General features: G+C 66.3%; 156 protein-coding genes and 2 tRNA genes. 85 read left to right on the forward strand and 73 right to left on the reverse strand.

Features of this window, described 5'->3' with window-relative positions; translation table 11 throughout:
• The 8 genes from DFR29_RS14000 to DFR29_RS14035 all read left to right on the forward strand — a co-directional run.
• Nucleotides 1–894 (forward strand): bacteriophage T4 gp5 trimerisation domain-containing protein (locus DFR29_RS14000; protein ID WP_425598836.1); only part of this gene is annotated, 894 nt, incomplete at its 5' end.
• 1 nt (nucleotide 895) lies between these two features.
• Nucleotides 896–2,056, forward strand: coding sequence for a DUF2169 family type VI secretion system accessory protein (locus DFR29_RS14005; protein WP_133819243.1), 1,161 nt, complete (start codon nucleotides 896–898; stop codon nucleotides 2,054–2,056).
• The gene (locus DFR29_RS14010) at nucleotides 2,049–3,347 is read left to right on the forward strand and encodes a DUF4150 domain-containing protein (RefSeq protein WP_133819244.1); all 1,299 of its coding nucleotides are present in this window, start codon (nucleotides 2,049–2,051) and stop codon (nucleotides 3,345–3,347) included. Before DFR29_RS14005 ends, DFR29_RS14010 begins: the two co-directional genes overlap by 8 nt.
• A gap of 83 nt (nucleotides 3,348–3,430) precedes the next feature.
• Nucleotides 3,431–4,171, forward strand: coding sequence for an ankyrin repeat domain-containing protein (locus DFR29_RS14015; RefSeq protein WP_133819245.1), 741 nt, complete (start codon nucleotides 3,431–3,433; stop codon nucleotides 4,169–4,171).
• An 87-nt stretch (nucleotides 4,172–4,258) separates the two neighbouring features.
• The gene (locus DFR29_RS14020) at nucleotides 4,259–8,392 is read left to right on the forward strand and encodes an RHS repeat-associated core domain-containing protein (RefSeq protein WP_133819246.1); all 4,134 of its coding nucleotides are present in this window, start codon (nucleotides 4,259–4,261) and stop codon (nucleotides 8,390–8,392) included.
• 8 nt (nucleotides 8,393–8,400) lie between these two features.
• Nucleotides 8,401–8,874: a hypothetical protein gene (locus tag DFR29_RS14025; protein WP_133819247.1), complete on the forward strand. Its 474-nt coding sequence runs from the start codon at nucleotides 8,401–8,403 to the stop codon at nucleotides 8,872–8,874.
• 148 nt (nucleotides 8,875–9,022) lie between these two features.
• Complete coding sequence (locus DFR29_RS14030; RefSeq protein WP_133819248.1) at nucleotides 9,023–13,120, forward strand: RHS repeat-associated core domain-containing protein; 4,098 nt, start codon at nucleotides 9,023–9,025, stop codon at nucleotides 13,118–13,120.
• Nucleotides 13,117–13,677, forward strand: a complete 561-nt coding sequence (locus tag DFR29_RS14035) for a hypothetical protein (RefSeq protein ID WP_133819249.1) — start codon at nucleotides 13,117–13,119, stop codon at nucleotides 13,675–13,677. The genes DFR29_RS14030 and DFR29_RS14035 overlap by 4 nt, the downstream gene beginning before the upstream one ends.
• A gap of 246 nt (nucleotides 13,678–13,923) precedes the next feature.
• Here DFR29_RS14035 and DFR29_RS29190 read toward each other — a convergent pair whose 3' ends face one another.
• The 4 genes from DFR29_RS29190 to DFR29_RS14055 all read right to left on the reverse strand — a co-directional run bounded on the left by DFR29_RS29190 (nucleotide 13,924) and on the right by DFR29_RS14055 (nucleotide 20,868).
• Nucleotides 13,924–14,346: a hypothetical protein gene (locus DFR29_RS29190; protein ID WP_166654084.1), complete on the reverse strand. Its 423-nt coding sequence runs from the start codon at nucleotides 14,344–14,346 to the stop codon at nucleotides 13,924–13,926.
• An 849-nt stretch (nucleotides 14,347–15,195) separates the two neighbouring features.
• Nucleotides 15,196–17,688 carry a TonB-dependent receptor plug domain-containing protein gene (locus DFR29_RS14045; protein WP_133819251.1) on the reverse strand — a complete coding sequence of 831 codons (2,493 nt, stop codon included), beginning with the start codon at nucleotides 17,686–17,688 and terminating at the stop codon, nucleotides 15,196–15,198.
• A 438-nt stretch (nucleotides 17,689–18,126) separates the two neighbouring features.
• Nucleotides 18,127–18,672 (reverse strand): DUF4124 domain-containing protein, encoded by a 546-nt coding sequence (locus DFR29_RS14050; RefSeq protein ID WP_166654085.1) that lies wholly within the window; start codon nucleotides 18,670–18,672, stop codon nucleotides 18,127–18,129.
• A gap of 444 nt (nucleotides 18,673–19,116) precedes the next feature.
• Complete coding sequence (locus DFR29_RS14055; protein WP_133819253.1) at nucleotides 19,117–20,868, reverse strand: bifunctional sulfate adenylyltransferase/adenylylsulfate kinase; 1,752 nt, start codon at nucleotides 20,866–20,868, stop codon at nucleotides 19,117–19,119.
• Here DFR29_RS14055 and DFR29_RS14060 point away from each other — a divergent pair.
• Complete coding sequence (locus DFR29_RS14060; protein WP_133819254.1) at nucleotides 20,867–21,169, forward strand: hypothetical protein; 303 nt, start codon at nucleotides 20,867–20,869, stop codon at nucleotides 21,167–21,169. The two genes, DFR29_RS14055 and DFR29_RS14060, sit on opposite strands and share 2 nt — an antisense overlap.
• Here the strand turns inward: DFR29_RS14060 and DFR29_RS14065 are convergent.
• Genes DFR29_RS14065 through DFR29_RS14075 form a run of 3 tightly spaced genes read right to left on the reverse strand, consistent with a single transcriptional unit; the run spans nucleotide 21,135 to nucleotide 25,349 of the window.
• The gene (locus tag DFR29_RS14065; protein WP_133819255.1) at nucleotides 21,135–21,857 is read right to left on the reverse strand and encodes a phosphoadenylyl-sulfate reductase; all 723 of its coding nucleotides are present in this window, start codon (nucleotides 21,855–21,857) and stop codon (nucleotides 21,135–21,137) included. The genes DFR29_RS14060 and DFR29_RS14065 overlap by 35 nt on opposite strands.
• Nucleotides 21,854–23,542: an assimilatory sulfite reductase (NADPH) hemoprotein subunit gene (gene cysI / locus DFR29_RS14070; RefSeq protein WP_133819256.1), complete on the reverse strand. Its 1,689-nt coding sequence runs from the start codon at nucleotides 23,540–23,542 to the stop codon at nucleotides 21,854–21,856. Before cysI ends, DFR29_RS14065 begins: the two co-directional genes overlap by 4 nt.
• A 1-nt stretch (nucleotide 23,543) precedes the next feature.
• Nucleotides 23,544–25,349 (reverse strand): assimilatory sulfite reductase (NADPH) flavoprotein subunit, encoded by a 1,806-nt coding sequence (locus DFR29_RS14075; RefSeq protein WP_133819257.1) that lies wholly within the window; start codon nucleotides 25,347–25,349, stop codon nucleotides 23,544–23,546.
• 484 nt (nucleotides 25,350–25,833) lie between these two features.
• On the opposite strand from DFR29_RS14075, the gene DFR29_RS14080 reads away from it, so the two are divergent.
• The 3 genes from DFR29_RS14080 to DFR29_RS14090 all read left to right on the forward strand — a co-directional run bounded on the left by DFR29_RS14080 (nucleotide 25,834) and on the right by DFR29_RS14090 (nucleotide 32,458).
• Nucleotides 25,834–28,521: a trypsin-like peptidase domain-containing protein gene (locus tag DFR29_RS14080; RefSeq protein WP_133819258.1), complete on the forward strand. Its 2,688-nt coding sequence runs from the start codon at nucleotides 25,834–25,836 to the stop codon at nucleotides 28,519–28,521.
• 166 nt (nucleotides 28,522–28,687) lie between these two features.
• Entirely contained in the window at nucleotides 28,688–31,549 is a 2,862-nt protein-coding gene (gene glnE / locus DFR29_RS14085; protein WP_133819259.1) for a bifunctional [glutamate--ammonia ligase]-adenylyl-L-tyrosine phosphorylase/[glutamate--ammonia-ligase] adenylyltransferase, read from the forward strand.
• A 651-nt stretch (nucleotides 31,550–32,200) separates the two neighbouring features.
• The gene (locus DFR29_RS14090) at nucleotides 32,201–32,458 is read left to right on the forward strand and encodes a hypothetical protein (protein ID WP_133819260.1); all 258 of its coding nucleotides are present in this window, start codon (nucleotides 32,201–32,203) and stop codon (nucleotides 32,456–32,458) included.
• 132 nt (nucleotides 32,459–32,590) lie between these two features.
• Here the strand turns inward: DFR29_RS14090 and DFR29_RS14095 are convergent, their stop codons facing one another.
• Both DFR29_RS14095 and DFR29_RS14100 read right to left on the reverse strand, forming a co-directional pair.
• Complete coding sequence (locus DFR29_RS14095; RefSeq protein ID WP_133819261.1) at nucleotides 32,591–32,815, reverse strand: hypothetical protein; 225 nt, start codon at nucleotides 32,813–32,815, stop codon at nucleotides 32,591–32,593.
• Complete coding sequence (locus DFR29_RS14100) at nucleotides 32,816–33,787, reverse strand: mitochondrial fission ELM1 family protein (protein WP_133819262.1); 972 nt, start codon at nucleotides 33,785–33,787, stop codon at nucleotides 32,816–32,818.
• 143 nt (nucleotides 33,788–33,930) lie between these two features.
• Between DFR29_RS14100 and DFR29_RS14105 the strand changes: the two genes are divergently transcribed.
• Nucleotides 33,931–34,536, forward strand: coding sequence for a malonic semialdehyde reductase (locus tag DFR29_RS14105; protein ID WP_133819263.1), 606 nt, complete (start codon nucleotides 33,931–33,933; stop codon nucleotides 34,534–34,536).
• Nucleotides 34,536–35,144, forward strand: coding sequence for a YceI family protein (locus tag DFR29_RS14110; RefSeq protein WP_133819264.1), 609 nt, complete (start codon nucleotides 34,536–34,538; stop codon nucleotides 35,142–35,144). The genes DFR29_RS14105 and DFR29_RS14110 overlap by 1 nt, the downstream gene beginning before the upstream one ends.
• A 479-nt stretch (nucleotides 35,145–35,623) precedes the next feature.
• Here the strand turns inward: DFR29_RS14110 and DFR29_RS14115 are convergent, their stop codons facing one another.
• The 8 genes from DFR29_RS14115 to DFR29_RS14150 all read right to left on the reverse strand — a co-directional run bounded on the left by DFR29_RS14115 (nucleotide 35,624) and on the right by DFR29_RS14150 (nucleotide 49,123).
• On the reverse strand, nucleotides 35,624–36,835 hold the full coding sequence (locus DFR29_RS14115; RefSeq protein ID WP_133819265.1) for a CaiB/BaiF CoA transferase family protein: 1,212 nt from the start codon (nucleotides 36,833–36,835) through the stop codon (nucleotides 35,624–35,626).
• A 136-nt stretch (nucleotides 36,836–36,971) separates the two neighbouring features.
• A complete protein-coding gene (locus DFR29_RS14120; RefSeq protein ID WP_133819266.1) occupies nucleotides 36,972–38,798 on the reverse strand; it encodes a glycoside hydrolase family 127 protein in 1,827 nt (608 codons plus the stop codon).
• Nucleotides 38,795–40,966 carry an SUMF1/EgtB/PvdO family nonheme iron enzyme gene (locus tag DFR29_RS14125; RefSeq protein WP_133819267.1) on the reverse strand — a complete coding sequence of 724 codons (2,172 nt, stop codon included), beginning with the start codon at nucleotides 40,964–40,966 and terminating at the stop codon, nucleotides 38,795–38,797. Before DFR29_RS14125 ends, DFR29_RS14120 begins: the two co-directional genes overlap by 4 nt.
• A gap of 112 nt (nucleotides 40,967–41,078) precedes the next feature.
• Entirely contained in the window at nucleotides 41,079–42,230 is a 1,152-nt protein-coding gene (locus DFR29_RS14130) for a serine hydrolase domain-containing protein (protein WP_166654086.1), read from the reverse strand.
• Between the two features lie 155 nt (nucleotides 42,231–42,385).
• Nucleotides 42,386–44,728 carry a TonB-dependent receptor gene (locus DFR29_RS14135; protein ID WP_133819269.1) on the reverse strand — a complete coding sequence of 781 codons (2,343 nt, stop codon included), beginning with the start codon at nucleotides 44,726–44,728 and terminating at the stop codon, nucleotides 42,386–42,388.
• Nucleotides 44,729–44,906: 178 nt separating this feature from the next.
• A complete protein-coding gene (locus DFR29_RS14140; RefSeq protein ID WP_133819270.1) occupies nucleotides 44,907–45,794 on the reverse strand; it encodes a LysR family transcriptional regulator in 888 nt (295 codons plus the stop codon).
• Between the two features lie 72 nt (nucleotides 45,795–45,866).
• Nucleotides 45,867–48,260: a sodium:solute symporter gene (locus tag DFR29_RS14145; RefSeq protein ID WP_133819271.1), complete on the reverse strand. Its 2,394-nt coding sequence runs from the start codon at nucleotides 48,258–48,260 to the stop codon at nucleotides 45,867–45,869.
• Complete coding sequence (locus DFR29_RS14150; RefSeq protein WP_133819272.1) at nucleotides 48,257–49,123, reverse strand: HpcH/HpaI aldolase/citrate lyase family protein; 867 nt, start codon at nucleotides 49,121–49,123, stop codon at nucleotides 48,257–48,259. The genes DFR29_RS14145 and DFR29_RS14150 overlap by 4 nt, the downstream gene beginning before the upstream one ends.
• Before the next feature lie 346 nt (nucleotides 49,124–49,469).
• Here DFR29_RS14150 and DFR29_RS14155 point away from each other — a divergent pair, with 346 nt between their 5' ends.
• From DFR29_RS14155 to DFR29_RS14185, 8 genes are all read left to right on the forward strand, one after another.
• On the forward strand, nucleotides 49,470–50,303 hold the full coding sequence (locus tag DFR29_RS14155) for a hypothetical protein (RefSeq protein ID WP_133819273.1): 834 nt from the start codon (nucleotides 49,470–49,472) through the stop codon (nucleotides 50,301–50,303).
• 272 nt (nucleotides 50,304–50,575) lie between these two features.
• Nucleotides 50,576–52,888, forward strand: a complete 2,313-nt coding sequence (locus DFR29_RS14160) for an NADP-dependent malic enzyme (protein WP_133819274.1) — start codon at nucleotides 50,576–50,578, stop codon at nucleotides 52,886–52,888.
• Nucleotides 52,889–53,251: 363 nt separating this feature from the next.
• Nucleotides 53,252–53,383 carry a hypothetical protein gene (locus DFR29_RS30330; RefSeq protein WP_279571519.1) on the forward strand — a complete coding sequence of 44 codons (132 nt, stop codon included), beginning with the start codon at nucleotides 53,252–53,254 and terminating at the stop codon, nucleotides 53,381–53,383.
• 65 nt (nucleotides 53,384–53,448) lie between these two features.
• On the forward strand, nucleotides 53,449–54,654 hold the full coding sequence (locus tag DFR29_RS14165; protein WP_133819275.1) for a zinc metalloprotease: 1,206 nt from the start codon (nucleotides 53,449–53,451) through the stop codon (nucleotides 54,652–54,654).
• Between the two features lie 4 nt (nucleotides 54,655–54,658).
• A complete protein-coding gene (locus DFR29_RS14170; protein ID WP_133819276.1) occupies nucleotides 54,659–56,572 on the forward strand; it encodes a tetratricopeptide repeat protein in 1,914 nt (637 codons plus the stop codon).
• A 137-nt stretch (nucleotides 56,573–56,709) separates the two neighbouring features.
• Nucleotides 56,710–57,351: a hypothetical protein gene (locus DFR29_RS14175; RefSeq protein ID WP_133819277.1), complete on the forward strand. Its 642-nt coding sequence runs from the start codon at nucleotides 56,710–56,712 to the stop codon at nucleotides 57,349–57,351.
• A 166-nt stretch (nucleotides 57,352–57,517) separates the two neighbouring features.
• On the forward strand, nucleotides 57,518–58,561 hold the full coding sequence (locus DFR29_RS14180; RefSeq protein WP_208113597.1) for a GlxA family transcriptional regulator: 1,044 nt from the start codon (nucleotides 57,518–57,520) through the stop codon (nucleotides 58,559–58,561).
• A gap of 9 nt (nucleotides 58,562–58,570) precedes the next feature.
• On the forward strand, nucleotides 58,571–60,058 hold the full coding sequence (locus DFR29_RS14185; RefSeq protein ID WP_133819278.1) for a serine hydrolase domain-containing protein: 1,488 nt from the start codon (nucleotides 58,571–58,573) through the stop codon (nucleotides 60,056–60,058).
• 241 nt (nucleotides 60,059–60,299) lie between these two features.
• On the opposite strand, the gene DFR29_RS14190 is transcribed toward DFR29_RS14185, so the two are convergent.
• Entirely contained in the window at nucleotides 60,300–62,378 is a 2,079-nt protein-coding gene (locus tag DFR29_RS14190; protein WP_133819279.1) for a hypothetical protein, read from the reverse strand.
• 336 nt (nucleotides 62,379–62,714) lie between these two features.
• On the opposite strand from DFR29_RS14190, the gene aceE reads away from it, so the two are divergent.
• Together aceE and DFR29_RS14200 are read left to right on the forward strand one after the other, a co-directional pair.
• Complete coding sequence (aceE, locus tag DFR29_RS14195; protein WP_133819280.1) at nucleotides 62,715–65,402, forward strand: pyruvate dehydrogenase (acetyl-transferring), homodimeric type; 2,688 nt, start codon at nucleotides 62,715–62,717, stop codon at nucleotides 65,400–65,402.
• Between the two features lie 3 nt (nucleotides 65,403–65,405).
• Nucleotides 65,406–66,062, forward strand: a complete 657-nt coding sequence (locus DFR29_RS14200) for a TonB family protein (protein WP_133819281.1) — start codon at nucleotides 65,406–65,408, stop codon at nucleotides 66,060–66,062.
• A gap of 63 nt (nucleotides 66,063–66,125) precedes the next feature.
• Here the strand turns inward: DFR29_RS14200 and DFR29_RS14205 are convergent, their stop codons facing one another.
• Entirely contained in the window at nucleotides 66,126–66,533 is a 408-nt protein-coding gene (locus DFR29_RS14205; protein ID WP_133819282.1) for a hypothetical protein, read from the reverse strand.
• Nucleotides 66,534–66,810: 277 nt separating this feature from the next.
• Here DFR29_RS14205 and DFR29_RS14210 point away from each other — a divergent pair, with 277 nt between their 5' ends.
• From DFR29_RS14210 to rarD, 5 genes are all read left to right on the forward strand, one after another.
• Nucleotides 66,811–69,402: a hypothetical protein gene (locus tag DFR29_RS14210; protein ID WP_133819283.1), complete on the forward strand. Its 2,592-nt coding sequence runs from the start codon at nucleotides 66,811–66,813 to the stop codon at nucleotides 69,400–69,402.
• A 56-nt stretch (nucleotides 69,403–69,458) separates the two neighbouring features.
• Complete coding sequence (locus tag DFR29_RS14215) at nucleotides 69,459–72,074, forward strand: hypothetical protein (protein ID WP_166654087.1); 2,616 nt, start codon at nucleotides 69,459–69,461, stop codon at nucleotides 72,072–72,074.
• A gap of 210 nt (nucleotides 72,075–72,284) precedes the next feature.
• Nucleotides 72,285–73,466 (forward strand): PQQ-dependent sugar dehydrogenase, encoded by a 1,182-nt coding sequence (locus tag DFR29_RS14220; RefSeq protein ID WP_166654088.1) that lies wholly within the window; start codon nucleotides 72,285–72,287, stop codon nucleotides 73,464–73,466.
• 94 nt (nucleotides 73,467–73,560) lie between these two features.
• Nucleotides 73,561–74,991, forward strand: a complete 1,431-nt coding sequence (locus DFR29_RS14225) for an MFS transporter (protein ID WP_133819286.1) — start codon at nucleotides 73,561–73,563, stop codon at nucleotides 74,989–74,991.
• Between the two features lie 110 nt (nucleotides 74,992–75,101).
• On the forward strand, nucleotides 75,102–75,992 hold the full coding sequence (gene rarD, locus DFR29_RS14230; RefSeq protein ID WP_133819287.1) for an EamA family transporter RarD: 891 nt from the start codon (nucleotides 75,102–75,104) through the stop codon (nucleotides 75,990–75,992).
• Between the two features lie 95 nt (nucleotides 75,993–76,087).
• On the opposite strand, the gene DFR29_RS14235 is transcribed toward rarD, so the two are convergent.
• Complete coding sequence (locus tag DFR29_RS14235) at nucleotides 76,088–76,462, reverse strand: YciI family protein (RefSeq protein ID WP_133819288.1); 375 nt, start codon at nucleotides 76,460–76,462, stop codon at nucleotides 76,088–76,090.
• Nucleotides 76,463–76,641: 179 nt separating this feature from the next.
• Here DFR29_RS14235 and DFR29_RS14240 point away from each other — a divergent pair, with 179 nt between their 5' ends.
• A complete protein-coding gene (locus DFR29_RS14240; RefSeq protein ID WP_166654089.1) occupies nucleotides 76,642–77,523 on the forward strand; it encodes a phosphate/phosphite/phosphonate ABC transporter substrate-binding protein in 882 nt (293 codons plus the stop codon).
• Between the two features lie 108 nt (nucleotides 77,524–77,631).
• Complete coding sequence (locus tag DFR29_RS14245) at nucleotides 77,632–78,216, forward strand: hypothetical protein (RefSeq protein ID WP_133819290.1); 585 nt, start codon at nucleotides 77,632–77,634, stop codon at nucleotides 78,214–78,216.
• A gap of 9 nt (nucleotides 78,217–78,225) precedes the next feature.
• On the opposite strand, the gene DFR29_RS14250 is transcribed toward DFR29_RS14245, so the two are convergent.
• Nucleotides 78,226–79,131, reverse strand: a complete 906-nt coding sequence (locus tag DFR29_RS14250) for a LysR family transcriptional regulator (RefSeq protein ID WP_133819291.1) — start codon at nucleotides 79,129–79,131, stop codon at nucleotides 78,226–78,228.
• 109 nt (nucleotides 79,132–79,240) lie between these two features.
• On the opposite strand from DFR29_RS14250, the gene DFR29_RS14255 reads away from it, so the two are divergent.
• Complete coding sequence (locus DFR29_RS14255; RefSeq protein ID WP_133819292.1) at nucleotides 79,241–79,894, forward strand: NAD(P)-dependent oxidoreductase; 654 nt, start codon at nucleotides 79,241–79,243, stop codon at nucleotides 79,892–79,894.
• Nucleotides 79,895–80,018: 124 nt separating this feature from the next.
• Here the strand turns inward: DFR29_RS14255 and DFR29_RS14260 are convergent, their stop codons facing one another.
• The 7 genes from DFR29_RS14260 to DFR29_RS14290 all read right to left on the reverse strand — a co-directional run bounded on the left by DFR29_RS14260 (nucleotide 80,019) and on the right by DFR29_RS14290 (nucleotide 89,495).
• Nucleotides 80,019–80,597 carry an LOG family protein gene (locus tag DFR29_RS14260; protein ID WP_133819293.1) on the reverse strand — a complete coding sequence of 193 codons (579 nt, stop codon included), beginning with the start codon at nucleotides 80,595–80,597 and terminating at the stop codon, nucleotides 80,019–80,021.
• Nucleotides 80,598–80,748: 151 nt separating this feature from the next.
• Nucleotides 80,749–81,306 (reverse strand): hypothetical protein, encoded by a 558-nt coding sequence (locus tag DFR29_RS14265; protein ID WP_133819294.1) that lies wholly within the window; start codon nucleotides 81,304–81,306, stop codon nucleotides 80,749–80,751.
• Nucleotides 81,307–81,547: 241 nt separating this feature from the next.
• Nucleotides 81,548–84,451: a serine/threonine-protein kinase gene (locus DFR29_RS14270; RefSeq protein ID WP_166654090.1), complete on the reverse strand. Its 2,904-nt coding sequence runs from the start codon at nucleotides 84,449–84,451 to the stop codon at nucleotides 81,548–81,550.
• Complete coding sequence (locus DFR29_RS14275; protein ID WP_243746059.1) at nucleotides 84,448–85,053, reverse strand: ECF-type sigma factor; 606 nt, start codon at nucleotides 85,051–85,053, stop codon at nucleotides 84,448–84,450. The genes DFR29_RS14270 and DFR29_RS14275 overlap by 4 nt, the downstream gene beginning before the upstream one ends.
• Before the next feature lie 69 nt (nucleotides 85,054–85,122).
• Nucleotides 85,123–85,497: a thioredoxin family protein gene (locus tag DFR29_RS14280; protein WP_133819296.1), complete on the reverse strand. Its 375-nt coding sequence runs from the start codon at nucleotides 85,495–85,497 to the stop codon at nucleotides 85,123–85,125.
• Nucleotides 85,498–85,519: 22 nt separating this feature from the next.
• The gene (gene glmU / locus DFR29_RS14285; RefSeq protein ID WP_133819297.1) at nucleotides 85,520–86,887 is read right to left on the reverse strand and encodes a bifunctional UDP-N-acetylglucosamine diphosphorylase/glucosamine-1-phosphate N-acetyltransferase GlmU; all 1,368 of its coding nucleotides are present in this window, start codon (nucleotides 86,885–86,887) and stop codon (nucleotides 85,520–85,522) included.
• A 16-nt stretch (nucleotides 86,888–86,903) separates the two neighbouring features.
• Nucleotides 86,904–89,495 (reverse strand): glycosyltransferase, encoded by a 2,592-nt coding sequence (locus DFR29_RS14290; RefSeq protein ID WP_133819298.1) that lies wholly within the window; start codon nucleotides 89,493–89,495, stop codon nucleotides 86,904–86,906.
• Nucleotides 89,496–89,576: 81 nt separating this feature from the next.
• On the opposite strand from DFR29_RS14290, the gene DFR29_RS29195 reads away from it, so the two are divergent.
• Both DFR29_RS29195 and DFR29_RS14300 read left to right on the forward strand, forming a co-directional pair.
• Complete coding sequence (locus DFR29_RS29195; RefSeq protein WP_166654091.1) at nucleotides 89,577–90,338, forward strand: ABC transporter permease; 762 nt, start codon at nucleotides 89,577–89,579, stop codon at nucleotides 90,336–90,338.
• Entirely contained in the window at nucleotides 90,338–91,036 is a 699-nt protein-coding gene (locus DFR29_RS14300) for an ABC transporter ATP-binding protein (RefSeq protein WP_133819300.1), read from the forward strand. Before DFR29_RS29195 ends, DFR29_RS14300 begins: the two co-directional genes overlap by 1 nt.
• Nucleotides 91,037–91,259: 223 nt before the next feature.
• Here DFR29_RS14300 and DFR29_RS14305 read toward each other — a convergent pair whose 3' ends face one another.
• The 10 genes from DFR29_RS14305 to DFR29_RS14350 all read right to left on the reverse strand — a co-directional run bounded on the left by DFR29_RS14305 (nucleotide 91,260) and on the right by DFR29_RS14350 (nucleotide 99,480).
• Entirely contained in the window at nucleotides 91,260–91,685 is a 426-nt protein-coding gene (locus DFR29_RS14305; RefSeq protein WP_133819301.1) for a F0F1 ATP synthase subunit epsilon, read from the reverse strand.
• Between the two features lie 69 nt (nucleotides 91,686–91,754).
• The gene (gene atpD / locus DFR29_RS14310) at nucleotides 91,755–93,161 is read right to left on the reverse strand and encodes a F0F1 ATP synthase subunit beta (protein ID WP_133819302.1); all 1,407 of its coding nucleotides are present in this window, start codon (nucleotides 93,159–93,161) and stop codon (nucleotides 91,755–91,757) included.
• Nucleotides 93,162–93,227: 66 nt separating this feature from the next.
• Nucleotides 93,228–94,091: a F0F1 ATP synthase subunit gamma gene (atpG, locus tag DFR29_RS14315; RefSeq protein ID WP_133819303.1), complete on the reverse strand. Its 864-nt coding sequence runs from the start codon at nucleotides 94,089–94,091 to the stop codon at nucleotides 93,228–93,230.
• 84 nt (nucleotides 94,092–94,175) lie between these two features.
• Entirely contained in the window at nucleotides 94,176–95,723 is a 1,548-nt protein-coding gene (gene atpA, locus DFR29_RS14320; protein WP_133819304.1) for a F0F1 ATP synthase subunit alpha, read from the reverse strand.
• A 53-nt stretch (nucleotides 95,724–95,776) separates the two neighbouring features.
• The gene (locus DFR29_RS14325; protein WP_133819305.1) at nucleotides 95,777–96,310 is read right to left on the reverse strand and encodes a F0F1 ATP synthase subunit delta; all 534 of its coding nucleotides are present in this window, start codon (nucleotides 96,308–96,310) and stop codon (nucleotides 95,777–95,779) included.
• Nucleotides 96,311–96,312: 2 nt separating this feature from the next.
• A complete protein-coding gene (locus tag DFR29_RS14330) occupies nucleotides 96,313–96,783 on the reverse strand; it encodes a F0F1 ATP synthase subunit B (protein WP_133819306.1) in 471 nt (156 codons plus the stop codon).
• 102 nt (nucleotides 96,784–96,885) lie between these two features.
• Nucleotides 96,886–97,152, reverse strand: coding sequence for a F0F1 ATP synthase subunit C (gene atpE, locus DFR29_RS14335; protein WP_133819307.1), 267 nt, complete (start codon nucleotides 97,150–97,152; stop codon nucleotides 96,886–96,888).
• Between the two features lie 66 nt (nucleotides 97,153–97,218).
• Nucleotides 97,219–98,040 carry a F0F1 ATP synthase subunit A gene (gene atpB / locus DFR29_RS14340; RefSeq protein WP_133819308.1) on the reverse strand — a complete coding sequence of 274 codons (822 nt, stop codon included), beginning with the start codon at nucleotides 98,038–98,040 and terminating at the stop codon, nucleotides 97,219–97,221.
• A 10-nt stretch (nucleotides 98,041–98,050) separates the two neighbouring features.
• Nucleotides 98,051–98,419 carry an ATP synthase subunit I gene (locus DFR29_RS14345; RefSeq protein ID WP_133819309.1) on the reverse strand — a complete coding sequence of 123 codons (369 nt, stop codon included), beginning with the start codon at nucleotides 98,417–98,419 and terminating at the stop codon, nucleotides 98,051–98,053.
• A gap of 137 nt (nucleotides 98,420–98,556) precedes the next feature.
• Complete coding sequence (locus tag DFR29_RS14350) at nucleotides 98,557–99,480, reverse strand: PHB depolymerase family esterase (protein ID WP_166654092.1); 924 nt, start codon at nucleotides 99,478–99,480, stop codon at nucleotides 98,557–98,559.
• A 189-nt stretch (nucleotides 99,481–99,669) separates the two neighbouring features.
• On the opposite strand from DFR29_RS14350, the gene DFR29_RS29200 reads away from it, so the two are divergent.
• From DFR29_RS29200 to DFR29_RS14375, 4 genes are all read left to right on the forward strand, one after another.
• Nucleotides 99,670–100,650: a cyclic nucleotide-binding domain-containing protein gene (locus tag DFR29_RS29200; protein ID WP_166654093.1), complete on the forward strand. Its 981-nt coding sequence runs from the start codon at nucleotides 99,670–99,672 to the stop codon at nucleotides 100,648–100,650.
• Between the two features lie 19 nt (nucleotides 100,651–100,669).
• The gene (locus tag DFR29_RS14365) at nucleotides 100,670–101,773 is read left to right on the forward strand and encodes an FHA domain-containing protein (RefSeq protein ID WP_133819311.1); all 1,104 of its coding nucleotides are present in this window, start codon (nucleotides 100,670–100,672) and stop codon (nucleotides 101,771–101,773) included.
• 4 nt (nucleotides 101,774–101,777) lie between these two features.
• On the forward strand, nucleotides 101,778–102,377 hold the full coding sequence (locus tag DFR29_RS14370) for an STAS domain-containing protein (RefSeq protein ID WP_166654094.1): 600 nt from the start codon (nucleotides 101,778–101,780) through the stop codon (nucleotides 102,375–102,377).
• A 74-nt stretch (nucleotides 102,378–102,451) separates the two neighbouring features.
• Nucleotides 102,452–102,844, forward strand: a complete 393-nt coding sequence (locus DFR29_RS14375; protein ID WP_133819313.1) for an MAPEG family protein — start codon at nucleotides 102,452–102,454, stop codon at nucleotides 102,842–102,844.
• A 118-nt stretch (nucleotides 102,845–102,962) separates the two neighbouring features.
• On the opposite strand, the gene DFR29_RS14380 is transcribed toward DFR29_RS14375, so the two are convergent.
• The 4 genes from DFR29_RS14380 to DFR29_RS14395 form a co-directional block, all read right to left on the reverse strand.
• A complete protein-coding gene (locus DFR29_RS14380) occupies nucleotides 102,963–103,361 on the reverse strand; it encodes a phasin family protein (protein WP_133819314.1) in 399 nt (132 codons plus the stop codon).
• A gap of 166 nt (nucleotides 103,362–103,527) precedes the next feature.
• Nucleotides 103,528–104,097: a chalcone isomerase family protein gene (locus DFR29_RS14385; protein ID WP_166654095.1), complete on the reverse strand. Its 570-nt coding sequence runs from the start codon at nucleotides 104,095–104,097 to the stop codon at nucleotides 103,528–103,530.
• A 31-nt stretch (nucleotides 104,098–104,128) separates the two neighbouring features.
• Entirely contained in the window at nucleotides 104,129–104,503 is a 375-nt protein-coding gene (gene queD, locus DFR29_RS14390; protein ID WP_133819316.1) for a 6-carboxytetrahydropterin synthase QueD, read from the reverse strand.
• A 49-nt stretch (nucleotides 104,504–104,552) separates the two neighbouring features.
• Nucleotides 104,553–104,629 (reverse strand) — tRNA-Met (locus DFR29_RS14395).
• A 143-nt stretch (nucleotides 104,630–104,772) separates the two neighbouring features.
• Between DFR29_RS14395 and DFR29_RS14400 the strand changes: the two genes are divergently transcribed.
• The 3 genes from DFR29_RS14400 (at nucleotide 104,773) to bfr (ending at nucleotide 106,488) form a co-directional block, all read left to right on the forward strand.
• The gene (locus tag DFR29_RS14400) at nucleotides 104,773–105,321 is read left to right on the forward strand and encodes an RNA pyrophosphohydrolase (protein ID WP_133819317.1); all 549 of its coding nucleotides are present in this window, start codon (nucleotides 104,773–104,775) and stop codon (nucleotides 105,319–105,321) included.
• A gap of 102 nt (nucleotides 105,322–105,423) precedes the next feature.
• Nucleotides 105,424–105,630 (forward strand): (2Fe-2S)-binding protein, encoded by a 207-nt coding sequence (locus DFR29_RS14405; RefSeq protein WP_133819318.1) that lies wholly within the window; start codon nucleotides 105,424–105,426, stop codon nucleotides 105,628–105,630.
• A gap of 387 nt (nucleotides 105,631–106,017) precedes the next feature.
• Nucleotides 106,018–106,488, forward strand: a complete 471-nt coding sequence (gene bfr / locus DFR29_RS14410) for a bacterioferritin (protein ID WP_133819319.1) — start codon at nucleotides 106,018–106,020, stop codon at nucleotides 106,486–106,488.
• Nucleotides 106,489–106,583: 95 nt separating this feature from the next.
• Here the strand turns inward: bfr and DFR29_RS14415 are convergent, their stop codons facing one another.
• From DFR29_RS14415 to DFR29_RS14425, 3 genes are all read right to left on the reverse strand, one after another.
• A complete protein-coding gene (locus DFR29_RS14415; protein WP_166654096.1) occupies nucleotides 106,584–108,995 on the reverse strand; it encodes an ATP-binding protein in 2,412 nt (803 codons plus the stop codon).
• Nucleotides 108,996–109,074: 79 nt separating this feature from the next.
• On the reverse strand, nucleotides 109,075–111,768 hold the full coding sequence (locus tag DFR29_RS14420) for a GGDEF/EAL domain-containing response regulator (RefSeq protein ID WP_133819321.1): 2,694 nt from the start codon (nucleotides 111,766–111,768) through the stop codon (nucleotides 109,075–109,077).
• Between the two features lie 162 nt (nucleotides 111,769–111,930).
• Nucleotides 111,931–112,362, reverse strand: a complete 432-nt coding sequence (locus tag DFR29_RS14425) for a CopD family protein (RefSeq protein ID WP_133819322.1) — start codon at nucleotides 112,360–112,362, stop codon at nucleotides 111,931–111,933.
• A gap of 326 nt (nucleotides 112,363–112,688) precedes the next feature.
• Here DFR29_RS14425 and DFR29_RS14430 point away from each other — a divergent pair, with 326 nt between their 5' ends.
• From DFR29_RS14430 to DFR29_RS14450, 5 genes are all read left to right on the forward strand, one after another.
• Nucleotides 112,689–113,417, forward strand: a complete 729-nt coding sequence (locus DFR29_RS14430; protein WP_166654097.1) for a DUF6776 family protein — start codon at nucleotides 112,689–112,691, stop codon at nucleotides 113,415–113,417.
• Nucleotides 113,407–113,838 (forward strand): bactofilin family protein, encoded by a 432-nt coding sequence (locus DFR29_RS14435; RefSeq protein WP_133819324.1) that lies wholly within the window; start codon nucleotides 113,407–113,409, stop codon nucleotides 113,836–113,838. Before DFR29_RS14430 ends, DFR29_RS14435 begins: the two co-directional genes overlap by 11 nt.
• Before the next feature lie 53 nt (nucleotides 113,839–113,891).
• Entirely contained in the window at nucleotides 113,892–114,254 is a 363-nt protein-coding gene (gene erpA / locus DFR29_RS14440) for an iron-sulfur cluster insertion protein ErpA (protein ID WP_133819325.1), read from the forward strand.
• A 7-nt stretch (nucleotides 114,255–114,261) separates the two neighbouring features.
• Nucleotides 114,262–115,233 (forward strand): NAD(+) diphosphatase, encoded by a 972-nt coding sequence (gene nudC / locus DFR29_RS14445; RefSeq protein WP_133819326.1) that lies wholly within the window; start codon nucleotides 114,262–114,264, stop codon nucleotides 115,231–115,233.
• Nucleotides 115,234–115,378: 145 nt separating this feature from the next.
• Nucleotides 115,379–116,251 carry a cobalamin biosynthesis protein gene (locus DFR29_RS14450; protein WP_166654098.1) on the forward strand — a complete coding sequence of 291 codons (873 nt, stop codon included), beginning with the start codon at nucleotides 115,379–115,381 and terminating at the stop codon, nucleotides 116,249–116,251.
• 33 nt (nucleotides 116,252–116,284) lie between these two features.
• Here DFR29_RS14450 and DFR29_RS14455 read toward each other — a convergent pair whose 3' ends face one another.
• From DFR29_RS14455 to DFR29_RS14465, 3 genes are all read right to left on the reverse strand, one after another.
• Nucleotides 116,285–118,474, reverse strand: a complete 2,190-nt coding sequence (locus tag DFR29_RS14455; RefSeq protein WP_133819328.1) for an HzsA-related protein — start codon at nucleotides 118,472–118,474, stop codon at nucleotides 116,285–116,287.
• A 164-nt stretch (nucleotides 118,475–118,638) separates the two neighbouring features.
• On the reverse strand, nucleotides 118,639–119,781 hold the full coding sequence (locus tag DFR29_RS14460; RefSeq protein WP_133819329.1) for an MGDG synthase family glycosyltransferase: 1,143 nt from the start codon (nucleotides 119,779–119,781) through the stop codon (nucleotides 118,639–118,641).
• Nucleotides 119,774–121,663: an MFS transporter gene (locus DFR29_RS14465; protein ID WP_133819330.1), complete on the reverse strand. Its 1,890-nt coding sequence runs from the start codon at nucleotides 121,661–121,663 to the stop codon at nucleotides 119,774–119,776. The genes DFR29_RS14460 and DFR29_RS14465 overlap by 8 nt, the downstream gene beginning before the upstream one ends.
• Nucleotides 121,664–121,911: 248 nt before the next feature.
• On the opposite strand from DFR29_RS14465, the gene DFR29_RS14470 reads away from it, so the two are divergent.
• Nucleotides 121,912–123,594: a tetratricopeptide repeat protein gene (locus tag DFR29_RS14470; protein ID WP_133819331.1), complete on the forward strand. Its 1,683-nt coding sequence runs from the start codon at nucleotides 121,912–121,914 to the stop codon at nucleotides 123,592–123,594.
• Nucleotides 123,595–123,636: 42 nt separating this feature from the next.
• Here the strand turns inward: DFR29_RS14470 and DFR29_RS14475 are convergent, their stop codons facing one another.
• Together DFR29_RS14475 and purD are read right to left on the reverse strand one after the other, a co-directional pair.
• Entirely contained in the window at nucleotides 123,637–124,149 is a 513-nt protein-coding gene (locus DFR29_RS14475; protein WP_133819332.1) for a DUF4124 domain-containing protein, read from the reverse strand.
• Between the two features lie 89 nt (nucleotides 124,150–124,238).
• The gene (gene purD / locus DFR29_RS14480) at nucleotides 124,239–125,519 is read right to left on the reverse strand and encodes a phosphoribosylamine--glycine ligase (RefSeq protein WP_133819333.1); all 1,281 of its coding nucleotides are present in this window, start codon (nucleotides 125,517–125,519) and stop codon (nucleotides 124,239–124,241) included.
• A 214-nt stretch (nucleotides 125,520–125,733) separates the two neighbouring features.
• Here purD and DFR29_RS14485 point away from each other — a divergent pair, with 214 nt between their 5' ends.
• Complete coding sequence (locus DFR29_RS14485) at nucleotides 125,734–127,509, forward strand: glucan ABC transporter ATP-binding protein/ permease (RefSeq protein WP_133819334.1); 1,776 nt, start codon at nucleotides 125,734–125,736, stop codon at nucleotides 127,507–127,509.
• A gap of 45 nt (nucleotides 127,510–127,554) precedes the next feature.
• Here DFR29_RS14485 and DFR29_RS14490 read toward each other — a convergent pair whose 3' ends face one another.
• The 5 genes from DFR29_RS14490 to DFR29_RS14510 all read right to left on the reverse strand — a co-directional run bounded on the left by DFR29_RS14490 (nucleotide 127,555) and on the right by DFR29_RS14510 (nucleotide 134,624).
• A complete protein-coding gene (locus DFR29_RS14490; RefSeq protein WP_133819335.1) occupies nucleotides 127,555–128,907 on the reverse strand; it encodes an AMP-binding protein in 1,353 nt (450 codons plus the stop codon).
• A gap of 12 nt (nucleotides 128,908–128,919) precedes the next feature.
• On the reverse strand, nucleotides 128,920–129,480 hold the full coding sequence (gene tsaC / locus DFR29_RS14495; protein ID WP_133819336.1) for an L-threonylcarbamoyladenylate synthase type 1 TsaC: 561 nt from the start codon (nucleotides 129,478–129,480) through the stop codon (nucleotides 128,920–128,922).
• A 10-nt stretch (nucleotides 129,481–129,490) separates the two neighbouring features.
• Nucleotides 129,491–132,055 (reverse strand): DNA topoisomerase I, encoded by a 2,565-nt coding sequence (locus DFR29_RS14500; protein ID WP_133819337.1) that lies wholly within the window; start codon nucleotides 132,053–132,055, stop codon nucleotides 129,491–129,493.
• A 185-nt stretch (nucleotides 132,056–132,240) separates the two neighbouring features.
• Nucleotides 132,241–133,371, reverse strand: a complete 1,131-nt coding sequence (gene dprA / locus DFR29_RS14505; protein WP_425598841.1) for a DNA-processing protein DprA — start codon at nucleotides 133,369–133,371, stop codon at nucleotides 132,241–132,243.
• 92 nt (nucleotides 133,372–133,463) lie between these two features.
• A complete protein-coding gene (locus tag DFR29_RS14510) occupies nucleotides 133,464–134,624 on the reverse strand; it encodes a LysM peptidoglycan-binding domain-containing protein (protein ID WP_133819339.1) in 1,161 nt (386 codons plus the stop codon).
• A 214-nt stretch (nucleotides 134,625–134,838) separates the two neighbouring features.
• Between DFR29_RS14510 and def the strand changes: the two genes are divergently transcribed.
• The 7 genes from def (at nucleotide 134,839) to DFR29_RS14545 (ending at nucleotide 142,846) form a co-directional block, all read left to right on the forward strand.
• A complete protein-coding gene (gene def / locus DFR29_RS14515) occupies nucleotides 134,839–135,339 on the forward strand; it encodes a peptide deformylase (RefSeq protein WP_133819340.1) in 501 nt (166 codons plus the stop codon).
• A gap of 5 nt (nucleotides 135,340–135,344) precedes the next feature.
• Nucleotides 135,345–136,292, forward strand: coding sequence for a methionyl-tRNA formyltransferase (gene fmt, locus DFR29_RS14520; RefSeq protein ID WP_208113598.1), 948 nt, complete (start codon nucleotides 135,345–135,347; stop codon nucleotides 136,290–136,292).
• Nucleotides 136,289–137,590 (forward strand): 16S rRNA (cytosine(967)-C(5))-methyltransferase RsmB, encoded by a 1,302-nt coding sequence (gene rsmB / locus DFR29_RS14525; RefSeq protein ID WP_133819341.1) that lies wholly within the window; start codon nucleotides 136,289–136,291, stop codon nucleotides 137,588–137,590. Before fmt ends, rsmB begins: the two co-directional genes overlap by 4 nt.
• Nucleotides 137,565–138,143 (forward strand): DUF4390 domain-containing protein, encoded by a 579-nt coding sequence (locus DFR29_RS14530; RefSeq protein ID WP_166654099.1) that lies wholly within the window; start codon nucleotides 137,565–137,567, stop codon nucleotides 138,141–138,143. The genes rsmB and DFR29_RS14530 overlap by 26 nt, the downstream gene beginning before the upstream one ends.
• Nucleotides 138,119–140,287 carry a sensor histidine kinase gene (locus tag DFR29_RS14535; RefSeq protein ID WP_133819343.1) on the forward strand — a complete coding sequence of 723 codons (2,169 nt, stop codon included), beginning with the start codon at nucleotides 138,119–138,121 and terminating at the stop codon, nucleotides 140,285–140,287. The genes DFR29_RS14530 and DFR29_RS14535 overlap by 25 nt, the downstream gene beginning before the upstream one ends.
• 90 nt (nucleotides 140,288–140,377) lie before the next feature.
• Nucleotides 140,378–142,117, forward strand: a complete 1,740-nt coding sequence (locus DFR29_RS14540; RefSeq protein ID WP_133819344.1) for an ArnT family glycosyltransferase — start codon at nucleotides 140,378–140,380, stop codon at nucleotides 142,115–142,117.
• Nucleotides 142,118–142,357: 240 nt separating this feature from the next.
• Nucleotides 142,358–142,846, forward strand: a complete 489-nt coding sequence (locus DFR29_RS14545; protein ID WP_133819345.1) for a hypothetical protein — start codon at nucleotides 142,358–142,360, stop codon at nucleotides 142,844–142,846.
• Between the two features lie 57 nt (nucleotides 142,847–142,903).
• Here the strand turns inward: DFR29_RS14545 and DFR29_RS14550 are convergent, their stop codons facing one another.
• Nucleotides 142,904–143,680 carry a glycosyltransferase family 2 protein gene (locus DFR29_RS14550; RefSeq protein WP_133819346.1) on the reverse strand — a complete coding sequence of 259 codons (777 nt, stop codon included), beginning with the start codon at nucleotides 143,678–143,680 and terminating at the stop codon, nucleotides 142,904–142,906.
• A gap of 107 nt (nucleotides 143,681–143,787) precedes the next feature.
• Here DFR29_RS14550 and DFR29_RS14555 point away from each other — a divergent pair, with 107 nt between their 5' ends.
• Complete coding sequence (locus DFR29_RS14555) at nucleotides 143,788–145,482, forward strand: ArnT family glycosyltransferase (RefSeq protein ID WP_133819347.1); 1,695 nt, start codon at nucleotides 143,788–143,790, stop codon at nucleotides 145,480–145,482.
• A 294-nt stretch (nucleotides 145,483–145,776) separates the two neighbouring features.
• Here DFR29_RS14555 and DFR29_RS14560 read toward each other — a convergent pair whose 3' ends face one another.
• Entirely contained in the window at nucleotides 145,777–147,186 is a 1,410-nt protein-coding gene (locus DFR29_RS14560) for a hypothetical protein (RefSeq protein WP_208113599.1), read from the reverse strand.
• Between the two features lie 444 nt (nucleotides 147,187–147,630).
• Between DFR29_RS14560 and DFR29_RS14565 the strand changes: the two genes are divergently transcribed.
• Genes DFR29_RS14565 through DFR29_RS14585 form a run of 5 tightly spaced genes read left to right on the forward strand, consistent with a single transcriptional unit; the run spans nucleotide 147,631 to nucleotide 164,672 of the window.
• Nucleotides 147,631–151,101 (forward strand): SdrD B-like domain-containing protein, encoded by a 3,471-nt coding sequence (locus tag DFR29_RS14565; RefSeq protein ID WP_133819348.1) that lies wholly within the window; start codon nucleotides 147,631–147,633, stop codon nucleotides 151,099–151,101.
• A 1-nt stretch (nucleotide 151,102) separates the two neighbouring features.
• Nucleotides 151,103–151,963: a hypothetical protein gene (locus DFR29_RS14570; RefSeq protein ID WP_133819349.1), complete on the forward strand. Its 861-nt coding sequence runs from the start codon at nucleotides 151,103–151,105 to the stop codon at nucleotides 151,961–151,963.
• A 25-nt stretch (nucleotides 151,964–151,988) separates the two neighbouring features.
• On the forward strand, nucleotides 151,989–156,323 hold the full coding sequence (locus DFR29_RS14575; RefSeq protein ID WP_133819350.1) for a hypothetical protein: 4,335 nt from the start codon (nucleotides 151,989–151,991) through the stop codon (nucleotides 156,321–156,323).
• Between the two features lie 2 nt (nucleotides 156,324–156,325).
• Nucleotides 156,326–160,501, forward strand: a complete 4,176-nt coding sequence (locus DFR29_RS14580; RefSeq protein WP_133819351.1) for an Ig-like domain-containing protein — start codon at nucleotides 156,326–156,328, stop codon at nucleotides 160,499–160,501.
• Nucleotides 160,502–160,547: 46 nt separating this feature from the next.
• On the forward strand, nucleotides 160,548–164,672 hold the full coding sequence (locus DFR29_RS14585; protein WP_133819352.1) for an RHS repeat-associated core domain-containing protein: 4,125 nt from the start codon (nucleotides 160,548–160,550) through the stop codon (nucleotides 164,670–164,672).
• Nucleotides 164,673–164,725: 53 nt separating this feature from the next.
• Here DFR29_RS14585 and DFR29_RS14590 read toward each other — a convergent pair whose 3' ends face one another.
• From DFR29_RS14590 to DFR29_RS14605, 4 genes are all read right to left on the reverse strand, one after another.
• The gene (locus DFR29_RS14590) at nucleotides 164,726–167,080 is read right to left on the reverse strand and encodes a TonB-dependent hemoglobin/transferrin/lactoferrin family receptor (protein ID WP_133819353.1); all 2,355 of its coding nucleotides are present in this window, start codon (nucleotides 167,078–167,080) and stop codon (nucleotides 164,726–164,728) included.
• Nucleotides 167,081–167,196: 116 nt separating this feature from the next.
• Nucleotides 167,197–168,669, reverse strand: a complete 1,473-nt coding sequence (locus tag DFR29_RS14595) for a DUF2271 domain-containing protein (RefSeq protein WP_133819354.1) — start codon at nucleotides 168,667–168,669, stop codon at nucleotides 167,197–167,199.
• Nucleotides 168,670–168,768: 99 nt separating this feature from the next.
• The gene (locus DFR29_RS14600) at nucleotides 168,769–169,725 is read right to left on the reverse strand and encodes an EF-hand domain-containing protein (protein WP_133819355.1); all 957 of its coding nucleotides are present in this window, start codon (nucleotides 169,723–169,725) and stop codon (nucleotides 168,769–168,771) included.
• 28 nt (nucleotides 169,726–169,753) lie between these two features.
• The gene (locus DFR29_RS14605) at nucleotides 169,754–170,548 is read right to left on the reverse strand and encodes a DUF4198 domain-containing protein (RefSeq protein WP_133819356.1); all 795 of its coding nucleotides are present in this window, start codon (nucleotides 170,546–170,548) and stop codon (nucleotides 169,754–169,756) included.
• A gap of 240 nt (nucleotides 170,549–170,788) precedes the next feature.
• Here DFR29_RS14605 and DFR29_RS14610 point away from each other — a divergent pair, with 240 nt between their 5' ends.
• From DFR29_RS14610 to DFR29_RS14625, 4 genes are read left to right on the forward strand one after another with little or no spacing between them, the layout of a single operon-like run.
• Entirely contained in the window at nucleotides 170,789–172,177 is a 1,389-nt protein-coding gene (locus DFR29_RS14610; RefSeq protein WP_133819357.1) for a sigma-54-dependent transcriptional regulator, read from the forward strand.
• 19 nt (nucleotides 172,178–172,196) lie between these two features.
• The gene (locus tag DFR29_RS14615; RefSeq protein ID WP_133819358.1) at nucleotides 172,197–174,629 is read left to right on the forward strand and encodes a serine/threonine-protein kinase; all 2,433 of its coding nucleotides are present in this window, start codon (nucleotides 172,197–172,199) and stop codon (nucleotides 174,627–174,629) included.
• On the forward strand, nucleotides 174,626–175,333 hold the full coding sequence (locus DFR29_RS14620; RefSeq protein WP_166654100.1) for a sensor histidine kinase: 708 nt from the start codon (nucleotides 174,626–174,628) through the stop codon (nucleotides 175,331–175,333). Before DFR29_RS14615 ends, DFR29_RS14620 begins: the two co-directional genes overlap by 4 nt.
• A gap of 4 nt (nucleotides 175,334–175,337) precedes the next feature.
• On the forward strand, nucleotides 175,338–175,988 hold the full coding sequence (locus tag DFR29_RS14625; protein ID WP_133819359.1) for a response regulator: 651 nt from the start codon (nucleotides 175,338–175,340) through the stop codon (nucleotides 175,986–175,988).
• A gap of 35 nt (nucleotides 175,989–176,023) precedes the next feature.
• On the opposite strand, the gene DFR29_RS14630 is transcribed toward DFR29_RS14625, so the two are convergent.
• The 7 genes from DFR29_RS14630 to DFR29_RS14660 form a co-directional block, all read right to left on the reverse strand.
• The gene (locus DFR29_RS14630) at nucleotides 176,024–176,833 is read right to left on the reverse strand and encodes a hypothetical protein (RefSeq protein WP_133819360.1); all 810 of its coding nucleotides are present in this window, start codon (nucleotides 176,831–176,833) and stop codon (nucleotides 176,024–176,026) included.
• A gap of 52 nt (nucleotides 176,834–176,885) precedes the next feature.
• On the reverse strand, nucleotides 176,886–177,347 hold the full coding sequence (locus DFR29_RS14635) for a hypothetical protein (RefSeq protein WP_133819361.1): 462 nt from the start codon (nucleotides 177,345–177,347) through the stop codon (nucleotides 176,886–176,888).
• A 215-nt stretch (nucleotides 177,348–177,562) separates the two neighbouring features.
• A complete protein-coding gene (locus DFR29_RS14640; protein ID WP_133819362.1) occupies nucleotides 177,563–180,208 on the reverse strand; it encodes a bpX6 domain-containing protein in 2,646 nt (881 codons plus the stop codon).
• The gene (locus DFR29_RS14645; protein WP_133819363.1) at nucleotides 180,205–182,004 is read right to left on the reverse strand and encodes a hypothetical protein; all 1,800 of its coding nucleotides are present in this window, start codon (nucleotides 182,002–182,004) and stop codon (nucleotides 180,205–180,207) included. Before DFR29_RS14645 ends, DFR29_RS14640 begins: the two co-directional genes overlap by 4 nt.
• A 2-nt stretch (nucleotides 182,005–182,006) precedes the next feature.
• Nucleotides 182,007–182,420: a bpX5 domain-containing protein gene (locus DFR29_RS14650; protein WP_133819364.1), complete on the reverse strand. Its 414-nt coding sequence runs from the start codon at nucleotides 182,418–182,420 to the stop codon at nucleotides 182,007–182,009.
• Nucleotides 182,417–183,535 (reverse strand): AAA family ATPase, encoded by a 1,119-nt coding sequence (locus DFR29_RS14655; RefSeq protein WP_133819365.1) that lies wholly within the window; start codon nucleotides 183,533–183,535, stop codon nucleotides 182,417–182,419. The genes DFR29_RS14650 and DFR29_RS14655 overlap by 4 nt, the downstream gene beginning before the upstream one ends.
• A gap of 145 nt (nucleotides 183,536–183,680) precedes the next feature.
• On the reverse strand, nucleotides 183,681–184,577 hold the full coding sequence (locus DFR29_RS14660; RefSeq protein ID WP_133819366.1) for an LpxL/LpxP family acyltransferase: 897 nt from the start codon (nucleotides 184,575–184,577) through the stop codon (nucleotides 183,681–183,683).
• Between the two features lie 83 nt (nucleotides 184,578–184,660).
• Between DFR29_RS14660 and dtd the strand changes: the two genes are divergently transcribed.
• Nucleotides 184,661–185,104: a D-aminoacyl-tRNA deacylase gene (gene dtd / locus DFR29_RS14665; RefSeq protein ID WP_133819367.1), complete on the forward strand. Its 444-nt coding sequence runs from the start codon at nucleotides 184,661–184,663 to the stop codon at nucleotides 185,102–185,104.
• Between the two features lie 101 nt (nucleotides 185,105–185,205).
• Nucleotides 185,206–187,071 (forward strand): RNA polymerase sigma factor RpoD, encoded by a 1,866-nt coding sequence (gene rpoD / locus DFR29_RS14670; protein WP_133819368.1) that lies wholly within the window; start codon nucleotides 185,206–185,208, stop codon nucleotides 187,069–187,071.
• Nucleotides 187,072–187,418: 347 nt separating this feature from the next.
• Here the strand turns inward: rpoD and DFR29_RS14675 are convergent, their stop codons facing one another.
• Complete coding sequence (locus DFR29_RS14675) at nucleotides 187,419–188,150, reverse strand: lysophospholipid acyltransferase family protein (RefSeq protein WP_133819369.1); 732 nt, start codon at nucleotides 188,148–188,150, stop codon at nucleotides 187,419–187,421.
• Nucleotides 188,151–188,276: 126 nt separating this feature from the next.
• On the opposite strand from DFR29_RS14675, the gene DFR29_RS14680 reads away from it, so the two are divergent.
• The 4 genes from DFR29_RS14680 to DFR29_RS14695 all read left to right on the forward strand — a co-directional run bounded on the left by DFR29_RS14680 (nucleotide 188,277) and on the right by DFR29_RS14695 (nucleotide 191,130).
• Nucleotides 188,277–188,352 (forward strand) — tRNA-Ile (locus tag DFR29_RS14680).
• 217 nt (nucleotides 188,353–188,569) lie between these two features.
• Complete coding sequence (locus DFR29_RS29670; protein ID WP_208113600.1) at nucleotides 188,570–188,890, forward strand: alpha/beta hydrolase; 321 nt, start codon at nucleotides 188,570–188,572, stop codon at nucleotides 188,888–188,890.
• A 40-nt stretch (nucleotides 188,891–188,930) separates the two neighbouring features.
• The gene (locus DFR29_RS14690; RefSeq protein ID WP_133819370.1) at nucleotides 188,931–190,043 is read left to right on the forward strand and encodes an NAD(P)-dependent alcohol dehydrogenase; all 1,113 of its coding nucleotides are present in this window, start codon (nucleotides 188,931–188,933) and stop codon (nucleotides 190,041–190,043) included.
• Nucleotides 190,044–190,494: 451 nt separating this feature from the next.
• Nucleotides 190,495–191,130 carry a GNAT family N-acetyltransferase gene (locus tag DFR29_RS14695; RefSeq protein ID WP_133819371.1) on the forward strand — a complete coding sequence of 212 codons (636 nt, stop codon included), beginning with the start codon at nucleotides 190,495–190,497 and terminating at the stop codon, nucleotides 191,128–191,130.
• 182 nt (nucleotides 191,131–191,312) lie between these two features.
• Here DFR29_RS14695 and DFR29_RS14700 read toward each other — a convergent pair whose 3' ends face one another.
• Complete coding sequence (locus DFR29_RS14700) at nucleotides 191,313–191,810, reverse strand: M48 metallopeptidase family protein (protein ID WP_133819372.1); 498 nt, start codon at nucleotides 191,808–191,810, stop codon at nucleotides 191,313–191,315.
• Between the two features lie 79 nt (nucleotides 191,811–191,889).
• Here DFR29_RS14700 and DFR29_RS14705 point away from each other — a divergent pair, with 79 nt between their 5' ends.
• A complete protein-coding gene (locus DFR29_RS14705) occupies nucleotides 191,890–192,444 on the forward strand; it encodes a DUF2058 domain-containing protein (RefSeq protein WP_133819373.1) in 555 nt (184 codons plus the stop codon).
• Between the two features lie 40 nt (nucleotides 192,445–192,484).
• Here DFR29_RS14705 and DFR29_RS14710 read toward each other — a convergent pair whose 3' ends face one another.
• Nucleotides 192,485–193,153, reverse strand: coding sequence for a TetR/AcrR family transcriptional regulator (locus DFR29_RS14710; RefSeq protein ID WP_133819374.1), 669 nt, complete (start codon nucleotides 193,151–193,153; stop codon nucleotides 192,485–192,487).
• Between the two features lie 135 nt (nucleotides 193,154–193,288).
• On the opposite strand from DFR29_RS14710, the gene DFR29_RS14715 reads away from it, so the two are divergent.
• The 6 genes from DFR29_RS14715 to DFR29_RS14740 are packed head-to-tail and all read left to right on the forward strand — an operon-like array spanning nucleotide 193,289 to nucleotide 200,814.
• Nucleotides 193,289–194,173, forward strand: a complete 885-nt coding sequence (locus DFR29_RS14715) for an SDR family oxidoreductase (RefSeq protein WP_133819375.1) — start codon at nucleotides 193,289–193,291, stop codon at nucleotides 194,171–194,173.
• A gap of 40 nt (nucleotides 194,174–194,213) precedes the next feature.
• Nucleotides 194,214–195,071 carry a beta-keto acid cleavage family enzyme gene (locus DFR29_RS14720; RefSeq protein ID WP_133819376.1) on the forward strand — a complete coding sequence of 286 codons (858 nt, stop codon included), beginning with the start codon at nucleotides 194,214–194,216 and terminating at the stop codon, nucleotides 195,069–195,071.
• Nucleotides 195,072–195,080: 9 nt separating this feature from the next.
• Nucleotides 195,081–195,941, forward strand: a complete 861-nt coding sequence (locus tag DFR29_RS14725) for an SDR family oxidoreductase (RefSeq protein ID WP_133819377.1) — start codon at nucleotides 195,081–195,083, stop codon at nucleotides 195,939–195,941.
• A gap of 33 nt (nucleotides 195,942–195,974) precedes the next feature.
• Nucleotides 195,975–197,147, forward strand: coding sequence for an acyl-CoA dehydrogenase family protein (locus DFR29_RS14730; protein ID WP_133819378.1), 1,173 nt, complete (start codon nucleotides 195,975–195,977; stop codon nucleotides 197,145–197,147).
• An 8-nt stretch (nucleotides 197,148–197,155) separates the two neighbouring features.
• Entirely contained in the window at nucleotides 197,156–198,781 is a 1,626-nt protein-coding gene (locus tag DFR29_RS14735) for an acyl-CoA carboxylase subunit beta (protein ID WP_133819379.1), read from the forward strand.
• A gap of 20 nt (nucleotides 198,782–198,801) precedes the next feature.
• The gene (locus DFR29_RS14740) at nucleotides 198,802–200,814 is read left to right on the forward strand and encodes an acetyl/propionyl/methylcrotonyl-CoA carboxylase subunit alpha (RefSeq protein ID WP_133819380.1); all 2,013 of its coding nucleotides are present in this window, start codon (nucleotides 198,802–198,804) and stop codon (nucleotides 200,812–200,814) included.
• A 19-nt stretch (nucleotides 200,815–200,833) separates the two neighbouring features.
• Here the strand turns inward: DFR29_RS14740 and DFR29_RS14745 are convergent, their stop codons facing one another.
• Nucleotides 200,834–201,322 carry an Lrp/AsnC family transcriptional regulator gene (locus tag DFR29_RS14745; protein WP_133819381.1) on the reverse strand — a complete coding sequence of 163 codons (489 nt, stop codon included), beginning with the start codon at nucleotides 201,320–201,322 and terminating at the stop codon, nucleotides 200,834–200,836.
• A gap of 104 nt (nucleotides 201,323–201,426) precedes the next feature.
• Here DFR29_RS14745 and DFR29_RS14750 point away from each other — a divergent pair, with 104 nt between their 5' ends.
• The 4 genes from DFR29_RS14750 to DFR29_RS14765 all read left to right on the forward strand — a co-directional run bounded on the left by DFR29_RS14750 (nucleotide 201,427) and on the right by DFR29_RS14765 (nucleotide 204,780).
• Entirely contained in the window at nucleotides 201,427–202,929 is a 1,503-nt protein-coding gene (locus tag DFR29_RS14750) for a pyridoxal-phosphate dependent enzyme (protein ID WP_166654101.1), read from the forward strand.
• A 10-nt stretch (nucleotides 202,930–202,939) separates the two neighbouring features.
• The gene (locus DFR29_RS14755; protein ID WP_133819383.1) at nucleotides 202,940–203,305 is read left to right on the forward strand and encodes a VOC family protein; all 366 of its coding nucleotides are present in this window, start codon (nucleotides 202,940–202,942) and stop codon (nucleotides 203,303–203,305) included.
• 242 nt (nucleotides 203,306–203,547) lie between these two features.
• A complete protein-coding gene (locus tag DFR29_RS14760; protein WP_133819384.1) occupies nucleotides 203,548–203,967 on the forward strand; it encodes a hypothetical protein in 420 nt (139 codons plus the stop codon).
• Between the two features lie 147 nt (nucleotides 203,968–204,114).
• Nucleotides 204,115–204,780 carry a hypothetical protein gene (locus tag DFR29_RS14765; protein WP_133819385.1) on the forward strand — a complete coding sequence of 222 codons (666 nt, stop codon included), beginning with the start codon at nucleotides 204,115–204,117 and terminating at the stop codon, nucleotides 204,778–204,780.
• Nucleotides 204,781–204,832: 52 nt separating this feature from the next.
• On the opposite strand, the gene DFR29_RS14770 is transcribed toward DFR29_RS14765, so the two are convergent.
• The gene (locus DFR29_RS14770; RefSeq protein ID WP_133819386.1) at nucleotides 204,833–205,096 is read right to left on the reverse strand and encodes a hypothetical protein; all 264 of its coding nucleotides are present in this window, start codon (nucleotides 205,094–205,096) and stop codon (nucleotides 204,833–204,835) included.
• 722 nt (nucleotides 205,097–205,818) lie between these two features.
• Between DFR29_RS14770 and DFR29_RS14775 the strand changes: the two genes are divergently transcribed.
• The 3 genes from DFR29_RS14775 to DFR29_RS29205 all read left to right on the forward strand — a co-directional run.
• On the forward strand, nucleotides 205,819–209,133 hold the full coding sequence (locus tag DFR29_RS14775) for a PKD domain-containing protein (protein WP_133819387.1): 3,315 nt from the start codon (nucleotides 205,819–205,821) through the stop codon (nucleotides 209,131–209,133).
• A gap of 95 nt (nucleotides 209,134–209,228) precedes the next feature.
• A complete protein-coding gene (locus DFR29_RS14780) occupies nucleotides 209,229–209,429 on the forward strand; it encodes a hypothetical protein (RefSeq protein WP_133819388.1) in 201 nt (66 codons plus the stop codon).
• A gap of 226 nt (nucleotides 209,430–209,655) precedes the next feature.
• Nucleotides 209,656–210,293, forward strand: a 638-nt coding sequence (locus DFR29_RS29205; protein ID WP_166654102.1) for a hypothetical protein, incomplete at its 3' end; no start/stop codon positions are given.

Genomic DNA, 210,293 nt, shown 5'->3' on the forward strand with positions numbered 1-210,293 from the left:
CTGCCGATCATCGTCGGCCGGGTCTACAACACCAACAACCCGCATCCCTGGGGCCTGCCGGCGAATGCCACGCAGTCGGGCTTCCTGACGCGATCAAGCATGGGCGCGACCTGGCAGAACGCCAACGCGTTCCGCTTCGAGGACAAGAAGGGCGAGGAACAGGTCTGGCTGCACGCGGAGAAGAACCAGGACATCGAAGTCGAGAACGACGAGACGCACTGGGTCGGGCACGACCGCACCAAGACCATCGACCACGACGAAACCGTGCACGTCAAGCACGATCGCACCGAGACGGTGGATCACAACGAAACGATCACGGTGCACAACGACCGCACCGAGACCGTCGATGGCTTCGAAACCATCACTATCCACAAGGATCGCACCGAGACGGTCGATGGCCACGAAACCATCACCATCCACAAGAACCGTACCGAGACCGTCGACAAGAACGAAACGATCAGCATCGGCCAGAACCGCAGCGAAGACGTCGGCAAGAACGAGAAGGTCAGCATCGGCAAGAACCGCACGGTGACCATCGGCCAGAACAAGAGCGAGACCATCGGCATGGCCTCGATGATCAATGTCGGCCTGGCCCAGGTGACCAATATCGGCGGCGCCTATGCGCTCAACGTCGGCGCGGGCTGGATGAGCAATGTCGGCCTGATGCACCTGCACAACGTCGGCGTGAAGCTTGCGGTGACGGTGGGCAAGACCATCAGTGTCAGCGCCGGCAATTCGGCGACGTACGAGGCGGGCGACAAGCTTTCGCTGATCTGCGGCGATTCGATGATCGTGCTGGAGAAGAACGGCACGATCACGATCAGCGGCAACAAGATCAAGGTCATCGGCGAGAAGCATGTCGACGTCAACGGCAAGCTGATCGACATCAACTGACATGGCGGAGCTGATCAATCACACCGCGTTCCCGGCCTTGCTGTTCGACGCACTGGACCAGAACGACGCGGGGTTCAGTGTCCTCGCCGTGCGGCTGAGCTACGACCTGAACATCCGCGCCGAAGACGGCGCCGCCTGGCTGACCTTCTGCAAGGAACAGACGCCGCTGTGCATGGCCGACGAGCACTATGCCGAGCCGGCCCGCAGCAGCGTGCGCACGGAAAGCGATCTGTCGCCGTACAAGCCGCGCCTGGACGTCATCGTCAACGGCACGGCCTTTGCGCCGGGCGACAAGCCCGAGCCGGCGTTCGGTGCGGCCGTGCGTGTCTACGACCGCACCACTGCCGTACTGGTCAGCGGGCCCCGCTGGTGGAAGCGCGGCGTGATGGGCTGGAGCCTGACCGAGCCCGCACCGATCGCGTTGCTCGACCTGCGCTACGAACTGGCCAGCGGCGGCCTGATCGAGTTTGGCGACAAGGAATTCGCCGCCGGCTTCAACAATGTCGGTATGGGCTGGTATCCGGCCGAGTTCCTGCGTGAGTACAAGGGCGACACCTTGCCGGCGCCGCAGATCGAGTCGGCCGAGCACCGCCTGCGCGGCATCAGCGACGCACTGCCCGCCACCGGCTTCGGCTTCATCGGCCGCGGCTGGCGCGGCCGGCTGGAATTCGGCGGCACCGCCGATGCCGCCTGGCAGGAAGAACGCCATCCGCTGCTGCCGCGCGATTTCCGCATGGACTTCTGGAACGGTGCACCGACCGTGCTGCAGTTCCCGCATCCCAAGCCGCTGAGCAGCGTGCCCATCGCGCTGCAGAACTTCGTGCCGGCGCGCGACGTACCCGGCCAGGGCATCTATCTGCAGGTGCCGGTGGAAAGCGTGTTCGCCCTGGCCGGCCTGGCCAGCGGCGTAGGCCTCACGCGCGACCTGACCCTCGACACCATCGTCGTCGACGTCAATGCACGCCGCGTGTACTGCACCTACCGCTTGGCCCTGGCCGAAGAGCTGGACCTGATGGAAGTGCAGCTGCGCTACATCGCCGCCGACGACCGCGAACACCAGCGCCAGCTGGCCGCGCGCATGAACCCCGATCCGGCAACGCGCGAATTCGTGCCGCTGCCGCCCAGCCTGATGACGCAAGCCGCCGGACCCGCCCATGGCTGACAATCTTGCCGCGCGAAAAGATGGAAAATGGCGCATTGTATTCCTGGCGCCCGATTTCTGCCTGACCCCGGGCTCGCCGACGCCGGTGCCGTATCCGGTCACGTCCGACCTGGGCATGTCCAAGAACGTGATCACCTCGGTGCGGCTGAACAAGAAGCCGGCCTTCGTCTATGACGCGAGCAAGGCACCGCGCACCATCGGCGACCAGGCCGGCATCAACAAGGGCGTGGTCAGCCGCACGGTCGGCGCCGACTGCTGGCCGATGATGCATTCGCCGGATACGCGCATCGGCCAGAAATGGGTCGTGCGCAACGGCGAAATGTTCTACATGAACGGCAACTTCAACAAGCCGCCGGGCAAGAACCTCAGCAAGAAGGAACGCTGGGAAGAACGCCGCCGCCTGATCGAACAGGGCAAGCAGAGCAGCGATCCCAAGGTACGCGCCGCGGCGGAACGCCTGGAACGCAACAACGTCGGTGTGGAAAAGGCCAAGCTGGCCCAGCACATCTACGACCCGAGCAAGCCGGCGCCGGAAGGCTGGACCGACATCAGCAACAACAAGGAAGCGCTGGCCAAATACGGCCTGACTCCCGATGACATGTCGATCAAGGGTACGCCGAGCTTCCGCGCCGGCATGTACGAGCCCGATCCGGCCGTATTCGGCAACAGCATGAAACCCTCGGTGGTGTTCCAGGGCACCAACCCGTCCAGCATGACGGACTGGAAGAACAACTTCGCCCAGGGCTTGAACATGAATTCGCCGTACTACGACCGCGCCGTGAACATCGGTTCGGCCGTGGGCAACTCGGGCCAGTCGGTCGACATCGTCGGTCACTCGCTCGGTGGCGGCATGGCCTCGGCCGCGTCGCGCGCCAGCGGTGCGCCGGCCTGGACCTTCAATTCCGCCGGCCTCAACTCGAATACGGTGGGCCGCTACGGCGGCACCAACCATGTGCCCACGACCGAGAACGTCACCGCCTACCAGGTTGCCAACGAAGTGCTGACCGGCATCCAGCAGCAAGGCTGGAAGGGCACCCTGGCCGGTGCCGGCGCAGGTGCGGCCATCGGTGCGGCCTTCGGCGGACCGTTCGGCGCGGCCATCGGCGCACTCGCCGGCGGCCTGGCCAAGCTCGGCCTCAGCGCAGCCATGCCCGATGCGGTCGGCAACAAGTTTCCGCTGGAAGGCCATGGCAACCCGGTCTCGCGCCACGGCATGGACCAGGTCATCGACGGCATCGAAAAACAGAAAGACGAAGACGTGGCCATCATCAGCGCGGCTGGCGGAGGCTAGTCGTGCCGTCGTGGTCGGCGGTGCGACGTTGGTGCGTGGCGATGGCGGCAATACTGTCGCTCTGGACATTGGAAAGTGCAGGCATGAAGACCCAACCGGCAGAAAAATTCTTCAGCGGTCCCACCCTGACCCTGGCCCAGGCGATCGAACACGGCGACGTGGCCGAAGTCGACGAGCTGGCGCGCACGGTCGACTTGAACAAGCCCGGTGCAGAAGACATGACCGTGCTGTTCTTTGCCCTGAGCCAGGCCTTCGGCGAAAAGCCCAAGCAGCTGGAAATCATCACCCACCTGGTCAAGGCCGGTGCCGACCCGCTGCGTCCGGTGAAAGACCTGGGCAGCGTGCTTGGCGTATCGCTGCAGGCCAAGAGCCCGCTCTACGTCAAGGCACTGCTCGATGGCGGCGTCAGCCCGGATACGGTCGAAGGCAGTACGCCCATCCTGTTCGACGTCACCCACGAACACACTTTCGACACGCTCAAGCTGCTGCTCGACCGCGGCGCGAGCATCGACAAGACCGACACGCTGGGCAATACCGCGCTGATGCGCAGCCTCATGCGCATGCAGCTGGACCAGACCGTCTACCTGCTCGACCGCGGCGCCAATCCGAACTTCGTCAACGTCAACGGCGTGTCCTTCGCCGGCCAGCTGAAATTCCAGATCGAGCGCCAGCAGGCCGGTTCGCCGGCCCAGCTGAAGATGCTGGAAATCCGCGAACGCATCGTCGCCAAGGGCGTGGCCTGGCCGCCGCCGACGCGCGACCAGGAACGCGAACGCATGCTTGCGCGCGGGCAACAGCCCGACAAACCACTGCAAATAAACTAATAAACACGTGAATTCGTATTCGTCGCCGGCGTGAACAGCCCTGGGAAACGAACACGCAATGGTGCAGTTGTCTGAGCGGAAGCGATCATGGCCGTAGGGAATACGATAGGCAAACTCAACGCCGAACCGAAAATGCGGGAAAGCACGCCCGCCGGCAGTGCCAATCCTCCCGAGAAGAAAAGCTGGTGGAGCAAGTGGGGCGACGTCGTCCACACCGGCCTGGACATCCTCGGTGCCGTACCCGTCATCGGCATCGTTGCCGACGGCGCCAACGCGGCGATCTATGCGGCGGAAGGTGACTACGTCAACGCCGCCATTTCCGGCGCCTCGGCCGCAGCCAACCTGATCCCGGGCGGTGGCGCGGCGATGAAGGCCGGCAAGGCTGCCGTGGCGGTGGGCAAGCAGGCCATCAAGGCCACGGCCAAGGAAGGCGCGGAAGCGCTGGCCAAGAAGGCGGCCAAGGAACTGGCGGAAAAAGCCGCGAAAGAAGCCGCCGAAAAGGCTGCCAAGAAGGAAGCGGCCGAAGCCGCCGGAAAAAAGGCCGCCAAGAAAGCCGGCAGCAACAAGGGCGGCGGCGTCAAAGGCAAGGGCAAGAAGACCAAGCCCTGCAAAACCAAATTCGGCGTGGGCAAGCCGGTCAATCCGGTGCTCGGCATCAAATTCCTCAGCGGCGAGGAAGAACTCGATTTCAGCCTACCCGCGCCACTGCCGCTGCCCTGGCAGCGCAGCTATTTCTCCGACCAGCTCGGCAACGGCTGGCTGGGCCAGGGCTGGGCACTGCCGCTGTCCGTGCGCCTGCTGCGCCGGCAGGACGCCCTGGTCCTGATCGACGAACAAGGCCGCGAGATCGAACTGCCGGAGCTGGAGCCCGGCGAAGTCGAACACAATCGCTACGAAGACGTGCTGCTGTCGCGCGAGGCGAACGGACGCTACCGCCTGAGTGCGCCCGACGGCGGCCTGCACCAGATCTTCGCGCCGCTGGGCCTGGACGGCGGCGATACCGACGGTTCGCGCTCGAACTACCTGCCGCTGGTCGCGCTGGAAGACCGCAACGGCAATCGCGTACGCATCTGCTACGACGAGCAGGGCTATCCGCGGCTGATCGAGGATTCCGCCGGCCGCCTGCTCGGCCTGCAGTTCGATGCAGTGCCCGGCGGCACTACCGCCGTACCGTTCGTGCGCCTGACCCGTGTCGTGCAATTGCACGGCGATGCGCGCAGCGACGGCAACTGGGGCGCAGAGCAGATCGAAACCCTGGTGTCGTATGCCTACGACAGCGACGGTGACCTGAGCAGCGTGCGCAACGGCCAGGGCGAGCTGACGCGCGAGTTCCGCTATCGCGCGCACCTGCTGATCGAGCATAGCCAGCCCGGCGGCCTGTCCGCGAGCTACGAATACGACCGCTACGACCGCAGCGGCCGCGTGATACGCCACACCACCAGCCTCGGCCAGAGCTGGCAGTTTGCCTACCTGGGCGGCGAAACCGTCGTCACCGACCCGCTGCAGCGCGTCACGCGCTATCGCTTCAATGCCGACGAAGAACTGGTATCGCTGGTCGACCCCGACGGCGGCGAAACCCGCTTCGAGCTGGATGCCTATGGCAGGATCTCCCAGGTCGTCGACGCGGCCGGTGGAGTCTCGCGCTACCACTACGACGATGCGGGCAACGTAGTCAGCGTGGTCGAAGGCGGCGTGCGCATCGAACTGCATTACGACGAACGCTGGCGCCTGCCCAGCATCATCACCGATGCGAACGGCGCCAGCGTGCGCTACGACTACGACGCCGCCGGCAACCTGATCCGCCAGACCGACGCGCTCGGCCGCGCCACCCAGTACAACCATGACGCTCGCGGCCTGGTTGTGCGCATCGCCGATCCGGCCGGTGGCATTCGCCGCTACGCCTACGACAGCCGCGGCCTGCTGCTCAGCGCCACCGACTGCAGCGGCAATACCACGCGCTATGGCTGGGATGCGCACGGCCACCTGAGTTCGATCACCGATGCACTGGGCGCGGTGACCGAATACCGCCACGACCTGCGCGGCAACCTGCATCAGGCCACTTATCCCGACGGCGCGACCGAACGCTTCGACTACGACCACCTGGGCCGGGTGATTGCCGAGACCGATGCCAACGGTGCGCGGCAACAATGGGAATTATGCGCAGACGGCCTGCCGCAGGCACGCATCGATGCGCTGGGCCAGCGCATGAGCTACCAGTACGACCTGGCGCGGCGCCTGGTCGTGCTGACCGACCCGAACGGCGCGCACTACCGCTTCGCCTACGATGCGCTGGACAACCTGGTCGCCGAGCAGGGCTTCGACGGCCGCGTCACGGCCTATGCCTACGACGCCGTCGGCCGCGTGGCGCAGCGGCGCGAACTGGGCTTGCGTCCTGGCCCGGCGGTGGCGATACCGGCCGACGACACGCCCGAAACCCTGCTGACGCGCTACCTGCGCGACGGCAACGGCCGCCTGATCGAGAAAGTGACCGGCCGCGACAACCGTGCCCAGCGCGTGCGCTACGCCTACGATGCGGTCGGCCGCCTGACCGAAGCGGTCAGCGGCGGCGGCCGCGTCGGCCTGGCCTATGACGAAGCCGGCCAGCTGGTGCAGGAGTCCAGCCTGGTGCAGGGACGCCAGTACACCTTGCAACATGTCTACGATGTGCTGGGTAACTGCGTCGAAACCACGCTGCCCGACGGGCGCACGCTGCAGCAGCGCTATCACGCCAGCGAACTGCACCAGATCCTGCTCGACGGCGAGGTGGTCAGCACCATCGAACGCGATGCGCTGCAGCGCGAAACCGTACGCAGCCAGGGCCAGCTGACCAGCTTCTACGACTACGACGCCGCGGGCCGTCTCAGCGCTAGCCGCGCGCGGAAGGCCAGTCACAGCGCCGAGGAACCGGTTGCGCGCCAGTATCACTACGACCGCATCGGCAATATCACCGGCCTGCAGGACAAGCGCTTCGGCAGCACGCATTTCGAGTACGACCCGCTGTCGCGACTGATCCGGGCCAACCAGGAACGCTTCCGCTTCGACCCGGCGCACAACATCAGCGTCGACGGCAGCCGCGTGCCGGGCAACCGCATCGCCGCGTTCGAAGACCGCCAGTACCGCTACGACACCCACGGCGACCTGGTCGAGAAGAAGATCGGCGGCCATACCGCGCTGCTGCTGGACTACGACGCCGAGCACCAGCTCGCCTGCGCCCGCGTCAGCCGCGCTGGCGTGACGCAGGAAACCCGCTACGGCTACGACGCGCTGGGCCGCCGCGCCTGGAAGCAGGATGCGTTCGGCCTGACCACGTTCTGCTGGGCTGGCAACCGCCTGCTGTGCGAAAGCCGCGGCGCACGCACGCTGACCTACCTCTACGAACAGGACAGCTTCGCACCGCTGGCCCAGGTCGAAAGCGTGACGGCCCCGGCGCCGCAGCATGACAGTACCCACATTCGCTACTACCACAACGACCAGGCCGGCACGCCGCACGAACTCAGCGACGGCGACGGTGCCATCCGCTGGCGCGCCAGCTACAAGGCCTGGGGCAATACCGCGCTGGTGGAAGTGTTCATGGCCGAGGCTGCGCCGGGTGGCGAAGCCGTGCACCAGCCGCTGCGCTACCAGGGCCAGTACTACGACAGCGAAACCGGCCTGCACTACAACCGCTTCCGCTACTACGATCCGGACATCGGCCGCTTCGTCACGCAGGATCCGGTCAATCTGCTCGGCGGCGAGAACAACTACGAATACGCCCCCAATCCCGGCGCTTGGATCGATCCGTACGGCCTCAAGCGCAGCAAGTGCGGCAAAGATCCCTGCGACGGCGTCAATCCCGCCGCCTGGGCGCGGCAATGGCAAGGTCATGGCGACTACCCGGGCCGCGACGTCTGGACCAATACCGTGCTGAAGAAGGGCACGGTGATCTACGGCGGCTGGCCGGGTCCGTCGGGCTTCCATTTCGATGCCAAGACCCTGGCTGCTTCGGGCGGCAGCAAATCCAAGCTGTTCCAGAGCCTGCAGGTACTGCCCAACCCGAAGCGCGGCTACCGGCCGCAGTACCAGAAATACATTGTCAAGAAAGATACTTGTGTCGCCACCGGCCAGGCACTGGCGCAAGACCCAAGCAAGGGCTTCGGCAGCGGCGGCGGTACCCAGTTCTTCCTGTCCAACTTCAAGAAGGCATTGAAGAAGGACGGCCCGCCCATCGGCCTGGGACCGTAGCCGCCGCCATGAGCCTGCGCGACGACGGAACATTCCAAGTACAGGCCGACCTGGTATTGCGGCCCGGCATGCGCCATGCCGAGCTGCTGGCCCAGCCGGGCGAATGGGAGCAATGGCTGTTCTTCGACGGCGCGCCCGTGGCCTGGCGCCGCGTATTCGATGCCGACGGCGGCAAGAAGCCCGAAAAGACCGTGCTCATCGTCACCTTCGACGGTGCCGACGGGCCGATGGCGAAGTGGCAGATCGCACCGTGGAACCTGATGGACGGCGCGCAGAGCCGCCCCGAAGGGCCGCATACCAAGGCGTTGCGCGAGTGGTTCGAGCGCCGCCATGGCTGTGCGCTGCCGCTGAGCCGCGACTGGGGTCACGTCGATGCCGCACACGATCCGCACAATCAGGTCACGCTGGTGGTCTGCAACCTGCGCGAAGGCTTCGCCAGCGAGCGCGAGTGGCAGGCCTATCGCAATCGCAACGCACGCTGACAGGCATGTCGCCGCCGTGCGCGGCGCTCGCGGACAGAGTTTCAAGATAAACAGATTGAATGATGCAAAGGTGGAAAGCGTTCGTGGCCTGCACAGGCAGGCACAAGGGGCACGGACAGGGTAGTTCTATCCTCGGAGCGGAAACGCCATGGCCGTAGGCAATACGATAGGCAAACTCACCACCGAGCCGATGTTGCCCCAGAGCACGCCGGCCGGCAGCGGCAACCCGCCGGAGAAGAAAAGCTGGTGGAGCAAGTGGGGCGACGTCGTCCACACAGGCCTGGACATTCTCGGTGCCGTACCCGTGATCGGCATCGTCGCCGACGGCGCCAATGCGGCGATCTACGCCGCCGAAGGCGACTACGTCAACGCCGCCATTTCCGGCGCCTCGGCCGCAGCCAACCTGATTCCCGGCGGCGGTGCGGCGATGAAGGCCGGCAAGGCCGCCGTGGCGGTGGGCAAGCAGGCTATCAAGGCCACCGCCAAGGAAGGCGCGGAAGCGCTGGCCAAGAAGGCGGCCGCGGAGCTGGCTGAAAAGGCCGCAAAAGAAGCCGCCGAAAAAGCCGCCAAGGAAGGCGCCGAGGCGGCGGGCAAGAAGGCCGCCAAGAAGGCGGGCAGCGATGCGGGGGGCGGGGTCAAGGGCAAGGGCAAGAAGGCCAAGACCTGCACCTCGAAGACCTGCGTGCTGCGGCCGGTAAACCCCATCCTCGGCGTCAAATTTCTCGACGGCGCCGACGATCTCGACTTCAATCTGCCGGCGCCGATGGCGCTGCCCTGGCAGCGCAGCTATTTTTCCGACCAGATCGGCAACGGCTGGCTGGGGCAGGGCTGGTCGCTGCCGTTGTCGGTGCGTCTGCTGCGTCGGCGCGATGGCCTTGTTCTGGTCGACGAACAGGGGCGCGAGATCGAATTGCCGGAACCGGAAATCGGCGAACAGGAATTCGATCGCTACGAAGAAATCCTGCTGGCGCGCGAGGCAAACGGCCGCTTTCGCGTCAGCTCCAGCGACGGTGCTACGCACCAGATATTTGCGCCGCTGGAACTGGATGCCGGGGATCCGCTGGGCGAGCGCGCCAGCTATCTGCCCCTGGTTGCAATCGAGGATCGCAACGGCAACCGTGTCCGGTTGATCTACGACGGCAGCGGGCTGCCGGCGCAGGTATTCGACGCGGCCGGCCGCGTACTCGGCCTGCATTTCGAGAACCTGGCCGTTGCCGCCGATGCGTTTGCGCCACGCCTGCGCGCCGTCGCGCTGCTGCGCGGCGAGCCCCTGGCTAACGGCAGCTGGCCGCGAGAGCGGATCGAGATGCTGGCAGGCTACGAGTACAGCGCCGAGGGCGATCTGGTGCGCGTGCGTGGCGGTGGCGGTGCCGTGCGCAGAGAGTACATTTATAACAATCACATTCTGGTGGAACATTCCGTCCCCGGCGCCGTCGTCGCGCGCTATGAGTACGACCAGTACAGCCCGGCCGGAAAGGTCATACGCCATACCAGCAATCTCGGCGATGCCTGGCAGTTCACTTACCTGGCCGGCGAAACCATCGTCAGCGACAGCCTGGGCCGCCAGACCCGCTATCGCTTCAACGCCGACGCCGACCTGATCGGCGTGATCAATCCGGCGGGCGGCCACACAAGGGTCGAAGTCAACGCCTGGAGCAAGCCGACGCGGGTCACCGATCCTGCGGGCAAAGCGACGCGATATCACTACGACGCCGAAGGCAATGTCGCTGCCATCGTCGATGCGAGCGGCGCGCGCACGCAGTTCCAGTTCGACGAACGCTGGGCTTTGCCGACCGCCATCACCGACCCGAACGGCGCAGTGACGCGCTACGCCTACGACGCTGCCGGCAATCTCATTCGCGAGACCAATGCGCTGGGCCATGTAACCGCCTACAACCACGACGAGCGCGGCCTGCTGGTGCGCCTGGTCGATGCGCATGGCGGCCGGCAGAAGCTCGAATACGACAACCGCGGCCTGTTGCTTGCGCATACCGATTGCGTCGGTCATGCGACGCGTTATGGCTGGGACGACTACGGCAATCCAGTTTCCATCGAGCATGCCGACGGCGGGCGTACCGAATACGTCTACGACCAGAACCGCAGGCTGCAGCAGATCGTTTATCCGGACGGTTCGCGCGAATCGTATGCCTACGATGCGGCCGGCCGGATGGTTGCGACCACCGATACCGGCGGACAGGTTACCCGCTGGGAGCTGGCGCCCGACGGCCTTCCCGTAACGCGCACCGACAGCTTGGGGCACCGTTTCAGCTACCAATACGACGTGGCGCGGCGCCTGGTCGTGCTCACCGACGAGAACGGGGCGTTTTTCCGCTTCGCCTACGACGTCAACGACAACCTGATCGGCGAGCAAGGATTCGACGGTCGCGTCACCCTGTATCGCTACGACGCAGCCGGTGCACTGCTGGAACGGCGGGATCTCGGACTGCAGCCCGGCCCGGGCGTGAACCTGGCCGATGACAGCATTCCCGAATTGCTGCGCACGCAGTATCTGCGCGACCCGGCCGGCAACGTGATCGAGAAGATCACCGGACGCGCACGCGACAAGCGCGTCGCGACGAGCAAGTACACCTACGACGCGGTCGGACGCGTGCTTTCGGCCATCAACGGCAGCGGCCATGTCCATCTTGCTTACGACGAGCTGGGGCGGCTGGTCGGCGAAACCACGCAAAGTCTCGGCCGCAGCCAGACCATAGAGCATCGCTACGATGCCCTCGACAACCGCATTGAGAGCACGCTGCCGGACGGCCGCCGCGTTACGCAGCACTACTACGGCCCAGGCTACCTGCATCGCATCGAGCTGGACGGCACGCTGATCAGCGAGATCGAGCGCGACGTCATGCAGCGCGAAACCGTGCGCAGCCAGGGCGCACTGACTAGCTATTTCGACTACGACGCGATGGGCCGGCGCATTGGTCAGCGCGCGCGCAAGAACGGCGTGAGCGCGCCGGAAAACATCGCCAGGCGCTACGTCTACGATCGTGCGGGTAACCTGCAGGCGATGAGCGACCAACGCTTTGGCCAGGTCAGCTACAGCTACGACGCCATCGGCCGGGTAACCCGCGCCAATGCCGAACGCTTTGCTTTCGATCCGGCGCACAACCTGGTCGAAGCTGCCGGCCAGGTCGTGCGCGGCAATCGCCTCGCCGCCTACGAAGACAAGCGGTTCGTATACGACACGCACGGCAATCTGGTCGAGAAGCGCGTCGGCGGGCATACCCGGCTGCGTCTGGACTACGATCCGGAACACCAGCTCGAAGCCGTGCAGATCGAGCGCAACGGCGTGGCGCAGCAGGTCAGTTACGGCTACGACGCCTTCGGCCGGCGTTGCTGGAAGCGCGACAGTTTCGGCCTGACGCATTTCTGCTGGGACGGCAATCACCTGTTGCAGGAAACGCGCGGCGACCGCTGCCTGACCTATCTGTACGAGCCTGACAGTTCCGTGCCGGTTGCGCAGTTGGAATCGCTTGCCGTCGACGCAGCAGCACGGCCCGACCGGCCTGCACGTGTGCGCTATTTCCACACCGACCAGATTGGCGCACCGCGCGAACTGACCGAGTCCGACGGCAGCATCAGCTGGCGGGCGAACTATCGCGCCTGGGGCAATACGCTCGTCGTCGAATATCTCGAGCCCGCCGCTGCCGTTGCATTGCAAGGCGAGCCCGTGCACCAGCCCATCCGATTCGAAGGGCAATATTTCGACGCAGAAACCGGCCTGCACTACAACCGTTTCCGCTACTACGATCCCGATATCGGCCGATTCGTCAGCCAGGATCCGATCAGTGTCTGGGGTGGTTCCAATACCTATCAGTACGCACCGAACGCCCAGGGCTGGATCGATCCCTGGGGCTTGGCGCGCTGTCCCAAGGCTTCCTATCCCTCCTGGATGAAGGCCAAGAAGGGGATGGAGCGTCACCACATCATTCCGTACCATCTGAAGGACCACCCGGTATTCCAGTCGTCGGGACTGAATATCAACGCGGCACACAACATGATGTATCTGCCACGCAAGGCGGGCGGTGCAGGCACCAAGACACGGCATTCGTACTTTCGCCTGGGCGATTGCCATCACAACAAATACGACGACTACATGCAGAACGTTCTCGACGACGTACAGCGCCAGGCCAAGACCAACAAATGGGATGCGCAGCGGCTGCAGAAGGAACTTATGGATATTGCGAAGACTTCGCGGCGCGAACTCAATGCAGGGCGGAAGGTATGGCCGTGACGGTCCATTACCTGCGCGCCAAGGTCAAAAGCTCGGCACACAACGTCGTTTTCAAGGCGGGCAAGGTATTCGACCGCATCGAGGAATTCTTCGTCGTCGGCAACGACCCGCCGGGCACGCCATTCGTGCCTCCGCTGGTCGGGCAATTGCAGGACGGCGTGAAAGCGGCCAGCCTGGCTGCGCTCGACTATCTGCCTTCCTTTGGCGGCGTGCCGCTGTTCTCGCCGAAATTCGTGCATGTCATGGGCGAACTGCTCAAGAATGAAGTGGAGTTCCATCCCTGCAGCGTGATCTGCGAGGAAACACCGCACGAATTTTTCGTGGCGCGATTGCTGCAGCGCCGGCATCTGCTCGACTATCCCAGCTCCGGCCTGGGCGAAGGTGCTGGACGCTTCCAGTCGAATTTCATCCGCAGCGATCTGGACGAAGACTTTCTGCTCGCGCGCGAGCAGCATGAACTGAAATGCTATGTCTTCGTGGCTAGCGAGCGGTTCAAGCAGGCCGTCGAGAAATTGAAGCTGGGTATTGCGTTCAATCCGGCAGCGGTGCAGGGCTAGACGCCCAGGCTGTCGCACTCGGCATCATCGGCGCTACCAGTGCAGCGCAGGGCGCATCAGCATTGCGAATTGCGCCGTGGGAATTCTGCGACAGGCGGCCCTCGGACCTTGCGGCGTAATTCGTCGGCGGCTCATCGCACCCTACGGGTACTGCCATTGCGCGGGGCGCTGTCGCCGATGCGGCGCGCCATAAAAAACCCCGGCTTGCGCCGGGGTTTTCGAGACTTCTGACCGGTATGGCGGCGATCAGAAGTCGGTGCAACCAAATGCCTGCATCGAGGTCTTGGCGGCATCGCTGGCGGCGGCGCAGGCCTGGGCCAGGCTGGCCTTGCCATCGGTCGTAGCGGCAGCCTGCTTCCACGCGGCGCGCATCTGGTCGAGGCTGGCCTGCAACTGGGCGCGCGAGGCTTCGGGCACCTTGCCGCTGACGCACGCGACGTACTTGGTGATGTAGTTGTCGCATTCCGGTACGCCGACCGAATCGGCAGTTGCCGGTGCGGCAGCAGCCGGAGGCGGGGTGGCAGCGGGAGCAGCGGCCGGCGGCGGCGTAGCCGGCGCAGTCGCCGGAGCCGGCGTGGTGGCGGGCTTGGCCGGCTCGGATTCCTTCTGGCAGGCAGCCAGGGACAGCACGGCGGTAGCGATCAGCAGCGGGCGAGCAAAACGGATCATCGGTTTCTCCTCAATAAACGATGGCACCGCCCCCTACGGGCGATGAAGAAACAACGTTGCGGCGGTTCGCGATCGAACATCCCCATCCACCGCAGGGCCGTAAAGACACGGCACGCGGCGCACTCTAACCCAGCCGAACGGGGTTTTCGTGTCCGCAACATGAACGGCTGAGACAGCGGTGGTTGGATGTAAAAAATCGGTGAAATGGCGAACGCCGGTTGGCCGCAGCGGCGAATGCCACCAGCACACCCGGCCAAAGCGAGGCGCACCCCGTAGGGCGCCGATGAGCGCAGCGAATTGCGCCGAATGGTCGTTGCGATATGCGCCGGCAGATACCTTGCGGTGCAATTCGCTGCACTCATCGCACCCTACGAAAATGTGCCGTGGTCGCGCGAGCATTGAAATAAATTACGAAATTTCAACTTAGAGAATAGTGCCAACACGGGCCATGTTGTTGCCGTTGCTTCTGCGCGCAGGAGGCGCGTCGCTTCCCCGGGGCCCCATATGTCGCGGCGAGGCACGCAGGGAAAAGCCCGAAGTGTCCCGGCCAGGGATGGCCGCGAGTCCGCACGCAGGACAGGATGTCCTGTGTGCGGACCGCCGTAGTGCCTCGCGCAGTTTTTGGCCATGGAAGGCCCAAAACCGCGGCATCTGGGCTGGTTTTCTGTTGGTTACTTATCTTCTCCACACAAAGATAAGTAACGAGCGCGCCGCAGGCGTGCGATACGCTGTTGTTTCTGCTTTTGCTTCACGATGTTTTCCACCGGTCAACGCAACAAAAACCACCTCAGTTCAAAAGAGCAATACCGTTGCTCTTGCCTTCAAAAAGAAGGCAACCGCCGACCCCACTCAGAAGCGATACGCCACCCGCGCATAGTAATACCCGCCGTTCAGGCCGAACGGCAGTGTTTCCCAGCCGTACTTGAAGCCGAGGTAGGGAAACGGATTCTGGTCAGGCCCGGTCGATTCCCACTTGTCCGGATAGACGTCGAAAATATTGTTGCCGCCCAGGGTCAGGCGCAGATCGTCGGTGACGTTGTAGCTCACCGACAGGTCGGTCAGCCATTTGCCGCCCCACTTCTGCTTCAGGCCCGGGGTGAAGCCTTCGCCGGAAACCGAGCCGTAGTAGTTGAATGCCAGGTCGGTATGCCAGGGACCGGTGTGGAAGTTGGTGCCCAGGGTGACGCGCTGGCGCGGCTGGCCTTCCTCGATCAGGGTGACCTGCTCGCGCGCGAACAGCACCGAGGACGGCAGTACCGACGACGGCGAGTTGACGCGCAGCACCTCGGTCTTGTTGAAATCGAGTGCGGCGGAGAAGCCCAGGCGTGCGCCGCTCTGCAGCTCGGTCACGTATTCGCCGACGATGTCCAGGCCGCGGGTCTTGGTGTCGACGGCGTTGGTGAAGAACGTAGCCTGGCCGACATTGAGCGGGCGCAGCAGCAAGGCGATCGGGCAGACAGTCGGATCGGTGCAGTTTTCGCTGCCGGCTTCCGGGCCGATGGCGCTGGAGAACACGATGCGATCGTCGATGCTGATCTGGTACAGGTCGGCGGTCAGCGAGAATTGCTGGCTCGGCTTCCAGACGAAGCCCAGCGAGTAGTTGTTCGACGACTCTTCCTTCAGCGGCTTGATGCCGAAGGCCAGTGCTGCCGGGCTGCCCTGGCGCGCGGTGATGGTGTCGGTCAGCACGCCGTTGGCATTGAGGTTGGTCGACACCTGGCTGAAGAACTGCTGCTGCACGCTGGGCGCGCGAAAGCCCTTGGATACCGTGCCGCGCAGGCTGAAGGTATCGGTGAAGTTGTAGCGCAGGCTCAGCTTGCCGGTGCTGTTGGTGCCGAAGTCGCTGTAGTCCTCGAAGCGGCCGGCGGCGCCGATCAGCAGATTCCTGGTCACGTACGATTCTGCGTCGACATAGATGCCGAAGCTGCGGCGGCTGGCGTCGATCTCGGTGCCTGGCGTGAAGCCCGGAAAGCCCTGGATGCCTGCCGCGGCGATGCCGCCGGCGGCATTGCGGATTTCGATGCCGGGATCGTTGGTGCGGCCGTACTGGTAGGACACCGGGTCGCCGGCGATGATCTGGTAGCCGTCGCGGCGCCATTCGCTGCCAAAGGCCAGGTACAGCGGTTCGGCGCCGATGCCCCAGTCCACGCTGCCCTTGAGGTCGAAATTGGCGGTGGTCTGCTTGAAGCGCAGGGTGCCGTCCTGGGCCGAGGTCGGCGTTTCGCCGTAGATGCCGCCGCCGGGCTTGGGTTCGTAGTAATAGCTGACGTTGGCCGTGCCTTCCGAGGCGAACTCGAACTGGTTCCAGCCGCGGTTGACGCTGAAATCCCAGCTCCAGGCATCATTGATGGCGTGACGGTAGCCGACCGCCAGGGAACGGTCGTCGGTGGTGGTCAGCAGGATGGGCAGGAAGCCGTTCGGATACAGCTGCGGAATGGTGCGGCCGTCGCCGGCCGAGCGGAAGAAGCCCGACGAATTGCCCTCGCGCTTGGAAATGCCGCCGAACGCATACAGCTTGCCGCCGGCCAGCGGGATTTCCGAATTGATCCACAGCTGCTTGCCTTCCATGTCCGCCTCGCCCAGGCGCTGGGTGACGCGTGGCGGATCGACACGCAGGCTGTCCGGGCCGGCGCGGTTGGTTTCCAGGCGCTTGGTGTAGTCCAGCGTCAGGTTGAGAAAACCTTCCTCGCCGAGCTTGAAGCCGGTATTCAGGCTGCCGTGATACTGGTCGCCGTCGCCGGCATAGGTCTGGCCGATTTCGATACCGACATCGGTGTGGTCGGTCTGGTCCTTGAGGATGATGTTGATCACGCCGGCGATGGCGTCGGAACCGTATTGCGCCGAAGCACCGTCGCGCAGCACTTCGATGCGTTCGATCGAGGCGATCGGAATGGAATTGATGTCGGTGCCGGCCGAGCCGCGGCCGATGGTCTGCTGCACGTTGACCAGCGACTGCTGGTGGCGGCGCTTGCCGTTGACGAGAACCAGTACCTGGTCCGGGCCCAGGCCGCGCAGCGTGGCCGGCCACACCAGGTCGGTGCCGTCGGAAACGAAGTTGGTGGGGAAATTGAACGACGGCGCGAGCTTCTGCAGCAGCTTGCCGGTTTCCAGCGCACCGGTGGCTTCGATGGCGTCCTTGCCGATCACGTCGACCGGTGCAGCCGTGTCGGTGTCGGAGCGGTTGCCGGCGCGCGTACCGGTGGAAATGACGTTGATGGTTTCCAGTCGCTCGTCACCGGTCTTGCCGCTCTGGGCATGGACCGGGACTGCGCTCAGGGCGGCAATCAAGGCAATGTAAAGCGCGGCGCGCGGCTGGCCGCGGCCCGGGATGGAAACGTTCATTGGTCGACTCCCAAGTACAAATTGGCACAAGGTAACAAGACGTTTCCGTATGGAATGTGTGTTTGTTGCCTTGCAGTTCCCCGCCCCCGCGGGTGCGCCGTAGCGCGGCGCAAGTGTCGCGGATTCGCCCGGCCGATGTACAGACGTCGATAGATACGCTGGGCTATATGCAAACTGCGAACTGGTACACATTGCTGTTGGAAAACTACCCCGTCGCGGTACCGGAGAAAACGCTTTCAGCGGTTTCCCTGGCCGCGGCAACATCCGCTGTTGCGGCAGAAAAACATGCTGCGTTGCCGCATGCGACCTGAACGAAATTTGCAGATCTTTGAATTCACTTATTTTTGTAGTGGGCGCTGCGCCCGGGTTGATTTCGCGGCTGCAGGCGCAGGCGAAGACGGCCGTCCGGCTGTGGTGCCGATCAGCGGCAGCGGCTGTTCAGCGGCAGGGATCGCGGCCGAGATTGCGCTCGTAGGTGCCGACGTCCTCATCGCGTTCGTGGCCGGCGCGGTCGCTGGCGCTGGGCGCGTGAATAAGGCGGCAGGCTTCCTCGCGCGTCAGCGGGCGCGCCGACACGGCGAGCGCCGCGGGTGCGCCGCGGCGGCGTCCGCGCGTGGCCGCATCGCGCAGTTCGGCGCTGGCGGTTACCCGGTCGGGGCAGGGCGAATGCTGGTAGAACACCTCGCCGTTGCTGATGCGGCATTGCCAGGACGGTGCGGACGTGGCCGTGGCTTCGCGCGGCCGGCGGGGTTTCGGCCGTGCAGGGCGGGAAGGTCGCGCGCTTGCCCCCGAGTCGGAAACTGGCGGTGCGGCTGCCGCGGCGGGTGGTGCCCGCAGCGTCATCACGCGCGAAGACAAGTGGGCGGCGCAGGGCACGGCCTGGTAGGCAATGTGGCCTTCTGCATCCGTGCATTTATACACGGATGCGGCAAATGACGGGGCGGCCGGCAGCAGCACGGCGCAAAGCATAGCGAATCGGTACATGGCGGACTGGCCTGGGAAAGTCGGGTCAGTCTGGCTGGCGGTGGCCAGGCGCGCGTCGGCGGGCTTCTGGCTGGCGGGTCGGAAAATTCCGTGGCGTCGATTGTGTTTGCAATGGCGGGCACGGAGGCCAACTCCATCGCCATCCCAGTCTTCCCCGTGAAGGGGAAGGTGTGTGCCGGGCTGTGTTGACAGGCTAGCCCCGCCGGGGCGAAGGACGATGGCTGGACCGACTGTTCTCATCGGCCCGACCGCCCAGCCGGCCGAGGTGGGTACGGCGTTGCACTGCCCGTGACTGCCGTGCGTTAGCCGCTACGGGAACTCCCGCATGACCGCAATGCAAATGGCCAACAGGGCAGCTCCTTCCCCTTCGCGGGGAAGGCCGGGTTGGGAATGGTGTTGCCGTATTGCCGAGACCCGCAATGATGGCAATGCGACACAGGCGTATCAGTCTTCCAGCAACCCCCGATTACGCAGGAACGCCAGCACCTGATTGGCGATCGCGCCTGCGTCGGCCGTCGTCGTATCGAAGCTGAGTTCCGGGTTCTTCGGCACTTCATAAGGATCGCTCACGCCGGTGAATTGCGGAATCTTGCCCGCGCGTGCCTGGGCGTAGAGGCCTTTGCGGTCGCGGCCTTCGCACACCTCGATCGGCGTGGAAACATGGATTTCCACAAACGCGCCATGCTGCTCGACCAGGCGGCGGATCTCGGCGCGGGTTTCCGCATACGGCGCGATGGGTGCGCAGATGGCAATGCCGCCGTGGCGCGCGACTTCGCTGGCGACCCAGCCGATGCGCGTGACATTGGCGATGCGGTCTTCGCGCGAGAAGCCCAGGCCCTTGGACAGGTTCTTGCGCACCTCGTCGCCGTCGAGCAGGGTGATGGAGCGGCTGGAGCGTTCCAGCAGTTTGGCGATCACGGCTTCGGCCAGGGTCGACTTGCCCGAACCGGAAAGCCCGGTGAACAGCAGTGCGACGCCCTTCTTGGCACCGGCTGGATAGCGTTCGCGCAGAATGTCGACCACTTCGGGGAAGGTGAACCAGGCCGGGATTTCCTCGCCGCTGACCAGGCGCCGGCGCAGCTCGGTGCCGGAAATATCCTGCACCACATCGTCTTGGCGCACTTCGGTCGACGGCACGTAGGTGTCGCGGTTGGCGACGTAGACCATGGCCGGGAACGGCACGACGCGGATGCCGATTTCCTGCTGGTGGCGGGCCAGCAGTTCCTGCGCGGCGAACGGATCGTAGAACGGCTTGCCGTCGGCGCCATTGCCCGGGCCGGCGTGGTCGCGGCCGACGATGAAATGCGAGGCGCCGTAATTCTTGCGGATGATGGCGTGCCAGACCGCTTCGCGCGGGCCGCCCATGCGCATGGCCAGCGGCAGCAGGGACAGCGTCGCCTCGTTCTTCGGGTAGTGCTTGAGCAGGGCGCGGTAGCAGCGCACGCGGGTGTAATGATCCACATCGCCGGGCTTGGTACGGCCGACCACGGGCTGGATCAGCAGCTTGGCTCCGACCTGCTCGGCCGCGCGCACGGTCAGCTCGCGGTGGGCGCGGTGCATGGGGTTGCGCGTCTGGAACGCGACGATGGTGCTCCAGCCGTGGCGGGCGAACCAGTCGCGCAGCTGGCGCGGCGATTCGCGCAGTTCGGCGAAATCGTAGTGCTGCGGCGGTTGTATGCCGCGCACCTTGCCGCCGATATAGACCGGATGGCTGCGCTGCAGCAGGTCGGCCACGCCCGGGTGCGTGGTGTCGGTGGTGCCGAACACTTCGCGCGCTTCGAGCAGCTTGTCGGGGAAATAAATGTCGTCGACGGTCAGCACGGCCAGCGGCACGCCCTGGGTATCGCGCAGCGCGATTTCGGCGCCGACCTGGATCGAGGCGGCAAAGGTTTCGCTGACGTCCAGCGTGATCGGCATCGGCCACAGCGTGCCGTCGGCGAGGCGCATCTCGTTCACGACGCGGTCGTAGTCACGCCGGGTCAGAAAGCCTTGCAGCGGCGAGAACGCGCCGTTGAGCAGCAGTTCCAGGTCGCACAGCTGGCGCTGGCTCAAGTCCCAGCCCTGCAGGGTGGCGCTGTGCTGCTTGAGGGCTTCGGCCTGCTCTGCAGGCAGGTAGAGCTCCTGCAGGCGGCCGCCGTGGGGCGGGTTGAGGCTGGACTGGAATTCGGTTTCGCGGACGGTAGCGGTATTCGACATGTTCGTGGTCCTTGTGGGCGCGTTGCGCCGGGCCGCATTCTTTTGGGGTGTGCGGCGAATCGAGGGAGGAGTGTTGCGGGGTCTTGGTATCGGGGGCGTCGATGCGGCTTTGTTTGACGCCTTGAAAGGCTTCGATCGGCAGGGCGGCGGTGGGAAGCACCTCGATGTCGGGGTAAGCCTGGCGGCTTACCCCAACCTACGTTTCGCTTTTTTTCCGGTCGAATCGTTGTCGGTGTCGACATCGGTCGTGCGCAATGTGGCGGTGTTCAAATATCCACATGGATGCCGCACTCCCGCTTGAGGCCGAAGAAGCGGGTTTCCTCTTCGAGCATGCCCGGTTCCCAGCGGGCTGTCGTATGCGTGTCGCCGATGGAGACGTAGCCTTCCTCCCAGAGCGGGTGGTAGGGCAGGTCGAAGCGCTGCAGGTAGACGTAGATGTCGCGGTCGGTCCAGTCGACCAGCGGCTGGAATTTCCAGCGGCCGTTCTTCAGTTCCAGCACCTGGGCGTCATTGCGCGTGCGCGCCTGGGCGCGGCGCAGGCCGGCGAACCAGGTGCGCACGGCCAGGTCGTCCAGTGCGCGGCGCATAGGCTCGACCTTGCGGATGGCGTTGTACTGGTCCAGGCCTTCCACGCCGTTTTCCCACAGGCGGCCGTGGCGCGCTTCCATCCAGGCGCGGCTGACGGTGGAGCGGTAGACCTTGAGATTGAGGTTGAGCCGTTCGCCCAGCTCGTCGGCGAAGCGGTAGGTTTCCGGAAACAGATAGCCGGTATCGATCAGGATGACCGGAATATCCGGCGACTGCCGCGTCACCAGATGCAGTGCCGCGGCCGATTGCGCGCCGAACGAGGTCGATAGCGCGCGGCTCTGCGGCAAGGTGGAGAGCGCCCAGGCGACGCGTTCTTCCGTCGGCAGCGCTTCCAGCTTGCGGTTGAGTTCGGCCAGGGCGCGGCCGTCTTCGGCGGCGCTGATCAGATCGGGAAAGCTCATGTCCTCACCTCCAGCGCGATGCTGGGTTTTGCGGCGACGATGCCGCTCCTGAGCAGGTAGTCGCCGAAACGCTCGTCGGCGTTGCGTTCGGCGGCATAGCGGCCGAACAGTGCGTCGACGGTGTCCAGTATTTCTGCTTCGGCAATATTCTCTTTGTGCAGGCGGTTCAGGCGCTGGCCGCGGTGGTCGGCGCCGAGCATCAGGTTGTAGCGGCCCGGCGCCTTGCCCACCAGGGCGATCTCGCCCAGGTAAGGCCGCGAGCAGCCGTTCGGGCAGCCGGAAATGCGCAGGTGCAGCGGTGCATCGGCCAGGCCGTGGCTGGCCAGGCGCTGTTCCAGCTTGCCGACCAGCTCGGGCAGGTAGCGTTCGGCCTCGGCCATGGCCAGCGAGCAGGTCGGCAGGGCGACGCAGGCCAGTGCGGTCAGGTGCAGCGGCGAGGCGGTCTTGAACAGGTCCAGGCCGTATTCCTCGACCAGTGCATCGATGCGCGGCTTCAGCGCCGGCGGCACGCGCGCAATGATCAGGTTCTGGTTGCCGGTCAGGCGGAAATCGCCGCTGTGGATCTGTGCAATTTCGCGCAGGCCGCTGAGCAGGCGGCGCTGGCCGCGGTCGACGATGCGGCCGGCCTCGATGCGCAGGGTCAGGTGCCAGTCGCCGTCTTCGCCCTCGACCCAGCCGAAGCGGTCGCCGTTGTGGGCAAAATGGAATTCCCGCGCCGGCGCCAGGGCAAAGCCGGCACGGCGTTCCACCTCGGCGGTGAAATTGTCCAGGCCCTTGTCGTCGATGGTGTACTTCAGACGCGAGCGCTTGCGTTCGGCGCGGTTGCCCCAGTCGCGCTGGGTGGTGATCACGCCTTCGGCCACGGCGATGACCTGGTCGGGCGTGACAAAGCCGATCACGTCGGCCAGGCGCGGATACGTGGCCGGGTCGCCATGGCTGGCGCCGAAGCCGCCGCCGATGCTGACGTTGTAGCCGACGACGGCACCCTCTTCGACGATGGCGATGAAGCCGAGGTCGTTGGCGAAAATATCCACATCGTTGAGAGGCGGAACGGCGAACGCGGTCTTGAACTTGCGCGGCAGATACGTGGCGCCGTAGATCGGCTCATGCTCGGGCGAACCGGCCACCTGCTCTTCGTCCAGCCAGATTTCGTAGTAGGCGCGCGTCTTCGGCAGGAAATATTCCGACAGCGCCTTGGCCTGTTCGTAGACCACGGCATGTACCGACGACAGCAGTGGATTGGCTGCCGACAGCACGTTGCGATTCACATCGCCGCAGGCGGCGATGGTGTCGATCAGGCTGGCATTGATCGCGGCCAGCGTGGCTTTCAGTTCGGTCTTGATCACGCCGTGGAACTGGAAGGCCTGGCGCGTGGTCACGCGCAGGCTGTCGTTGGCATAACGCGTGGCGATGGCGTCGAGCTGCAGCCACTGCTGCGGCGTGGCGATGCCGCCGGGCGTGCGCGTGCGGATCATGAAGCTGTAGTCGGGCTCGAGTTTCTGCTGGCGGCGCTCTTCGCGCAGGTCGCGGTCGTCCTGCTGGTAGCTGCCGTGGTACTTGATCAGGGTCTGGTCGTCTTCGCGCAGGCTGCCGGTGACGGCATCGGCGAGGCTTTGCTTGAGCGTTCCGCGCAGGAAATTGCTGTCGGCCTTGATTTTCTCTACCGGTGAAGCGGTCGCGCTCATTTCAGTACACGTCCCGGGCGTAGCGCCCTTGTTGCTGCAGCTGGTTCACATAGGCCTGGGCGTCTTCGCGGCTCTTGCCGCCATGGCTGACGGCCACTTCGATCAGCGCTTCGTGCACGTCCTTGGCCATGCGCGTCGCGTCGCCGCAGACGTACAGGTGGGCGCCGCCGTCGAGCCAGCGATACAGCTCGGCGCCGTGTTCGCGGATGCGGTGCTGCACATAGACCTTGTCGGCCTGGTCGCGCGAGAAGGCCAGGTCGAGCCGGTGCAGGCTGCCTTTCTTCAGTGCCTGCTGCCATTCAACCTGGTAGAGGAAATCGCTACGGAAATGCGGATTGCCGAACAGCAGCCAGTTGCGGCCGCTGGCGCCGACCGCGGCGCGTTCTTGCACGAAGCCGCGGAACGGTGCGACGCCGGTACCCGGGCCGATCATGATCACGTCGCGCGCCGCATCGCGCGGCAGGTGGAAGCGTTCGTTGTGCTCGATGAATACGGGCGCGCGCGCAGCTTCCTCGCGGCTGGCCAGGTAATGCGAAGCCGCACCCCAGTGGGCCGTGCCGAAGGCGTCGTAGCTGACATGGGCGACGGTGAGATGGGCCTCCTCGCCGACGGCTTTCTGGCTCGATGCGATGGAATACAGCCGCGGCGTCAGCGGGCGCAGCGCGGCAACCAGTTCCTCTGCCGACCAGGCGGCCGGATAGGCGCGCAGCAGATCGATGACCTGGTACTCGCTGAGCAGGCGCGCCAGCTGGGCGGCATGGTCCGGCGACAGCAGGCGATTCAGTTCGGCGCTGCCGGCCAGGGCGGCATGCTGGGCCACCAGCGGGCGCGACAGTCGCGTCAGTTCGCGCTGTTCGCTCAGCAGCAGGCGCAGCGGCTGGGTCGAGTCGTCCAGGCTGACCGGCGTATTGCCGTCGAGCTTGAGCACCTCCAGCACCGCATCGACCAGCGCCGGCGGATTGCGCGGCCACAGGCCCAGCGCATCGCCGGGCTCGTAGGCGAAGCCCGAGCCTTCCAGCGACAGTTCGATATGGCGGATGTCCTTGTCGCTGCCGCGCGCGGTGATGCGCTGGTTGGCGATGATTTCGGCGCTGAAGGGTTTTTCCCGCGACCAGGCCGGTGCGGCACTGGGGCGCAGTGGCGTGACCGTGGCCAGCGGCGCATGGCTCTTGAGCTGCTCGCGCACACCTTGCAGCGCCTTTTCGGCCCAGGGCTTGGCCACGCGCTCGACGTCGATGTCGGCGTCGGCGCGGTCGAGCAGGCGCGTCGCGCCCAGTTCGGCCAGGCGCGCATCGAGGCGCTTGCCGATTTCGCAGAACAGCGGATAGCTGCTGTCGCCCAGGCCGAGCACGCCGAACTTCAGTTCCGCCAGTTCCGGCGCGCGCTTGCCCAGCAGGAAATCGACGAAGCCGCGCGCATCGTCCGGCGGATCGCCGTCGCCCTGGGTGCTGATGACGACGATGAGCAGGCGTTCGCTTTTCAGCTCGCGCGTGGGATAGGCATCGGCGCGCAGCAGGCGCACCTGCAAACCGGCGCTTTCTGCATTTTTGGCCAATTGTTCAGCCAGGCGCTTGGCGTTGCCGGTCTGGCTGCCGTAGACCACGCTCAGGCGCGGCGCGCTGGCCGGTTCCTTGGCCAGCGCCGCGGAAACGGCGCGCGCCACGCTGGTGGGCTGGCTGGCCAGGCCGGCGGCATAGCCGGAAAGCCACCACAGCGAGGCATTGTCGAGTCCGTCTACCAGGCGCGCCAGGTCGCTGGCCTTGGCTTCGGGCAAGGGCGTCAGGGGCAGGGCGGGATTCGCGGACATGGGCATCACCAGGGTCGTTTGGACGTCTAAACGCCCGTGTGGACAACGATCCTAGGTCTGCCTGTGCACGCCAGGAAAGGATGGGGGGTTATGCGGTTATGCCCGGCTGGTATGTAGCGGCAATTGCCAGTGCTGGCGCGGTCTTGCACGCCTGGGCCCGGTCAGTGTTGCAGCGCGGCGTGACCGTGGCGGCATTCAGTCCAAAATGCCCGCCGCGCAGGCCTAAGAGCCTGCCGGGAGGGAACCCGTCGCAGTTCGCTGCGACGGGTTTTTTTATGCCCGCAGATCAAGCGCATAGGTCCAGAGGCGGATACAAATTAGGCCGCCAGACCGAAATACTCCTTTGGAATAGGTACGGATAATCGACCAGCGATTGAGACGAATTCAGGGCTTCGTCCAGTCGTGTAACCGGCCCACAGGGCCGGCGCCGGTGTGCTTCAGGGGGACGGTGAGGCAGGTCAACCGCGAATGGGAGTACAGAATAGTGCGCAAGTTTTTATACGCCAGCCTGGTGCTGGCCGTTGCCTGGGGTAGTGCCAACGCTGCCGGACTTTCGGCAGACAAGACCAAGCTGACCTTCGACGCCCTGGATATGGACCGAGTGGCGCAGGAAGACGGAATCGGCGATGTGAAGGGCTATGGCAAATACCGTTTTGCCATACCGCACGATGTAAACATCAATACGACTGCCGACGGCCGTTGGGATAGCCGGCCCGGTGGCATGAACGTGTGGACCTTCGAGGTGGAAACGCCCGACGCCGCCCACCTGAACTTCGGTTTCAATCCGTTCTTCCTGCCCGACGGCGCCAGCCTGGTGATCCAGTCCAAGCGCGGCCTGGACAAGCTCGGCCCGTTCACCGCGAACAACAACGAAGAAAGCGGCCAGTTCTGGACTGGCGTGCTGCAGGGCGAGTCGGCCGTCATCGAACTGCAGGTGCCGGCCAACCGCATGGCCGAGCTGAAGTTCGGCATTGTCCGCGTCGGCCACGGCTACCGCGGCTTCGGCGCCACCGCCAAGCATTGCAAGTCGGGCGCCTGTGAAACCGACGTGGCCTGCCTGAGCACCGGCGATCCCTGGAACAACCCGCGCCGTTCCGTGGCGGCGTATACCGTCGGCGGCACCGATACCTGTACCGGTTCGCTGGTCAACAACACCGCCAACGACAAGCGCATGCTGTTCGCCACGGCGACCCATTGCGGCGTCAACAACAACACCATCGGCGCCACCCTGGTGGCGTACTGGAACTACGAGTCGGCCACCTGCCGCCGTCCGGGTTCGTCTGCCAGCGGCCAGATCGTGCCGCGGCCGAATACCACCCAGACCGGCGTGCGCTTCCTCGCCCAGACCGCCAACCCGTTTGCCGGCTCGGCCCCGGCCGGCGACCGTTCCGACTTCACCCTGCTGGAATTCCTGCAGCCGGCCAACGCCGCCTACAACCTGTACTGGGCCGGCTGGGACCGCCGCAATACCGATCCGGTCTGCTCTGCTCCGGCTGATCCGACCCTGACCACGGGCCTGTGCGCCTCCATCCACCATCCGAACGTGGATGAAAAGCGCATCACCTTCGTCGAAGCCACCATGCAGACCGGCAATATCTCCGGCGCCAGCGGCGTGCACTGGCATCCGTTCTGGGACCCGACCCCGCCCAACCTGCCGAACTTCCCGGCCGGCGCGGCGCTGACCCCCAGCGTGACCGAGCCCGGCAGCTCCGGCTCGCCGCTGTATAACGCCAGCCAGCGCCTGATCGGCGTGCTGTCGGGCGGTCCTTCCGCCTGCGGTTCCACCGGCGCCAACCTGTCCGACTTCTACGGCAAGCTCGCCCATGCCTGGGACGGCCTGGGCACCACGACCACGGCGGTGAAGAGCTACCTCGACCCGGGCGGCACCAATCCCGACTTCATCGACGGCCGCGGCGAATGCACCGCACCGGCCCAGCCGACCGCGGTCACCGCCACGGCGACTGCGCCGAACGCGATCACCGTCGCCTGGACGCCGGCTGCCGGCATCACCACCTATCGCATCTTCCGCGCCAGCGGCGGCTGCCCCGGCACCAACTACACGCAGATCGCCGAGGTCACCTCGGGCTCCAGCTATGTCGACACCACCGTATCGGGCGGCAGCACGTACAGCTACAAGGTCAGCTCGCGCGACACCGTGCAGCCTTGCGATTCGGCCCAGAGCGACTGCGTCAGCGCCGTCGCCACCGGCGTCTGCAGCCTGGCACCGAGCTTTGCCGGCGCTACCAGCGCGACCACGGCCGGCACGGCCAGCTGCGCGGTCAACGTGAACTGGGCGGCGGCCACGCCGAACTGCGGCGGGGGCGGGCAGATCCGCTACAACGTCTACCGCTCGCTCAGCGCCGGTTTCACGCCGTCGGCGGCGAACCTGCTGCAGGGTTGTGTCACCGGCACCAGCTATACCGACAGCGCGGTCAGCGGCGCCAACACCTACCACTACGTAGTGCATGCGGAAGACTCTTCCGGTACCGGCAGCGGTACCTGTGCCGCCGGCCTGGAAGACACCAACACCGTGCAGAAGTCGGCCCAGCCGGCCGGCCCGGACACCAACGCGTTCAGCGACGACGCCGAAGCCGGCCTGGCCCAGTGGACGGTTGCCGGTACCGGCGGCGGCGCCAACTTCGCCCAGGTGACGACGCAGGCACATTCGCCGGCCAATTCCTTCTTCGTGCCCGATCCGGACGTGGTCAGCGACCGCACCATGACCATGACCAACGCCGTTGCCGTACCCGCGGCCGCTGGCACCACGCTGGAATTCTGGCTGCGCTACTTCAACGAGCTGAACTACGACGGCACCCTGCTGGAGTACTCGCTCGACGACGGTACTACCTGGACCGACATCCTTGCCGCCCAGGGCAGCGTGCCGGCCGATCCGAACCGCTTCATCACCGGCGGCTACAACGCCACCATGAATGCCGCCAGCGCCTGGGGTGCACGCACCTCCTGGCACGGCGACTTCAGCACGGCCTGGCTGCGCTCCAGCGTCAACCTGAGTGCGTTCGCCGGTACCTCGGCCAAGTTCCGCTTCCACTTCAAGAGCGACTCGTCGGTGACGCGCCTGGGCTTCTGGGTCGACGATATTCGCCTCTACTACGGCAGTGCCTGCACCTCGGGCCTGCCTGATGTGATCTTCGCCAACGGCTTCCAGCCGTAACCGCGACGCCGCAGCCGGCCTTGTGCCGGCTGCGGCAAGCGGTGCAACGCAGTGTGCGAACGGCGGCGGGCTTTGGCCCGCCGTTTTTTTTGCACTTATGAAACCCGGCCATGCAGGGGCGCACAGTCGCGCAATCGCCGCGGGAATCTGCTTGAATCGGCAGTCCATGACCGCGCCCGCCCATTCCTTCGCCGATTTCCTCGAATCGCGCTACGCCCACCTGCTGGCCCGCTGCCGCGAGGCCGGCGTGCCGTTCTATGACGACGCCGGCGTGGCCGAACAACTGCAGCGCGTGCTGCTGGCCAGCGATTTCGCCTATGACTGCTTCTCCCGCGCACCGGCCCTGCTCGCGCCCGATGCACTGATGCTGATGAGCGACCCGCGCCCGGCCGATGCCCGCGCCTGGCAGGTCGATGCCGCCGAACGCGACGAGGCGCGCCAGATGGCGCTGCTGCGGCGCTTCCGCAAGCGCGAGGCGCTGCGCCTTATCTGGCGCGACGTGAACGGCCTGGACGAAGTGGCCGACACGCTGGCCGGTTCCACCGCGCTGGCCGAATCCTGCATCGAATCGGCCCTGCGCTATGCGGAAACCCATCTCGGCGTGCGCCACGGCCTGCCGCGCGATGCCAAGGGCAAGCCGCAGCGCCTGGTGGTACTGGGCCTGGGCAAGCTCGGCGGCGGCGAACTGAATTTCTCCTCCGACGTCGACCTCATCCTCGCCTACGCCGAAAACGGCCAGACCGACGGGGCGCGCGCTGTCGACAACGAAGCCTTCTTCGCCAAGGTCGGCCAGCAGATGGTGAAGCTGCTGGCCGAGGTCAGCGTCGACGGCTACGTCTACCGCGTCGACCTGCGCCTGCGCCCGTTCGGCAATGCCGGCCGTGTCGCCCTGTCCTTCGCCGCGATGGAACAGTACTACCAGCGCGAAGGCCGCAACTGGGAACGCTATGCCTGGATCAAGGCGCGCCCGGTCGCCGGTGACCTCGCCGCCGGCAAGCGCCTGTGCGAAACGCTGCGGCCCTTCGTCTACCGGCGCTACCTCGATTACACCGCCTTCGGCGGCCTGCGCGAAATGAAGGCGCTGATCGACGCGGAAGTCGCGCGCAAAGACCTTACCGACAATCTGAAGCTCGGCCCCGGCGGTATTCGCGAAATCGAATTCATTGTGCAATTGTTGCAAATGATCCGAGGCGGCCGCGAACCCAGCCTGCGCGTGCGCGGCCTGTTGCCCGGCCTGGATGCCTGCGAACAACTCGGCGTTCTGGAAAAAGCGCGTGCGCAGGCCCTGCGCCGCAGCTATCTGTTCCTGCGCCGGGCGGAAAACCGCCTGCAGATGCTGCGCGACGAACAGACCCATGCGCTGCCGGCCGATGCGGTGCTGGTCGAACGCATCGCCCAGGGGCTCGACTACGCCGACACCGCCGCCTTCGCCGCTGCGCTGGCGCAGGAACGCGACAGTGTCGCCGAAGAATTCCGCAACTTGCTCGCGCCGCTGGACAAGGGCGGCACCTCGCTCACGCCCGACAGCTGGATACAGCTGTGGCGCGCGCTGGAACGCGACGGCGGCGACGCCAGCGACCTGGCCACGGCCGGCTTCGTCCCCGCCGAACCCGTGCGCGAAGCGCTGCTCGGCCTGACCCGCTCGCCGGCCGTGCGCAGCATGGCCAGCGGCTCGCGTGAGCGCTTCGACCGCCTGATGCCGCAACTGCTGCAGGCCGCCGCCGCCAGCCGTGCGCCGGCCGCCTGCCTGGAACGCCTGGTACGCCTGCTACACGCCATCGTGCGCCGTGCCGCCTATCTGGTTCTGCTGGACGAACAGGCCGGCGCGCGCCGCCGCCTGATTGCCCTGTTCGCCGACAGCGCCTGGCTGGCCGAACGCGTGATCGCGCATCCGCTGCTGATCGACGACCTGTTCGATCCGCGCCTCGACGCCGTACCCATCGACCGCAGCGCCATCGAAACCGAGATCGTGCGCCGCGTTGCCACGCTCGAACAGAACGACCCCGACCCCGAAGCCGAAATCGAGCTGCTGCAGGAACTCAAGCACAGCCTGGGCTTTCGTCTCGGCCTGGCCTTCCTCGGCCGTCGCGCCGATGCAGTCGCCACCTCGCGCCGCCTGGCCGTGCTGGCCGAAACCATCGTCGCCACCGTACTCGCCCATGCCGAACGCGATGCCATCCGCCAGCACGGCCGCCTGCCCGGCCATATCGGCAGCGGCTCGGGCCTGGCCATCGTCGGCTACGGCTCGCTGGGGGCAGCGGAACTCGGCTTCGCGTCCGACCTGGACCTGGTCTTTCTCTACGACGAAGCCCTGGGTTCAGTGGAAAGCGACGGCGCCAAGCCGCTGGACGGCCAGCGCTACTACGCCCGCATCGCCCAGCGCGTTGTGCATTTGTTGACAACCATGACCCGCGCCGGCCGCCTCTACGAAGTCGACGTGCGCCTGCGCCCCGATGGCGGCAAGGGCCTGCTCGTCACCAGCGTGCAAGGGTTCGCCGACTACCAGCGCGAACGCGCCTGGAACTGGGAACACCAGGCACTGGTGCGCTCGCGCCTGCTGGCCGGCGACACGCCGCTGGCGCGGCGCTTCGCCCAGGCGCGTGCCGCGGTGCTGGGACAAGAACGCGAAACCGCGGCGGTCTGCACCCACGTCGCCAGCATGCGCGCACGCTGGCGCGCCGAGCGCGATCGCTCGAATGCGGCCGAGCTGGACCTGAAGCAAGGCGCCGGTGCGCTGCTGGATATCGAATTTTTGCTGCAGGCACTGGTATTGGCGCATGCATCGCGCTTTCCGGCGTTATTGCAGGTCAGCGACAGCGCGAGCCTGATTCGCGTGGCGGCAACGCACGCCTTGCTCGCGCCCGAGCAGGCCGATGCACTGGCGCGGGCGCATGCGACGCTGCTCGATGCGGCGCTGACCTGCACGCTGGATGCGCGCTCGCGCATTGCGCCGCGCAATGCCTTGCTCGATGCGGCCGTTGCCGATGTATTGGGCGTGGCGCGGGCGGTGGGGCTGGCATTTGGCTGAGGGGCGGGTGTCGCTGCCTAGCGGCGAGCGACACTACGCCGGTCGTGCCCAGGCCTGTTTTGCCCATCGCTGATCAAAATCTGCCCGACGACGAGTCGGGATAGTCAGCGACGGGATCCAGGCAGTCGATGCGGGGTTCCAGCCAATCGACGGTGCCTGAAATTAGCTGTTGCAACGCCGGCCTTTCCCTGGCGCCAAGTAAAAATTGCTCGCGTGAGCTTTGTAGCGGCGCTTGCCGTACGCGCGCTCAAGCAGACCGATGTGTTGGCGCGCCCCTGCGGCCCTGCCCGTGCTGCCGCTATCTTCTGCCAGCCGCGCCAACCTCGCCTTGCAGGACATGACGCTTCGACGTGAGCGAGCGCCGGCAGCGGTGCAGCACGACGTCGCTATGCGCAGAAGCCCTGCAAATACCGAAGATTTTTTGCGCTTCGTTTTTTTTCCCCAATGCCATTCGCAGGCCCGTTTCGGTGTTTCGTTCCGCCTTCCCGGTCGTTCATCCCTTCGTCGTTGACGGGCCAGCGGGTGGGCCGGCTTACTCGACTCGCGTCGACGACGCAGGAGTTGCCGGCGCGAGTTCCAGGAAAATGCCGAGTGCGTTTCATGCAGTCCAGCGGCTCTTCACTGCAAACGCTCATTTCAGGAGTAGGGTGTATGAACCGGAAAATATCCATTGCGCTGCATGTTTCTGCGGTCTTTCTGCTGGGCATTTCCTCTGGCGCGGCGTTCGCAGAACCCTGCCACGCCGAGCGTCTCGCCATGGAAGGCGCAGACCTCAATGCCACCGCCATTTGCTCGGGACCACCCACAGAAGAGCAATTGCGCGCCTGCTACTACGCCTATGGCGTGTACTCGGTGATGGCCAATCAGTACCAGCAATGCATGGCCTACGAACATCAGGGCCCTCTCTAAGGCCGCTTCGAACGACCCCGCACTCCCTCATGCTCATGGCCGAAGACGGTTTCGTCGTCGGGATCGAGCATCGGGGATGGTTGTTTGAAACGAAAAGCAGAGCAAAGGCCGCTATTGCGGCCTTTGCTACCTTCAGAAAACGTCCTGTGGACGCGGCGCATCTTCGACACCTTCCACTGTGCGGACAGCGCTATCTGTTTTCGGGTCTGCGCGCCCATGCGCGTTCCAGCCGCGGGAGAATTTCGTGGGCCACAGCACGCCATGCAAGTCCACGTTCTCATCGGCCAGGTTCGGCTTCAGAGACGATAGATAGATTTTCCCGCAGTTTTCCAGCAGCCCATGCTTCATCCACATCACTTATATGGCTCCCCGCCGGCGCCGTCTCACCTCGTCCGCAATGGTCCGCGTTTCGCGCAACGGCTCCGGTCTGGACTGCTTTGCCGGCTGTCCCAGCATCTGCACATGTCCACTTTCAAATAACGCTGCATGCAGCCGCCCCAGCTTGCCCCGCGCCGGCTGCGGCAACCATGTCGTCACCGGCACGCCGACCGCACAGGCTTCCGACAGCATGTTCACCGAATCCGGCGTGACGAAGATCGAATCGGCACTGGCGAGAAAGCCTGCATACGGATTCGGCCCGTCGTCCGGCCCGCTCCAGAACACGCCGGGCAGCCTGGCGAACGCGCTGCGCAGGAAATCGACCAGCACCGTCGGTGTGCGGCGCGAGGTGCTGACCATGAAGCTGCCGCCGTGCTTCGCATGCTTCTTTGCCAATGCCTCGACCACGCTGACGCAATACTGCGTGTCGATATCGACCGCGCTGGTGCGGGCACCGAACAATACCGCGCGGCGTGGCGAGGGCAGGCGGGCCAGGTCGGGAAACGCGGCCGCGCCATCGGCCAGCCAGGCGGCATCGACCGGGTTGAGCGAGCCCAGCGGGTTGAGCACATTGCTGCCGCGCAGACGGTCGTGCTGCGGGGCGATGACCAGATCGTAATGATGCGGCGCTATACGCGGGTCGAGGATCTGCACGGTGAAGGTGCGGCCCTGGCTCCACTGGCGCAGGCCACGGGTATACAGCGCGGCGGCGCGGCCGCAGCCGATGGCCAGGGCCGGCCAGGGCGGCACGAACTGGTGGCGCTGCAAGGCGGGCAGGGCGGATACGGCACCAGCGAGCAGGCGCGGCGCCAGCCAGGACCAGGGCGGCGCGGGCTCAACCTGCCAGACGCGGGTCGCCACAGCCAGGCTCTCGGCCAGGGCCAGGGCCTGCCGCTCGTTGCCGGCGGCACCGTCGGTTATCACCCAGCACGTCGTCGCTGTTTCCGGCATGATCCGTTTCTGTGCCAAAGGCCGCGCATTGTAAAGCGCGGTTCACCAATCTGTTTTGGCCTGGCACGATGACCGGCCCCCCACCCACTCTTACACTGCGCGTCCCCAGGATAGTCGCGGTCGCCCTGCAGGAAACTCATTCAATGCCGCATACGCCTATCGACGCCGCTGCCCTGGACCAGCTGTTCCTGGACGCCCGCACCTTCCGCGGTTCCGAACGCGCCTGGCTGGACAAGCCGGTCAGCGACGAACAGCTCACGCAGATCTACGACCTGGCCAAGATGGCGCCGACCAGCGCCAACTGTTCGCCGGCACGCATCGTCTTCATCCGTTCGGCCGAGGCCAAGGCGCTGCTCAAGCGCACCCTGGACGGCGGCAATATCGAACAGACCATGGCCGCGCCCGTCACGGCGCTGATCGGCAGCGACCATGCGTTCTATGAACATATGGATCTGCTATTTCCCAACACCGGTGCGCGCTCGTGGTTCGAAGGCAAGCCGGATGTCATTTTCAATACGGCTTTCCGCAATGCGTCGCTGCAAGGTGGTTATTTGATTCTTGCGGCGCGCGCGCTGGGCCTGGATTGCGGCCCCATGTCGGGCTTCAACAATGCCCTGGCCGACGAGTTGTTCTTCCCGGGCAGCCAGGTAAAGTCGAATTTCCTGGTGAATATCGGTTACGGCAATCCGGACGTCTTGAAACCGCGCAACCCACGCTTCACGTTCGAGCAGGCCTGCCGCATCGCCTGATGCCCTGCAACGTCGTATACAACGGAGGAATTCCCATGTTTCGCAAGCTCGCTCTCGCCGCCGCCCTCGCCGCCGCTTCGTTCACCGCCGCCGCTGCGGACAAGTACGAATTCGACGGCGGTCATACCAATGTCGTGTTCAGCTGGAACCACTTCGGCCTGTCCAACCCGTCGGCCCGCTTCGCCAAGATCGAAGGCGAACTGCTGCTGGATACCGCCGACCTGACCAAGTCATCGGTCTCGGTCACCCTGCCCATCGACAGCATCCAGACCGACGTGCCCAAGTTCGACGAACATCTGCGCAGCGCCGATTTCTTCGACCTGGCCAAGTTCCCCACCGCCACCTTCAAGAGCAGCAAGGTCGAGAAGGCCGGCGACAACAAGCTGAAAGTCAGCGGCGACCTGACCATCCACGGCGTGACCAAGCCGGCCGTGCTCGACGTCACCGTGAACAAGATCGGCGAACACCCGATGTCGAAGAAGCCGGCCGCCGGCTTCGATGCCAGCACCACGATCAAGCGCTCCGACTTCGGCATCGGCAAGTACGTGCCGAACGTGAGCGACGAAGTGAAGATCCAGATCACCACGGAAACGAAGAAGGCCGGCTGAGCCGACTGATCCAGCGTGTGCAAACGGCCGCCTCAGGGCGGCCGTTTGCGTCGTGGGGGAAGTGTGCACGTCAGCGCTTTGTGCCTGATATCCCGATTCGTTTTGTGCCATGGTGTTTTCGGTTCGCCGCGCTGGCTGGCCCCGTTGCCCGTTCCGATCCGCATTGGAAGGTGTATTTCGAGTGCCTCCATCCAGATCGGCGACGCCGCCGCGCATGCGGGCGGCGAGTACGGCGGCTGGGAGTCTCCGGCCCTCGCCGTAGCGTAGGTTGGGGTAAGCCCCACGCACACCCCCGACATCGCGGCCTGCCACCCGCAAACAACCCATGCCCGGGCAATGTTCGCCTCTTGCCGCATTGAAACTAATTTTATTGTTTTATACGTATACTTTGAACGAAGTGCCGAAAGGTGGCTTCGCCAGGGGTTTTTCGCCGGGTGGAATACCGCGATGTCGGGGGTGTGCGTGGGGCTTACCCCGGCCTAGGTTTCAGCATCTGTTGCAATACCTGCGGCCGGCGCGAATTGCTGCGAGGACTCGTCGATCGCCGCGTTGTGCTGGCCCAGCGTCGGCGCGGCGAACGGCTCCGGGCCTGGCGTGCGGCTGAAGGTGAGCGGGCGGGTCAGGCCGCGGTAGCTGCCGACGACCGGATGCGCGACGGTCGCGATCATGTCCTCGGCCTGCACCTGCGGGTGGTCGAACATGTCCTCGACCCGGCGCGCGGCGGCGCAGGGCACGTCGTCGCCGAATTCGGCTTCCCATTCCAGTGCTGTCCTGGCCAGCAGCGCCGAGCGCAGCTGCGGCACGATTTCCGCCGCACGCTGGGCGCGCTTGCGCACGCTGTCGTAGCGCGTGTCGGCGGCCAGGCCGGCCAGGCCGGTCTTGGCGCACAGCGCTTTCCAGAAATGCGGTGTATTGGCAGAAAGGTACAAATGCCCTTCACGTGCGGGGTGGATGCCGGTCACGCCGCCCGAATGCATGTCGCGGCCCACGTCCAGCGGTTCGCCCTCGGCCCAGATCAGCCGTGCCGACTGCATGGTCAGCGCACTGCGCAGCAGCGATACGCCGACCACCTGGCCGCAGCCGCTGCGCTCGCGTTCGTACAGCGCCGAGGCCACGCCGCTGGCGACCAGGGCCGCGGCGTAGTAGTCGACCACCGAGCCGTAGACCACTTCCGGCGTGCCGCCGCGGCGGCCCTGCAACACGCAGATGCCGGTCAGGCTTTGCAGCACCTGGTCGTAGCCGGCCTTGTCCTTGAGTGGGCCGCGCTCGCCGTAGCCGGTGACGGCGCAGTAGATCAGGCGCGGGTTGAGCAGGGCCAGTCGTTCGGCGTCGATGCCGAGGCGGCGCGGCACGCTGGGGCGAAAATTGTGTACAAGTACGTCGGCCTCTCGCACCAGGCGCAGCAGGGCGGCCAGTCCCTGCGGGGTTTTCAGGTCCAGCACCACGCCGCGCTTGCTGCGGTTGACGCCGAGAAAGGCGCGGCTTTCCGCTTCCAGCGTGGAAGGGTATTTGCGCAGGTTGTCGCCATCGGGCGGCTCGACCTTGATCACGTCGGCGCCTTGGTCGGCCAGCAGGGTGCAGCCATAGGGACCGGCGATATAGGCGCTCAGATCGAGTACGCGCACGCCGCTGAGCGGTCCGGGCGGGCCGCTGCGCGCGGCGTGGTCGAAGGGGCTGGCATCCTTTGGCATGGCTACTGTCCGTGGGTTCCTGCATGCGGCAGTGCGCAGGCGAGTGAGGCGGTAGCGAGTCTGCGCCGGGTCGCGCGGGCGACACAGCGCAGTGGCCTAGTTTCATGCCGTAGAAAAACTTGGGAGAGGCGTATATTCACGCGCCGGCGAGGGACAGCCAAGTGATGCGCCAGCTGCCGTCGCTGCGGCCGCCACTGAGGAAATACGGCTGGAACAGCAGCGGTGCGCGCCCGGCCGGGGCGAGTTCGAGCACGGGTACATCGGTCCAGTCGAGTTCCTGCAGCGCCGCCCCGGCGTCGGCGGGCAGGTGCACGGTTTCCTGGGTCTTGTAGCCGTCGATCAGGCCGGTGGCAAAGGCCAGCGGGCCGCGCGTGACGGCGACGTAGGCGTCGTCCAGTACCTCCTGCTGCACCAGGCTGCCGTCGGGTGCACGCGATTCCTGCACATTGCGGTTGCGCCGTATCTGCAGCCGCGGCTGCAGCGGCAATTGCAGCACGACGACGTCGCCGGTCTGCCATTCCCGCGCGATGCTCAGGTAAGCACCGGCTTGCACGTGGTCGACCGGACGGTTGTTGACGCTGGCCTGCGCTGCCTCGGCCCAGGCTGGAATGCGCAGGCGCAAGGTGAAGGCGCGCGGCATGTCGATGGTGATCTGCACACCTATCGTGCCGGTGTACGGATAGCGCGTGGTCTGGCGCAGTTCCAGGCGGCCGCCGTCGGCGAAGCAGACCTGGCTGGTGCTGGCGCCGTAGAGATCCAGCGTGACCTGGCCGTGCGCGTCGACGCGGCAGAACAGCGCCGGCAGTTCCTCCAGCGCCATGGCGCCGCTGGATTTGCAGCAGCGCCAGTACGTGGTGTGAATACGTTTACCATTGGGGAAAATGTAATAACACCAATTTTCCCCGTCGGGTGCCTGCGCCGCGAGCAGGTCGTTATAGGCCGTGCGTTCGATCTCGTCGGCATGGCGTGGCTGGTCGGACGCCAGCAGCAGTTCGCGGTTGAGCTGCAGCCAGGCCAGGGTAGAGCAGGTTTCCACATAGCCCTGCGGACTGAAGGCACCCGGTGCGTTGAACACCTCGCGCGAGCGGTGCGCGACGCCGCCCCAGGGGCCGCCGCCCAGGCTCAGGTGATGCGTCTGCACGCTGTGCCAGAGCCGCTCCACCGCTTCGCGCCAGTCGTCCCGGCCGCTGGCCTGGCTCAGCTTGGTCAGGCCGACCAAGTTCCACAGCAGCTGGTAGGCCTTGCCGGTGGCGATTTCCGCCGCGTCGGCACCGGCCAGGGCTTTGCGGAGCAGGGCCAGCGCCGGATTCGCATCGGCCTGCTCCAGCACGCGTTCGGCCAGCGCGCGATAGCGCGCGTCGCCGCTGTGCGCATGCAGGGTCATCGCCGCGTCCATCAGCACCGTGGCCGACAGGCCATGGTGATTGCCCAGCTCGCAGATATCCAGCCCGCCCGGGCCGAAGGTGGCGATGCACAGGTCGCCGATGCGCTGCGCCGCGGCCAGATAGGTTTCGCCGCCGAGTACGCGATGCGTTTCGACCAGGCCGAGTATCAGGTACGCATGTACCCAGACATCCCAGGTGCGCAGGCTGGGCGCGCCATCCCAGCTCGGCGGCTTGGGCGGCTGCGGCTGCATGAAGCGGCGCGCGGCGGCATAGGTGCCGAGGTAGCCGTCAGGCTGCTGCTGTGCCAGCAGATAGTCGGCCACGCGGCGCAATGCTGTCTGCAGCACCGCGTCGTTCGAGCGCGCGCAGGCCTTGGCCGCGGCATACAGCCATTTGCCGGCGTGCTCGCCGTACCAGTCGCCTTCGTGGTTGTTTTCGCGATGCGCCGCGCCGAACAGGACGATGGCCGGACTGTCGGGGCCGGCGATGAAATGGCTCAGGCGGCCGCGCAGATTGGCCTCCAGCGCAGCGCCCAGCAGTCCGCCGACGCGGGTTTGCACCGTTGCGTGCTGGCTCATGCGGCGTCGGCCACGCAGCGGAAACCGATCATGCCGCTGCGGTCCCGGCCCGGTGCCATGAGCAGGTACTTGCCGTGCTGGTCCAGCCGCAGTGCCTGTGGGAAGTACCAGTGCGAAGTCTGCGGCTGGTAGGCACTGCCGCCGCGCAGCACCGCGGCGCGGGTGTGCTCGTCGTGGTATTCGTCGGTCCACTGCCAGACGTTGCCGACCAGGTCGAGCAGGCCGAACGGACTGGCCGCCTGCGGATACGCATCGACGTCGGCCGGTGCCGTCAGGTAACGGCCGCGGTTGCGTGGCGGCACGCACGTCTCGTCCCAGGCATTGCCCCAGGGATAACTGCGGCCGTCGCTGCCCTGGGCGGCGTACTGCCATTCCCATTCCCGCGGCAGGCGCTTGCCGGCCCAGCGCGCGTAGGCGCGGGCGTCTTCCAGCGACACCCAGGTGACGGGCTTGTTGTCCCAGCCGGGCGGTGGCGCACCGTCGATCCAGTGCTGCAGAAAGCGCTGTGCATCGGCCGGACGATAGGCGCTGGCCTGCAGGAACGCATGGAACGCGGCGTTGGTCACCGGCGTGCGGTCGATGAAAAAGCGCGGCAGCGCGAGGCGGCGCCGGTGATACCGCCGCGGCGTGGATTCCCAGGCATATTGCACATCGAGGCCGGCCCAGTTCTGCCCCTCCACCTCGATACCGCCGACCGCGAAATCGAACTCGCCGGCGGGAATCTCGATCATGTCCGGCGGCGCCTGCGTGGCCGCCGCTGTGGCTTCCACGGCAACGCAGTGCTGCGGCAAGGGCTGCCAGCGGTCGCTCAGCGACTGCAGCGGCGTCAGGGCGAATTCGCGCATGCGTGCCAGCAGCGGCGCGAGCGCGGCTGCGTCGACATTGGGCTCCAGCGTGAGCACAGCGCCGAAGCCGCGCGCCTCCAGCGCAAACGCCAGCACGGCGCGGCTGCCGTCCAGGCGCGGCTGCAGTTCGAGGCCGTGCCAGAGATCGAAATAGCGCCGGCCGTCCACGTGGCCTACGGCGATCTGCTCGCCGTCGACGGTATATTCGTTGCGATTGATCAGTGTCCACAATGCGCGATCATCGCCCGGGAAACGGCTGGCGAACACGCCGTTGTGCACGGTACGCACATACGGACGCCAGTGCGCGCTGACCAGCAGCGCGGCGCAGGCGCGGCTGACGGTCATGATGCGCTGCAGGCTGGCGGCATCGCGCGGGGTCAGGCCGTTCCAGATGCCCCAGATGTTTTCCCAGGCGTTGTAGCCGATGCCGTTGAAGAAGATGTGCTGCAGATCGTGGTTGCGTTCGCGGCCCCAGCGGTTTTCGTAGTTGATCATGTGGCGCGGTTCCAGCCACTTGAACTTCGCCACCGAGGGAATGAATTCCAGCGGCGCCTTCTTGCCCCAGCTCTGCAGGTTCCAGTTGAGCTGTTCCTCGGCGCTGATGGTGGATTCGGGCTGTACCACCACGCCAATGCCGCGCCGGGCGCAGGCATCGACGAACGCGCGCGGCACGCCGTTGTAGGTATCGCCGTTGATGCCGTCGGCGCCGATGGCGACGAGGATATCGGCGATGGCTTCCCAGTCGGGCTGGCCTTCGGGCCGCGTGCCGTTGTCCCAGGGCATGGTCGGCAGGAAGACCTTGACGCCGCGGCGATGGAAATCGGCGACCGCGCCGCGCAGGCCTTCCAGGCCGCCGGGCAGGCTGCGGGCCAGGTCGAACTGGTTGCGCTCGTCGATACCGATGTTCGGATAGACCGGCCAGACCAGCACGCTGTCGAGGCCACCGTAGCGCGCCTCGACGTCGTCGAGATAGCGGTCGACGGTATAGCAGCCGGCGACGGGGTCGTAGAAATAGCGGTCTTCCACCATCATCTGCGCCTGCACGAGATTGCGCTGCGACCAGGCCAGGTCGTCGCGCCGGTACATCGCGTCGTCGTAGCCGATGCGGATCAGGTGTTCGCGGCGCCAGGCCACCAGCTCGCGGACCCAGTCGTCCGCGCTGCCGTCCACGTCCATCTTCCACTGGCCTATGTCGGCGAAGGGCCAGCCCGGCGCCTTGCCCGGCGTGGGCAGATAGCGCTGTGTCAGTACATGTGAAAACTTGTACTCGGTGCGGACCGGCTGGTCGGGCAGGTCGTAGGGCGACAGGTCGGAACAGTTCATGAGGGACGATTCTCAGGCGCTGCCGCACAGGGCGGCAAGCGTGGCGATGACGGGGTGTTTGCGCTGCGCGCTGCTGGCGCGATGCGCGCGACCGGAGCGCAGGCGTCGCGACTCACGGCACCAGTGCCTGATAGACAAGATTGTAGTAGCGGTGCTGCAGCTTCGGCAGATCGTGCGCGCCGCCGCGCGGCAGGTATTGCAGCAGCAGGATCGCGACCAGGTCTTCCGCCGGGTCGACGGTGTAGTACGTCGATGACGCGCCGGACCAGCCGAACTGGCCGTTCGTGCCGAGCCGGCCGCGCTTTGCCGCGTCGAGCAGTACCGAGCCGCCGAGGCCGAAGCCTTCGCCGTCGGGCAGGCCGGTCACGGACAGGCCGGGTTGTGTGAGGTGGTCGTGCAGCATCAGCTCGACCGTCTTGCGGCCGAGCAGCGGTGTGCCGCGTTCGAGCAGCATCTGGGAAAAGCGCCAGTAGTCCTGCGCAGTCGAATACAAACCGCCGGCGCCGCTGTCGTACGGCGTCAGGCGTGCGCCGGGTTCGCGCGCGCTGATCTGGTCGGCGGGCACGAGGTGGCCGCTGTCGTCGGACGACACGAAGTCGGGCACGCGTCCGCGCGCAGCGGCATCGACAGCGAAGCCAGTGTCGCGCATCTGCAGCGGCACGAACACGCGCTCGCGCAGGAACTGCGCGTACGGCTGCCCGGATACGACTTCGACGAGACGGCCCGCGATGTCCGTGTTGACGCCGTCGTAGCGGAAACGCGTGCCGGGATCGGCGCCGAGCGGCGCGCGAGCGGCGCGCTCGGCGTAGTCGCTCAGGCTCGCCGCCTCGCGCAGGTTCGCCTGTTCGAGCAGGCTCGTCGCGGTTTCGCCGGAGACGGTCGCGAAGCCCGCGGTATGGGTCAGCAAGTGCCGGATTGTGATCGGCCGCGCAGGCTGGCGCAGTTGCGGCGCTGCGGGCGTGCCGCCGGTATACACCTGTACATCGGCGAACGCGGGCAGGTAATTGCCGATCGGGTCGTCGAGGCTGAGCCGGCCCTCTTCGAGCAGCAGCAGCACGGCGACGCTCGCGATGGTTTTGCTCATGGAATAGATGCGGAAGATGGCATCGGTGCGCATCGGCTGCGTGCGGGCGAGATCGCGGTGGCCGTAGGCCCGGTAGTGCACGACCTTGCCGTGTCGCGCGACCAGCGCGACGGCGCCGAGATAGGCGCCGGGGCGCGTCGCTTCGCTCAGGAACGCATCGATGCGTTGCAGGCGCTGCACGGAAAAGCCCTCGACCGTGGGTTCCGGTCGCCTGCCGGTGGCGGGTTTCGCGCGATTCCCGCCTTCGATGTCGGCTGCCGGCAACGATGGGGTCTGCCCTGCGTGCGCGCTCGCCGCCGCAAGGACGGCGAGCCACGCAAACGTGCGCAGGCGACCTACCACGTCAACTCGTGGGTCAGCGAGAACAGGCGGCCGCGGCCGGCCCAGTAATTGCGGAAGCCGGGCACCTGCGACCAGGACAGGGTGTACTGCTTGTTGGTCAGGTTTTCCACGCCGATCGAGAAGCGGCCGTAACGTTCGGTGCGGTAGTTCGCGCTGAGGTCGAACAGCGTATAGCCGTCGGTGTGTTCCACATAGCGGTAGGTCGCAGCATCGAACGCACGCGTGTCGCTGCCGGAAAGATCGCGCGACAGCAGGGTCGTGGAGCCGAGCGTGATGTCGCCGTCGGGTGCAAACTTCCAGCGCAGCGACAGGCCGATCTTGTCCGGATTGACGTCGAGTGCACCCATCGGTTTGTTGAGGCCACCGGCACCGAAGCGGCCGGCCGGATCGGCGCTCCAGAATGAGGTGTTGCCGCGGATGTGCGAGTACAGGCCGGACAGTTTCCAGGCGTCGCTGAGGTTCCAGTCTGCTGTCAGTTCCCAGCCCTTGATGCGCGTCGGTGCGCGGAACAGCACGTAGTCGTTCGTCGCCGGGTCGATCGCGAACGACGTGCCGAAGGCCGAACGCGAGTCGTAGCGCGACATGCTGAAATACGTGCTCTCGCCCTGCCAGTTCAGGCCGAACTCGCGGTTGTCGACGACGACGGGCTGCAGGTCGAACAGGTCGCCGACGGTGACGGGCGGTGCGTCGGGGCAGCCGTTGCCGGGCGAGACGGGGCAGGAGATGTTGCGCAGCGGAATGCCGACGTTGGGCAGGCCGAAGCCTTCGCCGTAGGCCGCAAACGCCGACCAGCCATCGGCAAAGCGCCAGATGCCGCCGATGTTCTTCAGTGTCTCGCCGTATTCGAGTTCGCCGCCGGTGACATTGCGCCGGCCGCGGAACCAGGTCGTGGTGTAGTCCTCCACGTTTAGCTTGCCGTCTTCGCGGCGCACGCCGCCGCTGAAGGTGAACTGGCCGATGTCATAGGACATCTGCACATACGGCGCGACACTGGTGTACTCCATCGGCGGCACCCACAGGCGCTGGGTCAGCGCGAGGCGCTGGTCGGCCTTGTCGCGCACCCAGTCGATGCCGGTACGCAGTTCCAGCCCTGCGACGTTGAACAGATCCGCGCGTGTCCAGCCGGTACGCAGGCCGACCTTGTCGGAATTGATTTCCGACTGGTCCCAGATCAGGCCATCGGGGCCGTTCGGCGGAATCAGCGGGTCCTGGCGGTCCGAGCCGTTTTCCGGCGGATAGCGCATCGCCTGGTCGGCCCAGTAGGCGTTGGCCGAGAAGGTGCCGCCGAACAGATTCGCGTCGCTGTACTGCAGGTTGAACTGCTGAAAATCGTTGAACTCGGCCTTGGTGCCGAAGATATGCCCGCGCTCTGACGTATTCGGCCGCGGGTTCGGACAGGATTCCGCGTCATAGCGGCAGCCGTCGACCTGGATGTAGTTGCCGTTGCCTCTGAGTTCGAAATGGCTGTAGGTTGCCTGCAGGCGTTTCTCGCCGCCTTCGCCGAAATTGTAGCCGCCCTTGAAGAACAGGTTTTTCGCGACCGAGTCGTTGGTCGAGCCGCTCGTGTTCATGCCCAGGCGCACGCCGTCGGCGTCGTAGCCCATGCCGCGGTCGATGATCGATGCGCCGGCGACGAAGTCGTAGTCGTCCTGCTTGTGCTTGAAATTGAGGCCGACTTTCCAGCCGCCACTGTCGTCTTCGAACTGCGTGGAGTAGCGCGTGAGCAGGCGGAATTCGTTGCCTTCCTGCGTCGGCGTCGCCGACAGGTAGTTGATGATGCCGCCCGAGGCGCCGACGCCTTCGGAGGCCGACGGACCGTTGATCACTTCGATGCGGCCGACGATGCCCATGTCGGTGAACGTCGCGTTGCGGCTGCCGTCACGCAGCGGCGAGCCCTGTGGCACACCGTCGAACAGGCGCAGCGCGACGCGGCCGCGCAGCGTTTCGCCGGAATTGCTCAGCGCCTGCGACGACTCGGCATAGCCCGGCACGGTGCGCGCGAGCACGGCGGTCGCGTCGTCGGTCTGGGTCAGCGTGCGCTGGATTTCGATCGGCGTGACGACGGTGATCGCGCCGGGAATCTTGTCGACAGCCTTGGCGCTGCGCGTGCCGGTGGTGACGGTGACCGTATCGAGTTTCTGCGCATCGGCGCGGTTCGGGTTTTTCTTTTTTGCCGCGCTGCTGTCATCCGCCGCGGTGTCCTGCGCAGCGCTGGCGTTAGCGGCGCTGGTGTCGGCAGCGGTGTCGGCCGTGGCAGCGTCCTCGGCCCAGGCATTGCAGGCGACGGCGATGGCCAGCGCCAGACAGGCACGGCTTACACGTACTGGTGTTTTCATGCATATCCCCCCGAAATTCTGACGGCGCGGCGCGGCAGCTTGTCTGCGCCGGACGCCGGCCTGCAGCAAACGAAGCTGTTTGCTGCGCGGCCGACGCGACCGGACCGGCGGCTGCCGGGCGGATGGCAGTCTGTGCGGGGGCGGGACGGAATCCCATGGCCGGGGTCTATGTTCAGGCTCAAGAATTTATTGCTTGTCGCTGCATTGCAACGCGAGCCTGCTGCAGGAATACGCGCACCAGGCGCAGGCGGATCGTCGAACGCGACCAGACCGCACCGATGCGGCGCGAATCGAACGCGATAGGCACCGGCAGGCGCAGCAGGCGCAGGCCTGCGGGCCAGGGGCGTGCCCAGTCGGGCACCAGCGATACGCCGAGTCCGCGGTCGACCATCACCGCAATGGCGTGCAGCGCATTCAGTTCGAAGCGCTCGTGCGGCACGATCTGCGCCATGCGCAGGTATTCGTCGGCCAGGCGCCCGCCCCATTGATTGCGGTCGTAGCGGATCAGCGGCTGGGTGGCGAGCAGTTCGTGCGGATCGTGACTGGCGGCGTTTTCCGGCGCGATGACGATCAGCGGTTCTTCGCGCAGCAGTTGCCAGTCGCAGGTCTTGGGCAGGACGTAAGGCGCCTGCAGCACGATGGCCGCGTCGAGTTCGGCGTTTTCCACGGCGCGGTAGAGGTCGGCCGAATAGCCCGGCTGGATGAACACTTTCAGGTGTGGAAAAGTTTCCACGAGCAGCGCGAGGATGTCCGGCAGCATGCCCGACATCGCGGTTGGACAGGCGCCCAGGCGCAGTTCGCCGGCGATCGACTCGTCGTTGGCCACCGCGCGCAATTCGCCGATATCGCGCAACAGGTCGCGCGAGCGCTGCAGCATGCGCGCGCCGGCCTCGGTCACGCTGACGGTGCGGCCGACGCGCGCAATCAGGCTGGTACCGATCTCGCGCTCCAGTGTGCGTATCTGCTGCGCAACCGCTGCCGGCGTGATGTTGAGCAGGCGTGCCGCCGCTGCCATGGAGCCATGGTCGGCGACTGCTACATAGGTTTTCAGGAACTCGCTATCCACGGTGCCTCCACTGCGAGGCCGAGGCTACACCACGGCGGCGCCGCGCCGGAGCGTGCAGTGCCGCCGGCAACGTCAGGAATTGTTGCGGGGGACGTCGCGATAGATAGTCAGGCCATCGAGCGAGCGCGCCGGCGCTGGAAAAAACAGGCTGGCGATGTAGCCGATCACGATGCACAGCATGATCGAGATCGCCAGGTAGAAATACGGATGCACCAGGCGCATCCACCAGGCGACCAGGGTCAGCGCGATGCTGGCGGCGACGCCGATGGCGACGCCGGGCGAATTGGCGCGGCGCGTGAACATGCCCAGGGTATACGCACCGGCGAAGCCGCCGCCGAGCAGCCCGGCCAGTTCGATCGACACATCGAACAGCGAGCGGATGTCGAAACGCGACAGCACCAGCGCAACGGCGATACCGACCAGGCCCGTCGCCACGGTGGCGATTTCGGCGAACAGCACGCTTTTCTTCGGCGTCGGGTTTTTCGCCAGCTTCTCGTAGAAATCGACCGAGGCCAGCGTCGCCACGCTGTTCATGATCGATGACAGCGTAGCCATGGCGGCGGCGAAGATGCCGGCGATGATCATGCCGGTCACGCCCATGGGCAGTTCGGCGGCGATGAACAACGGAAACGTCGCGTCGATGGGCAGCAGCGGGTCCAGCCGTTCCGGATGCGTCTTGTAGTAGGCGAACAACGCCGTGCCGATGGAATAGAAGATGATGCCGCCGGGAATCATGATCGCGGCAAACGCCCAGATCGAGCGGCCGGCTTCCTTGTCCGACTTGGTCGACAGCGTGCGCTGCATCAGCACCTGGTCTTTGGGAAACGTCAGCACCACGTCGAATACGACCAGGAAGATGAAGCCCCAGACCGTGGCCTTGGTCAGGTCGAAACTGAAATCGAGCAGATGCGTCTTGTCGTCCGCCGCGGCGATGGCGGCGAATTCGCCGAAGCCGCCCTTGAGATGCCAGATGATGAAACCGATGGCGAAGACCGCACCGCCCATCTTGACGATGACCTGTACCACGTCGGTCCAGATCACCGCCTTCATGCCGCCCATCGCGGTGTAGACGATGGTGAAGCCGCCCATGATCAGCACGCTCCAGACCACGTCGATGCCGGTGATCGTGGCGATGGCCAGCGCGGGCAGGAACAGGATCACGCTCATGCGGCTGCCGATCTGCATGACGATGCACAGCGCGCTGGCGAACATGCGTATCGCCGGGTGGAAGCGCGTTTCCAGATACGAGAACACCGACATCAGGTCGAGCCGGCGCAGCAGCGGCACGATGTACACGCCGACGAATACCAGGCCCAGCACGGCGATGAGGTTGTTGGTCAGGTACTGCCAGTTGGTCTCGAAGGACTTGGCGGGAATGGCGATGAAACTGATCGAACTGGTGTTCGCGGCGTACAGGCTCAGCCCGGCGGCCCAGAAGGGAATCTTGCGCCCGCCGACGAAGAAGTCCGAGGTCGAGTTGCGTTTCTCGCGCAGGTAGAAATACAGGCCCATGCCGACCATCGCGGCGAGATAGACGACGATGACGATCCAGTCCAGCCAGCGCAGCAGCAGCTTGCCCGACTGCGGCTGCGCATAGGCGAATGTGCTGCGGCCTGCGCCGGTGTCGAGCTGCCAGGCAATGCCGTTGTTCCAGCGCGTGGCGGCAATTGCGCCGGCGGTCGCGGTTTGCGGCAAGGCCGCCCAGGCTGAAGTGATGGTGTGATAGCTCATCAGTTGCGGGCCTGCGGGCTGCCCGGACTCGACCAGGAACAGCAGATGCGCCTGGCCCAGCGCGCGCGCCGATCCCGCCACGATGCGGCCGGGCAATGGCGGTTTTTCGATCCAGCCGCTTTCGGCATTCCAGCGCAACAGCTGGTCGGCGCCCGACGCAGTGCGCAGCACGGCGTACAGCGCGCCGGCCTGGGCGATCAGCGCGACGGGTGTGCCCGCCTGCGACCAGACCGCCGCGGTCTGCCACTGCGCATCGGCCGGCAGCGGCACGGCGATGCGCCAGAGCTGCGGCACGGCATCGCTGATGCCGGCTACATACAGATAGCCACCAATCGCCGCGCCCTGCGCATCGCTGAGCGCCAGCGGCAGCCGCGGCAGTTCGTTGCTGCCGACCTGCGCGCCGGCCAGGGTCAGTTCAATTACCTGTTGGGTTGCCTCGCGGCCGGCGAACAGATAGGTCTGGCGGCCGTCGCTTGCCATGCCTCGCACTGGCGCTGGCGGTGACCACGCGGCCTTGCTCCAGTGCGCGGCATCCGGCGCGAGCAGCCAGGTGCCGTCGTCGGCAAACGCGAGCAGGCTGCCGTCGATCGACACCAGTTGTCGCGATTGCGCCGGCAGTGCCGGCAGCGAGCCCGCATCGACGCTGACCAGACTTTCCGCGGTGGCGGCGAACGCCGCGAAGGCGAGCAAGACGGCGAATGCAGCCCGCGTCAGCGTTGCAGGGATACCCCTCACGCTGTGCTCCGTTCGCGCTGCGCCGCGGCAACGATGCCCTGGGCGCGGCGCAGGAACGGTGCATCGACCATGCGTCCGTCGACGACGAAGGCGCCGGCACCGCGCCGGGCGGCGTCGTCTGCTGCGGCGACGATGCGTTGCGCGGCGGCCAGTTCCGCCGGGCTGGCGCGGAATACGTCGTTGGCCAGGGCGACCTGGCTGGGGTGGATGCAGGTCTTGCCGCAATAGCCCAGGCGCCGTGCCATCTCGGCTTCGGCGCGGTAGCCGTCGCTGTCGCGCAGATCGGCGAAGGCCGCATCGCAGGCGAACACGCCGGCTTCCGCCGCGGCCATGCGCATGCCGAACATGGCCGCGTGCACGTTGGCATTGTCGCGCCGGGCAATGCCGGGCGGCTCGAACAGATCGCCCAGGCCGAGCTGCAGGCCCGCCACGCGGTGATGCGCCGCGGCAATCGCCGCAGCCTCGCGCAGTCCGCGCGGCGTTTCGATATTCAGCAGCAGGGCTGCCGTTGCGGTCACGCCGTGCCTGGCCTCGGCCGCCTCCAGGGCCGCGACGGCATCGCGTACCGCCTGCGCCGATTCGGCCTTGGGCAAATTGATCATGTCGGCGCCTGCATTGGCGATGGCGGCCAGATCATCGGCGAAATGCACCGAGTCCGCCGCATTGATGCGCACGATCAGCAGTTTTCCGCTGTCCCGCGCCGCGGCACTGCGCAGAAACGCGGCCACGGCCTCGCGTGCGGCCGCCTTGCCGTCGGCGGGCACGGCATCTTCCAGGTCGAACGAGATCGCATCTGCCTCGCCGGCCAGTGCCTTGGCGAAGAGTTCCGGACGGCTGCCCGGGACAAACAGTTTGCTACGCATGCAGGGTTTCCTCGATGCGCGCAGTGTCGGGCAATCGCCGCGCGGGAAAACGCGCGGGCAGCGGGTTTCAGACGATAGATTTTTTTGCGATTGAGGTGTTGCGGTGCAGCGAAGCGGATGCGCTGCAGCGACGGCTCAGTGCTTCTGTTTCGTTGCCGGCACTAGAATCGGCGGCTGTTTGATTCCGCCGCCCCTGGTTGCTGGCAGGATTGCTGCCGCCGGTCGAACGGTAACGGAAAATATTCCGCAAAGTAGCAATTGACAAAAATCTCTGTTGTCGGTGGAGTTTCCGGCTTGCGCCGGAAAGCCGCGCGGCAAGAAGGTGGTCCCAGTCGAGGTATAAGTCATGGATAGCGCTACCCCCGCGCGCCTGCATGTACTGCTCGCCCGCGACGCGCCGCACGCGGTGGTCATTCGCCGCGGACCGAGCAAGCACACCGCCGTGATCGGCTGGAATCGCGAAACCGACACCTTCAGCCTGGGCCAGTGGCTGCGTGGCCGCATCTACGAGCGGCGCTGCGATCTTTCGCCCGACGGCGAGCACTTCCTCTATTTCGCGATGAACGGCAAGTGGGCGTCGAGCGTGAAAGGTTCCTGGACGGCGATTTCGCGCGCGCCGTATCTGAAGGCGATCACGCTGTTCGCCAAGGGCGATTGCTGGAACGGCGGCGGACTGTTCCGCTACAACCACAGCTATCGGCTCAACGAAGGCCTGTATGCGCATGCGCTGCAGTGGCAGGACGCCAGTCTGCGCCGTGTCGACGACGCAGACTGGCAGCGCCAGCCCGGCGAATGTCCCGGCATCTACTACGAGCGGCTGGCCCGCGACGGCTGGATCGCCGGCGTTGCTTATGGCGACGGCAGCGGTGGCGGTGTACTGCCGTTCGACAAGCCGATTTCGGACCGCTGGCTGCTGCGCAAGTACGCGCATGCGGGTCCGGCGCGTCACGCCGGTCGCGGCTGCTATTTCGACACGCATGCGCTGGTCGATAGGCGCGAGGGCACGACGATCGCGAAGGACGCGTGGGAGTGGGCCGATGTGGACCGTGGCCGACTGGTGTGGGCGGCGAACGGAATACTCGGAACGACGCGCATCGACACCGAGGGAGAGCCCGGCGCGGACACGCTGCTGCACGATTTCAATGCAATGAAGTTCGAGCGGTTGGTGGCGCCGTATTGACGTGCATGCGATGTGGCGCGCCGGCTCCGTGCTGCGCGGCGTCGTGCCGTTGCCGGCGTCCCTCGATGCCCCGCATCGCGTCCACCTTCGCTGCGCGCGGCTCTCGTACAGCCCGGCCATCGTTGTTGCGCCGCGGCACTTGCGCTTGACCGTTGCCGCCGTCGCTGCGCCGCTTTGCAGCAAAGCCCGCCGTGAGCCCTGTGGTATATTCGCCGCCCGCATTTTTTCCTTGCGCAGCAAGCGTTTCCGGCGCACATCACCCTATGGTCACCATGTCCAACGCTGACGAACTGAAGAAAGCCGCTCTCGAATATCACCGTGCGTCGCCGCCGGGCAAGATCAAGGTAGTCGCGACCAAACCGATGCTGACCCAGCGCGATCTGGCGCTGGCCTATTCGCCCGGCGTAGCGGCGGCCTGCGAGGCCATCGTCGAAGACCCGCGCGAGGTTTCCACCGTCACTGCCCGCGGCAACCTGGTCGCGGTGATCACCAACGGCACTGCGGTACTGGGCCTGGGGCCAATCGGTCCGCTGGCGGCCAAGCCGGTGATGGAAGGCAAGGGCGTGCTGTTCCAGAAGTTCGCCGGCATCGACGTGTTCGACATCGAGATCAACGAACTCGACCCGGACAAGCTGGTCGACATCATCGCCAGCCTTGAGCCCACCTTCGGCGGCATCAACCTCGAAGATATCAAGGCGCCGGAGTGCTTCACGGTCGAGCGCAAATTGCGCGAAAGGGTAAAAATACCGGTTTTCCACGATGACCAGCACGGCACCGCGATCATCGTCGGCTCGGCCGTGATCAATGCGCTGAAAGTGGTCGGCAAGGATATCGGCAAGGTCAAGCTGGCCGCTTCCGGCGCCGGCGCCGCCGGCATCGCCTGCCTGGACATGCTGGTGCAGCTGGGCGTGAAGCCCGAGAACATCACCGTGGCCGACCGTTTCGGCGTGGTGTTCACCGGCCGCACCGAGGACATGGACGACGACAAGTCGCGCTATGCCCGAGATACCGCGGCGCGCACGCTGGCGGAGATCGTCGTCGGTGCGGACATTTTCCTCGGCCTGTCCGCTGGCGGCGTGCTCAAGCCCGAGATGGTCGCCACCATGGGCAGCCGGCCCATCATCCTGGCGCTGGCCAATCCGAATCCGGAAATCCTGCCGGAACACGCCAAGGCGGTGCGGCCAGACGCCATCATCGCGACCGGGCGTTCGGACTATCCGAACCAGGTGAACAACGCGCTGTGCTTCCCGTATATCTTCCGCGGTGCGCTGGACGTGGGTGCTACCACGATCAACGAAGCGATGAAGGTCGCCTGCGTGCATTCCATCGCCGCGCTGGCGCGGCGCGAGGTCAGCGACGTGGCGGCGCGCGCCTACGGCGGCAAGCCGCTGTCGTTCGGGCCGGATTACCTGATTCCGCAGCCGTTCGATCCGCGCCTGCTGGTGGAACTCGCCCCGGCCGTGGCGAATGCGGCGACGATTTCCGGCGTGGCCACGCGGCCCATCGCCGACCTGAATGCGTACCGCGAGAAACTGACCAGCTTCGTGTTCCGCACTGGCCTGATCATGAAGCCGGTGTTCGACCGGGCCAAGTCCGATCCCAAGCGCGTGGTCTACGCCGAAGGCGAGGAAGAAACCGTGCTGCGGGCGATACAGGTCGTCGTCGACGAGGGCTTCTGCCGCCCCATCCTGATCGGCCGCCCGGACGTGATCGAGAAGCGCATCCAGCGCATCGGCCTGCGCCTGCAGCCGGGCGTGGATTTCGAGATGTGCAATATCAACGACGATCCGCGTTTCAACGACTACTGGCAGCACTACCACCGCATCATGGAACGCCGTGGCGTTTCGCCGGCGCTGGCGAAAGCCGTGGTGCGCTCGCGCTCCACCGTGATCGCGTCGCTGATGGTCGAGCGCGGCGAAGCCGATGCGCTGATCTGCGGCGTGGTCGGCCGCTACGCCAAGAAGCTGACCTACCTGCGCGACATCATCGGCCTGGACCAGGGAGTGCAGCAGCCCTCGGCCATGTCGGCGGTGTTCAACGACAAAGGCGTGTTCTTCTTTCTCGACACGCACGTACAGCACGATCCCTGCGCCGAGGAAATCGCCGAGGCCACCTTGCAGGCGGCGATCCGCCTCAAGCTGTTCGGCATCCACCCGAAGATTGCGCTGCTGTCGCACAGCAATTTCGGCAGTTCCGAATCGCCCAGCTCGTGCAAGATGCGCAAGGTGCTGCAGATCCTGCGCGAGCGCGCGCCCAAGCTGGAAGTGGAAGGCGAGATGCAGGCCGATGCGGCGCTGATTCCCGAGATCCGCGAGCGTCTTTTCCCCAATTCCAAGTTGGCCGGTAGTGCCAATGTGTTCGTATTTCCCAACCTTGACTCGGCCAACATCAGCTTCAACATGCTGCGCGCGATGACCGACGGCGTGGTGCTGGGTCCTATCCTGATGGGCGTGGCCAAACCGGCGCATGTGCTGACCCCGTCGGCGACTGTGCGGCGCGTGGTCAACATGACCGCGATCGCGACCGTGGAAGCGCAGATCCGCGGCCAGGGCCGTTTCCCGGGCGCTGCCGCGGCGCAGGGCTGAGCCCCGGCAAAACGTGGCGGCGGCGGCCGCCCCGGACAGCACACCGAGCCGGCCCCGCGCCGGCTTTTTGTTGCCTGCCGCGTCGCGGTGCGCACCGGCTCGCCGTCCGGCTGGCCACAGCCCGCCCATGCCCAGGGTCGTGCCCGGCCGTATACGGCACCGTGCGGCAACTGTCGCTAAATCTACTTGTCATTAAATAACATCGACTTGGCGAAGGTTCTTCAGGCCGGGGCGCTGTCCGCGGCGACGGATCGTAGAAATTTCATGTCCGCCAATGATCTCCAGTCTTGATGATATGGAAAAATTATGTAGAGTGTTTAGTTGCTGTTTATACAAACAGCATTAACCCAATGGGGACAACGCATGAAAAAGTTTGTCGTTCGCGAAGTCGAAACCGTCAAGACTACGTCCGCGATGTACGAATGCCGTATGTGCTTCCCGGATTGGTACTGCGACATCATCGAAGGCCCGCAGGTACCCGGCGACGGTTTCTGAGGTCGTGCGATGCGGAGGACGGGCTTGCCCGTCCTCTTTTCGTGGTTCCGCCAACGGATATGTCCATGCAGGATTCGGCGCCGCAAGTGCTTGCGTATTCCGTCCAGCCGGACGGCGACGATTTCATCATCGGCTCGGTCGCGCGCGGTTCGTTCCTGTCGGTACCGGCCGAGGTGGTGGAAATCCTGCGCGCGTTCGAGGCCGGTCACGGTCCGGAACAAGTGCGCCGGGACTATCTGCAAAAGCACGGCGAGACGCCGGATCTCGACGACCTGGTGCAGGTGCTGACTGCCCACGGCATCCTGGCTGATCCCGCTGCGGCAGGCGTTGCCGATGCCGCACCGGCAAAGCCGGCGAAGCGCTATCACTTCGAATGGATCACGCCGCCGGTCGCGCGGCTGGTCTGGAACCGCTACACGCTGGGCCTGATGGCGCTGACTGTCGCCGCGGCCCTGCTGGTGCTGCTGTGGCAGCCCGCGCTGTTGCCGGGCTGGCGCGCGTTCTATTTCCCCCAGGACACAGCCAGCCAGGTGCTGGGCCTGATGCTGCTGGGCATGGCGTCCACCTTTCTCCACGAAATGGGCCATCTCACGGCGGCGCGCGCGGCCGGCGTGTCCTGCCGCTTCAGCATCGGCAACCAGCTCTGGTTCGTGGTCTGGTATACGGAAATGAACGGCATCTGGGCGCTGCCGCGCAATCGCCGCTACCTGCCGATACTGGCCGGGCCGCTGGTCGATCTGGTTTCGGCGGCGCTGATCGTGCTGCTGCTGGCCGCCGCCGCGCACTATGCCTGGCCGCTGCCGGCCTTGACGCGGAACATCCTCTCGGCGCTGCTGTTTCTCTACATCGTGCGCATCATCTGGCAGTGCTACTTTTTCGTTCGTACCGATTTCTACTATGCATTCTCCAACCTGCTCGGCTGCAAGCGCCTGATGCAGGACACGGAAGACTGGCTGCGCAACCGCTGGGCGCGGCTGCGGGGCAGGGCGGAAAAAGTGGACCAGGCTGGCCTGCCCGCACACGAGCGGCGCATGCTGCCCGGCTATGCGGCGATCTGGCTGCTCGGCCGCAGCGTGGCCCTTAGCATGCTGTTGTTCGTGCAGCTGCCCCTGCTGCTGAGCTACCTGCTGTTGTTGTTCGAATCGACCACGGCACCTGCCGGCAGCCAGGGCTCCAGCGCCAGTGCGCTGCTGGCCGGCCTGCTGTTCAGCACCTTGCTGCTCGCCGGCCTGGCGATGTGGGTGCGCCAACTGATGCTGCGCAAAGGATAAGCCGATGTCTGCACGCTTCGCCCTGCCCGAACTGACCCTGCCTGCCACGGGCCCAGGCACGCTGACGATTGCAGCCGCCGCTGCCGGCGATGCGCGCGATAGCTGGCTGCGCGCTGCCGTCGCCCAGGCCGCGCCAGCGGCGGCGGTGCATCATCTGGACTGTCGCCTGCGCCTGGGCGGTCCCTGGGCCGGACTGGCCGACTATCTGCAGGCGCTGCTGCCGCAGATCGACGCGGCCGCGCCAGACCTGCTGCAGCGGCATCGCTACGAACTGGCCCAGGCCGTGCCGTCGCTGCGCTCGCGCTTTCCCTTGAGCGAGGCCAGCCTGACCGACGCCTCGCCGGTAAAGGAGCGCGTGCGCAGCTATCCGGTCGATCGCGCCTATCGCCTGCTGCACGGCCTGATCGAACTGCTGGACGAATGGCTGCCCCAGGCCGGCCGGCGCCAGGTGCTGGTGCTGCATCATTTCGACGAAACCAGTCTGCTGATGCGGCGCTTCTTCCACGATCTGGTTCGGCGGCGCCTGGCCGCACTGCCGCTGGACCTGGTGGTCGCGGTCGCGCCGGCGAATGCCCTCGACGTCGCCGCGAAATTCGACGCCGGCACGCTGCAGCACATCGAGGCGGCGCTTGCGCCCGGTAGCGCCGCGCCGGACATGGCAGCCTTGCGCGCACAGGCGCAGGCACTGGAAGAACAGGTCAACCGCGCCATGGGCCGCGCCGACAATCTGCTGCCGCGCCTGATCGATCTGCTCGACAGCCTGGGCGAGCATGCCCAGGCCCAGCGCTGGCGCTCGGCCACGCTGGCGCTGTACAACCATTACGGCCTGTACGAGGACGCGCTGTTCTTCGGCGAACCGATCCTGGCCGACCTGGACGAGATCGACCAGGGCGAGCGCCGCTTTGGCCGCTGGAACATTGTCTCGGGCCTGTTCAATGCCTATGCGGCCCTCGGCCGCCCGGAAGATGCGCTGGCCGTGGTGCGCGACGAGGCCATGGCCAAGATCAGCGAGCCGAATGATCTGATCAGCATCTACTACACCATGGCCATGCTGTATTGCCGCTTCCTGCCCCGGCGCGATTTCGCCCTGGCCGAGGAATACCTGCACAAGTCGATGGCGCTGATCGACGTAGTCACCTTGCCTGAGGCGGAGAAGCACTACCTCGCCGTGTTCAATCTCAACGGCGTGGCTTTCATCCGCTTCCAGCAGGGGCGTATCGCCGAGGCGGCGGAACTGTGCCGCGAAGGCTACGAGCGGCTGGAAAAACACCTGGGTGCGAGCGAGTACCGCCTGCACCGCTCTGTTCTTCTATACAACATTGCACAGGTGTATTCGGCAACACGCGCCTACGACGAGGCGATTGCCTACTACAGCCAGGCGATGGAGCTGGACCCGCGCTATTCCGAGTACTACAACGAGCGCGGCGGCGTGTATCTGAAAGTCGGCCGGCTCGACGAGGCGGTACGCGATTTCCACGAGGCCATCCGCCTGAGCGCACCGTATTTCGAGGTGTGGACCAACCTCGGCCAGGCCTACCGGCGCATGGGCAATGCGACAGCGGCCGTCGAGGCGTACAGCCACGCGCTGGACATAGAGCCGGCCGCGGCGCTGGCGCGCATAGGCCGTGCCGAAGCCCATGCGCAGCTCGGCCAGGTCGATGCGGCATTGGCCGACTACGGCATTGCCCTGACGCGCGATCCGGCCGATGCCCAGCTCTGGTCCAACCGCGCCGTGCTGCTATACGAGGCCGGTCGCGTGACCGAGTCCCTGCACGATCTGGACGAAGCGGTGCAGCGCGCGCCGAGCCTGCCCGACCTGTACGAAAACCGCGCGATCGCGCTGGCTTCGCTGCAGCGGCACGAGGAGGCGCAGCGCGACCGCGACTACGCTTTGCATTTGCAGGCGGCGGCTGCCTGAGTCGGTCGCGACGACGCTGCGGGCAACGGCCAGGCCGAGCCTCGTCGCGGCGGCGAAGCAGAACCAGCGCCTTTCGGAAACCATCGGATCGATGAGATGGCGGCCATGCGCGGCCTGGTGCACGTGGCCATGGCCACGTGCACCAGGCCGCATCGGTTCATCGTATTCGAGCATTCAACGCGCTGGGACTGACCGGCCGGCTGGAAGTGTTCGCCGCGGCCAACGATTGGGTGAGCGCGCCGAAGCTGGGATGGGGGCGATATGCTGGCTGCTGCGGCACGCTGCCGTACGATGACGGCAACACTCTGGGGCAAGGCGCGCGGAATATCCGGCTGCTGCCAACGGTGCTTTCTGTACCGCCAGGAACGATTGCGACATCCGTAGACCAGACACTGACTTTCACGGGGGCGAACTCCATCAGTTTTCCTGATCTGGGCGATTTTTCCAGTCCTGATTATGCTGATCGACAGCGCCTCAGTGTCGGCGTCACGCACGGAACCTTAACGGTAGTCAACACGGCCGGTGTCAGCTTTATCGGGCCGAACGGTTCGGCCGCATTTGAGTTCGAGGGTTCAAGTAGCGGCGTGCGAGTGGCGCTGGATGGGCTGATCTCTACACCTGTTGCAGGCTACGAAGGCGGTGACCTGCTCGTCGTCACATTGAGTGGGCGTTTCGTTCATCCGCAAGGCCAGGCTGGCGTAGTAGAGATTGATCGCAAGGACATCCCGCTGCGCGTAGGTACAACGCCGGTGACATTGCAGTCCTTCGACATCGATTGACGTCCGCGACGGCACACCCAAGCGCCGAGTAGTCGCGATGACGCCTCGCCCTTGCAATACACGGCGGCATGCGTAGGCGACAGAAATTGTGTGAGTGGCTTGCACCATCGCCATCAACGTGTTGGTCGCGCGGTTCCCGCCTGTCCGAAATCGTCGGATCGATGGCATGGCGGTCATGGGCGGCCTGGTGCATGCTGCCGTCATGGCCACGTCTACGCGCACCCGCCGCATCGGTTTCGTCGTCTTCGAGAATTTCAACGCGCTGGATCTGACCGGCCCGCTGGAAGTGTTTGCCGCGGCCAATGACCTGGCGCAGGAACAGGCTGCCCGCCGTGCCAGGCCGCTTTACGAAGCGGTGATTCTCGGCCCGGCCGTGCGCGTCTATCGGGCCGAGTCCGGCGTGGCGGTCAAGGCCGATGTGCGGCTGGCTGCGTCACCGCCGCTGGATACCGTGCTGATGCCGGGCGGTCATGGCATCCGCGAGCCGGCCACGCTGCGGCGCCTGGCTGCCTGGCTGCAGCAACAGGGGCGTGTGCGCCGCATCGCCTCGGTCTGCACCGGCGCCTATGCACTGGCCGAGGCCGGCCTGCTCGACGGTTGCCGCGTCAGCACGCACTGGCGCCATGCGCAGAAGCTGGCGCAGCGCTATCCGGCCTTGCAGGTCGATGCCGATGCGATCTTCCTGCACCAGGGCCGCTGCTATACCTCGGCCGGCATCAGCGCCGGCATCGACCTGGCCCTGGCCCTGCTGGCCGAGGACCACGGCTCTGCGCTGGCACTGGCCGTGGCACGGGAACTGGTAGTGCCGTTCAAGCGCGACGGCGGGCAGAAACAGTATTCCGATTCGCTTGCTTTCCAGACCCAGGCCGGCGACCGCCTGGGCGAACTGAGTGCCTGGATGCTGGCCAATCTGGCACAGGACCTGTCCCTGCCCCGACTGGCGCAGCGCGCCTGCGTGAGTCCGCGCCAGCTCAGCCGGCGCTTCCAGCAGGCCTTCGGCCTGGCCCCGGCGGCGTATGTGGAAAAGTTGCGTGTGGAACAGGCGCGCCAGCGTCTGAGCGAAAGCCGCGCCAGCATTGCGCGCGTTGCCGCCGCAGTGGGTTTTCGCAGTGCCGATGTGTTCCGCCGTGCGTTCGAGCGGCGCGTCGGCGTCAACCCGGCGACGTATCGCGCGCGTTTCGGCGCGGCACTCGCCGCGTCTTCGACTTAGGAGCACCTCGTGTTCAGCCGATGCTTGATTGTCCTCGCCCTGCTGTCAGGCAGCATGTGCGTGTTCGCCCAGGCGGCGCCCGATTTCGGCGCCGTGGAACAGCACGCGCAACAGGCGATCGCCGCGGGCAAGGTGCCGTCGCTGGCCTTTGCGCTGGCCGTGGACGGCAAGATCGTCTACGAGGCGGCCTTCGGCTTTGCCGACCAGGCCGCACAGGTTGCCGCGACGCCGCATACCGCCTATGCGCTGGCATCGGCGTCCAAGCCGGTCACGGCGACGGCGCTGATGCTGCTGGCCGAAAAACGCAAAGTGGATTTGTCAGCACCAGTGCAGAAGTATCTTGCGCCGCTGAAATTCCGTGACGGTGCCGGCCGCGGTGCTGCGGTGAACCTGGAACAGCTGCTCAGCCATACCTCGGGGCTGGGCACGTATGCGCAGATTCACTACGGCGACGCGATTGCGGCGGCGCCCGACATGGTGGCGGTTTTCCGGCGCTACGGCGTACTGGTGCAGAAGCCCGGCACGGTGTCGGAATATTCCAACCTCGGCTACGGCCTGATCGGCGAAGTGATACAGCGCCGCAGTGGCGAAACGTTCGAGGCCTTTCTTGCGCAGCAGCTGTTTGCGCCGCTGCAGATGGCCGACTCCTTCGTCGATACACCGGGTACGCGGGCCGTGGCGGTGAACTACGGCGTGGACAACGAAGTGCTGCCGCCGCTGCACAACGACACGCTGGGTGCAGGCAACATCCACTCCAGTGCGCACGACCTGGCGCGTTTCGGGCTGTTCCATCTCGATCCGGCTGTCGTGGCGCCGGGCCTGCTCAAACCGGCCACCGTCGCGCGCATGCAGCGCCAGGCACAGCCGCGGGCGTTCCATCATTACTACGGCAAGTCGTACTACGGCCTGGGCTGGTATGTGCGGCCCGACGACAACGGCTACCGCGTGCTGTGGCACGAAGGCGGCATGCCGGGAGCGAGCAGCATTCTCAAGCTGCTGCCGGACCAGCGGATCGCCGTCGCGGTGCTGGCCAATCGCAGCGAGGCGAATGCGATTACCCAGGCCATCGCCAACGAACTGCTGCAGGTGGTGCAGCCGGACTATCGGCCGCTGCCGCTGGACGCCGTGGCGAACTACCAGCCGTATGCGGCGCAGGCGGAATTCCTCGGGCGCTGGAGCGGACATGTCCTGGTCGAGGGCTATGAACTGCCGTGCACGCTGGAATTCAAGGCCGATGGCAAGGTGCAGGTCAGCTATGGCAAGGCGGGCGCGCAGACGCAGGCCGAGACCGGCGGCCTGGTTTATCGCGACTCGTTCATCGGCGCGATACCGGGCAGGCTGCCGGTGGCTGAGCAGGCGCAGGCCGCAAGTCCGCTGCTGTTGCTCAAGCTGATCCGGGACGGCAAGCGGATCAACGGCGGCATGGTGGCGTATGCGTCGCCGCAGCGGCTGGAGTATCTGCTGCCGTTCTATCTGCGTGTGGAACGGGAGAAGTAGTGTTTGCGCAATTGGCTAGTTGTTCGGGTCTGGCGGGACGCGAGCCGGCGCCGACAATCGCACGGCGTCGCTGGCAAGTACCGCCCCCTCACCTGGCCTCTCCCCCAGGCGAGCTTGGGGGAGAGGGATTCAAGCATCGCGCGCAACATTCCACGCAAGTTACTGCAACCCAGCAGCGCTGCTCCCGACGGCGATGGCGGGTTCAATTTATCCTGCTGTCCTTCAAGTTACCCACTACCCTTCAAGGCAACAGCTCCACCCGGTTCGCCGCCCCGCTCAAATCCCGGTTCAAGGTAATCCAGATCTCGTTCGGACTGCTGCGCAGCGAAGGGAAATAATCCACATCCAGCACCAGCACCGCGCCGTTGAAACGCAGCGTGGCCGGATACGCGGTCACCCCGCGTACGACCAGCAGCGGCTTGCGCAAGGTGCCGCTGCCGACGGCGATATTCGCATCCAATGCGTTGCCGGCGGCGTTGAAGGTCACGGCGGCATAGACCGGGTCGTAGCCGGCCGGCGCATAGGCGATGGTGTCGACACGGCCGGCGCCTGCGGGGCCGCTGGTCGCCACGCTGCCGATGCTGGCCGTGGCGGTCAGCGATTGCATGGTCTCGACCTGGCCTACCTGGGCACCGACCGGATCGGTGGAATGCGTGCCCAGCACGATATGCGTGGAATAGCTCTTGCGCGGCCAGCCTGCGGCGGTTGCATTCGGCAGGGGGCCGCCCCAGTAGGCGCTGCCATGGACGTAGTAGCTGGTCTGGCCGAGGAAACCGAAATTGGTGCCCCAGGCCAGGCGCGTGTTGTTGGTCGGTGTGTTGACGCCGCCGAAGGAATAGTTGATCGACTGGTACGGCCAGTTGTAGTCGCACGGCATCAGCGAGGCGGGGCTGGTACAGGCGTTGCCGGCGGCGCTGGTGCTGTTCCAGCGGCTGGTGCCGAAGTAACCGCCGGCGTCCTGCTGGGCGATGGGCTGGGTCTGTACCGTGCCCATGGTGGCGTCGACGGCGGTTGTCCACAGTTTTACATAGGGAATAGTGTTCGGCGTGTTCCAGCTCCAGCTGGAGCTGTAGGTGGCCGGGCTGCTGGTGGTCTGGAATTTGTAGCGGTCGCCCCAGCCTATGCCGGCGATGGTGCTGTGCGCGCCGGGCGTGGCGGCGCCGTCGAATAGCAGTTCGCCGTAGGGCGCGCGGGAATCGGCTTCGATTGCATCGGCCGGCGTGGCGCTCAGATCCCAGCTGATGGCCCAGAGCGGAAAGTCGTGGCCGCTGGCAAACACCCAGTCCAGCGTGACGGGTACGTCGTAGCGCGTATTCGGCGGCACGGCCGTGGTTGTCGACCAGCGCGGATAGTTCTGGCTGAAGCGGAAGATGGCGTGGTGGCGGCCGGTCCACACGCGCTGCAGCTGGCCGGTGAAACCATGGCCCAGCGGCGAGTCGTCGGTGCCGATACCGGTAGAGCCTTCGCTGCGATGGCTGACGACGTAGCCGAAGCCGCTGGCGCCGCTGCTGTTGGACGCGCCTACCACGCGGGTGTTACCGCCGACCTGGTAGCGGAATTCCCGCAGCTCGCCGCCGCGGCTGCCGTTCGGGCCGCTCTGGCCGGTGTTGTGGGCGAGTACGGCGACACGGGGCTGGTTGGCCGAATCGCGCCAGGTGAAGCGGTCGCTGGTCATGCCCAGCACGCTGACGCCTTGTTCCTGCACCAGGCCGTTGGCGGCCGGCGGCAGGCTGGAGGATTCGAAGCCGTTGCGGAAGATGGCGTCGGCCGGCAGGACGACGGGCTCGGCCAGCACGATATCGTCGATATACAACACCGGCTGGGCGACGGCCGAATCGCTTTGCAGGTCGATGCGGTCGAACGCACCGTTGTAGTTGAGCGCGCCGCTGGTCAGCGGCACGACCACCTCGCGCCAGGCACCGGCGACCAGGGCGCCGCCGCTGATGTAGGCATCCAGTTCGGCCTGGGCGACGATGACGTCGTTGTGCTGCAGGTACAGGCGCAGCTGCTGGCCGCCTGCGGCACCGCCGTGCACCCAGAAGCGCAGGCTGGGGTAGGCCGCTGTGCTCAGGTCCGGATCGTGGAAGAACGACAGGGCATTGAAATTGTTTGGCTGGCCGTTGCCGCCGGCGAAGCGGATCGAGAGCGTGCCGCTGTGCGCCTGTTCGTTGCTGCCGAAGGTGGCGCCGCCGCCGTAGGAATAGTTGTCGAAGCCGTTCTGCAGCGCTTCGTCGTAGACGGCGAGGTTGGCCGACCAGGCCGGTACGCACCAGGCCGGCGCGGCCAGCACCCACAGCAGCAAACCCGTCCACTTGCGCATGATCGTCTCCGAAGGGCGGAACTGGCCGGACGCCGCCGCGGTGGGGCGTCCCGGTACGCTTCCGGCTTGCTCTGCTTACGCGTCTTGGCGGCCGCAAGCGACATCGCGGCGCGGCCGAGCATACTCTGGCGTGTTGTCAGTCACTGCCGCGGCGGCAGGGAGCGGACACGTTCCACCAAAGGCGGGGCATATCAAACGCCTGTTCGGCATACAGCCGGCCCGCCTAAGCCGGTAGACTTGGACCGATGCGCCACCGGCGCCGCCGCTTTCTCAGAACGACAACAGCAAAGAACGCCACTCCTCCCCAGGGCATACGGCGTTCGTGGAGGGATACCCATGAACATGCTGCAGGACATCCTCAACCAGGATCTCGACCCCACCGAAACCCAGGAGTGGATCGACGCGCTCAACGCCGTGATCGGCGCCGACGGCCCGGAGCGCGCGCATTACCTGCTGGAACGCATGGTCGACGCGACGCGCCGTGCCGGCGGCCACCTGCCGTTCCAGCCGACCACCGAATACGTCAATACCATTCCGACCCAGGCCGAAAAGCGCAATCCCGGCAATGCGGCGCTGGAATGGCGCATCCGCTCCCTGGTGCGCTGGAACGCGCTGGCCACGGTGGTGCGGGCCAACCGCAAGCCGGGCGAACTGGGCGGCCATATCGCCAGCTTCGCCTCCTCGGCCACGCTGTACGATGTCGGCTTCAACCATTTCTGGCGCGCCCCCAGCGAGAACCACCCGGGCGACCTGCTGTATGTGCAGGGCCACTCCTCGCCGGGCGTCTACGCCCGCGCCTTCCTCGAAGGCCGCATCAGCGAATCGCAGCTGGACCGCTACCGCATGGAAGTCGACGGCGGCGGCCTGTCGTCGTATCCGCACCCCTGGCTGATGCCCGATTTCTGGCAGACGCCGACCGTGTCGATGGGCCTGGGGCCCATCATGGCGATCTACCAGGCGCGTTTCTGGAAGTACCTGGAACACCGCGAGATGCTGCCGGTGTCCGACCGCAAGGTCTGGTGCTTCATGGGCGACGGCGAAACCGACGAGCCCGAATCGCTGGGCGCCATCTCCCTGGCCGGGCGTGAAAATCTGGACAACCTGATCTTCGTGATCAATTGCAATCTGCAGCGCCTGGACGGCCCGGTGCGCGGCAACGGCAAGATCATCCAGGAACTGGAAGGCGTGTTCCGCGGCGCCGGCTGGAACGTGATCAAGGTGGTCTGGGGCTCGTACTGGGATCCGCTGCTGGCCCGCGACACCAAGGGCCTGCTGCGCAAGCTGATGATGGAAACCGTCGACGGCGAATACCAGGCCTGCAAGGCGTTCGGCGGCGCGTATACGCGCGAGAACTTCTTCGGCAAGTACGCCGAGCTGAAGGAAATGGTCGCCAACCTCAGCGACGAGGACATCTGGCGCCTGAACCGCGGCGGCCACGATCCGCACAAGGTGTATGCGGCCTATGCCGAGGCAACGACGAATGCCAACGGCCGTCCCACCGTGATCCTGGCCAAGACGGTCAAGGGCTATGGCATGGGCGGCGCCGGCGAGTCGATGAACATCACCCACCAGCAGAAGAAGATGGACGACGAGGCGATCCGCGCCTTCCGCGACCGCTTCAATATTCCGGTGGCCGACGACAAGCTGGCGGACGTGCCGTACTACCACCCGGGCAAGGATTCGCCGGAAGTGCAGTACATGCTGGAGCGCCGCGCCGCGCTGGGCGGTTCGCTGCCGCAGCGCCGGCAAAAGTCGGAATCGCTGCCGACGCCGGCACTGGCCGCGCTGGAACAGATCACCAAGGGCAGCGGCGAGCGCGAAATCTCCACCACCATGGCCTTCGTGCGCGGCCTCAACCTGCTGCTGCGCGACAAGGCCATCGGTCCGCGCATCGTGCCCATCGTCGCCGACGAGGCGCGTACCTTCGGCATGGAAGGCATGTTCCGCCAGATCGGCATCTACGCGCCGTTCGGGCAGAAGTACAAGCCGCAGGATTCCGACCAGCTGCTGTACTACCGCGAAGACCAGGCCGGCCAGGTGCTGCAGGAAGGCATTACCGAAGCCGGCGCAACCTGCAGCTGGATCGCCGCGGCGACCAGCTACAGCACCAACAACCTGCCGATGCTGCCGGTCTTCATCTTCTATTCGATGTTCGGCATGCAGCGCGTGGGCGACCTGTGCTGGGCTGCCGGCGACATGCGCGCCCGCGGCTTCCTGATCGGCGGTACCGCCGGACGTACCACGCTCAACGGCGAAGGCCTGCAGCACGAGGACGGCCACAGCCATCTGCTGGCCGGCTCCATTCCCAACTGCAAGGCCTACGACCCGACCTTCTCCTACGAAGTCGCGGTGATCCTGCAGGACGGCACGCGCCGCATGCTGACCGAACAGGAAGACGTGTACTACTACATCACCGTGATGAACGAGAACTACAGCCACCCGGACCTGCCCGCAGGCGCCGAGGAAGGCATCATCAAGGGCATGTACCTGTTCAAGGACGGCGGCAAGCCGAAGAAGAACGCGCCGCATGTGCAGTTGCTGGGCTCGGGCACCATCCTGCGCGAAGTGATTGCCGCGGCCGAGCTGCTGGAGAAGGATTTCGGTGTCAGTTCCGATATCTGGAGCTGCCCCAGCTTCACCGAGCTGCGCCGCGACGGCCACGACGCCGAGCGCTGGAACCGCCTGCATCCGGAAGACAAGCCGCGCAAGGCCTATGTCACCAGCTGCCTGGACGGCCGCGCCGGGCCGGCCATCGCCGCGACCGACTATGTGCGCCAGCATGCCGATTCGATCCGTGCCTTCCTGCCTGACGGCATGCGCTATACCGTGCTGGGTACCGATGGTTTTGGCCGCAGCGATACGCGGGCCAACCTGCGCCGCTTCTTCGAGGTCGACCGCTACTACATCGCCCAGGCGGCAATTGCTGCATTGGCGGCAGAAGGGAAAATGCACGCCAAGGACGTGGCGCGGGCGATCAAGGAATGGAAGATCGACGCGGACAAGGCCAACCCGACCAGCGTCTGAGCCATGCTGCTGACCGGCGTATTGCTGGCAGCGCAGCTGCTGCCGGCAAAACTCGAGCTGCCGGAAAACCACTGGCGCGTGGTGGCGCGGGTGGAAGTGGACGCGACCGGGTCGATCTCATCCATCGGCTTCGGCCAGAAGCTCAAGCCGGTACTGGAAAATTACCTGCGCGCGCGCATCGCGCGCTGGCGTTTCGAGCCGGCGCTCAAGGACGGGGTGGCGGTAGGCAGCAGTACCAGCCTGTCGCTGATCCTGCGTCCGGCGGAAGACAACAAGGGCATACGCCTGGTCAATGTTTCCGCTGGTCCGCCCATGCTGACGGTGCAGGAACCGATCTACATGGAAAACCACGCCGACGCCGGCTATCACGGCACCGTCGTGGTTAAGTGCCGCGTCAATGCGAAGCGCCGCTGTGTCGATGCCAGCGTAGACCAGGCCTCGGCACGCGGGCCGATGCCGGAAAACCTGCTCAAGGCGATCCGCAAATGGTCGTTCGAACCCGACCGCATCGCTGGCGAGCCAGTCGAGACCTGGATCGAGGTCGGCCTGTGCTTCAAGGCTTCTCGCGGCCAGGCCGGCTGCGAAGCACCGATGGACGAACTGGCGGTTCGTGTCACCGACTCGGTGCGGCTGCGTGCGGAAAGCGTCAGCTTGCCGTAGTGCGGAGCACCAGCGGCCCGCAGTGCGGCCGCCGCAGGTTTCGTTGCGCCATGGCCGCTGCTTTCAGGTCAGTCCCGTATCCACGGTGGCCGGAAAATCGCTGCGCGGCGGCACGAACTTCAGCGCGACGGCATTGGCGGTCTTGCCGGTGGTCTGATCGTGGGCGACGCTGGCAGCGCGCTGTACGGCCTTGTGCGAGGCGCGCCAGATCTGGTCTGTCGGGTAATGCGACGAGCCACTCGTCCAGCGCGGATGGCCGGTCTTGGCGGCGGACGGTATTTCCCGCGAACCGACGCGCGGGCCGGTCAGCAGAGGCAGCCAGATGGCTTCCTTGGCATCGCTGTCGATGCAGAGGAAATAGTGCTGCGCCTTTACTGCCAGGTCGATATCGCAGCTGCAGCGTGCGCCCTGGTTGAGCAGTTCGTCCGGATCGAGGCGGAGCACCAGCCCCGGCGTGTGGATATGAGCCATGCAGCTGCCTTCGTAGCGGAACAGCGCCCACCTTGACGGTTTGCGGCGCGTTGTGCAATCGCTGTAGCCGTCGCGCCGGGCCGCGGCAGCGATACGTGGCAAAAAACGCCGGGCAATGGACGCGACGATCACGATTGATATCGAACTTCGATTAGCCCGTTACGGGCCAACCGGGGGCGGAGTGTCGGCGCCGGCCAGCCCGGCCGGTACACAACGCAAAGCCTGCAGTCGTCTGCCAAAGTAGGGAAAACGCCTGTCCAGGGGGAAATCGAGGGATATGAAAATCGGATCTTGCGTGGCTACGGCCGCGGCAGGGCTACTGCTGTCGGCGCCACTGGCACGGGCTGGCCAGGTCGGCCTGGAACTGGTCAAGGACATCGATACCGCCGTCGTGTCGCGCAGTTCGGAGCCGCAGCGGTTCCGCAGCATCGACGGCAAGGTCTATTTCGCCGCGAAAACGCCGGAAACCGGCGAGGAACTATTCGTCAGCGACGGCAGTGCCACGCCGCCGCGACTGGTCGCCGACATCGCGCGCGGTGCCGGTTCGTCAATGCCGACGGCGCTGGGCATGGCGGGCGGGCGCCTGATTCTCGCCGGCAACGATGGCTATCGTGGCGAGCAGTTCTGGGCGGTCGATGCGACAGGGGCGGCCACGCGCCTGAGCAGCGCGGCCATGCCCAGCTATGGCGAACCGCCACGGGCGCTGGGCAATGCCGGTGGCAGGCTGGTGTTTCGCGAGCGCGGCAGCTCGGTCTGGTCCAGCGACGGCAGCGCGGCCGGTACGCAGCGCCTCAATCTCTATCTGGGCGATGCGGCACCGCTGGCCTGCAGCGTCGGCGGGCGCGTGGTGATGCTTGACCGGTACAGCTTCAAGGCGGGCCTCGTTGCCACCGACGGCACGCCGGCCAACACGGTGAAAGTGGCCGAGCTGGACGGTGCGGAGAATGCCTACGCGGCGAGCGGCGGCGGCTATTGCTACTTCGGCATTCACGGCCATGCGCACTGGAAGATCTGGCGCAGCGACGGTACCGCCGCCGGTACTTCGCTATGGCGCGAATCGACTACCGATTCCAGGCTTTGCGGCATGGCCATGCTCGGCTCGCGCGTATACGTGCTGGAGCAGCGTAACGGCGTGCGTCTGGTCGACGCAGAAGAGCAGGCGGTGCGCCTGAGTCTGGTGCAGGACCAATGCCGTACTCCGTTGGGCATGTGGGTTGCGGCCGGGCGGCTGGTGTTCTTCGCGCCGCAGGACGACATCAACAATTCCGGCAGCCGCGCTCTCTACGTGAGCGACGGTACCAGTGCGGGTACCCGGCCGCTGGCACTGCCAGCCAATGTATACGATTGGCAAACGCTGAAAATGGCCGGCATTGGCGAGCATGTCGTGTTTTCCACAGGTTATACCGCTACCTACTCGATCGACCCCGTCGCTGGCTCGATTACCGCGCTGCCGACGTATCTGCAGGGGCTGGAGCAATCTGACCTGGCCGTGCTGGACGGCGCGATGCTGCTGTCGGCAAATGACGGGATTCATGGCTATGAACCCTGGCGCAGCGACGGTACCGTGGCTGGCACGGGGCTGCTGCACGACGTGTGGCGGGCCAATGCCGACGGCCTGATCGGCTACGACACTGCGCAGCCGGCGGCAGCGGTCGGCGATACCCTGTTTTTCCTGCGCCATCCGGCTAGCGACGAAGGCGGCGCGCGCCAGTTGTGGCGCAGCGACGGCAGCGAGGCCGGCACCCGGGCGCTGCCGCGCGACACCTACGACGGCGCGGCCGTAGCCGGCATGGTTGCACTGGGCGACGGCGTGCTGTTTGTCACTGAGCGCCACGGCAATCCGGCTGGCCACGGCGTCTACCGCGCCGATGCGGGCCTGAGTGCCGCGGGCCTGGTCTGGGCCGACAGCTTCTACCCCTCGCTGTTGCAGGCCATTCCCGGCGGCGGCGCCCTCTTTGCCTGTGGGGGCACTGGCAATGGCAACGTGTGTGCGCTGGCACCGGGTGTGGCGCAGCCGGCCATCGTGGCGCCGGCATTGCAGTCGGACGGAAATGCGCAACCCCTGGGGCAGCTGGGCAACCTGGCGTTTTTCATGGGGATGGCGGGCAGTGCCGACAGGGGCGGCCTCTGGCGCAGCGACGGCACCGCGCCGGGCACGTACCGGATAGCGCCCGATCTCTACCTGCCTTCGCTGGGCTGGTACCACAGGCCTGCCGCAGTGGCACACAACGGCCGGCTCTGGTTCCCTGCCTGCCGCACCGGCGATGACAACTGCACCCTGTATGTCAGCGACGGCAGCAGCAACGGCACGCTGCGGCTTGCCGATCTGCCGACGAATGTCATGGACATCGAACCGCTGGGCAGCCGCGTCGCCATTCTGGTGCAGAGCAGCAGCACACAGCTGTGGATCAGCGACGGCACTGCTGCGGGCACGTTTGCTGTGGCCAGTTTCACCGGCGCCGGCGCGCCGGCTCTGGCAAGCACGGGCGATTACGTGCATTTCATTGCCGGCGACACGTCCAGCCCTATGTACTACGTCTCCGACGGCACTGCTGCCGGAACGCGGGCAGTGGCGTTGCCGCCGCAGACCCGCCCGGGCGGAGCGGCACCCGTCGCGCTCGATGCCGACACGCTGGTATTCCGCTGCACTTCGCCAACCACAGGCGAAGAATTCTGCGTCACGGATGCGCGTGGCAGCCAGGTACGCCTGTTGCGCGACGTCTTTCCTGGCCCTTCCTCGTCCTCGCCGCAGTTCGTCGGCAGGGCCGGCGCGGCCGCGTATTTCGCCATCGACGATGGTCGCCACGGACGCGAGCTGTGGCGCGTGCAGGTGCTGGGCGATGCCATCTTCGCCAACCGTTTCGAATGACCGCAGCAGGGGCCGCCGCGTCAGGCAGCTCCAGGAACTTCCAGGATCAGACAAGAATGCGTAATTCGCTTTGTGTATTAATCATTTTGTCCGGTGCGCAGGCGGTGCAGGCCAGCGAGATCCAGGCACGCCTGGTCAAGGACATCGCCACTGCTCCGGCCAGTGCTTCGGCAAATTCCAGCCCCCGGCATTTCCGGCAGTTCGGTGGCCGGGTGTACTTCAGCGCGGCGACGCCACTGCTGGGCCGCGAGCTGTACACCAGCGACGGCGTGTCGCCACAGGCGCAACTGGTACACGATTTTGCCGCCGGTCCGGCTTCGTCCCATCCCAAGGCAGTGGGCCTGGCCGGCGGACGTCTGGTCGTGGAGGCTGACGATGGCGTGCAGGGCAACGCGCTGCTGGGGCTGGACCGCAGCACCGGTGCAACGACTGCCTTGCTGCATTTTTCTGGCTCGGGCAGTAGCGACGAATGGGTCAAGCCGGTTGCCCAGCTTGCCAACCACGTGCTGTTCCGCACGCTCGAACACCTGCTCACCACCGACGGTACGCCCGCCGGCACGCAGCGTCTGGTAGACATGCCGTACAGCGTCAACCTGGCCGATTCGGTCTGCGTGCTGGGCAGCGGCGCGATGTTCGTCGCGCCGTCGGCCAGCGCGACGCAGACCCTGTGGCATACGGGCGGTGCCCGCGCCAGCAACCGCGTCGTCGCCGGACTGGCGCAGGAAACCGGCCTGATCGGCGTTTCCGGCAACGGCAGCCAGTGCTATTTCCTGTTTTCCCGCGGCAGCGGCTGGACCTTGTGGCGCAGCGACGGCAACAGCGCCACCTTCGTCGCGGCGCAGGGCAGCATGATTGGCCGCGGCGTGGCTGCGGCAAGCAATTTCGCGTACGTCCTCGACGGCGGCAGTGTCTCGCAACCGTTGCGCCTCTGGCGCAGCAATTTTGCCCAGCCGATCGCCAGCTATCCGCTGGAGGCAGTGGGGCCGAACCGTATGCGCGCGGTGGGCGACAGGCTGGTGTTCAACGGCCCTTACCAGGAAGGCAGCAACTACCCCCGCTCTGCCATTTTCGTGAGTGACGGCACGGCAGCGGGTACGCAGCGGGTGACGCCTGCCGCTGGCCTGGAAGCCATGGATGAGTACCAGGCCTATACCGTCAACGGCAGCACGCTGCTGCTGGGCAATGTGAGCAGTATCTGGAAAATCGACACGGTGGCCCGCAGCGTGGCACGCGTCAGCAGCGGCCTGGACAGCCTGAACTGGCGCGACAGTACTGCACTCAACGGCGCGCTGATCGGCAACAGCCGCAGCGATACGGCGGGCAGCGAAGTGTTTCGCAGCGACGGCAGCACTGCAGAGCCGCAGCTGTTGCACGACGTATGGCAGGCCAATGCCAGCAGCCTGTACTACGCCGAACCGGGCGTGAGCATCGGCAATACCTTGTTTCTCGCCAGCGTCGCCGATCCGCAACAGGACGATTACGGGCGCACGGCGCTGTGGCGCAGCGACGGCAGCGAGGCCGGCACCCAGCCACTGTCGCGAAGCGTCTACGGCGAAGGCAGTGTCCAACGCCCGGTCAGGTTCGGCGACCGCATCGTATTCGGTGCGCGCCTGCGTTCGGCGTCGAGCACTGCGTTCCATATGACGGATGCAACATTTTCCACTTCGTCCCAGCTGGTCGCGGCGTCGTACCGTGAAACCTTGCAGGCCTTCGGCATGAACGGCGCCGGCGGTGTGCTGATGGGGTGCCAGCTCGGCAGCGCTTTCGGCAACGACAATCTGTGTTCGGTGCGCGCCGGCGAAAGCCAGGCGGCACTGATTGCCCCGAACTTGCTCAACAGCGGCTATCTGCTGCCCATCGGCAGCAGCGGCGCAGTGGCGCTGTTCTTCCATCGGGGCTTCGGCAGCGACGCCGGCCTGTGGCGCAGCGACGGCACCGCGCCGGGCACGATGCGGCTCGATCCCGACCTGCGCGCCGTCGATGCTTCGTATGGCGATGTCGCGGCATTCCCGTTCCAGGGCGGCCTGCTGTTCAACGCGTGCAACGACCTCACCGGCCAATGCGGACTGTACCGCAGCGACGGCAGCCAGGCCGGCACGCAGTTCGTCGTGGACTTGCCACGGCGTGTGCTGCAGTTTGCTGCGCTGGGCGAGCGCGTCGCGCTGATACTGGGCCAGAGCAGCGATCAGCAGCTGTGGATCAGCGACGGCACGGCGGCCGGTACCGATCTGCTGCGCTCGTTCGCCGGACGGTCGATGTCGCCGATGGTGAGCTTTGGCGATCGCCTGCATTTCATCGTCAGCGCTCCCTGGCCAGGCAACCTGCCGCCGGACTACTACGTCTCCGACGGGCGCAAGGAGGGTACGGCGGCGGTAACCCTGCCTGCTGGCCTGCGCCCGGATTTTGCCTCTTTGACGGTGCTGGATACGGAAACCGCGGCCTTCGGCTGTCACACGGTCGAAACCGGCAGCGAGCTGTGTGCGATCGACAGCGATGGCGGTAACCCGCGCCTGATCCTGGACATACAGCCCGGCCCCGAGTCGTCCCGGCCCAGTCTGGTCGGCTCCACCAGCGAGGCAACCTATTACGCCGCTGACGACGGCTACCACGGCTTCGAGCTGTGGCAGGTCAAGGCGCGTGCGGAGCGCATCTTCCGCGACGGTTTCCAGTAGCGCGACAGTGCCCGTCGGCGGGCCGTGCCGTCGCCGGGCTGTTCCCTGATGGCGTCCAGCGAAAGCGCCGTGGCGTTGCGCCGGGCTTCTTTCGCTACAGCTGCAGCAGCCCGGCCACTGACACTGCAGCGAGTGTCCTGGCTGTACGCATCCGTATGCCTGCGCGGTAGCATCGCGCCGGGGGAATTGTCCCCGTCGCGAGAGCCCGACGTGGACCTGTGCCAAGGTTTTGCCCGATCTGCTGCCGGCCTGGCACTGCTGGCCGGCGCTGCGGTTCACGCCGCCGACCTTATTCAGTTCGAGCCCATCGTCGGTGGCCTGGACCGGCTGACTTCCATCGTCGCCACGCCGAACTATCCGGATACGGTCTGGGTGGCCGAGCAGGCCGGCCGCGTTCGCCTGGTGGAAAACGAGGTGCTGCGTGCGGTGCCGTTCCTGGACATCACCGACCGCACCCTGTCCAGCGGTTTCGAGCAGGGCCTGACCGGTTTTGCGCTGGCACCGGCATTTCCGGCCAGTCCGTATGTCTATGTGCACTACATCCGGCTGGACCAGGCCTCGCAGGTATCGCGTTTCCGCCTGTTGCCGGGGCCGCTGCTGGCGGCCGATCCTGCCTCGGAGCTGGGGTTGCTGACGCTGCCGCAGGGACACCCTACGCACAACTGCAACGAAGTGCGTTTCGGCCCCGACGGCTTTCTCTATATCGGCTGCGGCGACGGCGGCCCGCCGTTCACGCCGCTGCATGATCCGCAATCGCTGGCGGAGTTGTATGGAAAGATACTTCGCATCGATGTGAATAATGTTCCAATCGGCCAGCCCTACGGCATTCCGGCCGATAACCCCTTCGTGAACACGCCCGGCGCGCGGGCGGAAATCTGGGCGCTGGGTGTGCGCAATCCCTACCGCTTCAGCTTCGATACGCTCAACGGCGACCTGTGGCTGGCCGATGTGGGCCAGTCGCAATGGGAAGAGGTGAACCGGGTGCCGGCCGGCACGCCGTTCGGCGTGAACTTCGGCTGGAGCCGCATGGAAGGCGCGCACTGCTATCCGGACGAAGGCTGCGATACCAGCAGCCTGTGGCTGCCGCTGCTGGAGTTTTCCCATAGCGTCGGCTGCGCCGTGATCGGCGGACTGCGCCTGCGCAATACCGCGCTGATCGCGCTACAGGGGCGTTATATCTACGCCGACCTGTGCACTGGCCGCGTGTTCGGTGCGCAGACCGGCGACGAAACCCAGTGGAGCAGTGCGCTGTTGGGTACGGCACCGCGCCAGCCCACGGGTTTCGGCCAGACCGCCGACGGCCAGTTATGGATGGGCAGCTACGGCGTCGGCGATGCGGTGCTTTTTCGCATCGTCGTGGTCGATGCGCTGTTTGCCGATCGCTTCGAATGAACCAGGCCACGCTTTGACTAGGCCTGTACGCACCGATTGCGCACAATCGCCCGATGGATGCTGAAACGCCAATAGCGCGCGCGGCGATTCGCGCATGAGACCCGAACGCCGCCTGCCGCTGATCATTGCCTGCGCGCTGTTCATCGAGAACATGGATTCCACCGCGATTTCCACCGCGCTGCCGACCATCGCGGCGGAGTTCGATACCTCGCCGGTTGCGCTGAAGCTGGCCCTGACCACTTACCTCGTCGCGCTGGCGGTGTTTATTCCGGTCAGCGGCTGGATCGCCGATCGCTACGGTTCGCGCACTACCTTCGTGTTGGCGATTGCGGTCTTCCTGCTCGGTTCCATCGCCTGCGCCGCCAGCGGTTCGCTGCCGGCCCTGGTCGCGGCGCGCTTTGTCCAGGGCATGGGCGGCGCCCTGATGGTGCCGGTGGGACGGCTGGTGCTGTTGCGCACCGTGCCCAAGAACGAACTGGTCGTCGCGCTGAGCTGGCTGACCATCCCGGCCCTGGTCGGGCCCATGCTGGGGCCGCCGCTGGGCGGCTTTATCGTGACCTGGTTCGACTGGCGCTGGATTTTCCTGATCAACCTGCCCATGGGCGCGCTGGGCATTGCGCTGGCGCTGCGCTACGTGCCCAACCTGCGCGAGCCGCCCGGGCCGCTGGACGGCGTCGGCTTCGCCCTGTCCGGCCTGGGCCTGGCCCTGACCCTGTTCGGTTTCTCCACCATCGGCCGTCACCTGGTGCCGTTGTGGGTGGCGCTGGGCTGCCTCGGCAGCGGCCTGGTCGCGCTGCTTGCCTACGTCGTGCATGCGCAGCGGCATCCGCGGCCGCTGCTGGACCTGAGCCTGTTCCGCCTGCCGACCTTCCGCGCGGGCGTGGTCGGCGGATCGCTGTTCCGCATCGGCGTGGGCGCTACGCCGTTCCTGCTGCCGCTGATGCTGCAGCTGGGTTTCGGCCTCAGCCCGCTGCAGTCGGGCCTGATCACTTTTGTCTCGGCGGCGGGCGCTATGTTCATGAAGACCCTGGCGGCGAATATCCTGCGCCGCTGGGGCTTCCGCCGCGTGCTGGTATTCAATGCGTTGATCGCCTCGGTGCTGCTGGCCTGCTACGGCCTGTTCCGCGCCGATACGCCGCACCTGTTCATCTCTGCCGTGCTGCTGATTGCGGGCTGTTTCCGCTCGCTGCAGTTCACCAGCCTCAACGCGATCAGCTATGCCGAGGTCGACCCGGTGCGCATGGGCCAGGCCAGCAGCCTGGCGGGCATGATGCAGCAGCTCAGCCTGAGCGTCGGCGTGGCCATCGGCGGCTATGCCTTGCAGCTGGCATCGGTGTTCAGCGGCCAGGCCGAAACCGCGGCGGTGAATTTCAGCGTGGCGTTTGCCGTGGTCGGTTTCTGCTCGGCCCTGTCGGTCTGGTCGATGTGGCGGCTGCCCGCAGAGGCGGGCGAGGAAATGGCCGGCAATGCCAAGCCCGGCGGCGAGATTGCCGAGCCCAAGGTGTTGCAGCGCCCGGCGACTTAAGTCGAAGGCAATGCGGGCGGAGAGCGACATGCTTTCACGCTACATTCGCCGCTGCAGCGCAACACGCATAATGCGCGTGCGCGCTTTCCGCCGGCTGCAACGAGTCCCGTGTGAATCCCGAATCGAACAAGGGCCTGCTGTACGCCCTCGCTGCGTTTGTGCTGTGGGGCATAGCGCCGGCCTATTTCAAGCTGATCCAGAGCGTGCCCGCGGCGGAAATCATCGTGCATCGCATCATCTGGTCCAGCGTGCTGATGGCGCTGGTGCTGGTGGCGACGCGGCGCTTCGTCGGCTGGCGCTACTACCGCGACAATCCGCGCATCCTGGCCACGCTGGCATTGACCTCGCTGCTGATCAGCGGCAACTGGCTGGTTTTCGTCTACGCGGTCAACAGCGGTCACATGCTGGACGCCAGCCTGGGCTATTACATCAACCCGATCATCAATGTGCTGCTGGCGGTGCTGTTCCTGGGCGAGCGCCTGCGCCTGCTGCAGCTGATCGCGGTTTTGCTGGCCTGTGTCGGCGTGGCTTACCAGATTGTCGAGCTGGGCCGGCTGCCGTGGATCTCGCTGGTGCTGGCGTTCAGTTTTGGCTTCTACGGCCTGCTGCGCCGTCGCGTGCCGCTGGATGCGCTGAATGGCCTGGCCGTGGAAACCGCGCTGGTGACGCCGCTGGCGCTGGTCTATCTGGTCCAGCTATGGAACAGCGGCACGGCGCAGTTCGCCCATGTTTCCTGGCAGCTCGATGTGCTGCTGATGGCGGCCGGCGTAGTCACCACGATTCCGCTCGCACTGTATGCGGCCGGCGCGCAGCGGCTGTCGTATACCACTCTGGGTTTCCTGCAGTACATCAGCCCGTCGCTGGGCATCGTGCTGGCCGTGGCCTTCTATGGCGAGCATTTCGGCAGTGCGCGGGCGGTGACCTTCGCACTGATCTGGGCAGGCCTGGCCGTGTTCAGCTGGGATGCGTGGCGCACGCATCGCGCTGCAGCGGTGCGCTGATTCCTGCATCCGCGACGCAGGCCCTGCATGCGTCGCCCGTGCGGCGCGGTGCAGCGAAAGATCGGTGTGCCGGCCCCGTGCTGCTGCCTTGCGGCTCAGGCGGAAACGCGCTGCCGCACCTGATCGAGATCGCGCACCGGCCTGACTTCGATACTGCCGGTACGCGCCCAGGGAAATTCCGCTGCGATGCGCAAGGCCTCGTCCATGTCGGCCGCTTCGATCACGTTGAAGCCGGCCAGCATTTCCTTGGTTTCGGCGAACGGCCCGTCCAGCACGTTGACCTTGTCGCCGCGCAGGCGCAGCGACTTGGCCGTGTGCGCCAGTTCCAGCTGCTGCGAATCGAGAATCGTGCCCTGTGCGCGCAGTTCGTCGGCGTGTTCCAGGCAGCCGCGCATCATGCTGTCGAATTCGCCCGGCGGTAGCGCGTTGATCAGGTTTTCGTCGGTATAGATCAGCAGCATGAATTTCATGAGCGCTTCGTCTCCAGGGCCGGGGCGCGGCCAAAACGTGGACGATAAACCCGGCCCATGGGCGGCGCCAGTGTGAAACGATGACAGGTTTTGCACTGGCGCTGCGTTGTCGAGTGAGGACCGGCCGCGCATGCCATGCTTGCGCCACGCCGCCCAGTAAGCATTGCCGGAGCGTTCCTGTGCGCCTTCTTCGTTTAGCCATGGTGTTGCTGTTTGCCAGTCTGCCGCTGCACGCCGCCGAGCGTGCCGCCGTGATCGCCACCTATGCCTATGCCCGCTACGACCGCGCCGCCGCGTTGCAGCCGCTCGCGACGGTGCTGGGCGAAGCGCTGGGGCAGGCGGTGCAAGTGCGTGTGCTGGAATCGCCGCGTGCGCTGGCCGCGGCGTTGCGCGAGGGCAGCGTCGATCTCGCCGTAACGAATACATTCGTATACCTTGCCGTGCGTGGCGACGCGCACCTGCAGCCGCTGGCCGTGTTCGACGTGCCGGCGGCTACGCTGGACGCGTACCGCGGCGTGCTGCTGGCGCGGCGCGACCGGGTCACGCTGACCACCCTGCGCCTGACCGACCGGCCCTTGCGCTATGCCCAGGTCATTCCGGGGTCCACCTCCGGCGGCCTGGTGCAGGATCTGTTTCTGGCGGCCAGCGGCGTCAACGGCAGCACCCAGTTGCATGCCCGCTACAGCGGCACGCACGAGGCGGCGCTGGCCGATCTGCAGCAAGACCGTGCCGACGTGGCCGCGCTGGCCGATGCTCCCTGGCAGGCCGCACAGCGTGCCAGCACGGCCGGCGACGTGGTCGAACTGTGGCGTTCGCCGCCGATTCCGCCCGGGCCCATGGTCTGCCGCGACGCTGGCCGCATCGATTGCGCCCAGGCGCGTGCGCTGCTGCTGAATCTGCAGCACAAGGCGCCAGATGCGCTGGCCGCCGTGGTGGCGGCCTGGTCCGAGGCTGCCGGCGCCACGCGCCTGGTGCCCGTGCGCGAGCCTGCCTACGATGCGCTTACCGCCGGCTTTGCCGATGCCGCCGCGGGCCGCGCCGTACTGGAAAAGCTGCTTTGAACGGTTTGCAAGAGTTTCATTGCCGAGGCTGCTTTGACAGTTCTCTAGCCTGCTTGCCGCTAAGTTAGCCGGCATACGCGCAGTCACTACGGGCGGGGCCGTTTCTGCATGAGCATTGCACTGACTTTTATAAACAATTCCAATGATTCACAAAATACGCGCGTCGTCGTCTTCACCGAGCCGCCGCCGGCGCCGGGCGAAACCGCTGCAGCGGCGTTGCTGCTGGAGCTGGCCCCCGGCGAGACGCGACCGGCCACCATCGCCCTGGAATTGAGCGTAGGCGCCCAGACCAGCGCCCTGCTCAGCCTGCCGCTGACCGTGGTAAAGCCAGGCCGGCGCTACGACCTGCGGGCCGATACGACGGCACTGAGCCTGGTCGACCAGGGCTCGGCCCAGGTCGGCAACGTCGTGCAGGTACGCAATGCCCTGGCCGGGCAAATGGCGACGATCGTCCTGTACTGCGATCACAAACCGGTGGAACAGCGCGAAGGCGTAGCCGCGGAACAGAGCGTGGACTTTGCCTGCCAGCCCTGTATCTGGATCGGTGCAAGTGCTGTGACGGCGCCGGGCCAGCTCGGCGTGGACACGCAGCCGGTGGCGTTTTCATTGGTCGGTGTGGAGTCGGCGCAGGCGTTTGTCAGCGACGGCGACGCGGCGCAGGCGCGGACGGTGGTATTGAAGCCGTTGTTCTGAACCTGCGGCTCAGTCCCGCATGCCGGGCATGGCGCGCAGGTGCCCGCTCAGCGCGAGCAGGGCGTGACGCACCTTGGCAGGCTGCGCATCGCGTTGCGGCGTCAGTGCCCATACTTCCAGCGGCCGGGTCTGCCAGTCCGGCAGCACCTGTACCAGGCGCCCCTGCTGCAGGTCGGCATGGGCGTCGGCGCTGCCGATCAGCGCGATGCCAAGTCCAGAAATACACATCTGCTGCAGCAGCAGCTGATTGTTGCTGCTGACGCGTGGCTCCACGCGCAATTCGTGCAGATCGCCGCTGGCGTGCTGCAGCCTGATCACCAGTGCCGCCGTGTCGCTGCGGTTCTGGCTCAGCCAGTGATGGCTGCGCAGCTCTGCCGGCGAGCGCGGCTCGCCGCGGCGGGCCAGATAGTCCGGTGCGGCGCACAGCAGCAGGCCCATGGCGCAGATGCGCCGCGCCACCCAGCTCGAATCGGGCAGGCGGCCGACGCGGATGGCCAGGTCGATGCGCGCATCGAGCAGGTCGATCATCGCGTCGTCGACCAGCAGGCGCAGGGTCAGTGCGGCGTGTGCCGCCAGCAGCGGCGTCAGCGCGGTGGCGAGATACGGCCCGAAGCCGATCGGCGCGGCAAGGCGCAATTCGCCTGACGGCTCCTCGCGCGTCGCGCGCAACTGCTGCTGCGCGCGCTCCGCCGCTTCAACCATGGCCGCGCATTCGGCGTAGACGCGCGCACCCGCATCGGTCAGCGCGAGCTTGCGCGTGGAACGGTGCAGCAGGGTCACGCCGTGGGAACGTTCCAGCGCGCGCAACTGCTGGCTGACCGCCGACGTGCTCAGGCCCAGCCGCCGCGCCGCCGCGCTCAGGGAGCCCAGGCGCACCACGGCCGCGAAGATGGCCATGGCTTTGAGGTCGTCCATTGTGAAGCCTCGCTTCAGGATCTTTGCGGATTGACCCGACTACTGGCGCGATTGTGAAGCCGATAGTCTGGCCAGGTCCAACCGATTCCCTCTGCAAAGGAGCAAACCCATGAAAATCGCCCTGATTGGCGCCACCGGTTTCGTCGGCAGCGCCGTGCTCGAAGAACTGCTGCGCCGCGGCCATGCCGTGACCGCGCTGGCGCGCAGCCCGGCCAGGATCGCCGCGCGTACCGGCCTGACCGTGATCGCGGCCGATGTACAGGATGCCGCCCAGGTGGCAGCCGGCGTGCGCGGCAGCGATGCCGTGATCAGCGCTTACAACCCAGGCTGGAACGACGCCGATCTGTACAACCAGTTCCGCAAAGGCCACGACGCCATCGTCGCTGGTGTCAGACAGGCCGGCGTAAAGCGTCTTCTCGTCGTCGGCGGTGCCGGCAGCCTGTATGTCGCGCCCGGTGTGCAACTGGTCGACACAGCGCAATTCCTCGACCACGTGCCGCCGAACATCGTGCCTGGCGCGCAGGCGGCGCGCGATGCGCTGACGTCACTGCGCGACGAGAAGGAGCTGGAGTGGACTTTCCTGTCGCCGCCGGTCGGCCTGGCGCCCGGCGAGCGCACGGGGCACTACCGTTTCGGTGCCGAGGAGGTATTGATGGACGGGGACACGCCGGCCGGGATTTCGGTGGCGGATCTGGCGGTGGCGATTGTGGATGAGGTGGAGCAGGGGCGCTATCTGAAGCAGCGGTTTACGGTCGCGGCCTGATTCGGCTTGCTGCAGGCGGGAATCCGTCAGGCGCAACCGCCCGACGTGTTCCCGTTTGCCTACAAAGATGCTTTTTTCGACGAGGAGCTTGTTCTGACCGGATGGTCCGCTGCCGCCTGCTGTTTCACCGCACCCCCGCAAAACTCCGCGCATCCTCATGCCAGCGCGGCGTCGCGCGGATGCGCGGCAGCACGTCGTCGACGTCGTCGACCAGCGACCACATGTCGACGTGTTCGCGGTTCATGAAGCGCTCGTCGACCGTCTGCTGCATGAAGCGGTGCAGCGGCGCGTAGAAGTTCTTGGTGTTGAGCAGGATGATCGGGTTGAAGTACAGCGCCAGGCGCTTGAGGGTGATTGCCTCAAACAGTTCTTCCAGCGTGCCGCTGCCGCCGGGCAGGGCGATGACGGCGTCGGAACCGGTCAGCAGGCGGTGCTTGCGCTCGCGCATGTCTTCGACGATTTCCAGGTTGGCCAGACCCGGGTGCTGCCATTCCACTTCGATCATGAAGCGCGGAATGATGCCGATGACTTCTCCACCTTTGGATAATGCGCCATCGGCCACCGCGGCCATGAGGCCCTTGCCGCCGCCGCCGTAGACGACGGTGGCACCGGCTTCGGCCAGGGTGGCGCCGAGGCGGAAGGCGGTTTCCTTGTAGATCGGGTCGGCACCGTCGCTGGAAGCGCAGTAGACGCAGATGCGCATGGTTGGAGTCCGGCAGGAAAACGCGAAGTGTAGCCTGGGCAGGCACGGCTCCGATGTTCCACTGCGGCATGTACAGGCCTGCGCCGGCCGGCTGGCGGCGCCGGTTCTGTGTTGTGACAGGGCTGCGTCCGCTGCCCTGTGCGCGGTCTGGCTACATCAGCCGGCTGCTGCCGGGGACGACGATGGCGCCGGGAAATTCATGCGCAGCCGCGGCCGGGTCGGCCAGGCTGAGGCTGTGGCGGTCGAGTGCGCCGATGGCATCTGCACCCGCGCCCAGGCGTCGCACTTCGACCAGCACGCGGACCAGGCGCACGAAGGTGTCGGCGAGGTGGCGGTACAGGCCGGCCAGCGCATCGCGCGCGGCGCTGGCCAGCTCGGCATAGGCAGTGCTGCCCAGGGTGAGGAAATAGTCGAGCCCGACCAGCCGGCGCTGGGCCTGCTGCGGATACAGCCCGGCGATGAGCAGGCAGCGGTCGCCGAGGTCGCGCAGCTGCTGCTGCCGCGGTGTGCGCTGCTGCTGCAAGGCCTGCAGGTAGTCCAGCGCGAAGATATGTCCGGCCAGGCCGGCATCGCGAACATGGCGCATAAGCAGGAAGACGAGATAGCTCTCGCTGTCGCTATCCAGGCTCGCGCCGCCGTTGTGCTCGGCGTCCCGCACCAGTTGATGCCAGAGCGCGGCCGGCGCGGTGTCGGTCAGGATACGGGTCATGGCTTACCTCCGTGCCGATGGCTGCAGCAAGCTCCGCGCCAAGCCGGCCGCTTTTGCTGCGCGCAGGCCCTGCAGGGTTTGCACGGGGCAGGCCCGGCGTGGAGCAGCAGGCCTTTGTCGTGCACCGGCTGCAGCCCCAGTGTGCTGGGCGAAGACAGCGTGTTCGCCCGCCTTGGCATTCCTCGGCTTGCCGGTTTATCGTGTCGCGCTGACGGCGACAGGCCGTCTGCACTGCGCCGGCTCAGGTCGACAGCTCGGCGCGTAGCCGGCGCGACTGATACGGCAGGCGCTTGAGCGTCGCCTCCGCATCGGCGCGGCTTCGCACGGCCGTGCTGTCGCCGGTTTCGCGCTGGCAGCGGGCGATCAGCAGCTGTGCGCTGGCCATGTCGGGCAGCAGGGCGACGCCGCCCTTGGCCAGGTGGCTGCTGGCTGCCTGCAGTTGCGGCAGCGACTGCAGGCATTCGCCCGAGGCTACCTGGACGCGCAGTTTGATCAGCTCCAGCCGGGCGCGGCGCGGATGCCCCGGCGGCAGGCTGTCGCCGAGCTGCAGCATCACGCTGTCGATCTCGCTGCGGGCGCGGGTGCTGTCGCCGCTGGACAGCAAGGCGTCGGCATAGGCGGCGTGGGCTTGCAAGGTGTCGGCGTGGCGCTGGCCCAGCGTGGCGTCGAGTATGGCCAGCGCGGCGCGGTAGCTGTCGAGTGCGGTTGTGCTTTCGCCCAGCTCGTTCTGCGTCGCGGCTACGCCGAGCAGGGCGATGCCGACGAGGTAATGCCGCTCGCCCAGGCTGCGGCGCGCAATTGCCGCGCCTTCCTGTGCATGCTCCAGCGCTGCACTGAGCTGGCCGTTATAGCGCTCGAAGGCGCTGAGGTTGTTGAGCATGGTCGCGATGTTCGGGTGCTGTTCGCCCAGGCCGCCGCGCCCGACGGCAATGGCTTCCTGCATGCGCGTGGTGGCGGCCTGGGTTTCGCCCTTGGCCCAGGCCAGCAGGGCCAGCGAGTTGAGGCTATTGACCACGTCGGCATGGGCCGGGCCCAGGGTGCGCCGCTGCAGCGCGAGGGCACGCTCGTACAGCGGTTGCGCGGCGGCAATGTCGCCCAGGCGCTGCTTGGCCACGGCCAGTTCGAATTCGGTCCTGGCCAGGTCGGGGTGGTTGTCGCCGAGCAGCTGGCGCCGGGTTGCCTGGGCCGTACTCAGCAGCTGCGCCGCTTCTTCGGTGGCGCCGCGCTGCAGCAGGGTGACGGCGAGGTCGTGGGCGACGCGGGCGGTTTGCGTATGCCGTTCGCCGTACAGGCTGCGCGCCAGGGCCAGCGCGTCGTGCAAGGTCTTGTCCGAGCCGGCGACGTCGCCGGCACGAAACTGCACCGGGCCCAGTGCGGCCAGGTTGCGCAGGCGTGTCACCGGGTCGCTGCTGCCGCCGGTCTCGGCCAGCGCGGCATCCAGGGCATTGCGGGCGGCGGCGGGCTCGCCTTTTTCCACCAGGATTTCCGCCAGGCGCAGGCGTGCCTCGGTGCGCAGCGCGACCGTCGGGGCGGCGGCGATGACGGGTTCCAGGTCGCTGACCGCCGCGCCGAATTCGCCCAGGGCCAGCCGGACGCGCGAACGCTCGATGTGCGCGGCGGCGGCCAGCGCCGGGCTGGCCTCGGCGGCGACGGCCTGGTCGGCCAGGTGGCGCGCGCGTTCCAGGTTGCCCAGCTGGCGCTGCGCCAGGGCCAGCGCGGTGGACAGTTCGGCCTTCAGCGCCGGATTGCTGGCCAGGGTTTCGGCCAGGCCGGCCTCGCCGCGTTCGATCAGCTCGCGTGCGGCGACGTCGTGGCCTTTGCTTTCGTCCGGGCTTACGCCGGCAAACAGTGCGAGCAGGAAGTCTTTCACGGCGGCGGCGCGCTGTGCCTGCTGCAGCGCTTCGGCGGCGGCGGCATTGGCGCGCTGGGATTCGCGCCAGGTGGTGGCAATGCCGGCGATGCCGGTCAGCAGTACCAGCACGCCCGCCGCCACGGCGGCGCGATGTCGCAAAAGGAATTTCTTGATTCGGTAACTTGTACTGGCGCGGCGCGCGGCGATAGGGCGGCCCTGCAGATGGGCGCGCAGATCGCCCGCCAGTGCGGCGACGCTGGAGTAGCGCCGCGCCGGCTCTGCCGCGAGCGCCGTGGCGGCGATCACGTCGAGGTCGCCCCGCAGGCGCTGGGCGAGCTGGCGCGGCGAGGTCGAACGCGAACGCGCCACTTCGTCGGCAGCGGTTTCCTGGGTGAGGAACTGCGACAGGCTGCGCGGCGTGGTGTCGCTGCGCAGGCCTGGGCGAAAGCCGCTGAGCAGTTCGTGCAGCAGCACGCCCAGTGCGTAGACGTCGGTCGCGGTGGTGATGTTGCCGCCGCTGAACTGTTCCGGCGCGGCATAGGCCGGGGTCAGCCGGCGCAGGCCGGTGCGCGTATCGTCTTCGCCTTCGGAGTCGTCCAGCAGCTTGGCGATGCCGAAATCGAGCAGGTGCGGCCGGCCTTGCGCATCGACCAGGATGTTGGCGGGCTTGAGGTCGCGGTGCACGATGAGCGCGCGGTGTGCGGCATCGACCGCATCGCAGACTTCGACGAACAGGCGCAGGCGTTCGCTCACATCCAGGCGGCGGGCATCGCACCAGCGTGCGATGTTTTCGCCTTCGATGTATTCCAGCGCGAACCAGGGCACGCCTTCAGGGGTGAAGCCGCCGTCGATCAGGCGTGCGATGGCCGGGTGTTCCAGCCGCGCCAGGATGCGCCGTTCGCGCCGGAAGCGGGCCTGTTCGACCGGGTCGCGCAGGCCTACGCGCAGCAGTTTCAGCGCCACGCGCTGGGTATAGCCGTCGGCGTCGCGCTCGCCCCGGTAGACACTGCCGCTGCCGCCTTCACCGATCAGGTCGAGCACGCGCCAGCTGCCGATGGTCAGCGGTGCGGCGGCATGGCCGGCGACGATCAGCGATTCGGCATAGTCGGCGCTGTTGCGGTCGAGAAAACCCGGCTGCGCTTCGCGCGCCAGCAGATCGCGCAGCAATTGGGCCAGGGATTCGTCGTCAACCTGCCCGGCAATAAAGTCTTCGCGCTGCGCGGCGGGCAGCTCCAGCAGTTCGTCCAGCAGCGGTGCGATCTCGCGCCAGCGCGCGGCAATCGCCGGATTCACTGCGGCGTTTCCAGGGCGTGGTGCAGGAACAGGCGCGCCTTGTTCCAGTCGCGTACGACACTGCGCGAGGTGATGCCGAGTACCGCGGCCACTTCCTCTACGGTAAGCCCGGCGAAGAAGCGCAGTTCGACCACCTTGCCCAGGCGCTGGTCCAGCGTGCTCAGGCGGGCCAGTGCAGCATCCAGCGCGACCATTTCGCCAGCGATGCATTCGACCGGTATTTCCGCCGACTGCCAGTCCAGCGACAGCTGGCCGCCGCCGCGTTTCTGCGCGCCCTTGCGCCGCGCGTGGTCGACCAGGATGTGGCGCATGGCGGTGGCTGCATAGCCGAGGAAGTGTGCGCGATCTTGCCACACGGCATCGCGCTGGTTGACCAGGCTGAGATAGGCCTCGTGCACCAGGGCTGTCGTACTGAGCGTATGGTGGACCTGGCCGATCAGATAACGATGGGCCAGCTGGCGCAGGCGTTCGTAGACCTGCGGCAGCAGGTGATCGACGGCGCGTTCGTCGCCGCTACGGGCCTGGGCGAGCAGGGCGGTGATGTCGGTAGTGGCTAGCATGGTGGGGCCATGGTAGCGCTGCGTGTTCGTGCGGGAAGTCATTTGCCGCACAGCCGCCGCGGAATTGCGCCACCATAAGACCGTGACGCAGTTGGCGTTGCGAAGATGCGGTTACGCCGGCGAATGCAGCTGTGCATCGAGTACGGCGGCGAAGGCGTCGATGCCGGGCCAGCTGGTGATGCGGCCCAGGCGCTTGCCGCGGCGGAACACGAAGAAGGTCGGTATGCCGTGCAGGCCAAAGCGCGTGGCCATGGTCTCGTCGTCGTAGACATTGCAGTGCAGCCAGCGCAGTCCGCTGCGCTCAAGCTTGTGCGGCTGTGCCAGCAGGGCTCGCTTGGCGATATCGCAGTTGGGGCAGTCTCGGCCCCACAGGAACAGCACGTCCAGGTCTGCCGTGCCATCGGCCAGCAGCGCATCCAGCTCGCGGCTCAGCACCGCCTGCATGGGGAAGTGCTGGAAGAAATCGGGAACGGTGGTATCGCCCATGCTGCCGGCCTCCGGGTTGCGCTTAAGACTTTTTCTGCGGGCGCTTCCAGCCGGGCAGGCTGATCTGGCGTGCCCGCGCCAGGGTGAGTTCGCCTGCGGGTGCGGCGTGGTTGATCACCGAACCGGCGCCGATGGTGGCGTCTGCGCCGATGCTGACCGGCGCGACCAGCGAGCTGTTGGAGCCGATGAAGGCACCGTCGCCGATGGTCGTGGTGGATTTGTTCACGCCGTCGTAGTTGCAGGTGATGGTGCCGGCGCCGATGTTGACGCCGGCGCCGATGACCGCATCGCCGAGATAGCTCAGATGGTTGGCCTTGCTGCCTTTGCCCAGTGTGGTTTTCTTGGTTTCTACAAAATTACCTATATGAACGCCGGCGGCCAGCTCTGTGCCGGGCCGCAGCCGCGCGAACGGGCCGATGACGCAGGCACCGTGGCTGACCACGCCGTCCAGATCGCTGTGTGCCTGCACGCGCGTGCAGGCCGCCAGGGTGGAATCCTTGATGCGGCAATACGGGCCGATGACAACATCGTCGCCGAGCTGCACGTTGCCTTCGAAAATGACGTCGACGTCGATTTCCACGTCGTGGCCGACGGTGACGCTGCCGCGCAGGTCGAAGCGGGCCGGATCGGCCAGGCGCGCACCGGCCAGGCACAGGGCACGGGCCTGGCGCTGCTGGTAGCGGCGTTCCAGCTCGGCCAGCTGCCAGGGATCGTTGGCACCGAAGGCTTCCTGCGCATCGGCGCAAAGCGCGCAGCCGGCGGGATTGGCATCGGCGGCGGCCAGGCCGAACACGTCGGTGAGGTAGTACTCGCGCTGTGCATTGTCGTTGCCGACGCGGGCCAGCCAGTCGCGCAGCGGCGCTGCGTTCGCCGCGACGATGCCCGTATTGACCAGGCCAATGGCGCGCTGCTCGGTGCTGGCGTCCTTTTCCTCGACGATGGCACGCACCTGGCCCAGGCCGTCGCGCACGATGCGGCCATAGCCCCTGGGGTCGATCAGTTCGGCGGCGAGCACGACCAGGTCGGTGGCCAGCTCGACCAGCGGCCGGAGCGTGCTGCTGCCGATCAGCGGCACGTCGCCGTACAGCACCAGTACGCGGGCATGGTCGGGAATGGCCGGCAGGGCCAGCCGCACGGCGTGGCCGGTGCCCAGCTGCTCGGCCTGCAGCACCCAGTCCAGGTCGGCCGCTGCGGCGAAGGCTGCCTGTACCTGGTCGCCGCGGTGGCCGTAGACGACGTGGATGCGGGCCGGCGCCAGCGCCCGCGCGCTGTCGATCACATGCGCCAGCATGGGCCGGCCGGCCAGCGGCAGCAGCACCTTGGGGCGGGTGGATTTCATGCGTTTGCCTTCGCCGGCGGCGAGGACGATCACGTGCAGGGGGGCGGACATGGCGGCTCGCTGCGGGCTAAGTCGCGCGATAGTGCAGGCCGTGACGGATTTCCTTCAAGCGCGCCGTGATGGCTGCGGCGCTGGCGGCCGGGCCCAGGCGCTGCTGCAGGCTCAGCCGCGCTGCGTGGCCGAGCTGCTGCGCATAGGCCGGTTCTTCCGCCAGGCGGCGCAGATGCGCGGCGGCGGCGGCGACGTCGGGTTCGGCCCAGTGCTGGCCGCGCCAGTCCGGGTATTCGCCTTCGCCGACCGGCACGCGCTCAAAAGGGACAAGGCAACTGGTGGAACTGTCCATGAATTGCATATTGCCGGAATAGGCCGTGGCCACCACCGGTTTGCCCAGCGCCATGCACTCGGCCATGCCCAGGCCGAAGCCCTCGGAGCGATGCAGCGAAAGATAGACGTCGCAGCAGCCCTGCAGTGCCCACATGCCTTCACGGTCGAGAAAGCCGTCGCGCAGCTCGATGCGTGCATCGCCGTCGATCGCCTCGCTGACCTGGCGCAGCGCCTGCGGCAGGCGCTGGCCGTTGATGGTCTTCAGCACCAGGCGCACGTCGCGCCGCCCGGCGGGAAAGGCGGCGCGAAACGCTGCGATGGCAGCCAGCGGGTTCTTGCGCGTGACCCAGGAATTGAAATCGAAGCTGGCCAGTACGATGAATTCGTCTTCCGCCAGGCCCACTGCGCTGCGCGGCGGCCGCGGCTGCTGCGGCATCTGCAGGGCCAGCGGCATCACCCGCACCGGCTTGTCGGTACAGGCGGCGACGGCGGCGCGGACGAAATCGGACAACACCCAGATTTCGTCGACCAGGTCGAACGCACCGAACCAGCGCTGCGGAAAACGTTCCAGTTCCCAGAACCAGCAGCCGATGTTGTAGCGGCCGTCGAAGGCCACGTCGCCCAGGTGCTGGTGCACGACCGGCATCTGGTCGGCATTGATGCAGAACAGGTTGATCGCCTGCGGCAGTGCGTCGCTGAGAAACGCTTCCAGGCGCTTGTCCTGTTGCCGGCTGGCCACGCCGATCTCGAAATTCTTCACCGTGAAGGGCAGCTGGGCGTACTGCAGCACCGCGGCGTAGTTGCGCAGGATTTCGGCGACGCCGAATTCGCCGCGGGCATAACCGATCAGGTTGAGGCCGTCGCTGGCGACCGGAGCGGCCAGTGCCGGCACGGCCGTAGTGGTATCGGCCTGGGCCGGCACGAAGGCCTGGCGTTCCAGCAGGCGGCGCAGGCGGTGGCGCCAGTTGGCTGGCACGCGTGCGTACAGGGCCAGCGCCCAGCGCCGGCGGCAGCTCCAGTCGATCAGGGCGAGACTGGCGGCGCTCAGGCGCGGCCAGGCGCCGGCGGCGCGGCGGCGGTCGCCATGCGCGTCCAGGGCGTGCGCTATGCCGCCGTCGCTGCGGCTGAAGGCCTGGCGCACGGGTTCGATATGCCGCGGCGCGATGCCGAACTCGCGCGCAGCCGAGCGCAGGTACCAGCGGATGTAGCCTTCGCGGCCTTCGCGTTCGCCCAGGTCGAAGGCCGCATGCAGGTCGCTGCGCAGACGCCAGGCGGCGTACATCAGGCGCGTGACCGGCGCATCGGCGCGGTGCGGCAATTCCTCGCAGGGTTCGTCGTAGCGCTCGCGGCGCATCTGCAGCGGATGCAGTTCGGTCTGGGCGCGGCGTTTGTCGAAATACTGGCGGTATACGGCGCGCAGCGGCCGGGCAATGCACTCGCCGTCGGCAAAGGCCGCGAACGCGTAGGGCTTGCGCCGGTGCACGGCATGGCCGTTGCTCCTGAGCAGCGCGATGTAGGTGTCGTAGAGCGGGCGCAATGCGCCGATGTCCTGGGCGCGGTAGCGGTCCTGGTGGCGCGAGAAGCGTTGCGGATCGTCGATGTCGACGCCGCTGAAATGCACGAAGACCAGCGCCTGGTTGTTCGCCAGCCACTGGCCGTCGCGCTGGCTCACGGCGCGCTGGGCCAGGTTCCAGTAGGCCAGGTTGTAGCCGTCGTCGCGCAGGATGTGCACGCCATCGAACAGGCCGGGGGCAAGGTCCATCCATTTCTGGTCGGTGAACAGGCCGGCAGCGGGGTCGGCCACGCAGCCGAATTCGAGCTTGTCTGCCCACCAGTCGATCAGCGCATCGGCGCGGGCATGGGCGCCGATCGCGGCAAAGCCGAGGTTGTAGGTGCCGCTGGCAAGGATGGCCAGTTCGCCCGGATGGCGGTCGTCGGTGGTCGGTGCGTTCAGGTGCGGCGTCAGCAGCAGCAGCGCGCCCTGATCCAGCGCCTGTTGCACGGCGCTCAGCGGCGCGATCACGAGAATGTCCGGGTCGAGATAGACCAGGCCCTGGTCCGCATGCCGCCGGCGCAGCCAGCGGAACATGTACGGCTTGATCGCGGTGTTCAGTTCGAGAATGTCGTAGCGGAATACGAACGCATCGAAGTCGGGCAGGTCGAGCTGGTCGATCCCGACGCAGTCGAACAGCGGGTTGTGCAGGTCGGGATCGTCCAGTCCGCGGTCGGCCAGGCAGACATAGCGGCGACTGTGCGGGTGCTGCTGCGCCAGCGACTGCATCAAGGTCAGCGCATAGGCCAGGTAGTTGCGCGAGACGATGGTGAAGAAGATCACGACAGGGATCGGGCGCGGCGATGCGGGCGCGCAAGAATAACGGATCGGCTATGCTCGCGCCGCCCTCACGCCGTGGTGCCCATGCGCCTGCATTTCCTGGAACTGGTCTGGTTCAGCACCTACGCAGAACTGCGAGCGGAGCGTTCGCGCAGTTACCTGGGCCTGCTCTGGTGGCTGGTGGAACCGGCCCTGATGATGGTGGCGTTCTGGCTGGTGTTCGACCGCATTCTCGGCACCGGCGGGCCGGGCTACCTGCCGTTTCTGCTGATCGGCCTGGTGATATGGCAGTGGCTCAAGTCCAGCATCGTGCATGCCGGCCATGCGATCTGGATGAACCTCGCCCTGGTTCGGCAAGTACGCCTGCCGGTGCTGCTGTTCCCGCTGGTGGCGTTGCTGACCGACAGCATCAAGTTCGGCGTGGTGTTCCTGTTGCTGCTGGCGGTGCTGTGGCTGGCCGGCTATCCGCCGAATGCGGCGTATCTGAGTTTGCCGCTGCTGCTGCTGGGCATCGGCACCTGTGCTGCGGGCTGCGGCCTGCTGCTGGCGGCACTGATGCCGCTGCTGCCGGATCTGCGCTTCGTCATCGAACAACTGCTCACGGTGCTGATGTTCCTTTCCGGCGTGGTGTTCGCGCTGCAACGCGTACCGCAGCCGTATGCGGACTGGCTGGCCTGGAATCCGGTAATGGTGCTGCTGGACGCGGTGCGCGGTGTGCTGTTGCAAGGTGCCTGGCCAGACGGGTCTGCCCTGGTGCGCATCGCCTTGCCCTTGCTCGCACTGGCCATGGCGGGCTTGCTTGGCCTGCGCTGGCTGGCGCCGCGCTATCCGAAGATTGCCGCCTGATGGACATGCTGGTGCGCCTGCAGAACGCCGGCGTGGCCTTCCATGCGCAGCGCCGTTTCGGCGGTACCCAGTACTGGGCCTTGCAGGATGTGAGCCTCGAACTGCGCCGCGGCCAGCGCCTTGGCGTGATCGGCCGCAACGGTGCCGGCAAGAGCACCTTGCTGCGCGTGATCGCCGGCATCCTGCAGCCCGACCGCGGGCGCTTCTGGCGCGCCGAAGTGAGCTGCCAGCTGCTGTCGCTGTCGCTGGGCTTCGTGCCGCATCTTTCCGGCAGGGACAATGCAATTTTGTGCGGTCTGCGCCTGGGCTTGCGCCGGCGCGAAATCGACGCACAGCTGGGGGAAATCCAGGCTTATGCGGAACTCGGCGATTTCTTCGAGCAGCCGGTGGCGAGCTATTCCAACGGCATGATCCTGCGCCTGGGCTTTTCCGTGGCGATCCAGGTACAGCCCGACGTGCTGCTGATCGACGAGATGCTCGCCGTCGGCGACGCGGATTTCCAGGTCAAATCCGCCCAGGCCATCCACCAGCGCATCCATGCGGGCACCAGCGTGGTGCTGGTCAGTCATGACGACGACAAGATCGCCACCCTGTGCGACAGCGTGCTGTGGATAGAGCAGGGCCGCAGCAGGCTGTACGGCGACTGCGATACGGTATTGAAGGCCTATCACGCGGCGGTGCCTGCAGCCACCCCGTAGACGGCGTCGATGCGGGCCTTGCCCGAAACGCGGCGACTAAGCGCTGCACCGGGCTGCCCTGCGTAACTGCAGCAGCGACGATTTCCGCAGGCAAAAAAAACGCCGGCAATCCGCCGGCGTTGGAGTGACGCATGAAGTGTGTGACGGCGAGAGCGGCCTTTTGGCGTTGCGCAGGCTCTATGGCCTGGTGCTGCGCCGCCGCCGGTTGTTCTCGCGCCGGCTGTTAATGCTTGAGTGCCTTGCGCAGGCGTTCCAGCGCCTGCAGCTGGGCCATGGCCTGGGCCAGTTCGACCTGCGCCTGGGCGATTTCCAGCGCGTCGGTGCGATTGGCCAGGGCGCGTTCGGCAGCGTCCTTGGCCTTGTTCGCCGCGGCTTCGTCGAGGTCTTTGGCGCGGATGGCGGTATCGGCCAGCACGGTGACGACCTGCGGCTGCACTTCGAGAATGCCGCCGGACACGTAGAAGAACTGCTCGTCGCCGTTTTCCAGGATCACGCGGACCTGGCCCGGTTTCAGGCGCGTGATCAGCGGCGCATGGCGCGGTGCGATGCCAAGCTCGCCCATTTCGCCGGTGGCCACGATCAGCTGCGCCGCGCCGTGGAAGATTTCTTCCTCGGCACTGACGATGTCGCAACGGATGGTACTGGTCATATCTGCCTCGCTGGAATTCGCCGGTGTTTTTCAACGCCCGGCGAAGTTCCGGTCAGTGTCGCGATCGGATCAGGCTTTCTCGTTCATCTTCTTGGCCTTCTCGACCACTTCGTCGATGCCGCCGACCATGTAGAACGCCTGCTCCGGCAGGTGGTCGCATTCGCCTTCGACGATCATCTTGAAGCCGCGGATGGTTTCCTTCAGCGAGACGTACTTGCCCGGCGAGCCGGTGAACACTTCGGCCACATGGAAGGGCTGCGAGAAGAAGCGTTCGCACTTGCGTGCGCGCGCCACGACCTGCTTGTCTTCTTCGCTCAGTTCGTCCATGCCGAGGATGGCGATGATGTCCTTGAGTTCCTTGTAGCGCTGCAGCGTGCCCTGCACCTTGCGCGCGACTTCGTAGTGCTCGCTGCCGATCACGCCCGGATCGAGCTGGCGGCTGGTCGAGTCGAGCGGGTCCACGGCCGGGTAGATGCCGAGCGAGGCGATGTTGCGCGACAGCACCACGGTGGCGTCCAGATGGGCGAAGGTGGTCGCCGGCGACGGGTCGGTCAGATCGTCCGCAGGCACGTAGACGGCCTGGATCGAGGTGATGGAACCGGTCTTGGTCGAGGTGATGCGTTCCTGCAGCACGCCCATTTCGGCGGCCAGCGTCGGCTGGTAGCCCACGGCGGACGGCATGCGGCCCAGCAGTGCCGACACTTCGGTACCGGCCAGGGTGTAGCGGTAGATGTTGTCGACGAACAGCAGCACGTCGCGGCCCTTGCCGGAAGCGTCCTTTTCGTCGCGGAAGTATTCGGCCATGGTCAGGCCGGTCAGCGCGACGCGCAGGCGGTTGCCCGGCGGCTCGTTCATCTGGCCGTACACCATGGTGACCTTGTCGAGCACGTTGGAATCTTTCATCTCGTGGTAGAAGTCGTTGCCCTCGCGGGTACGCTCGCCCACGCCGGCGAACACGGACAGACCCGAGTGCGCCTTGGCGATGTTGTTGATGAGTTCCATCATGTTGACGGTCTTGCCGACGCCGGCGCCGCCGAACAGGCCGACCTTACCGCCCTTGGCGAACGGGCAGACCAGATCGATAACCTTGATGCCGGTTTCCAGCAGTTCGTTGCTGGAGGCCTGTTCCGCATAGCTCGGCGCGGCGCGATGGATGACCCAGCGGTCCTGTTCGCCGATCGGACCGCATTCGTCGATCGGGTTGCCCAGCACGTCCATGATGCGGCCGAGCGTCTTCACGCCGACCGGCACCTTGATGCCTTCGCCGGTATTGCGCGCGATCAGGTTGCGCTTGAGGCCGTCGGTCGAGCCCAGGGCGATCGTGCGCACGATGCCGTCGCCGAGCTGCTGCTGCACTTCCAGCGTGATTTCGGTGCCGTCGACCTTGAGAGCGTCATACACCTTCGGTACCTGGTCGCGCGGGAATTCGACGTCGACCACGGCGCCGATGATCTGAACAACTTTGCCCTGGCTCATTGGAAACACTCCACTGATAACTTGAATTCTGTAGGTGGGCGGAAGTCTCGCTTCCGCGCCACTGGATCAAACCGCCGCGGCGCCGCCGACGATCTCCGAAATTTCCTGGGTAATCGCTGCCTGACGCGCCTTGTTGTAGATCAACGAAAGCGTTTCGATGGCCTTGCTCGCGTTGTCGCTGGCGGACTTCATGGCGACCATGCGTGCGGCATGTTCGCTGGCGAGGTTTTCCAGCGTGGCCTGATAGACCAGCGATTCGATGTAGCGGGTTAGCACGTGGTCGAGCACGACGTCCGGGCTGGGCTCGTAGATGTAGTCCCATTCGTGCGTCGTGCTCAGGCCGTTGGACGGCGGCAGCGGCAGCAGGGTGTCTACGGTCGGCTTCTGCGTCATGGTGTTGACGAAGTCGTTATAGGCCAGGTTGAGCTGGTCGATACGGCCGTCGGTATAGGCATCGAGCATGACCTTGATCACGCCGATCAGCGCGTTCAGCTGGGGCTTCTCGCCCAGATGCGTGGCCGTGCCGACCAGATTGACCTTGAAGCGCTTGAAGAACGCATTGGCCTTGGAGCCGATGGCGACCAGATCGACCTGTACACCGTTGTCGATGTGCTCGCGGATTTCGTTGATCACGCGGCGGAACAGGTTCGAGTTCAGGCCGCCGCAGAGGCCGCGATCGGTCGACACCACGATGTAGCCGACACGCTTGATCTGCGTACGCGCCACCATGAACGGGTGCTGGTATTCGGTGTTCGCCTTGGCGATGTGACCGATCACCTGACGCATCAGGCGCGCATACGGGCGCGAGGCCTTCATCAGGTCCTGCGCCTTGCGGATCTTCGAGGCCGAGACCATTTCGAGCGCGCGCGTCACCTTGCGGGTGTTCTGCACGCTCTTGATCTTGGTTTTGATTTCTCTGCCGCCTGCCATTGTTTCGCTCGCTATGCTGGTTCAGTGCTACGGGTTCGGTTCTTTGAAGCGGGGCGCGTTTTTCTCAACGCGCCCCGCGGCAATTCACCAGCTGCCCGTCTTCTTGAACTCGGCGATGCCGGCCTTGAAGGTCGCTTCGATGTCGCTGTTCCAGTCGCCCGTGTCGACGATCTTGCTCACCAGCTCCGCATGGTTCTGGTGGAAGAACGCGTGCAGGCCCTTTTCGAAGGCGAGGATCTTGTTGACCGGCAGGTCATCCAGGTAGCCCTTCTCGGCCGCATACACCGACAGCGCCAGTTCCGCGATCGACAGCGGCGAGTACTGGTTCTGCTTCATCAGTTCGGTGACGCGCTGGCCGCGTTCGAGCTGGGCGCGGGTGGCGGCGTCCAGGTCGGAGGCAAACTGGGCGAAGGCGGCGAGTTCGCGGAACTGCGCCAGCGCCAGCTTCACGCCGCCGGACAGCTTCTTCACGATCTTGGTCTGGGCGGCGCCGCCGACGCGGGACACCGAGATGCCGGCGTTGACGGCCGGACGGATACCGGCGTTGAACAGGTCGGTTTCGAGGAAGATCTGGCCGTCGGTGATCGAGATCACGTTGGTCGGCACGAACGCGGACACGTCGCCGGCCTGCGTCTCGATGATCGGCAGCGCGGTCAGCGAACCGGTCTTGCCCTTCACTTCGCCATTGGTGAACTTCTCTACATATTCCTCGGACACGCGGGAAGCGCGTTCCAGCAGGCGCGAGTGGAGATAGAACACGTCGCCCGGATACGCTTCGCGGCCCGGCGGACGGCGCAGCAGCAGCGAGATCTGGCGGTACGCCACGGCCTGCTTGGACAGGTCGTCATAGATGATCAGGGCGTCCTGGCCGCGGTCGCGGAAGTATTCGCCCATGGCGCAGCCGGAATACGGCGCGATGTACTGCAGCGCGGCCGATTCGGAGGCCGAGGCGGCGACGACGATGGTGTGGTCCAGCGCGCCGTTTTCTTCCAGCTTGCGCACGACGTTGGCAATCGAGCTCTGCTTCTGGCCGATGGCGACGTAGATGCACTTAATGCCGGTGCTCTTCTGGTTGATGATCGCGTCGATGGCCAGGGCGGTCTTGCCGGTCTGGCGGTCGCCGATGATCAGCTCGCGCTGGCCGCGGCCGATCGGGATCATCGAGTCGACCGACTTGTAGCCGGTCTGCACGGGTTCGTCGACCGATTTGCGCCAGATCACGCCCGGGGCGACTTTTTCGATCGCCGAGAGAACCTTGGCGTTGAGCGGACCCTTGCCGTCGATCGGGTTGCCCAGCGCGTCGACGACGCGGCCGAGCAGTTCCGGACCGGTCGGTACTTCGAGGATGCGGCCGGTGGTCTTGACTGTGTCGCCTTCACGCAGGTGCTGGTACTCGCCCAGAACCACGGCGCCGACCGAGTCGCGCTCGAGGTTCAGCGCCAGGGCGAAGGAGTTGCCCGGCAGCTCGATCATTTCGCCCGACATCACGTCGGCGAGACCATGGATGCGCACGATACCGTCGGCCACCGAGGTGATGGTGCCTTCGTTGCGCGCTTCGGCCGTGGCCTGGAACTGCTGGATGCGGCTCTTGATGAGCTCGCTGACTTCGGACGGGTTGAGCGTGGTTTGCATGGGTTTTCTCGCTTGAGGCGGACCGCAGGGTCCGCCGGCATGACGACAAGTTTTTAGTTAGCCAGGGATTGCGCGAGGCGTTCCAGGCGACCGCGCACCGAACCGTCGATGACCGTGTCGCCGGCATCGATGATCGCTCCGCCGATGACGGCCTCGTCGATCACGCTGCTCAGCTCGATCTGGCGGCCGAAACGCTTGGCCAGTGCGGCCTTGAGTGCCTCGGCCTGGGCGGCTTCCAGCGCGACCGCAGCCCGCACGGTGACCTTCAGCACGCCGTCGTCGGCGCGCTTGAGCGCGGCGAAGCCGTCGGCGACGTCGGCCAGGATGGGCAGACGGCGGTTGGCGGCCAGGGTGGCGACGAAATTGGCGAAGGCCGAATCGGCTTTCTCGCCCTGAGGCAGAAACAGGCCGATCAGCTTCTCGCCGCCGAAGGCGGGATTGCCGATCAGGGTCTGCACCTGCGCGTCACGGGCGACGCTCGCGGCGAACTGGAGCTTGCTCGACCATTCGGCCAGCGCGTTGGACTCGCGCGCCAGGTCGAACGCGGCGCGGGCATACGGACGGGCAAGGCTTTCGGCGCTGCTCATGGTCAGATCTCTTTGGCCAGGGCGTCGAGCAGGTCGCGGTGGCGGGCCTGGTCGATCTCGCGCTTGAGGATCTTCTCCGCACCGGAAACGGCCAGCGCGGCGACCTGCTGACGCAGGACTTCACGGGCCTGGTGCGACAGCGATTCGATCTCGGCCTGGGCGGCTGCCTTCTGGCGGGCGCCTTCGGTGACCGCATCGACCTTGGCTTTGTCGACGATCTGGTTGTACTGCTGGTTGGCGCGGTCGACGATCTGGGTCGCTTCCTCGCGGGCCTTGCGGATCTCGTCGGCGACGCGGGAATCGGCGTCCTTGAGTTCCTGGCGGGCACGCTCGGCGGCGGCGAGGCCGTCGGCTATGGTTTTCTGGCGCGACTCGATGGCCGCGTTCAGCGGCGGCCAGATGAACTTCATCGTGAACCAGACAAGGATCCCGAACGAGATCATCTGGCCGAAGAAGGTCAAGTTGATATTCATCGTATGACTCCTCAGGCGATCGCTACTGGCACGCCGTGACGGCGTGACTGGTGCGGACCGCGCGGTCGGCAGACCGCGCGGCCTTGCGGGCGATTCGCGCTATTACTTCGGCAGCGCGCTGAGCAGCGGGTTGGCGAAGCCGAAGAACAGGGCGACGGCCAGACCGATGATGAATGCTGCGTCGATCAGGCCGGCCAGCAGGAACATGCGGCCCTGCAGCATCGGCACGAGTTCCGGCTGACGGGCGGCCGATTCCAGGAACTTGGAACCCATGATCGCGATGCCCAGGCAGGCGCCCAGGGCGCCCAGGCCGATGATGATGCCGATGGCGATGGCGGTCAGGCCCTGAATGTTGGCGATGAATTCCATGGTGAATCTCCTCAAGAAGTCAGAAACGAATAGTCAGGAACGAAAGGGATGCAGCGACAAAACGGATCAGTGGCTCTCGCGGGCGCCGGCGATGTAGACGACTGTGAGAATCATGAAGATGAAGGCCTGCAGCAGGATGATCAGGATGTGGAAGATCGCCCAGGCCGTGTTGGCGATGATGCCCGGCACGAAGGTGACCCAACCTGCGAGCAGACCTGCGATCAGCATGAAGACCAGCTCGCCGCCGTACATGTTGCCGAACAGTCGCATGGCGAGCGAAACCGGCTTGACCAGCCACTCGATGATGTTCATGAAGAGATTGACCGGCGCCAGCACGAAGGCCATGGGGCCGTGTGCATGGAAGGGTGCAGTGAGCAGCTCCTTGCCGAAGCCGAAGCCGCCCTTGGCGGAAATGGCGTGGCCGATCAGGATGAAGAACACCGACACCGACAGGGCGAAGGTGGTGTTGAGGTCCGCGGTGGGGACCATGCGGAAATAGGTGTGATGGGCGACTTCGTGGCCGGCGGTGGTCTGTACCAGCCAGCCGGGGAGGTCGAGCGGGATCAGGTCCATGGTGTTCATGAACACGATCCACATGAAGATGGTCAGGGCCAGCGGGGTGACCGTGCGGCGGTCGCCGTGGAAGGTGTCCTTGACCTGGCCGTCGATGAACTCGACGATGATTTCTACAAAGGCTTGGCCTTTGCTCGGTACGCCTGCCGTGGCTTTGCGTGCCTTCAGGCCGAACCACAGCACGAACAGCAGGCCCAGCGCGAGGGAAACGGCCCAGGTATCCAGATGGAAACCCGTACCGAACGTGACCACGTTGTGGGTCAAGTGGTGGGCGATGTATTCGTTCAGACCGCCTGTCGCTGCCTCGGTGCTCACAAGAACTCCACTAATCCTTGAACCGCAACCCTGCCAGGTGTACCAGCAGAGCCGCCGTGAAACCCGTGATCACCGCCAGGGGCGGCAATCGCCAAACGCCGAGCAGGCCAATCAGCCCGCCAACCAGTAAAACCCACTTCAACAGCGTGCCGAGCAGCAATCCCCAGAACGCCATCGGACCGCTGATTGCATCGCCGCGGAACATGCGCGCGGCGAGCAGGGTAGTTCCCAGCGCCACCAGCATGCCGCCCGCTAGGGCGCCTGTCGCCGGACGCCATCCCTGCGCCAGAAACAGTAATGCCATCAGAAGGGAAACTCCCGCCTGGGCGAACACGATCCGAGTGGCCAGTCGCCGGCCGGCGGCGATGGAATTTCTCACTGGGATTGCCCTGACGGTTGCCCGGAACTACGCCCGTGCGGGGCGCAAACCGGTCACTAAGCAGCGGGATTATATCAGCCGGTTTTGACGCGTCGCAACCAAAAAGGCGGCATTTTCCGCCCCGCGCCGGACCGCGATCAGGGACTCAGGGCGAAGCGGCAGAACAGGTTCCAGACCAGTACGAAATGGCCGGCGTCGTACTCGTGTCCGCCCCCGTGCAGGTAGAAACCGAGGGTATCGTCGGTGACCCAGCCGGCGCTCTCGAAGCGCGGTGGATCGTCGATGGCGTTGAGCGGCGGCAGGGTCATGGGGTCGTTGGCGCCGAGCACGATGTAGAGCGGCAGCTTGCGCGCCTGGGTGTCGAGGAGGTTCTGGCACTGGGCCTCGCTATCGCCTGAGCAGGCCAGGGAAAACAGGCGCCCGGCGCTGACGGCATACGCCGCCAGGTGGTTCTCGTCATAGGCGCTGACCGGGCCGTTGACAAGCAGGTCGTGGGCGACATGGCCGCCAGCGGAAAAGCCCCAGAGCTGGGTGCGCGCGCCGTCGATGTTGTAGGCGCTGCGCAGGTCGGCCATGACCGCGGCCAGGAAGGTGTAGTCGTTGTTGCCACCGACCGCTCCGCTGACCCAGGAGCCGTTCGGACCATTCGCAACCGGCGCGGCGACGATGAAACCGCGCGTGACTGCGACACTTTGCCACGCATTGCGTACATCCTGGGCGTAGACGTCGGCGTTGGCCGGGCTGCCGGCCGTGCCGTGCAAGGTGACTACCAGCGGCGTCGCGTAGGCCGGGTTGTAGCCGGGCGGAATGTAGAGATGGATCTTCTGCGTGCCGCTGCCCAGCGGCAGGTTCAGGGTGCGCACCTGTACGCCGGGATAGGCGCCTCCGCTGCCCAGGCTGGGCGCGCGAGGCACCCATTCGTTGGCCTGCAGGCCACTGCGGAAAATGCGGTCGTTGCTGGCGTTGCAGGCCCAATTGGGCAGGCGTACGGTGCTGGCCGCCTGTGCGCCGGCAGCGAGGCCCAGGGCGAATGCGAACAGGAAGGTGCGTATAACGGTCATGAAGGCCAGCGCCCGGCTTCTACGGAAATGAAGTATGGGCTCGCGCAGGCCGCACAATGGCGACGCGGTTCCGCCGTCGCGTGTGAACGATTTCGCAAACAGGCCGGCTGCCTGGCCGCGCGGTTGCTGCTCAAATCGGCCGCTCGGCATAATCGCCAAACTCGCCGTCAAATGGGCAAATTGCGCAGCATGGGCAAGACTAGCGACCTGTATGTCGAAGTGCCAGCAGGCCAGTTCCTGTTTCGCGAAGGCGATTCCGGCGCGGAGATGTACATCATTGAATCAGGCAGCATCGCGATCCTGCGTGCCGTCCGCGGCAGCGAGCCGCTGGCCGTGCTGGAGCCCGGCGACTTCCTCGGCGAGATGGCCATACTCGAAGACCAGCCGCGATTCGCTTCGGCCCAGGCGCGCGCAGACAGCCGGCTGCTGCGCATCGAGCGCGCCGCCTTCGCCGAACTGCTCCGGCAAAATGTGGAAATCGCTGTGCGCATCATGCGCAAGCTGGCGCTGCGCCAGCGCCGCGCCGAACTGCGCGTCGGCGAATTGCAACAGGAATTGAAGCAGCTGCGTGCGGGGTCGCCAGCGCCGCCGGTACCGGTTGCGCCTGCCGCGGCGCCAGTTCAGGCGGTACCAGTAGCGCCGGCCGCGGCGCCGGTTCAGGCAGCACTGCCGGTGGCGGCGTCTGTCGCCGCGGCACCGGTATTGGCCGTGGTGCCGGAGCCGATAGCGGCACCGCCCCCTGTCGTTGCCAGCCGCGTCGTTGCAGATATCGCGGCCGCTGCGCCGGCGCCGGTAATTCCCGTTGTTTCCCCGCCGGCGGCTCCTGCGATGCCGCCGGCTGCCGCGGGTCTGGCGCTGGTACATGCGGCCAGCGGGCAGCGTTTCGTATTGGAGCCGGGCCGCGCTGAGTTTCTGGTCGGCCGCGTCGATCCGGTTACCGGTATTACGCCGGAGATCAATCTCGGGCCTTTGGATACGGCGCGCAGCCTGAGTCGCCGACATGCCAAGCTGTTGCGTCAGGGCGCCTTGCTGTTCCTGCGCGAAGAAGTGGGCACGGCCAACGGCACGTTCCTCAACGGTCAGCGCCTCGCTACCGGCGCGGCGGTGCCGGTCAAGCCCGGCGACAGTCTGCGCTTCGGTACTATCGAAATCGTATTGGCCGCGCTATGAAGCGCGACAGGGAGGATGTATGAGCAACGAACGCATTGCCGCGCTGGAAGCCATCGACGTCACTGCCGTGGATGCGCTGAAAAAGCTCAAGGCGGAACAGGATGTTCTGGCCGAGCGCCTGGCGCAGCTGGAAGGGCGCCGCAGCGGTGTGGCCGAGCCGGTCTACCTGCGTGTGCGCCGAGACTACGAGACGCGCAGCAGCGAGCTGGAGCAGCAATCGGCGCCGCTGAGGCAAGCGGCGCGGACTCAGTTCAGCCTGCTCGCCAGCCTGCTCGACCGCTACACGGGCGATCACGAGGCGATCACGCTGGACCGCCAGGAAATCGAACTGCGTCATCAGCTGGGCGAGTTCGACAAGGACGAGTTCGACAAGCGCATCGCCGCGCTGGAAGCCGAGCTCGACGCGCGTAGCGAGGCGCTGCAGCGGGCCAAAGACCTGAAAACGCGCTTTCTCGATGCCTTCCATTCCGAAGCTGAATTGCAGGCCGTGGCAACGCCGGCTGCGGTCGCTGCCCCCGTCGCTGCGCCGCCGGCCGAACCGCCAGCCGCGGCAGCGACGCCGGTACCTGCCAGTGCGCCGACCGTGCCCGGCGGTTTCCGCACGCTGGAGACTGACCTCGCCAGCGATCAGACCCAGGTGTTCTCGACCATGCCGCCGATGCCACCGCCGCCGGCCGCGGCGGCTACCGTAGCCGCAGCGACGGTGACGCCGCCGGCGGGCAAGCCGCCACGTGCGCCGAGCGAAACCCAGATCATGTCGGTGCTGGATATTCCCCTGCCGGCGCGCAACAACGGCGCGCCCGCGGCGGCTTCTGGTGCGACTGTGGTCGTGCGGGCGGCGCGGCTGGTGCCGCAGAATCCGGAGGCCGGAAAGAACAGCATCGTGCTCAGTCTGAATTCGGTCAGCATCGGCGCCGACGGCAGTAACGAAGTGCGCGTCGGCGGTCCGGGTGTCGACGGCAAGCACGCCCAGCTCAGCGTGAGCATGGCCGGCTATACCGTGGTCGATCTCGGATCGCCGCACGGTACGCGGGTGAATGCGGAGAAAATCCGCGAGCGCCTGTTGCGCGATCAGGACGTGATCCAGATCGGGGCTGCGCGCTGGGTGTTCCGCGAGGGCTGAAGCCGTGGCGATCGAACTGGCTTGCGGGCAGCAGGGGCAGGTGCACATCGTGGCACTGGGCGGACGCTTGGATGCCGACGGTGCTGTAGACCTGGAGCTGGGCCTGCAGGAGCTCGAATCCCAGGGGGCGCTGCACTTCGTCATCGATGTTGCCGGGTTGATCTATGCGTCGAGTGCCGGCCTCAAGGCCTTGAGCGGATTGGCCGAACGCACGGCCAAGGTGAGGGGCTCGGTGCGCCTCGCGGCGGTTCCGGCCAAGCTGCAAGCGGTTCTGCGCGAAGGCCTGGCGCAACAGATTCCCACATTTGCCGACCGCACGGCGGCGCTGGCTGCGCACCCAGCCGCCAGTGTCGATCAGGCCCTGTTGCAGGCAGCTACCCGGCTGCTCGGTGCGGGCCGTATCGTGCCCGCTGGCGGCGAAGCGACTGAGTTGGGCCTGGCTGCGGCGCGTCTGCTCGAGGTCAAGGTTGCGCCGGGCCAGCCTGAAGTACCAAAGCAACCGCGTGCGCCGACGCCTTTGCCACCGTCGCGCGAGCCCGAACGCGATCCGGAGCCCGACGACGGTTTGGGTGGCAAGCTGCGGCGCTTGCTGGGTCCAAAATAAGCTCACGCTTCCGGCTGACGGGCTGCATGGTCCATAGTGGACCGTACTTTCCCGAATCCTGAGGAGCCGGCTGCATGACCTTTGCCTTGTGGTGTGTTCTGGCCGCGGCGTTGCTGCCGCTGGTATTCACGGCGATCGCCAAATACGGCCACGAGGCCGGAATTCACCGTCTCAACAAAAAACCGCGCGTATTCCAGGCCGAGCTGACCGGTTATCGGGCGCGGGCGCACTGGGCTCATCTGAATTCGATCGAGGCGTTTCCGCCGTTTGCTGCGGCAGTGTTGACTGCCCAGTTCGTGCATGCCCCGCAGGGACGCATCGATCTGCTGGCCGCCTTGTTCATTGTGTTGCGGCTGGTCTATGCCGGCTTTTACCTGGCCGACAAAGCGCCGTTGCGCAGCCTGAGCTGGGCGCTTGCGCTGCTCTGCGTGATTGGACTGTTCGTTGTTGCCGGGGTCGGCAGCTAGGCCGTACTTGTGGCGCGCGCACAAAGAAAAAGACCGGATGACTTGCGTCATCCGGTCCAAAGCGGCGCTACGACTACGGGGAGGGGGAGGGTCGCCGTAGCGCGGCTTGATGCTCGTTTTACTTGACGGCCGCGGTAGCGGCCTTCTTGAACGAATCTACGTTGGTCTTGATGGTTTCGTTGGTGGCAACGAAATTGGTCTTGGCCAGTTCGCCCAGCGCTTCGCTGGTCTTGACGTTGATACCGAAAACTTCCTGGCTGGTAGCGTAGGCCTTCTCGGCCGATTCCTTGGCCAGGGTCACGCCTTTCGGCCAGATGGCCTTGAGGCCGTCGAAGTCACGGACTTCCAGCGCTTCGGTCACGAAAGCGGCAGTGGCGTTAGCGCGGCTTTCGATGGCCTTGAGCTGCAGTTCGGCGATCTTTTCGAAGCTCTGCAGGGCGAGGCCCTGGACCTTGAACGCGGCTTCGGCAAAGCTCTTGCTGAAAGCCAGCACCTGGTTGTTGTACTGCTCGATCATTTGCTTGCCCTCGTAAGGTGGGTGGGGATGACGGAGCGAACTTTAGATCAAGTTTTGTTGCAGTGCAACAGGAATTTATGAAAAATTTCAGATGAGCTCGTCAGAAATCAATATCTTCTTTGATTTTATTGGAAATAAATTTCCGACCGCAATCTGCCGCGCCGCGTCATTCGCCGCCCATTTTGGTCATTAGGGTCTCGCGGAACTCGCGAGGCGCCTTGTCACCAAGCCAGATAGACAGCAGCGCGGTGTTGAATTCGACGCCGGCGAGCTGGCCGGCCGGCTTGTCGTCCACAAAAATACGCATGCCGGCATCGGGAATGTAGTCAAACAGGATGACCTGCCCGTTACGGGCGGCGCCAAAGACATCCACGAAGCGTTCAACGCCGCTCTTGATGCGGGCAAGCTTTTCCGGGCCGGCACTCTCGGCGAAGGCTTTGCGCCAGTAGTCATCCACGTGTCCGGCATCCAGTGCCGGAATGTCCCAGATAAGAGTGATCCGGTAGGGGCTCAGGCCCGACAGCAGTTGGTCGGTGTTGCGAACCGACGCCGGCAGATACAGGGCGGCGGTATAGAACGGCACGAAATTGCGGTCGAGCACGGCGGCACCGGAAAGGCGCAAATTGCTGCCCACGCCGGGAACGGTAATGCGCTCGGCGAACTCATGTCCGCCTACGGCGGCCGCATTGACGGTCGGGACGAGCAGCAGCAACAACAGGGCACGCAGAACGAACATGCCGGGACACCCGTCAGGAAATGCCGCGATCTTAGCGGCTTCCGTCGTTGCTGGGGCCGCTATAGCTGCAACCTGAGGTACAGGTCTCATGAATTACGATGCGGCTGAGCAGCGGCAGGCCAGGCTTCAGCGCGCGCCAGATCCAGGCAGCGAGATTCTCGCTGGTCGGATTCTCCAGTCCCGGCACTTCATTGAGGTAATGATGGTCCAGTGCATCGAAGATCGGGGCGAACGCTTGCTTGATCTCGGCAAAGTCCATAACCCAGCCCCACTGCGGATCGACAGGTCCCGATACATGGACTTCGATACGGAAAGAGTGGCCGTGCAGGCGCGAACACTTGTGTCCGACCGGAACCTGGGGAAGGCGGTGCGCCGCTTCGATCTGGAAAATCTTGAACAGATCCATCGGCGTCGCTGCCAGGACTGCACCGGTCGGTGCAGCCTCAAGAATAAAATGGTGGCTAGAGGCGGGATCGAACCGCCGACCTCAGCATTATGAGTGCCGCGCTCTGACCGGCTGAGCTACCTAGCCACGTGGGCAAAACTGCCCTGCAGAAGGGCGGGGATTGTAGCCCCCGGCAGCCCGCTGTCAAGCTGCATGACTCCATCCCGCCTTGCTGGTCGCGCACGCGCTGTGGAAGAATCCTTGCCAGCACGCATTTCTGGAGTCGGCCGGTGATCGATCCCGATGGCTACAGGCCCAATGTCGGCATTGTCCTTTTACGGGATGATGGCCGTCTGTTCTGGGCCCGCCGCATCAATCGCGATGGCTGGCAGTTTCCGCAGGGCGGCATGCGCAGCGATGAAACGCCGCTGGAAGCGATGTACCGCGAGCTGGAAGAAGAAACTGGTTTGTTTCCCGAGCATGTCGAAGTATTGGCAGCGACGCCGGGTTGGCTACGCTACCGTCTGCCACGGCGTTACCTGCGTCGCAACGAGCGGCCGGTCTGTATCGGCCAGAAGCAGGTCTGGTTCCTGCTGCGTTTCCTGGGCGAAGAATGTCACCTGCGCCTGGATGCGAATGAAAAGCCGGAATTCGATATTTGGCGCTGGGTCGATTTCTGGTACCCGGCGCAGAACGTCGTCATGTTCAAGCGCCAGGTCTACGAGCGTGCACTGCGCCAGTTTGCACCCATGGTCGAGACGGCTTGCTGTGTAAGGCTGGGCGGCCTGCCGGCGGGGGCCGACGTGCAGCGGCCGCTGGTGCTCGCCGAGGTCGGCTGAGTTCAATCGGGTGCGGCAGGCCGACTTCTGCACCCAATCGGAAACTTGTTGACACTCATTCTCATTTGCAGTCCAATAGCCGCCATTGGAGGACTGCATTGCATGTACGTCTGCATCTGTAACGGCGTCACCGACACCACTATCCGCAAGGCTGCCGCCGAAGGCGTGGCCACGCTGTCCGAGTTGACCATGCGCACGGGTTGCGCCGGTAGCTGCGGCGCCTGTGCCGATTTCGCCGAACAGGTGCTGCGTGAAGCTCTGCCGCGCAACGCGCGAGCGTTCAGCGTGCAAGTGCTCGCAGCAGCCTAGTAACGTCGCTTGGTTCGCGCTCCGGCGCACCCGCCTGGTTTTTCCCCCAATTTCTGGCGCTGCAGTTTGCCGAGGCTGGCGCCATAGCCTGTTCCTGCTTCGGTGTGCGCTCCGTTGCTGAATCCCCTCGCTTGCCTCTCGGCCATCCTTCCCGGTCGCTTCGGGGGCAAATGCGTTGCAACTGGCTTTCGATTCTGAAGCTCTGAGTTCAATGGGTGGCCAAGCGTGCAATGCAAAGGGCAGGCGGCGGGTGCCGAACAAGAGCCACGCAATCGACAGTTGTTCGGACTTCCTTCGAAGCAGTACAAACTGCATCCAATTCGCATTCCCTCGTGGCATCTCGGCTAGCGGTATAGTCGCCGCCGATTCCACATCGGAGCATGCGCCATGAAGGGCGATCCCAAAGTCATCGAGCATCTGAACAAGGCGCTCTACAACGAACTCACCGCGATCAACCAGTATTTCCTGCATGCTCGCATGTTCAAGAACTGGGGCTTCAAGGAACTCGCCGATCACGAGTACAAGGAATCGATCGACGAGATGAAGCATGCTGACAAACTGATCGAGCGCATCCTGTTCCTCGAAGGGCTGCCCAACCTGCAGAACCTGGGCAAGATCATGATTGGCGAAACGCCGCGCGAATGCCTGGAATGCGATCTGAAGCTGGAGTACGCCGCGGTGCCTGACCTGCGTGCGGCGATAGCCCAGTCCGAGATCAGCAGCGACTACATCAGCCGCGAATTGTTCGAGCACATTCTCGAGTCCGAGGAAGAGCATATCGACTGGCTGGAGACCCAGCTGAATCTGATGACCCAGCTCGGCGAAGCCAGCTATCTGCAGAAGAAGATCGGTAGCTGATTGCTCGATCTGTGCGTGTAGGCGGCGGCTGGCAAAACGACACGACCAAAGGCGGGGCAGCGCAAGCAGCCCCGCCTTTGTTTTGTGCGGCCTGATCAGGCTCCGCTGCGGACCAGCAAGTTGCGCAATTCAGCTGAGACGCGACCGTACTCGCGCACCAGCTCACGTACCAGGTTCGCCGGATTGACCAAGGTGCCGGCGCGCGCCTCATGTTCGATGCGCTTGGCGATTTCGGCCAGGGTCATGGCGCCCAGGTTGGCGCTGGTCGACTTGAGCGAATGCGATGGCGCGATCAGTCCGCTGGGATCGTTGCGCGCGGCAGCGCTTTCGAGCAGGGCCAGATTCTTGGGCGTGTCCTCGAGATAGACGCCGACCAGCTCGGTGAACTCCTCGCCCATTACATCGAGCAGGTCACGCACGATTTCCTGGTCCAGTGCGGCACCGTCGCGTATACCCTGGGGATCGGCCTGGACCAGATTGTCGCCCAGGGCAACGGCCGGACCTGTAGCCATCGCCGCAAGTGCAGCTATGGCCGGAGTCGGTACAGCTCGCGCTGAAACCGCTCCTGTCTCGGCCGGGGTGCGGCTTTGCGCCTGCTTGGGCAGCCATTTGCGCAAGGTGGTCTCGAGCAGGCCGCGATTCATCGGTTTGGACAGGTATTCGTCCATGCCGGCAGCCAGGCATTTCTCACGGTCGCCGGCCATGGCATTGGCCGTCATGGCAATGATGGGGATGCGCCCCTGGCGCGTTTCGGCTTCGCGGCTGCGGCGGATGCGGGTGGCGGTATAGCCGTCCATGACTGGCATCTGGCAATCCATCAAGACCAGATCGAACGCGCTCGCATCGAGCTTTTCCAACGCCTCCTTGCCGTTCTCGGCCAATTCCAGGCTCAAGCCCAGCAAGCTCAGAATGCGTTGCGCCACCTGGCGGTTGACGGGATTGTCCTCGACCAGCAGTACGTGACCGCGTAGCGGCGTGGCCGCGGTTGCGGGCGCGGCGATGTGTATGCCCGGGTCCGGCATTTCCTCGGCTGCGGCCGCAAGCTCCTCCCGCACGTTGCCTTGCTGCACGCCGAGCAGAACATTCAGCGCGCGCCGCAGATCCGCATCGGCATAGCCGTTGGCTACCACGGTGGCGCGGTTTTCCTGGCGCAGTTCCGCAGCGATGTCCTCGTTGCCGGCAAGAAAGGCGATGCGCACACCGGTCAGTGCCGGCTCGCGCAATACGTTGCGTAACAGTGCCACCGGATTGCCACGCATGCTTGCCAGATCGACGATGAGTACTTCCACTGCCCAGTTATCGCCCATCTGTGCGGCACTGCGCAGCTTGGCCAGCGCTTCGGCGGCGACATTGGTAGTGGTGAGCGGCATGCCCCAGCTGGACAGATAGCCGCTGATGCGCCGCTGCGCAGCAGCATCGTCGACAACGAGCAGGGCGCGGCTGCCGGAAAGGTCGGTGCGTGCGCCCGGTCCGTCGCCGACGGCCTTGAGGAAGGGCACGCTGAACCAGAAGGTCGAGCCCCGGCCCAGCTCGGACTTGACCCCGATCTTGCCGCCCATCAGATCCACGATGCGCTTGCAGATGACCAGGCCCAGGCCGGTACCACCGTGAATGCGTGTGGTCGAGGCATCGGCCTGGGAGAACGGGAGGAACAGCTTTTCGGCTGATTCCGGTGCAATGCCGACGCCGCTGTCCTGCACCTGGAACATGATGTCGTTATGGGTGCGCGTCTCGCCGCGTCGCGATACGCGGACCGACACGCTACCGCGTTCGGTGAACTTGATCGCGTTGCTGACCAGGTTGGTCAGCACCTGGCGCAGACGCACCGGATCGCCGCGTACGGCCAGCCGCACGGCCGGGTCGATACTGATGGAGAAGGCCAGGCCTTTGCCTTCTGCATTTTTCTCCATCAGCCGCTTCACGGCATCCAGCACTTCGCGCAGGTTGATGCCGACGGCTTCCAGTTCCAGCTTGTTGGCCTCGATCTTGGAATAGTCGAGGATGTCGTCGACGATGCGCAGCAGCTCGCGCGCCGAGCGGTAAGCGGTGAGCAGATAATCGCGCTGATCGGCGGCGAGCTTGGTCGACAGCACGATGTCGAGCAGGGGAATCACGCCGTTGAGCGGCGTGCGGATTTCGTGGCTCATGGTGGCCAGAAACTCGCTCTTGGCCATCATCGCGGCCTCGGCGTCGTGCTTGGCCTTGATCAGTTCCTGTTGCACCTGGCGCAGTTCGTCGACCTCGGCCTGCAGCGCTGGCGATTCCGTCGAGGTATGTGTCGCTGCAGTGGCGGGCAGTCGTGCGGTTGCTGCTGGCGGCGCGGCAGCGGGCACATCGGCGCGAGTGCCGGCGGCGAAGAACAGCAGCAGGCCGCCGGCCAGCAGCAGCGGCGACATCCAGTAGTTGTGCGGTGGCGAAACCAGGATCAGGCCGACCAAACTGGCACTGACGACGACGGCCAGGCCGCCCCAGCGCATCGCCCCGGCGAGTCGATTCCCATCCCCCATCGTCGTCCCTCTCTGCGGCGCGAAGCGTAGCGGCCTTGATCCTGCGAAGCTGTATCGGTGGCGCGGTCCGCCGTGGTGGTCAGCCGGCGGCGGCGCGGAAATCGTAATCGAGATTCTGCGCTTCATGCTGGACAAAGTTGCCCTGGATGAAGTCCACACCGACCGTCCACAAGGTGGCTGCGCTCTGCGCATCCTCGATGCGCGGCGCGATTACCTTGCGGCCGTGTTCATGGGCCGAGTGCACCAGCCTGCGCAGTTCGTCGCGCATGCGCGGGCTGCGGTCGGCAATGCATTCGGGAGCCAGCTTGATGAAGTCGATCTGCAGGTGCTCGACCGCGCTCTGCACATTCTCGCCCGGCGTCGCGCCCGACAGGCAGACGCCTATTCCGATCTGGTGCACGGCTGCCGCGAAACCGCTGATCGCATCGCGGTCGGCAGGCTGCTGTGGCAGGCGCAGTTCCAGTACCAGCCGATTGCCGTGGATGCGCCGGGTTTCCAGCTGCTGGCGCAGCCAGCCGATGCGGGAGGAGTCGGCCGCCGCGCTGAACGACTGGCTGACGAACAGTCGTACCGAGCGTCCCTGTCGCGCGCGCTCGGAAATTACCATGAGGCAGCGGCTGAGTACCCAGCGATCGATGTCGTCGATGAGCCCGGCCTGTTCGGCCAGCGGCACGATATGGCTGGCGGTTAGCAGCTTGCCGTCGTCGCCGTGCAGACGCAGCAGGGCCTGGAATTGCTCGTCGGTTTCGTTCTCGTCGTCGCTGGACAGCGACGCGATGGGCTGGAATACAAGGTGGAAGCCGTCGCTACGCAAGGCATTGCGGATGTTTTCGAGCAAGGCCGCATCGCCGCTGGCCTTGGGCGCGAACACGCCGATGCTCTGGGCAGCACCCGCCGTGCTTGTGCTGTCGTGCTCGGGTTTGCGCGACTCGCTCATGGCGCGCTCGGCCGCGTTGAGCATGGAGCCCGCATCGCCCAGATTGGCCGCGAACGGACAGATGCCTATGCTCAGGCGCACGCTGTAGCTCTGTCCGTCCACGTCGAACTGCTCGCGCGCAACGCGATCGGCCAGTCCACCGCTGCTTGCGGCAAGTTCGTCGGCGCTGCGGTCCGGGCTCAGTACGATGAAGCTGGTGTCGCCGAAGCGCGTGACCAGTTCGCCGGCGTCCAGATGCCCGGCGAGGAAGGCGCCGATCTGGCCGAGCAGCTTGTCGAAGCCGATCAGGCCGACCTGCTCGCGCACGTTGGTCGCGTCGTCCAGTTCGACGAAGAGCAGGCCGCCGCGCTGTGCAATGTTCTCGTCGGCGGCAAGCTTGGCGTTGATGCGATCGAGCACGTGGGCGCGTTCGTACATGCCAGTGATCGGGTCGCGCGGGTTCTGGTTCTGCGCGCGACGGCGGATATGGCGGGCGCGGCGCAGGCGGTTGGTCACCGCGGAAATCAGGTGCTTGGGCCGTATCGGCTTGGACAGGAAATCGTCGCCGCCGGCATTGAGTGCCTCGAAGTGCTTGTCGGTGTCGCTTTCGCCGGACAGGAACACGATGGGCGTGGAAACGAAGGCCTCGCGCTCGCGGATGATCGCGGTCAGTTCCATGCCCGAGCATCCGGGCATGTACAGATCCATCAGGATCAGGTCGGGATTGAACTGGTCGATGTCGCCGAGTACGGCCAGCGGGTCGGTGACCATGGTGGTGATCATGCCGGCCTTGCGCAGGATCGACTCGGCGAACATCGCCTGAGAGCGATCGTCCTCGACAATCATGATGCGATACGGGTCGCTCTGGTCCGACTCGGTCAGCTCGGCGATGCGCGCCATCACGTCGGCGGTATTGGCGGGCAACGGAATGAAGGCGTCGGCTCCGGCACGCATGGCGCGCAGGCGCACGTCGAGCTCGGCCTGTTCCGACAGCGCCAGCAGGGCGACGCGGTGACTGCTGCGCGTACGCGCCGACTTCAAGGCCTCGCCCAGCTGGTCCAGTGCATCGAGGAAGTGGGCGTCGACCACGACCAGGTGCGGCGGGAAGGTGCGGATCATCTCGATCAGCTCTTCCATGTGATCGAGCAGCGACAACTCGTAGCCCGACAGCTCCAGCTTCTGGTCGATTTCGCAGGCGAACGTGCTGCCGTCGGTGAGGTGATAGACCTTGCGTGCGTTCGCCGCGGGTTTCACGGTGGTAGCGGCGCTGCTGCTGTCGGCGCTGCCTGCGGCCGGCGCTGTGGCGGCAGTCGGCACGGTTGCGGCCACGCTGTTTGCGCCCGCATCGGCGTCGGCAACGGCAACGCGGATCGGTACGACGTTACTGCTCGAGGCAGTTACTACTTCGGGGAAGCGCTTCCAGTAGTCCGCCGGTGGCATCAGTTGCAGCGGATAGCCGTTTTCGCTGCGGTCGAGGTCGGCCGCGCTGACAAGCAGTCGATTGTCGACGACCGGTGTGGCGGCATTGCGTGCGCTGGCGATCTCCCGTACCTGTTCGAACAGATCGCCGACCAGGCTGGATACCTGCGGTTCGGGAATGCGTACCTGTTCCAGGCAGTCGGACAAGGCTGATTCGATCGCGAACAGTTTCTCGGCCAGGTCGAGCAGGCCATAGCGTCCGCTGGCTCCAGCCAGTGTCTGTACTTCGCGGAAGATCAGACTCAGGCTGTTGATGTCCCAGCCGTCCCGCGCCTGACGCAAGCCCCGTCGGGTCAGCGTATCCAGACGCTTGGGCAGATGCCGCAGAAAGGCTTGGCGCAGTTCCGCGTTCTGCTGGGAGTCGTCCTGCTTATGCATAGGCGAGACCCGCTTCCATCGTGAATGGATCGAATATAGCACGCGCCCTCAGGCCACCCGGCCGGGCGCTGGCGCGGCGTGGACAAGTTTGCACTTGAGGCAAATGCTGCGCCCGGTGCTGCAGCGACTGCCTTCTCCGTAGCCCCGCCTGGCGGGCTCGCTTCAGAACGGCTTGACGATCACCAGGATTGCGATGCCGAGGGCAAGCACTGCCGGTACCTCGTTGAACAGGCGCAGCCAGCGTGGCGAACGCCGGCAGCTGTCGCTGGCGAATTGCCGCGTAAGGCGGCCGAGGTGGCCGTGGTAGGCGTACAGGGCGAATACCAGCACGAGCTTGGCATGGAGCCAGTGGTTGCTCTTCATGTACCCCGGCACGTGATAGATCCACCAGCCCAGCGTGGCCAGGCCGAACAGCAAGGTCAGCGCGGCGCCGACATTGGTCATCATGAACAGCCGGCGCTCCATCACCTTGAAGCGGTCGCGTACGACCTGTTCGGTGGCTTCCTGGTGATAGACGAACAATCGCGGCAGGTAGAGCAGGCCGGCAAACCAGCTGATGACAGCGAAGACATGAAAGGCTTTGAGCCAGAGCATGGGTGACGGTAGCGGCGAAGGGGGCCGGCAGTATAGCTGCCGCTGTGCAGACCAGCCTTAGGTGCCGCGGCAGATCGCGTAAGTCGCCAGGCGGGCGCTACCGTCGAAGCCCGCCATCCGCAAAAAGCCTTCTGTCGAAGCAAGCTCCGGCTCCCACCAACGGCAGTCGGCCTGGTATCGCGTATCGCTATCTTGCCGACCGCTGCCTGCGTCGGCCCAGGTCGGCTTGACCGCGCCGGGGTGGGGGGCTATAAGGCCGGCACTCTCCTTTTTCCCGCGATGAGTCCGCTTTCCGCTGCCGGGGGGGCGTTCCGGTCTTTTCCCCTATGGCGCGCGCGTTCCCGCAATTTGTCTTGCAGCATCACGATCCGCGCGCCGCGCGGCGTCGTCTGTTGCTGTTGATCGTGCTATGGCTGGTCAGCCTGGCGCTGGCGGCGCTGGCGGCCTGGTATTTCACCCAGACACCGCGCAGCGGGCCGGATCCGGCCGAATTCGAGCGCCAGCGCGGCGAGAACGAAACCCTGAAGCAGCGCGTAGCGGTGCTTGAGCGTGCCGATCAGGTCGACAAGGTGGCCAGCTCCGATCTGCAGCAGACCTTGCGCGAGCGCGAAGAAGAAATCGCCGGCCTGCGGACTGACCTGGCTTTCTACAGCCGCCTGGTTGGCGGTGGTGCGCGGCGCGAAGGCCTGGCGGTGCATTCGGTGCACGTGGCGCCGGTCAAGGATTCGCGCGCCTGGAATGTCGTCGTCACCCTGACCCAGAATATGAAGCGCTCCCAGTCCAGTGAAGGCCGGGTGCAGCTGACTGTCGAAGGCGTTTCCGACGGCAAGCTGAAAAGCCTCAGCTGGAACGATCTGGCCGGCGCGAACAATGACGGCCTGGGCTTTTCCTTCAAGTATTTCCAGCGTGTGTCGGGCACGGTATTGCTGCCCGACGGTTTTTCGCCGAATCGCATCAAGGTGGTTGCCGAGGCTACGGGTGGCGGCGGCCGAGTCGAACAGGGATTTGCCTGGAACGAAGCCCAGGCGGCCGAGGAGATCAGCAATGTTCAGTAGCAAGAAAAACAACGGCAGCAGTGGCGGCAGCAGCAAGCCGACGCAGGGCCTGACCACCCTGATCGCGCCGGGTACGGCGATCCGCGGCGACGTGAACTTCAGCGGCGCCATGTACATCCAGGGCCGCATCGAAGGCACGCTGAGCGCCGAAGGCGACAATGCCAGTCTGACGCTCAGTGACGAAGGCTGCGTGATTGGCGAGATCCATGCCCCGCGCGTGGTGCTCAACGGCCAGGTCAAGGGCGACGTGCACGCGAGCGAGCGGCTGGAACTGGCCGAAGCGGCGCGCATCGAAGGCAATATCTACTACAAGGTGCTGGAAATGGCTGCCGGTGCCCAGATCAATGGCAAGATGGTGCACCAGTCGGAACCGCCCAAGCGTTTGCCGGCACCCGCGACTGCAGCGGCCGAGCCGGCTTGATAGACGCCGGCGCCGCCCCGATTTCATCGTCTCTCCGGCCCAGTACCGTCCTCATGAGCGAAACCCCGAGCTACCAGACCGCGCTGGACCAGCCTTTGATCTTCAGCGATGCGGCCGCGCACAAGGTGCGCGAGCTGATCAGCGAGGAAGGCAATCCGCAGCTCAAGCTACGTGTCGCCATCAGCGGCGGCGGCTGTTCCGGCTTCCAGTACGGTTTCAGCTTCGACGAGGAGCGTACCGAGGACGACCTGGCTATCGACAACGGCGGCGTCACCCTGGTGGTCGATCCCCTGTCCCTGCAATACCTGATGGGCGCGGAGATCGACTACACCGAGTCGCTGACCGGCGCGCAGTTCGTCATTCGCAATCCAAACGCGAAGACGACCTGCGGCTGCGGCTCTTCGTTTACCGTTTGAGGCGCGCTTGAGCGCCAGTCTGCGCAGCCGCGCCAACGTCTTCGCCGCGCTGGCGCTGGAACGCGAGGCGGAGCGTCGCGACGACACTGATTGGATCGGCGCACGCCGCGCCGAAGCCGCCACACGCTATATCGTGGTCGGCCCCGACGGACGCGGCCTCGTTGGAGCCGACCGCGGCGGCCTGCGTCATTTTCATGACAGCGAACGCCTGCTGCACTGGCCGCAGGCGGCCGTGAGTTTCCTCGGCTCTACCGCGCAGGCGAATTTCTTCGTCATTGCCGCCGACGCGGCGACGCCGGAAGTGCCAGCGCCGGAAGCAAAATGGATGGATCTGCGCGCCGCCGGCCTAGCCTTGCCGGCCTTCGATGCTGGCCTGTTCGCTTATGCGCGCGCCTTGCTGTTCTGGCAGAGCCGGGTGCGCTTCTGCGGCGCCTGCGGCCATGCGACGAGCCTGGTGTCTTCCGGCCACAAGGCGGTCTGCAGCAATCCGACCTGCAAGCTGGAACATTTTCCGCGCACCGATCCGGCCATCATCGTCATCGTCGGCTGGCGCGACGCCTGCCTGCTCGGACGCCAGCCCAGCTGGCCCGAAGGCCGCTGGTCGACCCTGGCCGGCTTCGTCGAGCCGGGCGAGTCGCTGGAGGACGCGGTGCGTCGCGAAGTGTTCGAAGAAGCCGGTGTCGCGGTCGACGAGAGCGACTATCACTCGTCCCAGCCCTGGCCGTTTCCTGCCTCGCTGATGCTGGGTTTCTCGGCGCGGGCTTCCGATCCGGCCATCCGCGTCGGCGCCGAGCTGGCCGAGGCGCGCTGGTTCGAAGTCGACGACATCGTGCGCGGTCTGGCCGATCGCAGCCTGGTGCTGCCGCCGCCGCTGTCGGTGTCGTACCGCCTGATCGAGCACTGGCTGCGCGAGACCGGCGGCCTGGAATTGTCGACGCTGATGAACGACGAGCCCTGGCAAAAGCCGCGCGCCGGTTGATGCGGCGCGACTGACGCGGGCGCTGACCGTTCGCTTTCGTATCGATTGACCCTGCGGTTCGATGTCCCTGCGGGCTGCCTGGCCGAATCGCCGCGCCGGCGCTTGCGCCCGCTACAATCGGGCCAACTTCGCCGCTGCCTGTGCCATGGCCATACACCTGATCGCTGTTCTTGTCGTCTTCGCCCTGGCCCAGGGGTTGCCCGATCTGTCGCGCCTGCGCGACTTCAGCCGCCTGCGTGTCTGGCTTGGCGTACTGACCCGGGTCGGCGGCAGCGCGCGCAGCGTGCTTGGAATACTTGTACCGGTTTTGCTTTGTTTACTGATACAGCTGGGCCTGCGCGGATTCCTGTTCGGCCTGCTGTCCTTCGCCTTCGCTGTTTGCGTGCTCTGGTTCAGCTGGGGACCGCGCGATCTGTCCGAAGATGTCGACGGCGTGATCAAGGCACCGGACAGCGAGCGCCGCATCGCCGCGGCACAGCTGCTGCGTCCGGACGGACAGGAAGCGCCGTTGCCATTCGAGGCGCCGGCCCTGGTCGATGCCACCTTCCAGTCGGCGCTGAAACGCTGGTTCGGCGTGCTGTTCTGGTTTCTGCTGCTGGGCCCCTGCGGCGCGCTGCTGTATCGCCTGACCCAGCTGCTGGCCTGGTCACCCGGCCTGGCCGAGGTGCAGAGCAGCGAAGGGCGCCAGTTCGCCCGCCGCGTCGGCCTGCTGCTGGATTGGGCGCCGGCGCACCTGATGGCACTGGCACTGGCGGTGGCCTCGGATTTCGATGCGGTTTTCCACACCTGGAAAAATTGGCACAGCCGCATGGGCAAGGGCTATCTGAGCCTGGACCTGGGTTTTCTTTCCGCCATCGCCCGCGCCAGCGTCGATGCCGATGTGATCGCCGGCGACGGCTATGCCGAGGACATCAACGACCCCATCGTCGAGCTGGCCGATGCGCGCCATCTGCTGGCGCGCGTACTGATCGTCTGGCTGGCGGTGACCGGATTGCTGGTGCTGGGCGGCTGGGTGTAGCCGGGTAGGATCCGTCGCGGAAGCGGCCGCGCCCTAGCGCCGTTCCTCGCCGCCGTTGCGGAAGATCAGATCGACCTGCTTGTCGCGCCAGCGTGCCAGCAGCTGGCGCAGTGCCGTGGCAGTTGCCGTCGAGGCCGGTGCTGACGGCGTCGCCTGGTTCTGCTGGTTCACGCCGTGGCAGCCGTCGCAGGCGCGAATTTCCCCGGGCTGGAAGCTGATCCAGTAGCGTTCGCGCACCACCGGCGTGCCGCCGGGCGAGGTGGAATGCCAGGCTAGCGCGCGTTGCGCCGGCACGTACATCGCCACCGAGCCGTCCGCGGCGATGGCGCTGCTGCCGGCCGGGCCGGCGGGGTTGGGTGCATTGGCCAGCAGGGTAGGCTGGTCGTGCAGGGTCTGCGCCAGTACGCGCCGGCCGCTGTCGGGCGTGGCGACGCCGCCCAGGCTGCGGATCTGGTCGCCCTGGAAGAACTGCATATGCGCGATGTCGTAGACCTGGCCGCCGCCGCTGGCGACTGTCTGCGTGCCGCCGGGAACGCGCAGATTGAACGGCTGCTGCTTGTCGGCGCGGTCGCGCGTGGTGGCGTTGCGCACCACGATCAGTGCCAGGCCGTTGCTGCGCAGATACTGGCGAAACGCCGCAATATCCACATTTTCTGCAGTGAACGCGGCCTGTTCCGGCGGCTGCAGCTGGAAGGCGGTGGACGGCGGCACGCTGCGCGCGCGCACTTCCACGGGCGACAGCTCCCACATCGGGCCGTTGTAGCTGACTTCCACGTCCGGGTCCCAGTAGCTCACGCTCTTGGTGATGGGATTGGCGTTGAGATTTGCGCCGGCCACGTAATAACCGCCCGGCCCTGCCACCAGTTGCTTGAGACGGAACTGGTAGCGTGGCTGCGGGTTGGCGCGCGTGCCGTCGTTGCCGGCGCCGCGCCACTGCGTGGTGTGCGCCGCGATCAGGCTGCCGTCGCTGAGTGGCAGCGGGTTGCGGAAGTGGCCGGTGAAATCCGCCGGCGGCGGCAACGCGTCGGTACCGAAGTTGACGTTCACGCGCGGGTTGAGCCAGGTCGCTGCGACGTTGGCCGCATTGGTGCTGGGCGGTGCGTCGATGCGCAGCAGCTGGCCTGAGGCATGGGTATAGAACTCCGGCGCGTCGATGCCGTAGTAGCGGCCCGGCACGGTCGGGTCTTCGCGTATCTGCAGGAAATTCAGGATGCGGTTGCCGCCGCCACTGAATTCGGCCATGGCCGGGTCATTGAAGCTGCGGTTGAAATAGCTGTGCAGTTCATGCCGGCCGACATGGTTCAGTGTTTCTTCTTCGCTGCCGTCCTGGTTGATCATCCAGGGGAAGAAGTGGTTGATGGTATAGCCGTAGACACCGGAGCCCGGCACTTCGATACGCGGCTCGGGGAAGACTTCGCTGCGGTCCGCCATGGCGACGGCATTGGCTGCCTCGCTGCTCCAGTTGAACGCGCCGTTGGCGTTGTTGGCCGAATCGTTCTGCTGGTCGCGCTGCAAATGGTCCCAGCGCGTGAACAGCAGGCGGCCGAAGCTGTCGACGATGGGATTGAACGCGCCGGATACGGAAACCTGCAGCAGGTCGAGTTTTCCGCTGGACGGCTGCAGCCGCCACAGGCCGGTCGGCGTCGGCGTCGATTCGTATTCGTCCAGTTGTGGATAAAGATGCGCCGCGCCGTTGCGCGTGCGGTCGCTGGCGAACACGATGCTGTTGTCGCTGAGATAGGCCGGATTGATGTTGTTGCGATTAGCCGGCTGGTTGGCCACCTTGGTGACGACCGCGGTCTGGCCCGCACCCAGGCCGGTCACTTCGTACAGCTGCCAGTAAGAGGTATCCCACTGGTACTGCTGCAGCGGCGCGCCGATGACCATGCTGAAGATCGCCTTGCTGCCGTCCCAGGAAACGGCCGGATCGCGCACCGCAATGGCGGCGGCACGCTGCGGGCCGGCATTGCCGAAACCGGCTTCCTGGGTCAGGTTGCGCAGGTCACCGTTGGGATAGCGGATATACAGGTCGCCGCCCCGGCCGACCAGGTTGGTGCCGCCACGGTGGTTGGCGAAGACCGAGCCGATGGTGGCGAAATCGTCGCTGATCGGGAACTGGGTCACGAACAGGATGGGATAGGGCAGTTGCTGTGCCTCGGCGCTGCTCGCGGCCAGCAGGGCGACAACCGCGGCAAGGCCGCAACTCAAGACGCGTTGATGCATGACGGTTCCACTCCCCCGGATGTGCGCGCAGCCTGAGGCAAGCGCAGGCGTCGTGTTGTGACGCGATTCCCTGGCGATATGTGCCGGCTTTGCCATTTGGCGCAGCCGGTGCAGCGCGCCGACAACAGGTCAACGCGGGGCGCAGTGCAAACCGAACAGGCGGATCAGCCGTTGGCGAAGACCTGGCGCAGCACATCGCGGGCGGCGTGTGGCCGGCCCAGCCGCACAGCGCTGTCGCGCAGGCGCTGCAACCGCGGGGCGTCGGCCAGCAGCGCACGTACGCGGTATTCCAGCGCGACGGCATCGACTGCCTTGAGGCCGGCGCCGTTTTCCAGCAGGTAATCGCAATTGCGCTCTTCCTGACCTGGAATCGGTGCGAACACCAGCAACGGCAGTCCCATTGCCAGGCATTCGGACGTGGTCAGTCCGCCGGGCTTGCCGATGGCCAGGTCGGCGCAGCGCATCAGCCGCTCGATCGTGCGCGTGAAGCCCTGCGGAAACAGCCGGCGCGGATGTTCCGCGGCAAGTGTACGCAGACGCGCCAGCATGTCTTCGTTGCGGCCGGCCAAGGCGACGAGCTGGAAGTCCGCCTCGATGCGCAGCAGGCTGCGGGCCGCATCGTCCAGCGCGCCGACGCCGGCACCGCCGCCCATCAGCAGCAGGATGGGGCGCTGCGGATCCAGCCCGGCTTCGGCGGCACAGGTGGCCCGGTCGAGAGTCTGCGCAAACGCCGGCATGATCGGAATGCCGCAGACATGAATCCGCGACGGATCGAGCCCACGGGCGCGCATGCGCGCGGCGACTTCGTCGCTGGCGGCAAAGTAGCCGGCCAGACCCGGCACCACCCATAGCGCATGCAGGTCGAAATCGGTCACTTGTACATGGACCGGGCAATGCAGGCGGACGCGCAGCTGTTCACGCGCCAGCACTTCGGCCGGCAGGAAGTGGGTGCAGACGATGGCGTCGGGGGCGAAGTCGGCAATCGCCTGGCGCAGGCTGCGGGTGTTGAGCCGCTCCAGCGCCCGGCGCAGCCGTGCCATGGCCGCGTCGGGCGGCGTCTCGTCGGTGATGCGATACAGCTGCGCCCATAGCGATGGAAATTTTTCCACCAGACGCAAATAGAAATCCGTATACAGTTTACGGAAGGCCGCCGGCACGTAGTCCATCACGTCCAGATGCAGCGCCTCGGCGCCATGTTCGGCCACTGCGGCGGCATGCAGGGCATCGGCGGCGCGGCCGTGGCCGGCGCCCGCGGATACGCTCAGCAACAGCAGGCGGCGCGGCCGCGGCAGCGTTGTTTCAGGCATCGGCGCCTCGCAATGCGCTGACGCGCTGCTGCAGCAGATCTGCCGTCGCCGCAGCCGGTTCCACCGCTGCACCAGCAGCCAGGCCGATGCGCGAGCGGAAACGCCGCGGCAGGCGGGCACGGCCCAGTGCACTGTCGCGCCGGCTGAAGATGGAACCCCACAGCCCGCGCAGCGCCAGCGGCACTACCGGCACCGGGCGGCGCTCGAGGATGCGCTCCAGCCCTGCCTTGAATTCGGCGATCTCGCCGTCCTTGGTCAGGCCGCCTTCGGGGAAGATGCAGACCAGGTTGCCCTGGGCCAGCTCGGCGTCGACCTCGTCGAAGGCCTTGGCCAGCAGCTCGGGGTTTTCCTTGTAGCCGGCGATGGGAATGGCCTTGGCCGTGCGGAAGATGAAACTGAGCAGTGGAATATTGAAAATCTTGTAATACATGACAAAGCGTACCGGCCGGCGCACGCTGCCGCCGATGATCAGCGCATCCATGAAGCTGACATGGTTGCTGACCAGCAGGGCCGGCCCTTCGTCGGGAATGTGGTCAAGTCCGTCCAGCTTGATCCGGTACAAGGTGTTGACCAGGATCCAGCTGAGGAAACGCATCAGGAACTCGGGCACCAGGGTATAGATGTAGATCGCCACGACGGCGTTCATCAGCGCGGTGGCCAGAAGTAGCTGCGGGATCGACAGCTTGGCCACGCCCAGCAGCAGTACCGACAGGCCGGCCGCGACGACCATGAACAGCGCATTGAGGATGTTGTTGGCGGCAATCACGCGGGAACGGCGAGCCGGATCGGAGCGGGTCTGGATCAGCGCGAACAGCGGCACGATGAAAAAACCTGAGAACACGGCCATCAGCAGCAGGTCGACCAGTACGCGCCAGATCCATGGCTGCACCAGCAGCGCTGCGATGGTGAGATCGTGCGCCACGGCCAGGTCGGGCTTGGCGAAATACAGGTCGGCGCCGAACAGGGTCATGCCGATGGAGCCGAACGGTACCAGTCCGATTTCCACTTTGTGTCCCGACAGGCGTTCGCACAGCAGCGAACCGATACCGATGCCGAGCGAGAACACGGCCAGCAGGAAGGTATACACGCTGGCATTGCCACCGATGATGCTCTGCGCATAGGTCGGCAGCTGGGTGATGAAGACCGAGCCGAAGAACCAGAACCAGGAAATGCCCATGCACGACAGCAGCACGGCGCGGTTGCCGCGGATGTAGCTGAGGTTGTTCCAGGATTCGCTGAACGGGTTCCAGTTGATCTTCAGATCGGGATCGGGCGCGGGCACCGGCGGCATGCGCAGCGAACTGGCCAGGCCGGCGACGGCGGTCAGGATGCAGGCGCCGCCGACCAGCCAGGCGCCGGTGTCCGGAATGTTGATCAGCACCGCGCCCAGCGTCTGTCCCAGCAGGATGGCGAGAAACGTCGCCATCTCGATCAGTCCGTTGCCGCCGACCAGTTCGCGCGAATCCAGCACCTGCGGCAGCAGGCCGTACTTGAGCGGGCCGAACAGGGTGGAATGCAGGCCCATCATGAACAGCAGGGTCATCAGCAGTGGAATGCTCTTGGCCAGGAAGGCGAACAGGGCGATCAGCATGATCCCCACTTCCATCACCTTCACCAGCTGAGCCAGCTTCGCCTTGTCGAACTTGTCCGAGAGCTGGCCGCTGGTGGCCGAGAACAGCAGGAATGGCGCGATGAACAGCGCGGCGGCCATGTTGGTATAGCTGGTGGCGCGGGCCGGATCGTGCGCGGCGATCTGGTACACCGCCATGATTACCAGCGCATTCTTGAAGACGTTGTCGTTGAAGGCCCCCAGGGCCTGGGTCCAGAAGAACGGAGCGAAGCGGCGCGATTTCAGCAGGGCAAACTGGTTGCTGCTCGACATGGCGGGAACCTTGGGAAGTCGGCGCAATCGTAGCGTGCGCTCAGGTCGTTACGGTGGCCGATTTTCGCGGCCTGGCCTCGTGCCGCCCCGCTGCGGCACCAGCGCAGCGGCGCTGGAAGGGGCGATACGGCGTAATGCCTTCAGGTTTAATGATTTTTTAACGAAACCCCAATCCCGTTTATCGGTTGCAGTCCCTTAAACTTCCGCCTTTCCCCCGCAGCAACCGCCGTATCTGGCGCCGGAGTTCCATGAAATTCACCCGCATCGCCCTTGGCTGCGCTTTCGCACTGATGTCTGCCGCCGCCCTGGCCCAGTCCGTTATCCGGCCGGTGCCGATCCCGGACATGTCGAAGCTGCCCAAGGCCGAGTCCGACCAGTTGGTGGAAACCCGCGCCGTATTCGACCGAACCAAGCCCAACCTGGTCGGCGCGCCGCTGGCCGAGGCCTATGCGCTGCTGGCTTCCAGCTATACCCAGGCCGGCTTGTACGACGTCGCCGATATTGCCCTGGGCAATGCCACGGTAGTCGTGCCCGACGATGCGCGCTGGATCTATCTGCGCGGCCTGCTCGCCCGCATGCGCAACCAGTTGCCCCAGGCACGCCAGTATTTCGAGGAAGCGCTGCGGCTGGACCGCAAATACCTGCCGATGCGCGTTGCCGTGATCGAGGCGCGCCTTGCCGCCGGCGATGTGGACGGTGCTGCCCAGGCCGCCAACCAGGCCGGCGTCGAAGGCCGTGACAGCGCCATGATCGCCAGCCTGCGTGCCCGCGTCGCCATGCGCCAGCAGCGCTACCCGGAAGCACTCGGCGCCGTCAGCGATGCATTGCGCCTGGAGCCGGCGGCCAACCAGCTGTATGCGCTGCAGGCCGACATCTTTTCCGCTCAGGGCAATGCCGCTGCGGCGACGGCGGCGCGGGCCAAGGCCGGTAACACGCCGGTACGCATACTCGATACGCTCGGTGCCGGTTTCCTGGGCGCCAGTTCGATCGATCTGTCCGCTGCTGCAGCCCCCGCTGCGGCGCCTGCCGCGGCGGACAAGGACGATCCGATCAACCAGGCGCGCTTCCTGATCGCCGTACAACAGTTCGCCGCGGCGCGCACACCGCTGGAGCAGGCGCTCAAGCGCGAGCCGAACAACGCCGGCCTGCTCAGCCTGTCGGCCCGTATCGAAGCCATGCTGGGCGCCAGCGCCACGGCCAAGGCACGCGCCAGCGAGGCGGTACGCCTGTCGCCCAACGATGCGGCGGCGCTGGTCAGCCGCGGCGTGGTGGCGGAAACCGGCGGCGACGAAGCCGCAGCCCAGGCCGATTACGAGAAGGCGATCGCGCTGGACGCCAAACTGGTCGAGGCACGCCTGCTGCTGGGCAACCGCCTGATGCGCCAGAACCGCTATGCACCCGCGGCGGAACAGTATCGCCAGCTGATCAAGCTGCAGCCGCAGCAGGCTGACAACTACGCGCGCCTGGCCGCGGCCCAGGTCGCCGACGGTCGCTGTCTGGAAGCGCTGAAGGAGGTCGAGGCCGGCCTGCAGTCGGTGAAGGAGCAGCGTGGCTTCGTGATGCAGGTGTATGTGCGCCTGGTTGCTACCTGTCGCGGTATCACACCCGAACAGAGAAAGACCGGGATCGACTACGCCAGAGAGCTGTACCGCGCGCGCAACACGCCGGCCGTTATTGAAGCAGCGGCGCTGATCGAAGCATTCGGCGGAAACTTCACCGTGGCCGAAGAAGTGCAGAGTTCGGCCATGTTCGCTGCGGTGCGCGACGGCGGCACCGAGGCGGCGGCGCCGTTCCAGGAGTTCTACAAGCGCTTCCAGGCCAAGCAGATGCCGGATCGCCCCTGGCCGAGCAACGACGGCTATTTCAAGCCGGCGCGCCTGCAGCCGCTGCCGCCCGAGCGGGCGGCGCCGACGGCCAAACCGGCCAAGTGATGGCTGCGCTACCCGCCGCCACAGCGGCGGGTAGCGGCGGTGTCAGCGCACGGCACAAGCGCCGCGGCGCAGGTGGTAGAAACCGCCGAGCGGCCCTTCCAGCACGGCTTTCTTGCTGTCCTGCGAAACGATGCTCCATTCGCGCTCGGCACCGCCGAACATCGGGTGATCGACCGCAAAGCTGCCTTCGCCGCGAATCAGCGGCGCTTGCAGAGGCCCCAGCGGCGTGAACACCTCGACGCTGTCGGCAGAGAAATTCCACTGCGTCGGCGGCGACGATTCGTCGAGTTCGTCGTCGATCTTGCTGGTCACCGAGACTTCGCACCAGGCTCCCTTGAGCCCGCCGCCACTGCCGTTGCTGCCGCCAGGCCCGTCTTTGCTGCTGCCGCCGTCGCTGCCCGGCACGCCCTTGACGGCGATCTCGCCGCCGGTGCCGGGGGCGCAGGGCTTGTCCTTGAATTCCACCGCGCCACTGGGCGAAGTGCATTTGTAAACCGCCGCCTGGGCGCTACCGGCCAGCAGCAGGATCAGACACAGGCAGGCAATCGGACGCATGACGTACTCGCTGGTATGGGGAGCGCATGATGCGCAAGCCCCGCGGTTGCGTCACGTGACGTTTTGTCCGCTGCCGCGTCCGGCGGCCCTCAGCGATTCAGGGCGCGATGGGCGATGTCGCGGCGGTAGAACATGCCGTCGAAATGGACCTGGCGCAGTGCTGCGTAGGCGCGTTCGCGCGCCTGGGCGATGTCCGTACCCAGCGCGCAGACCGTCAGTACGCGGCCGCCGGCGCTGACGGCGCGGCCCTGCTCGTCGAGGCGGGTGCCGGCCTGGAATACCTTGGCATCGGCGTGCTGGGGCGCGTCCAGGCCGTGGATGGGATCGTTGAGCTTCACCGCGCCCGGATAGCCCTGCGCCGCCAGCACCACGCCCAGGGCCGGGCGGGGATCCCACTCGGTTTCGGTGCGGTCCAGCCGCCCGTCCAGTGCTGCTTCGATCAGGTCGACCAGGTCGGATCTGAGCCGCAGCATGATCGGCTGGGTTTCCGGATCACCGAAGCGCACGTTGAATTCAATCACCTTGGGCGCGCCGCTCTTGTCGATCATCAGGCCGGCGTAGAGGAAACCGATGAACGGCGCGCCTTCGGCCGCCATGCCGGCCAGGGTCGGCTCGATCACTTCGCGCAGGATGCGCCGCTCGACCTCGGGCGTGACCACCGGCGCGGGCGAATACGCGCCCATGCCGCCGGTATTCGGGCCGTGGTCGCCTTCGTCGCGGCGCTTGTGGTCCTGGCTGGTGGCCATGGGCAGGGCGTGCTGGCCGTCGCTGATGACGATATAGCTGGCTTCCTCGCCGTCGAGGAATTCCTCGATCACCACCCGGGCCGAGGCGTCGCCGAGCGAGCGTGCACCGAGCATGTCGTGCAGCGCCTGTTCCGCATCGGCCAGGGTCAGTGCGACCACGACGCCTTTGCCGGCGGCCAGACCGTCGGCCTTGATCACGATGGGCGCGCCGTGGTGGCGCACATAGGCCAGGGCCGGTTCCAGCGCCGTGAAGACGGCATAGCGCGCGGTCGGGATATTGCGCCGGGCGAGAAAATCCTTGGCAAACGCCTTGGAGCCTTCCAGCTGCGCGGCAATGCGGCGCGGACCGAAGCAGCGCAGGCCGGCAGCACGGAATTTGTCCACTACGCCCGCAACCAGCGGCGCTTCCGGGCCGACGACGGTCAGCGCCACGCCTTCGCGCTGGGCCAGGGCGAGCAGGCCTTCGATATCGGTCATGGCGACGGCGGCATTGCGTACGCCGGGCTCGTGCGCGGTGCCGGCATTGCCTGGCGCAACGATGACTTCGGCGACACGCGGCGACTGCTTGATCTTCCAGGCCAGCGCGTGTTCGCGCCCGCCGGAACCGATGACGAGGACTTTCATGGACACCTTGCCGGTAATGCGGACGCGGGGCGCGGATTGTAGCCGCTGGGCTGCGCTTTACGCTGCGCATAAGCCGTTCGGCCGTCCAAACGTTACGTTCTGTTTCCCGCCTCGCTGCAGCGCTCTGGCGGTGTTTTCGTTCAGCTGCGCGACGGCGGACGGATGCATCAATGCGCACCGCGCGCTCCTGCGCCCCTGGGGAAATTTGAAGACGGTGAACATCCTGCGCCTGTACATGCGCGTCATCGGATTGCTTGCGCCCGAACGCAAGCTCGCCATCACCCTGACGCTGGCCAATCTGGCCCTGGCCGGCGTGTACTTCCTGGAACCCATGCTGTTCGGCCAGGTCGTCGACGCGCTCAGTGCGCCCGGTGCCGCCGCCGCGCCGCGCCTGATCGCGCTATGGGCGCTGGCCGGTTTCGGTGGCGTCGTCGCCAGCGTCTGGGTGTCGCTGCATGCGGACCGCCTGGCGCATCGCCGCCGCCTCGCCGCGATCGAGCAGTTCTTCGTGCACGGCGCCTCGCTGCCGCTGTCTTTCCACGGCGAAAACCACACCGGCCGGCTGTCGCGCATCATGCATGGCGGCGTCGGCAACCTGTTCGGCCTGTGGCTGGGTTTTTTCCGCGAACACCTGGCGACCCTGCTGTCGATCCTGGTGATGGTGCCGATCGCGCTCTACATGAACTGGAAACTGGCGGCGCTGATGGTGGCGCTGATGACCAGCTTCGCCGTTTTCAATGCCATCGCGATCCGCCGCACGCACAAGGCCCAGGCCGAAGTGGAAGAGCTGCACCACGAGATTTCCACCCGCGCCAGCGACGTCTTCGGCCATGTCGGCGTGGTGCAGAGCTTTACCCGCCTGGGCGCGGAAATCGCCGCGCTCAAAGCCATGATGGCGCGGGTACTGAGTGCGCAGTATCCGGTGCTCAAGGGCTGGGCCGTGCTGTCGGTGCTCAATCGCGCGGCGAGTACGCTGACCGTCGTGGCGATCTTCGCCCTCGGCGCCAGCCTGCATGCCAAGGGCGAGGTGAGCGTCGGCAATATCGTCAGCTTCGTCGGCTTCTCGCTCATGCTCATCGGGCGGCTGGAACAATTTGCAGGGTTTATTTCTGGACTTTTCTTCCAGACTCATTCGCTGCGCAATTTCTTCGAAGTGCTGGACACGCAGCCCGCCATCGCCAGTGCTGCCGACGCCGTCGAGCTGGGGCGTGCCCGCGGCGAGGTGGTGTTCGAGGACGTCAGCTTCAGCTATGCGCCGGCCGACGGCGAAACCGTGGCAGCCGTGCAGCAGCTGAGCTTCCGCGCGCCGGCGGGCAGCACCATCGCCCTGGTCGGCCCCACCGGCGCGGGCAAGACCACGGCGCTGAGCCTGCTCTATCGCGCCTATGACCCGCAGTCGGGCCGCATCAGCGTCGACGGGCACGATCTGCGCACACTGCAGCTGGATTCCCTGCGCCGCAATATCGGCGTGGTGTTCCAGGAGCCGGGCCTGTTCTACCGTTCCATCGCTGAGAACCTGAAAGTGGCGAACCCACTGGCGACGCCGCAGCAGATCGAAGCCGCGGCCCGTGCGGCCGAGGCGCACGGCTTCATCAGCGCCAAGCCCGACGGCTATGAAACCCTGGTGGCCGAACGCGGCCGCTCGCTGTCCGGCGGCGAGCGCCAGCGCCTGGCCATCGCCCGTGCCATGCTCAAGGACGCGCCGATACTGATCCTCGACGAAGCCACGAGCGCGCTGGACAACGGCACCGAAGCACGCATCCAGAGGGCGCTGCAGGGCCTGTCGGCCGGGCGCACCACCTTTGTCATCGCCCACCGTCTGTCGACCGTGCGCAATGCCGACCTGATCCTGGTGCTGGACCACGGCCGCTTGGTCGAAAGCGGCCGCTTCGAGGAGCTGATCGCCAGGGGCGGCCTGTTCGCCGAACTGGCCGACCAGGGCAAATTTGCGCCGGACGCGATCGAGGAGCCGATGGCGCAGGCGGCGTAGCAAAGCGCGTCGCAGGTCGGGGCGAGCCTGCCGGCTAGCCCCGACCTACAGTGCGGCCAGCAATGCCGCGCGGGGTAGTTTCCCGGTTTCGTTGCGCGGCAACTTGTCCACTTTGCGCAAGGGGCGCGGCAGGAAGGCCGGGTCGGTCGCCGCGCGCAGCGCGTCGAGGATGGCGCCTTCGCTCAGGCCCGGAGCGACCACCAGCGCAGCCAGGCGCTGTACGCCGCCGCTGTCGCAGTCGCGCTGGAAGATCACCCCGTCGACCACACCGGCTATGCCGAGCAGACGCCGGTTCAGGTCGGCCAGCGAGGCGCGCTTGCCGGCGATTTCGAGCAGGTCGGCGTTGCGCCCGCGCAGGCGGAAATGATGTGGCGGCAACAGTTCCACAATGTCATGCAGCGTGACCGGGGCGGGAAACCACGGTGCGTCGACCAGGGTGCCGTCGGGCTGCGGCCGCAGCGTCACGCCTGCATAGTGCTGCCACGACTCGTCGTCCGCACTGCGCCGGTGTGCGATCACGCAGGTTTCGGTAGAGCCGAACACTTCGACTACCTCGGTGGCGAAGCAGGCCTGCGCCGTGGCGGCGAGTTCGCGGCACAGCGGGGCGGTGGCGCAGACGATGGCCGCCAGCGGCGGCAGCGTAGCGCCGGCCTGGACCAGCGCGCGCAGATGCACCGGCGTGGTCACCAGTACGCGTGGCGCCGGTAGCGCGGTCAGGGCGGCGGCGATGTCGCCGGGCATCAGCGGCTTGCGCGTATGCACGGCGATCGGGCCCAACAGCGGCAGCAGTACCGACATTTCCATGCCGTACATATGTTGCGGCGGCACGGTCGCGACCAGGCTGATCGGCGCATTGCCGCAGTAGTTCTGCAACAGCTGCACGTTCAGCGCGGTACTGGCACTGAAGCTGGCCCAGGTCTTGGGATTGGGCTTGGGCGCGCCGGTAGAGCCCGAGGTATAGCCGATGGCGACGATCTGCTCGCCCGGCAGGCTGGGAATCGGCGCGCTGCCGTCAGGCCGGCCGAGACTGTCCAGGGCTGGCAGGTGCCATAACTGCGGCGGTTCGGATTCGAGCTGCTGGTCGCTGATCGCGTAGCAGCCCGGGTGTGCGCCCATGACCTCGTCCACGGCCTGGCGCGCCCGCGAGGGCGGCAGCAGGTTGGTCTGCCCAGCCAGCGCGACGGCGGCGAAGGCGACCAGAAAGTGATAGCGGTCTTCGCACAGATTGACCGCCGCCTGGTTGGCCGGCAGCCGTGCCGCCACCGCGGCGACATGGTGCAAAAACTCGGTTTGGCTGACCGGTCGGCCCTGGTGCCAGGCGATGTTCCTTTCGCCAGCCCCCGCGAGCAGCGGCAAGCCTGTCGCGACGGTGCGCGCTTCCTGAATGACTGCGGACATAGCCCCCCGGCCTCAATGTCGTACGAATTCCCCGCTGATAGCGTCGCGGATCGCGGTCGGACGCTCAAGCCCCCCGACCGGGGCGTCGACAATCGCATCGAGATCGTCGCCAAACTCAATACGTATTTCCGCGGCCGAGAGCGTCGGCGCCTGGCCGTGCCGGTTGGCGCTGGTCGAGACCAGGGCGCCGCCGAAGGCCAGGCACAGCGCGCTGGCGACCGGATGGGCGGTGACGCGCAGGGCGATGCCGTCGTGGCCGCCGGCAATCCAGTCCGGTACCTCGGCCGAGCGCGGCAGCACCCAGGTATGCGGTCCCGGCCAGCTGGCCTGCACCCGCGCCAGCGCCGCCGCGGGCAGGCGCGAGTGGTCGATGTAGCGGGCGATCTGGTCGAAATGCGCGGCAATCAGCAGCACGCCGCGCTGCGGCGGCCGCCGTTTCAGTGCGAACAGGTGCTGCAGGGCGGCTGCATCGTGCGGATCGCAGCCCAGGCCGAATACCGCCTCGGTCGGATAGGCAATCACGCCGCCGCGGCGCAGGGCCGCGACGGCAGGCAGCAGGTCAATCGCGGGCATGCGCTCGGGCTCAGGACTTGGCGGCCGTCTTTTTCGCCGGGGCCTTCTTCGCCACGGCTTTTTTCGCGGCCGGTTTCTTGGTGGCGGCTTTTTTTGCCGGCGCTTTCTTCGCTACCGCCTTTTTCGCCGCTGGCTTGGCTTCGGCCATCTTCTTCGCGGCCGATTTGCTGGCCGCCGACTTGGGCTCGGCCTTGCCCTTCTTGCCGAAGCGGCCGCCGCGGGCCGGCTTGTCCGGTGCTGCAGCCAGCAGTTCCAGGCATTCGGCTTCGGTCAGGGTTTCCGGCTCGCGTTCCTTGGGAATGCGGCCGTTCTTGTTGCCGTCGGTGATGTAGGGGCCGTAGCGGCCGCGCAATACCTGGATGGCGCCGTCCTGGAAGCTCTTGATCAGGCGGTTCGCCGCTGCCTCGGCCTTCTCATGCAACAACTGCACAGCGCGCGCAAGTTCAATCGTATACGGGTCGTCCTCGGCCTTCAGCGAGGCATAAGTCGAACCGTGCTTGACGAAGGGGCCGAAGCGGCCGACGCCGACGCTGATGTCGGTGCCGTCCGGATGTGCGCCGAGGTTGCGCGGCAGCTTGAACAGCTCCAGCGCCTCGGCCAGGGTGATGGTGTGGATGCTCTGGTTGGCGCGCAGGCTGGCGAAACGCGGCTTGTCCTCGTCTTCCTTGACGCCGATCTGGGCGAACGGGCCGAAGCGCCCCAGGCGCACGGTGACGGGCTTGCCGCTGGCCGGGTCGTCGCCAAGCACGCGCGAACCGCTGGCTTCGGAGCGGTCTACCGACTCGTTCTTTTCTTCCACCAGCGACTTGAACGGCGACCAGAAGCGCTGCATCAGCGGCACCCAGTCTTCCTCGCCGCGGCTGACCGCATCGAGTTCGTCTTCGAGCTTGGCGGTGAAGTCGTAGTCGACGTAGCGGGTGAAATGCCCGCTGAGGAACTTGCTCACTGCGCGGCCGACGTCGGTCGGACGGAAGCGGCGGGCGTCCAGGGTGACGTATTCGCGCGAGAGCAGGGTCTGGATGATGCTGGCATAGGTCGAGGGCCGGCCGATGCCGAACTCTTCCAGCGTCTTGACCAGGCTGGCTTCGGAGAAGCGCGGCGGCGGCTCGGTGAAATGCTGCTCGGCCAGGATCGCCTCCAGCGGCACGACGTCGCCGACGACCATGCGCGGCAGCTTGCGGCCTTCGTCTTCGTCCTCGGCGTTCTTCTGGTCCTTGCCTTCCTCGTAGACGGCGAGGAAGCCCGGGTCGATCACGGTCGTGCCGCTGGCGCGGAAGGCGGAGTCCTTGCCGCAGGCGAGGTCGACCGACACCGTGTTCATCGTGGCGTGCTGCATCTGGCTGGCGACGGTGCGCTTCCAGATCAGGTCGTACAGCTTGCGTTGTTCGTCGCTGAGCGCGCTGGCGACGCTGGCCGGGCGGCGCATGGCTGCGGTCGGGCGGATCGCTTCATGCGCTTCCTGCGCGTTCTTGGACTTGGTCTTGTAGACGTTGGGCGTCTCTGGCAAGGCCTTGGCGCCGTAGTCGCGGCCGATCACGTCGCGCAGTTCGGCCACGGCGTCGTCGGACAGGCTGGTCGAGTCGGTACGCATATAGGTGATCAGACCGACCACGCCTTCGTCGCCGATCGCGATGCCTTCGTACAGCTGCTGCGCCAGGCGCATGGTGCGGCTGGTGGTGAAGCCGAGCTTGCGCGCGGCTTCCTGCTGCAGGGTAGAGGTGGTGAACGGCGCGGCGGGGCGGCGCTTGCGTTCCTTGGACTGCACGTCGGCAACGACCAGCTTGCCGCCCTGCCAGCTCGGTTCGTCGGTATCGAACGGCGTATCGCCGCCGCTGCTGCGCACGGCGCCGGCAGCCTGGTAGAGCGATTCGCGCGCCGCATAGGCGCTGCCCGCTTCGGTCAGGTCGAACTGCTCGAACTTCTTGCCCTGCAGGCGCAGCAGGCGGGCGCGGAACGGCGTGTTGGCATGGGCCAGTTCGGCGTCCATGCTCCAGTACTCGCGCGGCTTGAACGCTTCGATCTCTTCTTCGCGCTCGACGATCATGCGCAGGGCGGGCGACTGCACGCGTCCGGCCGACAGGCCGCGCTGCACCTTGCGCCAGAGCACCGGCGACAGGTTGAAGCCGACAAGGTAGTCCAGTGCGCGGCGCGCCTGCTGTGCGTTGACCAGGTCCAGCGACAGCGCGCGGGGATGGTCTACCGCTTCGCGGATCGCCTTGGGCGTGATTTCGGAGAACACCACGCGGTGTACGTGCTTGCCTTCCAGCAGGCCGCGTTCGCGCAGGATCTCGCTGATGTGCCAGCTGATCGCCTCGCCTTCGCGATCCAAGTCGGTCGCGAGATAGAGGGAGTCGGCCTTGGCCGCGGCCTTGGCGATCGCATCGACATGCTTTTCGTTCTTGTCGATGACCGCGTAGTTCATCGCGAACTGCTGGTCGGGATTGACCGCGCCTTCCTTGGGCACCAGGTCGCGCACGTGGCCATAGGAGGCAAGGACGATGAAATCCTTGCCCAGGTATTTGTTGATCGTCTTGGCCTTGGCGGGCGATTCGACGATGAGTAGGTTCTTGGCCATGGAAAAGTGGCGCATCCTCTGCGCGGGTCGATGGCCTTGGCCAACGACCGCTGGGGTCGGTTAACGAGACGGGCCGGCCGCCGTCCGCGGCGCCGGGTTCCTTTTTCATCCTGCACACACGCTGCGCAGTGCTGTCAAGCCAATCCCGATGACAGTGCGACTGTCGTCACCGCCGCGCCGGTGGTTCAGATGCGCTGGTAACGCCCTCCGCCAACGCTGCTGACCTCGCCATCCAGCTCCAGCACCAGCAGCATCGACGACAGGGTGGCCACGCCCAGACCGCTACGCACCGCCAGCTCGTCCAGGCTGACCGGATCGTGGCCCAGGGCCGCCAGTACTGCAGCGTATTCCGGGTCGCGCTGGGCAACGCCTGCGGCGGCTACGGTGGTGGCGGCCGCGACAGGTTGCAAGCGTTCCCGCAGCCGTTCGCCCAGCGCCTGGGCCAAGGGCGCCAGCTCGGCCACGATTTCGTCGCTGGTCTCGACCAGGCGCGCGCCCTGGCGGATCAGCTGGTGACAGCCGCGCGCCAGCGGGTTGTGGATGGAACCGGGCAGGGCAAACACCTCGCGGCCCTGGTCGCCGGCCAGGCGTGCGGTGATCAGCGAGCCCGACTGGATGCTGGCCTCGACCACCAGCACGCCCAGGGAAAGCCCGGCGATCAGGCGATTGCGCCGCGGGAAGTGGTCGGGACGGGCTTCCACGCCGGGCGGAAACTCGCTCACCAGCACGCCGCTTTCGGCAATGCGCGCGGCCAGGGCGCGGTGCTTGCGCGGATAGATCCGGTCCGGCCCGGTACCCATGACGGCGATCGTGGCATAGCCGCCGTCCAGCGCAGCGGCGTGGGCCGCGCCGTCGACGCCATCGGCCAGTCCGCTGGTGATGGCAAAGCCGGCCGCGCCCAGGTGCTGGGCGAAGCTGCGCGCATTGGCCAGGCCGCCGGCGGTCGCGCTGCGCGCTCCGACGATGGCGACCTGGGGCAGCCAGAGCAGGGCCGCATCGCCGACCACGAACAGGCCGGGCGGGGCGGCGCCGATCTCGCGCAGCAGGGCGGGGTAGTCGTCCGCGTCGAAGGTGAGCAGTTGGCGGCCTTCGCGGGCCAGCCATTCCTGGTCGGCAGCCAGGCGCTGCGGATCTGGCTTGCGCAGCCAGGCCAGGGTGTCTTCGCCGAAGCGGAATTCCTCGCGCCAGCGCTCGCGTTGCTGCAGCACCGACTCGGCGCTGCCGGCGCGCAGAATCAGCGCGCGCAGGCTGCTGCTGCCGATGCCCGGGGCGCGTAGCAAGGTAAGCCAGGCCAGGGTTTCGGCGTCGCTGCGCAGGTCGGAGGTCATGCGTCCGAGTATAGGCGGGCAACGAAAAACGGCGCGGGGTCTCCGCGCCGTTTTTCCATACGTATACGAGTGGCCAGGTTCTATTCGGGCGCGCGCAGCACGTCGTTGAGGTGTACCGGGCGCAGCCCGTCCATCACCAGGCCGTAGCTGACCCGGTCGAAGGTGCGGAAAATCATCACGTGGCCGACGTACTCTTCCGGCAAGGTGACCTTGGAATCGTTCGGGTTGAAGAACTTGCGCGCACTGCCCGACGGGTACTTGTAGCGGTCGGTGATGGTGTCGCCCGGGTGATAGATGGTGAACACGTGGCCGTTCTCGATGCCGTCCGCTGCGCCGCGCGACAGCGCCACGACCTGCTTGGGACCGACCGCATTGACGGCGTCGGTAAACGCCAGCACTTCGAAATCGGCCGGTACCGATGCCGGCGGATGCGGCAGGTACTGCGAATCGTAGGGCTTGGCCTCGACCGGCATGATCAGGTCGCTTTCGTGAATCTCGAAGTCGGAGTAGGTCACCAGCAGCGAGCTGGTCGGGCCGCTCTTGGTCACCTGCACGCTGCCGACGACCTGGACTTCATACCCCAGCACGCTGGCATTGCGGCCGAACATGTCCTTCACCGGATTGTGGTGCCAGATCATCTTGTTCTGGCCGCGCTTGGTGTCCAGCTCGCGTACATGGGTGGTCGGCGCTTCGCCGTCGCGGCGCGCTGCCAGCGAGTAGTACAGGTTGACCGGGCGCACCACGACGAAGGCATCGCCCGGTCGTGCATCCAGCCCGCGCACGTAGATCAGGTTGCCGTTGGAGGCGTAGAGCTTGTTCTCCTCCACCGCGACCACATGTGGCAGGCCCTTGAAGGTCTTCTCGTCGACGACGCGCATGTTCTTGAGGAACTGCTCGATGTCCTTGAGCGGAATGGGCTGGATCGCCTCGTCCAGAGGATCGCGGCGTACCCGCGGTCCGTTGCTGGACAGGCGTGCACCGCCACCCCCGTTCAGGTACGACAGGTTGAGCACGTCGCCCGGATAGATCAGGTGCGGATTCTCGACCTGGGGATTGGCCTGCCAGATTTCCGGCCACAGCCAGGGTTTCTTGAGGAAGCGGGCGGAGATGTCCCAGAGGGTGTCTCCGCGCTTGACCGTATAGGTGTCTGGGTGGTCGCTGCGCAGTTCCGACTCATTTACCGCAAAAGCCGTGAGCGCAACGAGCAATCCGGCAAAAAGTGCAGGTAGTTTTTTAAGCATGGCCGCCAATTACCTGATTCCCCAAGGGCATTGAGAGTGTAGCCTAAGAAAATATGCACGCAAGCAGCGGTGGCTTTCGGCCTCCGGACACCCTAACCCGGCGCTGCTGCGGCTCCCCCCGACGCGAATAAATCCGCGTAGAATTTCCGCATGTTACGCGCGTAGCGGAACCCTCTTCCGCCAACTTCCGCGCAGATTCCTCCGAGGCAGTCCCATGGCAACACTGACAATTCTCGAATTTCCCGATGCGCGCCTGCGGACCAAGGCCCAGCCGGTCACCGAATTCGGTGCCGAACTGGCGCGCCTGGTCGCCGACATGTTCGAAACCATGTACGCAGCACCGGGCATAGGCCTGGCCGCCACCCAGGTCAACGTGCACCGCCAGCTGCTGGTGCTGGACGTGTCCGAGGAAAAGAACGCGCCGCATGTGCTGGTGAATCCGCGCGTGGTCGCCAAGGACGGCATCCAGGTCTACCAGGAGGGCTGCCTGTCGGTCCCCGGCATCTATGCGGACGTGGAGCGGGCCAACCAGATCACGGTCGAGGCCCAGGACGCTGACGGCAAGCCCTATACCTTGCAGGCAGACGGCCTGCTCGCCGTCTGCATCCAGCACGAGATGGACCACCTGGCCGGACGGCTGTTCGTCGACTATCTCTCGCCGCTCAAGCGCGAGATGGTGCGCAAGAAGCTGGAAAAGCAGCGCCGCAGCGCCTGAGCCCAATGACCGACTCCCTGCGCGTGGTGTTCGCTGGAACACCGGAATTCGCCGTGCCCTGCCTCAAGGCCTGCAACCAGGCGGGTGTGGACGTGGTGGCGGTATACACCCAGCCTGACCGGCCGGCCGGGCGCGGACGCAAGCTCAGCCCCAGTCCGGTCAAGCAGGCGGCGCTGGACGCGGGCTACCGGGTAGAGCAGCCCGACAGCTTCCGCGCTGCCGCCGATCGCGCCACCCTGGCCGGCCTGGCGCCCGACCTCATGGTCGTGGTCGCCTACGGACTGATCCTGTCGCAGCGCGTGCTCGACCTGCCGCGCTTCGGCTGCTGGAACGTACATGCATCGCTGCTGCCGCGCTGGCGCGGCGCCGCGCCGATCCAGCGCGCGATACAGGCTGGCGACCGGCACAGCGGCGTCTGCCTGATGCAGATGGAAAAAGGCCTGGATACCGGGCCGGTGATCGACCGCATCGCCACGGCGGATATTTCCCGGGAAACCGGCGGCGGCCTGCACGACCAGCTGTGCCAGTACGGCGCCACACTGCTGCAGCGCCAGCTGGCGCTGCTGGCTGCCGCGCGCGAGCGCCCCTCCAGCGAGGCACAGCCCGGCGAAGGCGTCGAATACGCGCACAAGATCGACAAGGCCGAGGCGGCCATCCGCTGGAGCGATTCCGCCCTGGCCATCGAGCGCCAGGTGCGCGCCTTCAATCCCTGGCCCGTTGCCGAGGCGGATATTGCCGGCGAGCGCCTGCGTATCTGGGCGGCCGAGGCGATAGCCGGACCAGCTCAGGCAGCGGCCCCGGGCGCGCTGCTGGGCGCGAACCGCGACAGCCTGGATGTGGCCACCGGCGACGGCGCGCTGCGCATCCACGAAATCCAGCGCGCCGGCGGCCGCCGCCTGCCGGTACGCGACTACCTCAATGCCCGCGCCGACCTGCGCCAGGCCGGCGCATGAACGACACCCGCGCGCTTGCCGCACAGGCGCTGGACCAGATCGTGCGCGGCGGCGTATCGCTGCGCGTGGCCTTTGCCGCCGTAGCGCCGCGGCTGGCCGATCCGCGCGACCGTGCCCTGGTATCGGCCCTGCTGCACGAAGGTTCGCGCTGGTGGCTGCGCTACGACCACCTGATCGGACATCTGCTGCAAAAACCGCTGAACCGGCGCGAGCCGGTGGTGCATGCCCTGCTGGTGCTGGGCCTGGTGCAACTGGCCGTGCTCGGCATGCCCGAATACGCGGCAGTCGCCGGTACGGTCGAGGCCACGCGTGCGCTCAAGCGTCCGCAACTGGCCGGGCTGGTGAATGCGGTGCTGCGCCGCTTCCTGCGCGAGCGCGCCGGACTCGAAGCCGCGCTACAGGCCGACCGCGCACTGGCCAGCGCCCACCCGGCCTGGCTGGCTGCCGAGCTGGAACGCGACTGGCCGCAGGACATCGACGCCCTGCTCGCGGCGAACAACACCTCGGCAGCGCTGACCCTGCGCGTCAACCGCCGCCGCGCCGCTCGCGACGAACTGATCGGACGCCTGCTCCAGGCCGGCTACGAGGCGCAGGCGCACGCCTGGCTGAGCGATGCGATCGTGCTCGGCGCGAGCACCGACGTGACCGCCTTGCCCGGCTATGCCCAAGGCCATTTTTCCGTACAGGACGGCGCTGCCCAGCTGACGCCGGAACTGCTCGCGCTGCAAGACGGCATGCGTCTGCTCGATGCCTGTGCCGCACCCGGCGGCAAGACCGCGCATTGCCTGGAACACTATGCGCTGGACCTCACCGCGCTGGACCGCGATTCGGCCCGCCTGGCCAATGTGCGCGACAACCTCACCCGGCTGGGTGTGCGTGCGCATATCGCCACCGGCGATGCGGCGCGCCCGGCCGACTGGTGGGACCGCAGGCAATTCGACCGCATCCTGCTCGACGCGCCCTGCAGCGCCACTGGCGTGATCCGGCGCCAGCCCGACATCCGCCTGCACCGGCGCAGCGGTGACATCGCGCGCCTGGCGACGGAACAGACCCAGCTGCTCGATGCCCTGTGGCCGCTGCTGCGTCCCGGCGGGCGCCTGCTGTATGCCACCTGCTCGGTGCTGCGGCGCGAGAACGAGCAGCAGATCGGCGCATTCCTCGCGCGCCAGGCCGACGCCCGTGCGCTGGATGCGATACCGCCGCGCTTCGGCCGCGCGGCCGGAGCAGGGCGGCAGAATCTTCCCGGCAACGATGGCATGGATGGATTCTTTTATGCCATTGTGGAAAAAGCAGCTTAGTCCGCCGATTGCCTGGGGCGCCGCGGCCTTGCTGGCGCTGTCGCTGCAGGCCTGCACCCCGGCGGAATCGCGCCTGCAGCTGGCGGCGGCGCGGATCGAACTGCGCGGTGGCAGCGAACTGCTGACACTGGAATGCGACTGGAAACCCAGCGCCGAGATGCTCGATGCGCTGGATCACGGCATTCCGCTGACGCTCGACATCACCCTGTCGCGGCAGCAGCCCGGGCTGCTCGGCTGGCGCACGCAAGCCAGCGAGCAGCACAGCCTGGAACTGCGCTATTTCCCGCTCACGCGCAATTACCAGCTGCGCGACCTGAAGCGCGACAGCGTGCGCAGCTTCGGCGTGCGTGCTGCAGCCCTGGCTGCGTTCAGCCGGCTGGAACTGCCGCTGCACCAGTCCGGCCTGCGCGCGGGCAGCGGCGAGCGCCAGCACGTGCGCATCGAATTCGACACGGCCGCGCTGCCGGGCGCGCTGCGCCTGCCGGCCCTGGTCGCGGCAGCCTGGCGCCAGGACACGGTGGAGACGACATGGCCTGGTACTCCGGCGGCCTGACCTGGTTCACCCGGCGCCTGCTGCCGACTCTGGCAGTGCTGGCGCTATTGGTCTGCGCGCTGCTGCTGGCCGGCGACGCGGCCAGCGGCAGCAACCGCCTGGGCCGGCTGTATCCGTGGATGCTGCTGTTCGCCAGCGCGGCGTTGGTCACGCTGATCGTCGTGATCGTGTTGCGCCTGCTGCGTCTGGTCGCCGACGCGCGGCGCGAAGTGCCCGGCGCGCGCCTGACCCGGCGCCTGCTGTTCATGCTGATGCTGCTGGCCGTGCCGCCGGTGCTGGTGGTGTACGGCTTCGCCCTGAATTTCCTCAATGCCACCATCGACGCCTGGTTCAACGTGCGCCTGGAGCAGTCGCTGGACGATGCGCTGGAGATCGGCCGGCTCTACGTGGACGAGCGCCTGCGCATCAGCCAGGACGCCAGCGGCCGCCTCGCCGCCGCGCTGGAAGGCCGCGACGACGGCGACATGCAGGCCCAGCTCGACGACATCATCGACGAGGTCGGTGCCATCCAGCTCACCGTGTTCGGCGACAACGCCACGGTCATTGCGACGGCCAGTTCCGATCCGCGCTTCCTCAACCCGGTCTATCCCGATGCCGGCACCTTGATGCGCCTGTCCGGCGGTGGCAGCTACGCCGCGGCGGAACCGGTCGGCGAGCAACTGGTATTGCGCGTGCTGCTGCGCTTTGGCGTCGCCGGTGCTACGCCGCGGCTGCTGCAGACCTTGTTCCCGCTGCCACAGCGCCTGCGTCCGCTGACCCAGCGTGTCGAGGCAGCGGCATTCGATTTCCGCCGCCTCAAGTTTCTGCGCAGTTCCCTCAAGCTCACCTTCAGCCTGGTGCTGACTTTCGTGCTGCTGCTGTCGGTGCTGTTCGCGCTGCTCACTGCGTTCGGCGTGGCGCGCCGCCTGGTGGCACCGATCGGCCGCCTGGCCGCTGCCACGCGCGCGGTCAGTGCTGGCCGCTACGACACGCCGCTGCCGGTGGCCAGCCGCGACGAACTGGGCTTCCTGCTCAACTCGTTCAACCAGATGCAGCGCGAACTGGAGCGTGCCGGCGCGCGCGCGCAGCGCAGCACGCAGGAATCCGAAGCCCAGCGCGCCTACCTGCGTGCGGTGCTGGAGCATCTGTCTGCCGGCGTGCTCGGCGTCGACCGCGACGGTGTGCTGCGCACGGCCAATCGCGCCGCCGACACCATTCTCGGCGTGCCCCTGTCGCGCCAGCTCGGCCAGCCGCTGTCGCTGCTGCGCCAGGCGCATCCGGGCCTGGCGCCGCTCATCGATCCGCTGCTGCGGCATGTGCGGGAAAACGCCCGCGACTGGCGCGAGGAAGTGGTGCTGGAAGGCGAAAACGAGCGGCGCGTGCTGCTGTTGCACGGCATGGAACTGGTCAGCGGCGGGCCTGATCCCGAGCAGTCCGGCTATGTCGCCGTGTTCGACGACCTGACCCTGCTCAACCGCGCCCAGCGCGATGCCGCCTGGGCCGAAGTGGCGCGGCGCCTGGCGCACGAAGTGAAGAACCCGCTGACGCCCATCCAACTGGCCGCCGAACGCCTGCGCCGGCGCTTCATCGGCCGCCTGCCGCCGGACGATACCGAGCTGATGGACCGCGCCACGCGCACCATCGTCAACCAGGTCGAGGCGCTGAAGGCGCTGGTGAACGCGTTCGGCGACTATGCCCGCCCGCCGCAGCTGTCGACCCGGCCGCTGGCCCTGCACGCGCTGATCGGCGAAGTGCTCGATCTGTACGAAAACGACCAGCGCCTGCAGCTCACGCGCCGCTTCGCCGAGGAAGAACTGATGGTGCGCGCCGACACCGGCCGCCTGCGCCAGTTGCTGCACAACCTGCTCAAGAACGCGCTGGAAGCGATCGGCGACCAGGCCAAGCCGCGCATCGAAGTGGTCACCGCGCGGGTGCGCGACGGCGCGCGCGAGTGGGCCGAGCTGGTCATCGCCGACAACGGTCCTGGACTGCCGGAAAGCTTCGGCGAGCGCTGGTACGAGCCGTATACCAGCAGCAAGTCGCGCGGCACGGGTCTGGGCCTGGCGGTGGTGAAGAAGATCGTGGAAGAACACGGCGGCAGCATTCGCGCCGACAACCGGCCCGAGGGCGGCGCCAGCTTCCGCCTGCGTTTACCGTTGGACTGAGACAGCCTGTGCTTCACTCCGACGGGGCGGCTACCGCGTGCCGGCAACCGTGCTTTCGTACGATATTTGGCTATAAATGGAATAGTCTGCATGTCGCAAACATTCGATTCCGCTTTCGGCTGGCGCTTCAGCCAGCGCCAGGAGTTCTGGCTGCTGTTCGGCATTGCATTGCTGGTCCTCGGCGCAGGCCTGGGCCTGCGCGATCCCTGGCCCGCGGACGAGCCACGCTTTGCCCTGGTCGCCAAGCAGATGATCGAGTCGGGCAACTGGCTGATACCGCATCGCGGCAGCGAGCTGTATCCGGACAAGCCGCCGCTGTTCATGGCGATGCAGGCGTTCTTCTACACGCTGACCGGCAGCTGGCGCATCGCCTTCCTGCTGCCCTCGCTGCTGGCCAGCCTGGGCATGTTTGCGCTGGTGTACGACCTGGGCCGGCGCCTGTGGGACCACCGCGTCGGGCTGTATGCGGCCGTAGCGCTGCTATGCACGTTCCAGTTCGTCTACCAGGCCAAGCGCGCGCAGATCGATCCCAGCGTGTGCTTTTTCCTGACCCTGGCCAACTACGGCCTGCTGCGGCATTTCCTGCTCGGCCCCCACTGGCGCGCCTATTGGCTGGGTTGCTTCGCCGCCGGCCTGGGCGTGATTACCAAAGGCGTCGGCGTGCTGGCGCTGCTGATGTTCGTGCCCTATCTGTTCGCACGCTGGCAGGGCTGGAGCGATGTCAGCCGCCCGGCCGAGCGCGGCGATGCGCTGCGCTGGCTGCTGGGCCTGTTCGCGTTCGTTGTGGCGACGGCCCTATGGCTGGGGCCCATGCTCTACGCGGTACATGCCGACGGTGGGCCGGAATACCGCGCCTACATGAACGACATCCTGTTTCGCCAGACCGCGGAGCGCTATACCGAATCCTGGCACCATCACCAGCCCTTCTGGTATTACGCCGAGGTGATCGGCTCGGCCTGGCTGCCGCTGGCATTGACGCTGCCCTGGGCTGTGCCGCGCTGGCGCCAGGCGCTGCGCCAGCGCGATGCGCGCGTGCTGCTGCTGCTGGGCTGGATAGTGCTAATTATTCTTTTCTTTACCTTTCCAAAAGGCAAGCGCGACGTCTACATCATGCCGGCGCTGCCGCTGCTGGCCTTGCTGGTCGGCTCGCAACTGCAGTTCGTTACCGCGCAGCCCTGGTTTCGCCGGGTGGTGCTGGCCTTTGTCAGCCTGCTCGGCGTTGTATTCCTGCTGGCCGGCGCGCTGGCCTGGAGTGGCCACCTGAGCGCGGCCAACCGCCTGCTCGAACAGCGCGGACTGGAAGCGGGCGGGGCGCAGCTGTGGCTGTTCGTGCTTTCCGTCGGCCTGGTCGCCTGCGTGAGCGCGCTATGGCTGCGGGTACGCCGCAGCGTACTGGCTATGCTGCTGACCCTGGCCGCGATCTGGCTGGGCTTCGGCTTCTGGGCCTATCCGGTGCTCAATGACTCCACTTCGGCCGTACAGGTCATGCGCAAGACCGGCGAGATGATCGGTAAGGACGCCGAACTCGGCCTGGTGGCCTGGAAGGAACAGAACCTGCTGCACGCCGACCGGCCGGCCAAGGACTTCGGTTTCCTCAAGCCCTGGCCCCAGCAGCTGGCGCAGGCGCAGCAATGGCAGGCGCAGCAGCCGGCGCAACGCTGGCTGTTCGTGCTGCGCGACGCTTTCGGCGCCTGTGTCGATGCGGACAAGGCGCAGTACGTCGGCCATGCCAACCGGCGCGAATGGTACCTGCTGCGCGCGGATGCCTTCCGGCGCGGCTGCGATCCGGCCACGGCCAAGGGCGAGGACGGCGATTCGAATGCAGAGTAGCTGCACCGGTTCGCGTTTTTTGCGCGAGCCGGCAGCACAGGCTGCAAATCGCGGCCGACGATGCAGTCGTGGCGCCAATCGCAGGCCAGGCTTTCGCATTGCCGGAGCACGCCCTGCCTGTACGGGCAGGCGCCTGTGTATGCGGCCATATGCCGAAAACTGCTGAAGCATCCCCTGGAGTTCAACTACAACCGTAGGCGGACTATGCTGGAAGCTCGTTGCGGATCGGGGAACCCAGCCATGCAGGACAATGCCATTCCACGCAAGACAGCGTCAGGCCAGCGCGAGCTGGTCGAGCGCAAGCAGAAATTGCATGCGCGTTCGCGCTCGCTGCTGATCGCCGTGCACGGCCAGCATTCCGTGGCCGAGCTCAAGCGCCAGTTCGCCGCGCTGGGCGATGTGGGCGGCATCCTCGCCGAACTGAGCAACCTCGGCCTGATCGCCGTCGACGGGCGCGCTGCCGCGAATGCACCCGGCGCAGCGTCGCCTGCGCCGGCCGATGCCGAAATGCCGCCGTTGCAGATGGCACGCGCCTTCATCAACGAAACCGCTGTCGCCGCGCTGGGCCTGCGCGCCTTCCTGTTCACGCTCAAGCTCGAACGCTGCTATACCAAGGCCGAGCTGACCGAACTGCTGCCGGAATACCAGCGCGTGCTGGGCAAGGCCAAGAACGAGGAATTTGCCCATGCGATGCGCCAGCGCGTGGAGCTGATCCTCGCCCAGGCCTGAGCGACGTCGCACCCTCGCCATTGTGCGTCGGGCGCAGGCTCTGCGTAACTGCGCCGGCTAGGCAATACGCTGGCCGCGCGCCAGCAGCCACAGCTTGATGAACTTCTGCCGCACGTAGTTGGATTCGACCCAGGCATAGACCAGGCCGCGCCAGCCGTCGAGAAAACCGCCGCGCAGGACGAATCCGCGGAAAAAACGCCAAGCTGGATTAATTATCATATTCAACAAAGTTGCGCGCCGGCCACGGGCATGGTCGTGCTCGGCCATCAGGCGCGCGTAGCGTTCCAGCCGGGTCAGCTGGTCGGCCAGCGAGCGATAGGCGCGGTGCTCCAGGTCGCCGGCGAGCAGGGCGACGTCGCCGTCGACGCTGACATGTTCGTGGATCTCGCGGTCGCCGCGCCAGCCGCCATGGCGGCGGTCGAACAGGCGCAGCACGCGGTCGGGATAGGCATTGCCATGGCGCAGGAACGCGCCGAAATACTCGGTGGCGCGGGCAAAGCGATAGCCGCGTGCGGCGAAGCCCTGGCCGCGTGCCGTCTCGATCGCCGCACGCAGGGCCGGGGTGATGCGCTCGTCCGCATCCAGGCAGATGACCCAGTCGTTGCCGGCCATCTGCACGGCAAAATCCTTCTGCCGCCGATAACCGTCGAAGGTGCGGGTCAGCACGCGCGCGCCCAGCGCGCTGGCGCGTTCGGCGGTGCCGTCGCCGGACCCGGAGTCGACCACGACGATTTCATCGCAGAAATCCAGTGACGCCAGGCAGGCGTCGATGCGGTCGGCTTCGTTGTAGGTGATGATGCAGGCGCTAAGGCCGGGACGCGAAGAAGAGGTCATGGGCGAAGGTTAGCAGGCCGTCCGCGGGCCTGGTGCGCGGACGGCGTAACACCACGCTGAGGCATACAGCGTCTAGAATATCGGCCGTTTCCCCAGCCAGCGCGCCCATGCCGAAAACGCTGCGTTCCCTTTTTTCCGTAACGCCGGCCTGGCTGGCACTGTGGCTGTGTGTCGCGCTGTTCGCGATCTTCCAGCACGGGCCGATTCCGCTGTATTCCACCCGCACGCTGGCCGTGGCCTGGGAAATGTGGAGCCAGAACGAGTTCCTGGTGCCGCACATCAACGGCCATCCCTACAGCCACAAGGTGCCGTTGCTGTTCTGGCTGATCCATGCCGGCTGGGCCGTGTTCGGCGTCAACGACATCTGGCCGCGCCTGCTCCAGGTAGGCCTGGGCGCCGGCTGGCTGCTGGCAGCGGCAGCGCTGGCGCGGCGCGTATTCCCGCTGCGCCCCCTGCCGGCGCAGTACACGCCGTGGTTCCTCATTGCGCTGGCCTATTCGTTCCTGTTCGGCCTGCAGATCATGTACGAAGTGCTGCTGGCGCTGACCGTCGCCTGGGCGCTGTGCATGCTCGTGGGCAAACCGCGCTGGGGCTGGTTCGCCCTGGCCGTCGGTGCCGGGCTGATGACCAAGGGTCCGGTGATGCTGCTGCATGTTGCGTTTCCGTTGCTGCTGGGCCCCTGGTGGAGCGAGCACGCGCGGGCCGACCGGCGCGGCTGGTATCTGCGGGGCGCGCTTGCCCTGGCCGGCGGCCTGGCCCTGCTGCTGGCCTGGGCCGTGCCGGCGGGCCTTGCCGGCGGCGAGGCCTATCGCAACGAATTGTTCTTCCTGCAGACCGCCGGCCGGGTCGTCGACAGCTTCGATCACGCACGGCCGTTGCTGTGGTACCTGCCCATGCTGCTGGTACTGCTGTTTCCCTGGGTAGGCTGGCCGCGCCTGTGGCGCGCGGCCCTGACCCTGCGCCGACCGCTGGGCGACAGCGAACGTTTCCTGATCGCCTGGCTGCTGCCGACCTTCGGCGTGTTCTGCCTGGTCTCGGGCAAGCAGGTCTATTACCTGCTGCCGCTGTTGCCCGGCGCGGCGATGGCGCTGGCCTGCGTACTCGCGCGGCAGCAGGTGCGCGAGCAGGGGCGTGGCCGCCGCTGGGGCGCGTGGCCGCTGGCGCTGGTTGCGCTGGGCTTTGCCGTAGTGCTGGCATTGCTGCCGTTATGGGCGGCGGGCGGGCGCATGCATTCGCACTGGCTGCACGATGCCTCTGCGCTGAGTCCGTTCTTTGCGATCGGTTTCGTCGGCCTCGCCCTGGTACTGCTGCTACCCGGCGAAGGCGAGGCCGAACTGCATCGCATTGCCGGCGCCGGCCTGCTCGGTGTCGCACTGGCGCACGCGCTGTTCGCTTATACAATGTTCCACAACTTCAACCTCGATCCTGCTGCCGACCTGCTCGCACGCGCGCACCAGGAACAGCGGCCTATCGCCAACGTCGGCTCGTACGAAGGCCAGTACCACTATCGCGCGCGCCTGCACGGCAGCATCGACGAAATCCGCATCGACGATATCGGCGCCTGGGCTGCGGCGCATCCCCGCGGCGTGATCGTGCGCTATCCCGCCAAGCTCGACCCGCGTGCGCGCCGCTTCGCCTTGCTGATCCAGCCGTTCCGCTCGCGCTGGCTGGAAGTCTGGGACGCTGCCACCGTGGCCGCGATCGAGGCCGGCCAGACCCCGGCCGAGCCGGCCCAGCGCACCGCGCTGTATCCGCCGGACTACTGGCGCTACGGCAAGCCGCCCGAGCGCAGCGACGATTGAAAAAGAGAGCTTGGGTTGGGGCAAGCCGCAGGCGCACCCCAACATCGAGGTATGCCCCCATCAAATAGCCCGTGCCGAAGGACTGTCCGGATCGCGGATGCGCACCGCAATGCGCACAGCGCTGCGATGTTTTGACCGCTTCGCCATCGAGTTTGCGGAAGGCACCCGCATTGCGAGCACCCGCGGCGAAGCGACATCTGGTTCGCTTCGCCGCGGGCGCTTTGTGTGCGATGGACCTCGATGCCGGGGTGCGCCTGCGGCTCGCCCCGGCCTACGTTATTGTTTTTGCAATTTTCACAATTGCTGCAAGAATGCAACCAGGTCTTTCTTCTCGTCGCCGGACAGCTTCGTTTCCAGCACCAGGTTGAAGAACTCGACCGTATCGTCCAGCGTGAGCAGGCGGTCGTCGTGCAGGTAGGGCGGCGAATCCTTGATGCCGCGCAGCGGGAAGGTCTTGATTGGACCGTCGGCGCTGGCCAGCCGGCCGTTGATGTTCTTCTCCTTGAAGAAGCGCTCGACCTGCAGGTTGTGCATGGAGTTGTCGGTGTAGTACGGCGGCGTGTGACAGGTGGAACATTTGCCTTTGCCGAAAAATATCTCCTGGCCGCGCAGTTCCGCCTCGCTCGCCTTGCGCGCATCGAGCTTGCCGTCGATGGCCAGCTTCGGTGCGGGCGGGAAATCCAGCAGGGCTTCGAACTCAGCCATGAAATGTACCTGGCTGCCGCGTTCGAGAATATTCACGCCCTTCTTGGTCGCCAGTACTGGATCGCCGTCGAAATAGGCGGCGCGCTGCTCGAACTCAGTGAAGTCCTCGATAGTCTTGAGCGCGCGCTGCGAGCCGAACAGGCGCTGGATATTGTTACCCCGCAGGCTGGGTGTATCGATGCGGTGGCGGTGTTCCTGCGGCCGTATGTCGCCGACCAGGTGGGTCGCGGCATTGGTATGGCCGTTGGCATGGCAGTCGAAGCAGGCCACGCCCAGGCTGGGGCGTTCCGAGCGGCGGTCGGCGGTCAGGTTGAACTGCTGCTGTGGAAACGGCACTACCAGCAGGCGCAGGCCTTCCAGCTGCTTGGGATTGAGCGTGCCGTTGAACAGCTCGTAGTAGTTGTCCGAGGTGACCAGCTTGCCCTTGGACACGTCGCCCAGGTCGGGCCGCGTGGTCAGGTAGATCGGCGCGGGAAATTCCGGCAGGAAATGGTCCGGCAGATCGAAATCCAGATCGAAGCGGGTGAGGTCGCGCCGGGCCTGGCGGTTGACCTCGTCGATCATGAATTGCGGAAACAGCATGCCGCCTTCGCCGTGGTTGGGGTGCGGTAGCGGATAGAAGCCGGCGGGCCAGAGATCCTTGTTGCGGATTTCTTCCGGGCTCATGCCGGCCAGGCTGTCCCAGTTGCTGCCGTTCTTGAGTTTTACCCGTACGCCTTCCTGTACCGCTTTGCCGCGCGACATGGTCACGCCGCCGGCGGCGCGGTTGGCCAGGTCGTAGCGTTCTTTCAGCAAATTGGCATGGCGTTGTTCGATGCCGGCTTTCTGCGATTTCATGCGTGCCATGACGCTGCCGAAATCCTCTTCGACAACGGGCGAATAGCTGCTGGGCCTGGCGGCGGGCTTGGCGGGATCGGCGGCGTTCGCCGCCGTGCAGCAGCCCAGCAGCAGAAACAAGGTCAGGCTGGCTATCCCTGGGAATTGCTTGGACCTGTTCATCGTGGTGTCTCCCGAGTGTCTACGATGCGGAAGTCCCCTGAGCCGCGTCACCGCGGCCGGCCGAGCATGGCGCTGTGCGCGCTTGTATACCAATCGCCATTGTCGATGGCTGCGATTGAGCCGGCCTATGAAGCAGGGCGCACTCATCCATATGCCTTTGCGCATGCCGCCGCACTGAACGTTGCGGTTCCGCAGGTTCGCGTCGCTGCACATTCGCAAGGCCGATGTACAGACAGGCTGTCAATCGCGTGCTGGCCGCAGGGGCGGCCACGCCGCGCGTGTCAGCATGCTGTTGGATATGTGGCTACTGCTATAGCTGTAGGAGTTGCAGAAAAGTACTTGGGGGTTTTTGTGAGTGTGTGCGTCGTTGTGCTGGACCTCGGTGACAAGGTTGCGTTCGGCGACGGCTCGTCGCAGGGATTGAATACGTCAAGGAATCTGATGATGGAAAACCGAAACGTGCCGCGCACGGTCCTGTGCTCGCTGCGCGCGCTGCTCGCCCGCCTTGCCTTGCTGGGCATGTTGTTTCTGCTGGCGGGAACGGCCCAGGCCCAGTCGGTCTGTGCCGAGGTCAAGATCGAGATCCGCCAGACGGTCACGCTGGAGCGCCAGGCGTTCGACGCCACCTTGAAGATCCGCAACGGGCTTTCCCTGCCGGTCGAGGCGATCAAGGTCGAGCTGCGCTTTACCGATGCGAACGGCGTGTCGATTCCGGCCACGAACAATCCTGGCGACACCGCCGCGCGCTTCTTTTTCCGCGAAGACGGCATGGTCGATATCGTCGGCACCCTGGACGGCACGGCGACGGTCGCCGCGCAGAAGACCGGCGAGGCGCACTGGCTGATCATTCCCTCGGCAAATGCCGGCGGCGTGACGCCGGACGGCGTCGCCTATCGCGTCGGCGCGAAAATCACCTATCGGCTGGGTGAGGAAACCAAGACCGTCGATGTGACGCCGGATACCATCACGGTCCGGCCGCAGCCGAAGATCCGGCTCGACTATTTCCTGCCCGGCCCGGTGTATGGCGACGATCCGTTCACGCCGGCGGTAGAGCCGATGCTGCCGTTCACCCTGGGCGTGCGCGTATGGAACTACGGCTACGGCCGCGTGGCCAAGCTGGGCATCGAATCGGGCCAGCCGAAGATCGTCGAGAACCGCCAGGGCCTGCTGGTCGATTTCCGCATACTCGATGGTTTCGTCGACGCGGCACCGGCCCAGCCCAGCCTGGCGCTGGATTTCGCTGCGATCGAGGCGGCGGCAGCGCGCATGGGGCGCTGGAACATGACGGCCAGCCTGTCCGGCCGTTTCGATGAATTCAAGGCGACCATCCGCCATGCCGACGAACTGGGTGGCGAGCTGACTGCGCTGATCCGCAGCGACGACATTGCCACCCACAAGCTTATCCGCGACGTGCGCGTCGATCTGCCCGGGCGCGACGGCGTGCGCGACTACCTCGCCTACCAGAATTTCGGCGATGTGCCCAAGCTGTTCGAATCCGACGGCGGCCTTGCCCCGGCGAATCTCGGCGCGACGCCGGTTGTCGTGGCGGTGGCCAGCCTCAGCGGCGGCGGCAACACGCGCGAGCTTTCCATCGACGCGGCGCCGGACAACTTTGTCTACAGCAGGATTGCCGATCCGTTCGACGGCGCTATGACCACTGTGCGCGCAGTGCGCGAAGACGGCCGCCGCCTGGCCGCCGAAAACGCCTGGTTCTCCAGGGAGCGCAATGCCGGCGGCGACCAGTGGCTGTACTACCTGAACCTGTTCGACCACCACGGCGCCGCTGTCGGCAGCCAGGGGCGCGTGCGCTATACCCTGACTACCGACGCCATCGCCGAGGCACCGGGTTCGCTGAGCGGCCAGGTCTTCGAAGATCTCGACGCTGACGGCCTGCGCGATGCCGGCGAACCGGCCATGAGCGAAGTCGAGGTGACCCTGGGCGAAGCCGCCGGTCCGACGGCAGCGCTCGCGCGTACGCGGCGAACCGATTCGCTGGGCCGCTTCGTGTTCGATGCGCTGCCGCCGGGCGACTACAGCCTGACGGTGGCGGCGCTGGCGGGCTATTCCGATGGCCAGCATCGCGCCGGCAGTGCCGGCGGCGAAGTCGACGGTGCCACGATCCGCAGCATCCATCTCGCTGCGGCGCAGGAAGCGGTCGGCTATTCGTTTGCCAAGTCGCTGACGCCCGACGACAAGATCGTGACCGACCAGTCGGTCGAAGTGGTAATCGCGGAAACCGAGCATGTCGTCGGCCGGCCGTTCGACGTCATCGTCTATGCCTACGATCCGAAAGCCACGCGGGCACGGGTGGAACTGCTGCTGCCCACGGGCGCCGAACTGAGCGAACCGGTGGTGGCGCAGGACGGCAGCACCTTCGACGGCTACGGCACCTGGCTGACGACGCCTCCGGCCAACGGCCGCTCCGTGCTGCGCTTCAAGCTGATGCTGCGCGGCAGCGGTGCCACCACGCTGACAGCGACGATCACGCCGGTATCGTCCAACGTGGTCGACCTGCAATTGCACAACAACCGTGTCGACTATCCCCTGTCTGCGACCGCCGCGGCGCCGTTCGAACTGGAGCTGGCAGCGTTGCCTGCGGCGCCGCGCGTACTGGTATTGCTGGCCTGCGCGGGCGGCACCTCCAGCCAGTCCGCGCTACCGGCCAAGAACCTGTGCGGTACCGAACGCCTGCAGGGTTTTGCCGCGCTGCTGGCCGAGGCGGGCGTCGAACACAAGATTGCCCAGAGCGATGGCGAATTCCGCACGGAATTGCGCAGTGGCCACTGGAATACCTACTGGATCGCCAGCGGTGCGGCGGCGGCCATGTCGGCGGCGACCAACCTCGAACTGGCACAGGCGCTGCTGCGCGAGGAATGGCTGATCGCCGACCAGCCGCGCGGCAACCCGGCGTCCGCCGCCGGTGCTGTGCAACAACTGGAACAGTATATTCCGGTGACTTTCATCGGCGGCCTGCCGCTGGCCCCGGGCGGCAGCGTCACTGTGGCCGAGTCGAGCTATCTGCCGGCCGGCACGCTGCAGGTTTATGGCGAACGGCATGGCTACGCGATCGAGGCGCCGCTGGGCGGTCCACTGGGCACCTTCGACAACGGCGCCACCGCCATCACGCAGGTCAACCGCACGCTGCTGTTCGGCTTCGACCTGTATGCCGCACTGCAGGGCAATCCGGCGTACCGCCAGGCTCTGTGGCCCAAGCTTTTCGCCGCGACGCGTCCGCCGCTGCCGACGGCATTCCCGGCCGACGTCCTTGCCGACGTGCAGATCCGGCTCAAGGCGCTGACAGCGGCAGTGCCGCTGACGCTGCGCGCGGAAACCCAGCAGGATGCACACCTGCAATCGCCGCAGCCATTGCCGGGCGAGCAAGGCGACGGCTTCGCCAGCTGGAGCCTGACCGTGCCGGCTGGCGCCGAGCGCACCTTCCGCCTGGGGCTGCGCCCGGGGCTGGTGGACGCGGGCTCGGCTCTGCAGGCCACGGCGCGCAACAGCAGCGAGCCGGCGGCTGTGCCCAAGTCCGCTACGCTGGCCGTGCCGGTAGTCAGCCTCGACACACTGGCCCAGCGCGTGCGCCAGGGCCTGGCCCTGGGCGGCCAGCCGCAAAGTCTGCTCGCCGATTTCGACCGGGCCATGCAGCACCGCGTCACGGGTTTGCTGGACAGTGCGATCGCCAAACTGCTGGCGGTGTCCGATGCGGTCGATACCGACTGGCGCGACAACGGCAACTTCGCCACGCCGCTGGCCAAGGACTTCGGTCTGCTGATACAGGCGCTGCAGCGCGAAAGCTATCGCCTGATGCTGGAGTGCGAGGGCGTGCCCACATCGGACGCGCCTGCCGGCAAGGCGCGCAAGACGAGCTGTCCACCACCGGGCGGCGCGTCCGCCGCCCGCGGCGGTGGCTGACATGGCAGCGCTGCGAATCACGCTGCGCCTGGCGGCGGCGCTGGGGCTCGCTGCCTGCGCCGGTGGCGCTGCCGGCGACGGCACGTTGCCGCCTTGCACCGCGCGTGCGCCAGCGGCAGCGGCAGTTGCGCACGCGCCAGCGCCGCCGCCAGCGAACGACGCGGCAGCCTGCCTGGTTTCGATGGCGGCACTGCGCCGCGAGCCCGGCGCGCCGCATCTGCTCGATGCGCGCCGCGGCGGCGGCCTGCGCGCGCCCATTGCGGGCGCGACGCCGGTCGACACTGCCGCGGCCGATGCGCTGGCCGTGTTCGACAAAGCGGCCAAGCTGCTGCTGGTCGGCGCGGCCGACGAAGTGCGAGCGCTGACCGAGGTCTGTGCACGCTGGCGTGCGCAAGGCCATGCCGGTGTACGCGTACTGGCGGGCGGCGTCGAGGCTTTGCCGCCGGCTGCGGCAGCCGCAGCGCCGCCGGCGCCGCCGGTGTTTGTCAGCGCCGGCATGCTGCAGCGCCAGGCCGCGCTGGCACCCGCCAGCCTGGTTTTCGACGCTGGCACCGATGCGCCGCTGCAGCGCATTGGCCGCGCCGCCAACGTGGCGCGGCCGGGCGAAGCGCCACGCCATGCCGCCAGGCGCATCGCGCGCGAACTCGCACGCAGCGGCGTGGTGGCCGGTCTCGATCCGCTCATCGTCGTCGTCGCCGACCACCGCGCCGCGCCGGCCTGGCGCGAGGCCTGGCAGGCGACGGCATACGCGAATCCACGCTTCTACCTCGGCTCGGATGCCGAATTCAGAGTCGCCCTGGCGCGCGACGAACGCATGGCGACGGACCGGGGCAAGCCGCTGCCCGGTCCTTGCGATCGATAAAGCCTTGACTAGTGGGGAAAGGGAAATGGATATTTTGCTATGGAAGCCGCTATTGGTACCTTTGCGCGCCATCGGCGCGGCACTGGTGCTGCTCGCCGTCTGCGCCACGGCACCGGTCGCGGCCGCGACCGCGGTGTCCGGCGCAATCGTCGAGAACACCACCTGGACTGCTGCTGCTTCGCCGTACCGGTTGAGCGGCGAGGTCACCGTAGAGAACGGCGCCAGCCTGCGCGTCGAGCCGGGCGTAACGCTGCTGATGGAAGCCGGCGCCGGCCTGCGCGTCGTACAGGGCGCGCTGTCGGCACAGGGCACGGCCGCGCAGCCCATCGTCATGACCTCGGTGCGCGATGTTGCGGGCTCGACGGCAGCGCAGCCGGGCGACTGGGGCCGCCTGACCTTCCATGACGGCACAAACGACGCGAATACCGTGCTGTCGCACCTGCGCATCCGCTACGGCAGCGGCGTGGCGATCGAAGCCGCATCGCCGCGTATCGACGATACCGATATCAGCAACCATGCCGCTGCGGCCATCGCGATCGACCTGGCCTCCTCGCCGGTCGGCAGCGGCCTCAGTGCGAGCGGCAACCGCATCGACGGCATCCTGGTGCCGGCCGGCGTCGTTGTCGGCGATGTGGCCTGGCGCCTGAAGGGCATCGCCTACGTCGTCGCCGACGATGCACTGGTCGAGGTCGGCCTGCCGCCGTTCGGCCTGACGCCTGCCATCTTGCAACTGGTTGCCGGCGATACCGGCAGCCTGAAGATCAACCTGGCCGAACCGGCACCGGCCGGCGGCGCCAGCGTTGCCCTGGACAGCAGTGCGGCGCAGATCGCCAGCGTCGTATCGCCGGTGATTGTCGCGGAAGGTGCGTACCAGGCCGATGTCAGTGTCAGCGCGCACGCGGCCGGCTCGGCGCAGATCAGCGCTAGTCTGGCTGGTCATGCCACCGTGCAGGCGACGGTCAGTGTCAGTGCGACGCCGTCCCTGTGGCTGAGCAATCCCGGCGGTTCGCTCGGCGTAGGCCGCAGCCGCAACATTGTCATTGCCCGCAACGGCGGCAGCGGTGCGCTGGTAGTGAGCCTGAGTACCTCGGACAGCAGCGTGCTGCAGGTACCCGCCAGCGTCACCATCGCCGCAGGACAGAGCAGCGCGAGTGTCGAGATCGGCGCCACGTCCGTCGGCTATGCGCTGCTGCGCGCCGAAGCGCCCGGCTACGAAACCGCGCAGACGCAGATCAACACGCATCAACCCTCGATACTGGCGCCCTCGCTCGCCTTCGTGGCCGTGTCCGACAGCCAGACCTTGCAGGTTCGCCTGAGCGATGCAGCACCGGCCGGCGGCCTCGCGGTTGCCATCGGCAACGCCGACAGTGCCGCGCTGCAGGTGCCGGCCACGGCCAGCGTGCCGGTCGGCGCCGACGCGTTCGACATCGAACTGCGCAGCCTGCGCACCGTCGCCGGCGAGGTAACGCTGAATTTCTCCGCGCCTGGCTACGCGCCGGCGACAACCAGCGTGGTGATCTACCGGCTGACACCGACCCTGGGCGACCAGCCGTATTACGTTTTGCCGCAAAATAGCTATGTGGATCTTCCGCTGCAGCTGTCGTCGCCGGCACCCAGCGGCGGCCTGACGGTGGCGCTGAGCAGCCTGGTGCCGGGCGTAGTCGATATCGTGCCGGCCGAAGTGACCATCGCTGCGGGCCAGACACGCGCGGCGACGCCGGTGCGCATCAAGGCATTGCAGCAGGGCCAGACCAGCATTCGCCTGCAGGGCGTCGGGCTGGCGCAGGCGAGGAACCTGTACTACCTCGCCGTACGCGCACCGGCGCAGCTGGTGTTTCCGCAGCAGCAGGAAACGCTGGCGCTGGGCAAAGGGCTGCGCCAGTCGGTGCTGCTGGCGACCTACGGCAGCGGCAGCTACGAGCACCTGCCGTATCCGGTCAGCGTTGCGCTGGAGAGCAGCGACCCCGCCAGGGTTGCTGTGCCGGCCAGCGTGACGATTCCGGCCGATCGCGGTTATGTCGACATCACGCTGGATGGCCTGGCTGTGACGACGGCTGCGGTGTCGATCCGTGCCCGTGCGGCGAACGCGGGCGACGGTGTGGCCGATGCGGCGCCGCTGCAGGTCGAAGTGGCCGCGGCCGCGCTGTCGTTCACCACCGACACGCAGGAGCTGGGCAGCCGTTCCTGGCTGAGCCTGAACTGGAATCGCGCCGGTTCGCTGGCCGGCAGCGGGCGGTCGTTGCAGCTGGAGATCGTCGAGGCGAATCCCGCCGGCATCGTCGATGGCTTCTACACCGACTGGAACGGCGCCACGGCAGTCAGCAGCACCGATGCCAACGGCATCTATCTCGGTGCGCCGCAAATGCCCGGCAGCTTCAAGGTGCGTGCCACGCTGGCCGGCGTCGGCAGCTGGACCTCCGACGCCATCGTCGTCGAGCAGCCGGCGCTGGTGTTCGATCCCAAGACGCTGCAGCTGGGCCTGGGTCTCACCCGCCAGGACGTGAACCTGCGCACCGAAGTGGCCGGCTACGCACTGGACCTGGCCCTGCCCGGCGATTTCGCGCTGAGCAGCAGTGATCCGGACAAAGTGGAAATTGTATCGCTGCGCGACGCCGGCACGGGCCGCAAGCAATTCCATGTCCATGCCAAGGCCTTGAGCGGTGCCCAGCCGGTGATGCTCAGCGCCAGCGCCAGCGGCCGCACGACGGCGCAGCTGGCGGTGACGGTGGCGCCGGCTGCCTTCGCGATCGAGGGACTGGACGGCCTGCGCGTGCTGAGCGCCGGCCGCGACGATTTCCTGCTGCGCTGGGCCGGCAGCGAAGGCCAGACCGCCGCGGTGGAAACCACGATCGATCTGTCGGTCAGCGATGCGACGGCAGGCGTACTGCCATCGGCGCCGATTACCGATGCCGCCGGCACGGCCCTGACCAGTCTGAGCCTCGGCGCCGGCAGCTACGCCAGCGGCTATGCCTATGTGGCGCCGCCGCTGGCACAGGGCAGCTACCGCGTGCGTGCTGCGATAGCCGGCGCTACGGCGGCCGTGTCCGCGCCGCAGCGCGTCGCAACGTTTTCACAACTCTACTTCTCCTGGTCTGCCCAGCAGCGCGACTACCTGCCACTGGGCCGCGGCCTCGTCGGCACGGCCTCGCTGTCGCTGAGCGACGCGCCGGCACAGGACTTGACGATACGCCTGGTCAGCCGCGCGCCGGACTGGGTGTCGGTGCCGCCGAGCGTGAGAGTGCCGGCAGGACAAAGCTATGCCGAATTCGAGGTCAGCGGCATCGAAGTCAGCAGCGATCCCGTGATGATCGATGCCTATGTCGAAGGCATCGCCGAACCGGTCGCCAGTTTCGATGCGCAGGTATTCCCCACCAGGCTCGAGCTTTTCGCCTCCGCTGTGCGCGCCATCGGCGGTCCGCCGGACCTGGTCGATGCGACATTTGCCTTCGCCTATCCGTGCGCGACCATTCCGCAGCTGAGCAGTCAGGACAAGGCGGCGAGCGTCGAGCTGCCCGAGTGCCGGGGCGAATTCACGCGACCGATTGCGCCGGCCAGCATGCCGGTGGAAATCCTCGGCGCCGGCCAGCCGCCCATTGTCGCCGGATTCACCGATACGAACGGCACGGCGGTCAGCAGCCTGGAATTCGCCGGCATCAACCGCTACAGCGAACCGCTGTTTGCCGCCTCGCCGACCCGGGCCGGCAGCTATCGGGTGCGCGCGCTATGGCAGGGCGAATGGATCGAAAGCGACAGCGTCGTCGTCGACACGCCCCAACTCGCCGCAGGCGAAAGCGTGGTGCTGACCAGCCCAGGCCTGCTCAGCCGTTCCCTGCAATTGGCAGCCGTGATCAATGGCAACCCGGTAAGCCTCAGCGGTCCGGTCGAACTCAGCCTGGCCTGCACCGATGCCGCGATCTGCAGCGTGCCCTCCAGCCTCGTCATGGAGGCCGGTCACAGCGGCATCGAAGTGCCGGTAACCGGCATCGGCCTGGGCAGCACCACGCTGACCGTCACGGCGCCCGGCCTGTCCATGGCGCCGGTCCGGATCGAGGTGATCAGGTCCAGGCTCGATGTGCGCGCGTATTCCTCGACGCTTGCGGCTGGCACTAGCGTGCCTTTCGATGTCGACATCTACACGCCCGGCGGGTCATCGACCGAAGCGGCCGTGCCTATCGCCGTCGACATCGCCAGCGCCGATCCGGCCGTGGCCAGCACGACACCCCGCATCACCATCGCTGCCGGCGGCAGCCGCGGCGAAGGCGAGGTGCGCGGCCTGAGCCCGGGTGTCACGGCATTGCTCGCCACCGCGCCGGCTGCGCAAGGGGCCGCCTCATCCAACATCACGGTCGAGGGGAACTGATCATGATGAACTGCATCGATTTGCTGCGCCGCCGCCTCGCTGCCGGCACTGCGCGCACCCTGCTGCTGGCAGGCCTATGCCTGGCCGGCCCGGCCAGCCAGGCCGCCAGCCTGCTGGTCGACGACGGCGTCGTGGTCAAGTTCGGCGCGCGCGCCGGCATGGTCGTGCGCAGCGAGTTGTCGACGGGCGACCAGGTCGTATTTACCAGCCTGAAGGACGACAGCGTGGCCGGCAGCAGCGACGCCGCTGCCGCTTTGCCGTCCCGCGGCGACTGGCGCGGCGTGCAGGTATCGCCGGCGGTTGTGCCGGAACGGCTGGGTATCGATGGCCTCGACCTGCGCTACGCCGGTGCGGCAGAAAATGCCGCGTTGGATATTTCTGGAAATTACCTGCTGCGCGGCCTGCGCGTGCGCGACAGCGTACGCGGCATCCGCGTCGGTGCCGGCACGCCGCAGATCAGCGATTCGCTGCTGCTGGACAATGGCAGCGCGCTGGAGTCCACCGGCGCGACGCCGTCGATTGCTGCCTCGGAGCTGGTCGGCAATACCTTCGGCGTGCTCAACCAAACGCCTGCCAGCGTCGTACTGGCGCGCGGCAACTGGTGGGGACATGCCAGCGGCCCTACCGATGCGCAGAACAATCCGGGCGGCAGCGGCGATGCGGTCAGCGCCGGCGTCGACTACGCCGCCTTCCTCGGTGGCGCACCGCTGCGCGACTGCGCCGTCGCGGTGGCCGACGGCAATACCGTGCGCGTCGAACCCACGGTTCCGCTCACGCTGAGCTGCCGCAACGCGGTCGAATACCGTTTGGCCGAAAGCACGGATTTCAGCGGCGTCGACTTCGCGCCGATGGTGGCGACGGTGGAATTCCTGCTCAGTCCTGCCGCGGGCACGAAACAGATCCACGCGGAATTCCGCTCCGCGGCCGGCATCAGCCGCGTCGTCAGCCTGGCCCAGGCGCTGCAGTATTCGCCTGGCCTGCCGGTGGTCGAGATCCTTGCACCGGCAGCGAATGCCACGCTCGGCGCCGACGCGGAATTCAGTGTTTCGGCCAGCGATGCCAGCGGCATCGTCGCGGTGGAACTGCATGTCGGCGACCGCCTGCTCGCCAACGACAGCCAGCCGCCGTATGCAGCGAATATCGTCGTGGCCGAATTCGCCAGCGGCGACTATGTGCTCAAGGCGGTCGCGCGCAGCCAGCGCGGCCAGGTCAGCGAAGCGACGCGCAGCATCCGCATCCAGAACGGCACGCCCGACAGCGAGCCGCCGCTGATCGGCGACGCCCGCTTCGGCGCCGACAGCCTGGCCATTTCGGGTACGACAGCGCTGAGCGCACCGGGCCAGCTGCGTTTTGCGGTCAGCGACGCGTCCGGCGTGAGCAGCGCGCGTGCCGCGCTCGACGGCGTGCCACTGGCCGGGGCGAGTTTCGACGGCGAGCACTACACCGCCTTCGTTGCCTTCGACGGCGTTGCCAACGGCGCGCATACCTTCGTGCTGGAAGCGACTGACGCGTCGGGCAATCGCGCCACGCAGGCCCATGCGGTCACGCTGGCCATGCCGGCGCCGCTGCCACCGCAGATTCTCGCGCCGCTGGACGGCACCGTCGGCCAGGCCCTGGTCGCGGTATCGGGCAGTGCCCAGCCGGGCAGCAAAGTACAGATGTATCTCAATGGCAGTGCGGCCGGTCCGCTGCTGCCGGTCGGTGCCAACGGCCTGTTCGGCGCCAGCGTCAGCCTGCCCGGCGAAGGCGGTCACCAGATCCATGCCACCGCCGCCAACGACCGCGGCACCAGCGCGGCCAGTACCCTGGTGCTGATCAACTATGCCGTGCCGGCACCGACCGTGCTGATCACGGCACCGTCCGAAGCGGCCCGCCTGTCCGACGATGTGGACATTGTCGCCGCGGCGATCGATCCGGTCGGCCTGGCCTCGGTCGCGTTCACCGTCGACGGGGCGCTGCGGCATACCGCAACCCAGCCGCCGTATAGCTGGCGCTGGCCGCTGGCTGGTGTTGCCGACGGCGAGCACCGCATCGAAGTGGCAGCCACCAGCACGGTCGGAAAAACCACGACGGCCAGCCGCCGGGTCACGGTGGCCAGGGCCGCAGAACCGCCGGCACCGCCGCAGACGGCGTATACCGGCGTCGTGCTCGATGCCTTGCCGGCAGCGAGCTACGGCGAGCAGGACATCGTGATCAGCGGCCGCTCGGTAGCACGCAGCGACGGCGCGGCGCTGCCCAACAGCCTGCTGCGCCTGGTGCTGTCGGTCGGCGGCTTCCAGCGCAAGATCAATGTCGTGACCGATGCGCAGGGCGACTTCCGTTTCGTGTTCAAGCCTCAGCCCAGCGACGCCGGCATGTTCGGCGTATCGGCCAATCATCCGGACGAGGCGGTCAAGCCGACGCAGAAGAACTACACGATCAGCCGGGTCAGGCTCAGCCCCGGCGACTACAACCTGCATGCGGCGCGCACGGTAAGTACGCCGGTGCGGCTGCAGGCATCGACCGGTGCGGGCGAAGGCATCCGCGGTTTCCGTCTGGCCATCGAAGCGGCCGAACAGCCTGGCGGCGCCCTGCCGCCCGGCCTCAGCGTAACCCTGCCGCCAGCGCAGGATATTGCGTCCAACGGCAGTATCGACCTCGATGTGCGCGTACTCGCGGCGCTGCAGAGCGGCGATACCGGCGTCATTGTGCTGAGTGCCTACGCGGCCGACAGCGGTAATGCAAAACGCGGCAAAGTGAACATCAACTACCGCCTGAGCGATCCGCAGCCGTCGCTGTGGCCATCGCCCGCCGCACTGTCGAGCGGGGTCAAGCGCGGCCAGCAGGTGACCGAGACGGTAACGCTGAAAAACCGCGGCGCGCTGACCGCGCAAGCCGTCACCGCGCAACTGGTCGAGGCCAGTCCCGGTGCCGGCGTGCCGGGCTGGATCAGCCTCAGCTCGGGCGGCCAGCTCGGCGACATCGACATCGGCGCCAGCGCACCGATACAGATCGTCGCGACACCGGGCAGCGGCGTCACCGACGGCGTTTACCGGGTGAATATCGCGGTCGGCTCGGCGAATGCGCAGAACGGCGCGATTCCCCTCAGCATCGCCGTCACCGATGCGAATGTCGGTAGCGTCACCTTCAAGGTCGAGGACATCTATACCGATCCCACGGGCAAGTACGGCCCGCCCGTGCTCGGCCTGGAAGGCGCCAGCGTGCGCGTGCAGAACGAAGCGGTGCTGAGCGAGGTGTCCAGCGGCCGCACCGGCCCCGGCGGCCTGCTGCGGCTGGACAACCTGCCGCTGGGCAACTACGTCTACCGCGTCAGCGCGCCCAATCATGCCGATGCCAGCGGCCGCATCCTGGTCAAGCCCGTCGGCCAGAACGGCACCAGCCCCATTCTGGAAGAGGTATTCCTCGACTACGAACTGGTCAGCTTCGAATGGTCGGTGACGGAAACCACGATCCAGGACCGCTACGACGTGCGGCTGGAGGCGACCTACCGCACCAATGTGCCGGCGCCGGTCGTGCTCATCGAACCCAGCGCGATCAACATTCCCGACCTGCAGGCCGGCGAGGAATTCAGCGGCGAGCTGACCATCACCAACTACGGCCTGGTGCGTGCCGACAACGTGCGGTTCGTCGCGCCGCAGAGCAGCCCCAAGCTAGCCTTCGAATTCTCCGGCGAAGTGCCGACTTCGCTGGATGCGAACAAGCGCGTACGCCTGGCCTACAAGGTGACCGCATTGCAGACCTTCCCCGGCGACAGCGTGCAACTGGGCAGCAATCAGTCGCCGTTCGCGGCGAAAACGCTGATCGGCCAGCCCAAGCTGGAAATCTGCAATCCGTTCAACGCCATCATGGCGGTGTATTTCAACTACGAATGCACCAACGGCACGAATCGCGACGGCAACAGCCGGGCCAGTTTCAACAAGCTGTGGGGCCAGTGCTGGGGCGAAAGCGATCCCACCGGCGGCGGCGGCCCCGGCCCGGCCGGCGGCCCCTGGGGACATGCCGGCTATCCGCCGGGCACGTCGATCAATCCGCCCGACCTGGTCTGTGCGGTGATCTGCACGGTCTTCTGCTGCAACCCCGAGGGCGCGCAGTCCGGCGGCGGCCCGGGCGTAAAAGGCGGCGGTGGTGTCGTCGGTGGCGGAGCCTTGCCACCGGGCCTGCCCACGCCAGGTTCCTGATGGGGCTTCTCCCGTGCTGCATATCCCTTATTACCGAGTAATACGCATGAAAATCTCGATCAAGCCATGGATAGGCCTGGCCGCGTGGCTCGCCTTCGCGAGCATGCCGCCGGCGCTGTTCGCCGCGGGCCAGGTGCGCCTGCCCAACGGCGACTACCACGAGGAAGTGCAGGATCTGACGGTCAAGGTGCTTGGCGGCCATATCGCCGTCAGCCGCACCTGGCAGGCGGAGAACGTCAACCGCAGCGAATACCGCTGGTATATCAATCCCAGCTGGGCCGACCTGCGCTTCGAGTTCGACCCTGTCGACAGCAGCGTCAAGACCATCGATCGCGCCGGTTCCAAATTCGAGCGCGGCGGCAACGGCATCTACATCTATGACCGTCATTTCTTCATTGCGCGGCGGACGGCGGCGCAGCACGGTGCAGACGGCTGGCGCTGGTACGACCGCGCCGGCAACTGGATCGACTACGCCGACAACGGCAAGATCCTGGCCTACGGCAACCGCAACGACGTCAGCGTGCGCTTCGAAAGGAACGAGCCGGATGGCCCGATCCGCCGCGTGCTCGATCATCGCGGCCAGCTGGCCCTGACGCTGGACTACAGCGGCAACCGGGTCGATTCCATCACCGACCGCAGCGGCAATCGCGTGCAGTACATCTACCAGGGCAATGATCTGGTCGAAGTCGTCGACGTGCGCGGCTACCGCTGGAAATACGCCTACAGCGGTGGTCGCCTGGTCGAGAAGACCGATCCGGAACTGCGCAAGACCACGATCAGCTACGGCGGCGGGCGCGTCGTCCGCATCACCGATCCGATGACGTTTTCGCGCACCTGGGCCTACGACTACAACCGCACCCGGCGCGAATACACCATCACCCTGAAAGGCCCGGAAGATTCACGCATCGTCAAGCGCGTATTCGACAGCGGCGGCCAGTTGCGCAGCGAAATCCAGGGCACGCGCGAAACCTATTCGCGCCTGCGCGACGGCGCCAGTGTTGAAGTGGAAACCGACGAGCGCGGCGGCACCACGCGTACCACGCTGGACGCCAACGGCAATGTGACCAGGACCGTGCATCCCGACGGCAGCTTTTCCACGGCCAGCTACGATCCGGTCTACAACCAGCCGCTGGAACAGATCGACGAAAACGGCGTGCGCACGCTGCGCGAATACGACGCCAAGGGCAATCTGAAGAAGCTGACCGAAGCGGCAGGCCTGCCCGAGCAGCGTGTGCGCAGCTATACCTATGACGAGTTCGGCCAGCTCAAAAGCGAGACCACCGAAGGCGCAACTGATCTCGACGACGTGACTTTCGCGCGCGAGTACGACGACTATGGCAACGCCAAGACCCTGGTCGACGGGGAAAACAACATCACCCGCCTGCAGTACGACGTGCGTGGGCTGACGGTGCAGCGCACCGACCCGCGCAACAAGGTGTGGAAGACCCGCTTCGACCCTGGCGGGCTGCTGCTGGAATCGGAAAACCCGCTGGGCGAAAAGACCCTCTACGAATACGACAAAACCGGCAATCAGGTGAAGACGACCGATCCGCGCGGCAAGGTGACGACGGCCACCTACTATGCCGACGATCGGGTGCATACCGTCGCCGGCCCCAGCGGCCTGGCACAGACCTGGACCTATACCCGCGGCGGCGCGGAAAAGAGCTTCACCGACGAAGGCGGCGTCGGCTTCACCGCCGAGCACGACGGCGACGGCAGGATTGTGCGCATTGTGGATAATGCAGGTGCCGAGAAGGTCATCGACTACGGCGCCGACGGCAATATCACCGCGATCCGTTTGCCTGGCTATTGCGAAATCTACAAGTACGACCAGCGCGGACGCCGCACCGTGACCACGCGCACCACGCCGTGCAGCGGCGACAACCGCTCCGTGGAAACCCGCAGCACTGCCTATGACGGCAGAGGGCGCGTGATTTCCAGTACCGATGCCCTGGGCCATACCACGCTGATCGCCTACGACGGCCTGGGTCGTCCTGTCCAGGTGACCGATCCCGCTGGCGCGGTGACACGCATGAGCTATGACGCGAGCGACAATCGCATAGGCCAGACCGATCCCAACGATCGCCGCTCTGTTTTCCGATTCGACAAGGCGGGGCGTCTGCGCGAGGAAGCGACGTCGCTGGGTGCCACCCTCCGCTACGCCTACGATGCAACCGGCAATCTGGCCGAACGCGCTAGCCCGCGCGGCGACCGGCGCAAATACCGCTACGACGATGCGGGCCGCATGGTGCTGGAAGAACTCTACGAAGCCAGTGCCAACACGCCACAGCAGCGCGTCAGCTACGAATACACCGCGCGGGGCGATCTTGCCGGCTATGTGCAGACGGGCGACACCGTATCGAGCGCCGTCTACAGCTACGACGACAATGGCCGGCGCAACGCGGAAACCGTCACGTTCGGCAGCGGCGCCAGTGCCTTCCAGAAAACCATCGCCGTCGACTACTGGCCCAACGGCCTGAAGAAATCGGTCAGCTATCCGGGCCAGACCACGGTCGCCTATACCTACAACGGCCTGAACCAGATCGAGACGGCGAGCCTGCCCGGTGGCGGCACGATGCGCTGGTCCAACTACCAGTGGAAGCGCGCGACGCAGATCGAGGCGCCTGGCGTAGTGACCACGCGCGCGTTCGACGGCGAGAACCAGCCGCTGGCGCACACGGTGCAGGCAATCGGCGCAGGCAGTGTCGCTGCGCCGGCCGGTGTGACGATCCTGCAGCAGAGCTACCGCTACGACTCAGTCGGCAATCTGCTGGAGCGCGGCAGCGAGGACGGCGTCTTTGCCTATACCTACGACAAAGCCGATCGCCTGCTCAGTGCCGATCCGCCGCCGGCCCTGCAGCGCAGTGGTGCCAACCCGGGCGGCCTGCCACTGGAAAGCTATTCCTACGACGGCGCCGGCAACCGTCTCAGCAGCGCTGCCCAGCCCGGTGACTGGAGCTACAACGCCGACAACCAGCTGCTCGCCTACGGCCTTGGTGCCGAACGCCAGTCCTTTGCTTACGACGCCGACGGGCAGACCACGAAAATCGAGGCAGCAGTGCCTCTTGCCCTGCGCTACGACGCAGCAGGCCGTCTGCGCGAAGCAACGCGCGGCGGCCAGATGGTTGGCCGATACCAGTACGACCCGTTCGGCCGGCGCATCCGCAAGGAAACCGCCCAGGGAGCAACCTGGTTCCAGTACAGCGACGAAGGCGTGGCCGCCGAATACGCTGCCAACGGTGCGCTGCAGCGTATCTACGGCTATCTGCCCGGCGAACGCTGGGGCCGCACGCCGCTGTGGCAGGCGCGCGCCGATGGCACCGGCTGGCAGGTCTATACCTATCACGTCGATCTGGCCGGCTTGCCGGTGCGCATGACCGACCGCAGCGGTGCGGTGGTCTGGTCCTTGCGCAGCGACGCCTTCGGCGCCAGCGAAATCATCGAAGCCCAGGCGGGCGTGGACAATCCGCTGCGCTACCCGGGCCAGTACCGCGATACGGAAACCGGCATCAACTACAACTGGCATCGCAGCTACCAGCCGGCCACCGGGCGCTATCTGGAATGGGATCCGATGCGCCAGTACGGCGATCCGAATCCGTATTCGTATGCGAATGCCAATCCGTTCCGCTTTATCGATCCGGAAGGGCTGCTGTCCAAGGCCCATTGCGATTGCGACAAGGACACCAAACAGGGCGCGCTCTGGCTGGGCGGCAGTGGTGCGTTCACCGGCATGGTCGGCCCGGTTGGCGCCGTGCTCGGACTGGGCGTGGTGCAGAACCAGTTCACCGGCGAGGTCTGCATCACGTTCAAGTATTGCCTGCGCTTCGGCATCGGCGCCGGCGTCTCCGCCGGTGTCGGCGCAGACGCCGAATGGGGCAACTGGTGCGGCAAGGACATGGATGGCGGCACGTCCTGCGAACTGAGTATCAGCGGCGTGGCAGTCGGCGGGCTGCGCGGCAGGGTGAAGATGCGGCATCTGCCGGATGCTGCCATCGGCGGCGTTTGCGGCGACCCGTCCGGCAGTGCGGATCTCGGCGGCCTGGACCCCAAATATTTTCCGAAAGGACTGGGCGCCGCCGCCGCCGCCGGCGCGGAAGCGTCGATAGCGCTGACGCTGTGCAAGACCCAGGTAATCAAGTGCTTCAACTCGCCCTGCGCCTGCAATAGATAGACACAGCAAGGTGTGCTGCCGATGGCCGCAGGCTGCGGCCATCGGCACGCTACTCAGAACGCGTAAGCCAGCGACACCCGCACATTGCGTCCGGGTTCGCTGTAGCGGTCGATGCCGTCGCCGCGCACACCGCCGCGGACGCCGCCCGAGCCATTGGTGACGAAGCGCACGCGCTGCCAGCGGAAATATTCTTCGTCCAGCAGGTTGTAGATGCCGGCATTGAACTTGAGCTTTTCCGTCAGGTATACGGAAGCGAGTATGTCCAGCACGGTGAAGCGGTCGCTCAGGTAGGCCGAGCTGGGCGTGACGGTGCCGTTGGCTGCAGTTTCCACCGCGTCGCCGCGTTGCTTTGCCGCCGAATGGGTGAGGTTGCCGGTCAGGTTCCAGCGCCGCGACGGTGCGTCGTAGCGCAGGCCGAGCACGCCTGAAGCCGGCACGATGCTGGCCAGTGGATCGCCGTTCTGTTTCTCGCCTTCGTTATACGAATAGGCAAAACGCAGGCTCAGGTCACGATTGAGCAGCCAGCGTCCTTCCAGTTCCACACCCGTGACGATGACGCGGCCGGCATTCGCCGGTGTGGTGTATTCGTCGCCATATTCCACCGTACACGTGGTGCCGGCCGCATTGCAGACGCGATAGCCGGTGCCCGGGTTGCGCACGCGCGTGACGTATTCGATGAAGTTCGAATAGCGGTCGCGGTAGACCGACACGCCGAGCAGATGGCCGTCGCCCTGCCAGCGCCAGCCGATCTCGGTATTCAGGCTTTTTTCCGCCTGCAGGTCGGGATTGGCGACCGAATCCCACAGGTCGACTTCCTGGCCGGTCGCATCGACGATGCCTGGCGTGGTGCTGGTGGCGTAGTACAAGTCCTCGACCGTCGGCGCGCGGAAGCCGCGGCCGATCTGTGCCCACAGCGTGTGTTCTGGCGCGATCTTGAAATCGGCGCCGAGCTGCCAGGTTGGCACGGCGAAGCTGACGTCGCCGACCGTGCCGCTGGGGTCCTGGTAGTGCGTATCGGGTCTGGGCTTGTAGTCGTAGTTGTCGTAGCGCAGGCCGGCGCTGAGGCCGAAGCGGCCGCCGGCAATGGCGATGCGCTCGCGTGCGTAGAGGTTCCAGTTGCTCACGTCGGTCTTGGGCACGAAATCCGGATCGACTTCGACCAGGGTCACCTGGCCGGTCTGGCCGACATAACGCGTATCGACCGAGGAGAAATCGGCATCACGCACCTGGTAGCCGGCGCCGTAGAGCAGGGTGTGGCGGGTGCCGCCGCTGTCGAACACCTTGTCGAAATGGATGTTCGTCGCATCCAGCTGCTGGCGGTAGTAGCGGTCTTCGGTGCGGTCGCAGGGGCGCACGCTTTGTGGACAGGTGGAAGAGTTGAACAGCATGTAGGTCAGCCCGCTGCTGTCCTGCTTCTGCTGGTCGTAGCGCCATTCCACCGTATCGAACAGGCGGTTGCCGGCTTTCCATTCGTATTTGACGCCGTAGCGGTCGCGGTCGGATTTGTCGTGGCCGGTGCGCACGTGGTAGCTCGCGTCCAGCCGCGACAATGCTTCACTGTCGACGGTCGAATCGGCGATCTCGGCGATCAGGCCCAGGCGATGTGCGTCGCCGAGCACGAAATCGACCTTGGCCAGCAGGTTGTCGCTCGTGCGTGTGAGCGGGTCGGGCGTGCGCCGGCCCGGCCCGGTCTGGGCGGGCGCATCGTCGAACGACGCGCGCTCATGGCCTTCCCGGCGCGTCAGCACCAGCAGCGATTCGACCCTGCCGCTGCGGTTGGCCAGGGTTGCCGAAGCCAGGGTTTCCTCGCTGTCGCTGGAATAGCCGGCCTTGACGCTGGCGAAGGTGTCGTTGCCCGTGTCGGCCAGGTAGTCGGCAGCATCCTTGGTCACCAGTACCACTGCGCCGCCGAGCGAGCCGCTGCCGGCGGTGATGGAATCGGCACCCTTGATGATTTCTACCGACTTCAGTGCATCGATGTCGACGCCGCCGCGGGTGGAGCGGAAGAAATCGTAGGGCTGGTAGCTGGCCGGGTCCAGCGAATCGCCCAGGCCCAGGCCATCGACCGTGATCGCGACGCGGTCGCTTTCCAGGCCGCGGATAGTGAAGCCGTTGGCGCCGAAGCGGCCGATGTCGATCACGCTGACGCCGGGGATATAGCGCACGGCATCGTCGAAATTCTGCGCGTTCTCGTCGTCGAGTTGCCGCGCGCCGATGAGCTTGACGTTGTTGGTCGCCGACTGGGCCTTGGCCACATCGGCTTCCACATGCACGGTAGTCAGTGCGCTGGCGGCGGGCCCGGGTTCCGGCCCGGCGAGTGCCGCCGCAGGGCTGGTCGATGCGGCCAGGCTCGCCGCGACGGCGAGCGCCAGCAGCGAACGGGTGCAGACAGGATGGGGTCGTTTCATGGGTGTACTCCGCAACAATGGAAAAAATGCTCGGCCCGGCCGCCGTTCGGCGACAGGCTTCCCCTGGCTGCGGAGCAGCCGGCGCGGACGCCGGTGCCTTGCTGGGTGGATGTGGCTCAAGGGGTGCGGGCGGCGCCCAGTTGCAGGCTGACGCGGCCGATCTCGCTCTGGCCCTGGCGGGTGGCCTGGAACGGCACGTTCGACAAAGTGAAGGGCAGTTGCAGCGTCTCGTGTGCGCCGTGTTCGCGCGCGGCTTCGATATGCACGACGTAGTTGCCCGCGGGCAGGGCGCGGCCCTGGTCGTCGCGGCCGTTCCAGTCCAGCGAATAGCGGCCGGCCTTGCGCGTGGCGCGGGCGATGCCGCTCAGGCTGGCCTCGTTGGCGCGGCCGTGCCGGCGCCACCACTGCGGCAGCAGCTGCAGCCAGCGCGTGTTGTCGCCCAGTACGAGCAGCTGGCTCAGGGCCGTGCCGTCGGCGGCGGCGATCCAGATCGCCAGATAAGGCCGCGTGTAGTCGGCCGCATCGATGCGGGGAATCTCGTAGTCGAGGGTGAAGGAAAAACCCGCCGGCCAGGCCGGTTCGCTGCGTGTGTCGGCGCTGAGCAGAGCGTGCCAGCCCGACGAGGCGAAACGCGCGCCGGATTCGGCCACGATCAGTGCCTCCACATTGTCCAGCTTTTCCACCAGGTCGAGGCCTTCGCGTATCGGCAGCACGGTCAATGCCGTGGCCAGTGCATCGGCCGTGGCGGCATCCGGAGCGACGACGACGGACGACGGCGCATAGGCCACCGGCCAGCCGTCGCGCGGCGTGAGGATATGGCTGTAGTGCTTGCGCGCAATGTCCACGCCGCGGCTGGTGTGGCCGCTGGCAGCGATTGCGCGCGAGCGCAATTCCAGCGTGGCAATGGTGCCGCCGTTGTCGCGCGGCATGAGCGGATCGGCGATGCCGACGCGCCAGGGCTTGCCCGCTTGCGCTTCGCCCCAGTAGAACGCGTCGCCGCCGATGTCGATCTTGATGCCGCTCGCCGCCGGTGCCGCGGCACGCGCCTTGTGCAAGGCCTGGTCGATGATCCAGCCCTTGGCCAGGCCGTCGGTCTCGAACTGCAGCCCTGGCGGGCGTTGCAGCGGCGCATCGCCGCCGGCATCGAACCGGGTGCGCTGGATGTCGCCGGCGAGCTTGCGCAGTGCGGCGCGGTCGGGAGGAACTTGTGTAGTTTCAGCGGAACGCCACGTATTCAATAGTTCACCGAGGCGGCAGCTGAATGCATTCGCCGTTGCTGCGCGCCAGCGCTCGCACAGGCGCAGCACATGGCGCAGTTCGGTCGACACGTCCTGTGCGCCTTCGCTGCGATTGAAGCGTGCCAGTTCGCTGTTCTCCTGCCAGACGCTGAGTACTGCATCCAGCCGCGCGATCTCGGCCAGCGCGGCCGCGGCCGCCGCATCGGCCTGTGCCGGCGGTGCACCGGCTACTTGCATGTCGAACGAAGTGCCCAGCACGTTCTCGCGCGGGTAGTGCGCCGGTGGCGCGGCGCCGGCGCTGCCCGAAAAAAGCGCGAGCGCCAGCAGCACGCCGTATAAGGCATGGGTCACGGAAAATTCCTCTGGATGGGACGCGGCAGGGCAAGACGCCGCACGCAGGTGTGCGGTGCGCGCGGCGACGGTTTTCCGGTTTTGCTCGCTATAGGCGGCTTATCGCGGTGAAGCGGCTTTCTCGCGGCTTGCGGCGGCATCCTTGCTCTCGCTGCCGGGCTCGCGCGGCGGCGGCGGTGGATCGTCGCGGCTGACCACGCCGTCCCTGGCGGTGTCGAGGCGGTCGAACATGCGCTGGCCCGAGGCGGTGTATTCGGCCGCGCCGATCTTGTCGTCGGCGTTCGTGTCCAGCGCCTTGAAGCGCACGCCGGACTGCTTGTTCGAGGCCTCGCGGTTCTTCGCGATCTGGCGGTCCAGCCGGTCCTCGAACTCACTCTGGTATTCCTCGGCATCGATGCGGCCGTCGTGGCTGGCATCGGTACGCGCGAAGGCTTCGCCGCGCTGGCGGTCGAATTCCGTCCGCGTCACGGCACCGTCGCCGTCGGCGTCGTAGATCTCCAGCAGGCCGGCACGGGTATGCGTGCTCGGCATCTTCAGCACATCGCGGCGCGGCGGCTTCGCATTGGCCTTTGCGGTCGTTGCGGCCGGCTGCGCGGGGCGTGCCGGTTCGGCGTCGGCGGCGTCTACCTTGCCGTCCTTGTTGGTATCGATATGTACAAAGCCGCGTTCGCCGGAGGCGTCGAACTCGGCCCGGCTGATAAAGCCGTCGGCGTCCTTGTCGACGGAGCGAAAGCGCGTCTGCGTCTGCTCGACCTGGCCCTTGCGCGCGTGGTCGAGTTCGCGGTCGTGCCGGCCCGCGTATTCGCTGACGTATTCGTCGAGGTCGACCTGGCCATCCTTGTTCGCGTCGGTTTCGGCATAGCGCACCTGGCGGAAACTGGCGAATTCCGCCGCGTCGACCTTGCCGTCGCCGTTGCTGTCGTATTGCTCGATGAAGAACGCCGTGGCCTGGGCGCCGTTTTCGTGAGTGGCCGTGCTGGGCTTGTCGGCGGCGATCGATGCCGTGGCAAGGGTGGCGCTCGCACAGGCGAGGGCGGTGATCAGGTGCTTTTTCATGCTGCTGCTCCGCGGGCGCTGGGTTCGATCACTGTTCGAGTACACGGAAGCTCAACGTGTAGTTGAAGCCGTATTCGGGCGCCGTCGCGCCGGCCGGTGCCTTGCCGCGATAGCGGATCAATGCGAGCCAGGTACCGGCCCTGGGCAGGGCAAAGCTGGCCTTGCCGTCAGCGCCGGTAGTCAGCGAGGCAGCGGCTTTCTTGCTTGCCGCGTCGTTGCTGGCGGGGAAAATCTCCACCAGCTGGTTGGCCAGCGGCTTGCCGTCGAAGTGCACGGCGAAATCGAATTTTTCGCCCGTGTACAGATCGCTGGGATGGCTGACGGGAACGAGTTCCAGCCCGCTCGCATACGGCTTCAGCGCGGCCGGCGACGGCGCACCGAGCGTGACATAGGCTTCGGCCAGGCTGACCGACTGGTAGTGGGCCAGCAGCGTGGCCCCGGCCGGCAGGGCCTTGGCCGGGTCGCGCGTGCTTTCCTTCTTGCCGTCGAGTTCCCAGGTGCGGAATACCGCGCCGAGACGGCGGCCGCTGCTGAAGCGGTAGGTGCCTTTGCCGTCGAGCGTGTGCTCGACCACGGCGCGGGTCTTCAGGCGCTGCACGGTATCGACCGGCGATGTCTTGCCGGCCGGATCGATGACGACGAACTCGCTGTTGTCGAACACGACTTCAGGCACGAAAAAGTGTTCGCCGAAGGCGGCGTCGAGCGTGACCAGATCGCCGTTCATCGGTTCGAAGCTGGCCGGAGCCAGGTATGGCGTATGTGCCTGCACGGCGGAAACGGCGAATGCCAGCAGTGCGCCCGCGCACAGCGAAAGCGATTTCATGGTGATGCCCCTGGGTAGTGGCCCGGGCGGAATCGGCTGGGGCAGGAAGCGGGCGAAATTACCTCAAATGCGAATGATTCTCAACTTTACCGGGTGGTCTGCGAACTTCGACGATCGCCGACGTGAATCGCTCGAATGGAATCGGCCGGCTGGATCCGCCGGCTTAACCGGACTCCCACTCGGCGCACGGAAGACTTGGGGTATGCTGCACCGTCGCATTTTTGCCACAGGGGGCGGGCAATGGCATCGGGTCATATTCTGGTTGTCGACGATGAACCCGACATCCGCAGCCTGGTACAGGACATTCTGCAGGACGAGGGTTACCAGGTCAGCGTGGCGGAAAACGCCGCGGCGGCGCGGGAGGTGCGGCGCCAGATCCGGCCGGACGCGATTCTGCTCGACATCTGGATGCCTGGCACGGACGGCATCAGCCTGCTGCGGGAGTGGTCCGAGCGCGGCAGCCTGTCCTGTCCGGTGATCATGATATCCGGCCACGGCACGGTGGAAACCGCGGTCGAGGCAACGCGCCTGGGCGCCTACGATTTTGTCGAGAAGCCGCTGTCGCTGGCCAAGCTGCTGCTGACGGTGGAACGCGCGCTGGAAGCCAGCCGGCTCAAGCGCGAGAACGAAGGACTCAAGCGGCAGGTGCCGGTACCGCTGGAACCGGTCGGTTCTTCCCGCGTGATGCAGTCGCTGCGCACCCAGCTGGAACGCCTGGCCGCGCACGATACCTGGCTGCTGCTCAGCGGCGAGGCGGGCAGCGGCAAGGAATCGCTGGCGCGCTGGCTGCACGAGAAAAGCGCGCGCCGCAGCGGCCCGTTCATCACGGTTGCCTCGGGTTCGATCGCGCGCGACCACGCCGCGCAGACCCTGTTCGGCTCGGAAGAGACCGGTGCGGTGCAGCTGGGCCTGCTGGAACAGGCCAACGGCGGCACCTTGTACCTGGACGAAGTGGCCGAGCTGGATGCGGAACTGCAGCTGCGCCTGTCTTCCACGCTGGAGCGGCGCGCACTGATCCGCTGCGGCGGGCGCGAACCGGTAGGCCTCGACGTGCGCGTGATTGCCGCCACGGCGCAGGACCTGGACAGTCTGGTCGCCGCCGGGCGTTTCCGCGAAGAGCTGTTCTACCAGCTCAAGGTGGTGCCGCTGGCCGTGCCGGCGCTGCGCGAGCGCGTCGAGGATGTGCCGGAACTGCTGCAGTACTACGCCGACTTTTTTTCCAATCGGGATAAGTTGCCTTATCGCATCTTCCCGGTGTCGGTACAGAACCGCCTGCGCAACTACACCTGGCCGGGCAACCAGCGCGAGCTGCGCAACCTGGTGCAGCGCCTGCTGATTCTCGGCGCGGCGCCCGAGGTCGACCTGGCCGAAGTCGAGCAGGCGCTGAGCGGCAGTGCGCCGGCGGCGCGGCCGGTAGCGCTGCGCGGCGAAGGTTTCGACATCGACTACGGCCTGCCCCTGCGCGAGGCGCGCGAGCAGTTCGAGCGCGTCTATCTGCTGCGCCAGCTGCAGGAAACCGGCGGCAGCGTGGGCAAGCTGGCCAAGCTGGTCGGCATGGAACGCACGCATCTGTATCGCAAGCTGCGCGACCTGGGCGTGGATGTGAAGGCTGGCGCGCGCGAGGATTGACGCGTCCGAGGATCTGCGCATGCGCGACTCTGCTCACCTCACCACACAGGCCGATGTGACCGCTGGCAGTGCCGGCGAGGCATTGCCGCTGCGCATAGGGCCGTACGAGATTCTCGGCCTGCTCGGCGAAGGCGCCATGGGCCGCGTCTACCGTGCGCGCGAAGCACAGCCGCCGCGCGAGGTGGCACTGAAAGTGCTGCAGGCGCTGGGCAGTTCGGCGCTGAGCCGCTTTCGCCGCGAAGTGGAAATGCTGGCGCAGCTGGAACACCCGGGCATTGCGCGCCTGTACGCGGCCAGCGACGCTTCCAGCGAGGCCGGCGGTCCGCCCTGGCTGGCGCTGGAATACGTGCGCGGCCACGATCTGCTGCGCCATGCGCGCGAACGCCATCTCGACCTGGATGCGCGCCTGCGCCTGCTGATCGACGTCTGCCGTGCGGTGCATTTCGCCCATGGCCGCGGCGTGATCCACCGCGATCTCAAGCCGGGCAATATCCTGGTCGACGACGACGGCCAGCCCAAGGTGCTGGATTTCGGCATTGCCCGCCTGGCCGACGGCTGGTCGCGCGATGTCACCCAGCTGGGCCAGGTGCTGGGCACCGTGCCGTACATGAGCCCGGAGCAGCTGTCCGGCCACAGCGCCCAGGTGGATGCGCGCAGCGATGTCTATGCGCTCGGCTGCATCGCCTACGAGCTGATCGGCGGGCGCCTGCCGCATCCGCAGTTGTCCACGTCTACACTTTTCGAGGCCATCGACATCGTGCGCCACCAGGCGCCCGAGCCGCTGGGCCGCCTGGCCGCCGCGGCGCGCGGCGATCTGGAGACGGTGGTAATGAAGGCGCTGGCGGGCGAGCCGGCGCAGCGCTACAGCTCGGCCGCGGAATTCGCTGCCGACCTGGAGCGGGTACGCGCGCACCGGCCGGTGGAAGCCAGGCCGCCGACCCTGGGCTATCTGCTCGCGCGCTTCGTGCGCCGCCATCGCCTGGCCAGTGCCGCTGCGGCATTCAGCCTGCTGGCACTGGTCGCGGCCAGCGTGGTGTCGCTGCGCCTGGCCTGGTCCGAAGCGGCGGCGCGGCGCGAAGCCGAGGCACGCGCGGCGGAAGCCGGCGCGGTCAACGGCTTTCTCGAACGCATGCTGGTCAGCGCCGATCCCGAGCGCAGCCAGAACGACCTGACCGTGCGCAGTGTGCTCGATGCCGCCCAGGCTGAACTGGGCCAGGCCGGCCTGCCGCCGCTGGCGGCGGCACGGGTCAGCCTGACCCTGGCCACCAGCCTGCTGCGCCTGGGCGAGACGGCGCGCGCGGAACAGCTGTTCGGCCAGTCCCTGCAGTCGCTGGATCCCGCCGCGCCTCTGGCGCTGCGCGATGCCTTGCAGGTCGGCCAGGCGCGCGCACTGTATACGCAGCAGAAGTACGCCGCGGCCGATGCGCTGCTGCTGCCGCTGCTGCAGCGCACAGATCCACCTCTGGAAAAATCCATCGCGATCGACGCGCGCCTGGCCCAGGCCGAAGGCCTGCTCGCCCAGGGCAAGTCGGCAGTGGCGGAAGAGCTGCTGCGGCCCCTGCTCAAGGATGCGCAGACGCAACTGGGCGAAAGCCATGCCCTGAGCCTGGCGATCAGCCAGAACCTCGGCTCCACCCTGCGCCTGGCCGGCCGCTACGACGAAGCCATCGCCCTGGCCCAGGCCACCCTGGCCGCACACCTGGCCAAGGGCGGTGCCGAGCATCCGCAGACCTTGAAGACGCGCAGCCTGCTCGGCGCCCTGTACGAACTGAAAAATGACGATGCCGCGGCCGAGGCGGAATTCCGTGGCGTGCTGGAAGTGCGCACGCGTGTACTTGGCGCGGCCCATCCGGAAACCACCAACGCCATGCAGGCGCTGGCCTCGTTCCAGGTACGCCGCGGCGAGCTGGATGCGGGCATTGCGCTGATCCACGACGTGCTGGAAGCGCGCCGCCTGCGCGGCGAGGACAGCACGCCGAACAATCTGCTCGCGCGCAACGTGCTGGCCTATGCGCTGGAAGACCAGGGCCGCCTGGCCGAAGCCGAGGCCGAGCTGCGCCGCGTCGTTGCGGCGCAGAGCCGCGACGGCGGCCCGGCCAATGCCGAGGCGATAGGGCCGCGCAATAACCTGGCCATGCTGCTGCTCAAGCAGAAGCGTCCGGCCGATGCGCTGGTGGAATTCGACGCATTGGATAAATGGATGCAGGCCAACCTGCCTGCCGGCCATCCGTATTTCGCCATCTTCGCCAGCAACCGCGGCGAGTGCCTGGCCCAGCTGGGGCGCTGGCAGGAGGCGCGCGCCGTGCTGGAAGGCGCGCACGCGGCGCTGGCGCAGAAATTCGGTCCGGCCCACGAGCGCACCCGTACCGCGGCCAGCCGTCTTGCGGCGGTCTACCGCCAGCTCGGCGAACACGCCAGGGCGGCGGCGCTGGACCCGGTCAAGGCCTCGTGACGGCGGCGCTGCTGGCGCTGTTCGGCGGGCTGCTGTTTGCGCTGGCGCTCAGCTGGCGGCGCGAGCGGCGTGCACACCAGTCCACCCTGCGCGCGCTGGAACGCGAGCGCAGTGCGCGCGAACGCGAGATCGGCGAACAGGCCGCCGCGCAGGAGCGCGAGCGCATCTACCACGACCTGCACGACGACCTGGGCGCCAAGCTGCTCGGGCTGATCCATGGCGCGACCACGCCGCAGCAGGCCGACCAGGCGCGCGCGCTGCTGCAGGATCTGCGCGACACGGTCAGCCGTTCCCGCGGCACGCCGGGCACCCTGGGCGACGTGCTGGCGGATATCCGCAGCGAGGCACGCCAGCGCCTGGCCGCGGCTCAGATGGAACTGAACTGGGTGGAGAGCGGCGAGCTGCCCGATCCGCCCCTGCGCAGCGAGCAGTCGTTGCATCTGCACCGCATCGTGCGTGAGGCGATCAGCAATGCGATACGCCATGCCCAGGCGGCGTCGCTGCGCGTGCGCGTCGCCTGCCGCGGCAACGAACTGCGCCTGGAGCTGACCGACGACGGCCACCGCCGCGTCGGCGAAGGCCGCGGCACGCAGGGCATGCGCCAGCGCGCACAGGAACTGGACGGCGACATCCGCTGGACCGAAGGCACCGCCGGCGGCACCAAGGTGGTGCTGGTGTTTCCGCTGCCCGCCGCGGCAGGATAGGCGCATGACGATGCCGCAACGCGCCCTGGTCGTGGACGATCTCGCCGGCAGCCGCGCCTGGCTGGGGCGTGCGCTCGATCTGGCCTTTCCCGGTATCGAGGTTCAGCAGGCCAGCAACCTGGCCGAAGGCCTGGGCCTGATTGATCCGCCGCCACCGCTGGCCCTGATCGACCTGGGCCTGCCCGACGGCAGCGGCGTGCAGCTGATCGAAGCCTTGCGCGCGAAATCGGCGCAGACCCTGTGCATCGTCGCCACCGTGTTCGATGACGACGCGCACCTGTTTCCGGCCCTGCGCGCCGGCGCCGAAGGCTATGTGCTGAAGGACCAGTCGCACGAGGCACTGGCCGAGATGCTGCGCGGCATCGCGGCCGGCCAGCCGCCGCTGTCGCCATCGATCGCGCGGCGCCTGCTGCGCCATTTCCAGCCCTTGCCGCAGCCCGCGCCGATTGCCGCCGCAGAAGTGCTGACGGCGCGCGAGACCGATGTGCTGCGCCTGATCGCCAAGGGCCTGACCCTGGCCGAGGCGGCAGGCCTGCTCGATCTGTCGCGGCATACCGTGGCCGGCTATCTCAAGGCGATCTACCGCAAGCTCAGCGTGAATTCGCGCGCCGAGGCCGCGCTGGAAGCCACCCGGCGCGGCTTGGTCAATTACTGAAACCGCGGCGCGGCCGCGGCTTCAGCCGTCGTTGCTCAGGCGCGGCGCCAGCTGAACAAGCCGCAGCCGGCCAGCAGCAGCGCCATCAGCAGCATGCCCAGCCGATCCAGTGCCGGCACCGGCACCGCCGGCGTGCCCGTGCCCGCGCCGCCGCCGACCTGGGCCGAGCCGAAGCCGTCCACGTAGACATAGCCGGCGTGGCCGCCGAGCGAGCAGTCGGCGCCGATCACGGTCAGTTCGATCTGCTGGCCGACCGTGCCGGCCGGCAGCACCGCATCGACATTCTGGAAAGGGAGAAATTTCCACGTACCCGTGCCCTGCTGGAAGGTGACGCCGGGCTGGCCGGAATAGGCGAACTGTTCGAACAGCACGCTGTTGTCGGCGACGTTGCGCACCACGACGTAGAAGTACGGCTGTTCTTCCGGCGAGTGCGACGGATCGTCCAGCACCGGTGCGAACGAGAAGCGCAGGTGCGGCAGGCCGTCGGCCGGATCGATGTCGGCCGCGGTGACGGTGTCGGTCTGGCGCAGCGTGGTGACGATGGCGTTGGTGCCTTCGTCGTTGATCTTGGCGGTATAGCGGCCGACGCGGGGCAGGACGATGCCCGGTGCGCGCGGATCGGCGGTGGCGCCGACCAGGCTGGCCGGACCGGTGGCGCCTGGGTTGATCTGCACGCTGGCGCCGGTGAAGGGCGGAGCGCCGGCCAGGCCGGGATTGGTGCCGCCGCCCAGGGTCCAGCCGGCGAAACTGTTTTGTTCGAAGCCGCCGTTGGTAAACACGGCCTCGCTGGCGCTGGCGCAGACCAGCAGGGAAACGGCGGCAATCAGGCGAAAGCGGTTACGCATGACATCTCCAGAAACACGGGCCGCGCTGGCGGCGTTAGGGAACACAAGGAATTCAGTCGACGGCCCGGGCCAGGCTGCTGCCGGCCACCAGGCGCACACCCGGTATGGCCTGCTGCGCCGCGGCGAGCAGGGCGGCACGCTCGTTCGGCGGCGCGTCGTGCATAAGGTCGAAGGCCAGGGCGAACTGGCGCTGCGGCCCGAGTTCGGCCGCGCGCAGGCTGCGGGCAATGCAGGCATGCCGCTGCAGGCAGGCGCTTTCGTGGACGCGCAGCACCTGGGCGCGCCAGTGTTCGACCTGGGCGGCGCTGGTACCGGCAGCAAATACCGCCACGTAGTCGAAGCGCGTCTGCGTGCCGATGGCCTCGCTGTCGCCGCGCGGCTCGCGCAGGCCGGCAACGGCATACACGGCCAGCGCCGCAGCGGCGAGCAGCAGCAAGGCACCCATGGCGCGGCGGATTCGGCGCGACAACGCCCGTTGCGGCCGGTTGGCCGGCAGGCTCAGTGGCATAGCCATCGGATTTCCCCTGTGAGCAGCAGCGCTCGATTGCGAAACGCTGCCGTATGCAGGGAATGGTAGAAATATGTGACGCAGTTCCGTACCCCGCATTCAGGGGGTAGGGAAAGAATTCCTCAGTACCGCGTCACTTTTCCGCTGCGCCAGCGCCACGACCGCCGTCGAAACGTCTGCACGCAGGGAGCGGGCGCAGGTCCGAGGATTCCTGGCCCCGCTCAGCGCAGGGAAAAGGAACAGACCTGTTGCGTATCCATGTCCAGATGCAGCAGGCGGCCGCGGCCATCGACCCAGAGCAGCTGCGCGCCGCGATGGCAGACCTGGGCGGTGGGGCCCGGCCAGTCCAGCTGCAGCACGCATTGCGGATCGTCGAAGCGGAAGATCCGGTAGTGCAGCGCCTCGCCGCCGCTCAGTGCGGCCAGCACCATGCTGTCGAGCAGCAGGTTGGCGCAATGCGATACCGCGGCCAGCGGGTCGGTCAGGGCGAAGGTTGCCGGTGCAGGCGGCGCCGGGCAGTTCGTGTAGCGCAGCTGCAGTGCGCCCTGGCTATCGCGCTCCAGCGCGGCTTGCCGCACTGCGCGGCGGAACAGCAGCGGTTGCTGCTGTGGATCGGGATCGACGCGCTGGCGCACTGCCAGGCGCCGCTGCGTTCCTTCGTAGCACCAGTGCTCGAAACCCTGCGGCGTGTGCACGAGGTAGCTTTCGTTGTCGCCGTCGAAGCTGACCACGCCGATCAGGCCCGGCGTTTCCACCTGCCACAGCACGTTCAGCTCGCTGTTGGCGGTATCCAGCTGCTGGATCTCGCGGCTGCTGCAGACGCTCCAGCGCAGGCCGTCGAAACGCCGGTTGAAGCGTTGCAGCGGCAGCTCGCCCAGGTCGCTCATGCGCTGGTTGACCAGGTCCAGCCGGGTCACGCGCATGCGGTTCTCGCGCCGGGCAACGGCCAGGGCGACACGGCCGTTGTCGGCCATCACCAGGTCATGCGCCGGCACCGCATAGCGCTGCAGGGTCTGGCCGCTGGCATCGACCACGGCGGCGCCGATTTCGCCGAGGGCGACCAGATAACGCCCGGGCGCGAGGAACGCTGCGTCGCTGATGCCGTGCAGGCCGGCGGCAGGCGGCTGCACCAGCAGTGGCCTCTTGCGTTTCAGCAGTGGCTGGACAGTGCCCGCATGCGGCAGCTGCCAGCCCGGCAGATCGGCGTCGAGCACGCGGTCGCGGGCGCGCGTACGCAGCCGGTCCAGCTCTTTTCCACTCAGGGAATTCTGGTTTTGTGCACGATCGGCAGCCAGCGCCGGCAGCAGCAGCGCAGTCAGCCGACTCAAGGCTTCGTTCTGTTGCGGCGATGCCAGCAGCATCTGCGCAACAGCGGCACGTTCGGCCGGCGCGCTGGCCGGGTCGGCCAGCGTATCCAGCCGTGCCGCCTGCCGGGCCAGCGAATCGGGCAGCACGATGGCGCGCTGTACCAGGGCGCGCGCGCCGAATACGGCACCGGCGGCTTCGGCGGCGGTCAGCCAGCGCGTGGCTTCGTCGTGCATGTCGGCCAGCGGCCAGACCGCATCCACGGCGAGCAGCCATTCGCCACGCACGACCAGGCTGCGGCCCCATTCGCGGCGCAGTTCGCCGGCCAGTTCCGCATGGCTGTCCTGCAGCAGCGCCACCGCGTCGGCGAACGCGTTGTCGCGCCGCGCCACCAGCAGCGCGCGGCGCGTGTCGCCGGCCAGCAGCAACAGCCGCACGATGCTGCCCGCCGGCATGTCCCAGCCCAGCGCGAGTTCCGCTGCCTGCACGGCGCGGTCGTGGCGCAGCAGATAGTCCAGCGCTTCCTGGCGCGCGTTCAGCAGCTCGGCCAGTACGAATACAGCTTCGTCGACGCGGCCGGCGCGGTCCAGGCGCTGGAACGCCTGGCGGTAGAGCTGGCGCAGGTGTTCGCGCAGCTGCGCCGGCAGGCCGATGCCGGTACTCGCGCCCAGGCCGCTGCTCAGGCTCAATTCCGTCCGCCGTCCCGGCGCGCCGAACGACTGGCCCAGCGATGCGTCGGCCTTGCCGTCCAGCGGCAGGGCATGGCGCAGCGCTTCGTCCAGGTCTTGCCTGTCGAACAGGTCCAGCAGGCGGCGCAGATAGATGCCCTGGCGCCAGCCGACCAGGCGGGCCGCGCCGCTCAGCGTCGCCATCTTTGCCAGCCAGTGGCGCCAGGCCTGGGGCACTGACTTGCTGCGCCGCTGTGCCAGCGCGCCGCCATCGTGCGGCGGGGTGGCGGTGTCTGAGGCGGTGCGCGCCAGCCAGCCCAGCGCGCGTTGCAGCAGGCCGGGCCTGCGCGGCGCATGGGCGGACTGGCGCTGCCGCAGGGACTGGAAGAATTTCTGCACGCCGGCGCTGGGCGGCGGAATTTTCTTGTCGAGGATGTCGCGCAGCGCCTTGCCCATCGGCGGCGGCGTGCGTTCCCGCGGCGCCGGTGCGAATTCGAAGGTTTCGTGCAGGGCGTAGTCGTTCAATGCGATATGCCGCGACAGATCCAGCGGCACGCCGTCGCTCAGGCGCAATGCCTGTACCTGGGCGCCGCCGATCAGACCGAGGTCGGCTCCGGCGAGCCTGCGGCGTTCGTCGTCGCGCAGCGGTCCGCTGAGCAGGGTGCCGTCGACGCGGCACAGCGGCAGGCCCTGGCCCTGGGCGCAATCGCGCCAGTGTGGCTGGGCAAAGCAGAGCAGGTCGCCCGCGTTCAAGCGCAGCGCCTGGGCCCGCGGCTGCCAGGCGGCCAGCAGCAGCTGTTCGCGCTGCGCTGCGGTATACAACTGCGCATCGAACCACAATGCCGCCACGCGCTGGTGGCCCTGCCATAGCGGCTGGCGTACCGGGCTGTTCATGCGTCGCTGCCCAGGTGCAGCAGCAGGCGCTGCGAGGCCACGTCGATCAGCAGCAGCTCGCGCCGGGCATTGATCAGGGCTACGCGTTCGCCGTTGTCCGATAACGCGGCATGCTGGATCTCCACGTCGGACAGATGAATCTCCTGCGCCTGCGGCGTATACACGTGCAGGCGGCGCCGGGACGCATCCAGCCCCAGCGGCGCGTAGGTCTGCGGCGCCTGCGGGTTGACCGCCAGGCCGACGATGCGTACCTGCTCGGGCGTGCTCGCTTCGCCCGGTTGGAATTTGCCTTTTGCATAATGCAGCAATTTCCAGTGCGATGGGCCGTTGCTGCCGCGCAGGCTTGCGTAGGCGCAGCTGCCGTTCCAGCCGTCGTCCTCCAGCCGCCCGGCCAGGAAGGCCGTGTCGGCCGCATGCACGGTCGAGGTGCGTGCCAGCAGTTTGCGCGGCCCCTGCAGCGGGATGTGCTGCAGTTCGATCTGTCCGGCGCCGGCGATCGCCACGATGGCCTGGTCGGTTGCTGCATCGTGCAGGGCCAGCACCTGGCGCGTCAGCGCCGTGGCGTGGTTTGTCGCGCCGCGCGGCCAGGACGAGGTCCAGTCGGCCAGGTTACCCGCGTGATCGAGCAGTAGAAGGCGATTGCCAGCCTGCGCGTTGCCGATCGGCGACTGCAGCAGGCCGCGCAGCCAGCGGCCCTGGCCGGTGGCTGCTTTGAATTCCTCCGGCGGGGGGCGCGACCAGGCCTTGAAACCGCCGAGTTTCCAGCCGCGCAGATGACCGTCGACAGACAACACGCCGCCGATGCGGCCATCGTTGAAGACAGCGCCGATCAGGCTGGCATTGCGGCGCCATTGCTGCGACGACAGGCTTGCCGCGGCGCCGCTGCGGTCGGACAGCTGTACCAGCAGCAATTCGTTGCCGCCGAGCAGCGCTACGGCCAGGCGCTGGCCGCTGCGGTCCAGCAGCGGCGGCTGGGTCAGCGCAATGCGATGGCCGGCCGACTTCACGGCGGCCTTGCGCGCTGCCGCCACGCCGGTGAATTCGCCGCGCAGCAGGCGTACCGCGGCGCGGGGCGGCAGCGGCGGCAGCACCGCCTCGCGCTGCGCCCGGGCACTGGCCATGCACAGCGCGACGCTGCCGTCGAGACAGCGGCGCAGCTGCACGGTATGCGTAGCGGGCAGTTCCTGCGGCTGGTCGGATACCACCCAGCATTCCGCCGGGGCCTGCGGCAAGTGCGCCAGTTCTACGCGCCAGAACGCCGCCATGTCGGCGTCCGCCGTCTGCCATTGGCGTTGCGTCAGCAGCTGTTGCAGATCGCTGGCCTGGCTCAGCCCGTGCATTGTCCTGCTGCCTTGCAGGCTGCCCCAGCCGAACTGGGCGCCCAGGCGTTCGGCGCGCTGGGCCAGCAGTATCGCCAGCGCCAGCTGCACCAGGCGCGGTGCGCCGAGCTGGCCGGGGCCGCTGTCGAACAATGCAACAATGTGCAGTCTGCTGCGCGGCCGCACCAGGCGCGGACTGAGAAACACGTGTTCACCGGCAATCGCGCGGCGCAGGAACTCGTCCGGTTCGGCCTCGGCCAGCGCCCATTCGCTGAGCAGCAGGCGTTCGTAGCTGCCGCGCCGGCGCAGGTCGTCGATGCCGTCGGGAATGGCGTCGCCCCGGCTTTCCCGCGCGTGCAGCGGTGCCAGCAGCGGCTGCAGCCGGCGCAGCAGGTCGCCCAGTGCCGCCGCCAGTTCGTCGTCGAACCAGGCCAGGTACTGGCGCCAGGGCAGTAGCGGCGAAGGCAGGTGCTGCACGTTCAGGCCCAGCGTGCGGCGATGGCCGCCAGCAGCTCGGCGCTGGCCGGCTGCAGCCGGTCCAGCGGCACGATCTGCGCCGGCGCCGGCAGCAGCAGGTAGGCACGGCGGCCATGGCGTTGCTGGATTGCGTGCTGCAGCAGGTCCAGCGCCACTTCCGGACGCTGCGCCGTCGGCAGCCACAGGCTGGGGCAATGCGGCCGCGGCGCGGCATAGATCGCGCCTTCGCACCAGGGCAAGGTGTCGCTGCTGCCGCAGAGCAGCAGCAGATCGGCATGCGCCGCCAGCAGCCAGTCGGTGCCGGCCTGGTCCAGTCGCGCCATCGCCAGGCGATGCAGTTCGCGCGCGGCCGCGCCCGAGGCCAGTACGGCCTGGGCCGGCGGCGGTTCGGCTTCGGCCTGCCACGACCAGTTCATCCCAGATTGGCCAGCAGCACGGCCAGCTTGCGCCGCAGCGCGGCCAGTTCCGCCGGCAGCGCCCCGGTGGCGAAATTCGCATCGATCTCGCGCAATACCGCTTCCACGCGGCCGGCCTCGATCGCTTCGTCGGCGAGGCAGTGCTGCGCCGCTTCGGCCAGGCGGGCGATCCGCGAAGGCGGCTGCAGCGAAGCGGCTTCGACCGCCGCGCGCAAGGTCGGATTGGCTGCCGCAGCCAGGCTGTCGCGCAGTACATCCTGCGCCGCCAGCTGCGCTTCGCGCGTCGGCAGTACATAGAACAGCGGCCACAGATCCTGCGCCTGCGCCACTTCGCGCCCGGCCAGTACCGTGGCCGCGGCGATCAGCCGCTGCGCCTTGACGATGCGCCGGTCCGACAGGTTCAGCCCCGCGCCGCGCAGCTGGCGTAGCGCATTGGCCAGTGCCGGACGCACGCCCTCCATCTGCACCTGCAGCACGCGCTGGCTGAGCAGGTCCAGGTCGGCCAGGTCGGCGCAATGGCCCGGCGCCTGCTGCTCTGCCGCCCAGCCGCCGGCGAGCAGCGCTTCCAGCTGGTGATCGGGCACCGCATCGATGAACACATGAATGAGAAAGCGGTCGGCGAACGCGGCCAGCGAGTCGTCCTCGGGCAGCGCATTGGCCGCGCCGACGCACACCCGCAGCGGACAGGCGATATGCGTGTGACCGCGGCGGAAGCGGCGTTCGTTGAGTACGCCGAGCAGGGTATTCAGGATGGCGGTGGAGCCGAGGAAAACCTCGTCCAGGAAAGCCACCTCGGCTTCGGGCAGCATGCCGCTGACGTCGGTCTCGACGGTGCCCTCGCGCAGCTTGCGCAGGTCGACGGCGCCGAACAGCTCGCTGGGTTCGGTGAAGCGGCCAAGGAGGTATTCGAAATAGCGCCCGCCGATCGCTCGGGCCACGCGGCGTACTACCGCGCTCTTGGCCGTGCCGGGCGGGCCGATGATCAGCAAGTGTTCCTGCGCTACCGCGGCCAATACGATGAGTTCGGCCAGTTGTTCGCGGCCGATCAGCCCGGCTGTGGCGGAGTGGGCCAGCTCGCGCAGGCGCGCGGCGGCCGTTGGAATGGTGTTAGGCATGGATAAGCAATCGCAATCGGAACAAAAACCGGCGCATGCTGCGGGCGCTGCCGGACGGCAGTGAGCCAGGGCGCTGCGCGACGAAACCCGGTCAGTACAGGGGCCGTCACCGCATCACCGTCGCGGCAAGCAGACCCCGAACACCTCAGCCGCGCCAGTACGGATTGGGCTCGTGCGGATCGGGGCGGAACTGGAAACGCTTGTAGTGCCACTGGTATTGCTCGAAGGCCAGGCGTACGCACGCTTCCACGCCCTGGTTCAGTGCACTCACGGCGGTATGCAGGTTTTCCGCGCCGATCTCCGCTGGAGCGGCGCGAAAGCGGATGCGATAGCCACCGCCCCGGGGCAGGCGCTCGGCAAAGGCAAACAGCACGGTCGCGCCGGTGCGCTGGGCCAGGCGCGACACCAGCACCATGGTCAGGGCTGGTACGCCGAAGAACGGCGCGAACTCGCCGTCGCCCTGCTTGGGCTGCTGGTCGGGCAGGATGCCGACGGTGCCGCCGGCCTGCAGCCGCTTGTACAACGTGCGCACGCCGGCACCTTCGGCGCGTACCTGCTCGGGCTTGAGCGCGCCGCGGGCCTTGACCAGCAGTGGTTCCAGCGCCGGGTTGCGCGGCGGCCGGTAGACGATGGCCAGGTCGGTGCGGCTGCACAGCCAGAAGTTCAGCAGCTCCCAGCAACCCAGGTGCGGCGCCGCCACGATCAGGCCGCGGCCAGAGGCCTGCGCGGCCTGAAACAGTTCTTCACCATCGACTTCGCGCACCAGCGCCAGCGCCGTTTCTGGCCCGGCGCCCCAGATTTTGGCGATCTCGGTAATCGATTTACCGGTTTCCCGCAGCGTGCGGCGCGCCGTGGCCTGACGCTGACTGGCATCGAATTGCGTATTCACCAGGGCGAGATTCACCTCGGTATGGTGGCGCAGCTGGCTGCCGGACCACCAGAACAGCTGGCCCAGCAGTGCTCCCAGTCCATGCAGCAGGCGTAGCGGCAGCCGCCCGGACAGGCGCAACAGGAAATACAGAATGGCGAGTGAGGTAGACATGCGAACCGCCGATGGTACCGGCCGGATTGACCGGCTGGCCATGCTTTCGCACCATCGCGTCCCCTCATTGTCCCGGACCAGCCATGATCGCCCTGATCCAGCGCGTCAGCTCGGCGCGCGTCGACGTAGACGGCAGTACGGTCGGCGCCATAGGCCCGGGCCTGCTGGCCCTGGTTGCGGTACAGCCCGGCGACGGCGAGGCGCAGACGGCACGCATGCTGCAGCGCCTGCTGGGCTATCGCGTGTTCGGCGACGAAGCCGGCCGCATGAACCGTTCGCTGGCCGATACCGCCGGCGGCCTGCTGCTGGTGTCGCAGTTCACCCTGGCCGCCGATACCGATTCGGGCATGCGCCCCAGCTTCACCCGCGCCGCCGCGCCGGCCGAAGCCGAACGCTGGTTCAACAGACTGGTCGAATTGGCCCGGAAAACCCACTCGTCCGGGGTGGAAACCGGGCGTTTCGGTGCCCATATGCAAGTCCACCTGGTCAACGACGGCCCCGTGACCTTCCGCCTCGAAGTTCCCTGAGCGTTCTGTACGCCACAGCACGCTATGCCTGCGAGCCAGGTCCAGGGCCTTCCTTGACAGGCTTCCTATAATTGACAGTCTTTGCCTCCAGCCGAGCCCCCATGGCCATTGAGAACACCACCCAGGACCAGCAGTCCGACCTGAAGCTCCTTATCGTGAAGGGGCGCGAGCAGGGCTACCTGACCTACGCCGAAGTCAACGACCACCTGCCCGACGATATCGTCGATCCGGAACAGATCGAAGACATCATCGGCATGATCAACGGCATGGGCATCGAGGTGCACGAAACCGCACCCGAAGGCGAAATGCTGCCGCAGGACGCTCCCTCTGCCGTCGCCGACGACGAAACCGCGACCGAGGAAGCCGTTGCCATCCTCGCCGCCGTCGATGCCGAAGTCGGCCGCACCACCGACCCCGTGCGCATGTACATGCGCGAAATGGGCACGGTGGAACTGCTTACCCGCGAAGGCGAAATCGCCATCGCCAAGCGCATCGAGGAAGGCCTCAACGCGGTGCAGACCGCGCTGGCCAGCTTCCCCTGGTCGATCCAGCTGCTGATCGAGGAATACGACCAGCACATTGAAGGCAAGCGCCGCCTGTCCGAAGTCATCGCCGGCTTCGCCGACGTGGAAGAACCGCAGCCTGCCATCAGCGAAGAAATGCTCGAGGCCGACGACACGGCCGCGGCGCCCGCCGGCAAGGACGAGGAAGACGAAAGCGCCGAAGGCGAAGAAGCCGGTCCGGGCGAAACCGGTCCCGATCCGCAGGAAGTGGCGCGCCGTCTCGACGAACTGCGCCAGGCCTACGGCAAATTCCAGAAATCCGCGGAAAAGTACGGCCTGGCCGACAAGAAGGCACAGAAGCTGCGCGAGCAGATGGCCGAAGGCTTCCTCAAGCTCAAGCTGCCGGCGATCATGATCGACAGCTTCGTCAAGAAGCTGCGCGATGTTGTCGGAAACATCCGCAACCACGAACGCATCATCATGGACCTCTGCGTCAAGTACGCGAAGATGCCGCGCAAGGATTTCCTGCGCGCCTTCCCGGGCCATGAAATCGACCTCGACTGGACCGAGGAACTGATCCGCAAGAAGCAGAAGTGGTCGTCCGGCGTGCGCGCGCACAAGGACGAGATCGTCGGCGAGCAGGAAAAACTGGTCGGCATCGAGAAGGGCCTGTTCCTGTCCCTGCCCGATATCAAGGAAATCAACCGCGCCATGTCGATCGGCGAGGCCAAGGCCCGCCGCGCCAAGAAGGAAATGGTCGAGGCCAACCTGCGCCTGGTCATCTCCATTGCGAAGAAGTATACGAATCGCGGCTTGCAGTTCCTCGACCTTATCCAGGAAGGCAACATCGGCCTGATGAAGGCCGTGGACAAGTTCGAATACCGCCGCGGCTACAAATTCTCCACTTATGCCACCTGGTGGATCCGCCAGGCCATCACCCGCTCGATCGCCGACCAGGCACGCACCATCCGCATCCCGGTGCACATGATAGAGACGATCAACAAGCTCAATCGCATCAGCCGCCAGATGCTGCAGGAAATGGGCCGCGAGCCCACGCCCGAAGAACTGGCCAAGAAGATGGAGATGCCCGAGGACAAGATCCGCAAGGTCATGAAGATCGCCAAGGAGCCGATCTCCATGGAAACCCCGATCGGCGACGACGAGGATTCCCATCTCGGCGACTTCATCGAAGACACCAACGTGGACTCGCCGGTGGAATCGGCCACCAGCACCGGTCTGTCGGAAACCGTGCGCGACGTGCTCGCCGGCCTGACCCCGCGCGAAGCGAAGGTGTTGCGCATGCGCTTCGGCATCGACATGAACACCGACCACACCCTGGAAGAAGTCGGCAAGCAGTTCGACGTGACTCGCGAGCGCATCCGCCAGATCGAAGCCAAGGCCCTGCGCAAGCTGCGCCACCCCAGTCGTTCGGAACAGCTGCGTTCGTTCCTCGATCTGGAATAAGCAGCATTCTGCACTAGGCGGCACACCACGCCGGTAGTGGCCGAAGTCGTAACCGAAACCCTCCCTGTCAAAGGGGAGGGTTTTTTGTTGGGCGGAGTTGTTCTGCGCCAGCCGCTGCCTTAAGAAGTGGCGCTGCAGTTTGGATGGAATCAACGGCGAGCAAGAGACTGGCCGGAACCCCTCCTTCCCCTTCAAGCGGAAAACCGGGATGGGGATGGTGTTGGCCTCAGCCCTGAAGAAACAAAGCCTTCTTCAAGCGAGCGCCGCTACCGCCCGACTGGAGCGCATGGCAGGCCGAGCCGGGCAGGGACGGCCCCTGCTGCCCAATCACTCGGCACCGAACCCCCTCAAGCCGCCTCGCGTTTTAACGCCACCACGCTTTCCCGTGCCTGCGCCGCCAGCAGCTGCCGGTCCGCAATCTCCACGGTGCGCAGCGGCGCACCTATCGTCACCGTGATCGTGCCCGGCCGCACGCGGAACAGGCCGCCCAGGCTCAGCACCTTGCCCGAGCCCTCGATCGCCACCGGCACCACATCGGCGCCCGAATCCAGCGCAATCTGGAAAGCGCCGCTCTTGAACGGCAAAACCTCGCCATCGTGACTGCGCGTGCCTTCCGGGAACACACACAGCGTCGCGCCGGCCTTCACCAGTTGCGCCGCCTCGCGCATGCGCTTGGTCGCCTCGCGTGCGCTGCTGCGCTCGACAAAGATCATGCCCATGGCCTTGGCATAAGCGCCGACCAGCGGCAATCGGGACAACTCCTGCTTGAGCAGAAACTGCAGCGGCACCGGTATCGCGCGAAACAGCACGCAGATATCCATCATCGACTGGTGATTCGCCACCACAACATGCGGCCGCGTCCAGTCCACCCGGTCCACGCCGCGCACCACCAGCTTCGCCCCCGAGCCCCACAGCAGACCCGGCACCCAGCAGCGCGCCGCCATGCGCAGCGGCAGGCGGCGCTGGCGGGTAACCAGCAGCACCACGAAGGCCACGCCGATCAGGCCCGCCGTCCAGGCCAGGGTAAAAATCAGCTGCAGCATATTGAGCACGGACCAACCCGCGCGCGAGATCCACATTGCACCCTTCCCCTCGATGTCCGCCGCACAGTCTGCCGCAGTGGCGGGACTGGCGACGAATTCCCCATAGCCCTGTAGAATCGCGGGTCCGCGGCCCGGGCTCAAGCCCTGCGCCGCCGTCTCGCCGGGCCTATAGCTCAACGGTTAGAGCAGAGGACTCATAATCCTTTGGTTCACGGTTCAAATCCGTGTGGGCCCACCATTCAAATCGCTTGCGTCGCATGTGCGTGCTTGTGGATGCAAGCAGAGGTTGGCCATCTCGTTTAGCGCACCGTTCTCAACGTCTTCTACCGTTGCCGTAGGAGTGTTGAGTTTCGATGTCTGGCGGTCGCTTCGACCGGTGTTTTGCGGGTCCGCTTGATGCAAGTCACTGTTGCGCTCGGCAGGCTCTGAACCGCCCCGTGTTCCCCGGAGGCTCCATGCGTCAGGGCGGCATCATGAGCGCCGCCGTCGCCTTGAGCCGACCTGAACTCGTCAGCGGATTCGGGGTGCTTGCCGGCCGCATCCTGCCGGAGATCGAATTGCAGCTGGTCAGGCGCGATGCCTCGGACGCGTGTTCGTGCGTTCATCGGTCAATGAAGCGACGACGCCAGGCGCTCCGTCGAATGGGCTCACTGCGCGACCACGGCATCGCACCGGCGATGCCGGTGTATTTCTCCGCAGGGTTCGAACGCGCGATGTCCCAGCAGGCCCGCCGATCGGCGCTGTCTGGTCGACGAACCCTGTCCGTCAATCCATGATGCCAGCTGACCGGCCCGCGCCATCTCAAGGAGAGTAGACATGACGACAACGATCACTGCCGCCGTGGTCCGCACCCACAAGCAGCCCTTCACCATCGAATCGCTGCAGCTGGACGACATCCGGCCAAACGAGGTCCGCGTCCGCCTCGTGGCAACGGGCGTCTGCCATACCGACGCCATAGTGCGCGACGGCATCTATCCCACCCCGTTGCCCGCGGTTCTTGGCCATGAGGGCGCAGGCATCGTCGAACAGGTCGGCGCTGCTGTTCGCACGGTCAAGCCCGGCGATCACGTGGTGATGTCGGCCGCGTACTGCACGTACTGCACGCAGTGCCGGTCGGGGGAAGTGGCGTACTGCGAGAACGTCTTCGCCGAGGATTTCGGTGGTTGCCGGACGTCCGATGGCACTACCGCGCTGTCATCTGCGGACGGCGAAACGATCTCCTCTCATTTCTTCGGCCAGTCGGCATTTGCGACCCATGCGAACGTGGTTGAGAGTTCCATCATTTCTGTCCCCAAGGACGTTCCGCTCGAAGCCGTCGCGTTCTTTGGTTGCGGGATACAGACCGGCGCCGGTGCGATCTTCAACGAGCTGCGCCCGCCGGCAGGTTCGTCGATCGCTGTCTCGGGAACCGGCGCGGTCGGGCTCGCCGCAATCATGGCCGCGCGGATTGCGGGAGCGACCACGATCGTCGCCATCGATCTTCACGAAGCGCGACTGGAACTCGCAAGAGCGCTGGGCGCCACCCATACGGTCAACGCGAGTACCGCCAACACGCTGAACGAGCTAATGCGGGTGACGAAAGGACGCGGGGTCAACTACATCGTCGACACGACGGCCGTGCCGCAGGTACTGACAAAACTCGCGAAGGCGCTGAGCGTCCGCGGCACGCTCGCCCTGGTTGGTGCCGCGAAGCCGGGCACCGAGGCACCGTTCGAAATCGGTCAGTCGCTTGTGCGCGGCTGGACCTTCAAGACGATCGTCCAGGGCAGCTCGGTGCCCCAGGTCTTCATTCCGCGCCTCATCCGACTATGGCAGCAGGGTCATTTTCCGGCGGAAAGGCTTGCAAAGACCTACAGGCTTGATGAGATCAACAAGGCGTTCGAGGATTCCGCCGCAGGCGTCACCATCAAGCCAGTCATCGTTTTCTGACGCGCACCACCGGCGGATCCGCTACATCCCGTATCCGTATCCACCCCTGGTGGGCTCGGTCCTTCGGCGTGCACAGCTGGAGAAGACCCCAGGGCAGATCGGTGAAGATCTCCTCCGCATCGCAGGGTTCGGCGTCATGTCCTGTCTCGTGATCGCCGAACCGGCCACCGTTGCATGCGGTCGCAACGATGTATTCCTGAGCCGCATAGTCCCTATGCGCGCAACATCAAGCAGCGGCGCGGCAAACGCTAACGCTGCTCCATCTCGAGGAACAGTAGTCTTTCCGTGAATTCTTTCGTCCTGCCCGACGGCCATCGTCTTGGCTCGTGAGACAGCGGGTTGCTTTAGTCAGAAATCACGGAAGCGCCGCGGCCGAGAGTCAACAGGCACCGCATGTGTCGTCGCCGGAAAACTCATCCCATCTGAGCACCACATACGATCAGTTATGACCATGTCCTATCTCGACCCAAAACTCGTTTTCGCCTGGCAGGCGGCACATTCCATCGCCCGAGGCTCACCGCCCCCTGTCCACGACCGCGGCGGCTTCCGGGTAGATACCCATTCGGAAAAGGAAACGAAGCGCTGGGTATTCCCGCAGTCCTGCGATGGATTGCGCGCAATCGCCCATGAGATTACGGCTCCGCGACATTATTTGAAGCTGTGCGGCTCTGACGAGGAACTGCGAAGTGCACTGCCAGCTCGCTGGGAAGTTCAGCCGGCGAACTATTTCATGATTGCGGCAGCGGCAACCCTCGATGCAAAGCCTTTGCCGAATGGATACAGGATGGAGCTTCATCAGGCCGGGCCTGTGACTCGCGCCTGCATCATCGCACCGGATGGCGATCTGGCCGCCAGCGGATGCGCGGCGGAAACTGCCGATGTGTTTATCTACGACCGAATCGAAACTGCGCAGAATCACCGGCGGAAAGGGTTGGGTGTCGCGGTGATGATCGCGCTTGGCGCCGCGAGAAAATCCCTTGCAAGCCCGCAGCTTCTGGTTGCGACAGGAGACGGCCGCAGCCTCTATGCGAACCTGGGTTGGACAGCGCTCGCCCCATTCGCTGCTGCAACCATTCCGGAAAGTTGAACAGGCTCAATTTACCGGCGTCACTGCAGTGACGAGCGCGCTGGTCTGGCTGGTAACGGCGGCCTGTACGCACCAGCTTGGCCATCTGCCGACGAAATGCCGTCGGGCACGGCGGCCGGTCTTGTGCAGGCTGGACTGCGTTTCTCAAAAAAATGTGTACCCACGAAAGCGGGGCAACATCGCTACCGCTGCTCCATATCAAGATGCGTCAGATAGAGCCGCACATCGAACTCCAGCTGGTGGTAGTCGGGCTCGATGTGCGTGCATAGCTGGTAGAAGGTTTTGTTGTGCTCGGCTTCCTTCAGGTGTGCCAGCTCATGCACCACGATCATCTTGAGAAATTCGGCGGGCGCATCGCGGAATACGCTGGCGATGCGAATCTCGCGGCTGGTCTTGAGCTTGCTGCCCTGTACCCGGGAGATGGTCGTGTGGGTGCCGAGTGCGTGTTTCATCACCTGCAGCTTGGCGTCGTAGGTCACCTTGCCCAGCGGCACCGATTTTCTCAGGTGCCGGTCTTTGAGCGCTTGTACATAGTCGTACAGCTGGCCGTCGCTGCGCACGGTATGCGGCTGGCCGTACTTTTCGGCCAGCATCGCGCCCAGCCGACCCTGCTCGATGAGTTCATGTACCCGCGTCTGCAGGTGCAGGGGATAGCCGGCGAGGTACTTCAGCGTGTTCATGATCGGCGGGAGGGAGGCGAGCGGGTGGCGGGGACGGCAGGTATGATGGGCCGGAAATCCTCAGCGCGAAACGGCGACAATGGCAAAGGCGAACCCTCTTCAGGAACAGCTGCTCAAGGCGGGCCTGGTCAAGAAGTCCAAATTGGCCGAAGTGGCACGCGAGCAGAACAAGGCCCGGCACTCCAAGGGGCCGCCCGTACCCAACGAAATCCAGCTGGAGGCTGAGCGGTCACGGGCCGAGAAGGTCGAGCGCGACCGCGCGCTTGCTGCGCAGGGCAAGGCACAGGCTCGCATCGCTGAGCTGCGTGCCCAGGCACGGCAGATCATCGAGGACAGGAAAGTGCCGCGCGCGGGCGAGAGCGAGTACCGCTTCAGCGTGGACGGCGCTATCCGCACCTTGCTGGTGAACGACGATCTGCGCAAGAAACTGTCTTCCGGTGTGCTGGTGATCGCACGCCTGGGCGATCGCTTCGAGTTGTTGCCGCGCATGGCCGCCGACAAGGTGCGGGAACGCGACGCCACCATGATCGTGCTCGACCATGGCCAGGGCACGAGTGCCGAGCCCGCGGCTACAACTTCCGAAGACGATGCGTATTACGCCCAGTTCAAGGTGCCTGACGACTTGATCTGGTGACTGCGCCCACGACAAGTAAATTGCTATTTTTCCATTGAAACTATAGTGATTGCTTGCGACTGCCGGGCGAGCCGGTCGTTGCCCGGCCTTCCCGCCCCGGCGCGTAGACCGCCGTCCAGATCACGTGGGTCAAGGCCTCGATCACCGCCGTGACCTGGGCCGGCTTGCGCCCGTGGATCAGCTGGTGGCAGCTGCGTTCGAAGGCCCAGGTGATCACGTCGGCGACTTGTGTGGGCAGGTCGGCCTGCTGCCGGCCGGCCTGTTTCAGGCGCTGCAGGGCGCGCCGGTTCACGTCGACCAGTTGTTCCATCATGGCGCGGAACAGCGCGGCCACTTGTTCGTCGTAGGCCGAGGTCTCGACGATGGCCGCCATCACGGCGTAGTGGCGCAGATAGACGTTGACCACGGCCTTGATGGTTTTCTTCAGTTCTTCCCGCGTCACGGTCTCGGGCGATTGCAGTACCGAGGCCTCGATGATCTCGGCAGTGACGCGGTCCATCAGTCGCGCCACCAGCTCGCCCTTGTCGCGGAAGTGCAGGTAGAAAGTGGCGCGCGAGATGCCGGCTTCGGCCGCGAGCTGTTCGACGCTGACCTGGGTGAAGCTGCTGCCGTTCTGCAGCAGGCGCTGCATGGCTTGCTGCAGGTTTTCTTCCATCGCCGTGCGGCGTTCGCTGCCCCGTTCGCCGGTGCGGCGCGTAACCGATGCCATCGTGCATTCTCCTCGCCGGCCACGGAAACGGCGCGCCGGACGAGGCGCAGTATAGGCCAGTTTGTCTTGACACCGTGTCTAACTGGGCGTATCCCTTGCGGGCCCGATACACAGACCGGCAGGCGGCTTGCAGCCATGAGTGCAGCGCAGAAGTATCGATCCATCTTTCGTCCCGACCTGTTCGCCGGCCAGCACATCCTGGTTACCGGCGGCGGTTCGGGCATAGGCCGCGCGACCGCGCACGAGCTGGCCAGCCTGGGCGCGCAGGTGATCATCAGCGGACGCCGCCAGGAAAAGCTTGACGCAACCGCAGCGGAGATTCGCGAAGACGGCGGCAAGGCTGCCTGCATCGCCTTCGACATCCGCGACGAAGAGGCGGTCAGGCAAGCAGTCGCGGCCATCCTGCGCGAACACGGCAAGCTCGACGGCCTGGTCAACAATGCCGGCGGCCAGTATCCCCAGCCGCTGGAACAGATCGGCAAGAAGGGCTGGGAAGCGGTGGTGGCGAACAACCTCACCGGCGGTTTCCTGGTGGCGCGCGAAGTCTATGTGCAGCACATGAAGCAGCATGGCGGCAGCATGGTGAACATGCTGGCTGACATGTGGGGCGGCATGCCGCTGATGGGGCATTCAGGAGCGGCCCGCGCGGGCATGCTCAATTTCACCGAGACGGCGGCGATCGAATGGGGCGCGGCCGGCGTGCGCGTGAATGCGGTCGCGCCGGGCTATGTGGCCTCGTCGGGGCTGGACAGTTACGACGCCAGCTTCGCCGCTGTCGTCATTCCGCGCCTGAGCCGCATTTCGCCGCTGCAGCGCCTGGCCGAAGAGGCCGAGATTTCCGCGGCCATCGTATTCCTGCTGTCGGAAGCGGCCAGTTTCATCAGCGGCAGCTGCATTCGCATCGACGGCGGCAGCAGCCTCAATCCCAAGGCCTATCCCTTGCCGGCCAGCGACCGCAGCAAGCCGTATCGCGGCTTCCACCGCGCGCAGCGGCCGCGCGTGCTGGGCGATGCGCCATGAATTTCTTGGCTCAATTTCAATCAGCGACGAACGCCAGTCCATGAACAAAGCCATTGTCACCTGCAGTCTTACCGGCGTGCTGACCGATCCGCAGCAGCACCCGGTGCCGGTTACCGCGGCAGAAATGGCGGCATCCGCGCGCGATGCCTACAACGCCGGCGCCAGCATCATGCACGTGCACTTCCGCGACCAGCGTCCGGGCAAGGGCCATCTGCCGACCTGGGATCCGGAAGCGGTCGACGAGATCGCGCAGGCGATACGCGCGGCCTGTCCCGGCGTCATTCTTAATTTTTCCACAGGTACAGTTGGCCCGGACATTGCCGGCCCGCTGGCCTGTCTGGCCCGCAGCAAGCCGGAAATGGCGGCGATGAATGCAGGCTCGCTGAACTACCTGAAGACCACGTCGAAAGGCGAATGGGCCTGGAAGCCGATGCTGTTCGACAATCCGGTGGAAAAGATCGAAGCCTATCTCGCCGCGATGCACGAACACAGCATCGTGCCGGAATGCGAGTGTTTCGACGTGGGCATACTGCGTTCCATCGGCATGTTCCGCCAGGTCGGCCTGCTGCGCGATCCACTGCATGTTTCCCTGGTGATGGGCGTGGCCTCGGGCATGCCGGCCGATCCGGATCTGCTGCAGGTGCTGATGAAATACCTGCCGCAGGGCGCGCGCTGGCAGGGCATCGTGATCGGCCGCGAAGAAGTCTGGCGCGTACACCGCACGGTGGCCGAACTCGGCGGCGACCTGCGTACTGGCGTGGAAGACACGTTCTATCTGCCCGATGGCACGCGCACCACGGGCAACGGTCCGCTGATCGACGCCATCGTCGCACTTGCGCGCGAGTGCGGCCGCGAGATCGCCTCGCCAGCCGAAGCCCGCGCTGCCATTGTCCATTGAGGAAAACGCATGAGCCCTCTGAACGGCAAGACCTTGTTTATCTCCGGCGCATCGCGCGGCATCGGCCTGGCCATCGCCAGGCGCGCCGCACGCGACGGCGCAAATATCGTGATCGCGGCCAAGACATCGGACCCGCATCCAAAACTGCCCGGCACCATCCATAGCGCGGCCGAGGAAATCGTCGCGGCCGGCGGCAAGGCCCTGCCACTGGTCTGTGACATTCGCGACGAGGCGCAGATCGAGGCTGCCGTCGCCCAGGCCGTGGCAACCTTCGGCGGCATCGATATCTGCATCAACAACGCCAGCGCGATCAGCCTGACGCCGACCCTGCACACCGAGCCGAAACGCTACGACCTGATGCACCAGGTCAATTCCCGCGGCACCTTCTTCGTTTCCCGCGCCTGCGTGCCGCACCTGAAGAAAGCGGCGAATCCGCATGTGCTGACCTTGTCGCCGCCGCTGGATCTGTCGCCGAAGTTCTTCGCCGCGCATGCCGCCTATTCGGTGGCGAAGTTTTCCATGAGCCTGTACGCGATGGCGATGGCGGCGGAGTTCAAGGCTGATGGCATCGCTTTCAATACCTTGTGGCCGCGCACCCTGATCGCCACGGTCGCGCTGCAGGCGATTCCAGGCGCCATGCAACTGGTACCGCGGGCGCGCACGCCCGAAATCATGGCCGATGCAGCCTATGCCATCCTGGTGCGCAACAGTCGCGAATTCACGGGCCAGCATTGCATCGACGACATCGTGCTGGCCGAGGCGGGCATCACCGACCTGCGCGGCTACCGCGTCCAGCCCGGCGACGAGGAACTGGAGATCGATCTGTTCGTGCCCGACAACATGCCGCCGCCGGCCGGCATCCTGGTCTGAACGGCGTGCATCGATAGCCTGAGGGAGCTGGCCATGTCTGCCTTCATTTCCACACCGGAACATCTGGCATTGCGCGAAACGGTTGCCCGTTTCGTCGCGCAGGAAATCAATCCGCATGTCGCAGAGTGGGAAGAAGCGCAGCGGTTTCCGGCGCATGCGCTGTTCAAGAAGCTCGGCAATCTGGGCCTGCTCGGCATTACGCGGCCGGTCGACTACGGCGGCGGTGGACTCGATCATTCGTTCGCCGTCGCCTTTGCCGAAGAACTCGGCCGCTCGCGCTGCGGCGGCGTGCCCATGGCCATCGGCGTGCAGTCCGACATGTGTACGCCGGCGCTGGCGCGCTTCGGCAGCGATGCGCTGAAGCGCGAGTTTCTTGCGCCGGCGATTGCCGGCGACACGGTCGGCGCGATCGGCGTGAGCGAGCCGGGCGCGGGCTCCGACGTGGCCGGACTGAAGACTTTCGCGCGCAAGGACGGCGGCGACTACATCATCGACGGCACGAAAATGTGGATTACCAACGGCATGCAGTGCGACTGGATCTGCCTGCTGGCGAATACGTCCGATGCCGCTGCGCACCGCAACAAGTCGTTGATCGTCGTGCCCATGGATAGCCCCGGCGTGGTGCGCGCCAGGAAGCTGCACAAACTGGGGCAATGGTCGTCGGATACGGCGCAGATCTTCTTTGACGGCGTGCGCGTGCCGCAGCGCTATCGCATCGGCGAGGAAGGGCAGGGCTTCGCCATGCAGATGCAGCAGTTCCAGGCAGAGCGCATCTTCGCCGCCGCGGTCAGCCTGAAGTCGATGGAGCAGGCGATCGAGGACACCATCGCCTATACCCGCGAACGGCAGGCCTTCGGCGGCAGCATCCTCGACAACCAGGTCGTGCATTTCCGCCTGGCCGAACTGCAGACCGAAATCGAGGCGCTGCGCGCCCTGGTCTATCGCACGACCGAGCTGTATATCGCCGATCCGGATGCGGCCGAGGTGGTCAAGCTCGGCTCCATGTGCAAGCTCAAGACCGGCCGCCTGGTGCGCGAAGTGGCCGACAGCTGCCTGCAGTACTGGGGCGGCATGGGCTATATGTGGGAAAGCCCGCTGGCGCAGCTGTATCGCGACGCGCGCCTGACCTCCATTGGTGCCGGCGCCGACGAGGTGATGCTGGGCATCATCTGCAAGCTCATGGGCACCTTGCCCGGCAGGAAATAGGTGCCGCCATGACTGCGATCGACTCGCGCATCGACACGGCGGCAGCAGCGTTCCAGCGCAACCGCGATGAAATGCTCGCCTGCCTGGCGCAAGTGCGTGCTGCCGAAGGCAAGGTGCGCGACAGCGAAGCCGAGCGCGCGGCGCAGTTCCGCCAGCGCCGGCAGCTGCTGCCGCGCGAGCGTGTCCGGTTGATGCTCGACCGCGGCTCGCCATTTCTGGAACTTTCCACCTTGGCCGGCTATCGCCAGCACGACGACAAGGACGGTTCGCTGGCCGGTGGCAACACCATTGCCGGCATCGGCTATGTTGCCGGCGTGCGCTGCCTGCTGTCGGCGTCCAACAGCGCGATCAAAGGCGGAACGGTCACGCCCTGGGGCATGCGCAAGAGCCTGCGCATGCAGGAAATCGCGCTGCAGCAGAAACTGCCGCTGCTGTGGATGATCGAGTCCGGTGGCGCGAATCTGCTGTACCAGGCCGAGATGTTCATCGACGGCGGGCGCATCTTCGCCAACCAGGCACGCCTGTCGGCTGCGGGCATTCCGCAGATTGCCGTGGTGCATGGTTCCAGCACGGCGGGTGGTGCGTACATGCCCGGCCTGTCCGACTACGTGGTGATGGTGCGCAGGCAGGCCAAGGTATTCCTGGCCGGCCCGCCCCTGCTGAAGGCGGCAACAGGCGAGATTGCCGACGACGAAACGCTGGGCGGCGCGGACATGCATGGCCGCCACGCCGGTACCTGCGAGTTCCTGGCCGAAGACGATGCCGATGCGATCCGCAGGGCGCGCGACATTGTGGCCAGCCTGGACTGGAATGCCGCACGGCCCACGTTTGCCACAGCCAGCGTGCGCGAACCGCTGTACGACGGCGACGAACTTTGCGGCCTGGTACCGGTGGACTATCGCAAGCCGTACGACTGCCGCGAAGTGATTGCGCGCCTGGTCGATGCCTCGGAATTTCTCGAGTTCAAGGCCGAGTACGACGGCCAGACTGTCTGCGGCCGCGCCACGATCCACGGCATGCCGGTGGGCATCGTCGGCAACAATGGACCGATCACCGTGCACGGCGCCGCCAAGGCCGGCCAGTTCCTGCAGCTGTGCGACCAGGCTGGCATCGCGCTGGTATTTCTGATGAATACGACGGGCTTCATGGTCGGCTCGGAATCCGAGCAGGGCGGTATCGTCAAGCACGGCTCCAAGATGATCCAGGCAGTGGCCAACGTGCGCGTGCCGCGTATCGCCGTGGTGATCGGTGCGAGTTTCGGCGCGGGCAACTACGGCATGTCCGGGCGGGGCTTCGATCCGGACTTCATCTTCGCCTGGCCGAATGCACGCACGGCGGTGATGGGGGGCGAGCAGGCAGCCAAGGTCATGGGCATGGTCGGCCGCGACAAGTTCGCCAAGGCCGGCACGGTGCCCAGCGCAGAAGAGGAAGCGCAGCTGGCGGCGATGGAGGCCGGCATCGTGCAGCAGTTCGAGCGCGATTCGCATCCGCTGGCCGGCACGGCGCGGCTGTACGACGACGGCCTGATCGATCCGCGCGATACGCGGCGCGTGCTGGCGTATACCTTATCCATTTGTCGCGAAGCGCGGGCGCGTGTGCTGCGCCCGAACAGTTTCGGCGTGGCTAGGCTGTAGCCGATGGCGGAGACCGACGCATGAACGACCCGCAGGCCGTCTTCCACAAGGTGCTCATCGCCAACCGCGGCGAAATCGCCGTGCGCATACTGCGCAGCTGCCGCCGCCTGGGCTATCGCACGGTCGCGGTGTATTCGCAGGCCGATCGCGATGCCTTGCACGTGCGCCTGGCCGACGAGTCGGTGTGCATAGGACCGGCTGCGGCACAGCAGTCATATCTGTGCATCGAGGCGATTCTGGCCGCGGCCCGGCAGTGCGGCGCGCAGGCCATCCATCCCGGCTACGGTTTTCTGTCCGAGCGTGCCGAATTCGCGCGCGCCGTCGCGCAGGCTGGCCTGGTGTTTATCGGCCCGGACGCAGCAGCCATCGAGGCCATGGGCGACAAGCCGGCAGCCAAGCAGCGCATGCTCGCCGCCGGCGTGGCCTGCGTGCCCGGTTACCACGGCGAGGTGCAGGACGACGCCGGCTTGACGGCCGCGGCCCTGCAGGTTGGCCTGCCGGTGATGATCAAGGCCGCTGCCGGCGGCGGTGGCAGGGGCATGCGCCTGGTGCACGACGCGCCATCGCTCGGTGCGGCGCTGCAGTCGGCGCGTTCGGAGGCGGCGAATGCGTTCGGCGACGGCCGCCTGCTGATCGAGAAAGCCGTGGTCGATGCGCGCCATATCGAAGTACAGGTATTCGGCGACCGCCACGGTAGCATCGTGCAGCTGGGCGAGCGCGAGTGCTCGGTACAGCGGCGCAACCAGAAAGTGGTCGAGGAAGCGCCCTCGCCGGCGGTCAGCGAGGACCTGCGTGCACGCCTCGGTGCGGCAGCAGTTGCCGCGGCCCGGGCAGTGGACTATGTCGGCGCCGGCACGGTCGAGTTCCTGCTCGCGCCCGACGGCAGTTTTTACTTTCTGGAAATGAATACCCGCCTGCAGGTCGAGCATGCGGTGACCGAGCTGGTCTACGGCGTCGATCTGGTCGAATGGCAGTTGCGTATTGCCCGCGGCGAAGCGCTGCCCTTGACGCAGGCGGAGATTCTTGCGCGCCGCAACGGCTGGGCCATGGAGGTGCGCCTGTGCGCCGAAGATCCGGCACGCGATTTCCTGCCCCAGGCCGGCCCGGTGCTGGCCTGGCGCACGCGGCAGGGCGAAGGCCTGCGCGTCGATCACGCACTGATCGAGGGACAGCACATCGGCCCGTACTACGATTCGCTGCAGGCCAAGCTGGTCGCGCACGGCGCCACTCGCGAGGCGGCGCGGCGCAAGCTGCTGCAGTTGCTGGACGAGACAGTGCTGTTCGGCGTGGCCAGCAATAGCGACCTGCTGGCGGCGATCCTGGCGCATGCGGCTTTTGTCGAAGGCACTATTTCTACACATTTCATCAGCCAGCATTTTCCGGCCCCGGCGATCGGCGCTGCGCGCCGGCCTGGCAGCCGCCACCGCGCGCTGGCTGCGCTGCTGCTGCACGGTCTCGATGCGCAGGCGCTGCAGGCTTCGGCAGGGTTTGCCGCCAGCCTGGCTGGCTGGCATAGCTCGCCCGGCGATGCGACGGCGCTGCGCCTGGGCCACGATGGCGGCGAAACCCGCTGCCGCCTGCGCCGTGAGTCCGATGGCAGCCATGTCGTCGAGCTGGCGGGCGAGGACACGTGCAGCGAGTCGCTGAAGCTGGTGCAGCTTGGCCAGGGCGATGCGTGGTTCGAGGCGGCTGGCGTGCGCCGCCACGCGGCCTTTGCGCGCGACTGCACGCGGCTGTGGTTGGCCCTGGACGGACTGACCCTGTGCTACGAAGACCTGACGTATGCACCCGCAGCGAGCGCCGAGGCGGCGGGCGACGGCCGCCTGCTGGCGCCGATGGACGGCAGGATCGTCGCGCTGAATACGCGGGCCGGCGCCGCCGTGGGCAAAGGCGACGTCGTCGCCGTTCTCGAAGCGATGAAGATGGAGTTTTCCATCGTCGCCGGCAGCGACGGCGTGGTGCTGCAGCTCGCCTGTGTGCTGGGCCAGCAGGTCAAGGCGCGGCAATTGCTGGTCGCGATACAGCCGCGCTGAGCGGTGGTTGCGGCACGCCTCAGGGCTTGTCGCGCAGGGCCAGGCCCGCGCCGGTCTTTACCCGTTCCAGCGTCACATGCGTGGTGAAACTGCGCACGTTCGTGTCGTCGAGCAGGGTGCGCCGCGTAAACGCGTCATAGGCTTCCATATCGCTGACCAGCACGATCAGCACGAAATCGCTTTGCCCGGTCACGTAGTAGCACTGCTGCACTTCGGCGGCGGCGAGCATCTTGCGGCGAAAACGTTCCAGGTCGGCGGCGCTTTCCCGCTCCAGGTCGACCATGACGACGCAGGTCACTGCCAGCCCCAGCGGGCGCGGCTCCAGCTCGGCCACTTCGCGCCGGATCACGCCGCTGTCGCGCAAGCGCTTCAGGCGGCGCTGCACCGCCGCGACGGACAGGCCGATCTCGTCGGCAATGGTTTTGGCCGGCAGGCGTGTATCGGCCTGCCAGCGCTGCAGGATGCGGTAATCGAAGGAGTCGAGTTCGGTGCTGTCGTCGTTGTGCATGGCGTGCGGTTCGAATGCGGCTTGGGCGCATCGCCGCGGCCCTGAATGCGGCCTGGCGACGACGCTGCGCGCATAGGCTACGGCATCCGCGACGAGGACGAGACATGCCCGGCCCAGATCCGACCCTGCTGCCCATACTGACCGACGGCGACGCGCGCCTGCGCCAGCCTGCCAGCCCGGTCGAGGCCATCGACCGCGATGTGATCGCCGTGGTCGACGCCCTGGCCGCCTGCCTGCGCGCGTATCGCGCCGAATATGGCCATGGCCGAGGCATCGCCGCACCGCAGCTGGGCATTGCGCGGCGCATCGTGGTGCTGGACCTGGGCGCGGGACCGCTGGCCCTGATCAATCCACAGGTCGTCTGGCGCGACGAACAGATCTTCACCCTGTGGGATGACTGCTTCAGCCTGCCGGGCCAGCTGGTGCGCGTGCGCCGGCATCGCTCGGTCTCGATCGAATACCGCGATCTTGCCTATCGCCTGCGGCGCTGGGAACGCCTGCCGCAGGATCTGTCCGAACTGGTACAGCACGAACTCGATCACCTCGACGGCGTGCTGATGAGCGACCGCGCCGAAGGTGCGCAAGCGATCCGCAGCGCACACGAGCGCGCCGCGCTGGTGGATGCGGCACGGTCGCAGCATCGCCTGTCGCTGCACGGTATCGCCGCGGCCGCACAGGGCATAGATCCGGCTTTTCTGCACAGCCCGCAGTACGTCTGCGAGCCGCTGGCAGAATTGCTGAAGTGTGAACTTACACTCAAAGTGGAAACTATGAACCCGCTGCGCAGCTTCAAGGGCCGCGGTGCCGACTGGTACCTGGCGCAGCGCCTGGCGCGCGGCGAGCACGGCGCACTGGTCTGTGCCAGTGCCGGCAATTTCGGCCAGGCGCTGGCTTATGCCTGCCGCAAGCGCGGCACGGAACTGAGCGTATATGCCGCGACCAGCGCCAGTCCGCTCAAGCTCGAACGTATGCGTGCGCTGGGGGCGCGAGTGCATCTGCACGGTGCCGATTTCGATGCGGCCAAGGCAGCGGCGCGCGTGCATGCGGCGCGAAGCGGCGAGCAACTGGTCGAGGATGGTCTGGAGCCGGCGATCAGCGAAGGCGCCGGCTCCATCGCGGTGGAGCTGCTGGCCGACGATCCGGCGCTGGATGCCATCGTGATTCCACTCGGCAACGGCGCGTTGCTCAACGGCATGGCGCGCTGGAGCAAGGCGCGCGCACCGGCCACGCGCATCGTCGGCGTAGTCAGTGCCGGCGCCAACGCGATGGCACGGAGCTGGCGCGCCGGACGCGGCGCCGCCTGCATCGTCGGCGAGCGCGTAGCCACCATCGCCGACGGCATTGCCGTGCGCGTGCCGATTGCCGAAGCGGTGGACGATATGCACGGACTGGTCGACGCTGTTGTCGAGGTCGACGATGCCGCGCTGATTGCCGCGATGCGCCTGGCGCAACAGCACGCGGGCATCGTGCTCGAACCGGCCGGCGCGGCCGGTCTGGCCGCTATTCATGCCTTGCGGCAGGAATTTGCCGGAAAGCGCGTCGCGGCCGTGCTCTGCGGCAGCAATATCACGCAGGAACAATTCCATACCTGGCTTTGTAAACCCTAAGGAGAAACACATGATCGACCACGTCGAACTGCTCGTCGCCGATGCGGCGCAGTCCACGCTTTTTTTTGCCGGTGCACTCGCGCCATTGGGTTATGCCCTGCACGTGCAAGGTGCCAGCAACGGTTTCGGCAGCAGCATGGAGGCACTGGATTTCTGGCTCAAACCCGGCGGCCCGTCCGCACCGCGGCCGCATGTCGCGTTCAACTGCAGCGACCGCGCCACGGTCGACGCGGCATATGCCGCCGCGCTCGCCAGCGGTGGCCGCGAGAACGGTGCGCCGGCGCTGCTGGAGCGTATCCATCCGAACTACTATGCCGGCTTCGTGCAGGATCCTGACGGGCACAATATCGAGTTTGTCTGTCATCGGGCAGGCTGATCGCTGCGGATGGGCCGATCAGCGCGTGATAGTTCCGTCACCACCTGAGCGCTTTGTAGACAACAGTGCGATGTGACAGCTTGGAAAAGAAGCGAAGGCAAGTTTTGCGCAGATGGCGCTGGCGTATGGCCGGACGTGCGCGGCATGCTGTCGGGCGCTTCCGGATCGACTGTTGCGAATCACATCCGACGGCAATGCTGCCGCACGGTTCCCCTGTCTAGAGTTATCCGGAGTATTTCCCGATGAAATTGCATTGCGCGCTCGCCCTCGCTTTCGCCGCCTTCCTGCCGCTCGCCGCTTCCGCGGCGGGGCCGGCCAACAAGACCGACCGTTCCGAAAAGGCCGTGCCCGCGGCCGAAGCCGGCAGCAGTTCGCTGGTCTGCTATTTCCAGAAAGGCACCGACACGACCTGGTACTGGGGCCTGACCTCGGCCTCGGCCTGGTATTCGCTGCCGGGCAATTTCCAGACCACGCCCTATACCAAGCTGGAGAAATTCTTCTCCACAGCCAGCCAGGGCGACATCACCAGCGCCTGCGCCAACTCGGCCACGTACTACGGCCTGGTCGGCTACAACCTGCTGGCGGCTTTCGCCGCGACCAAGAAAGCCGGCTACAACTATCCGATCGTGATCAACAACGTCGAGCTGTATCCGCAGTACTGATGGCGTAGTCTGGGCAGGCCGCAACAGCGGCCTGCCCACTGTCGCGACATTGGGCGGCACGGTCTGGCGCTGGACAGGCTTTCCCGATTGCGGCAGTCTGCGCACCGCAGGCGCGACTCCTTCTCTCACTCTTCCGCCTGCTTTCTGATGTCCCCGCGTCTTACTCGTGGCGAGTATTGGCTACTCGCCAAAGCGGTCGAGCACAATCTTCCCTTGTGGATCCTGAAGCTTCCTGAAGGTCCTCCCTGGAACAACAACACCATCGACGAAGTGATGAACTGTTGTGGCCATGGCATGGGCAGGCCGGAGCTGGAACGGACCTTGAAACGGCTGGTCGATCGAGGCTGGGCGCGCCTCAGTCGCGTATTTGGCAATGCCGACGAATGCATTCCCGCCGACAGAGCTACCTTCCAGTTTGCATTTGCTAGCAAAGTGGAACTGAGGCAGACGGTGCATCTGCTGCTGACGCCGCAGGGTGGTGCAGCGTGGGAACAGTTCGCGCGACCGAGCTGGGCCGACTATATCTCCGACGAATATGACTTCGGCGAGGACAAGGTCCATCAACGTTGCGTCGTGGCGACAGATCAGGTGCGCCTGAAACGTTACTTACAAGCGGTGCGCGAAGAGGACGAGGTCGAGCCGGGTTCGGAAGTTTATGCAGAAACGGCAGACTGGCAGCCGATTTACTGGAAGCCGCCGTTTGCCGGCGTCGAATGCCGCTTTCGTTATCGCGATCGCGAACAACCTATAACGACGCACTACACCCATCAGGCCAGCCAGCGGCTGCGTAAGCACTGGTGCGAGTGGCTCTGAACCGCTGACACACACAACCGGCCGCCTTGCGCGGCCGGTTGTTTTCAAACCTTCAACGGTTCTGCTTCGCCCAGATCGGCTGTACCGACGCCATCACCTGCTCGCATTTCAGGGAGCAGCTGCCGCGTGCCTGTACAGCGCATTCGTGATCTTTCAGTTCGCAGGCTTCGGTGCAGCGGTCGTCGCCCTTGGCGCATTTCGCCAGGCATTCCTTGAGCTGTGGCGCGCAGCCGGTCTTGGCCAGGCATTCGTCGCAGTCGGTGGCCAGCAGCGGAGCCGAGGCAAAGGCGAGCAGGAAAGTGAGTAGCAGGCGCATAAGGTCTCCTCGGCGCGGTCGGCGGACGGACGTGTCCGCTTCAGGGTGAAGGCGCAGCGGGCGAATCTTCGCTCACCGGAGGCGCGATTATCCAGCGCGCCGGCTGCCTGGCGGAGCCGCTTTGGCCGCTGTTCCGACCAGCCCCCCTTTCGGCCCGACAGGCGTATCCGTGTCCCGTCGGCTCACAACGGTACAGTCCGCTTCGGTGGGCTGAACAAGCGGCGGCCGTGATCTTCGGGTCCACCCCTCCCAGCTTGCCTGGCTTCTGCTTGTGCAATGCAGCATAGCGTGGCGGAGGTGGCACTCGGTGTTGCGGCGGGCCGGGCCAGCGCCGATATAGGCCGGCAGGCCTAGTGCCGGACGTTGAATTTGTATCGACATTTTCAAACGGCTGCAGGTATTTGCGCAGCACCGTCAGTGTGGCCGGTTGTTTTTCGCCTGCAGGTGCGCCAGGCCGCGCCCTGGGCTGGCTGGGGCGCCGGCTCAATAGGCCGGCAACTCAGCCACTTAGAAAAAATATACCGGTAATGTTCCATATGCACATTGCATTCGCTCGTGGATTGTTTAACGATCGAAAGGCTTCAGCGCCTGTTTCCCGGGGGGGAGAGGATCGTCATGGTTGCCGTCGGCAGCTCGAATTGATGGATGCCTGCAAGCAACACTGAGCGGACCTCGCAGGGGCTGTGGCGATCACCCACAGTTCTTCTTGGAGGAAGAAGTTCATGAATCGTCTTGTCTTATCCGGCCTTCGCATGAAGCGCCCGGCGAGCTCGGCTGCGCGTTGGCTGCGCCCCCTGCTCTTGGGTCTGCTCGCTGCTTCGGCTTCCGTGCATGCCATCCAGCCCGAGTCCGAGTTCGACCCCAAGCCCAAGCTGACGCGTGCGTTCCTGGCGCCGGAGCTGCAGGTGCAGGCCGAACTTTCGGATACCGTTATCCTGAGCGAACGCTCAAGCAACTATCCCGCCGCGACCAATTTCCTGCGCCGCCATCCCGGCACCTGGGAAATGCGCTGGGACCGCCGCGCCGACCGGCCCAACCTGATCCAGGGTTCCGGCGTGCCGCTGATCCCTGGCCGCGGCAATTCGCTGAGCACGGCCTCGCTGGGCCTGCGTTCCGGCGAAATTGTCGACATGGCCGTCGTTGAGGCCCGCCTGCTCGATTTCATCGCCGAGAACAGCGATCTGCTCAAGACCGACGGCCTGGAATTCCAGCTCGATCCCGAGGGCAGCGTCGCCTACGGCGAAGGCAATACGCACTGGTTCATTGAACTGGCGCAATCCAAGAACGGCGTGAAGGTGCAGGGCGCCAATCTTTTCTTCCGTATTTCCAATGGCAACATTGTGCAATTCGGCAGCAACCTGGTTGCGCCGGTGCAGGCAGATACGATTCCGGTGTCGCGTCCGGTCAAGGCCTTCGATCTGGCCTTCGCCGAGCTGGCCTTCCCTGCCGGTACCCAGGTCACCGAATGGCTGGAACAGGGCGAGCTGCAGCTGCTGCCGTTTGCCGCTGACGGCAAGTCTGCCGGCGAAGGCTTCTCCGGTGCTGACGGCAGCGGTTATGCGCACCGCCTGGCCTGGCATTTCCTGTTCCGCGTGAACGGCGATGCGACCACCTACGACCTGCGCGTGGACGCCAAGACCAACCGCGTGATCGAAGTGCGCAACTTCAACCGCAACGTGAACGCGGTCGTCGACGGCGGCATCTTCGAAACCGTCAACACGCTGCCGGAAGTGATCCGGCCCATGCCGTTCGCGGCAGTGACCAACGGCACGGCCAAGGTCACCGACGCACTGGGCATCTATGACTACAGCGGCGGCGCGGCTTCGGTCACGCTCGACGGCAAGTTCTTCAAGATGACCGACACCTGCGGTTCGATCAGCCTGAGCAACTCCACCGACGGCAACCTGCACCTGGGTACCGATACCGGTACCGACTGCGGTGCGGCCGGCGGTGCCGGCGGCAACGGCAATACGCGTGCCTCGCGCAACGGCTTCTACTACCTGACCAAGATCAACCGCAAGGCAGTCACCTTCCTGCCCAGCAACAGCTGGATCGCGAGCAAGGTGACTGCCAACATGAACGTAAATCAGGTCTGTAACGCGACCTGGAACGGCACGGCGGCGAATTTCTATAAGTCGGGCACTTCCGGCACCACGGCCTGTGCCAATACCGGCGAAATCCCTGGCGTGTTCCTGCACGAGTGGGGCCATGGCATGGACCAGAACAGCGGCGGCGCGGCCGGCGAATACGGCTCCGGCGAAGCGGTGGGCGATACCTTCGCTTTCCTCGAAACCAAGGACTCGTGCATCGGCGACGGCTTCTACAGCGCTGGCACGGCCTGCTACAACTGCGCTAGCACCTGTTCGGGCGTGCGCGACGTGGGGGCGTTCAGCACACTGGGCGCGGCCGTGGTGGCCAAGCCGTCCAACGTGACGGCCGACGCCAGCACCAATTGCGATCGCTGGGCCTGTCCGTATCTGGCCAACGGCATTTCGCCGTACCAGGGCCCGATGGGCTATGAAGGCCATTGCGAGTCGTATATCGCCGGTTCGGCCAACTGGGATCTGGCCCAGGCGCTGGTGTCGGTGCATGGTTCCACGGCGGGCTGGGCGCAGATGGACAAGATCTGGTACGCCAGCCTGACGCCGAGCAAGAGTGCCTACCAGGTCACTGCCGGCGGCAAATGCAATGCAGCGGCGACGGTGAACGGCTGCGGTGCGAACAACTGGTATACGGTCTACCTCGCTGCCGACGACAACGACGGCAACCTGGCCAACGGCACGCCGAATGCCTGCCGCATCTGGGATGCGTTCAATGCCCACGGCATCGCCTGCGGCACGCGTCCCACCTGTTCTGGCGGTGGCACCAATGTTCCGCCGGTGGCGAACTTCACCTCCAGCAGCAGCGGCCTGACGGTGAGCTTCACCGACGCCTCGACCGACAGCGACGGCACGATTGCCTCGCGCGCCTGGAACTTCGGCGACGGCGGCACCTCGACGGCGACCAATCCGAGCCGTACCTATGCCGCGGCTGGCACCTATACGGTCACGCTGACGGTGACCGACAACGGCGGTGCCACGAATACCAAGACCGCTTCGGTGACCGTATCCAGCGGTAGCAATGTGCCGCCGGTGGCGAACTTTACGTCCAGCACCAGCGGCTTGACCGCCAGTTTCACCGACAGCTCTACCGACAGCGACGGCACGATTGCCTCGCGCGCCTGGAACTTCGGCGACGGCGGCACCTCGACCGCGACCAACCCGACACGCACCTACGCGGCAGCCGGCACCTATTCGGTCACGCTGACGGTGACCGACAACAGCGGCGCGACCAATACCAAGAGCGCATCGGTGACGGTCACGGCGCCCTCGGGCAACGTGCTGACGAATGGTGTTGCGCTGACCGGCCAGACGGGCGCGACCGGCTCCAGCACTTTCTACACGATGGTCGTGCCGGCTGGCGCGAGCAATCTGAAGTTCGTCACCAGCGGCGGCACCGGCGATGCAGACCTGTACGCACGCTTCGGCTCGCAGCCGACGACGACGACCAACGATTGCCGTTCCGAAGGCAGCAGCAATGCCGAAACCTGCACCATCGCCACGGCGCAGGCCGGTACCTATTACGTGCTGGTCAGCGGCTATGCGGCGTATTCGGGCCTGAGCATCACCGGAAGCTATACCACCGGTGGCGGCACGGTACAGACGTATACCAATACCACCGACTACGCGATCACCGACAACACCACGGTGGACAGCCCGATCGTGGTATCCGGCCGTAGTGGCAACGCGCCCAGCAATGCCTCGGTGACGGTGGCGATCGTGCACACCTACCAGGGCGACCTGAAGGTCGACCTGGTGGCGCCGGACGGCACGCTGTACAACATCCACAACCGCACCGGTGCGGGCACCGACAACATCAACAAGACGGTGACCCTGAACCTGTCGAGCGAACTGCTCAACGGCACCTGGAACCTGCGCGTCAACGACAACGGCCCCGGCGATACGGGCAAGATCGACAGCTGGAGTATTACGTTCTGACGGCTTCGCGCAGCCGCGGTGATTCGCCGCTGCTGCTGCTGTGAACGAAAAGCCCCGGCGCGTGCCGGGGCTTTTTTTGTGGACGGATTCATAGTTTGAAAGCGATACGCAATGGGTACGCGTGCATTGCTGCAGTGCGAGAAAAAGCGGCACTGCAGCACGCTTTGAACGAATCGGCGAAATTTCAAACGACTGTTCGTGACTGGAAAGTGCACGAGTTTCCGAATGCCGATTTGCGCAAGCCGCGGCCCGACCGCCGGGCAGACAGTCCCGCCACCGCCGATGGCAGCGTGTAAGTCACTCAAAGTGAACGTCTATACCCTGCCGATTGTTTTTCTCGTTGCAATACGCATGCAGCTTCACTAAGCATCGACTGGCTTCGGCTCCTGTTTCCCGGGGGGGAGAGGATCGTCAAGGTTGCCCGCTGGCAGCTCTATGGATTGATGCCTGCAAGCAGCGTTGAGCGGATCCCGCAGGAACTGTGGCGTTCACCCACAGTAATTTCTTGGAGGGAGAGGTCCAATGAATCGTTTTGTCTTGTCTGGCCTTCGTCAGAAGCGCCCGGCCGGTATCGCCGCGCGCTGGCTGCAGCCGCTGCTACTGGGTCTGCTTGCCGCATCCGCATCTGTCCACGCCATCCAGCCCGATCTGGGCACCAGCAAACCCAAGCTTTCGCGTGCGTTCCTGGCACCCGAGCTGCAGGTACAGCCCGAACTCGAAGCCAGCGTCGTGCTCGGCGAGCGCAGCAGCAGCCATCCGGCCGCGCAGAATTTCCTCAGCCGTCATCCCGGCACCTGGGAAATGCGCTGGGACCGCCGCGCCGACCGGCCCAACCTGATCCAGGGTTCCGGCGTGCCGCTGATCCCTGGCCGCGGCAATTCGCTGAGCACGGCCTCGCTGGGCCTGCGTTCCGGCGAAACCGTCGACATGGCCGTCGTTGAGGCCCGCCTGCTCGATTTCATCGCCGAGAACAGCGATCTGCTCAAGACCGACGGGCTGGAATTCCAGCTCGATCCGCAGGGCAGCGTCGCCTACGGCGAAGGCAATACCCACTGGTTCATCGAGCTGGCCCAGTCCAAGAACGGCGTCAAGGTCAAGGGTGCCAATCTTTTCTTCCGTATTTCCAATGGCAACATTGTGCAATTCGGCAGCAACCTGGT

Source organism: Tahibacter aquaticus (assembly GCF_004363655.1).
Taxonomy (GTDB): Bacteria; Pseudomonadota; Gammaproteobacteria; order Xanthomonadales; family Rhodanobacteraceae; genus Tahibacter; species Tahibacter aquaticus.

Excerpts from the sequence above, each read along its gene's own strand:
- DFR29_RS14025 (WP_133819247.1), top strand. The coding sequence starts at position 8,401 with ATGAGCCTGCGCGACGACGGAACATTCCAAGTACAGGCCGACCTGGTA.
- DFR29_RS14605 (WP_133819356.1), bottom strand. The coding sequence starts at position 170,548 with ATGAAATCGCTTTCGCTGTGCGCGGGCGCACTGCTGGCATTCGCCGTT.
- DFR29_RS14050 (WP_166654085.1), bottom strand. The coding sequence starts at position 18,672 with ATGTACCGATTCGCTATGCTTTGCGCCGTGCTGCTGCCGGCCGCCCCG.
- DFR29_RS14600 (WP_133819355.1), bottom strand. The coding sequence starts at position 169,725 with ATGAAAAAGCACCTGATCACCGCCCTCGCCTGTGCGAGCGCCACCCTT.
- DFR29_RS14740 (WP_133819380.1), top strand. The coding sequence starts at position 198,802 with ATGAACGACCCGCAGGCCGTCTTCCACAAGGTGCTCATCGCCAACCGC.
- DFR29_RS14330 (WP_133819306.1), bottom strand. The coding sequence starts at position 96,783 with ATGAATATCAACTTGACCTTCTTCGGCCAGATGATCTCGTTCGGGATC.
- DFR29_RS14705 (WP_133819373.1), top strand. The coding sequence starts at position 191,890 with ATGGCAAAGGCGAACCCTCTTCAGGAACAGCTGCTCAAGGCGGGCCTG.
- DFR29_RS14265 (WP_133819294.1), bottom strand. The coding sequence starts at position 81,306 with ATGACCCGTATCCTGACCGACACCGCGCCGGCCGCGCTCTGGCATCAA.
- DFR29_RS14555 (WP_133819347.1), top strand. The coding sequence starts at position 143,788 with ATGCCGAAAACGCTGCGTTCCCTTTTTTCCGTAACGCCGGCCTGGCTG.
- DFR29_RS14545 (WP_133819345.1), top strand. The coding sequence starts at position 142,358 with ATGCAGGACAATGCCATTCCACGCAAGACAGCGTCAGGCCAGCGCGAG.
- DFR29_RS29200 (WP_166654093.1), top strand. The coding sequence starts at position 99,670 with ATGGGCAAGACTAGCGACCTGTATGTCGAAGTGCCAGCAGGCCAGTTC.
- DFR29_RS14415 (WP_166654096.1), bottom strand. The coding sequence starts at position 108,995 with ATGGGGGATGGGAATCGACTCGCCGGGGCGATGCGCTGGGGCGGCCTG.
- DFR29_RS14560 (WP_208113599.1), bottom strand. The coding sequence starts at position 147,186 with ATGAACAGGTCCAAGCAATTCCCAGGGATAGCCAGCCTGACCTTGTTT.
- DFR29_RS14700 (WP_133819372.1), bottom strand. The coding sequence starts at position 191,810 with ATGAACACGCTGAAGTACCTCGCCGGCTATCCCCTGCACCTGCAGACG.
- DFR29_RS14200 (WP_133819281.1), top strand. The coding sequence starts at position 65,406 with ATGCTGCTGACCGGCGTATTGCTGGCAGCGCAGCTGCTGCCGGCAAAA.
- DFR29_RS14720 (WP_133819376.1), top strand. The coding sequence starts at position 194,214 with ATGAACAAAGCCATTGTCACCTGCAGTCTTACCGGCGTGCTGACCGAT.
- DFR29_RS14455 (WP_133819328.1), bottom strand. The coding sequence starts at position 118,474 with ATGCATCAACGCGTCTTGAGTTGCGGCCTTGCCGCGGTTGTCGCCCTG.
- DFR29_RS14630 (WP_133819360.1), bottom strand. The coding sequence starts at position 176,833 with ATGCGTAACCGCTTTCGCCTGATTGCCGCCGTTTCCCTGCTGGTCTGC.
- DFR29_RS14165 (WP_133819275.1), top strand. The coding sequence starts at position 53,449 with ATGCAGGATTCGGCGCCGCAAGTGCTTGCGTATTCCGTCCAGCCGGAC.
- DFR29_RS14110 (WP_133819264.1), top strand. The coding sequence starts at position 34,536 with ATGCCCTGCAACGTCGTATACAACGGAGGAATTCCCATGTTTCGCAAG.
- DFR29_RS29190 (WP_166654084.1), bottom strand. The coding sequence starts at position 14,346 with ATGATCCGTTTTGCTCGCCCGCTGCTGATCGCTACCGCCGTGCTGTCC.
- DFR29_RS14325 (WP_133819305.1), bottom strand. The coding sequence starts at position 96,310 with ATGAGCAGCGCCGAAAGCCTTGCCCGTCCGTATGCCCGCGCCGCGTTC.
- DFR29_RS14490 (WP_133819335.1), bottom strand. The coding sequence starts at position 128,907 with ATGTCCGCAGTCATTCAGGAAGCGCGCACCGTCGCGACAGGCTTGCCG.
- DFR29_RS14280 (WP_133819296.1), bottom strand. The coding sequence starts at position 85,497 with ATGGGCGATACCACCGTTCCCGATTTCTTCCAGCACTTCCCCATGCAG.
- DFR29_RS14765 (WP_133819385.1), top strand. The coding sequence starts at position 204,115 with ATGTCCCCGCGTCTTACTCGTGGCGAGTATTGGCTACTCGCCAAAGCG.
- DFR29_RS14580 (WP_133819351.1), top strand. The coding sequence starts at position 156,326 with ATGATGAACTGCATCGATTTGCTGCGCCGCCGCCTCGCTGCCGGCACT.
- DFR29_RS14715 (WP_133819375.1), top strand. The coding sequence starts at position 193,289 with ATGAGTGCAGCGCAGAAGTATCGATCCATCTTTCGTCCCGACCTGTTC.
- DFR29_RS14465 (WP_133819330.1), bottom strand. The coding sequence starts at position 121,663 with ATGTCGAGCAGCAACCAGTTTGCCCTGCTGAAATCGCGCCGCTTCGCT.
- glnE (WP_133819259.1), top strand. The coding sequence starts at position 28,688 with ATGACCGCGCCCGCCCATTCCTTCGCCGATTTCCTCGAATCGCGCTAC.
- DFR29_RS14055 (WP_133819253.1), bottom strand. The coding sequence starts at position 20,868 with ATGTCGAATACCGCTACCGTCCGCGAAACCGAATTCCAGTCCAGCCTC.
- DFR29_RS14115 (WP_133819265.1), bottom strand. The coding sequence starts at position 36,835 with ATGCCAAAGGATGCCAGCCCCTTCGACCACGCCGCGCGCAGCGGCCCG.
- DFR29_RS14160 (WP_133819274.1), top strand. The coding sequence starts at position 50,576 with ATGTCCAACGCTGACGAACTGAAGAAAGCCGCTCTCGAATATCACCGT.
- DFR29_RS14655 (WP_133819365.1), bottom strand. The coding sequence starts at position 183,535 with ATGCCTAACACCATTCCAACGGCCGCCGCGCGCCTGCGCGAGCTGGCC.
- DFR29_RS14550 (WP_133819346.1), bottom strand. The coding sequence starts at position 143,680 with ATGACCTCTTCTTCGCGTCCCGGCCTTAGCGCCTGCATCATCACCTAC.
- DFR29_RS14585 (WP_133819352.1), top strand. The coding sequence starts at position 160,548 with ATGAAAATCTCGATCAAGCCATGGATAGGCCTGGCCGCGTGGCTCGCC.
- atpA (WP_133819304.1), bottom strand. The coding sequence starts at position 95,723 with ATGCAAACCACGCTCAACCCGTCCGAAGTCAGCGAGCTCATCAAGAGC.
- DFR29_RS14060 (WP_133819254.1), top strand. The coding sequence starts at position 20,867 with ATGTTCGTGGTCCTTGTGGGCGCGTTGCGCCGGGCCGCATTCTTTTGG.
- DFR29_RS14030 (WP_133819248.1), top strand. The coding sequence starts at position 9,023 with ATGGCCGTAGGCAATACGATAGGCAAACTCACCACCGAGCCGATGTTG.
- DFR29_RS14275 (WP_243746059.1), bottom strand. The coding sequence starts at position 85,053 with ATGACTTCCCGCACGAACACGCAGCGCTACCATGGCCCCACCATGCTA.
- DFR29_RS14350 (WP_166654092.1), bottom strand. The coding sequence starts at position 99,480 with ATGACCGTTATACGCACCTTCCTGTTCGCATTCGCCCTGGGCCTCGCT.
- DFR29_RS14235 (WP_133819288.1), bottom strand. The coding sequence starts at position 76,462 with ATGAAATTCATGCTGCTGATCTATACCGACGAAAACCTGATCAACGCG.
- DFR29_RS14005 (WP_133819243.1), top strand. The coding sequence starts at position 896 with ATGGCGGAGCTGATCAATCACACCGCGTTCCCGGCCTTGCTGTTCGAC.
- rsmB (WP_133819341.1), top strand. The coding sequence starts at position 136,289 with ATGAACGACACCCGCGCGCTTGCCGCACAGGCGCTGGACCAGATCGTG.
- bfr (WP_133819319.1), top strand. The coding sequence starts at position 106,018 with ATGAAGGGCGATCCCAAAGTCATCGAGCATCTGAACAAGGCGCTCTAC.
- DFR29_RS14205 (WP_133819282.1), bottom strand. The coding sequence starts at position 66,533 with ATGGCTCATATCCACACGCCGGGGCTGGTGCTCCGCCTCGATCCGGAC.
- DFR29_RS14090 (WP_133819260.1), top strand. The coding sequence starts at position 32,201 with ATGAACCGGAAAATATCCATTGCGCTGCATGTTTCTGCGGTCTTTCTG.
- DFR29_RS14750 (WP_166654101.1), top strand. The coding sequence starts at position 201,427 with ATGCCCGGCCCAGATCCGACCCTGCTGCCCATACTGACCGACGGCGAC.
- DFR29_RS14435 (WP_133819324.1), top strand. The coding sequence starts at position 113,407 with ATGTTCAGTAGCAAGAAAAACAACGGCAGCAGTGGCGGCAGCAGCAAG.
- DFR29_RS14250 (WP_133819291.1), bottom strand. The coding sequence starts at position 79,131 with ATGGACGACCTCAAAGCCATGGCCATCTTCGCGGCCGTGGTGCGCCTG.
- DFR29_RS14255 (WP_133819292.1), top strand. The coding sequence starts at position 79,241 with ATGAAAATCGCCCTGATTGGCGCCACCGGTTTCGTCGGCAGCGCCGTG.
- DFR29_RS14640 (WP_133819362.1), bottom strand. The coding sequence starts at position 180,208 with ATGAACAGCCCGGTACGCCAGCCGCTATGGCAGGGCCACCAGCGCGTG.
- DFR29_RS14760 (WP_133819384.1), top strand. The coding sequence starts at position 203,548 with ATGAAATTGCATTGCGCGCTCGCCCTCGCTTTCGCCGCCTTCCTGCCG.
- DFR29_RS14125 (WP_133819267.1), bottom strand. The coding sequence starts at position 40,966 with ATGAACTGTTCCGACCTGTCGCCCTACGACCTGCCCGACCAGCCGGTC.
- atpE (WP_133819307.1), bottom strand. The coding sequence starts at position 97,152 with ATGGAATTCATCGCCAACATTCAGGGCCTGACCGCCATCGCCATCGGC.
- DFR29_RS14010 (WP_133819244.1), top strand. The coding sequence starts at position 2,049 with ATGGCTGACAATCTTGCCGCGCGAAAAGATGGAAAATGGCGCATTGTA.
- DFR29_RS14755 (WP_133819383.1), top strand. The coding sequence starts at position 202,940 with ATGATCGACCACGTCGAACTGCTCGTCGCCGATGCGGCGCAGTCCACG.
- DFR29_RS14745 (WP_133819381.1), bottom strand. The coding sequence starts at position 201,322 with ATGCACAACGACGACAGCACCGAACTCGACTCCTTCGATTACCGCATC.
- DFR29_RS14365 (WP_133819311.1), top strand. The coding sequence starts at position 100,670 with ATGAGCAACGAACGCATTGCCGCGCTGGAAGCCATCGACGTCACTGCC.
- DFR29_RS14570 (WP_133819349.1), top strand. The coding sequence starts at position 151,103 with ATGGCAGCGCTGCGAATCACGCTGCGCCTGGCGGCGGCGCTGGGGCTC.
- DFR29_RS14155 (WP_133819273.1), top strand. The coding sequence starts at position 49,470 with ATGGATAGCGCTACCCCCGCGCGCCTGCATGTACTGCTCGCCCGCGAC.
- DFR29_RS14420 (WP_133819321.1), bottom strand. The coding sequence starts at position 111,768 with ATGCATAAGCAGGACGACTCCCAGCAGAACGCGGAACTGCGCCAAGCC.
- fmt (WP_208113598.1), top strand. The coding sequence starts at position 135,345 with ATGACCGACTCCCTGCGCGTGGTGTTCGCTGGAACACCGGAATTCGCC.
- DFR29_RS14500 (WP_133819337.1), bottom strand. The coding sequence starts at position 132,055 with ATGGCCAAGAACCTACTCATCGTCGAATCGCCCGCCAAGGCCAAGACG.
- DFR29_RS14770 (WP_133819386.1), bottom strand. The coding sequence starts at position 205,096 with ATGCGCCTGCTACTCACTTTCCTGCTCGCCTTTGCCTCGGCTCCGCTG.
- aceE (WP_133819280.1), top strand. The coding sequence starts at position 62,715 with ATGAACATGCTGCAGGACATCCTCAACCAGGATCTCGACCCCACCGAA.
- rpoD (WP_133819368.1), top strand. The coding sequence starts at position 185,206 with ATGGCCATTGAGAACACCACCCAGGACCAGCAGTCCGACCTGAAGCTC.
- DFR29_RS14710 (WP_133819374.1), bottom strand. The coding sequence starts at position 193,153 with ATGGCATCGGTTACGCGCCGCACCGGCGAACGGGGCAGCGAACGCCGC.
- DFR29_RS14380 (WP_133819314.1), bottom strand. The coding sequence starts at position 103,361 with ATGATCGAGCAGTACAACAACCAGGTGCTGGCTTTCAGCAAGAGCTTT.
- DFR29_RS14635 (WP_133819361.1), bottom strand. The coding sequence starts at position 177,347 with ATGGCTATGCCACTGAGCCTGCCGGCCAACCGGCCGCAACGGGCGTTG.
- DFR29_RS14190 (WP_133819279.1), bottom strand. The coding sequence starts at position 62,378 with ATGCGCAAGTGGACGGGTTTGCTGCTGTGGGTGCTGGCCGCGCCGGCC.
- DFR29_RS14695 (WP_133819371.1), top strand. The coding sequence starts at position 190,495 with ATGTCCTATCTCGACCCAAAACTCGTTTTCGCCTGGCAGGCGGCACAT.
- DFR29_RS14565 (WP_133819348.1), top strand. The coding sequence starts at position 147,631 with ATGGAAAACCGAAACGTGCCGCGCACGGTCCTGTGCTCGCTGCGCGCG.
- DFR29_RS14020 (WP_133819246.1), top strand. The coding sequence starts at position 4,259 with ATGGCCGTAGGGAATACGATAGGCAAACTCAACGCCGAACCGAAAATG.
- DFR29_RS14045 (WP_133819251.1), bottom strand. The coding sequence starts at position 17,688 with ATGAACGTTTCCATCCCGGGCCGCGGCCAGCCGCGCGCCGCGCTTTAC.
- DFR29_RS14065 (WP_133819255.1), bottom strand. The coding sequence starts at position 21,857 with ATGAGCTTTCCCGATCTGATCAGCGCCGCCGAAGACGGCCGCGCCCTG.
- erpA (WP_133819325.1), top strand. The coding sequence starts at position 113,892 with ATGAGCGAAACCCCGAGCTACCAGACCGCGCTGGACCAGCCTTTGATC.
- DFR29_RS14015 (WP_133819245.1), top strand. The coding sequence starts at position 3,431 with ATGAAGACCCAACCGGCAGAAAAATTCTTCAGCGGTCCCACCCTGACC.
- DFR29_RS14260 (WP_133819293.1), bottom strand. The coding sequence starts at position 80,597 with ATGCGCATCTGCGTCTACTGCGCTTCCAGCGACGGTGCCGACCCGATC.
- DFR29_RS14215 (WP_166654087.1), top strand. The coding sequence starts at position 69,459 with ATGCGTAATTCGCTTTGTGTATTAATCATTTTGTCCGGTGCGCAGGCG.
- glmU (WP_133819297.1), bottom strand. The coding sequence starts at position 86,887 with ATGTCCGCCCCCCTGCACGTGATCGTCCTCGCCGCCGGCGAAGGCAAA.
- DFR29_RS14615 (WP_133819358.1), top strand. The coding sequence starts at position 172,197 with ATGCGCGACTCTGCTCACCTCACCACACAGGCCGATGTGACCGCTGGC.
- atpD (WP_133819302.1), bottom strand. The coding sequence starts at position 93,161 with ATGAGCCAGGGCAAAGTTGTTCAGATCATCGGCGCCGTGGTCGACGTC.
- DFR29_RS14775 (WP_133819387.1), top strand. The coding sequence starts at position 205,819 with ATGAATCGTCTTGTCTTATCCGGCCTTCGCATGAAGCGCCCGGCGAGC.
- DFR29_RS14135 (WP_133819269.1), bottom strand. The coding sequence starts at position 44,728 with ATGAAAACACCAGTACGTGTAAGCCGTGCCTGTCTGGCGCTGGCCATC.
- DFR29_RS14225 (WP_133819286.1), top strand. The coding sequence starts at position 73,561 with ATGAGACCCGAACGCCGCCTGCCGCTGATCATTGCCTGCGCGCTGTTC.
- DFR29_RS14180 (WP_208113597.1), top strand. The coding sequence starts at position 57,518 with ATGGCGGTCATGGGCGGCCTGGTGCATGCTGCCGTCATGGCCACGTCT.
- DFR29_RS14590 (WP_133819353.1), bottom strand. The coding sequence starts at position 167,080 with ATGAAACGACCCCATCCTGTCTGCACCCGTTCGCTGCTGGCGCTCGCC.
- DFR29_RS14300 (WP_133819300.1), top strand. The coding sequence starts at position 90,338 with ATGGACATGCTGGTGCGCCTGCAGAACGCCGGCGTGGCCTTCCATGCG.
- DFR29_RS14305 (WP_133819301.1), bottom strand. The coding sequence starts at position 91,685 with ATGACCAGTACCATCCGTTGCGACATCGTCAGTGCCGAGGAAGAAATC.
- DFR29_RS14120 (WP_133819266.1), bottom strand. The coding sequence starts at position 38,798 with ATGAGCCAGCACGCAACGGTGCAAACCCGCGTCGGCGGACTGCTGGGC.
- atpG (WP_133819303.1), bottom strand. The coding sequence starts at position 94,091 with ATGGCAGGCGGCAGAGAAATCAAAACCAAGATCAAGAGCGTGCAGAAC.
- cysI (WP_133819256.1), bottom strand. The coding sequence starts at position 23,542 with ATGAGCGCGACCGCTTCACCGGTAGAGAAAATCAAGGCCGACAGCAAT.
- DFR29_RS14575 (WP_133819350.1), top strand. The coding sequence starts at position 151,989 with ATGGATATTTTGCTATGGAAGCCGCTATTGGTACCTTTGCGCGCCATC.
- DFR29_RS14535 (WP_133819343.1), top strand. The coding sequence starts at position 138,119 with ATGGCCTGGTACTCCGGCGGCCTGACCTGGTTCACCCGGCGCCTGCTG.
- DFR29_RS14470 (WP_133819331.1), top strand. The coding sequence starts at position 121,912 with ATGAAATTCACCCGCATCGCCCTTGGCTGCGCTTTCGCACTGATGTCT.
- DFR29_RS14675 (WP_133819369.1), bottom strand. The coding sequence starts at position 188,150 with ATGTGGATCTCGCGCGCGGGTTGGTCCGTGCTCAATATGCTGCAGCTG.
- DFR29_RS14730 (WP_133819378.1), top strand. The coding sequence starts at position 195,975 with ATGTCTGCCTTCATTTCCACACCGGAACATCTGGCATTGCGCGAAACG.
- DFR29_RS14105 (WP_133819263.1), top strand. The coding sequence starts at position 33,931 with ATGCCGCATACGCCTATCGACGCCGCTGCCCTGGACCAGCTGTTCCTG.
- DFR29_RS14460 (WP_133819329.1), bottom strand. The coding sequence starts at position 119,781 with ATGCCTGAAACAACGCTGCCGCGGCCGCGCCGCCTGCTGTTGCTGAGC.
- DFR29_RS14725 (WP_133819377.1), top strand. The coding sequence starts at position 195,081 with ATGAGCCCTCTGAACGGCAAGACCTTGTTTATCTCCGGCGCATCGCGC.
- purD (WP_133819333.1), bottom strand. The coding sequence starts at position 125,519 with ATGAAAGTCCTCGTCATCGGTTCCGGCGGGCGCGAACACGCGCTGGCC.
- DFR29_RS29670 (WP_208113600.1), top strand. The coding sequence starts at position 188,570 with ATGCGTCAGGGCGGCATCATGAGCGCCGCCGTCGCCTTGAGCCGACCT.
- DFR29_RS14735 (WP_133819379.1), top strand. The coding sequence starts at position 197,156 with ATGACTGCGATCGACTCGCGCATCGACACGGCGGCAGCAGCGTTCCAG.
- DFR29_RS14610 (WP_133819357.1), top strand. The coding sequence starts at position 170,789 with ATGGCATCGGGTCATATTCTGGTTGTCGACGATGAACCCGACATCCGC.
- DFR29_RS14100 (WP_133819262.1), bottom strand. The coding sequence starts at position 33,787 with ATGCCGGAAACAGCGACGACGTGCTGGGTGATAACCGACGGTGCCGCC.
- DFR29_RS14385 (WP_166654095.1), bottom strand. The coding sequence starts at position 104,097 with ATGTTCGTTCTGCGTGCCCTGTTGTTGCTGCTGCTCGTCCCGACCGTC.
- queD (WP_133819316.1), bottom strand. The coding sequence starts at position 104,503 with ATGGATCTGTTCAAGATTTTCCAGATCGAAGCGGCGCACCGCCTTCCC.
- DFR29_RS14690 (WP_133819370.1), top strand. The coding sequence starts at position 188,931 with ATGACGACAACGATCACTGCCGCCGTGGTCCGCACCCACAAGCAGCCC.
- DFR29_RS14475 (WP_133819332.1), bottom strand. The coding sequence starts at position 124,149 with ATGCGTCCGATTGCCTGCCTGTGTCTGATCCTGCTGCTGGCCGGTAGC.
- DFR29_RS14245 (WP_133819290.1), top strand. The coding sequence starts at position 77,632 with ATGAGCATTGCACTGACTTTTATAAACAATTCCAATGATTCACAAAAT.
- DFR29_RS14425 (WP_133819322.1), bottom strand. The coding sequence starts at position 112,362 with ATGCTCTGGCTCAAAGCCTTTCATGTCTTCGCTGTCATCAGCTGGTTT.
- DFR29_RS14075 (WP_133819257.1), bottom strand. The coding sequence starts at position 25,349 with ATGTCCGCGAATCCCGCCCTGCCCCTGACGCCCTTGCCCGAAGCCAAG.
- DFR29_RS14375 (WP_133819313.1), top strand. The coding sequence starts at position 102,452 with ATGACCTTTGCCTTGTGGTGTGTTCTGGCCGCGGCGTTGCTGCCGCTG.
- tsaC (WP_133819336.1), bottom strand. The coding sequence starts at position 129,480 with ATGCCCGCGATTGACCTGCTGCCTGCCGTCGCGGCCCTGCGCCGCGGC.
- DFR29_RS14430 (WP_166654097.1), top strand. The coding sequence starts at position 112,689 with ATGGCGCGCGCGTTCCCGCAATTTGTCTTGCAGCATCACGATCCGCGC.
- DFR29_RS29195 (WP_166654091.1), top strand. The coding sequence starts at position 89,577 with ATGCGCCTGCATTTCCTGGAACTGGTCTGGTTCAGCACCTACGCAGAA.
- DFR29_RS14540 (WP_133819344.1), top strand. The coding sequence starts at position 140,378 with ATGTCGCAAACATTCGATTCCGCTTTCGGCTGGCGCTTCAGCCAGCGC.
- dtd (WP_133819367.1), top strand. The coding sequence starts at position 184,661 with ATGATCGCCCTGATCCAGCGCGTCAGCTCGGCGCGCGTCGACGTAGAC.
- DFR29_RS14405 (WP_133819318.1), top strand. The coding sequence starts at position 105,424 with ATGTACGTCTGCATCTGTAACGGCGTCACCGACACCACTATCCGCAAG.
- DFR29_RS14625 (WP_133819359.1), top strand. The coding sequence starts at position 175,338 with ATGACGATGCCGCAACGCGCCCTGGTCGTGGACGATCTCGCCGGCAGC.
- DFR29_RS14150 (WP_133819272.1), bottom strand. The coding sequence starts at position 49,123 with ATGCGTAGCAAACTGTTTGTCCCGGGCAGCCGTCCGGAACTCTTCGCC.
- DFR29_RS14650 (WP_133819364.1), bottom strand. The coding sequence starts at position 182,420 with ATGAACTGGTCGTGGCAGGCCGAAGCCGAACCGCCGCCGGCCCAGGCC.
- DFR29_RS14530 (WP_166654099.1), top strand. The coding sequence starts at position 137,565 with ATGCCATTGTGGAAAAAGCAGCTTAGTCCGCCGATTGCCTGGGGCGCC.
- DFR29_RS14510 (WP_133819339.1), bottom strand. The coding sequence starts at position 134,624 with ATGCTTAAAAAACTACCTGCACTTTTTGCCGGATTGCTCGTTGCGCTC.
- DFR29_RS14170 (WP_133819276.1), top strand. The coding sequence starts at position 54,659 with ATGTCTGCACGCTTCGCCCTGCCCGAACTGACCCTGCCTGCCACGGGC.
- DFR29_RS30330 (WP_279571519.1), top strand. The coding sequence starts at position 53,252 with ATGAAAAAGTTTGTCGTTCGCGAAGTCGAAACCGTCAAGACTACGTCC.
- DFR29_RS14660 (WP_133819366.1), bottom strand. The coding sequence starts at position 184,577 with ATGTCTACCTCACTCGCCATTCTGTATTTCCTGTTGCGCCTGTCCGGG.
- def (WP_133819340.1), top strand. The coding sequence starts at position 134,839 with ATGGCAACACTGACAATTCTCGAATTTCCCGATGCGCGCCTGCGGACC.
- DFR29_RS14450 (WP_166654098.1), top strand. The coding sequence starts at position 115,379 with ATGGCCATACACCTGATCGCTGTTCTTGTCGTCTTCGCCCTGGCCCAG.
- DFR29_RS14210 (WP_133819283.1), top strand. The coding sequence starts at position 66,811 with ATGAAAATCGGATCTTGCGTGGCTACGGCCGCGGCAGGGCTACTGCTG.